Origin of the sequence: Bordetella sputigena (assembly GCF_965137885.1) — a bacterium.
Classification (GTDB): Bacteria; Pseudomonadota; Gammaproteobacteria; order Burkholderiales; family Burkholderiaceae_B; genus Bordetella_C; species Bordetella_C sputigena.
Window position 1 is genome coordinate 1 of the sequence record NZ_CBCSCA010000013.1, and the last position, 180,428, is coordinate 180,428.

A 180,428-nucleotide genomic window follows, 5' to 3' on the forward strand; every position below is an offset into this window, starting at 1 on the left:
GGGCGGGCGGGAGGGCGGCGTGCCTCCCGGGGGCGCCGCAATTGAACACGTTACGCAATTGTTTAAGCGCAGCTATTAAAACCAAATAAAACAAGTAGAAATAGGACAACGGGTCCGTTTTGTTGCGTGCGCTGTAATGGATGTAATTCATTTGGCGCCGTCCACGCCTATTCCACCTCAGCCTTGATTCATTTCCATAGCAATCAACATTATTAGAAAGAAAGATTGCTGAAGATTGCGTCTACAGTTCGGCGGCCGGCGCTTCCGAAGCGGATAAATCTCCTTCGGTGTCGGTTATCTGCAAAGGGGCTGCATGCATATGCCCCCGGCCAAATTAAACCAATAGTTTCTGATGTTTCTGCTCGTGTGTCTCCACGCATGGAGATCCTGTGTCCACGACACGAATGAAATAGTGAGGTTCACGTGGTAAAGAGAATCGCAGTGTGCGGCCTGGGATACGTAGGCCTGCCGGTTGCCGTAGCGTTTTCCAAACGCTTTGACGTTATTGGTTTCGATGTGGACAAGCGCCGGATTGCGCGCCTGAAAGAGGGCGACGACTGGACAGGGGAAATCGAGCGTCATGTCCTTCTCGATTCCAAGCTCCGATTCACGGATGAGGTGCAAGATCTGCAGGGCTGCGACTTTTTCGTAGTGGCCGTGCCCACGCCCGTCGATGAAAAATGCAACCCGGACTTTTCGTTGCTGGTCCGGGCATGCCAGTCCATTGGTCCGGTGCTGCGCAAAGGCAGCATCGTCGTCTTCGAATCCACCGTCCACCCCGGCGCCACCGAGGAAATCTGCGGTCCGGAACTGGAAAAAGCCTCCGGCCTGCGGTGCGGCGTCGATTTCAAGCTGGGGTACAGCCCGGAGCGGATCAATCCCGGCGATCGCGAACATCCGCTGGAGAAAATCGTCAAGATCGTGTCCGGCCAGGATGCGGAAACGCTGGAAACCGTTGCCGGCGTCTACGAGAAAATCATCGACGCGGGCGTGCACCGTGCATCGTCGATCAAGGTGGCGGAGGCCGCCAAGGTACTGGAAAACACCCAGCGCGACATCAACATCGCGTTGATGAACGAGATGTCGAAGATCTGCGATCTGGTCGGCATCCGTACCTCGGAAGTCCTCGCCGCGGCGGGAACCAAGTGGAACTTCCTGCGTTTTTCGCCCGGCCTGGTGGGCGGCCACTGCATAGGGGTGGACCCGTACTACCTGACGTCAAAGGCGCAGGAGCTCGGCTATCACCCCGAGGTCATCCTGTCGGGTCGCCGGATCAACGACGGCATGGCCAATCACGTCGCTTCGCGCGTCGTGCAGGTGCTGGCGCGCAACGGCCGGCTGAACGGCTCGACCCGGGTGGGCATCATGGGAATGACGTTCAAGGAGAACGTGCCGGACATCCGCAACTCCAAGGTGGTCGATCTGTACAACGCGCTCACCGAGTACGGTATTACGCCCATCGCCTGCGATCCCATGGCGGATCCCGCGCAGATGGAACACGAGTACGGCATCAAGCTCGTGGAGCGGCGCCATCTCAGCGACATGGATGTGTTGATTCTCGCGGTCCCGCACCAGCAGACCATGGAATCCATATGGGATGACCTGCCGCAGCTGGTGAAGCGCGGCGGCATGGTGTGCGACCTGAAATCCGTGCTCGACCACAAGCGCCTCCAGTCCGATCTCCTGTACTGGTCGCTCTGAGTACAGCGCTGTCGATACAGCACCGTCGACCCTTCACTATAGGTGACCTGAATGACTGCTTTTACGATCGCTCCGGTGGGCACCTGCCGGATCCATACGCCGCTGCGCGATGCCGTCGGACGTTACCCGATCAAACTGCAACTCGGGCGCAACTACGGTTTCGTGCACACCAGTGCGGAGGCGCTGCAGCAGGCGCGGTTCATGTACGGCGAACGCGACATTCCCGCCGATGTGCAACGGCTGATATTCCGGCCTTCCAATGGCGAACAAGCCCGCCGCGGAACCCACAAGCCCGCTGATCTGTACATGGTCGAGTTGTCGTCGCGCAAGCTGCTGACCATAGACGGCTATCCCATCCAGTCGAACTATCTGGCGCGCCATTTCAGCGAGTTCTTCGCCGATCGCGCCCGGACACGGATGTTCTGGTCGCTGGCCGTCGCCGCCGGGCTGGCGGAGCGGCGTGCCTTGCTGGACAGGGACCCGGTGTTCAAGAGCCTTTCCACGGAAGACCGCGAGTTGCTCGCGCGCATCGTCAAGCGCGATCTGGCCGATGATGAGATCGAAAGCGACATGCGCGCGCTCGTCGATCTGCTGGGCGTGGAGAAGGTGGTCTTCGTCACGCATGTGAATGCCTTGACGCCGGACAATGCGCCGATCGAGCAGCGGCAGCAGCTGATTGGCGCGGTGAGCGCGAGCGCACAGCGCATCGGCGTGCCGTGCTACGACCCCACGCCGCTGATGAACAAGATAGGCCAGGCCGACGCCATGGAAGACGGCGGGTTGGACCTGACGCATTACACGGAATTGTTCGCCGAGCGGCTATGCGCCGATTGGTACAAGAACTATATGCGTCCGAGAATGGGCGCCTCCACGCCGGCGCCCGTGGTGGCGAAACTGGCCGCCGAGGACAGCGCCGAGCGCATCGAAAAGATCTGGGAGGCGGGCGAACTGCGCGAAGCGTCGCGCCGTACGCGCGATGTGCTGCGCCGCTATCCCGGCACGCCCGACCACGTGCTGCTGCTGGCGCGCATGCAGGGGGAGCTGGGCGACTACGAAGGCGCGATCGCCCTGCTGGAAGGCGCGGATGGCGACCTGGGATCCGGCAGCAAGGCCGAGCAGATACTGATGCGCAATCATTTCGAGCTGGGACACCACGAGGTGGCCTACTCGCTCGCGGCCGGCTTGCTGGGCGACGAGATAGAGACGCCGGAAATCCTGCGGATAGCGGCGATCTGCGCGGGGCAGCTGGGCAATGTCGACGAGGCGCTGGGCAGCTGGAAACAGCTGTTCCGCATTTCTTCGCCCGACGAGCCCTTGGCGCTGGAAGCGGCCGATACGGTCCTGTCGACGCTGCAAGCCACCGGCGACATGGAAGCCGCCATACGCTGGGCCGAAGAGGTCCGCGCGGTGCAGCCTTCGTATGGGCGAGGCTTCGCCGTGCTGTGGCGCCATCAGCTGATGGCGGGTGATCGTGGCGCGCTGCGCGCGCTGGCGTCCGAATCGCCGGCGCTTGCCGACGCCGACGCGCTGGAGCTGGTCAAGGAAGCGTCCTGGCGCGGCTTCCTGGTGGCCGCCGCCGCCTTGGCGGTGTCGCGCGGATTGGTGAAGAGCGAACAGGAAAGCATTCGGGGGTGGCTGCGCGCGCAGTCGTCGACGTGGGCGGAGGAAGGCACCCGCGCGCTGGAAGAAGGGCGTCTGCGCGATGCGGCCGAAAGGATCTGCGCGCACCGCCTGCTCGATCCCGATGCGCTGGCCGGCGTGCGGGCGCAACGCGCGTTCGAGCGTGCGATGCGCCTGGCCGTGCGGGCGGCGCTTCTGGCGGGCAATCACAAGGAGGTCATCGAGCTCACGGACATCGCGCTGGACGCACACGTCGATTTCCCCGAGCTGGACGCGATGCGCGGACGGGCGGCGGACGCGCTGGGCGACAAGCAGACCGCGATGCGGCATCTGGAGCTGGCCGCCGCGGGCGATGCCGCCCAGTTCAGCACGCGGCTGTATTTCGCCAGGGTGGCTTTCAGCGGCGGTTGGTTCGGCGAAGCGATCGACGCCTATAACGCCGTGCTGGCCCACCCGTCGGCCGACCAGAGCGCGAAAGAGGAAGCCGAGCGCCAGCTCGGCCGTCTCGGGCCGCGCTCGATACGCGCGGCCCGCGAGAAGCTCGCGGCGGGCGACCATCGCGGCGCCTGGCAACTGCTGGACCGCATCGCGCAATCCTGGCCGGAAATGCCGGAAGTCGCCCATGAAAAGCGGCGCATCCTGGCTGTGCTGTACGCCGAAGCGCGCGCGCTGGATCCGTCGAGCGCCAGCGAGCGCCTGGCCCTGGGCCAGCGGATCCTGCAGCTGGTTCCCGACGATCCCATCGGCCTGCGCGCGGCCGCCGTGGGCGCGATGCGCCTGCACCGCTTCGAGCAGGCGCTGCCTTACTGGGAGATGCTGAAGTCGCGTTCCGAGAATCCGGAGCAGTTCGACCACTACATCCAGCGGTGCCTGGTCTGGATCGAGAAAGCCAACCGTAGGAAGGCAGCATGAACTATCCAGCGGAAACCGAGCAGAAGGACACTGCCGCCGATCTACACCGGGTCCAGGCCCAGCTGGAAGAGATCGTCGCGGCATCGGGCAGGGTGCAGCTCGCCCAGGCCAACCTGGCGCGAGCCGAGGCGCTGGCGGGCGAGCACATGGCGGATCCCAAGGTCCGTTTCCTGCTCCTGCGGCTGAAGGAAGCGGCCGGCCTGAATGAAGGCATGTCGGAACAGTGGTCGGCCTTGCTGCGCGACTGCCCGAACGACCTGCAGATCGTCCGTTATAGCGCGTCGCGCCTGGTCAAGGACCGGCATGTCGACGAAGCCCTGGAGTTGATCAACCGCTTTCTTCCGCCATTGACGCGGAATCCCGACAAGTTGTTCGCCAGGGCGAAACTGCTGAACGACATCCGGGCGTACGAGCAGTCGGACGCCTTGTTCCGCCGCCTGATCGCGAAGTACGACGATCGCAACGTGCGCGTCGAGTTCGCCAAGCGCCTGCGCAAGCGCGGACTGTTGGCGGACGCTTACGAGACGATAAAGCCCGTCGCCGACCAGCTCGCGCCCGGCAGCAAGGCGGCCGAACTGGCCAGCGCCCTGGCGAACGATTACGCGTTCTACCGGCGCTTCGAACCGGATGGCGGGCTCGCCGGCAAGGACATCAGGATCGTGTCAATGAAGCACGCGATCCTGCACTTCCGCAATCGGTGCCTCGTCGAGGCGCCACCCGAAAATTCCGTCTCGATCGCGCTGGTGACGGGCAGCCTGGGGCCGGGCGGCGCCGAGCGGCAGCTGACCCGGCTTGCCGGCGAACTGCACCGCATGGCGGCTTCCGGCGAGCGCGTGGCCGCGGCCGACCGGCGGCCGGCATTCATGCGGGTCCGGCCGGAAAAGGTCGAAGTGCTGGTGAAGCAGCACACCGAGCCTTCCGGGTCGAACAAAAAGCAGGGGCTGGATTTCTTCCTGCCCATTCTGGCCAAGGCGCAGATTCCGGTCACCGAGATCAATGGTCTGCCGGCGATTTCCACCTCCCATCAGACGGTCGCCGATCCCGTCCTGAACCGCCTGCTGGAGCAACTGCCGCCGCCCGTGCATTACGGGGTGACGCGCCTGGCCCCGCTGTTGCGCGAGAACCCGTTCGACGTCGTCAGCCTGTGGCAGGACGGGACGTGCCTGTTCGGCGCGCTGGCGGCGCTGCTGGCCGGCGTGCCGACCATACATCTGGTGTTTCGCGGTCTGCCGCCGAACATACGCAAGGACCGCTACCGCGAAGAGTATCCGGTGCTGTACCAGGCCCTGGCGCAAATACCGGGCGTGCATTTCGTCAGCAACAGCAAAACGGCCGCGCAGGAATATGCGAAATGGCTGGGGATTCCGATAGAGCGTTTCCATATCCTTTACAACGGCGTGCCGGAGCTGCCGACCGACGCCTCGCCGGAGGACCGGCAGAAGTGGGAAGCCTTCGTGGCATCCACGCCGGATGCGACGGAGACCATAGGCGGCGTGTTCAGGCTGGAGCCGGACAAACGGCCGCAACTGTGGATCAAGCTGGCGGCGCAATACCTCAAGCGGCGTCCGCAGGCGCGTTTCTTCATCGTGGGTGACGGGCGCCTGCTCGACAACATGGTTGCGCTGGCGGACGAGCTGGGCGTCATGGACCGGCTGATGTTCGTCGGCCTGTCCAACCACGTCGGATACTGGTATTCGCGCATGGACGCCAAGGTGCTGCTTTCGCGTTTCGAAGGCCTGCCCAATGTGCTGATCGAGGCGCAGCTGCTGGGCGTGCCCGTCGTCTCCACGCCGGCGGGCGGGGCGGGCGAGTGTTTCGTCGAGAACGTGACAGGGCATCTGATCAAGGACCTGGACCATCCGGACCTGAACGAGGCCTGCGAAAAAATCGAATCCATCGTCGATCAGATGCGCGGCAACGAAGTGTTGAAGCAGCACAGCCGCCAGCGGGCTCGCGACCTGTTCTCGCTGAATGCGATGCTGGACAAGTTCCTGAGCCTGTGCGTGTCGGTGCTGGGCATATCGCAGAACGACGAGCGCATCGCCGTGGGGCCCTTGCGTTTGATGGAAGCGTGATCCTGGAAATATGGCTGCTATACACAAGAACGTTCCGGCGCCGGCCTTGCGGGGCAGGGCGGCGCCGGTCATGGTGCTGCTGGCCGCGTTCACTCTTGCCGGGTGCCAGCTGCCGCGCTCCGGCCCGATGTTGAGCGAGATGACCTCGGCGCACGATAACAAGGATGTGGTCGTCATGCCGGTCACGCCCGATCTGGCGCGCGCCAGCAATATGCCCGAGGTGATGGATTTTCCCGCCCGCTATCGCGACGCCAATGACGCCGCCTTCGACGTCCTGGTTCCTGGCGACGGTATAAACGTCACGGTCTGGGAGCGCGACGGGCTGGGCGTGTTCGCGGCCAACGCCGCGGGCGCGAGCGAATTGGGCACCCAGGAAATAGACCGGATGGGCAATCTGTATGTGCCCATACTCGGCAAGTTCAAGGCAGCCGGCTTGACGCTGGCGCAGCTGCATGACGCCGTCGTTGCCCGCTTGAGCAAGCTGATCGTCGGCTCCGACGTCAGCGTGACCCGCGCGGCCGATGCGCGCGGGCAGATGGTGACGGTGCAGGGCAACCTGACCAAGCCCGGGATGTATCCCATCACCCAGACGACGCAGCGCCTGAGCAGCGCGCTGGCGCAGGCGGCTCCGGTGCAGACCAACCCCGAGCAGCTGGTGATCACGCTGCGCCGGGGCAAGGAGATCGCGTCGGTGCGCCTGGCCGATCTGTACCGCAATCAGGACAATGACATCCTGCTGCGCGCCGGCGATGTCATCACCGCCCATGACGCGCGCGAGTACCTGACCGTGCTGGGCGCGGCCGGGACGCAGGGGCGGGTTGCCATCAGCAAGCGCAACTACAGCGTGCTGGACGCGCTGGGCGACTCCAAGGGCCTGGACGACAAGACCGCGGATCCGCGCTCCGTCTTCCTGTTCACGCCGGCCAAGCCGGGCACCAAGGGCGCCCCGGATACCCTGCCTGTCGTCTATCAGTTCGACCTGACGCGTCCGGAGCAGGTGGCGCTGGCCGGCCAGTTCACCGTGCGCGAGGGCCAGGCGATCTATATATCCGATGCGCCTTTCACGCAGGTGCAGAAGGTGCTGTCGGCTTTCCGCGTCACCATGAGCGCCGGCTTCAGCGCCACGCGAGCCATCGACAGCGATTCGGGCGGCGGCTCCACCAACACGGTGAACCAGTAGCGTGTCGACCAGCAATGAGGATCGCATCAAGGGCTGGCGCGCGCGCCGGCAGGATCGCGGCTATACGGTAGGGGCCGGCATCGCGGCCTGGCGGCTGGACCTGGCCGCGCTGTCGGACGCCAGCATATCGCCGGCCGCCGTGCTGACCCGGCTGGTGGCGAGGCTGCGCGGCCAGCGGCACGACAGCGTGGCGGCGCGGCGGGCGGTGTACGAGGCCGTGCAGGCGGAACTGGAAGCGGAGATCGAGCGCAACGGATTTGCCGACACCGCCGCCGATTTCCCCAGGCGCCGCCTGCGCATCATGGTGCGGCTGCTGGAACAGGATATCCGCGCGGGTATCGATGTGTTCGCCGCCGGCTACATGCCCGCCAGGCTGGTGGCGGAAGATGAGCGGCTGGGCCAGGCGCATGAACGGCGCGAACGCCGGCGCAAGCTGGACGAAGCGCAGAGCGCGCGCCGCCATGCTTCGCGCAACGATATTCCGCTGCAGATGGAGCTGCCGGAGGACGAGGCGCGCGACCTGGCGATATTGCGCGCGCGCGTGCGCGCCTTGCATGAAGCGCCCGCCGGCCGCGATGTCGACGACGGCCGGCCGCGGCTGCGCACGCTGCTGCCGATGTTCGTCTATCAGCTGCATGTGATGCATGGCGAGAGCCGCATCGCCCTGCTGTGGGCGCTGGTCGGCCCGGTCGTACTGCTGACGCTGATTTCCTCGCTGTATTTCCTGATGGGAACGCACTACATCCTGGGCATGGACGTGCCGACGTTTTCGCTGTTGGGGGCCACCACCTGGATCATGTTTCGCCAGATCATCTTCCGAAGCAGCACGAGCTATGTGTCCGCTCGCGGCATGCTGAATTTCCAGGGCGTTACGCCGCTCATGGGGGCGGTGGTGCAGGCCCTTATCTATGTTTCGGTCTATGTGGTGGTGTTCGGCGTATTGATCGGTGCCGGCAGCGCGCTGGGATTGATCACGCTGCCGGCCAGCTGGTCGGGCTTCCTGCTTTACGTGGTGCTGATGGCCGCGGGCGGCGCTTCGGTGGGGGTGCTGTTCGGCGCGATCGCCACCGCCTGGCATTTTTTCCTCAGGCTGGCGCCGGTCATCGAGCGCGGCCTCCAGATAGTGTCGGGGGTGTTCTTCGTTTCCGAACAACTGCCGGAGCAGCTGAAGCCCGTGATCCTTTGGTCCCCCTTCGCGCATGGCATGCAACTGCTGCGTTCCGCCTACTTCAGCAGCTACAAGTCGCAGGATGCCAGTTTGAGCTACTTCCTGACCGCGCTGGTGTTCCTGGCGGTGATCTCGCTGGCGGCCGAACGCCTGGCCCGCAGCAATGTGCAGCCGATGTGAGGGACAGCGATGATCCACCTGAATGGCGTAACGGACGAGCCTTATGCATTCGGCAGCCGGCAGACGCTGCTCGCCGGTGTCGATCTGGATCTGCCTGTCGGGCGCTATGCCTTGCTTTCGCCCGCGCCGGAGTTGCATCGCCAGATCATCGATGTCCTGTGCCGCCTGCGTCCGCCGCGCCAGGGCTTCGTCCGGCACGATGGCAGTGTCTCCTGGGCGATAGGGCGGCAAGGTTTCATCCGAGGGAAGGCGAACGGTTTGTGCATGATCGAGTTCGTGTGCGAGATGTACGAGATCGACGCCGACGAGACGGTGGAGTTGGTCGCGGACCTGCTCAGCGACCCGAAATGGCTCTCCAGCCCCATGGAGCATTGGCCGCTCTATGCAAGGCAGGAGTTTTCGTTCGCGCTGGCGCTGGCGCCCGCGTTCGATGTCTACGTAATCGAAGGAGCGATACCGTTCGAACCGTGCCGCTTTACCCGGCTCTGGCTGGCGTTGTTCGAAGAGCGGCTGGTCGGCCGGACGCTCATTTTTTCCAGTTATCGCCAGAATCAGTTGGCGGACTATTGCTTCAAAGGCCTCGTTTATGAAGGAAGCACTCTCAGAATCGAAGACGACCTCGACCGGTGCATCCGCCAGTATCCGCCCAGACGATCCCGCAGCGAGTCCGGCAGCGCCGGTGAAGACGCCTATGGAAGCGGCTTCGGAGACGGCCAGCTCGGGCTCTGAGGCCGGGTCGGAGATCGAACGGCGCCGGCGCGAACGCCAGGCCGCGCTGCGGCAGCGTCGCCGCTCGCGCTGGGTCAGCGCGGCCATCGTGGTGGCGCCGGTGGTGCTCGCCCTGGCCTATGTGCTGTGGATCGCAACGCCGCGCTACGAAGCGGAGTCGCGGTTTTTCGTGCAGTCGGCTTCCGGGCAGCAGTCGGCGGGTGGCGGTGCGGCGAATCTGCTCACCACGGGCAATATGGCCGGCATGCTGGGCGGCTTCGTGGATGGGTGGGCGGTCAGCGATTTCCTGAAGTCGCGCGATTGCATGCGTCAGCTCGACCAGGCCATCGGCCTGCGCCGCTACCTGGCCCATGGCGGGCTGGACCCGCTCAATCGCCTCGCGGACGACGCCAGCGAGGATGAGCTCTATCGCGCCTACCAGTCGGCGGTCAAGGTCTCCTTCAATGTGCTTGAGCAGATCGACGTGCTGCGGGTCAGCGCGTTTTCCCCGGATGACGCGGCGGTCCTGTCGAGGGCGCTGATCCGCCTGGCGGAAGACTTCGTGAGCCGCCTGAACGAGAAAGGCGTCGCCGACAAATTGAGGGTCAGCCTGGAGTCGGTCAGGCGCGCCGAGCAGAAGGCGCTGGAAGCCCGGGACGCCCTGACGGCGTGGCGCACGGCTCATGGCAATATCGACCCGACCGCGTCCGTGGCGATGCTGCTGAACCTGTCCGGCCAGATCGAGGGCGAGCTGAGCAACGCGCAGATCAATCTGGACAAGATCCGCGCGCTGGGCAACAAGGATCATCCCATGCTCAAGCCGGCCGAACTGCAGGTCGCCGCCTTGCAGAAGCGGCTGGTGGCGCTGCGCCACCGCCTGAGCGGCCAGGGCAATATCGAGGCGCGGCAGCTGAAGTCGTACGAAGGCTTGAGGAATGCCCAGGTGTTCGCGGATTCCAATCTGACCCTGGCGCAGCAGTCGTACCAGCAGGCCATGGTGGATGCGCTGCGGTTGCAGCGCTATCTGTCGATCATCGCGCAGCCGGTGCCCACGGACCGGCCCAGCAGTCCGCGCATGATGATACTGATGCTCGAAGCGCTGGCCATCGGTTTCGTATTGATGTTCATCACCCGCATAGGCCTGGCTTTGCTGAGGGGGCTGCGTCATGGTTGATAGCGTGATAGACCAGGTCGCGGAACGTCGTGACGCGTCATCCGATGCCGCCGTCCGGTTACGCGGCCTTATCGAGCGGATCCGTGCAACCGCGGACCCCGTCCACGAAATGGCGGCGCTGGATCCCGCGCTGGTGCGGGCGGCGGACGGCCGGCGCGACGTCCGGCGATTGCTGGTGTCGCCCCGCGTGCGAGAGGGCGCCTTCGCCGCCGCCATCGCCGCGCTGGAGGTGCTGGTCGCCGCGTACCCTTCGGAAATCGAAGACCGCCGTTTGCTGGCCAGCCTGCTGGGCCGGACGGAACAGTGGGACAAGGCAATCGCCCACGCCGATGCGGCCGCCGGCATACAGCCCGAGGCAGCGGACCTGCATGCCGCGCGGATCCAATTGCGCCTGCAGGCCGGGCGGGTGGCCGACGCCGCGGCGGTCGCGCGGGCCACCGCCGCTACCGTGGAGAGCGATCCGGGCGAAGCGCACTACTGGATGTTGGCCTACATGCGCGACGGCGATACGGCCGAGGCGGCGCGCATGGCAGCCATCCTGGATGCAGGCAAACTGCCCAATCAACGTGTGGCGGCGGCGGCCGTGCGAGCCCTCTATGAGGACTGCCGGGCCGAGTCGGCGATCGCCTTGGGCGAAGCGGCGCTGGCGGCGGGTCGCGATAGCGCGAACCTGCGCACCTACCTGGGGCTGGCCTATCTGCGCCGCGGGTCCGAGGACGACCGCAAGACACATGCGTTGGCGCATTTCGAGGCGGGCCTGCAAGCATCGCCCCGCGACGTGAGGCTGCTGTCGCTGTACGGCGAAACCTTGCTGCGTTCCGGACGATACAAGGCCGCGGTGGAGCCGCTCAGGCAGGCCGTCGATCTGGCGCCGGAACTGGATCAGACCCGGGTGCTCTATGCGCGCGCGTTGCGTTATTCGATGCAATACGCCGATGCCGCTGAACAGCTCTTGAAGGTGCACCGGAAATCGCCGGAGAACCTGCTCTGGCAGCGTTCGGCCATCGCGGCGCTATCGCAGGCGGGCCGCGCGCAAGAGGCGGAAGCCCTGTTCCGGCAATACGTGTCCAGGCGTAGCGAGCGGCTGCCCGACAGTTTCCAGCAGGCGCTGGACAAGCTGCAGGATCGCATCGACAGCGCGCCGATACCGCAGGCCCGGCTGGATTGGGCCTGGTCGCTGCGCGGCGATACCGGCGTCGACCGCGCGCAATGGGAGCGCGCCGCGCGCTGGGGCCACCTGGTGGACCATCTGCTGTTCGACTGGATCGAATGCCGCGAGGAGCGTGTCGAAGAAGCCATGCAACTGCTGGGTGAGCTGGATAGCGGCGAGCGTTTCTTTGCGCCGCTGCTGGCGGCCGGACGCGGCGTGGTGGTCGCCACCGCTCACGTCGGACCCATGTATGCCGGACTCATGGCGCTGGAGCTGGTGGGCATTCCGTCGCGCTGGCTGGCGACCGCGCCCAACATCGCCGAGACCAGCTATGCCGAGGCCCTGATATCCACCGCCGACCAGACCGAGGCGCAGGTGGCCAAGGCTTGCATGCGCGCGCTCGGATCGGGCTACGTGCTGTGTATTGCCGTCGACGGCGCCGCCAACCCGGCCGCGCCGCGTACGACTTTCGAAGGGCAGGAAGTGACGTACTCCAGCTTCGCGTCCCACATGGCGCATCGGCTGCGCGTGCCTTCGGTGTTCTACGCGCCGCGCTGGGAGAACGGCCGCATCGCCTTCACGCTGGAGATGTTGCCCGAGGCCGAGCCAGGCGAGGATGCGGAGACGTATTCGAGCCGGTGGCGCCAGGCCTATTTCGAACGGCTCAGGGAGCATCTGGCCGGCGCGCCGGAGAACCTGCGCCTGAGCGGAGGAATCTGGCGACATGTGAAGACGCCCGATCGATCCGCGCTTCAACAGGAAGTGAATAAGCAATGAATGCAACAGGCTTTGAAGACGATACGACACTCCCCCCATGGCTGCTCGACGCAACGCAGCGCGATCTTCGCGATGCGCTGACGTCGCGACGACGCTGCTGGCTGGTGACCGGGGCGGCCGGCTTCATCGGGTCCAACCTGGTGGAAACCTTGCTGCTGCTCGGCCAGGACGTTCGCGGCCTGGACAACTTCGCGACGGGACATCGGCGCAACCTGGAAGAGGTACGCAGGAATGTCGGCGAGGCGCGCTGGGCGCGCTTCGCGCTGCACGAGGCCGATATCCGCGACATGGCGGCGTGCGAACGGGCGGTCGCGGACGTCGACTATGTATTGCATCAGGCCGCCCTGGGCTCCGTGCCTCGATCGGTGAAGGATCCGCTGACTTCCCACGAGGTCAACGTATCGGGCTTCCTGAACATGCTGGACGCGGCGCGGCGCGCATCGATCCGGGGTTTCGTCTATGCCGCGTCCAGTTCGACCTATGGCGATGAACCGAATCTGCCGAAGCGCGAAGACCGGATAGGCAAGCCTTTGTCGCCCTACGCCGCCACCAAGCTTATGGATGAGATCTACGCCGACGTGTATGCGCGAACGTATGGGTTTGCGTCCACCGGCTTGCGCTACTTCAATGTGTTCGGCCCGCGGCAGGATCCGGATGGCGCCTACGCGGCCGTGATTCCGAAGTGGATTTCCGCCATGATCCAGGGCCAGACAGTACAGATCAATGGCGATGGCGAAACGAGCCGGGATTTCTGCTTCGTGGGGAACGTCGTGCAGGCGAATCTGCGCGCGGCGTTGCGGCAGGCCCCGGAAGCCAGCGAGGTGTACAACGTGGCCGTCGGCGGCCGCACGACGCTCAACGACTTGTTCGGCATCATCCGCGACGGCCTGGCGTCGCGTGGCTTCGAATATGCCCTGCCGCCCGAGTACCGGCCGTTCCGCGCCGGCGATGTGCGCCATTCGCAGGCCGACGTATCGAAGGCGCAAGCCGGGATAGGCTACGCGCCGCTGGTCGATCTGCGGCACGGGATGATACAGGCGCTGCCCTGGTATGTCGGCTTTCTTACTTCGCAGGTGGCTGCATGATGCGCGCGACAACGATACGTTTGCTGTTCGCCCTGGCGGTGTTGTATGGCGGCGCGGCCGCCGCGGCCGAAGCCTGCCGGGTCCCCGACGAGCATTGCCCCATGGTGGCGTCGCTGTTGCAGCAGCGCGAAGGCTACGGGCGCGGCGCGACCGGCGGCCTGGGCGGCCAGTTCGTCGAGGTGACCTCCGACAAGGACGCGGGGCCGGGATCCCTCCGGGCCGCGCTGCAGCACGCCAAGGGGGCCACCTGGATCCGCTTTGCATCCGATATGACGATCGTGCTGGCATCGCAACTGCGCGTGCCCTCGAACGTCACGATCGATGGGCGAGGCCGGCAGGTGACCTTGATCGACGACGGGCTGGGCGTGTACGGCAGCAGGAACGTCATCCTGACGCACCTGACGATAGATGGGCGCTTCAGCAGGCTGACGCAGGCGGTGAATGTGGCCAACGGCAGCAAGGACGTATGGGTGGACCACCTGGACCTGTCGCGAATGTCGGATCGGCTGCTCAACGTGAAGAACGGGTCGACCGACGTCACGGTGTCATGGACGAAATTCCATGACTCCGACAAGGTCATGCTGCTCAACAACATCACGTCGAAGGATCTGTACCGGAACTACGAGCGGGACAAGATTGCGCAAGTGACGCTGCACCATAACTATTTCTTCAATACCGTGCAGCGCAATCCACGCGCGCAGTTCGGCACGTTCCATCTGTACAACAATCTGGTGGAGAACTGGGATTTCTACGGGATGAGTTTCAGCCTGGAGGCCCGCGCCCTGGTCGAAGGAAATATGTTCAGCAACGTGGCGCAGCGCAAGTGCATGGAGCCCGAGTATTTCCCGACGGTGGAAGGCGTCAAGGTGAATTACTGCAAGTACATTCCGAGCGCGCCGGAGAGAAGCGCCCTGCCCAACGGGGGATCGGATCGCCGCAATTTCGAGAAGTCGAAGTCGGCGTACGGCTACACGCGGGATTTCAAGGCATTTTTGCGCGTGAAGGACAATCTGTACCTGGGCGATGCGAAGCCGGTGCTGCAGGACCACCAGCCCGAGTCGGTGCCGGCGCCGCCGTACTGCTACGGTTATGAGCAGCCGACGCCGCAGGTAGCGGAAAAGATCCGCAGGTTCGCGGGCAATACGAAAGAGGATGCGCCGGCTGTTGCCGCCCGTAGCGGATCGGGTTGCGGCTAGCATCACCGCGGGCCCGCCACGCGCGGGCCTGATCATTTGATCGCGGACAAGCACCAATAGCCCTGCGAGCAGGGCTATTGTTTTGATCTACCTGGGTAGACGGTCACCCCGCCGCAAAAGCGGGGCAATCGTTCAGAGCGGGGTGATCTTGGTGGCTTGGGGGCCTTTGGCGCCCTGGCCAGCGATGAAGCTCACGCGCTGGTTTTCCTGCAGGTTGCGGTGGCCGCTGCCCTGAATTTCGGAGAAATGCGCGAAAAGGTCCTTGCCGCCCGAGTCAGGCATGATGAAGCCAAAGCCTTTTTCGGAGTTGAACCACTTGACGATACCGGTTTCCATGAGATTCCTTGATAAATGACGGACATGTGTCCGAGGGGTAGATGATCAAGGCAGGACATGGACAATGATGGCGCACTACTTGGCTCGCACACTACCGAACGGAATCGAGGGCACTTGAGGATCTTTGAACACTATGAGGGCAGCATCGCCGGCAGTCAAGCAATATATTCCTGCGGATGAGCCGGCGCCTGTCGGCATGGGCGGTTCCTGGCGGCGCCCGGAAACGCGAACAGCCCCGCTGGCGGGGCTGTTCAGGCGATCGCGCCCGGGTCGCCGGGCGGGCGTCAGCCGGTTGTGACTTCCCTGGCGCCCGCCGATTGGGCGCCGCGCAATTGTGCCGGGTCGGACTTCAGCGTCACCAGGTTGTTGATGCTGGAGAGCGTGTTGCGCCAATGGGCGCGGTCCTGTTCGGTGGCGGAACCGTCGTCCTTGGGCATGCTGGCCTGGATCAGGTGCAGCATGTCCCAGCTGCGCGATACCGAAGACGGCGTGTTCAGGCGTTCCTGCATCTCGCCCACGACGTATTTCTTGACGTCCATGTTCTGGCTGGCGGTTTGCGTCAGCGATGCCTTGGTCAGGCGGCCATCCTTGTAGGCGATGCTGGCCACGCTGCTGGCCGTGTCGTCGATCTTGTAGTAGTAGTAATTCTGCGAATACTTGTCGCCGGTCAGGTTCAGGGGCGTGTCGGGATACAGCGTCTGGTGGTAGCTGGCGCTCAGGTGCGATTGCTGGGATTGCTCGATAGAGCGATCGTTGGCGCCGCTGCCCTGTATTTTGGTCTGCTGCGATACCTGGTAGGAGAAGCTGTCGAGCTCTTCCGGGTGCATGGGATTGGGCGAGGCGTCGGGCGCCTGCACGGAGGCGCTGAAGTCGGCCAGGCCCGACAGCATGGCGTGGTCGGCATCGCTCAAGGGGATGATGGGCGCCGTGGCCCGGTGCTTCATGTCTACGTTGTAATTGCTGTTCAGGGCGCTGAAGGCGTCCTTGAACATGGCCATCAACTTGGCGTCGCCCTGGCCGCGGCTTTGCGCCTGGTCGAATTGCTGCAGATAGCTGGCCAGCGCGTGGGCCTGCTGGTCGGTGCTGCCGATCAGCGCGGGATTGGACAGGTCGACGTTGACATTGATCTTGCCTGCCGCCCCCGCGAAGTCGACGCTGCGATGCTGGCTGTCCGCCTGGAAGTTCAGTGTTTGCACGCTGCCGTCCGGCATCTTGAAGCTGGTCTGCAGATTGACCGAGCTCAGCACATTGGGGTCGAACTGCGTCAGCCCGTCCAGGGACAGCTTGGGCGGTACGCTGGTCAGGCCGTCGATGGCCCCCTGGAAGGCGTCGGCCAGGCCGGCCAGGGCGTTTCTTTCAGCGGTGGACAGCGTGCCGCCAGTGACTTCGACCTGCACGCCCAGGCCGCCGGACTGGCTGGTCAGCGAAAGATGGACAGTCGCGCCGCCCGCTGTTTTGACTTCCAGGGTGATCTGGTTGTCCGCGACGGTGTGCAACTGCGTCTGGCGGATCTGGTCCAGCCTGGATGTCGCGCCCGCGGTGCCCGAATCGGCCGTCCGCAGTATGACCGACTGGGAATAATCGCCGCCGCCCAGCTGGAAACGCTCCAGCAGCGCGGCGCCCAACCCGCGGAAGCGGTCGCCCACGGCGGTGGCGTCGTAGTTCTTCGACATCAGGGCGCTGATGGCGTCGCTCGTATCCTTTTCCCAGACCGGCGTGGACACGGACAGGGCGCCGGTGTCGTCGTAGGTCTGGGTCAGCCGTGCCGTATCGGCGTCGGTCAGCGTGACGCTGGCCGAGGCGGGGGCGACGGCTGGGGCGGCGGCGTTATTCTGGTCGGCCGTGGCGGGCGTCGCCGGCGCCAGGGCGGCGGCGGACGCGGATGCGGCGCTCAGGGGCAGCAAACTTTGCATGGTCTCTTTGTTCGGTCGTGCGAAACAAGGCCGCGGGGCCATCCCGCTCATCCGTTAACGGCGCGCTTTCGGAAGTATTAAGGGTCGGTGTCCGGCGGCGCCCCGACCGCCGCGCGCCGGCAGGGCGTGGACTGCCGGGGCAGGGGGATGGCGAAAGGCCGTGGTGACGAAGACCTGGGCGGGCAGGCGATGCCGACGCGCTTCAGGCGGGGAAGCGGCCTTCCCATTCCTCCACGTCCGGCAGTCCCAGATAGGCGCTGTACTCGGCGCCGGTCAGCATGCGGTCGCGCATCGCCTGGGTACTGCCATCGTTGCGCAGGTGGCCGAGTGCTTCGCGCATGGTGTAGCCCAGCGCGTTGCGCAGCAGCCCGGGATAGATGGCCAGCGCGATGCCCAGCCCGGCCAGATCCGGAAAGCGCAATGCCGCCAGCGGGCCGCCGGAATCCAGGTTGATCATGCAGGGGATCTCGATCTGCGCCGTCACGGCGCGGATGTCCTCCAGCACGTTGTCGTGCGCCTTCAGTTCGACGAAGACCGCATCGACCCCTGCATCCGCGAAGGCCCGCGCGCGGCGGATGGCTTCGTCCAGGCCCATCGATGCGGCGCAATCCGTGCGGCCGATGACCAGCAATCCGGTGGGCGCGCGCGCCGCCACCGCGGCGGCGATGCGCGAGACCGCGACGTCGAAGGGCAGCACCGCGCGCGCGCCGGGAAATTGCGCGCAGCGCTTGGGCGACTGCTGGTCCTCGATGTGGATCGCGGCGACGCCGGCGGCCTCGAATTCTTCCACCGTGCGGCGGATCGCGGCGGCCGCGCCATAGCCGGTATCGGCATCGCAGATCAGCGGCAAGTCCACGCATGCCGCCACGCGCCGCGCATGGCTGGTAATCATGGTGAGGTCGACCAGGCCGACATCGGGCCTGCCCAGCAGGCTGGCGGAAACGCCGTTGCCGGTCATGTAGACGGCCTCGAAGCCGGCATGCTGCACCATGCGCGCGCCGTAGGCGTCGTAGACCCCGGGCGCGATCAGCGTGGGCTGGCCGCGGCCGGCGCGCGCCAGGCGATCGCGCAGGGCTTGCCGCAGGCGAGCGGGCTTGTTCCAGTCGGGCTGGCCGGGGGCGACGCGGCCGGCCGCCGTGGCCGGCGATGCGTCGCCGGCGGCGTCGTGCGAGGCGGCCATGGGCCGCGGTGGCGTGGCGCTCATGCCGTGATGCTCCAGTCCGGATGCTTGCGCAGGTAAGGGATCAGGCCGCCTTCGCGCAGGATGGCGCGGATCTGCGGCGGCAGGGGACGCAGCGCCTGCCGCAGTCCTCGCGCGGGCGCCCGCAGTTCGCTATGCCCCAGGTCGATGGCGACTTCATCGCCTTCGGCCAGGCCGCTGGTGTCGTATTCGATCAGCAGCAATCCGTTGTTGATGGCGTTGCGGAAAAACTGCCGGCCAAAGGATGGCGCAATGATGGCGGCGACTCCCAGGCGATGCAAAATGTGCACCGCCTGCTCGCGCGAGGAGTTGATGCCGAAGTGCGTGCCCGCGGCGATGATGCCGCCGGGCTTGAAGCGGGCGGCGAAGCCGGGCGCGACGCCTTCGAACGCCTGCGCGGCGATATAGGCTTCGTCCTTGCCCGGCAGGTACTTGCCGGAGCACTGCGTGTCGGTGTTGACGTCGTCGCCCAGCTTGTAGACCGGGCCGGTAATCACATCCTGCGTGGCATCAGCCATGGTCGGGCCTCCATGCGCCGCCGTCGACGGTGCGCGGGTCGGTGATGTATCCGGTCAAGGCGGAGGCCGCGACGGTGGCGGCCGAGCCCAGCCAGATTTCGGCTTCGTGATTGCCCAGGCGGCCGCGGAAATTGCGGTTGGCGCTGGAGATCGCGACTTCCTTGTCGCCTGGGATCAAGTGGTTCGTGATGCCGACGCAGGTGCCGCAGCCGGCCGCCTCGAAAGAAGCCCCCGCCGCGGTCAGGATCTCGATCAGGCCTTCGCGCGCCGCATCCAGATAGATTTTGCGCGACGCCGGGGTGACGATCATGCGTACGCCGCGCGCCAGCTTGCGGCCTTTCAGGATGGCCGCGGCCTGGCGGATGTCGTCCAGGCGGCCATTGGTGCAAGTGCCTATCAGCGCGAAGTTGATTTTCTGGCGATCGATCTGATCGATGCCCACCACGTCGTCGACTTCGTGGCGCCGCGCCACCTGCGGCGCCAAGGCCGACGCATCGATGGCGACGCGATGCGCGTAGTGCGCGTCGGCATCGGCCGCCACCGGACGCGGCGGCCGCGCGCCGTGCGCGGCCAGCCAGGCCAGGGTCTTGTCATCGGCCTCCAGCAGGGCCGCCTTGGCCCCCAGCTCGGCGGCGTGGTTGGCCAGTGTCATGCGGTCGTCGATCTCCATCGCCGAAACGGCCGAGCCGACGTATTCGATGGCGATGTAGTTCAGCCCTTCGGCGCCGAAGCGGCCCAGCATGTGCAGGGTGATGTCCTTGGCCCATACGCCCGGCTGCAGGCGGCCCGTCAGCTCGACGCGCGCCGATTCCGGCACGCGCAGCCAGACCTTGCCCGTCTTCATGACGGCGGTGACGTCGCTGCCTTCGACGCCGGTGCCGAAGGCATTGAAGGCGCCGTAGGTGACGGAGTGCGTATCCGTGCCCACCACCAGGTCGCCACAGGTCAGGTGGCCGCCTTCGGGCAGCACCTGGTGGCAGATGCCGTCGCCGATGTCATACAGCGGGCTGCCATGATCGTCGGCGAAGCGGCGCATGGCGGTATGCGTCTGCGCGGCGGCCAGATTGGGCGGCGGCGAGTAGTGATCCAGCACCCAGGCCGTGCGCGAGGCGAAGGGCAGCTTGTCCGCGCCCATCTTGTCGACCATGCGGATGGCGTTGGGCGCGCGGGCGTCGTGGACCATGGCGAAGTCCACGCCGGCGATCACGATGTCGCCGGGCTGGACCGTTTCTATCCCGGCATGCCGGGCAAGGATTTTTTCAGCGATGGTGGAAGGCATGATGACTCGAATCGAATGCGTTCATAGGCAGCGTACTTGGGCAGGGTGGACGGCGCGGCCCCGCTCACACCGCGTTGATGTTGATCTTCTTGACCAGGTCGCCCCACTTTCTGCTTTCGTCGCGGATGTAGCGGCCGGTCTCGGCGGGCGTGGTCGGGGCGGGATCCAGGCCCAGTTTCTTCAGCTTGGCGTCGACGTCCGGGTCTTTCAGCGTGGCGACGATGGCCTTGTTCAAGGTATCGATGACGGCGTCGGGCGTGTGGGCGGGCGCGGTGAACGCGTACCAGTTGTTGGCTTCGAAACCGGGATAGCCGGACTCGGCGATCGTCGGCACATCGGGCAGGACATCCAGGCGCCGCAGTCCGGTCGTGGCGATGGGGCGCAGCTTGCCGGCCGCGATGAATTGCACGGCATCGGTGGGGCTGGCGAAGATGGACGCCAGCGTGCCGCCCAGCAGGTCGTTCATGGCGGGCGCGCCGCCACGGTAGGCGACGTGCTGGTTCTGCAGGCCGGCGACTGACTTCAGCAGTTCGCCGGCCAGATGGCCGCTGCTGCCGATGCCGGAGGAACCGAAAGACATGTCGGAATGCTGGGCGCGCGCCGCCTTCACGTAGTCCGCGAACGTCTTGATCTTGCTGTTGGCGTTCACCACCAGGACGTTGGAAAAGGACACCGCCAGCGAAATCGGCGCCATGTCGGTGACCGGGTCGTAGGACAGCTTGCTCAGGTGCTGGTTGACGGCCAGCGAGCCTATCGTGCCCAGCATGATGGTGTAGCCGTCCGGCGCCGCTTTCACCAATGCGTCGGAAGCGATGTTGCCGCCGGCGCCGGGACGGTTGTCGATGATGATGTTCTGCTTCAGGTTCTTCGACAGCACCGGGGCCATGATGCGGGCGACGGTGTCCGAGCTGCCGCCCGCCGCGAAGCCGACCAGCAGGCGGATCGGCCGGCTGGGGAAGGTGTCGCCATCGGCGGCTAGGGCGTCGGTGCCGGCCAGGGGCAGGGCACAGACGGTGGCCAGCACGGCGGCCGCGCGTCGAAGTCGGGAAATGCTCACGGTTGTCTCCTGTGTTCCTGGTCTGCGTGCCAGAGCTGGACGGGTAAATGCAAAAGCGGTGCCAACCTTGTGACGGCGGACTTTCTCCGGGGAAAACGGCGCTAGGGGTATGCGCGGATGCCGGCAAGGTGTTTCATAAGTGAAAATAGGATGTTTCATAAACGCATCACAGTGCTGCAACGATGGCTGCCTCTTTCCTCCCTTCCGGTCCTGCCGCGCCCGGCGCTCTGGCGCCGGACGGCGGCCCGGCATCCGCTCCAACCCTCTACGCGGTGACGGGCTACGGCCTGTTCGAAAGCCTCCGCCAGGTGGCGCCGGAATTCGCCGGCCGCGCCAGGGTGGAACTCCTGCACGATGCGTTCGACGCCGCGCTGGCGCCTTTGAATCGTGCGATCGCGCAGGATCGCTGCGATGTGGTGGTGGCTTCGGGCAGCAACGGCGCCTTCCTGCGCGCAAAGCTGGCCGTGCCGGTGGTGCTGGTGCAGGTAGGCGGCTATGACCTGATGACGGCCTTGGCGCAGGCTCGCGAACTGTCGCCGCGCGTGGCGGTGGTCTTGCATCACGAGGTCGGCGCGTCGCTGCGGCGCTTCATGCGTGTTTTCGGCCTGGATGTGGAGCTGCGCGCCTACGACACGCCCGACGACGCCTCGCGCTGCATCCGCGAACTGGCCGCGCAGGGCGTGGAGGTCGTCGTGGGCGCGGGCATGGTCGCCGACTACGCCCGCAAGGCCGGATTGACGGCGGTGCTGCTGTATTCACTGGATTCGGTGCGCGCGGCCATGGAAACCGCCCTGGCGATCGCCCATGCGCAATACGAGGAGCGCGCGCGCCGCGACCGGCTCGACCTGGTGTTGCGCCATCTGAACGACGGCGTGGTCGCCGTCGATATGCAGGGGCGCGTCACCACGATGAACCCCGCCGCGGCGCGCATCCTGGGCACCGCGGCATCCCAGGCGGCGGGACGGCCACTGGCGGAGACGGCCGCCGGACTGACCGCCGGACCCGCGCTGACGCGCGGCACGGCCGAACTCGGGCGCGTGGAGGACGTGCGCGGGCAACCGCTGGTCGTTGACGCGGTGCCCCTGTATGAGGCCGGCGCGCAGACGGGCGCGGTGCTGACCCTGCATTCGTCGCAGCCGCTGGAGCACGCCGTGGGCCGGCTGCGCGCGCACAGCCATCGGCGCTCGCGTTCGGCGCGCTACACATTGAACGGCATGGTGGCGGTGTCGGCGGGCATGCGCGAGCTGGTGCATCGTTGCGAGGTCCTGGCGCGCAGCAGCGATGCGTCGGTCTTGATCCTGGGTGAGAGCGGGTCCGGCAAGGAAGTGGTCGCGCAAGGAATCCACCGCGCCAGCCGCCGGCACGCGCGTCCCTTCGTGGCGATCAACTGCGGCGCCTTTCCCGAGCAGTTGCTGGAAAGCGAGCTGTTCGGCTACGAGGAAGGCGCTTTCACCGGCGCGCGGCGCCAGGGCAAGGCCGGCCTGTTCGAGGCCGCGGACGGCGGCACGCTCTTGCTCGACGAAGTGGGGGAGATGCCTTTGCCGCTGCAGACGCGCCTGCTGCGGGCCTTGCAGGAAAAAGAAATTACGCGGGTGGGCGGCATCGATGCGATACCGGTCGACGTGCGCATCATCGCCGCCACGCATCGGGATCTGGCGGCGATGGCCCGCCAGGGGCTGTTCCGGCACGATCTGTTCTATCGGCTGCACATCCTGCAGATCCGCGTGCCGCCGCTGCGCGAGCGTCCGGAGGATATCGCGGCTTTGGCGGCCGAGCTATTGCCGGCCGCCCTGGAGCGCATCGGCGCGCGCAAGCTGGCGGGGGAAGTGCTGCGGGTCGCGTTGCCGTTGCTGTTGTCGCATGACTGGCCGGGCAATGTGCGGGAGCTGGAAAACGTCATCGAGCGGATGGCGCTGGAGTGCCTGCTGGCGGATGCCGTGCCGCCGGCGGAGACGCTGCGCGCTGTGCTCGATCCGTCGGGACCGGCCGCGCAAGGGCGTATCGAGGGGCCGGCAACGCGGGACAGTACGGGCATGGACGCGGGCGCCAGCCCGGCCGCGGCTGGCGCCCGGGGCGGACGCCGGCTGGATGCCGTGCAACGCGTCAGCGAATATCGCCACATCCAGGAGGTGCTGGCGGCGCACGGCGGCAATCAGGCTGCCGCCGCGCGCGAGCTGGGCGTCAGCCGGACGACCTTGTGGCGCAAACTGCGCGACGCCGCGGGCTGACCGCGCATCGCTTACTTCACCGGCGGGAAGTCGATGTCGGTGTCGTTGATGCGGTTGAAGGTATTGGTGTAGGTGATCAGCGCGTAGGCGAACGCAATATCGGCCAACTGCGCGTCGGTGTAGCCGGCGGCGCGGATGGCGTCGACCTCCGCCGCCGGCAGGGTGCCGCGGGTTTGCTGGATCACCCGCACGAAGCGCACCAGCGCGTCGCGCTTGGCGTCGCCCGTCGCTTCACCCGCGCGGATCCGCGGCAGCGTTTCGGGGGCCAGGCCGGCCATCTTGGCCAGCATCGTGTGCGCGGCCAGGCAGTAATCGCAGCCGCTCAGTTCGCTGACCAGCAGCTTGATGGTTTCCAGGTCCTGCCGGCTGAGGCTGGCGCGGGCCAGGACGGCCTCGGCGCTCAGGTAGGCGGACAGCGAGGCAGGCGCCAGGTGTCCCAGCGTCGCATACAGGTTCGGCAGCTTGCCGTTGGCCTTCTTGATCTGGGCGTACAGGTCGGCGGTGGCGCCGGTGGCGGATTCGATGGCGGGGAGGGTGATGCGGCTCATGGTGTGGCTCCTATGGAAAAAACGTTGTGTGTTCAGGAGCCCCCACTTTAGGCTTGTGAGGTGATCTTGCCGAGCTTGTATATGCTCAATAAAATGCTCAATAGGATCAAATAGGACCAAGCAAAACCCATGGCCGCAACACCGGACTGGCTCAGCCGCCTGCTGGAAATGATCACCGTGACGGGCCAGTTGGAGATCCGCTGCGCCTACGGCGCGCCGTGGCGGATCGTCGAGGCGCAGTCGGCGCCGCGCGAAATCCCCTATCACGTGGTGCTGAAAGGCAGCGCCATTCTGGAAGATCCGGAAGACAAGTCGGTGCGCGAACTTGGGCCCGGCGACATCCTGATGTTGCCGCACGGGTCGGCGCATATTCTGCACGACGGCAGCGGCCGGGCGCCCAGGCCGGCGACATCGCGCGGCATGGCGAATCTGACGGTCAGCGAAAACGGCGGCGGTGAGCCGCGACTGGACATGCTGTGCGGGCGTTTTTTCATCGCGCCGCCGCATGATCGCTTGATCCGCGGATATCTGCCGACCAGGGTGGTGGTCCATGCGGACGCCGCGGGGTTTCGTTCGGAGCAGGCGCGGGAACGGCAGCAGGAGCAGGAGCAGGAACCGGAACAGCGGCGAGGACAGCGGCTCAGGCAGGCGCCATCCGGTGCCGATCAGCCGGCTGGCCAGCTCGCGGCGCTGGTCGGCCTGATGCGGGCCGAGACCGTGGCGGACACGCTGGGCGGCCGCGCGATGCTGAATGCGCTGTCATCCGCCCTGTTCACCCTGGCGCTGCGCGTCGCCGGTGATGCCCGGCAAGCGCCGCAAGGCTTGCTGGCCCTGGCCGGACACCCGCGCCTGGCGCCCGCCTTGTCGGCGATATTCAACGAGCCAGCCCGGCCGTGGACCTTGCCCGAGCTTGCCGCGCTATGCAGCATGTCGCGCGCGACCTTCATGCGGCACTTCCAGGACAAGCTGGGGCGGACCGCCTACGACCTGCTGACCGACGTGCGCATGAGCCTGGCGGCGAATGAGCTGAAACGGCCATCGGCCACGGCCGAAGCTGTCGCGGAAGCCGTCGGCTATCAATCCGTGGCCGCATTCCGGCGCGCGTTCGCACAATGGATGGACATGACGCCGGGTGAATGGCGGCGCATGGCGCGCGCCGGTCAGCCGGACGAGCCGGCGGGCTGAAGCGAGGCCACCGCGGCGCGCACCATGCCATGCAGCAGTGCCGGCTCGGGCCGGGAGCGCGCCAGGACACGCAGGCCGAGTTGCACGCCCAATAGCATGCGCGCGAGGTCGGCCGCGGACTGGGACTGGGTAATCGTGCCGTCTCGCTGTCCCGCCCGCACGCAGCGGCGGAAGAAACTCTCGATCCGCCGCAACACGTCCGCGACGCGTTCACGCAGTTCCGGATCGCGCGGGGCGGACTCCAAGGCCGCATTGACGAGCATGCAGCCTTTCCTGTGCGGGTCTCGCAGCGATCGTTCGATCATTTCGGCGAAGAAGCCTTCGATCGCCTTCATCGGCCCGCGGGATTTAAGGCGATCGATACGATCGACGACGCTGATGTCGATGTAGTGTTCCAGCGCGCGGCGATACAAGGCCGGCTTGTCGCCGAAGGCGTTGTACAGGCTCGCTCCCGTCAGGTCCATGGCATCGGCCAGGTCCCTGACCGACGCGGCCTCGTAGCCATGTTGCCAGAAATATTCCAGCGCCCGGTCCAGCGCCTGCGTTTCGTCGAATTGTCGTGGACGACCCATGGATCGTATTCCCGCGCGATAAAGATTCGGTCCGGGGACAGCCCCGGTTGACGATTTTAGAACGACTGATTTAAAACACCAGGATCGGAGTGAGGCAGCCACCGATGGCCGCCCGAATCCGGCCGGGGCGCGATCCCGCCCTCCGTTCCATCCGCAGAAGGCAGGTTCGATGATACGTTTCTATTTCCACCCCACGCCCAATCCGGCCAAAGTGGCCCTGATGCTGGAAGAAACCGGGCTGCCGTACGAGGTGATCCCCGTCGACACCAGCAAGGGACAGCAGCATGATCCCGCCTTCCGGGCCATCAATCCCAACGGCAAGGTGCCCGCGATCGTGGATACGGAGGGGCCGGCCGGCGGGCCGATGACGGTGTTCGACTCCAGCGCCATCCTGCTCTATCTGGCGGAAAAAACCGGCAAGCTGCTCGGACAGCCACGCGATAAGGGCGAGCTGTTGTCCTGGCTGTTCTTCATCGGCACGGGGCTGGGGCCGTTTTCGGGGCAGGCGGTGCACTTCCAGCACGCGGCGCCCGAAGGCCTGGATTACGCGGTCAACCGCTATCGGCGCGAAGCGGAGCGGCATTATCAGGTGCTGGACGACCGCCTGGCCGGGCGCGACTACATCGTTGGCGATGACTACACGATCGCGGATATTTCCGCGTGGGGCTGGCTGGACCGTGCCTCGCGCGTGCTGAAGGGCGCGGCGGAGCCGCTGGCCCCCTATCCGAACATCGCCCGTTGGTTCAAGCACATCGACGCGCGCCCCGCCGCCGCGCGGGCCCGCAAGGTGGGCACCCAGTTCGAGTTCAAAACCGTGCGCGACGAAGAAGCTCAACGCGCCCTGTTCCCTTCCAACTATCCTCCCGCGCCGTAGCGCGCGCCGACCGGTATCCGGCCGGGGCGATGGTCCCGCTGATTCGGTTCGCGTAATGCCGGGATATTCGCGCCACGCGCGAATCAGGCGGAGCGCCTGGGAGCCGAGGGTTTTGGAGGCGCGGACCCTATGCCGCCGCCCAAGTGCGCGGCAGGCCCTCGGTCAGGGTGGCGACGAATTCGCGGGTGCGCGCCTGGCTGGGACGGGTGAAGACCGTTTCGGCGGAGCCGGTTTCGATGACGGCGCCGTTTTCCAGGAAGATCACCTGCTGGGCGATGCTGGCGGCCAGGCGCAGGTCGTGGGTGGCCATGAGCATGGTCATGCCCTCGGCCGCCAATTGCCGCAATACGTCGACCACTTCCTTGGCCAGGCCGGGGTCCAGCGCGGATGTCGGCTCGTCGCATAGCAGCACGCGCGGCGAGGGCGCCAGGGCGCGGGCGATGGCGACGCGCTGCTGCTGTCCGCCGGAAAGCGTCGCCGGCCAGACCTCCGCCTTCTCCAGCATGCCCACCTTGGCGAGCAATTCGCGCGCGCGTTCGGCCGCGCGCTCGCGCGGCCAACGCTGGACGGTGACCAGACCTTCCATGACGTTCCCCAGCACTGTGCGATGCGGGAACAGCTGGAAATTCTGGAACACCATGCCGGTCTGCTTGCGCACGCTTTGTATCGCGGCGAAGGGCGTGCGCACGCCGGGCTGGAAGGCGATGCGCGCGTCGCCCAGTTCGAGCTGCCCGGATTCAGGCACTTCCAGCAGGTTCACGCAACGCAGCAGCGTGCTCTTGCCGCTGCCGGACGGTCCGATCAAGGCCGTGACGCTGCCTTCCGGAACGTCGATACCGACGTCCTTCAGCACATGGACCTGGCCGAAATGCTTCTGGATATGCGATAGCCGGATCATTGCGCCGTTCCCGCGAAAACCGCGTGCTTGCCGAAGCGCTTTTCCAACCGGACCTGCGCCGAAGACAGGACGGTGCTGAACACCAGATAGATGAGCGCCGCCTCCGTATACAGGATCAAGGGTTCGTAGGTGACCGAGGCGATGCGCTGGGCGGCCTGGAAGATTTCCGGCACGGTCAGCACGGCGGCCAGCGACGTATCCTTGACCAGCGCGATAAAGGAGTTCGATAGCGGCGGCACGGACACGCGCGCGGCCTGCGGCAGGATGGTGCGGCGTATCGCCTGCCAGCGCGTCATGCTCAATGAGTAGGCGGCCTCCCACTGCCCTTTGGGAATGGACTCGATCACGCCCCGTATGACTTCGGAGTTATAGGCCCCGACATTCAGCGTGAAGCCGATCAGCGCCGCGGGCAAGGGATCCAGCACGATGCCGATATTGGGCAGCCCGTAGAAAATCACGAACAGCTGCACCAGCAGCGGCGTGCCGCGTATCAGCCAGACGTAGAAGCGCACCAGCGCCACCGCGGGCGCCGGTCCGAACAGGCGTATCAAGGCCACGGCGAAGGCCAGCAGCAGTCCCGCGAAAAAGGAAATCAGCGTCAGCGGGACCGTGAACTGCAGCCCCGCCTTGAGCAGGGGCCAGAACGAATCCGCCATCAATTGCAGCCAGGCCGGCACGGCGATCCTTCCTTATTGCGCCGACAGGTCCGTGCCGAAATACTTGACCGATATTTTCTTGTAGGTGCCGTCCGCCTTGATGTCGGCCAGCGCCTTGTTGATGGCGGCCAGCAGTTCGGGATTGCCCTTGCGCAACAGCACGCCGGACTCGCTGTACTCCGCCGACTTGTCGCTGGCGACGGCTTTGACCTTGGCGTCGGGCTTGTGCTTCTTGAAGTCCAGGAAGGACAGATTGTCGTTGATGGTCGCGTCGACGCGGCCCGACAGCAGCAGTTCGATCGCGTCGTTGAAGCCCTGCACGGGAACGACTTCGGCGCCGTACTTCTGCGCCAGCTTGCCGAAGTTGCTGGTCAGGGTGTTGGCGGACCGCTTGCCCTTCAGGTCGTCGAAGGACTTGATGGCCGTATTGTTGTCGCGCACGATCAGCACCGCCTGCGACGCGATATACGGAGTAGAGAAATCGTACTTGGCCTTGCGCGTGTCGTTGATGCCGACCTGGTTGATGACGGCGTCATAGCGCCGCACGTCCAGGCCCGCGATCAGGCCATCCCATTTGCCTTCGACGAAGTCCGCCTTCACGCCCAGGCGTTGCGCGATGGCGCGGCCGATCTCCACGTCGAACCCGGTCAGGCCCGACGCGTCGTGATAGGAAAACGGCGCATAGGTGCCCTCCGTGCCGATCTTGATCGCGCCGGCCGCCTTGATGCGGGCCAGGTCGTCTTCGGCATGGGCCATCGTCGCGCCGGCAAACGCCAGCAGTCCGGCCAGCAGGGCGGAAAAGATACGCTTCATCGCGGTCTCCATTTATCTATCGACAGGCCCCCACGCGGCCCGATACCGCCGCTGGTCGCCTCGCCGGCCGCCCAGGTTGGGCGGCCGCTCGCGTAACAGAACCAGCAGCGACGAATCAAAGAGGGACAGGTAAGATATGTCCGATTCGCACTCTAGCAGGCTCGCTATTTTTCCACAAAGCATAAGCCGACGTATCAATATGCCGCCCGGAAATAAACGGCCATTCCACAGTCCTCTCAACGATACGAGGTTTTCCATGCGCTTCATGACCCCGTCCCGCGCGGCCATTGCCGCCTGCGCACTGCCTTTCGCCGCCCTGGCCGAACCCGTGACGTACCAGCTGGACCCCGACCACACCTATCCCAGCTTCGAGGCCGACCATTTCGCCGGCGCGTCGATCTGGCGCGGCAAGTTCAACAAGACCCGCGGCACGGTGGTGCTGGACGCCACGGCGGGAACCGGCACGGTGGACGTGACCATCGACATGGCCTCGGTCAACACCGGCAACGCGGGCCTGGACGACCATCTGCGCGGGGACAAGTTCTTCGACGTGCAGCGTTTCCCGACCGCGACGTACAAGGGCAGCAAGGTCGTCTTCAAGGACGGCAAGCCGGTGGAAGTGGATGGCACCTTCACCCTGCACGGCGTATCGCATCCGCTCAAGTTGGAGCTGCTGTCCTTCAAGTGCTACCAGAATCCGATCGCCCAGAAGGAAGTGTGCGGCACCGAAGCGACGGCGACTTTCGACCGTGACGCCTACGGCGTGGGATTCGGCAAGGAATATGGCTTCTTCATGAAGACCACGCTGCATATCCAGGCGGAAGGGATCCGCCAGTAGCCCAGGCCGGCCTCAGCCTTGCAGCTCGAACTGCCGGCCGACGAATTCGATGTGCTGGCGCATCGCCAGCGCGGCATCGTCGGGTGACTGGCGCAGGATCGCCTCGCAGATGGCGACGTGCTGGCGCAGCCGTTCGACGGAGCGGCGCGTGGCCAGCGCGGCATCGCGTCCGGCATCGTAGGTATTGCGCGTGATGTGTTCGCGCAGGGACGCGATGGCATTGGCGTAGAAGCGGCCCATCATCATGTTGTGCGACGCGCTGGCCAGTTGCGCATGGAAGGTGGCGTCCGCGGCGGCTTCGGTGGCGACGTCGCCGTCGCTCACCGCCTTTTGCATGGTGTCCACGGTCGCGGCCAGCTGGCGGCGTTCCTGCGCGTCGGCGCGCTGCGCGGCGAAGCGCGCGGCCGCGCACTCGAACACCATGCGGAATTCCAGCGTATCCGCGCGCAGCGCCGGCTGCGCGTCGACCAGCCCCAGCCAGGGGGCGGGCGGCCACGGCGTCGCGGCCGTCATGGGCCGGTCGCTGGCGATGAAGACACCGCTGCCTTGCCGGGTTTCCAGCATCCCGCGCGATACCAGCCGCTGGATGGCGGCGCGCACCGTCGTGCGCGAAACCTGGAAGCGCTGCGCCAGTTCGCGTTCCGGCGGTAGCCGCGGGCGCCCGTCCAGGCCATATTCCAGGACGAGACGTTCCAACGACTGCATGGCGTGCTGCAAGGCGCTCGATGAGGGCGTGAGGCGCGGCATGCGGGGTTCCTGGAAAGTGGTCCAACCAATTTGCTCGGGCTGAAGCGATTATCCCATGATGGCGGAGCCCGCGTCCCATGGCGCCGCCGCGACCGCGGGCCTATATCGAGGAGACCGCCATGGATAGCCTGTCCCCCATCATTCTGCTGCACGAGCACGACGACGTCGCGATCGCCCGCCGCGCCCTGGCCGCCGGTGTCGAGCTGCCGCAGGCCGGCGGCGTGGTGGTGCGCGCCGATGTGCCGGCCGCGCACAAGGTGGCGCTGCGCGCCGTGGCCGCCGGGCAACCGGTGCACCGCTACGGCCAGATCATCGGCTTCGCGACGCGCGACATCGCGCCGGGGGATCATGTCCACACGCACAATGTGTCGATAGGCGAGTTCGAGCGCGATTACGCTTTCGGCCAGGACGTGCGGACGGTGGCGCCGGCCGCCGCGCCGCTGACTTTCCAGGGCATACGGCGCGCGGATGGCCGCGTGGCCACGCGCAATTACATCGGCGTCATCAGCACGGTGAATTGCTCGGCGACGGTCAGCAAGAAGGTGGCGCAGCATTTCGCCGCGCCGGGACGCCTCGAGGCTTATCCCAATGTGGACGGCGTGGTGCCGCTGACGCACAGCTTCGGCTGCTGTATCGACCACAACGGCGAGGGCATCCAGCAGCTGCGCCGCACCATCGGCGGCTTCGCCAAGCACGCCAACTTCGCCGGCGTGCTGGTGATCGGCCTGGGTTGCGAGGCGAACCAGATGGGCGCGATGTTCATGACCGGCGGCATCGAGCCCGGCCCGATGATGGTGCCGCTGGTCATGCAGGAGCTGGGCGGTACGCACAAGACCGTGGAGGCCGCCATCGCCGCCATAGCGCAAATGCTGCCTGCCGCCAACGCGGTCCGCCGCGAGGCGCTGCCGCTGTCGCACCTGACGGTGGCGCTGCAATGCGGCGGTTCGGATGGTTATTCCGGCATCACCGCCAACCCGGCCCTGGGCGCGGCGGTGGACCTGCTGGTGCGGCATGGCGGCACGGCGATTCTTTCGGAGACGCCGGAAATCTACGGCGCGGAGCATCTGCTGACGCGCCGGGCGATTTCGCGGGAGGTCGGCGAGAAAATCGTCGAGCGCATCCATTGGTGGGAATCCTATGCCGAGCGCGAAAAAGGCAGCATCGACAACAATCCGACGCCGGGCAACAAGGCGGGGGGCTTGACCACCATCCTGGAGAAGTCCTTGGGCGCGGTCGCCAAGAGCGGCTCGACACCGCTGATGGGCGTGTATCGCTATGCCGAGCCGGTGGATACCCACGGCCTGGTTTTCATGGACGCGCCCGGCTACGACCCCATGGGGGCCACGGGGCAGATCGCCAGCGGCGCCAACCTGGTGGTGTTCACCACCGGCCGCGGTTCCTGTTTCGGCGCCAAGCCGGCGCCGTCGATCAAGGTGGCCACCAATACGCAGATGTACCGGCGCATGATCGATGACATGGATATCAATTGCGGCGACATCATGGAAGGGCGTGCGACCGTGCAGGGCAAGGGCGAGGAGATCTTCCGCGCCATCATCGACGTGGCCTCGGGTGCGCCCAGCAAGAGCGAGGCGCTGGGCGTGGGCGACGAGGAGTTCGTGCCCTGGATGATAGGGGCGCAGATGTAGCGCGGCTGCCTCAGGCGGCCGCGGCCGCCGGCACGCGGGCCGTGCATGCGGCGCATGGCGCCGGTCTTCCCGCGGCACGCGGGCCGCGCCGCCGCCGCGTGGCTGGCCGGCGGGGCGGGCGCGGCGCAACCCGCCCCGCCGGCGGGTCCATGGCGGGAGACAGCGGGAGAGGGGCGGTCGCGGCTGTGGAATAATGCCTGCGCCCCACCAGCCGGGGCGCCTTCACATCCGATGACCCCGCGACTGCGCATTTCCCCCCATTCCTTCACCTTCATCCTGTTCTGCGGCGTGCTGACGGCTTTCGCGTCGCTGTCCATCGACGTCGGCCTGCCGGCCTTCGGCGCCGTGGCGCGCGACCTCGGCACGGATGCCGCCCGCGTGGCGATGAGCCTGAGCATCTTTTTCGTCGGCTTTGCCGCCGCGCCGCTGGTGTACGGACCCTTGTCCGACCGGCTCGGCCGGCGGCCGCTGCTGCTGTTCGGCCTGGCCTTGTATGCGCTGGGCGCGGCGGGTTGTACGTTCTCGGAATCGATATCCACCTTCCTGGCCTGGCGGCTGGTGCAGGGCGCCGGCGCCGGCGCGGCGGGGGTGCTGGCGATCAGCCTGGTGCGCGATCATTTCGAAGGCACGCGCGTGCGCGAACTGCTGTCCCATATCGCCATCATCCGTGTCATCGCGCCCATGGTGGCGCCGTCCGTGGGCGCGGTGCTGCTGAACATCGGCAACTGGCGCTGGATCTACGCCATGATGACCATCGCCGGATTCGCCATGCTGGCGGTGGTATGGCTGGGGCTGGAGGAATCCGCGCCGCGCCTGCGCCATCCGAAGGCGCAGCGACCGCCCGCGGCGCCGGTGGCCGGCGCCTATCTGGCCCTGCTGCGCAAGCCCGCGTCGCTGGGCTACATGATGATCTGCGCGCTGAAGTTCGGCAGCCATTTCGCCTACGTCACGGGCGCGTCGCTGGTGCTGATGGAAGCCCTGGGCGTATCGCCGCAGCTGTTCGGCCTGCTGTTCGCCATGACGGCGGCGGGCATCATGCTGGCGTCTTTCCTGAGCGGCAGGCTGGCGGGCCACGTGGCCGGCGACACGCTGATCCGCATCGGTCTTTCCGTCGCGCTGTGTTCCGCCCTGATCATGCTGGCGTTGACGCTCACGGGCCTGCTCACGCCCTGGAACCTGATGCCCTTCTTCATCGTCAACACGTTCTGCTATGGCCTGATCACGCCCAGTACGCAGCAGGGCGCGCTGCAGCCGCTGGGAGCGATCGCCGGAGCAGCCTCGGCGATGATGAACGCGCTGATGATGGGCATCGGCGCCTTCGCCAGCGCCATGGTCAGCCGTTTCTTTCCCGCGCTGGGCGTGGTGGCGGTGACGGGCAGCATGGCGGTGTTCTGCGCCTTGTCGCTGGCGGTGTTCCTGCTGATGCGCCGGCGCGGCGCGACGATATTGCAGCTTTGACGGCCGTTTTCCCATCGCCCGCGGCAGGACACAACTAGCGTGCCGTCAGGTCCAGCTTGTCGGCCAGTTCGTCGATGCGTCGCTCGAGTTCCGGCGTGGCGGGCATCATCGGCAGCCTATGCTCGTTGCGTTCCAGCAGCCCGAGCCGCTTCATCAGATACTTGAGCGGAATCGGGTTGGTGTCCCAGAAGACCATTTTCATCAGCTCGAACAGCTTGTAGTGCAGGGCGCGCGCGGCCTCCAGCTGCCCTGCTCGCACCAGGTTGCACAACTCGGCCACTTCGCGCGGCGCGACGTTGGCCACGGCGTTCATGGTGCCGCCGGCGCCCAGGCACATCATGGGGAAGGTGAATTCCTCCAGCCCCACGAAGACGCGGAAGTCCGGACCGAAGCGGTGCAGCATCTCCGTCACGAAGGAGTGGTCGTCCACCGCATGCTTGATGCCGACGAAGTGCGGCAGGGCCTCGGCGATGTCTTCCAGCGTGCGCAGGTCGGTCTTGAAGGCGGTGCGGCCGGGGATGTGATACATCATCAGCGGAATATCCACGCGCCGGCCGATATCGATGAAGTACGCCGCCACGCCACGCTGCGGCGGCCGTATGTAGTACGGCGTCACCAGCAGCAGCGCGTCGGCGCCCGCCTTGGCCGCGTGCTCGCTGAGCACCGCGCTTTCCGCGTGCGACTGCGATCCGGTGGCGGCGACGACCTGCACGCGTCCGCGCGCGGCCTGCACGGCGACGGTGACGGCCTGGTTGCGTTCCTCCACGGTCAGCGTCGACGGTTCCGACGTCGTACCGTTGATCAGGACGCCGTGCGTGCCGTTCCTGGCCTGGAAATCGATCAGGCTGGCCAGGCGGTCGTAGTCCACCTTGCCATCCTTGAACGGTGTCACGATAGGGGGGATGGACCCGCGCAGGGCGTCCTTCTGCAGATTGATCATTCCGTGCTCCAGCGTGTTCAGGCGGCCTTGCGATTGGTCATGAATCCTTCCTGCTTGCCCAGCACCACGGCGGGGTGGTGCAGGTCTTCCTGCCACAGCAGCGATTCCATGTAGATGTTCAGCGGCTGGTCCTGCACGGTCAGCTCGTACACGTAATCGTCGTAGGAGGCATGGTTGTGCACGGCCCAGCCGGGCGCCGACAGCATCAGGTCGCCGGCCTTCCATTCGTAGCGATTGCCCGCCACGCTGCTGTAGCCGCTGCCGGAGAAGTAATAGTTGATCGCCGCCGAGACATGGCGATGCGGGCGATCGATGATCTTGGGCGGCCGGATCGTCATGGTGGCGAAGAAGTTGGGCGTGATGCCATTGAAGCGGCCGGTGGCGGGGTTGTAGTACATGTACAGGCGGCGGCCGATGTATTCCTTGCCCAGTGCTTCCAGCTTGTCCAGCTGCGGCTTGACCTTGTCCCAGGCGAAATGCAGCGGACGCGACTCCACCGCCGTCGGGTTGATCAGCGTCTCATAGGGCATCAGCAGTCCGCCGTCGTCGGTGATGGGGAACATGCCGTAGGGGTTGCGGCGGCGCGGATCGTCGGCGGCCTTGGCCGGGGCGGCGGCCGGCGCGGTATCGGATGGCGCGGTGACGTCGGCCACGTAGATGTCCATGAATTGCAGCAGCGGCACGTTGGAATAGGTCAGGCGCACCTGCAGGTCCTGACCGTCGTTGTAGTGGCGGTAGTGGGCATAGCTGGGGTGATTCCAGACGTCGTACTGCTTGAACGCGATGCGCTGGCCGGCGACCTCGGTCACGCCCTGGCCACGGATGCAGAAATTGACCTCGGTGGCGTTGTGCCGGAAAGGCTCGGTGCGTTCGCCGGGTTTGAGCACGGACAGGCGCACCTGGATGCCGGGCGCCATGCCGGGCGCGAACTCACGCGCCGAAGGATGGACGATCAGCGATTCGCGGCGTCCGGACGCGGGCAGCGGCGACGAGGCCAGGCGTTCGACTTCGGCGTCGATCTCTTCCTTGGTCACGACGATGGGCGCCCATTGCGTGTTGCGCGATTCGGGCGGCTGGCCGCCGCAATCGATGAAGCTGCCGTTGACGCGGGCGAAGTCGCGGTGGTATTCGCTCATGGTTCGGTCTCCCTATATATCTATCGAGATGGTGGATATGCGTGCCGGTATGGGCGGGCAAAGGTGGGCGCGGGGATGGGTGGCGTGCGCTCCATCATCCGGCCTGGGCGGCCGGCGCCGCCGCGAAGAACCTGGGCTTGCTCTTGACGGGCGCCGGCATGGCGCGGCCCACGCCTTGCAGCCGCGCGCGGCGCAGGATTTCGGCGCCCAGGGCGACGTCGGAAATGCCCATGCCCATGGCCTTGAACAGCGTCAGGTCGGCATGCGCCGGCCGGCGCTCCTGGCGCAGGATGCGCTCGGACAGCGTTTGCACGCCGCGCCAGTCGTCGCCGTAGCGTGTCTGGAACTCGCGCGACAGCGCGCGGGCGCTGGCCAGATCGTCCACCACCACGGCGGCGGCACGATCGAACACGCCTTGTTCGAATTCTTCGCGGTCGGGCGCGATCGCGCCGATGGCGTTGACGTGGGCGCCCGGGGCCACCATGCCGGCCGATAGAAAGGGTTCGCGCGCGCGTGTCGCCAGCGTGACGACATGGGCGCCGTCGCAGGCGGCCGCCATGCCGGCGCAGGCGCGGGCCCGCACCTGGCGATCGCCGAACTCGTCGGCGATGCGGGCGGCGAAGTCCTCGCGCTTGGCCGCGGTCGGGCTATACACGCGCACTTCCCGGATGTCGCGCACGGCCAGTACCGCGGCGACCTGGGACAAGGCCTGCTTGCCGGTCCCCGCCATGGCGAGCACTTGTGCGTCCGCGCCCGCCAGCCAGTCGGTGGCCAGCCCCGTGGTGCCGCCGGTGCGCAGATTACCCAGCGCGAAGGCCTCGATCACCGCCGCCAGCTGGCCGTCGTGGGCATTCCACAGCAGCAGCAATGGACTGGTGCCGCCTTCGGTATGAGCCCAGGTCTTGGTGCCCACGTAATCGCCCAGGCGGGCGCCCAGCGCGTGCAGGTTGTTGCGGCCGAACTGCAGCATGGTCTTGGGCATGCTTTCGGCCTGCCCCTGCGCCTGCAGGCGCAGGCCTTGTTCCAGCGCGGGGATGGCCTCGGATAGCGTCAGCAGGGATGTGACCTGCGATTCGGTGATCCAGACGGGGTCTGCGTTCATCATGGTTCCTGTCATGGCTTGGTCGTGCATGGGGCCGGCGCCGTGGGCGGCAGGCCGAAGCCGTCTTCCCAGATCGAGGGCACCGGCGGCGCGAGCTGGAAGGTGTTGACGATCAAGGCGTGCGTGACGTAGCGGCCCGCGAGCATGGCCACCGCCACGGCCTGCCCGGCGGGCAGCAGGGCCGCCACGCGTTCGAACTCGGCCTGGGCGCGCAGGCCGTGCGTGGCCAACGCGGCGATCACGTAGGCCTGCACCGCGCGTTCGGTATCCGTCATCAGCGTGGCGCGATCCGGCTCCAACCGCTCGACCTCGCTGATCCATTCGCGCTCGAAACCCAGGCGCACGCATAGCCGCTCATGCTGGTTGCGTTCGTAGGCGTTCTCCATCAGCGTGGCGGTGGTCAGCACCGCGGTCTCCGCCAGGCGATCGGGCAGCGCCTCTTTGAGGGCCTCGGTGAACTGCATGAAGGTCAGCAGCACGCCTGGCGCATGGCCGCCGACCTGGAATAGCTCGCCCAGGTAGTTCAAGCGCCGTACGCGCGGCGTCAGGTAGTCGGCCAGGTCGGGCCGCATGTCTTCGAGTTGCAGTCGGGGAATCGCGGCGCTCATGAACCGTTACTCCCGCCATGCGCGCCGCGAGGGGCGTCGCGCGTGCCGTCAATCGATGGTGATGTGGTATTCATCGGCGAGCTTTCTCCATTTCACCAGTTCGTCGGCGATCTGCTGCTTCAGTTGCGGACCGTCCATGTCCAAAGGCACGAACAGGCGCTGCGTCAGCGCATCGCGGGTGTCCTTGTCGCGCGCCAGCGCCAGGAACTCCTTGCGCAGCTGGTCGACCAGCGGCTGCGGGGTTTTCGCGGTGACGAAGAACCCCAGCCAGACGGCGAAGTCGTAGTCCTGGAATCCGGGCATTTCCGCCAGCGCCGGCACATCGGGATGGAAGGGGACGCGGTGCTTCGTGGCGACCGCCAGCAATTTGATCTTGCCGCTCTTGAGCTGCGGGTCGATGTTGGAGATGGCGTTGAACATGACCGGCACCTGGCCGCCCAGGCCATCGGTCAGGGCCGGCGCGCAGCCCTTGTACGGCACGTGGACCATGTCGATGCCGGCGCGATGGGCGAATTCGACGCCGGCGAAATGCTGGGCCGTACCGGTGCCGCAGGACGAAAAACTGAGCGTGCCGGGGTGGGCCTTGCCGTAGGCGATCAGTTCCTGCACCGAGTTCACCGGCAGCTTGCTGCTGACCGCCAGCGCCACGGGCGTTTCGGCGATGGCGACGATGGGCGTCAGGTCCTTCAGCAGATCGAAGTTCTGCTTCACGCCCAGGGCCGCATTGACGGTCATGGTGTTGTTGCCGATGAGGATGACCTCGCCGGTGGGCGCCGAGCGGACCACGTACTCGCTGGCGATATTGCCCGATGCGCCCGCGCGGTTTTCGACGATGAACGTCTGCTTGAAGATCTCGCCCAGTTTGGGCGAGAGCATGCGGCCGATCACGTCGGTACTGCCGCCGGGCGGGAAGGCGGACACGAGCGTGACGGGATGTTCGGGGTAGGCGGCGTGACAGGCGCCTGCCAGCACGACGGCCGGCGCCAGGGCCAGCGCGGCACGGCGGGGGACCGCTGCCCACCGCGCCGCCGACGCGAGGATCGCGCGGGCGGCGGCCGGTTTGGGCGCGGGGGCGTGGCGATGGTACATGCTTGTCTCCGGGAGTTTTTGGTTTTCTATGGTTTTCTGGATAGGCGATGCCATCGTAGAATTCAAATCAACGTATGTATAGATTGATTTACAATCAATCAACCCATCGCGTCCGCTCCCGGCGGTCGCCCTTCGCCTCACCCGTATCGCCGCTGTGCCAGGCACAGCGCATGGAATTCCGGATGGAAAATTCACGCAGGAAAGTCGCCGCTCCGACGGCACGCGAGGACGCGTCCGGCCACGTCGCCGGCACACTGGTGGATGCCCGCACGGCGATCGAACGCCTGGGCATCAAGATGCAGACGCTATACGCCTATGTCAGCCGGGGCTGGATACGCGTGGTGCCGGCGGTGGGCGGGAAGGGCAATCTCTATTACGCGGAAGACCTGGAGGCCCTGGGCGCGCGCGGCCGCGCCCGGTCCACGACCGGCGCCGGCGGCGAACGGATGATCCGCTGGGGTGGCAACGCGGTGATGCAGACCTCGATCACCGCCATCGGTCCCGACGGTCCGCGCTATCGCGGCAAATCGGCGGCGGATCTGGTGCGCGCGCATCGCACCTTTGAAGAGTGCACGGAATTGCTGTGGAACGGCATACTGCCGGACGCGCCGGTGGTGTGGCAGCCCGCGCGGCCCGGCGCGGGATTCCAGGCGCTGGCCGACGGCATCACGCAAGTGGCGGCGCGCAATCAATCGCGCCGCCTGCTGTCGGTGGCGGTGGAGGCCTACGCCGCCAGCCTGGGCCGCAACCCCGAACTGACGCTGGGCGCGCCGACGCTGGCGGCGCGCCAGCTGACGCAGGCGATGGCCGCCGCGACCGGGCTGCTGGCGGCCAGGCCGTCTTTCGTGCTGGACGATGCGCCGCGCGCCATCGCCGCGGTGCTGGCCGGCAATCTGGGCATCAAGGCGACGCCGGCGCATGTGCGCATCCTGGACGCCGCCTTGATCCTGAGCGCGGACAACGAACTCGCGCCGGCGACCTTCGCGGCACGCATCGCGGCGTCGGCGGGCGCGGATCTGTTTTCCTGCGTGACGACGGCGCTGGGCGCTTTCGAAGGCATGCTGACCGGCCTGGGCTGCGAGCAGGCCGAAGCGGCGCTGGCCCAGGCGAAGACCGCGGACGCATACCTCGAACATCTGAAAGGGCTGCTTGCGCGCAAAAGCCCGGTGCCGGGCTATGGGCATCCGCTATATCCCGAAGGCGACCCGCGGGCGACGCTGCTGCTCGAACTGGCGCGCGAGATCGGGCCCGCCGGCGCGCGCGGAAGGACGGCGCTGAAGTGCGTGGACCGCGCACATGAAGAGCTGGGCCTGAAGGCGAACCTGCCGATGGCCTTGGCCGTTCTCTGCGCGGTGCTGGCGACGCCGGCCGGCGCGCCGGGCGCACTGATGTCCGTCGGCCGCGCGGCGGGGTGGGTGGCGCATGCGCTGGAACAGCGGCTGGCCGGATTCCTGGTGCGGCCCCGAGCGCGCTATATCGGGCCTTCCTGATCACCGGGCAGCCTGCGCGGCGCCTTCTAGTCTCCGCGCTTCAAGGCGTTCGCCATGGCTGGCGCGTACTCGCGCCCCACGCGGACGTCGACGACGGCGACCTTGCCTTCTTGCACCGCGGCGATGGCTTCGGCGAGCACACGTTCCAGCTCGGCGCGCGTGGCAATATCGCCCCAGGCCACGGCGCCTTGCGCGCGGGCCATCGCCGCGACGTCGATCTCGGGCGTTTCCAGGCGTTGTCCTATCCACTTGTTCTCGACGGGCCTGTCGCGTACCACCGCGACTTTCTCCTGGTGTACCTCATCGTTGAAGAAAGACCGGTTGTTGGCGATGATGGCCAGCAGCGGAATACCGTAGCGCACGGCGGTCCAGAAAGCGGTGACGCCCATCAGGAAATCGCCGTCGCCCAGCACGGCCACGGGCAGGCGTCCGCTGCCCTTCAGCGCCAGTGCCGAGCCGACCGCCATGCCGGGACCCGAGCCTACCCCGGCGCCGCCGTCGTATCCGAGGTAATCCAGCGGATGCGCGAAAGGATGCGCGTCGCCCGGCCATCCCAGATTGGCGCGCATCAGGCAGGCGGGGGCGTTGCGCCGCAGATGTTCGCTGATCGCGCGGGCGAAGACAGTCAGCGGGATGCCGTCCGGTCCGTTGGCTTCTTCGCGCGGCGCGCGTGACGGCGCGGCGGCGTCGCGGGGCGTCCATCGCGCGGGCCCGAGCGCCGGCAAGGCGGCCAGCGCCTGCGCGGTGAACTCGTCCGGATCGCACATCAGATAGGTGTCGATTCCCGTCAGGCCCTGGTGCTCGCCGCCGAAACCGTTGTGCAGGGTCTGGTCCAGCGATACCTGGACGACGTGCGCCGGCGCCGTGTCGGTGCCGAAGGCGGTGCGCAGCGTACCCGCCAGGTCCACCCAGTCCAGGCTGAGGATGACGTCCGCTTCGCGCAGCGCCGCCAGGCCTTCCTGTCCCATGAAATACCCGGGCGCCGCGCCGTGCAGCGGATGGCGCGTAGGAAACGCGGCGCCGACCTTGAAATCGGTCAGCACCGTTGCGCCGCAGTGCTCCGCCAGCGCGACGCGGCGCTGCCAGTCTCCTTCATCGCGCGATACCCGTCCGGCCAGGATCAGCGGCCGCCGCGCCTGGTACAGAAGGCCGGCGACTTCGCGCGCCACATCGTCCGATACGCCGGGGCGCCGCGGCGGTTGATAGCGGCGCAGGGCCGGCAGCGCCGGCGCGTCCGCGCAGGGCGCTTCCTGCAGCGCGCTGTCGAAGCACACGTAGGTCGGACCCTGCGGCAGCGTGGTGGCGATCTGGCGCGCGCGCAGCATGGCGTCGCGCGCGGCTTCCAGCGAGGCCGGCTCGGCGTCCCATTTGACGAAGGTGCGTACCAGCGCACCCTGATCCTTGGACGTATGCAGCCAGTCTATCCAGGGCCGCCGGCGTGCCGTGTCCACCGGCCCGGTGGCGCCGAACACCAGTACCGGTACGCGGTCGCAATAGGCGTCGAAGATCGCCATGGACCCGTGCATCAGGCCGACGTTGGCGTGCAGGACCGCGCCCATGGGGCGGCCCGTCACCTTGGCATAGCCATGGGCGATGGCGACCGCGTGTTCTTCGTGCAGTACCGTCAGCATGCGCGGCGCTTCGTCTCCCAGATAATTGACCAGGCTGTCGTGCAGGCCGCGAAAGCTGGCGCCCGGGTTCAGGGCCACGTATTCGAGGCCGATATGGCGCATCAGGCTGGCCAGGTAGTCGCTGCCCCAGCGCGGGGCGGGTAGATCGTTTTGCATGGGAATCCAGGAGGAGGCGGGCGTTGATCCGCCATGACGGTGATGTTCTGCGGTCCCGGCGGATGCCGGGATCTTCATTCCAGCGTGACGTTGATGTTCTTGACCTGCGTGAACTCCAGCAGCTCTTCCTTGCATTCCTCACGCCCGATGCCGGACCGCTTGTAGCCGCCGAAGGGCGCGCCGATGAAGTGGCTGGACGAGCCGTTGACCCATACGTATCCGGCCTGCACGCGCGCGGCGGCGCGGTGCGCGGTGGCCAGATCGCGCGTCCAGATGGAAGCCGTCAGGCCATACTCCACGCCGTTGACCGCGGCGAACAGCGCGTCTTCGTCCGACCATTTGATGACGGCAAGGACAGGGCCGAATATCTCTTCCCTCGCCACGCGCATGGCCGGCGTGACGTCGGCCAGGATGGTGGGTTCGACGAAATAGCCCTCGCGCAACGCGGGATCTTCGCAGCGGCGCCCGCCATGAGCGACCCGCGCGCCTTCGGTGGTGGCCGAGGCGATGTACGACAGGGTCTTGTCCATCTGGTCGCGCGAGACCAGCGCCCCCATGGTCGTGCGCGTATCGGTGGGCAGGCCCGGCCTGTGCATGTCGGCCGTCAGCGCCACGATGCGCGCCAGGATGTCGTCGTGGATGGATGCGTGCAGGAACAGCCTGCTGGTCGAGCCGCAGGACTGGCCGCACCAGGTGAAGTTCATGCCGCGCACGGCGCCCAGCGCGGTTTTCGCCGGGTCGGCGTCCGGATACACCAGCATGGCGTTCTTGCCGCCCAGCTCCAGCAGGACTTTTTTCAAGCCGTCCGCGGCGGTGCGCATCACGGCCTTGCCGGCGTTGACGCTGCCTATCAATGCCACCGCCGCGACATCGTCGTGGGCGGACAGCGCCGCGCCGGTGGCGCGGTCGCCCGTCAGGCAGTTCAGTACGCCGGGGGGGAAGATATCGCCGATCAGCTCGAACAGCCGCAAGCTGGACAACGGCGCCTGTTCGGGCGGCTTGACGATGACGGTGTTGCCGGCGGCCAGCGGCGCGGCGATCTTGCCCGCGGCGAACATGAAGGGATGATTGAAGGGGATGATGCGCGCCACCACGCCCAGCGGTTCGCGCACGGTGTAGTCCAGCGAGCCGTTCTGGGTAGGGATGGTTTCGCCCTTCAATTCCAGTACCAACCCGGCGAAGTATTCCAGCTGCGTGGCGGCGATGACGGCGTCGTCGCGCATCTGCCGCACCGGATTGCCGCAATCGGCGGCGTCGATCAGCGCCAGCTCCCAGGCATGTTCGCGGACGATGGCGGCGGCGCGGCGCAGCAGGGCGGCGCGTTCCAGCGGCGGCGTGGCGCGCCAGGCGGCGGCCGCCACGCCGGCCGACCGTACCGCGGCATCGACGTCGGCCGCGCCGGCGACGGCATAGGGTCCCAGGTCTGCCTGCGTGGCGGGATTGACGCTGCGCGCCTGCGCGCCGGATAGCGGCTCGTGCCAGCGGCCACCGTAATACAGCGCGCGCCGCGTGGGCAGGGCGGCGGCGACACGGCTCGAAAGATCGGGGTTTTCTTCGCTGGCGCTCATCGCTATCCCTGGCAGGCTGTGGGTTGAGGAGGCGGCCGCATGCCGCCGACTCGAACAGCCTATCGCCATGGATACATATGGGTCAATCTTGATTTCAAATCAACGTAATGGCGGATTCCCGATGCATGGCGCCGCCGCGCCGCACAATGAAAAAGGCCTTCGAAGACGGCTTCGAAGGCCTTTCACGATGGGGGCCGGGAAGGCTTACGGCGCCGGATTCGGCAGGCGGCGATGTATCGCCTCGATCTCCGCGATGATGCCGGCATCCAGCGTGACGTTTACGCTGTCGATGTTCTCCTTCAACTGCGCCAGGTTGGTGGCGCCGATCAGGTTGCTGGTGACGAAGGGCCGCTGGTTGATGAAGGCCAGCGCCAGTTGCGTCGGCGTCAGGCCATGCTGCTTCGCCAGCGCGACGTACGCGCTGCTGGCCGCTTCGGCTTGCGGGTTGCTGTAGCGCGTGAAGCGCGAGAACAGCGCCAGGCGCGAGCCTTCCGGCCGCGCGCCGTTCTCGTACTTGCCGGTCAGCATGCCCATGGCCAGCGGGGAGTAGGCCAGCAGGCCGACGCCGTCATGATGGCTGAACTCCGACAGGCCTTGCTCGAACAGGCGATTCAGCAGGCTGTAGGCGTTCTGGATGGACACGATGCGCGGCAGGCCATCGACTTCCGCGTGGCGGATGAACTGGGCGACGCCCCAAGGTGTTTCGTTCGACACGCCGATATGGCGCACCTTGCCTTGCTTGACGAAGTCCTGCAGCACGGACAGCGTTTCCGCGATGGGCACGGTGTGATCGTCCTTGACCCAGGGATAGGCATGCTGGCCGAAGGTCATCGTGGTGCGGTCGGGCCAGTGCAGCTGGTACAGATCCAGGTAGTCCGTCTGCAAACGCTTCAGGCTGGCGTCCAGCGCCGCGGTCAGGTTCTTGCGGTCGTGGAAGGTCTTGCCTTCGCGGATATGCCCGGGGCGCTTGGGGTCGCGCACCGGCCCGGCGATCTTGCTGGCCAGCACGATGTCCTGCCGCCGCTTGCTCTTGGCGATCCAGGTGCCGATATAGGTTTCGGTGCGGCCCTGCGTGTCCGCCTTGGGCGGCACGGGATACATCTCGGCGGTATCGACCAGATTGACGCCGTGCTCCAGCGCGTAGTCCAGCTGCTGGTGCGCGTCGGCTTCGGAATTCTGCTCGCCGAAGGTCATGGTGCCCAGGCCGATCAGGCTGACGTCGATATCGGTACGGCCAAGTTTGCGGTATTTCAAGGCAGTTGCTCCGGAAGGGAAGGTGGGGCAGGCCCCAGGCGTGGCGATGTTACACCCCGGGCCCGCGGCATAGCGGTCATGCCGAGCGCGGCATAGGGGGATTTTGCGTAAGCTGGCGAATATCCAGATCGTGGAAACTTCAACGAATTTCAATCGGATGTCAGGGACCGGCGCTACAGTCCGCCCCAACGCCGTTTTCGCATTGAAGGGGTTCGGATGAAAGGCAGATCCATCGCGGCAGGCGTGCTGGCGATCGTGGTGTTGGGCGGAGCGGCCGCCTGTTCGATTGCGTACCGCGCCGCCATCGACCCCATCGACCCGCCGGCGGCATCATCGTTCGATGCGCAGTCGGTCGCGCGGGGCGCGCAGTTGGCGGCCATCGGCGACTGCGTGTCCTGTCACACCGCCGGGGGCGGCAAAACCTATGCCGGCGGCACGCCGCTGGATACGCCCTTCGGCACCCTGTATAGCACCAACATCACGCCGGATCCGCGGACGGGTATCGGCAATTGGTCGTTGGCCGCGTTCACGCGGGCGATGCGCGAAGGGGTGTCGCGCGATGGGCATCTGCTGTATCCGGCGTTTCCATATCCCCACTTCACCCGGATGTCGGACGCCGATATCAAGGACGTGTACGCGTACATGATGACGCGCACGCCCGTGCGTGCGCCGGCGGCTGACAACAAGCTGATCTTTCCGCTGGGCTTCCGGCCGCTGATCGCGGGTTGGAATTTGCTTTACCTGCATCCCGGGCCGCTGCCGGAGGACGCCTCGCACAGCGCCGAGTGGCTGCGCGGGCGCTATCTGGTCGAAGGGCCCGGGCACTGCGCGGCCTGTCATACGCCCATGACGGCGCTGGGCGCCGAAGACAGCGGCAAGCCCTTTGCCGGCGGCAGCATCGATGGCTGGGACGTGCCGCCGCTGAATGCATTGGGGCATAGGCAGCCGGCCTGGACGGTCGGCCAGTTGACGTCCTATCTGCGCACCGGCCTGGCCAACGAGCATGGCGCGGCCGCCGGGCCGATGGAGCCGGTCACGCGCCAGCTCGGCCTGGTGTCCGAGAGCGACGTGCGCGCGATGGCGGTGTATCTGCTGTCGCTGGATGGCTCGCCGCCGGCCTCGCCGGCCTCCATCGCGTCGCAGCCCGCGCCGGCATCCGCGCCGGCCAATGCGGCTGACGCCGAGCGTCTGCAACGCGGCGCCGTCCTGTTCAGTTCCACCTGCGCTGCGTGCCACGCCGCCTCCGCTCCGATGACCACCATCGGCGATCGCCCGTCGCTGGCGCGCAGCTCCGTCGTCAATGCGGACAGCCCGCGCAACGCCATCAACCTGGTCCTGCAAGGCATCCCCCTGCGGGGATCCGCCGCCTCCCACTACATGCCTTCCTTCGCGCACACCTTGAACGATCAGCAGGTCGCCGACATCCTGGCCTTTACCCGCGTGAGCATCGCGCAGCGTCCCGCCTGGACCGGACTGGACGGATCGGTCGCGAAGATCCGCAAGGAGCACACGTCCAAATGATTACCCTGACCGTCAACGGCACGGCGCATGAGCTGGACATCGACCCTTCGATGCCCCTGCTGTACGCGCTGCGCAACCATCTGGAATTGAACGGCGCCAAGTTCGGCTGCGGCATGGGCCAGTGCGGCGCCTGTACCGTCATCGTCGACCAGGAGCCGGTTTTCTCCTGCCAGTTTCCGGCGGCGGCCGCGCAAGGCCGCAAGATACGGACGATCGAAGGACTGGGAACCGCCGAACATCCCGGCCCCTTGCAGAAGGCCTTCATCGACAAGCAGGCCGCGCAGTGCGGTTACTGTATCGCCGGCATGGTGATGCGCGCCCAGGCCCTGCTGGACCGCAATAGCGCTCCCAGCGAAGCGGAAATCCGCGCGCATATGGAACCCAATCTGTGCCGCTGCGGCACGCATATGCGCATCCTGGCCGCGATCGCGGACGCGGCGGCGGCCATGCGCGCCGCCGGCGCCAGCAACGGCACCACCAACGGCACCACCAACGGCCAGGCGGTCGCCGTCACCGGAGCCGGCAAATGAATGCATCTTGGAAGGCTCATCCGAACGCCCGCCGCGGCGACCTTCGAGACGCATCGCCGGACGCAGTGCGCGATCGGCCCCACGACCCCACGCGCCGCCGCTTCCTGGCGGCCGGCGCGATTACCGTGGGTTTCTCCTTGCTGCCGCACATGCCCGCCATGGCGCAGGAAGGCGCGGCCAAGGGTCCCAAACTGCCGGGCAACCTGAACACGACGCCCATGCTCGACGCCTGGATAAGACTGGACGAAACGGGCAAGCTCACCGTCTTCACCGGCAAGGCCGAGCTCGGCACCGGCGTGCGCACGGCGTTCATACAGATCGCCGCCGAGGAGCTGGATGTCGCGCCGGAAGCGGTGCACCTGGTGACGGCCGATACGGCGCGCACGCCGAACGAAGGCTATACCGCCGGCAGCCATTCGGTGGCCGATAGCGGCACCGCCATCCTGAACGCCGCCGCCCAGGTGCGCGGACTGCTGGTGCAGGCCGCGGCGACGCGCCTGCAGGTCGGCGTCGATACGCTGAAGGTCGCCAAGGGCGTGATCCAGGCGCCCGACGGCCGTCGCCTGAGCTATGGCGAAGCGGTCGCCGGCCTGGACCTGCATCGCGCGGCGCAGCCGGAATCGCCATTGAAGGATCCCCGCACCCATACGGTGCTGGGCCAGTCGATGCCGCGCGTCGACATCCCGGGCAAGGTTACCGGCGGCGCCAGCTATGTGCAGGACATGCGCCTGCCCGGCATGGTGCATGCCCGCGTCGTGCGCCAGCCTTCCTACGGCGCGAAGCTGATCAAGGCCGATTTCGACGGTGTGCAGGCCATGCCTGGCGTCATCAAGGTGGTGCGCGACGGCAACTACCTGGCGGTGGTAGCCCAGGACGAATGGCAGGCCATCGTCGCCATGCGCGCCTTGACGCAATCGGCGCAATGGGAAGAGACCTACGTCCTGCCCGATGAAGCCGGCATCCACGACTACCTGAAGACGCTGCCCTCGCGGGAAATCGACGTGATCGACCGCAAGGGGCCCGCCGCGCCCGCCGTGCGGACGCTGAAGGCGCGCTTTTCCAAGCCCTACCTGACCCACGGTTCGATCGGGCCGTCCTGCGCCATCGGCCATTTCGACAATGGCGCGATGACCGTGTGGACGCATACGCAGGGCGTCTTCCCGCTGCGCAAGGGGCTGGCGGAAATGCTGTCGTTGCCGCAGGACAAGGTGCGCTGCATCCATGTGGAAGGCTCGGGCTGCTACGGTCACAACGGCGCCGACGATGTCGCCGCCGACGCCGCGCTGATCGCCCGCGCCGTGCCCGGACGGCCGGTGCGCGTGCAATGGATGCGCGACCAGGAACATACCTGGGAGCCCGCCGGCCCGCCCATGGTGACCGAGGTGCAGGCCTCGCTGGACGCCCAGGGCAACATCGTCGATTGGCAGTACGAAATCTGGAGCAACGGCCACAATCAGCGCATCGACAATGCCGGGCGCATGATTCCGACCTGGGCGCTGGCGCAGCCCTTCACGCCGGCGCCGCCCGTGCCCATTCCCATGCCGGAGGGCGGCGGCGACCGCAACAGCATCCCGCTGTACGCCTTCCCGAACACCAGGGTGCTGCACCACTTCATCCCCGAGATGCCCTTGCGCGTGTCGGCGATGCGGTCGCTGGGCGCCTATATGAATATTTTCGCCATCGAGAGCTTCATGGACGAACTCGCGGCGGCGGCCAAGGCCGATCCGGTGGAGTATCGCCTGCGGCATATCAAGGATCCGCGCGCCCGCGACGTGATCCAGCTGGCGGCGCAGCGATTCGGCTGGGATCCCGGACGCAAGCGCGAACCCGGCCATGGGGTCGGTTTTTCCTTCGCCATGTACAAGAACCTGATGGCTTATCTTGCCATCGCCATGGAGCTGACGGTGGACCGCGACACCGGCGAAGTCCATATCCATCGCGCCGTGTCGGCGATCGATACCGGGCAGATCGTCAATCCGGACGGTGTACGCAACCAGGTGGAAGGCGGCATCATCCAGTCCACCAGCTGGACGCTGTACGAGCAGCTGCACTTCGACAAGCGCAAGATCACCACGTTCGACTGGAACACCTACCCCATCCTGCGCTTCTCGAATGTGCCGGACAAGATCGAAGTGCACCTGATAGACCGTCCCGGCGCGCCCTTCCTGGGCGCGGGCGAGGCGTCGCAGGGACCGGCGTCGGCCTGCGTGGCCAACGCCATCGCCGACGCCACCGGCATGCGCCTGCGCAGCACGCCGCTGGCCGCCGGCCCGCGGCTGAAGGACTATCCGCACGTGTAGGACTGGCCAGCCGGCTTCTCATGCCGGCTGTATCGCTTGCAGGACCACGGCCGGCGTGGCGGCGGACGCCAGCCGGAATGAAAAAGGGCGCGGCTCCAGGCCGCGCCCTTTGCTTCCGCGGCCGGCCTGCGTGGCCGGACCTGCGCGGCCCGCTATTTCTTCTTGCTGAAGTCGCCCGCCACCGCGGTGCTGAAGTCTTCCGGCTTCAGGTACGTGCGCAGCGCGTCGTTCACGGCGGCCGGCGTCAGCGCGGCGATCTGCTTATCCATGTCGGCCGACCAGGCGAAGGTGCGTCCGCGCCGGATGTAGTCGATCCAGGTGCTGGCCAGCACGTCGTCCTGGGCACGGCTCAGGCGGCGGTAGTTCAGCAGCGAAGCGATGCCGTCGCGGATTTCTTCCTGCGAGAAACCGTCCTTGTGGACCCGTGCCAGCTCTTCCGAGATCGCCTGCTCCAGGCGCTGCCGGTTTTCCGGCGCGTAGATGGCGTAGACCATCCAGCTGCCGCGCGGCTCGAAGGACGAGGCCGACAGGCTGCTGCGTACGTTGTACGACAGGCCGTCCTTTTCGCGGACCCGGTTCCACAGCCGCGACGTTTCCGACGTACCCAGCAGGTAGTTCGCCATGTACAGCGCGGCGTAGTCCTTGGACGTGTCCTGCAGCGGCAGCGGCAGGCGGCTGGCGTAGAAGGCATTGGCCTTGTCCGGCGTCGGGATGTCGAACTTCTGCGCCGGAATGGCGTGGTAGGGCTCGGGAACCCGGGTATACGGGGCGCCCCGCTTCCAGCCCGCCAGGCCTTTCTTGAGCGCGGCTTCGGTGGCGTCCGCGTCAAAATCGCCCACCGCCGAGAACGCGATCGTGCCGGCGCCATAGAAGCGGCTGTGGAAGCGTGCCAGGGTGTCGTGCGACAGGGCGCGCACGCTGGCCAGCGATTCCTCGAAGGTCGGCACGTAGCGGATGTCGTCCTTGGGCCACGGATTATCCTGCCGCGCCAAGGTCCGCATGGCCAGGGCCGACGGTTCGTTCATGGCGTTCTGGATAGCGGTGACGGCCTGTGCCTTGTATTCGTCCAACTGGGCCTTCGGGAAGTTGGCGTTGCGGATGACGTCCAGCACCGTGGCGACCACCGCCGGCAGGTTGTCGCGGGTGGTGGAAATGGACACCGACAGATTGGTGCCCGACCCGCTGAAATTCACGTCTGCTTTCAACTGGTCGAAGCGGTCCTGGATGGCCTGGCGCGACAGTTTGCTTGTGCCGCGGTCCAGCATATCCGCCACGGCATCGGCGACGTCGCGCTGGCCGCGCAGGGAATCCGCATTGCCGAACTGCAGCAGCAGGCGGGCGCGCACGCGGTGCCCGCGCGTGGGCTTGGACAGCAGCGCCACGTCGACCTTGCCGTTGGGCAGGTCCAGCGTGCGGCGCAGCGTCAGCTTGTCGATATTGGCCGGCGTCGGGTCGAAGGCGGCGGCCTGGGTATAGCCGGGATCGCCCTTGTAGTCCTTCAGCGCCGCCGTCAGGTCGACGCGGGTGTTCGCGGGCGCGCGCGTCGGCTTGGCCGTGGGAATGTAGCGGCCGGCCGTGCGGTTGCTGGGAATCAGGTATAGCGTGGCGACGCGCTGCACGTCCGCCAGCTTGGCGTCGCGTACGCGATCGCGCTGCAGGAAGAACAGGCGCCAGTCGCCGCTGGCGATGGCTTCCGACAGGGCGACGCCGATTCTTTGCGGATCGCTATAGGTCTGCTCCCAGTCACGCAGCCATTTGCTGCGCGCGCGGTCCAGCTCTTCCTGCGTGAAAGGCGTGCGGCCCACCGATTCCAGCGTGCCGGTCAGGGCCTTGAGCGAGGCGTCCTGGTCCATGCCGGGCTCCAGCTGGGCGCCGAACAGCGCCACGCCGGGGTCGCGCTGTTCCATGGTGAAACCGAAGACATCCGACGCCAGCTTGCGCTGCACCATGTTGCGGTACAGGCGCCCGGACGGCGTGTCCGACAGCATGACGGTGGCCAGGTCCAGCGGCGCATAGTCCGGGCTGCCCGCGGCGGGGATGTGGTACATCGCCGCCACCAGCGGCGTGCCGCCGGCGCGCCGCAGCGTGACTTCGCGTTCGCCGTCCTGCACCGGTTCGACGGTGTATTCGCGCGGCAGCGCGCGGGTGGGACGCGGCACCTTGCCCAGCGTCTTGCTGATGGTTTCCAGGGTGTCCTGGGGATTGAACTTGCCGGCGACGATCAGCACCGCGTTATCGGGCTGGTAGTACTGATGGTAGAAGGCCTGCAGCTGGCCGATGTCGACGTTTTCGACATCCGAGCGCGCGCCTATGGTGTCCTTGCCGTAGTTGTGCCATTGGAAGGCCGTGGCTTCCATCTTCTGCATCAGGATGCGGAAAGGGCTGTTTTCGCCGCTTTCCATCTCGTTGCGAACCACGGTCATTTCCGAATCGAGGTCTTCGCGCGCGATCAGCGAATTGACCATGGCGTCGGCCTGCCAGCCCAGGTACCAGTCGAGCGTGTCCGGATTGGCGGCGAAGCTGGCGAAATAGTTGGTGCGGTCGCTGCTGGTGCTGCCGTTGGCGGCCAGGCCGCGGCGCGAGAACTCGCCCATCGCGTTGCGGGTGGTGGGCGTACCCTTGAACAGCATGTGCTCCAGCAGGTGCGCCATGCCGGTCTGGCCGTAGTTTTCATTGCGCGATCCCACCAGGTAGGTCATGTTGACCGTGGTGGTAGGCTTGGAGTCGTCCGGCGCCAGCAGGACGCGCAGGCCATTGCTCAGGCGGAATTCCGTGATGCCCTCGACGGAGGCGACTTCTGTCGTGCCTTCCGGCAGTGTCGCCGCGCTGGCCTGGAAAGCCAGGAAGGACGAGAAAATCAGTGTTTTCAGGTGGCGCGACAATGCGGGGGTGGAAATGGCCATGGACGGGTTTCCCTGCGAGATGGTGAAGTTGTTGGAGTGTATACGGGGCGATAGGTTCCTATCGCGGCGCCCAGGATTCCCTGTGTGCCCGGAACGTTCCGCGCTGCATTACACGCGGCCGCGGGCCCGAGGGTCCGCGCCCCCCGCGCTTCGCGCGCGGGCGCCATGCGCCGGCCAGATCTTGCCCCGCGCGCTGGGCGATGACGGACCGCCAAGGTATATTTCTACCCGCGCGGCCACCCCGCGCATTGCACTTCAAGGAACGAATCCAAGATGAAGCTTTTCCAGAAAGTCCTTTTCCTGCTGGCCGCCTGGAGCCTGTGCGCCGCCGCGGCGGCGCGTTCGCCCGTGGTGGTGGAGACCTTCCCGCCGCCCAAGGGCGCCAAGGCGCCGCAGTACACGGTGGACGCCGACGCGCGCCGGCTGGACGGCAAACAGTTGGGAATGGCGCTGGCGGCGGTGGCCCGCGATAAAAAGCGCGGTCCCGACACGCCGGTCGCGGTGCTGGTCGATCCCACGCTGACGCTGAATGACATCAATGCCCTGGCGCGCGTGGTGCACCAGGCGGGGATGAAGAGCGCGCGTTATTTCCAGTACCAGCGCGACCGCGCCATGATCATGGAGTTCGCGCCCGGCAATCCCGACGGCGCCTTCCCGCGCTCGCGGCTGGACTCCGAAGTCATGGCCGCGCCCAAGTAGCCGCCGGCCCCGGATGAGCACGTCATGATTCCCGTCGATTGCACCTACGAGCGCCACGCGGGCGCCATGCTGGATATATTCAACGACGCCATCCTGACGTCGACCGCCCTGTACGAGTACCAGCCTCGCACCGACGCCATCATGCAGGCGTGGTTCGAGGCCAAGCGCAAGGGCGGATTTCCGGTGATCGGCTTCGAAGACGCCGACGGCACGCTCATGGGCTTCGCCAGCTACGGCACCTTCCGCGCCTTTCCCGCCTTCAAGTATTCGGTCGAGCATTCCATCTACGTGGCGCGCGATTATCGCGGCCGCGGCCTGGGCCAGGCGCTGATGCGGGCATTGATCGCGCGCGCCCGCGCGCAGCAGTACCACATGCTGGTCGGGGCCATCGACACCACCAACGCGGCCAGCTGCGCGCTGCACGAAAAACTGGGATTCACCCACGCCGGCACGGTACGGCAGGCCGGCTTCAAATTCGGCCGCTGGCTGGACGTGGCGTTCTACCAGATGCTGCTGGACACGCCGGCCGAGCCGGTGGACGGCTAGTTCATTTCGACAGCATGCGCATCGCCTGCTCCAGGCCCGCCACGGTCACCGGGTACATGCGGTCGTGCATGATGTTCTTCAGGATCGCGATGGACTGCCGGTAAGGCCAGGCCGCGGTGGGCTCGGGGTTCAGCCAGGCGGCCTTGGGCCAGGCCTCCAGCAGGCGCTGCATCCATACCGCGCCGGCTTCCTTGTTCATGTGTTCGACGGAGCCGCCCGGCTGCAGGATTTCGTAGGGGCTCATCGTGGCGTCGCCGACGATGATCAGCCGCCAGTCCGCGTTGTACTTGCGCAGCACGTCCCAGGTGTCGAAACTGTCGCTCTGGCGGCGCCGGTTGCTTTGCCACAGCCGCTCGTACGGGCAGTTGTGGAAGTAGAAGACGTCCAGGTGGCGGAATTCGCTGCGCGCCGCGGAAAACAATTCCTCGACCCGCGCGATGTGGTCGTCCATGCTGCCGCCCACATCGAGCAGCATCAGCACTTTCACGGTATTGCGCCGTTCCGGCACCAGCCGCAGATCCAGGTGGCCGGCGTTGCGGGCGGTGCTGGCGATGGTGTCGTCCAGGTCCAGCTCCAGGTCGGCGCCCTGGCGCGCGAAGCGGCGCAGCCGCCGCAGCGCCACCTTGAAGTTGCGCGTGCCGAGCTCCAGCGTGTCGTCGTAGTCGCGGAACTGGCGCATATCCCACACCTTGACCGCGCTGCGATTGCCGGCGGAGTCCCCGCCCACGCGTATGCCTTCCGGGTGATAGCCGCCATTGCCGAACGGCGACGTGCCGCCGGTGCCTATCCACTTGCTGCCGCCGGCATGGCGTTCGTTCTGTTCCTGCAGCCTTTGCTTGAACAGCTCCATGAGCTTGTCCCAGCCATGGGCCTGGATGGCGGCTTTTTCTTCCGGCGTCAGCGTGCGCTCGAATTGCTTGATCAGCCAGTCCAGCGGGATTTCCTTGTCCGGCGGCAGGCTGGCGGCGATCCCGCGGTAATACGCCGCGAAAGCCTGGTCGTAGCGGTCGAACAGGGTTTCGTCCTTGACCAGCGTCATGCGCGACAAGTGATAGAACTCGTCCAGCGTCGGCGCCATCAGCGGCTGGCGCAGGGCTTCCAGCAGGGTCAGGTATTCCTGCACCGAAACGGGAAGCCGGTGCGCGCGCAGATGGTAGAAGAAGTCGATCAGCATGGCGGTGCCCGACTTGGCTGGAATCCTAGCGGCGCTGGCCGGTGCGCGTCATCGCGGCCAGGCGTTCCAGCAGCTGCATGTCCTGCTCGTTCTTCAGCAGGGCGCCGGCCATCAAAGGCACCGCGGTGGCGGCATGGGCTTCGATCTGCCCGGCGGGGATGTCCTCGGCCAGCAGCAGGCGCAGCCAGTCCAGCAGTTCCGACGTCGAGGGCTTTTTCTTGAGTCCGGGCGCGTCGCGCAAGGCGAAGAAAGTATCCAGCGCGGCGCGCAGCACGTCGGCGCGCAGTTCCGGAAAATGCACGCCGACGATATCGCGCATGGTCTCGCGATCCGGAAAGCGGATGTAGTGGAAAAAGCAGCGGCGCAGGAAAGCGTCCGGCAGGTCTTTTTCATTGTTGGACGTGATGATGACCAGCGGCCGGTGACGCGCGGCGATGGTCTGGCGCGTTTCGTACACGTGGAATTCCATGCGGTCCAGCTCGCGCAGCAGATCGTTGGGGAATTCGATATCGGCCTTGTCGATTTCATCGATCAGCAGCACGACCGGCTCGGGGGCTTCGAATGCCTGCCAGAGCACGCCCTGCACGATGTAGTTGCGGATGTCGCGCACCTTTTCATCGCCCAGCTGCGAATCGCGCAGGCGCGACACGGCATCGTATTCGTACAGGCCCTGATGGGCCTTGGTGGTCGACTTGATGTGCCACTGCAGCAGCGGCCGTCCCAATGCGCGCGCGACTTCTTCGGCCAGCATGGTCTTGCCGGTGCCGGGCTCGCCCTTGATCAACAAGGGGCGCTGCAAGGTCAGGGCGGCGTTCACCGCGAGTTTCAGGTCTTCGGTGGCGACATAGCGATCCGTGCCTTCGAAGCGCGGCGCGGCGGGGGAAGAAGCTGCGGGCATGCGGGGTGCGACCTCGTGTGGCGCGGGAAGTACCGTGCGAGTACCGGTCCCGCCGTTGGCGATGGGCTAATTATCGTACAATCGTGCGGTTTGCGGCCCGGGGGAGGCCGGTCCGCAAGCTTCAGCAAGGCAGTTCCAGAAGTTCCAGCAACCAAAGTCGCCATATCAAGAGCCAATTCATGAAGTTGCGAACCACTGTATTGCGTAAGGCGGGCCTGCTTGCCGTTTGGCTGTCCTGTGCGGGCGCCGGCGCGGCGTACGCCGCGGATGCCGCCCAGGGCGGCAATGCCCAGGCCGGCCGTGACAAGGTGTCCATGTGCATAGGCTGCCACGGCATCGCGGACTACAAGACCGCGTTTCCCGAGGTCTACCGGGTGCCGATGATCGCCGGCCAGAATGCCAAGTACATCGAAAACGCGCTGAACGCATACAAGAAGGGCGAGCGCAGCCATCCCACCATGGACGCCGTCGCGGGCAGCCTGTCCGATCAGGACATCGCTGACATCGCCGCGTACTACGCCAATCTCAAATGACGGGGGCATCCATGAAACGCATTATCGTGACCCTCGCAGGGGTGTTGCTGGGTATGGCCGCGACCGCGTCGCGGGCGGACGATCTGGCCGCCGGCAAGGCGGTGTTCGATAAATTCAATTGCGCGTCGTGCCACGGTGCCGACGCGAAGACGCCGACGGATCCTCAGTACCCGATCCTGGCCGGTCAGCACGAGGACTACCTGGCGCATGCGCTCAAGGCGTATCGCCGCGGGCAGTCGGGCGCGCCGTCCACGGCCAACATCCGCAAGAACCCCATCATGGGGGCTTTCGCGGCGCAGCTCAGCGACGCGGACATCAGCAATGTGTCGGCGTGGCTGGCCAGCTTGCCCAGCGATCTCGGAACACGCAAGTAAGAGGCCCCGGCCTGGGGCTCCTTTTGCCGCCGGGCCGCCCCAAGGCAAAAGCGCCCCCTCGGGGGGCAGCAAGCCGAAGGCGTGGCGTGGGGGCTCCTTTTGCCGCCGGGCCGCCCCAAGGCAAAAGCGCCCCCTCGGGGGGCAGCAAGCCGAAGGCGCGGCGTGGGGGCTCCTACCTACCTTTCCGCGCGCTGCCGGATCAGTTCGATGTATGCGTCGCTGTCCATCGGCGTGCCCAGCCGCTGGGCTTCCCACACCACCTGGCCCAGGCATTCCATGATCTCGTGCACGGCATGGTGCGCGTCGCTGCGCGCCACCAGCCGCTGATACGCCGCCCGTATGCCGGGCGGATGGTCGATCGACAATTGCTCGGCGATCGCCAGATGCATGGATAGATGCAGGAACGGATTGGTGCGGCCTTTCTCCACGGAATACTCGGCCGTCATCGCTTCCGGGCTTTCCAGGTCCTGGTGATATTCGGGGTGCTGGGTCATCCAGTCGACCGCCATCGATTCCAGCGGGGTGACGAGCTCGCCCGCCTTGTGCTTGCGCCAGGCTTCGATGAAGAATTCGCGAACCTGGTCGCGGGACGGATTGAACATGGCGGACTCGGACAACGACTCGGGGCGACTCGGAACAACATCTCGGCGCGGCAATGGCCGCGCGACCCGCTATTTTACCCACTCGTGGAATTGTCATTGCCGCGCATGCCGCTCCGCGGATATAGAATGACGGGCACGTGCCAGCAGGCTTCGGAGCATCCATGTCGTACCAGCATATCCAGGCTCCCCAAGGGGGGCAGAAAATCACGGTCAATGCGGATTTCACGCTGAACGTGCCGGATCAGCCCATCATCCCCTATATCCAGGGCGATGGCGTCGGCGTCGACATTACGCCGGTGATGATGTCGGTGGTGGACGCGGCGGTGGAGAAATCCTACGGCGAACGCCGGCGTATTCACTGGATGGAAGTCTACGCGGGCGAAAAGGCCACGCGCCTCTACGGCGCGGACGCCTGGCTGCCGGAGGAAACCCTGCAGGCGGTGCGCGACTATGTCGTATCGATCAAGGGACCGTTGGCGGCGGCCAGGATCGATGGTGGCGTGCGTTCGCTGAATGTCGCGCTGCGGCAGGAATTGGACCTGTACCTCTGCCTGCGTCCCGCGCGCTATTTCCGCGGCGTGCCGGCGCCCCTGCGCGAGCCGGAAAAGACCGATATGGTCATCTTTCGCGAGAATTCCGAGGATATCTACGCGGGCATCGAATTCCCCGCGGGTTCACCGCAGGCGCGCGAACTGGTGGACTTCCTGCAGAACCACGTGCATTCCCGCCACTTGCGTTTCCCCGACAGTTCGGCGATCGGCATCAAGCCGGTGTCCCGCGAAGGCACGCGGCGTCTGGTGCGCAAGGCCGCGCAATATGCCATCGATCATGACCGCGCGACCCTGACGCTGGTGCACAAGGGCAACATCATGATGTATACCGAAGGCGGCTTCCGCGACTGGGGCTACGAGCTGCTGCGCGATGAATTCGGCGCGGTGCAGATCGACGGCGGCCCATGGTGCCGCTTCAAGAATCCGAAATCCGGGCGTGAGATCGTCGCCAAGGACATCATGGCGGACGCCTTTCTGCAGCAGTCCATGCTGCGCCCGGGCGAATTCGACGTCATCGCCACGCTGAACCTGAACGGCGACTATATCTCCGCGGCGGTGGCGGCGCAGGTGGGCGGCATCGGCATTACGCCGGGCGCCAATATGTCGGATTCGGTTGCGATGTTCGAAGCCACGCATGGCACCGCGCCCAAATATGCCGGCAAGGACTACGTCAATCCGGGATCGGAAATCCTGGCCGCCGCGATGATGTTGCGGCATCTGGGCTGGGTCGAGGCCGCGGACCTGATCATCGCCAGTATGGAAAAGGCGATCCTGGCCAAGACGGTCACTTACGATTTCGCCCGTCTGATGAAGGGCGCGGAGCAGGTGTCCTGTTCCGGTTTTGGCCGCGTGATGATCGAGAATATGTGACGGCATCGGCCAGTTCGGTCGATGCGGGCGCGGCGGGCAATTCCGGCACCGCCATCCCGTCCGCGGTGCCGTCGACACCGCCAGTCAGGGCCGTCGCGGCCTTTTCCGCGCCGGCCAGTTCACGGACGTAGGCCAGCGCCTTTTCCTTATGCTCGGCGGACAGCGTGTGATAGGCGACCAGCAGTTCCGCCAGGTCGTCGTCGCGCGTGTAGAACCAGGGTGCCGGCAGATTCAAGGCCTGGGCCAGGCGCTCGATCAGGAAGAAGCCGGGCGTATGCTTGCCGCGCTCGTATTGATTCATGCGCGAGCTTGCCGACATCTCGTCCAGTCCCGCAAGCGTACCCAGCCTTTCCTGGGAAAGGCCCGCGCGCAGTCGTGCCTCTTTTAGCCTGCTGGTTAGCATGGATTGGAACGTCCTATCTGATCCGGCGATGGTCTTCGATTTTCAGTCTAGGCTCCCTAAGAGTTTCATAGTGCCACAAAGTCAAGAGCTTTGTAATAATGTATCTGTGTGATACATAACGTCTCGGGGAATAAAATGTCCCCGGAATAGTCCAGACCTCCCCGCTGGGGTAGGGCTGCACGTTCAGGTAAGAACCCATTGTGACTTCCCTTTCCATTCCCAAACGTGAGCTGCAAGCCACGTTGATCCAGCTTGAGGCCGACTTGCGCAGGCTGACGTCCACCGTCCAGGAACTGTCCGCGTGGCTATCCCATGCCGGCGACCTGGAGAACGCCGCGCGCGCAACTCCCGCTCCCCGTTCGGCTTCGCCCGGGACCGCCGCCGCGGCCGACGCCGCGGCGCGGGGCTGGCGGCTGCGCGAAGGCGGCTGGACGCTGCTGTCGCCGCAGGGCCAGCGCCTGGCGTTGACCACGCTGGAAAGGCTGTTCATGCTGGCCTTGTTCAACGCCCCCAACCATAGCCTGGCGCGTAATGAGCTCGGTACGCTGGCGGCCGGGCGCGCCGACGCGGGCGACAAGTCCGCGACCTCGCCGCGCGGGGTGGACGTCATGGTCAGCCGCCTGCGGCGCAAGGCGCAGGCGATGGGAATGCCGCTGCCGCTGCGATCCGTGCGGCGCTGGGGCTATATGTTCACGGAAGACGCGGCCGCGGAATAGCCGGCCGCGCGTGGCTGCTCGCAGGCGGCGGTGTCCGCCGGGGCCGGCAGGCGGGCGATGACCTTCCGCAGGCGCGCCGCCAGCGCGCGGCTGGCCGGTGTCAGCGGCATGCGCAGTTCATCGTCGATCATGCCTTGCAGGGCCAGCGCCTTCTTGACCGGCGCCGGATTGGGTTCGGCGAACAGCAGGCGGACCAGGGGCGACAAGGCGTCGTGGAGTTCGCGCGCCGCCTCGGCTTGGCCGGTCTGCGCCAGCCGCATCATGCGAACGAAAAGATCCGGCCGGACATGGGCGGAGGCCGGGATGGCGCCCAAGCCGCCATCGCTGAAATGCGCCAGCAGCGCCTTGTCCTCCCCGCATAGCGCCGTGATCCGCCCGCGCCGGCGCAGGGTCTGGAGCACCGCGGGATGGCATTCCTTGACGGCGACGATGGTCGGGCACGTCGCGAGCGCTTCCATGGTCTCGACCGTCATCTGCACGCCGGTGCGTTTGGGAATGTTGTAAAGCACCAGCGGCCGATCGGTCGCCCAGGCGATCCGGCGATAGTGCCAGATGATGCCGGCCTGCGATGGGCAGAGATAGTATGGGGGCGGTACCAGATAGCCCGCCGGATGCGTCGCGTCCAGGCGGCGGATCGCCGCGGCGACCCCGCCCGTATCGACGCCGCCGGCGCCCAGCATGATGGGCAGCGCGGGCGTATCGTCGCGGATCGCCTGGATCATTTCGATCTTCTCGGTCAGCGTCAGCAGATTGCCTTCGCCGGTCGAGCCGAACAGGACCAGGCCCGACACGCCGGCATCGCGGTAGTGCCGGGCCAGGCGCTGCGCCGCCGGGAAATCCACGCGTGCCTGCCGCAGGGGCGTGACCATGGGTAGCCAAAGGCCGTCGAAGCGCGTGGCGGCCGGGCGAGCTGTTGCGGACATATCGGTGCCCCGCTTTTCCAGGTGTCAATGCACGGCCGCCAGGACGGCGGGCTGGATGGGGCCGAACTCGGCGTCCGCCACGCGCATCATGATCCGATGCAGCATGGGGTCGAGCGCTTCGCGCGGCGCCTGCAGCGCCAGCGTGACGACGCCTCGATGACGGCTGACCGTCATGATGCGCAGGCCCGGCATGTCGCCGAGCAGTTTTTCCAGCCGCGCGCGCGCCTGGGCGCCGTCGTCGCCGCGCACGCGCAGCGTCAGGCTGAGGGTGGCGTCGGCGACAGGGCCGGCATGATAGGCGTCGCGGCCCCGATGTCGGGGGCGGCTGGTGTATACACGGGCAGGGCGTTCGGGCATGGCCGGTCCTTAGAAGGTTTTGGCGATGGAAGCGACCACGGTGCCGCGGCCCATGAAGCGATCCTGCGGGTTGGTGTAAACCTCGCGGTGCGCGTTGGTATCGATATAGGCGACCGATACGCCCAGGCCCTGGCCCAGGTCCTTGGTCAATCCCAGCTTCCAGTCGTAATAAGACGCGTGGTCGACGTTGCGGACGTATTGATAGCCGGCGTGGGTGTTCAAGGTGAGGCCCCAAACGCCCAGATCGTAGTTGCCGCTCAGGTCGAAGTACTGGCTGCCCTTGCTCCTGGCGAAGCCGAACAGGTTGGATACCGCGTATGAATACTTGAAGGTGGTGGTGCGGTAGCCGAGGCTCCCATACAGTTCCGTGGTATCCGGATTGGTATAGCCGCTGGGATAGTCGCCCGGGTAGTAGTATTTCAGGACTCCGAAATCGAAGGGCACGTCCTGCGCGAACGTGCCGCGATAACCGCCGTAGAAGTCCATTTCCACAGGCGCGGAGACATCGGGATTGCTGTCCGAAAGCCAGCTGATGTTCGAATTCCAGTTGCCGATGTAGAAACCGCTCTCATGGCTGAAGTCGAAGCCGCCCTGGATGGCGGGCTTGTTGTCGGTTTGCATCAGGCCGCGATAGCGGTATTGCGAGGCCAGCGTCACGTTGGCCGTGAGGCTGTAGGGCGCGGCGGCCTGCTCGGCGGCGGCGCTTTGCGCGTATGCGGCGGTGCACGTCCCTGCGGTGCCGACGGCAAGGGCCGTCGCGGCGAATATCGTCTGACCGGCGGATCGAGGACTGGCGTAGCGCATGCGGTTTCTCCTGTACGGCGCGTTGTGATGATTCACAACGATAGGGAGAAACGCGTAAATGGCGGCTCAAAAGACGGCATGGCGGCGTAAGCGCCATATAAAGCCGGCCTGGCGAGTGCCGCCGCCGGCCGCGGCAGGTCAGCCCGCGAAGCGATAGCCCACGCCGACTTCCGTCAGCAGGAACACCGGCTGGGCCGGATCGGCCTCCAGCTTTTGCCGCAGATGACCCATGTAGATGCGCAGGTAGTGATTGCTCTCGACATGCGACGGCCCCCACACTTCGCGCAGCAGTTCGCGATGCGTCATGACCTTGCCGCGATGCGCGATCAGGGCGGCCAGCAGCCGATACTCCATGCCGGTCAAATGCACGTGCTGGCCGTTGCGTTGCACGACGCGCCGGGAAAAATCGACGTGCACGTCGCCGAAGGCGATTTCAGCGGCATTGCCGGCGCCGCCGCGGCCATGCCGGCGCAGCAGGACGCGCAGCCGCGCCAGCAGTTCCCCCACTCCGAAGGGCTTGACCAAATAGTCGTCGGCGCCCGCATCGAGGGCGGCGATCTTGTCGGTTTCGGCGGTGCGCGCGGACAGCACCAGCACCGGCACTTCGGTCCAGGCGCGCAGTTCGCGCATCAGCGTCATGCCGTCGCCGTCGGGCAGGCCCAGGTCGAGGATGACGACGTCGGGCTGCCGGGTGCCGGCTTCGATCAGGCCGCGCTGCACGGTCTCGGCCTCGAACACGGCGCAGCCCTCGTCCTGCAGGGCCGCGCGGACGAAGCGGCGGATGTTGGCGTCGTCTTCGATAAGCAATACGGTGGGGTGGAAGTCGAACATTGTCCGTCTGTCATTCCATGTGGATGGAGGCCGCCGGCGGTTCCGGTGCAACGGCCGGCGCGCGCGTCAGCGGCAATTCAACCACGAAGCGCGCGCCGGCGTAGGGAGGGTCGCCGGGCTCCACCCGGATGCGGCCGTGATGCGCCTGCACGATCGCCTGGCAGACCGCCAGCCCCAGGCCCGCGCCCGGGGTGGCCGATTCGCGCTCGCCACGCACGAATTTGTCGAAGATGGCTGTCTCCTGGCCCGGCGGCACGCCCGGTCCGTCGTCGGCCACGCGTATCAGGATCTCGCTTTCGCGGGCGACGGCGTCGATGCGCACGTGGCTGCCGGGCGGCGTGTACTTGGCGGCGTTCTCCAGCAGGTTGCACAGGACACGCTGTATCAGCACGCCATCGCATTCCACCAGGGGCAGATCCGACAGGGACGCCACCGAGACGCCATGCTGGCGCAGGGGCTCGCGCATTTCGGCAATGGCGGCGCCTACGAGTTCTTCCACCGACTGCCATTCTTTGCGCAGCGTCACCTCGCGGTTCTGCAGCCGGGCCATGTCCAGCAGGTTGACGACCATGGCGTGCATGCGGCGGGCCTGTTCGCGCATGGCCAGGGCGATCTCGCGCTGCGCGGGGCTGAGCGCGGCGGGATCGCGCATCAGCGTGTCCGTCATGCCGACCAGACTGGTCAGGGGCGTGCGCAGGTCATGCGAGATGGCCGACAGCAGTGAGCTGCGCAGCTGCTCGGACGCCATGCTGACCAGCGCTTGCTGGGCGACCTCCACGTAATGCACGCGTTCGATGGCGATGGCGATCAGCGTCGCGTAGGCATCCAGTTGCGGGCGGTCGGGCGAGGTCATGAAAGCCGCGCCGCCCGGCGGTTCCAGCACCAGGACGCCGCGCGTGCGCATCGGCGCCTTCAGCGGCAGGTATAGCAGCGGGCTGCCGGACAATGTGTTGGTGCCGCAGCCGGCGGGCTGACCGTGGTCGAACACCCATTGCGCCAGGGCGGTTTCGAGCGGCAGCGGCGTGTCGCGGCTGACCAGCGCCAGGCGATCGTCCTGGCCCAGCAGCAGCAGGGCGCAGGGCGCGCCGAATGCGGCATTGAGGTAAGAGGATGCCGAGGCCACGATCTGTTCCGGCAGCAGCGCCGACGATAGGTCGCGCGCGAACTCGTACAGGCCGCGCGCGACGCTTTCGCGCCGGGCTGAAGACAGCGCCAGCAGGCGCAGGCCCGCGGTCAACTGGCCGATCAGCAGGCCCGCGGTGAGCATCACCAGGAAAGTCACCAGATATTGGACGTCCGATACCGCGAAGGAGCGCGTGGGCTGCACGAAAAAGAAATCGAAGGCCGCCACGCTGATCACCGATGCCAGCGCGGCCGGGCCGCGGCCATGGCGCAGCGCTACCGCCATCACCGCCAGCAGATAGAACATGGCGATGTTGGTCTGATGCAGGTCGGGAAAGGCCGCCAGCGAGATCGCGGTGGCGATCGCGCAATAGAGGCAGGACCAGGCATAGTGGCCGAACCGCGCAGCCGGCGGGGTCGGCGCGGTCGGCGCACCCGCGACGGCGGACGCACCCGGTGCGGCCGATGTCCCAGGCGCGCCCGATGCGGCCGGCACACTCGGTGCGCCCGATGTCCCCGATGTCCCCGATGCGGCAAACGCACCCGCGGCGTCCAGCGCCGCCGATGCACGCGGCCCGCCCGCCGCGGGCGTCGATCCCAGGCGCATCGACGCGGTACGCAGCGTGGCGGGCTGGGTGGGCGCGGCCAGGCGGATCACGTCCAGTTCCGGGCAGCCCGCGGCCAGCAGATCGGCGAAGCTGCGGCGCCGCCACAGGGCCGCCGGCGATAGCAGCGTGGCCAGCCACGCGCCCCAGCGCCGGCCCAATCCGCGCCCCGCCCGCGTGCGTCCGATGACGGCCTTGGTGATGTTGTGCCGGCGCACGTATCCCACCAGCGCGCGCACCATATCGGCCCCGCCCAGCGTTTCGACACGCGCGTCCAGATCGCGCGCCGTGGCCAGGGCGGCTTGCAGCGCCAGCCGCTGCGCCGCGGAAGGCGCGACCAGGCTGGGCGTTTCCACCGTGACCACATGCAGCTCGCCATCCAGCTGCTGGGCCAGCCGATGGGCGGCCCGCACCACATGTTCGGCTTCCTCGTCCGGCGCCAGGCAGGCCACGACGGCCTCGCGCGTACGCCATACGGTCTCCACGGCGCGGTCGCGCCGGTAGGCCTGGACATCGTCGTCGACCCGTTCGGCCATGCGCCGCAGCGCCAGCTCGCGCAGGGCGATCAGATTGCCCTTGCGGAAAAAATTGCGCGCGGCATGGCGGGCCTGTTCCGGCATGTAGACCTTGCCGTCGCGCAGGCGTCGCAGCAGCTCGTCCGGCGGCAGGTCGACCAGCACGACCTCATCGGCGGCATCGAACAGCCGGTCCGGCACGGTTTCCCAGACCGGGATGCCGGTGATGGTGCCCACCGCCTGGTTCAGGCTTTCCAGATGCTGCGCGTTGAGCGTGCTCCAGACGTCGATGCCGGCCGCCAGCAGTTCTTCCACGTCCTGCCAGCGCTTGGCGTGGCGCGCGCCCGGCGCGTTCGAATGCGCCAGTTCGTCGACCAGTATCAGCGCGGGGCGCCGCGCCAGCGCGCCGTCCAGGTCGAATTCCGCCAGCGCGTGCCCGCGATACGCGTAGTCGACGCGCGGCAGCACGGGGATACCGTCCAGTAGTTCAGCGGTTTCCCGCCGGCCATGGGTTTCCACGATACCGGCCAGCACGTCGACGCCGGCCGCGCGCTGGGCCGCCGCCGCGGCCAGCATGGCGTAGGTCTTGCCGACGCCGGCGGATGCGCCGAAGTACAGGCGCAGGCGGCCACGCGCGGCGCGCCGCGCCGCCCCGTCGATGTCCCGCAGCAGTGCGTCGGGATCGGGGCGTTCAGGTTGCGAGCTTGCCATGGTGCGGCGACGTTCGGTTGTGTTGGAGAGTGTCAGCCACTATACGCCGCCGGCGTTCGTCGAATGCGCGCATGCGCAAGGCTCGGGCGCCGCGCCGGCCGATGCGGCCCGCGTCGAAAGCGAATCCGGCAACGCCAGCCGCCAGGGGCGGCGCGACGTCGCGGAAGCGGCCGCCGCGCGGCGGCTACCGACGCCCTCATCGCGTCGCCTTCAGGCCATCCAGGTCCAGATTCAGCGCCAGCACATTGACCACGGGCTCGCCCAGCAGGCCGAAGAAAGGCCGCCGGGTGTGCGCTTCGACCCGCCTGGCGACTTCCAGGGTCGTCATATCGCGGGCCTTGGCCACGCGGTCGATCTGGTAATCGGCCGCCGCAACGCTGATGTCCGGATCCAGGCCGCTGCCGGAGGCGCTGACCAGGTCCACCGGTATGGGTTTGGTGTTGCCGGGATCGGCGGCGTGCAGGGCCTCTACGCGCGCCTTGGCGGCATCGGCCAGGGCCTGGTTGCGCGGCCCCAGGTTCGATCCGCCGGACGCCGAGGCGTTGTAAGGCAGGGGCGCGGTGGCGGACAGGCGGCCCCAGAAGTACTTGGGCGCCGAGAACTGCTGGCCGATCAGCGACGAACCCACCACCTGGCCGTTCCGTTCCATCATCGACCCGTTCGCTTCGCGCGGAAACAGCAGCTGCGCAATGCCCGTGGTGGCGTAGGGATACGCCAGGCCGGTGACCAGCGTCAGGATGGCGAAGACCACCAGCGCGGCGCGCAGCAGGCCGGCGCCGCCTTGCGGGGCCGCTTTCTTTTGCATGTTCATATCCGTATTCATGGCGATTTCCTCGGTTGCGGCGGCGGTTCAGGCCCAGCCCAGTGCCGCCAGTACCATGTCGACCAGCTTGATGCCGGCAAAGGGCACCAGCAGGCCGCCCAGGCCGTAGATGATCAGGTTCCGCCGCAACAGCACGCCCGCGCCCAGCGGGCGGTACCTGACGCCCTTCAACGCCAGCGGAATCAGCACGACGATGATCAATGCGTTGAAGATGACGGCCGACAGGATGGACGATTCCGGCGTGGTCAGGCGCATCACGTTCAGCACGCCCAGCTGCGGATAGACCGTGGCGAAGGCGGCTGGAATGATCGCGAAGTACTTGGCCACGTCGTTGGCCACGCTGAAGGTGGTCAGCGCGCCGCGCGTCATCAGCATCTGCTTGCCGATCTCGACGATTTCGATCAGCTTGGTGGGGTTGGAGTCCAGGTCGACCATGTTGCCGGCTTCCTTGGCGGCCTGCGTGCCGGAATTCATCGCCACCGCGACGTCGGCCTGCGCCAGGGCCGGCGCATCGTTGGTGCCGTCGCCGGTCATGGCGACCAGCCGGCCTTCGCCCTGATAGGCGCGGATCAGTTTGAGCTTGGCTTCGGGCGTGGCTTCCGCCAGATAGTCGTCGACGCCCGCTTCGGCCGCGATCGAGGCGGCGGTCAGCTTGTTGTCGCCGGTGATCATGACCGTCTTGATGCCCATGCGCCGCAGCTCGGCGAAGCGTTCCTTGATGGCGGGCTTGACGATGTCCTTCAGCTCCACCACGCCCAGGACGCGGCCGCCGTCCGCGACGGCCAGCGGCGTGCTGCCGCGGCGCGCGATGTCATCGGCGGCGCGGATCACGGCGGCGTCCATGGCCACGCCCTGGTCCGCCAGCCACTGGCGGATCGCATCCACGGCGCCCTTGCGCACCTGCCGCGCGCCCTGGTTGACGCCGCTCATGCGGGTATGGGCGCTGAAGGGCACGAACTCCAGATCGGCCGTCGGCCGCGCCGGCGCATGCAAGGCCTTATCGGCCAGCAGCACGATGCTGCGGCCTTCCGGCGTTTCATCCGCCAGCGAGGCCAGGCGGGCGGCTTCCGCCAGTTCACGCGGCGTGACGCCGGGGGCCGGCATCAAGGCCGAGGCCTGGCGGTTGCCGAAAGTGATGGTGCCCGTCTTGTCCAGCAGCAGCACGTCGACGTCGCCGGCTGCTTCCACCGCGCGGCCCGACATCGCCAGTACGTTGGCCTGCATCATGCGGCTCATGCCGGCCACGCCGATGGCCGACAGCAGGCCGCCGATGGTAGTGGGGATCAGGCAGACCAGCAGGGCGACCAGCGCCGTCACGGTCACCACCTGCCCCGCCTTCGCTATCTCGACGGAGAACAGCGAGAACGGCAGCAACGTAACGGTGACCAGCAGGAAAACCACGGTAAGTCCCACCAGCAGGATGGTCAGCGCCAGTTCGTTGGGCGTCTTTTGCCGCTTGGCGCCTTCCACCATCGAGATCATGCGGTCCAGGAAGCTTTCGCCCGGGTTGGCGGCGATGCGCACGAACAGCCAATCGGAAAGCACGCGCGTGCCGCCGGTCACCGACGAGAAATCGCCGCCCGACTCGCGGATCACCGGCGCCGATTCGCCGGTGATGGCGCTTTCGTCCACGGACGCCACGCCCGCGATGATCAAGCCATCGCCGGGAATGACCTCGCCGGCTTCCACCAGTACCACGTCGCCCTTGCGCAAATCGCCGGAATTGCGCGACACGCCGCGGCCGCGATAGGCGTCCGGGTGCGCGCCGGCCACCTCGGCATCCTTGAAATCGCGCAATACGCGCGCGGTGACGGTGGTGCGCAGGCCGCGCAGCGCGGCGGCCTGCTGCTTGCCGCGGCCCTCGGCCAATGCCTCGGCGAAATTGGCGAACAGTACGGTGAACCACAGCCAGACGGCGACGCCGAAGATGAATCCCGCGGGCGCTTCCGCCTGGCCGCGCAGCGCCATGATCCACAAGAAGGTGGTCAGGATGCTGCCCACGTAGACCACGAACATCACGGGGTTCTTCAGTTGCGCCGACGGCGCCAGCTTGCGCAGGCTGTCGACCAGTGCCGGTCCCACCAGCGCCCGCGAGAAGAATTGGAAAGTGCGTGGCGGCGGCAAGCCCGTCGCGTCCTGCGGCAGGGTTTGCGGGGCGACGGCCGCCAGGGCGTCGCTATTGGATTGCTTGGCCATGTTGAGTGTCAGCCCGATCAAGGTTGCAGATGTTCCGCCACGGGGCCCAGGGCCAGCGCGGGGACATAGGTAAGCGCGCCGACCAGCAGGACGGAACCGATAAGCAGGATTACGAATAAGGCGCCGGTGGTGGGCATCGTGCCGGGGCCGGCCGGGACCCGGTGTTTCTTCGCCAGCGAACCCGCCAGCGCCAGGATGGGAATAATCACGGCGAAGCGGCCGAACCACATGGCGATGCCCAGCAGGCTGTTGTAGTACGGCGTATTGGCCGACAGCCCGGCAAAGGCGCTGCCGTTGTTGTTGGCGGCCGACGTCAGTGCGTAGAGAATCTCGGAATAGCCGTGCGTGCCGGGGTTGAGCACGCCCGCCTTGCCGGCCGCCATCGACACCGCCAGCGCGGTACCCGCCAGCACCAGCAGCGGCGCGGCCAGGATGACGATGGACGTCATCTTCATTTCATAGGCTTCGATCTTCTTGCCCAGGTATTCCGGTGTGCGGCCTATCATCAGCCCGGCGATGAAAACCCCCAGGATGGCGAAGGCGAGCATGCTGTACAGGCCCGCGCCGACGCCGCCGAAGACCACTTCGCTCAGCTGCATCAGCAGCATCGGCGAAAAGCCGCCCATGGGCGTGAACGAGTCGTGCATGCCGTCCACGGCGCCGCACGATGCCGCGGTGGTGGCGGTGGCGAACAGCGCCGTCGGGCCGATGCCGAAGCGCGCCTCCTTGCCCTCCATGTTGCCGCCCGCCGCCAGCGCGGTGGTACGACTGTCGACGCCGGCCTGCGCCAGCATGGGATTGGCCTGGAATTCGTAGTAGCCGGTGACCAGCGCGAAGGCGATGAACAGCACCACCATGGACGCCAGCACCGCGACGCCTTGACGCCGGTCTCCCACCATGCGGCCGAAGGTGAAGCACAGCGACGCCGGAATCAGCAGCATCGCCAAGGTCTGCAGGAAGTTCGACAGGGGGGTGGGGTTTTCGTATGGATGCGCCGAATTGGCGTTGAAGAAACCGCCGCCGTTGGTCCCCAGTATCTTGATGGCTTCCTGCGACGCCACCGGCCCCAGCGCGATGGTCTGCGTGGTGGCCGTCCGCGATTCCGTGATGGGTTGTCCCTTGGCGTCCAGCACCGGCTGACCGCCGGCATCCAGCTTCGGCGCGGAGTACGTCACGGGCTCCAGCAGATGGGCTTCCTGATAGGGGCTGAAGGTCTGGATCACGCCCTGGCCGACCAGTACGACGGCCAGTATTAGCGACATGGGTAGCAGCACGTACAGACAGCTGCGCACCATGTCCACCCAGAAGTTGCCGACGGTTTGCGCGCTATGCCGCGCGAAGCCGCGGATCAAGGCCAGCAGCACCGCGATGCCGGTGGCGGCCGACAGGAAGTTCTGCACCGTCAGCGCCAGCATCTGCGTCAGATAGCTCATCGTGCCTTCGCCGGCATAGCCTTGCCAGTTCGTGTTGGTGACGAAGCTGATGGCCGTATTGAGGGCGGAGTCGGCGGACACCGCGCCCATGCCGGCCGGGTTCAGCGGCAACAGGGCTTGCGCGCGCTGGATGACGTAGGCGGCGACGAAGCCCAGGATGCTGAATACCAGGACGGCCACGGCATAGTGCTTCCATCCCATCTCGGCCGCGGGATCCACGCCGGCGGCCTTGTAGACCAGCCGTTCGAATGGCCGTCCCCACGCCGACCAGCGCGACCGGCCGTTATCCATGACTTCATGGATATAGCGCCCGACCCAGGGGGCGAGCAGCAAAAGGACCGCCAGGAAAAAAGCCAGCAGTCCCAGGTAGTGCGCGTTCATCAGAATTTCTCCGGCTTGAACAGGGCGATGAGCAGATAAACGAACAGGAATAGCGCGAGGGCGCCGCTGATCAGGTAGAGCCAGCTCATGATGGGTCTCCCTTCCGCAGGGCATCGCAGAACTCGACCAGCGCCAGCGTGAGCGCGGCCATGACGACGAAAGAGGCGAGGAAAATGGTGTCCATGTCTACTCCTGGGTAAGGTCCCGGATCGCGGGAGCGGGCCCGGCGCGAAGTGGCGGGGCCAGCGGACACCGGCAGGTTAGGGAGGGCGCCGTAAAAACGGGATAAAGCTTGGGGGGAGGTGAGTAAACGGGATATAAAAACCGGCATATGCACCAATATGGTGCCTCGTCTTCCCAGGCTTATGCGCCGTCCTAGGGCATACCCCTAGTGTTTCAATCCCGGAGATGGTGCAGAATTCCGTTCCATGCAGGTGAGGAGACAAAAGCCCCATTGAGGGCTAAACCGGGCGGCACCGGTACATAAAAGAAGCTGTATCTAGAAAAGCAAACGCACAACGGCTGGCACCAGGCAGTGCCAGCCGTTGTCGCATTCAGGGTCCGGTTTTCGCGCCCTAGGCGCGGCCGGCGTTCACGTAGGCCCTGCCATGGCGCATACGCCGACTTCGCGAAACGCTGAATCCGTCGACGAACTCCTCCGCAACCGGGCGCGCGCCCCAGGATGGGGACGCAACGTCACGCTCATCCTTCTATTGCTGGCCTTGTGGGCCGTCCTGAGCTTCGTGCCGGCATGGTTCGCGCGCACGCTGCTGTTTCCCGTCGCCGGCTGGCCCTTCGCCTATTGGATGGCCGCCTACGGCGCTCCCTTGGCGTACCTGATCATCGTCGTCGCCTATGCGCGGATCATGAATGGCGCGGATGAGGATGAATGAGGTCGCCGCGCGCGTCTATGTGCTTTACGCCGCCGGCTTTGCGCTGCTGATCCTGGTATTGGGCCTGCTGGAAGTGCTGGGCATGCCGCGCAACTGGATAGGCTATGTCTTCCTGCTGGTGACCTTCAGCCTGTATGCGGGGATAGGCATCGTCTGCCGCACCTCGGACCCCGTCGAATACTACGTCGCGGGCCGCCGGGTGCCGGCCTTCTACAACGGCATGGCGACGGCCGCCGACTGGATGTCGGTGGCGTCTTTCATCGGCGTCGCCGGCACGCTTTACGTCAGCGGCTATGCGGGACTGGCCTATGTGATGGGGTGGACCGGCGGCTATGTGCTGGTCGCGTTGCTGCTGGCACCTTATCTGCGTAAGTTCGGCCAGTACACCTTGCCGGACTTCCTGGGCGCGCGCTATGGCGGGAACCTGCCGCGCCTGGTGGGGGTGGCCTGCGCGGTGCTGTGTTCTTTTACCTACCTGGTCGCGCAGATCTACGGCGTGGGCATCATCACGACGCGCATGACGGGGATTTCCTTCGAGCTGGGGATTTTCCTGGCGCTGGGCGGCATGCTGGTGTGTTCCTTCCTGGGCGGCATGCGGGCGGTGACGTGGACCCAGGTGGGGCAATTCATCATCCTGATCATCGCCTACGTGGTGCCGGTCGTGTGGCTGGCGATCAAGTTCACCGGCATGACGTTGCCGCCCATGGCGGCGGGCGTGGCGCTGGAGCAGGTGGTGCGGCAGGAAAGCCGCCTGCTGGACGACGATGCCGAGCGCGCCGTGCGGCGGGAGTGGCAGGCGCGCGCCGACCGCGTGGATGAATTGCTGCGGACCCTGCCGGGCTCGTGGGTCAGCGAAAAAGCCCGCTTGCGCGACCGGCTGGCGCAGCTGAATGCGGCGGATGCGCCCATGCTGGAAATACGCTCGGTGCAGCGCGAACTGGATGCGTATCCGGTCACGGTGGAAGAAGCGCGCACGCGCTGGTACCGCGACCGCCAGGAATTCCGGGCCCGGGCGCGGCCACCGGTGCCGGCGGTGCAGCCTTATCCCGTCGAGGGCGCCGGCGGCGGCGCCGCAAGCGCGGGGCGTGACGCGGCCGTGGCCGGCTCCGCGCGGGAGGCGGCCAGGTCCGGCGCGCCGGGCGACGCGGACGGGTCGGCCGTCCCGCGCGACGGCCCCGGCACGACTCCCGCGAGCGACGCGGCGCAGGACCCGCTCGCCGGCGGGCCGGCGGCGCGGGATGCGGGCGCGCCGGGCGGATGGGAATCGCAGCGCGCCAACTTCATCGCGTTGGCCTTGTGCCTGATGCTGGGCACGGCGGGACTGCCGCACATCCTGATGCGCTCCTACACCACGCCATCGGTGGGCGCCGCGCGGCGCTCGGTCTGCTGGACCTTGCTGTTCATCCTGTTGCTATACCTGCTCGCGCCGGCCCTGGCCATTCTGGTGAAGTACGTGGTCTACACGCATCTGGTCGGCGCGCGCTACAGCGCGCTGCCCGATTGGGTGGCCGCATGGAGCGCCATCAGCCCGGCGCTGGTGAATGTGGTGGACGTCAATGGCGACGGCGTGGTCCAGCTGGGCGAAATCCACATGGGCGCGGACGTAGTGGTGCTGGCCCTGCCGGAGATCGGCGGGTTGCCCTACGTGGTATCCGGCCTGGTGGCGGCCGGCGGATTGGCGGCGGCGCTGTCGACGGCGGACGGCTTGCTGCTGACGCTGTCCAATGCGCTCTCGCACGACATGCTGTATCGGGTCATCTCGCCCAGGATGTCGGCGGCGCGCCGCGTGATGGTGTCGAAGTTCCTGCTGCTGGTGGTGGCCTTCGCCGCGGCATGGGTGGCGGCGCGGCGGCCGGCCGATATCCTGATCATGGTGTCGGCGGCGTTTTCGGTGGCGGCTTCTTCTTTCTTCCCCGCCCTGGTGATGGGGATCTTCTGGAAGCGCGCCAACAAGTGGGGCGCGACGGCCGGCATGGCGGTCGGGCTGGCGGTGACCTTCAGCTACATGGCGCACAGCCATCCGTGGCTGCGCGAACTGGTGTTCGGCATTCCGCCGACCCAGCCGCTGGAATTGTGGTGGGGCATACAGCCCGTGGCCGCGGGCATATTCGGCGCGCCAGCCGCCTTCCTGACGATCGTCATCGTGTCGCTGCTGACGCCGCGTCCGGATCCCGCGACCGAGGCCTTGGTGGACTACGTCCGCGATCCACGCAGGGCGCCGCCGGGCGAAGCGCGCGGCGCCGGCGGCGCTTGAGCTGGTCCGCGCCGCCAGCTCCGGCACGCCACCCGCGCGCCATCCCCATCGCTTATTCGGCGTGCACGTTCGCTTTGCGCACGACGTCTCCCCAGCGCTTTTCTTCGGACACGATGAATGCCGCGAACGCGTCGGGACCGGCGCCGGATATCTCGCTGGAATCCTGTTCCAGCCGTTGGCGCACCGGCTCCGACGCCAGCGCGGCGTGGCCGGCCTTGTTCAGCCGCGCGATGACCGGCGCCGGCGTGCCGGCGGGCGCCAGCAGGCCGAACCATTGCGAACTCTCGAAGCCGGGATAGCCCGACTCCGCGACGGTGGGCACGTCCGGGATCGCGTCCAGGCGCCGTGCCGAACCCACCGCGATGAGCTTCACCCGGCCGCTCTGGGCCTGCGGCAGCAATCCCGGCAGCCCCGCCGAGGCCGCATCGATATTGCCAGCCAGCAGATCCTGCAACTGCGCGCCCGTGCCCTTGTAGGGAACGTGTACCACGTCGATGCCGGTGGCGGTCTTCAGCATCTCGAAGGCCAGATGCCCCGCGCTGCCGTTGCCGGCCGAGCCGTAATTCAGCGTGCCGGGCTTCGCCTTGGCCAAGGCCACGAAGGACCGCAGATCGTCGGCCGGCACGCGCGCGTTCAAGGCGAACACCATGGGGAGTTTGGCCAGCAGGATGATGGGCGCGAAATCCTTGGTCGGGTTATAGGGCAGGTTGCGCATCATCGCCGGATTTACCGCCAGGGTACCGACGTGGCCCAGGATCAAGGTGTAGCCATCGGGGCGGGCACGAGCGGCTTCCATCGTGGCTATGCTGCCCTGGCCGCCGCCCTTGTTCTCCACCACGACTTGCTGGCCCAGGTCACGCGACATCTCGACGGCCACGGCCCGCGCGATGACGTCCGAACTGCCGCCCGGCCCGTAGGGCACCAGCAAGCGGATAGGGCGGGTGGGATTCCAGTCTTCGGCGCTCGCGGGGCGCATGCCCAACGCAGTGAACATCATGGCGGCCAGAACGAGCAGGCGAACGCCATGCCTGCCGCCGAAAAGGGCGGTATGCAACATATATCTGTCTCCTCTTTGGGATGCGGTCGGTGCCGCCGTCGCCAGCGGCCCGCGCATGATGCGGGGCGGCGGCGGTGCCGTAAAGCGCAAATATTCGGATGACTATTGCGTACCGCGCATCAATCCGCGCAAGGCGGGGCAACGGAATCGGGTTGGTCCCGATTCATCGCCTGGCGTCTTCCAGTTGCCGCAGCAATACCAGCAGCGCGCCCGAGCCGCCTTCGCGCGGCGGGGCTTCGGAAAAGGCGATGACTTCCGGCCTTTGCGCCAGCCAGGTTCGCGCCTTGTCCTTGAGGACGGGGCTCAGGCCTTCGGAACCGTAGCCTTTGCCATGCACGACGCGCACGCAGCGTATGCCGTGTTCCAGGCATTCGTCGATGAAGGACAGCACCGCATGGCGCGCTTGCTCGACGCGCAAGCCGTGCAGGTCGAGTTCGGCGCCGGCCTGCCATTCGCCGCGGCGCAGCTTGCGCGCGGTGTCGGGAGCGGCGTCCGCGCGGACGTAGGCGGTGCCGTTTTCGGACAGCAGATGCGCGACCCCGCCATCGGAAACGCCGGCGTCGGCGCGCCGGGCCGTTTCGCCCAACGCGGCGGCGCGGCGCTGGACGGGGATGTCGGTCGGGTCGGGGCGATGGGTGTGGATGACGCGCGCTTCGGCGCGCAGCGGGGTGACGGTGCCCATTGCCTTCTGGAAGGCGCGCAGGTCGTCGGCCGGATCGGATGGCGGCGCGGCAGTACGCTGCGGCGGAAAGTCCGCGTCGTCGTCGAGGCGATTGCCGCGCGGAAGGGTCGCTTTGCCCCGAGCCTGGTCGTGCGTGGCGCCGGCCGCCGCCTTGCCCTGCTCGCGGGCCTGCTGCGCGGTCCCCCCGGCGGCGGCGCGGCGCGCGGCGGCGGCTTCTTCTTCCTGGCGCCCCAGGGCCTGGGCCTGCTCGCGCAGGCGCTTCAGGTCGCCGAATCCCGCTTTACTGCCCCGCATTCTCCAGCCACCGCTGTGCGTCCAGGGCCGCCATGCAGCCGGTGGCCGCGCTGGTGATCGCCTGGCGATAGACATGATCCTGCACGTCGCCCGCGGCGAACACGCCCGGCACGGAGGTCATCGTCGCCATCCCGGACAAGCCGCTCTTGGTGACGATATAGCCATCTTTCATGTCCAGCTTGCCCTGGAAAATATCGGTGTTCGGATGATGGCCGATGGCGATGAAGGCGCCCGTCGCGGCCAGGTCTTCCGTCTGGCCGGTCTTGTTGTCGCGGATGCGCACGCCGGTGACGCCGCTGTCGTCGCCCAGCACTTCTTCCAGCTCGGAAAACAGCTTCAGCTTCATATTGCCGTTTTCCACCTTGTCCATCAGGCGGTCCACCAGGATGGGCTCGGCGCGGAATTTGTCGCGGCGGTGGATCATGGTGACCGTGCGGCAGATGTTCGACAGGTACAGCGCCTCTTCGACGGCGGTGTTGCCGCCGCCCACCACGACCACGTCCTGGTTCTTGTAGAAGAATCCGTCGCAGGTGGCGCAACCCGATACGCCGCGGCCCATGAAGGACTGCTCGCTGGGCAGGCCCAGGTATTTGGCGGACGCGCCGGTGGCGATGATCAGGGAATCGCAGGTGTAGACGTTGCCCGTGTCGCCGGTCAGGGTGAACGGCCGTTGCGTCAAATCCACGCTCGCGATGTGGTCGAACACGATTTCAGTGTTAAAACGTTCGGCGTGCTGCTGGAACCGCTGCATCAATTCCGGGCCCTGCACTCCTTGCGCGTCGGCGGGCCAATTGTCGACTTCGGTGGTCGTCATCAGCTGGCCGCCCTGCGCCAGGCCGGTGACCAGAACGGGCTTCAGGTTCGCGCGCGCGGCGTAGACCGCCGCGGTATAGCCGGCCGGACCGGAGCCGAGAATCAGCAGTTGGGCATGTTTGGAAGTAGTCATCGGGCACGCTAGGCAAAGTTGATGCCCAATTATAATGAGGCCTATGCCGCGTATTTCAACCGCTTCTCCGCGCGCTTCGCGCAACACGCGCAATGGCCCGTCGCCGTTGCAGATCCGGATTTCCTCTCTACTGCGCGAGGCCAGGTGGATTCTTTTCGCCGCCATGGCGGCCTGGCTGACGCTGGTGCTGGCCACCTGGAGCTCGGCCGACCCGGGCTGGTCGCATTCCGTCCCCGCCGGCATGGTGCACAACAAGGGCGGCACGCTGGGCGCCTACCTGGCTGACATTCTGCTTTATCTGTTCGGTTTTTCCGCGTGGTGGTGGGTGGTGTTGCTGCTGCACCGCGTGCGCGCGGGCTACCGCCGGCTGGCCGGCCATCTGCGCGCGCCAGGCGGCAACGCCGAGCCGCTCCCGCGCGTGCGCTGGGAGCAGGGCGTGGGTTTCGGCATGCTGCTGATCGGCTCCATGGGGCTGGAAGCGTTGCGCCTGTACACGCTGGGGACGCATCTGCCCGGCAGCGCGGACGGCGGCAGCGGCGCCGGCGGCGTGATCGGGCATACGCTGGCGGAACAGCTGTCCAGCGCGATCGGCTTTACGGGCGGCACGCTGGTTTTCCTGGTGCTGGTCGCCATTGGCCTGAGCCTGTTCTTTTCCTTTTCCTGGCTGCTCATCGCCGAACGCCTGGGCGGTTTCATCGAAGGCCTGCTGCGGCGCGCCCGCGCTTCCGTCGACGCGCGCCAGGACCGCAAGCTGGGCGAAGTCGCCCAGGCCGAGCGCACCGAACAGGTCGTGGCCAAGCAGGAAAAGCTGGTCCACGAACAACCGGTACGCATCGAGCCCGCCATTACCGTGGTGCCCAAGTCCGACCGGGTCCAGCGCGAAAAGCAGCAGACGCTGTTCGCGCCGCCGGAAGGCGAAGGCGACCTGCCGACGATCAGCCTGCTGGATCCGCCGCCCGTCATGCAGGAAACCGTGTCAGCCGAGACCATCGAATTCACCTCGCGCCTGATCGAGAAGAAGCTGGCCGATTTCGGCGTCAGCGTGGTCGTCGTGGCCGCGCAGGCGGGCCCCGTCATCACCCGCTACGAAATCGAACCCGCGACCGGCGTCAAGGGCAGCCAGGTGGTGAACCTGGCCAAGGACCTGGCGCGCGCGCTCAGCCTGGTCAGCATCCGTGTGGTGGAAACCATACCGGGCAAGAATTTGATGGGCCTGGAGCTGCCCAATCCGCGCCGGCAAATGGTCAAGCTGTCGGAAATCCTGGGCTCGCAAACCTATCACGCCAGCGCGTCCACCGTGACGATGGCGCTGGGCAAGGATATCGCCGGCAATCCGGTGGTCGCCGACCTGGCCAAGATGCCGCACCTGCTGGTGGCCGGTACCACCGGTTCGGGCAAGTCGGTGGGTATCAATGCCATGATCCTGTCGCTGCTGTACAAGGCCGATGCGGTCCACACCAGGCTGATCCTGATCGATCCGAAGATGCTGGAAATGAGCGTCTACGAGGGCATTCCGCACCTGCTGGCCCCCGTCGTGACCGACATGCGCCAGGCGGCGAACGCGCTGAACTGGTGCGTGGCCGAAATGGAAAAGCGCTATCGCCTGATGAGCAAGATGGGCGTGCGTAACCTGGCCGGCTTCAACACCAAGATACGCGACGCCATCAAGCGCGAAGAACCGATACCGAATCCGTTCTCGCTGACGCCCGACCAGCCCGAGCCCCTTCAGCCGCTGCCCACCATCGTGGTGGTGATCGACGAGCTCGCCGACCTGATGATGGTGGTGGGCAAGAAGATCGAAGAGCTGATCGCGCGTCTGGCGCAAAAGGCGCGCGCCGCCGGCATCCATCTGATCCTGGCGACGCAGCGTCCCAGCGTGGACGTCATCACCGGCCTGATCAAGGCCAACATCCCCACGCGTATCGCCTTCCAGGTGTCGTCCAAGATCGACTCGCGCACCATCCTCGACCAGATGGGCGCGGAAACGCTGCTGGGCCAGGGCGACATGCTCTATATGCCGCCGGGCACGGGGCTGCCGGTGCGCGTGCACGGCGCCTTCGTATCCGACGATGAAGTGCATCGCGTGGTCGAACATTTGAAGGCGCAGGGCGAGCCCAACTACATCGAAGGCCTGCTGGAAGGCGGCGTCGAGGGCGAGACCGGCGACGGCGTGGGCAGCGTGACCGGCTTCACCGACAGCGAGTCCGACCCGATGTACGACCAGGCCTGCGAAGTGGTGCTGAAGCATCGCCGCGCGTCGATCTCGCTGGTGCAGCGGCATTTGCGCATCGGCTACAACCGCGCGGCGCGCCTGCTTGAGCAAATGGAGCAGGCCGGCATGGTGTCCGCCATGCAGTCCAACGGCAACCGCGAAATCCTGGTCCCCGCCGCGGCGCGGGAGGAAGCTTGATCATGCGACTACCACGCAGCCTGGCCGTGCTGGCCTCGACGGCGGCTATTTCCCTGGCGGCCCTGCTGCCCGCGCGGGCGTTCGCCGCCACGGCGCAGGAACAGCTGCATGCCTTTGTCTCGGCCGTGACGGCCGCCACCGGCTCCTTCACCCAAGCCACGTCGGGCGGGCAGCAGTCGCAGCCGCGTCCCGCCCAAAGCGGTACGTTTTCCTTCCAGCGGCCCGGCAAGTTCAAGTGGGCGGTGCAAAAGCCCTACGAACAATTGATCGTGTCCGACGGCAAGCAGGTCTATCAATACGACCCGGACCTGGCGCAGGTCACGGTGCGCAAGGTGGACCAGGCCATCGGTACCTCGCCCGCCGCCATCCTGTTCGGTTCCGGTTCGCTGGAGCAGTCTTTCGACGTGTCGGCGCTGCCGGCCAAGGACGGGCTGGAATGGCTGCGCGCCAAGCCGCGCACCACCGATGCCGGGTTCTCGCGCGTGGACATCGGCTTCAAGGACAACCGGCCGGCGCGCATCGAGCTGCTCGACGCCTTCGGGCAGACCACTCGCGTCGACCTGTCGAACATCGTGCCCAACCCGGCGATCAATGCGCAGGACTTCACTTTCACGCCGCCCAAAGGGGTGGACGTGGTGAACATGTAGGCAGCATTCTTGCTTGGCAATACGCGGGCACCCTTCCCGGGCGGTCCTGATCGCGAGGTGACCATGAATCTCCGGAACAAGCTCTTTTACCTGGCCGCGGCCTGCGTGCTGGGCGCGCTGTTGGGCGGTTGCGCCAACGACGGGCGCTTCGACCATCCCGGCCCGCCGCATCCGGGCGCGGTCAATCCCTGGGCCAGCGACCGAGGCTGGGGCCCGGGACCTAACTATCCGGCCACGGGCCCATAGGGCAAGGCCCGACCTGGCAGGCTCAATCGCTGTCGAAATCCGTGCCCGGCGTCAGCGGCGCGTGGCGGTAGCTGGCCGGCGTGCGGCTCAGCTTGACCGGCGCGCCCAGGCCGCGGTAGTCCGGGCCGATATGCACGACCATTTCCCGATGAGCGGTATGGGGATGGTCGAGCGCGGCGTCCATGTCCAGCACCGGCGCGGCCGGTACGTTGGCCGCCATCAGGCGTTCCACCAGGCTGGCGGCGTCGAAGCCAGCCAGCGCCTCTTCCAGCCGCTCTTTCAGCGCCACCCGATGCGTCGAACGCGCACCCGGCGTGGCGAAGCGCGCGTCCGCGGGCAGGTCCGGGCAGCCCAGGATCTCGCATAGCGTGGCGAACTGCCGGTCGTTGCCGATGGCCAGGAACAGCGGGTCCGTGCCGGTGCGGAAGGTGTCGTAGGGATAGATGTTCGGATGCGCATTGCCGGTGCGGCGGGGCGTGCGTCCGTCCATAAACCAGTTGGCCGCGTGCGGATGCAGCAGCGATAGGCCGCTGTCGTACAGCGCGGCTTCGACGAACTGTCCGCGGCCGCTGCGATGGCGTTCCTGCAGGGCCAGCAGGATGCCGATCACCGCGTTCAGGCCGGTGACCATGTCCACCACCGGCAAGCCCACGCGCAGCGGTTCGCCGCCGGCTTCGCCGTTGACGCTCATGATGCCGCTCATGGCCTGTACCGCGGCGTCGTAGCCGGCCAGCCCGCCCAGCGGTCCGTCGGCGCCGAAGCCCGACACGCGGCACCAGACCAGGCGGGGAAAGCGCCGCGACAGGGCCTCATACCCCATGCCCCAGCGTTCCATCGTGCCGATCTTGAAGTTCTCCACCAGCACGTCGGTGTTTTCCAGCAGTTCCAGCAGGCGTTCGCGTCCGGCGGGCTGGGACAGGTCCAGGTGCTGGACGCGCTTGTTGCGGTTCAAGCCCATGTAGTACGAAGCCACGCCGTCCTTGAACGGCGGGCCCCAGGTGCGAGTGTCGTCGCCTTGCGGCGGCTCTATCTTCAGCACGTCGGCGCCGTGGTCGCCCAGTATCTGTCCGCAATAGGGACCGCCCAGGATACGGGAAATATCCAGGACGCGGATACCGGCCAGCGCGCCGGCGGTGGAAGTGGAAGTCATGCGGGCTGCTCCGGGGCAAGGCCGATTTTCAGGGTTCAATTCAAGGGGATGCCCGACGACTGGATCACCTTGGCCCACTTGGCTTTTTCCTGGGCGATGAAGGCGCCCAGGGCTTGCGGGGAGTGATCGGGCGCGGCTTCCAGCCCTTGCGAGGCGAACAAGGCCTTGACCTTGTCGGAGTTCAGCGCCTGCACGAAGGCCTTGTTCAGGATGGCGATGCGGTCCGCCGGCGTGTTGGCCGGCGCGACGATGCCGAAGAACACGCTGACGTCGTAGCCCGGATAGCCTTGTTCCGCCACCGTCGGCACATCGGGCAGGGCGCGCGAACGCCTGGCCGTGGTGACGCCCAGCGCGCGCAGCTTGCCGGACTCCACGAAAGGCTTGGCCGTCAGCACGTCGGTGAAGCTCATGGCGACGTGATCGCCCAGCAGGTCGTTCAGCGCGGGCCCGGTGCCCTTGTAGGGAATGTGCAGGAAATCCGTGCCGGCCAGCGAGTTGAACATCACACCGGCCAGATGCGACGACGCGCCGGTGCCCGACGACGCGAAAGCCAGCTTGCCCGGGCGGGTCTTGGAATAGGCCACCAGTTCCGGCACGGTCTTGGCGGGAATGCTGGGATTCACCACCAGGATGTTGGGCAGGTAGCCGACGTAGATGACCGGCGCATAGCTCTTGACCGGATCGTAGTTGATCTGGCTGTACAGGCTGGAATTGATCGCCAGCGGTCCGGACGTGCCGAACATCAGCGTGTAGCCGTCCGGCTGGGCGCGCGCCACGAACTCGGCGCCGATATTGCCGTTGGCGCCGGCGCGGTTCTCCACGATCATCGGCTGCGGCAGGTAATGCGAGATTTCCGTGGCCAGGGTGCGGCCCATGGCGTCGGTGGGGCCGCCGGGCGGGTAGGGGATGACCAGGGTCAATGGCTTGGATGGGAAGGTGTCGGCGGCCCGGGCGGGCGCGGCGGTCAGCGTTGCAAGGGTGGCGCAGGCGGCGGCCAGCAGGGTCAGGAAAGCGCGTTTCTTCACGTGTTGTCTCCGTATCGTTGTAGTGGTGCTTTTATTTGGTTCAACGCCACGATGCCGGCGTCTCATCCGGCATCAAGGGGTCCCGGGGCAGCACGCGATGCCGCAGGGCCAGCTGTGCCCAGCGCAGGCGGTCCGCGGAACCTGTGGCGGATGCCTCCCAGCTCATCGCGATCGCGCTGGTGCAGTGGTACAGGGCCGACGCCGCCTGGCGCGCCAGTACGTCGCCGCCTTCGCGCGCGGCGGTTTCGGCCAGCGCGCAGGCGCCGTCCAGCGCCTGCCGCAGCGCCTGCGCATAGGCGGGCGCCAGGTCTGCCTTCTCCAGCAGCGCCTGGTTATGGGCTTTCAATACAGGCAGGGAGTTTTCCCGCTTGACCGCGCGTATCACGTCCAGCGCGACGATGTTGCTGGTGCCTTCCCATATCGATCCCAGGTGCGCGTCGCGCAGCAAACGGGGATCGCTCCATTCCTCGATATAGCCGCAGCCGCCGCGCACTTCCATCGCATCGCCCGTTACCTTGCGGGCGTCGCGGCAGGCGCGGAACTTGATCAATGGCGTCAGGATCCGCAGGAGCGCGTAGGCCCCGGTTTCGCCGGCATCCGACCGGGCCAGCGCCCGGGCGGTCTGGAACACCATGGTGCGCGCCTGCTCGGCCGGCACGCGCAGTTTGTCCAGCTGGCGCCGCATCAGCGGCATCTCGTTCAGGGCGCGGCCGAAAGCGCGCCGTTCGCGGGCGACGAACTCCGCTTCGGCCACGGCGCGGCGCATCAGGCCGGCGGCGCGTACGCCATTGGACAGGCGCGAATTGTTCACCATATCGGCCATCTGTACGAAGCCGCGGCCGGGCTCGCCGACCAGATAGGCGACGGCGCCTTCCAGCCGGATCTCGCCGCTGGCCATGGAGCGCGTGCCCAGCTTGTCCTTCAGGCGGATGATGCGATAGTGGTTGGCGCTGCCGTCGTCCAGCACGCGCGGCAGCAGGAACAGGGAGACGCCTTTGAGGCCGTCCTGCGCGCCTTCCGAGCGCGCCAGCACCATCGCCAGGTCGGCGTCGGGATTGGAGCAGAACCACTTGTCGCCATACAGGCGCCATTGCCCCTGGCCGTCGCGGCGCGCCTCCGTGGCGGTGGCCGCGATATCGGAGCCGGCGCCCTGTTCGGTCATGAACATGGCGCCCTGCGCCAGCTCGTCGAAATCCAGCGAGGTCAGGCGCGGCAGATAGCGCTCGACCAGCGCCGGGTCGCCGAACTTGCGCAGCGTGCGCGTGAGCGAATCCGTCATGGACACCGGACAGCACAGGCCGAACTCGGATTGCACGAACAGATAGGTCAGCACGTACTTGACGATGGGCGGCATGGCGCCTTGCCAGCCCAGGGTCTCGGTGCGGTGCGACATCGCGCCCAGGCCGAATTCGCTGAGCGCCAGCCTTTCCATTTCCACGTAGGCGGGGTGCTTGATGATCCGCTGCTCGTCCAGCCCGCTGCGGCTGCGCAGCTGCAAGGTGGGCGGGTTGTGGTCGGCGATGCCCGCCAGTTCGTCCAGCCGCCCGCCGGCCAGCTCGCCCAGGCGATGGAAGTGCGGCGTCATGTGCCGCAGCAGGTCTGGCGGGAGATACAGCGGCAGCAGCGTGCGCAGTTCTTCGTCGCTGGCGTAGAAGTTGTCGCCCCGGCGGTCCGGCACGGGATGTTGGGCGGCTGGCTGCATGCCGGTGTCTCCTTTTATACGTCTGTGGCGAGGATTCTAGGTGGGCTATCGATAGGTATCCAATATTGCTTATGTCTTGTACGATTCGAAATAAATATCGTCAGCACCATTCGATGGAACTGCGCCATCTCCGCTATTTCTCCGTACTGGCCGAAGAACTGCACTTTGGCCGCGCCGCCGCGCGGCTGGCGATTTCGCAGCCGCCCCTGTCCGTGGCGATACGCCAGTTGGAGGACAGCATCGGCGCGCGCCTGTTCGAGCGCAACAACAAAGAGGTACGGCTGACCGCGGCCGGCGTCGCCATGCGCCTGTCGGCGCGCAAGATCCTGGCGCAGGCCGAAGAAGCGGCGCTGGAAGCGCGCGACGCCGCCGCGGGACTCATCGGCAACCTGCGTATCGGTTTCGTCGGCGCGATGCTGTATCGGGGCCTGCCGCAGGCGCTGCGCGGCTTCCAGTCGCGTTATCCGGGTGTGCGGATCAAGCTGACCGAAATGAACTCCGGCGAGCAGATTACCGAATTGATGCACAACGGCATGGACCTGGGCTTTGTCCACACCAGCCGCATGCCGGAAGCCTTGGAAAGCCGGTTGCTGGTGACGGAGCCTTTCGTGTGCTGCCTGCCGGTGCGGCATCCGCTGGCGCGCAAGCCCGCCGTGCGACCCGCCGAACTGCGCGACCAGCCTTTCGTGCTGTTCGGCCAGGGCGTCTCGCCTGATTATCATGACCGCATTCTGTCGATCTGCGCGCAGGCGGGCTTCCGGCCGCAGGTGCGGCATGAAGCCCGCCACTGGCTGGCGGTCGTTTCGATGGTGTCGCAGGGATTGGGTGTGGCGCTGGTGCCGCAGGCGTTAAGGCATTCCGCCTTGCGCGGCGCGGTGTTCAGACCGCTGGCCGGCGCGAGCGCGCGGTCCGACGCCTACGGCGTCTGGCGGCGCGACGCGCGCAATCCCTTGATCGAGCGCTTGCTGGACGAGTTCGGCGAAACCCCCGGCCAGACTTGATCGGCTTTGCGACGCCGATGCCATCGTTCCCTATCCGCCTTCTATCACGCCCTAAGGGCTTGGATGGCAGGATGCTGCCAGACCCGGGACGCCGAGGATCCGGCTCCGCCGGTCCTCAGGCGTCGCCCCCTTGAGTTCCTTATCCGCCTTCCATCATGCCCTAAGGGCCTGGATGGCAGGAATCGGTGCTGCCAGACCCGGGACGCCGAGGATCCGGCTCCGCCGGTCCTCAGGCGTCGCCCCTTGAGTTCCTTATCCGCCTGCCATCACGCCCTAAGGGCCTGGATCGCAGGAATCGGTGCTGCCAGACCCGGGACGCCGAGGATCCGGCTCCGCCGGTCCTCAGGCGTCGCCCCCTTGAGGGGGAAGCGCGGAGCGCTTCGGGGGTGGGCCTTTATACGCCACGCAATCGATCTCGACCTTGGCGTCCACTACCAGGCGCGTTTCCACGCAGGCGCGCGCCGGCGGGTTTTCGCCGAAGTACGACTTGAACACCTTGTTGAACGAGGCGAAATCGCGCGCGTCCGCCAGCCAGACGCCGCAGCGCACGATGTGTTCGGGGCCGTAGCCCGCTTCGGCCAGAATGGCCAGCAGTTGCTGGATGGCCTTGTGCGATTGCGGCACGATGCCGCCTTCGGTCACTTCGCCGTCGTCCATGGGCACCTGGCCGGAAACGTAAAGCCAGCCGTCGGCCGCCACCGCGCGCGAGAACGGCATATGGCTGCCGCCGCCGCCGGTGCCGCCGGCGGCCCCGTAGCGCGTGATGCCGTTGGCGTCTGGTTTGGGAGTGTCGCTCATGGTGTGCTCCTTGATTTCAGGTGCGGGCGCTATATCGGCGCCCGGCTATCGGAGGGAAGGCGCGGACGCGGGGCCGCCGGCGCCCGCGGCATCAGGCATTCAACAGCGCGAATCCGCCGCGCAGGTCGCCCTGGCGCGGCAGCCAGCGCCCGGCGCGGTCGCCCGTCGCCGCGCCCTGCCAGTAGGAAAGGTCGCCGTTCACCCACACGCCGTCGATGCCCGCCGAGGTCTGCAGCGGCGCGTCGAAGGTGGCGCGGTCGATGACGGTATCCGGGTCGAACAGCACCAGGTCGGCCCAATTGCCTTCGCGTATCAGCCCGCGATCGCGCAGGCCGAAGCGCGCGGCCGACAGGCCCGTCATCTTGTGCACCGCCACGGCCAGCGGGAACAGGCCGACGTCGCGGCTGTAGTGGCCCAATACGCGCGGAAAGGCGCCCCACAGGCGCGGGTGCGGATGCGGGTCGTTGGGCAGGCCGTCGGAACCGATCATGGTCAGCTTGTGAGCCAGCACGCGCCGCACGTCGTCCTCGCGCATGCCGTGATAGACGGCCCCGGCCGGCTGCAGGCGCCGCGCGGCGTCCATCAGCGGCATGTCCCAGTCGCGCGCGATGTCGGCCAGCTTGCGCCCGGCCTGTTCGGGGTGCGGCGTGGACCAGGTGATGTCGATATCGAAATCGTCGGTGACCTGCTTCAGGTCCAGCGTCGAGGAACTGGCGGAATAGGGGTAGCAGTCGCAGCCCACGTGCTGCATGCGGCCGGCGCTTTCCAGGCTGGCCAGCACCTCGGTCGTGCGGCCCCAGTTGCCGGCGCCGGCGCATTTCAGGTGCGAGATCACCACCGGTACGCGGGCATGGCGCGCTACCGCATAGGCTTCCTGCATGGCGTCCAGGATCTCGGCGAATTCGGAACGCAGATGCGTGGTGTACAGGGCGCCGAACTCGTCCAGCACCTGCGCCAGCGCCTGGACTTCTTCCGTGCTGGCGTTGTAGGCGGACGCGTAGGCCAGGCCGGTGCTCAGGCCGATGGCGCCGTGGGCCAGCGCATCGCGCAGCTGACCACGCATTGCTTCGATTTCGGCGGCGGTGGCGACGCGGTCCAGCCGGTCCATGTGGTTGTTGCGCAGCGCCGTGTGGCCGATCAGCGCGGCGACGTTGACCGAGGGCCGCGCGCGATCGACCGCCGCGGTGTAGTCGGCGAACGTCGGATACTGGAAGTCCGCCTCCTGGCCCAGCAGATTCATGGGATCGGGCACCTCGCCGCGCAGGCGCACCGGCGCCGCGCTGATGCCGCAATTGCCCACCACCACGGTGGTCACGCCCTGCGACAGCTTGGGCAGCATGTCCGGCGTGCGGATGACGTTGGTGTCGTCATGCGTGTGTACGTCGATGAAGCCGGGCGCCAGTACGCGCGGGCGGCCATCGGCGCCACGGCCATCGATACGGGCGCGCGCCGGTGCATCGTCGGCCACGCCGATCGCCGCGATGCGGCCGTCGCGCAATGCCACATTGGCCTGGAATTCGGCGGCGCCGCTGCCATCCAGCACGCGGACGGGGCCGATCAGGGTGTCGTACATCGTGTCAATCTCCAAGCGGCAGGCGATTGGGCCCGCCGCGGTATTCGTCCAGCGCCAGCTTGATGCGGCGCAGGCGGTCGCGGGTCTCGTCCTGCCGCGCCATGGCAAGCTCGGTGGCCAGCAGGTCGATGGCCAGCATCATCGCGTAGCGCGATGCCGATGGCTTGTAGATAAAGTCAGTTTCGTCCGTGCGCACCGGGATCACCACGTCAGCCAGTTCGGCCAGCGGCGCGGTGGCGTCCGTCAGGGCGACGATGCGGGCGCGGTATTGCTTGACGATGCGCGCGCCGGACAGTATTTCCGGCGTCAGGCCGGAAGCGGACAGCATGATCACCGCATCCCGCTCGTCCAGCGTGGCGGCCACCATGCGCAGCAGTACGGCGTCGCTGTAGGCCGCCACGGGATAGCCCAGGCGCACCAGGCGCGACTGCGTTTCCTGCGCCAGCACCGCCGACGCGCCGCCCATGCCGAAAACGTAGGTCATGCGCGCGCCGCGCACGATTTCCATGGCTTGTTCGAACAGCGTTTCGGTGTACAGGGGCAGATGCGCGCGCAGCGTGCTTTCGATATCGGCGTAGATGCGGGCGTAGAAGGTGCTTTCTTCCGCGGGCGTGTTGCGGTCCAGGAAGCGCGTACCGACCGCGCTGGCCTGGGCCAGCTTCATTTTCAGGTCGCGCGTATCGTCGCAGCCCACCGAACGCGCGAAGCGCGAGATGGTGGCGATGCTGACGCCGGCCTTGCCCGCCAGCTGGTCCACCGTGGCGCCGGCCGCCATCGCGATGTCGTCCAGGATGGCGTCCGCCACCTTGCGTTCGGTCGCGCTGAGCGTGTCGCGGCAACTGCGGATCTGGTAGACGATGTCGCGGATCTGGGTCATGGCGGATTCTGCTGACGGTGGATGCTGGGTTGTGCGCGCGGCTGCGGCGTATTGTCCTCAGGCCAGCTCGGCGGCCCGCAGGCAGGCCACCATCTGGTCGTCGCCCATGGGCTGCGGCGCCGGCACGGTCTGCGCGCAGGCCTCGATCGCGTGCGGGCAGCGCGTGCGAAAGACACAGCCCGAAGGCGGATCCATGGGGCTGGGAATATCGCCCTTCAACAGGATGCGCTTGCGCGGCGCGCGCGGGTCCGGCACCGGGGCGGCGGACAGCAGGGCGCGCGTATACGGGTGGCGCGGGGCGGCATAGACGCGCCGCGTCGGCCCGCTTTCCATGACCCGGCCCAGGTACATCACCACGACTTCATCGCACAGGTAGTTCACTACGGCCAGGTCGTGGGCCACGAACAGCATGGCCAGGCCCAGGTCGCGCTGCAGGTCCTGCAGCAGGTTCAGCACTTGCGCCTGCACGGAAACGTCCAGGGCCGATACCGGTTCGTCGGCGACGATGAAATCGGGCTCGACCGCCAGGGCGCGCGCGATGCCGATGCGCTGGCGCTGGCCGCCGGAGAACTCGTGCGGATAGCGGCGGGCGTGGTCGGCGTTCAGGCCGACGCGCGTCAGCAGTTCCGCGATGCGGTCGTGGCGGCGATCGCGCGCCAGCTTGTGCGTGTCCAGGGCTTCGCCCAGGATTTCCGCCACCGTCATGCGCGGGTTCAGGCTGGCGTACGGGTCCTGGAAGACGATCTGCATGCGGCGGCGCCAGGGCAGCATCGCGCTTTCGTCCAGGCGGCTCAGGTCGGTGCCGTCGAACAGCACTTTGCCGCCGGTGGCCGGCACCAGGCGCAACAGCGCGCGGCCGGTGGTCGTCTTGCCAGATCCCGATTCGCCGACCAGGCCGACGATGGAATTGCGCCGCACGTCGAAGCTGACGCCGTCGACCGCCTTGACGACGGGCGCGCCGCGGCGCGAGGACGTCGGAAAATGCACGCGCAGGTCCTGCACGCTGAGCAGGGGGCTGGCGTCGCGCGCCGGCGCGGCATTGCCGGCGGCGGCCAGGGGCGGGGCGTCGGTCATGGCGTCCATCATGCGGGAGTCACTTTGATGCAGCGCGCGCGGTGGCCGCCGCGCACGTTGGTCAGTTCGGGCACCGCGCGGGTGCAGGCCTCGCTGGCCAGCTCGCAGCGCGGCGCATAGGTACAGCCGGCGGGCAACGCCAGCACGCTCGGCACGTTGCCGGGAATCGCGCGCAGGCGCTCGCCGCTGGCCAGCAGCGCGTCGGTGGGTATGCAGGACAGCAACCCGCGCGTGTAGGGGTGGCTGGGCCGCTCGAACAGGTCATAGACATCCGCGTCTTCGACGACGCGTCCGGCATACATCACCGCGACGCGATGGGCGATCTCGGCGACCACGCCCAGGTTGTGGGTGATGAACAGAATGCTCATGCCCAGTTCTTCCTGCAGGCGCCGCAGCAGATCCAGGATCTGGGCCTGCACCGTCACGTCCAGCGCCGTGGTGGGCTCGTCGGCGATCAGCACCGACGGGTTGCAGGCCAGCGCCAACGCGATCATCACGCGCTGCCGCATGCCGCCCGACATCTGGTGCGGATACTCGTTGATGCGCCGCTCGGCGGCGGGAATTTCCACGCGTTCGAGCATTTCGCGCGCGCGCCGCAGGGCCGCGGCGCGCGACCCGCCCTCATGCTGCAGCACCGCTTCGGCGATCTGGTCGCCCACGGTGTATAGCGGGTTCAGGCTGGTCATCGGCTCCTGGAAGATCATGGCGATCTCCTTGCCGCGAATATCCTGCATGCGCGCCGCCGATGCGGTCGCCAGGTCGTGCTCCACGCCGGCGCGGTCGCGGAAGCGGATGTGGCCGGCCTCGATGCGCCCGGCCGGCTTGGGCAGCAGGCCCATGATGGACAGGCTGGTCACCGACTTGCCGGATCCCGATTCGCCGACGATGGCCAGGGTCTCGCCGCGCGCCAGGTCGAAGGTCACGCCGTCCACCGATTTGGCGATGCCGTCGCGGCTATGAAACCAGGTCTTGAGTCCTTCCACCGAAAGAACGACGTCGCGTGTGCTTGCCGTCATCGCTCATAACTCCTTGCGCAGGCGCGGGTCCAGCACATCGCGCAGACCGTCGCCCACCAATTGCAGGGACAGCACCGACAGCACGATGGCGATGCCCGGGAAAATCATGATCCAGTCGGCCGAGCCCATATATTGCTGGCCGGCATTGATCATCGTGCCCCAGGTGGGGATGTCGGGCGACACGCCCACGCCCAGGAAAGACAGGCCGGCCTCGGCCAGGATGGCGTAGGCGAAGATGAAAGTGCCCTGCACCAGGATGGGCGACACCAGATTGCGCAGCACGTGCACGGCGACGATGCGCCGTGTCGGCACGCCCAGGGCACGCGCGGCCTCGACGAAAGGAAGCTCGCGGATGACCAGCGTCGATGCCCGCACGATGCGCGCGAGGCGCGGCGTGTAGACGATGCCCAGCGCGATCACCACATTGATGACCGACGGACCCAGCGCCGCCACCAGCGAAATCGCCAGCAGGATGTCTGGAAAAGCCATCATGGCGTCGATCAGCCGCGACACGAACTTGTCGGCGCCGCGGAAGAAACCGGCGATCAGGCCGAGGGCGATGCCCAGCACGCTGGACAGGATCACCACCGCGAAGCCCACGGTCAGCGACAGCCGCCCGCCATAGACCACGCGGCTGAAGACGTCGCGGCCGAAATCGTCGGTGCCGAACCAGTGCGCCGCGCTGGGCGGTTTAAGCCGGTTGATGATAGAGAGCTTGAAGGGATCGTAGGGGCTGATCACCGGCGCCAGCAGCGCCGCGCCGACCAGCACGATGAGCACGATCAGGCTCAGCAGCACGGTCTTGCGCGCGACCAGCAGCCGCAGGACCTGCCAGCGTTCGCCGCCGGCATGCGAGGAAAGAACCATGGCCATCAGTAGCGCACCCGCGGGTCGACCGCCAGATAGAGCAGGTCGATAAGAAGATTGATCAGCACGTAGATCGCGGCGACCACCAGCAAGGCGCCCTGGATCACCGGATAGTCGCGGCGCAATACCGCCGACACCACCAGGCTGCCGACGCCGGGCAGGCCGAAGACTGTTTCAGTGACGACCGCGCCGCTGACCAGCAGCGCCGTGGTCAGGCCCAGCACCGTCAGGATCGGAATCAGGGCGTTGCGCACGGCGTGCTTGATGATGACCTTGCGTTCCGGCAGGCCCTTGGCCCGGGCGGTGCGCACATAGTCATCGCGCAGCACGTCCAGCATGCTGGCGCGGATGAAACGGGTGATCAGCGCCGAATTCACCAGGCCGAGCACCACGGCGGGCAGGACCAGATGGCTGAGCCGCGTGCCGAACGACGCATCCGGCCCGCCGTAGCCCGACACCGGCAGCCAGCCCAGCTTCACCGCGAACACCTGCATCAGCAGCAGGCCGAGCCAGAAGCTGGGGACGCTGGAGGTGAACATGGAAAAGCTCAACACCGACTGGTCCAGCGCGGTCCCCCGTTTGACGGCGGACAGTATGCCCACCGGCAAGGCTATGAGCGTCGCGATGATCAGCGACATCAGCGTCAGCCAGAACGTCGGCTCGGCGCGGTCGGCCAGCGCCGACAGCACCGGCTTGTTCAGGAAGATGGACTGGCCCAGATCGCCGCGCGCCAGCTGGCCCAGCCAGGTCACGTATTGCACCGGCAGCGGCCGGTCCAGGCCCAGCCGCGTGCGCAGCGCGGCGATATCCTGCTGGCTGGCTTCCGGGCCCAGCATCACCGCGGCCGGGTCGCCGGGCGTGATCCGGATGATCACGAAGACGATCGTGGCCACCAGGAACATCACGGCGACCAGGCCGAGCAGGCGGTTGAAAAGATAGGACAACACAGGCAATCCTCGATGCGTCGCTTACTTCGACGCCTTCCACGCATTCCAGAAGTAGGGCCACGGCGCCGGCGTCACGCCTTGCAGCGCGGGCGACTTGGCGGCCACCGCGTTGAAGTCACCCACCTTGATGAAGGGCACTTCATCGAAAATCGCCTGCTGCACGTCGCCCCACAGCTTGACGCGCTCTTGCTGCGACGTGGCGCGGTTGAAGGCGTCCAGCACCTGGTTGCGGCGCGGCGTGTCCCACCATCCCGGCGAGTTCTTCGACGGGAAGTCGATCAGCGCGGGCTCGGGCAGGAAGGGGCTGTGCGTAATGAAGATGTCCCACAGGGCCGGGTCCTGGCGGCGCTGCGTCAGCGTGGCCCAGTCGACGACTTGCATATCGACCTTGAAGCCGGCCTGCTTCAGGTATTCGGCCGCGACCAGGGCCATCTTGTAGTGGAACTCGTATTGCTGGCTGGTCAGGATGCGGATGGTGCGATCGGGAATGCCGGCGGCGGCGATCAGCTTCTTGGCGCCGTCCGCATCGCCCTTGTTGTAGGCCTGGGTGCCGCGATCGGTGTACCAGGGATAGCCCTTGGGATACATGGCGCCGTCGACGGTGTAGTAATCGGTGCTGCCGAAGGCGGCGGCCAGCATGTCTTCCTCGTTCAGCGCCATCTGCACGGCCTGGCGCATCTTCAGGTTGGACATGATGCCTTGCTTGGTATTCATCACCAGGCGCGGCCAGCCGAAGGGCTTGAGCAGTACGGCCTGAGATTGCCCGGACTTCAGCTTGCCGGCCGATTCCACCGCGATGGAGTCGACGTAGTCGTACTGGCCGGCCACGGCGCTTTCCAGGCGCGTATTGGCGTTGGGCACCGGGACGAAACGGATTTCGTCCAGGTTCTGCTCGCGCGCGCCGCCATAGCCGTCGGGCTGGCCGCCGCGCGACTTGTAGCCGGGAAAGCGCACCAGCTGCAGGTATTGATCGGGCACGCGCGCCTTCACCATATAGGGGCCGGTGCCGATGTACTCGGTGATCGTCGCGGCGATCTTGCTCTTGGGCATGATGGCGGCGGCGGCGTTGTTCATGGCCAGCAGGGCCGTCAGCGGGGCGTAGGGCTGGGTCAGCGTGATGCGCACCGTGTGATCGTCGGCGGCCTCGATGGCCTTGATCAGCGGCGCCGTCGCCTTGCCGCGCGATGCCGTCGTGGTCCAGCGTTGCAGCGAGGCGATCACGTCGTCCACCGTCATCTTGCTGCCGTCATGGAAGCTGACGTCGGTGCGGATGGGAATGGTCACGGTCAGGCCGTCGGCGCTGACGGTGGGCAGCGCCTGCGCCAGCAGCGGCGTCACGTTCCACTTGGCGTCGAAGGTGTACAGGGTTTCGTAGATGTGCTGGCTGATGATGCCGACCAGGTCCGCCGTGCTGGCCATGGGGTCCAGCGTAGGCGGCTCGCCTATGGTGGCGACGGAAATCGTGCCGCCCTTGACGGGCGCGGCGTGCAGGGGCGCGCCCAGGGCGGCCACGCCCAGCGCGGCGGCCAGCAACAAGGTTTTCAGCCCGTCGCGGCGACGGGAGACCAATGCGTTCATCGAGTGTGCTCCAGAAGTTCTAGGCGGAGGCGCCGCCGGACGGAAACTGCGTGTGGAATAAGGAAACTCGTTCGCGATGCCGGCGCGTTGCCGGTCAGAAGAAGGTCTGCGCGATATCGACGACCCGGTAGTCGTCGTCGACCAGCAGCACCTGCTTCCACTTGTCGAACGTCAGGCAGGGATGGGAAATATCGAAGCCGATCATGTCGCCCACCTGGATGTCGTCGCCGTCGGCGATGCGCATGAAGGCATGCTGGTCCATCATCGCGGTGACTTCCCAGCCGGGTGTGGCGACACCCGGCGCGGCCGCGCCCGGCCGGTAATGCCGCGCCGGCACCGGCAGGCCCGCATCGAAAGCCGCGTCGCGCTTGCCCATGCCGATAATCGCCCGGCCGGGTTCGGGCAGCGATTGCACGTAGGCCCAGACTTGCAAGGCCGGCATCAGGCCCGGCGCCATGCCGCGCGCCACATCGTTTTCCCGGCCGATCCGTTCGGCCGCGCCGCGATAGATCCCGACGTCATGGCTCAGATAGCAGCCGGGCCGCAGCACGATGTCCAGCGGACGGCCGATGTCCAGGCCGGAAAACTCCTGCGCCACCACGTCGAACCAGGCCGACCCCGCGCCGGTCAGGATGGCCGTGCCTTGCGGCGCCAGCTTGCCCGCCGCCTGCAGGCCGCGCAGCGTATCGACCGCGCGGCGCAGGAAGTCGCGGATCTTGCCTTCTTCGGACAGTACGCCTTCGTAAATCTCGACGCCGGCCAGCGCCAGCGACCGGGGCCAGCGTGCGACTTCGTCGGCCACGCGCCGCAGCGCCGCGTCGTCGCGCACGCCGGTGCGGCCGCCCGGCACGCCCAATTCGACCAGCACCCGCAGCACAACCCCCTGCCCGGCGAAGTACTCGCCCAGTTGCGCGATATTGGCCGGGTCATCGACCAGGCAGCAGAATTCGAAGCCGGGATCGCGCAGCAGTTGGGCGATCAGGGCCATATTGGCGCGTCCCACCAGCTGGTTGGCCATCAGGATGCGCCGCACGCCATAGCGGTAGGCGGCGTTCACCTGCGGGGCGGTGGCCAGCGTGATGCCCCAGGCGCCGCCTTGCAGCTGACGGTGGAATAGCGCGGGACTCATCGTCGTCTTGCCGTGCGGCGCCAGCTGGACCTGATAGGCCCGCATGAACGCCTGCATCCACGCCAGGTTGTGGCGGATGCGCGATTCGTAAAGCACCGCGGCCGGCAGGCTGACGTCCTCGGCCAGCAGATTCCAGCCCAGGCCGGCCGCCTGGGCCGGCGTACAGCCGGCGGGAAAGGCCCCAAGGCCTTTGCCGGCGGGGTCCAGGGGAGGGTAGGCGGGTGTGGAGTCCGACATGGCAGTATCAGTGGGCTGAAAACTTTTACCGGAAAATCCGGTTTTCAGGATTATCCTGAAAATTATTTACAGAGCGCCAGTCGGGGTTTTCCCGGGTGCCGGGCGGCACGCGCCCGCTTGCGCGGGCGAGCCCGTGCCCTCATATCTGGTGTAATACGTCTACGCTTTCGCCACTTTCCCCCATGAGCAACGATCTGTTCGCCGCCGACCCGGCGCTGCGGGCCCATATCCCGCTGGCCGAACGCCTGCGCCCGCGCACCCTGGACGACGTGGTCGGCCAGTCGCATCTGCTGGGCGAGGGCAAGCCGCTGCGCGTCGCCTTCCAGTCCGGCCGTCCGCATTCGATGATCTTCTGGGGGCCGCCCGGCGTGGGCAAGACCACGCTGGCGCGCCTGATGGCCGACGGCTTCGACGCGCATTTCATCGCGATTTCGGCGGTGCTGGGCGGCGTGAAGGACATACGCGACGCGGTGGCCTCGGCCCAGGTCGCGCAGGGGCAGGGCCGTCGCACCATCCTGTTCGTGGACGAGGTGCATCGCTTCAACAAGGCCCAGCAGGATGCCTTCCTGCCCTATGTCGAAAGCGGGCTGTTCACCTTCATCGGCGCCACCACGGAAAACCCCTCATTCGAGGTCAATTCCGCGCTGCTGTCGCGCGCCCGCGTCTACGTGCTGCAATCGCTGACCGCGGAAGAACTGATGCAGCTGATCGACCGCGCGTTGATAGAGCTGAACGCCGGCGTCCCGGAAGGCGAAGCCATGCGTTTCGACGACAGCGCCCGCGAACAATTGGCCGGCTGGGCCGACGGCGATGCGCGCCGGCTGATCAATGCCGTGGAAGTCGTGGCCGAATCGGCCCGTACCGCGCACCGCGACGTGGTCGACGCCGAATGGCTGGAGACCTCGCTATCGCAGAACCTGCGGCGCTTCGATAAAGGCGGCGACGCCTTCTACGACCAGATCAGCGCCCTGCATAAATCCGTGCGCGGCTCCGATCCGGACGCCGCGCTTTACTGGTTCGCGCGCATGATCGACGGCGGCGCGGACCCGCGCTATCTGTCGCGCCGCATCGTCCGCATGGCCATCGAGGACATCGGCCTGGCCGACCCGCGCGCCACGGAGCTGGCCTTGAACGGCGCCGACATCTACGAACGCCTGGGCTCGCCGGAAGGCGAACTCGCGCTGGCGCAGGCGGTCGTCTACCTGGCCTGCGCCGCCAAATCCAATGCCGTCTACAACGCCTACAACGCCGCCCGCCGCTACGCCGCCGAAAACGGCAGCGCGCCGGTGCCCATGCATCTGCGCAACGCGCCCACCAAGCTGATGAAGCAGCTGGGGCACGGCCATGCCTACCGCTACGCCCACGACGAGCCGCATGGCTATGCCGCCGCGGAGCATTATTTCCCCGACGGCCTGAATCCCACCTTCTACCAGCCGACCGATCGCGGCCTGGAAGCTAAAATCCAGCAGAAGCTGGCTTTCCTGCGCGATTTGGACGCGCAGGCCAAGTCCGGCAAACGCTAGGTCGCCTGCGGCCCGGCCCCGCAACCCCGTCTTCCAGAGAACCATGCTAGACCCCACCCTGCTGCGCAAAGACCTGCAAACCGTCGTCGACCGGCTCAAGACCCGTGGCGTGCAATTCGATATGGAGCGCTTCAATGCGCTGGAGTCGCGCCGCAAATCCGTGCAGACCGAAACGGAATCCCTGCAGGCGCGGCGCAATGCCCTGGCCAAGCAGATCGGCCAGCTCAAGGCCAAGGGGGAAGACGCCAGCGCCGTGATGGCGGAATCGCAGGCCCTGCCGGCGCGCCTGAAACAGCTGGAAGAAGAACTGGCCCAGGTGCAGGAACAACTGACCGACCTGCTGCGCGTGATCCCCAATCTGCCGCATCCCAGCGTGCCGGTGGGCGCGTCCAGCGACGAGAACGTCGAAGTGCGCCGCTGGCTGCCCGGCGCCGCTGGCGCGGACGGCAATCCCGCGCCGCTGGGTTTCGAGCCCAAGGACCACGTCGCCGTCGGCGAACCGCTGGGGCTGGATTTCGACACGGCCGCCAAGCTGTCGGGCGCGCGCTTTTCCTTCATGCGCGGCCCGGTCGCGCGCCTGCATCGGGCGCTGGCGCAGTTCATGCTGGATCTGCACACCGGCCAGCACGGCTACACCGAGTGCTATACGCCGTACATCGTCAACAGCTCGACGCTGTATGGCGTCGGCCAGTTGCCCAAGTTCAAGGACGATATGTTCTGGGTGACCAAGGGCGGCGCCGACGACGGCCCGCGCGAGGACGAGCACGGCAAGCCCTACGTGCGCGAGGACCAGTACCTGATCTCCACGTCGGAAGTCACGCTGACCAGCGTGGCCCGCGACGCCATCCTGGCCGAAGCCGACCTGCCCCTGAAGCTGACCGCGCATACGCCGTGCTTCCGGTCGGAAGCCGGCAGCGGCGGTCGCGATACCCGTGGCATGATCCGGCAGCATCAGTTCGACAAGGTTGAAATGGTGCAGATCGTGCAGCCTGACAGGTCCTACGAGGCGCTCGACGAGATGGTCGGCCATGCCGAGCGCGTGCTGCAGCTGCTGGGCTTGCCGTATCGCGTGATGCTGCTGTGCACCGGCGATATGGGCTTCAACTCGGCCAAGACCTTCGATCTGGAGGTCTGGCTGCCGGCGCAGAATACCTGGCGCGAGATTTCGTCCGTGTCGAACTGCGAGAACTTCCAGGCGCGCAGGATGCAGGGCCGCTTCCGCAATGCGCAGGGCAAGCCGGAATTCGTGCATACCCTGAACGGCTCCGGACTGGCGGTGGGCCGGGCGATGGTAGCCGTGCTGGAGAACTACCAGCAGGCGGATGGCAGCGTGGTGGTGCCGGAGGCGCTGCGGCCGTATATGGGCGGTGTGTCGGTGCTGCGGGCCTGAGCGGTCGCTCCCTGCCGGTCTTTTCAGCAGCCAAAAAGAAACCCGCCCAGGCGGGTTTCTTTTTGGCCGGCTTCACCGGAGGCGACGTCCGCCTCCGCCTGGGCAATCAACGATGATGACCGTGCCCATGGCCGCGGCCATTGTTCCAGCTTTCACGGTAGTAGTGAGGGCCGCCGTGATAGTAGGGACGGGGGTAGTAGTAGGGACGCGGCGCGACGTAGACCGGGCGCGGTGCGACCACGACGGGCGGCGGGGCGACGTAGACAGGCGCGGGCGCCGCGTACACCGGCGGCGGCGGCGCGACATAGACCGGCGCCGGCGCGGCGTAGACCGGGGCTCCGACGATCACCGGCGGGACGCCAATCGAAATACCCACATCCACGCGAGCCAGCGCGACGCCAGAGGCCAGCAAGGCGGCGGCGCCAAGGCCAGAGACTATCCAACGTTTGAACATGATGTACCTGCGCTTTGCTGCCGTGGCAGCGGGATCAATGACGACTCCATTCTCATGGAAAAGTCGGATTTATGCCTTCGGTTGGTCTTATAAAAAGGCGACAAACCGCTACACCTCGCCAGCGGCTATGTGTTTTTATGGGGATTTGGGGAAATTTATGTGTGATCGCCAAGGGGCTGGCGTGCTTCCCGAAATTGGATGAAACACCTGTGCTCAACGATTGGCCGCCAGGTCGCCTAACACGCGCTTACAAACGCCACGAGCCGCCCTGCGGTCGAGAACCGATTTCCTGGCGTCGGCCCGGTTCGCACTCAGAAAATCTTTATCGCTTTTCGTTTCTTTGTCGCAATAAAGGCTTCCTGGTCCGCACGGCAAAATGCCGCACAAATGGATGCCATCCCGGCGTCTCGATCCAGTCAAGGGAGTTCACATGGAAACTCGTACGGTCAATGGCTTTCGGGTGCGATGCGCGGTGGCCGCCGACGGAGAGCGCAAGTATCGCGTGCAGGTGTGGACTCGCAAGATCGGCGTGAACGCGCCGGAAAAATGCTGGCCCATGGCTGGCGGTCCCATCTACACCTCGCAGGACGAAGCCGAACGCAACTGCCGCCAGCTGTTCCAGGGCATCCGCGGCGTACGCTACAACGGCGAACCGGAGTATTCGCGCAACTGAGTGAATGCCCGCTACACTGCCGCTTTCCGACCGAAGGCGACGGTGCGATGGGGTATGAAAACCTGTTCTGGGGAATGGCCACGGTAGTGGCCATTGCCATTTTGGGCGGCGCGTTCTGCGCGCGCGCCGGTCGCCTGGGCGCGACCCTGGCCGGATGCGCGACCCTGGCGGTCGTGAATGGCGCCGCGGCCTTGTTCTTCACGCTCACCAGCGATTTCGCCGATCAGGCGCCCATCCTGGCCGTCGCCACCATCATGTTCACCCTGGTAATCAGCGCGGCCGCCGCGCTGGCCATGCGCAGGCTCCTGCACAAATAGCAGCCGGACTGCTCCGCCTTGGAACCGTCTACCTGAACGGATTGAGCACCTTTGCCCCGGTAGGCCTGAAATCGTCGACATTGCGCGTTACTACCGTCATATCGTGGATAAGCGCGACCGCCGCGATCTGTTTGTCGATAGGATGGTGAGGGCAAGGAACCATGAGCGTGCCCCATAGCTGGGCGCATTCCACATCGAAAACGATCAGGCGGTCCTGAAAGCTATCGACCATATCGTCCAGCCACTCTTCAAGCAGCCTTGCCTGGATCTTGTCGCCACGCGTTCGTACATTGTGGACGCCTCTGCGTAGCTCTCCGATAACTTGCACAGGCAAATAGAGCGCTCCATCGGCCTCGTCTTCCAGGAACCTACGCACCCCCGGATTTGCGCGCGGCCCTTTGCGTAGCTCGCTGACGAAGTTGGTGTCGAGCAGGTACATCAGCCATTCCGGAAGTTGAAGTCCTCGTCCGTCCCGACGTCAGGCATATTGGCCAGCACTTCCTTGAAAGACCGCCGTGCTGGCCGTTTCAGCGCGGCACGCAGGATTTCCCGGTGTTCCGCTTCGGCGCTTCGGCCGTGCGATGCGGCGGCCTGTTTCAAGGCACGGACGACGTCCGGCTCAATGTTCCGTACGATAAGGTTCGCGGCCATGGCGCTCGCTCTCGTTGATTGCACTGATAGCATTTTAGGGTGTTGATCGCTATCAATGCAATCAATCGGTCTGGCGCCCGTGCTTCACCGCGTGGGGCCGTTGCGCGCGCTGAAGCAGGCTCAGACGACGAAGCCGGCCTCTTTTCGCAGGGTCGACGATTCAGCGCCGCCCAGCGCCTCCACAAATTCCCTGGCTCGCGCCGGGTCGGCGGCCTTGGTGCAGCAGGCGGCGGTGTAGACGGTGCTCAGGCCGTATTCCCTGGGCAGTTCCCCGACCAGCGTCACGCCCGGCGTGTAGAGAATTTCGGTGACCTGCGTGCAGCCCACCATGCCGTCGCCGGTCGTCTTGGCCAGCTCGCCCATGGCCACGGCGCCGTTGGGGTATTCATGGATGCGGTCGGCCAGGGCCTGGTCCAGGCCCAGCCTGCGCAGCACGTCGGCGATATGCTGGCCGGCGGTGGATTGCTTCAGGTGCGGGACGTACAGGCCGCGCGCGGCGGCCAGCGTCGCTTTCAGCGCGGCGCCGTCGGCCACGGCGACCGGCGGCGTGCCGGTGCGTACGGCCACGCCCGTTTCGACGCGGCCCAGCGGACGCGCGCTGCCGGCGACAACGTGGCCCTGCTTTTCCAGGTCCTTGATCAGCGCATCGGAAAGAATGATCACGTCGCACGGCTCGCCGGCCAGCAGCTTGTCGCGCATGGTGCCGACGGCGCCGAAGCTGGCGGCCAGGGCGCCGCCATGGCGCTGCTCGAATGCCGCCTGCAGGCCGGTGACGACGGCTTTCGCGGCGCCGCCGCTGAAGAGGTTCAGTTTCATCTATGTCCTTCGTTGGCTGGATAGGGTGTGTACGCAATAGTCGGCGTATCGGATTGCACGGGCGATTGCACGCGCGGTCAACGAGCCGGATCTTCCATGGCGGCGACGATGCGATCGAAGGTCAGCGGCAGGTCGCGCACCCGCACGCCCAACGCATCGAACACGGCATTGCCGATGGCCGCCGCCGTAGGTCCCAGCGATCCTTCGCCGGCGCCCACGGGATCGTCGCCGGGGTGCTGGACGATGGCGATTTCCACCTCGGGTACCTGGGAAAAACGCAGCATGGGGTAATCCTGCCAGTTCTCGCCCAGTAAACGCGTGCGGTCGAAACGCGCGGCCTCCATCAGCGTCCAGCTGACCGCCTGCAAGGCGCCGCCTTCTATCTGCTGCCGTACGCCGTCCGGATTGATCACCAGGCCGACGTCCACGGCGATCCACAGGCGTTGCACGCGGACCTGCTCCTGTACCTCGACGTCGGCGATCACGGCGCAATACGCGCCCGTATTCTTGTAGCGCGCGAAGCCCAGGCCGCGGCCATTGCCTTCGCCGCGCGGGTCCACGCGCGCTTCCCATCCGGCCATTTCGGCGACGCGCCGCAGTACGGCCACGCCGCGCGGGTCGTCCAGATGTGCCAGGCGGTAGTCCAGTGGGTCGGTGCGCGCCGCGCGGGCCAGTTCGTCCATGAACGATTCGATGGCGAAGACGTTGCCGTAGGCGCCCAGGGCCCGCAGGGACGAGGTGCGCAACGGCACGTCCAGCACGCGGTGGCACAGTACCTCGGTGTCCGGGAACCGATAGATAGGATCGGCATTGCGGTCGGCGCCGCCGCCGGCGGCGCGCGGCGCGTCGACGGAATGCAGCCTTTCGAACGGTTGCTCCAGGTACCACGAGCCCAGCAGCGTCGGCGTGGCCGAACGGCCCGGCCGCAAGCCGTGGCCGGGGCTCCACAGTTCATGGCGCCAGGCGGCGATGCGGCCGTCCTGGCCGACGTCGGCCGTCAGTTCGATCGCCATCGCCGGGCCGTGCGCCGACCAGTTCAGTTCATCCGTGCGCGACCACTGCACGCGGACCGGCCGTCCCGGGCATAGCCGGGCCAGCCAGGCGGCATCGTAGGCGACGTCATCCGCGCCATTGTGGCCATAGCAGCCGGCGCCTTGCACGTGGCGGACGACGATGGCGGCTTCCGGCAGTCCGAAGGCCAGGCTCAGGTCCTTGCGCAGGTTGAAGATGCCTTGCGTGTGGCTCCAGACTTCCAGGCTGCCGCCGGTGGACAGGGCCAGCGCGCAGGATGGGCCGATGGAACCGTGCTTGATGAAGGGTTTGGTATAGGTGGCGCGAAAGGTGTTCGGCGCGCCCGCGGAATGCGCGGGCGCATCGGGACCCGCAGCCGCACCCGTAGCTGCATCGCCATCGGCACCGGCGCCACCATCGACGCGTGGCGCGTCGCCCAGCCGCAGGTCGACGCAGCGCAGCGTCTTCAGCCATGCCGGCAAATCGTCCACGTCCGGCAGCGTGGCGTGCTCGCGCCAGCGCGCGGATCCGGCCAGCGCGGCGGCGGCGCGTTCGGCCAGCGCTTCGGTTTCCGCCATGACGCCGGCCAGCGATCCGTCCCGCGCCACGGCGATCACGCCGGGCCAGCGCGACACCGTGTCCGCGTCCCATTCCAGGAATTCAGCGTCGGGCGACGGCGGCCTCACCATGCGGCCATGCGCCATCCCGGGCAGCACCAGATCGTGTATGAAGCGAAACTCGCCAAAGACCTTCTGTGCGATGTCCGCGCGCGCCTGGGACGTGCCCACTACCCGGTAGCTATCGCGTCCCTTAGGCACGGCGCCGGGCTGCGCCGCGCAGTCCAGCAGGCCGTCGCCGGCCAGCTCCCAATAGCTGGCCAGGCCGCGTCCATCGTGCTGGATGACGCCATCGGCCACCGCCAGGGCCGCGGGCGGGAGCCCTTCCCGTTGCGCGACCTTGGCGATCATCAGCGCCCGCGCCTGCGCGCACGCATGTCGCAGCGCGGATCCCGAGTGCTGTATGGACAAGCTGCCGGACGTCACCGCTTCGTCCGGACTGAGCGCCGTGTCGGCCGCCACCATGCGGATGCGTTCGAGCGCTACGTCCAGCTCTTCCGCGGCGATCTGCGCCAGGGCGGTCAGTATGCCCTGGCCGATCTCCACTTTGCCGGATCGCACCTCGACGTAGCCGCTCGCATCGATGCGCAGCCACGTCGACAGGCGCGCGTTGGCTTGCAGGCTCGGGGGCAGGGCGGACGCCGCCGTCATCGCTCGTCGCCTTGGTGGCCGCGCGGCATGTCGTCGGCGGCGCGCCGTATCGCCTTGATTACGCGCAATTGCGTGCCGCAGCGGCAGAGATTACGTTCCATGCCCTCGCGGATCTGCGCATCGGAAGGCCGCGGGCAGCGATGGAGCAAGGCCGCGCCCGCGATCAGCATGCCGGAGGTGCAGTAGCCGCATTGCGCCGCCTGCTCCGCGATAAAGGCCATCTGCAAGGGATGCGGATCGCGCGGCGTACCCAGGCCTTCGGAGGTCACCACATGCTTGCCCGCCACCGCCCACATCGGCGTGTCGCAAGCGGGCACCGCATGCTCGTCCAGCAGTACGAAACAGGCGCCGCATTCGCCGGCGCCGCAGCCGTAATGGCTGCTTTTCAGGTCGAGATCGTTGCGCAGCACATCCAGCAGCCGCCGATCGCCGTCCACGCGCAGCGTCGTGGCGCGGCCGTTCAGCGTAAAAGCGATGGCGGCGTGATCCACGCTTGCGTCGGGCATGACGATCAATCCACCTTGATGTTCGCCGATTTGACGATCTTGCCCCACTTGTCGATGTCGCCCTTCAGGAACTCGGTGAATTGCTCCGGCGACATCTTCATCGGCGTTACGCCGCTCTTGGCCCATACCGCCGTGATCTGCGGATCGCTGACGATTTTTGCAATTTTGGCATTCAGGAAATCCACCACGTCCTTGGGCGTGTTCCTGGGAGCCAGCAGGCCCAGCCAGATGGTGGCGGTATAGCCCGGCACGCCGGCCTCCGCCATGGTCGGCACGTCGGGCAGCACGCTGGAGCGCTCATTGCCCGTGGTGGCCAGCGCGCGCACCTTTTTGGTCTGGATCAGATCCGTCATCGTGCTGACCGCATCGAACATCATGTCGACCTGTCCACCCAGCACGTCCGTGCGAGCGCCGCCGCTGCTCTTGTAGGGGATATGCACGATGTTCACGCCGGCCAGGCTTTTGAACAGCTCGCCGGCCATGTGATACGGCGTACCGGTGCCGGACGATGCGTAGTTCAGTTGCCCCGGCTTGGCCTTGGCGGCCTTGATCAGTTCCTGCACGCTCTGGATCGGCAGGCCATCGCGCACCACCAGCACCAGCGGCGCCTCGTTCACCGGCGCCACCGCCGTGAAGTCGCGCATCAGGTCGTACGGCTTGTTGTTCAGCAGCGTTTCGTTGACCGTCTGCGTATTGGACATCATCAACAGCGTGTAGCCGTCCGGAGCGGACTTGGCCACGAACTGCGTGCCGATGACCGCGCCCGCGCCGGGACGGTTTTCGACGACGAAGGATTGCCCCGTCTCCTGGCCCAGGTGCTGCGCCAGCACGCGCGCATAGACGTCGGCCGACCCGCCGGCGCCGAACGGCACGATGATGGTGACCGGGTGATTGGGGTAGGGCGCCGCCACCGCGGGGGTGTACGCACCCAGCGCCGCGCAGGCGAACAGGCCGGCGGCCGCCAGGCCGCGCAGGAAGGTTTTCATTGTTGTCTCCTCGAAGAGTAGCGTCTTGCCCGCGTCAGGCGACGGCGTTTTCCAATACGCCTATGCCCTGGATTTCCATCCGCATCACGTCGCCCGATTTGACGAACTTAGGCGGGTTGAAGCCTATGCCCACGCCGGCCGGGGTGCCCGTGGCGATGACATCGCCCGGCTGCAATTCAATGCCCGCCGAAATCGTTTCGATCAAGGTGGGAATGTCGAAAATCAACAGTGAGGTATTCGAGTTCTGGCGCAGTTCGCCATTGACCCAGCACTTGACGTCCAGGTTGGTGGCATCCACCGCGTCGTTGGTCACCACGTACGGCCCCATCGGGCAGAAGCCGTCCAGCGATTTGCCCAGGAACCATTGGCGGTGCAGCTTCTGCAGATCGCGGGCGGTGAAATCGTTGACGATGGTGTAGCCGAAGATATGCTTGAAGGCATCGGCCTTCTTGATGCCGCGCCCCGGCTTGCCGATCACGATGGCCAGCTCGACCTCGTAATCCAACTGCTTCGCGACTTCCGCATGGGGCGGGATCTTGTCGCCGGGGCCGATAACGGTGCTGGCCGGCTTGGTGAAGACGACCGGCGCTTCCGGTGCGTGTTCGCCTTCCTTCGCGCTGCTGTCGAAGCCCGACTTGCTGAACTCGGCGGCGTGCTCGTGATAGTTCTTGCCGACGCAGAAAATGTTGCGGCGGGGCTGATCGATGGGAGCCAGCACCTTGGCCTGGTCCAGGGGCTTGCCGGCCCCCGTCGGGGTGAGCTTGGATTTCAGCTGCTCATATTGCTGTACCAATTGGACCATGTCACCGGCAAAGCCCGGCGCGAGCTCCGAGACGGGCCAGAACTGGCCTTTGTCGGTATCCACAACCGCGATCGTACGCTGGCCCTGATAGGAAAGCTGGGCGAATTTCATGACGACTCCATAGTCCAATTGGTAAAAACAGGCCGTAATGTAGAACCAATATGGATCGAATGCAAGGCGGTTTTAGCGGAAATATTTGACCAATTGGTCCTCTTTCTTTAAGCTCCGCGCATGGATACGAAGACCACCGCCCACGCCGCCGAACCGGAAACGTCGCTACGCTCGCCAGGGGCCAAGGCGCTGGCGCGCCACCTGCGCGACGAGATCCTGGGCGGCCGTCTCAGGGCCGGCGTCAAGCTGCCGCCGGAACGCGAGCTCAGTACCCGTTTCGGCGCCTCGCGCGGTTCGGTGCGGCGCGTACTGGCGGAGCTGCGCGAGCGTGGTTTGATCACGCAGTCGGTGGGCAGCGGTACTTTCGTGTCTGAACAGGCCGAAGCCATGGCGCGCGAGCATGCCCTGCCGCACCTCGATGGCAATGTCAGCCCGGCTGAGTTGATGGAGGCGCGCCGCCTGATCGAACCGCTGCTGCCAGGCATGATCGCGCGCAATGCCACCGCCTCGGACTTCGCCGTGATGGCCGAATGCCTGGAGCAATCCGAAGCCGCGTCGACGATAGAAGATTTTGAATATTGGGACGGCGCCCTGCACAAGGCTTTCGCGGTGGCGACGCACAATGCCTTTTTCATGCGGATCCTGGACTTGATGAACCAGGTGCGCGAACAGGGCGAATGGGGCCGGCTCAAGCGCAATTCGCTGACCCCGGCACGGCGCGCGCAGTACGAGCGGCAGCATCGCGCGATGGTGAATGCATTGCGCGACCGCGATGCGGGGCAGGCCGCCGCCTTGATGATCGAACACCTGGATCAGATCCAGCGCAATTTGTTTGGGGAATAGCCGCGGCCGCCGGCGCCGCCGCGGAATGATTCGCCGCCAGCCCCGCGATCAACGGCGCGGGCACCCGCGCCGCGGCCTTCATGCTTTCTAGCGCCGCGCCGGCTTCGCTCCCGCGGCGCCAAGCCCGCCCAGGGTACGGTCACGCAGGCCGCGCATCATGCGGCCGTAGACTTGCGGATCATTCAGCGCCCGTGCCAGGACCAGGCCGCCCTGGATGCCGCCGACGATTTCTTCCGCCAGCGCGCGCGCCCCGGCGTGGGCCAGCCCGCCTTTTTGCAACGCCGCGGCCAGCGCGTCGGTCCAATCGCGAAAGTACGACGACACCGCCTGCGCGAAGCGGTCGCGCTCATTGCCCAATGCGAACACGCCCACCAGGCAGACTTTGCGGCCCGACAGGAAATAGCGCGAGACTTCATCGAACATCGCCGTGACGCCGTCGCGGACGGATTGCGCTTGGCGCAGCGGCGCGTAGACGTTGCGCTGGAACCAGTCATCGATATGCGCGAGCACGGCCGCCGCCATTTCTTCCTTGCCGCCGGGAAAGAAGTGATACAGGCTGCCTTTGCCCAGGCCGGTGCCCGCGGTAATGCGGGCCAGGCTGGCCCCTTCATATCCATAGTGGCGGAATACTTCGGCCAGGGCGGGGATGACGTCCTGGCGCTCCGCAACGGTTTTTGGCATGGATGCTCGCGATCGGGGTGCCTTGCGTTGGCGCCCCAGTGTGTTGATTAAAGTCCCAGGTCGCTCAACCCAGGGTGGTCGGCTGGGCGCGCGCCCAGCGGCCAATGGAATTTCCGTTCCGATTCCTGAATGGGCAGATCGTTGATGCAGGCATGACGGAAGCGCATCAGCCCCGCGTCATCGAATTCCCAGTTTTCATTGCCATAAGAACGATACCAATTGCCGGAATCGTCATGCCATTCATAGGCATAGCGCACCGCGATGCGGTTGCCGTCATGCGCCCACAATTCCTTGATCAGGCGGTAGTCCAGTTCCTTGCGCCATTTGCGGGTCAGAAATTCGACCACCTGCGCTCGCCCGTTGACGAATTCGGCGCGGTTGCGCCAAACCGTGTCTTCCGTGTAGGCCAGCGATACCTTTTCTGGATTGCGGCTATTCCAGCCGTCTTCGGCGAGCCGGACCTTTTGAATAGCGGATTCATGGGAAAACGGCGGAAGCGGGGGACGTGTGGTCATGGGGGCACCTGAAAAGGAATATGCCGAAGCGGCGAAAACGGCACGCGCGGCCGCATGCCCGACCGGGGCTCGGAACGACGAAAGCCGATTGCTTGTACCGATCGGTATTGACTGTACTGCATGGTACAGGGCGACGCAAGCGTAATCTTGCGCGACGTCGCACGCGGGCAGGCTCATGGCGGCGCGGGGGAAATGGCATGACCGCTCAAATAAAATAGCCTGGTCTCACGGCCGAGCGCGCGCAGCGCGCGCGGCGCGTGTGCCGCGGGGCGGCTGTACCGCCACCGCGAAATAAACTGGAAATGTCGACAATCCGAATGCTTGGCGCATCTGCCCGCGGTAACGCGCGATTTCCATTCGAGCACGAACTTGGGCTTGGCTTTGTGCGGCGCGTCGAGTATTTTTGCGGCATTGTGTTGGACCGATCGTTATAAAGCTAATACAAATGTCGACGCATACTTTATCGGCCGGCGTGCCGATTTATCACCAGATCGCACAGGTGTTACGCCGCAGGATCGAAGCAGGGGATTGGGGCCAGGGCAACCATCTGGCGACCGAGCAGGCGCTGTGCCGCGAGTTCGGCGTCAGCCGTACGACGGTGCGCCATGCGCTCAGCCAGCTCAAGCGCGAAGGCTTGTTGAGCAGCCAGCGCGGCGTGGGTACGCGTCGCGTCGGCGAACCGACTCGCACCAAATACGTCAGCAATCTATCGGACCCCCTGCACGCAAGCCTGGACAGCGATCCGCGCGTGGTGTCCACCGAAATGACGGCCGCGCGCGGCGCGATCGCCGCTTTTCTCGGGCTTGGCGAAGGCGATCCCATCCTCAAGCTGATCCGTGTCCACTATCTGGATAGCGAACCGCTTTCCGTCGTGGAAAGCTATTTGCCCGCCATCATGCAGGGGGCGATGGACCAGTTCCCGCATCGCAGTCTGCATGACATTATGTGGAATGACTTCGATCTGAAGGTCGCGAAGAGCGTACACACCATCTCGGTGGCGCGCGCGGAAACCCATGTGGCCAACCTGCTGCATATCGGCCTGGGCGATCCGGTTATGCACGTCCAGGCGTCCACCTATCTGCAGGACGGGCGTCCCATACGCTGGACCGACAACTTCTTCCGGGAAGACAGGTACCAGTACACCGCCGAGTTTTTTTGGGAACCTCCGCAGCGCTCGGACGCGGGATCTTCCGCCACCTGACAGGAGAAGTCATGAAAGTGCGTCGTCTAATCGCCTGGCTATGCCTGGCGGCATGCAGCAGTGTGGCCAACGCCTATCCGGAACGCCCGATCAGGATTGTGCTGGGCTTTCCGGCGGGCGGTGGCGCGGATGTCGTTTTGCGCACCGTGACGCCAGGCCTGGCGGAAGAACTGGGCCAGCCCGTCATCGTCGACAACCGGCCCGGCGCCGGCGGCAACCTGGGCATGGACATGGTGGCGAAGTCCCCGCCAGACGGCTATACGCTGCTGATGGCCGCGCCTGGCCTGGCGACCAACGCCAGCCTGTATGAAAACCTGCCCTTCGATCCGGCCAAGGATTTCACCGCCGTCGGAATGGTCAGTAGCGTACCCAATGTGCTGGTGGTGAATCCGGCCCTGCCCGTCCATACCGTGGCGCAGTTGATCGACTACGCGAAAGAACATCCGGGCGAATTGAACTATGCCTCTTCGGGCATCGGCACTTCGCTGCATCTGGCCGGCGCGCTGTTCGAACGCGATGCGGGCGTAAAGCTGACGCACGTGCCCTACCGCGGCGGCCCCGCGGCCACCAACGATCTGATCAGCGGGCAGGTGCAATTGATGTTCAATGTCCTGCCCCTGGCGGTGCCCCAGGTCAAGGCCGGCAAGCTGCGCGCGCTGGCGGTCACGGGCCCGACGCGCTCGCCCGCCTTGCCCGACGTGCCGACGATGATGGAAGCCGGCGTGAAAGGCTATACCGCCATTACCTGGAACGGCATCGTGGCGCCCGCCGGCACCCCCGCGCCCATCGTCAACCGGCTGAACGCCGCCTTGCAAAAGGTGCTGGACCGTCCGGACGTGCAGAAGACGTTCGCCGGCATGGGCCAGGATGTCGTCAAGGATACGCCGCAAGAGTTCGACGCCATGCTGAAGGCCGAGACCGCCAAATGGCGGCAGGTTATCGAGGCCGCCGGAATCAAGGCCGAATAGCCAAGGGCGCATAATCAAGGTCGAGCAATTGAAGGCCCCATCGCCAGGGCCGGCCATCGACAACGTCAAGGACAGTACATGCAGCCCCGCCGTTATGGCCCTTTCCCCTATATTCCCATGCCGGCCCGCCCCCGGTTCGCCTTGCCCGGCGGTGCGCGCGTCGCATTGTGGGTGAATCCCAATGTCGAGTTCTTCGGTCTGGATGACGTCATGCCCGGCCGCCTGAACGAGCGGGTGCCGCGCGATACCGCCAAGGTGCCCAATGTGCGGAACTGGTCGCTGCGCGATTACGGCAACCGGGTCGGCATCTGGCGTCTGATGGATACCCTGAGCCGCTACGGCATACGCGCCAGCGCGGCCCTGAACAGCGAAGTGTGCGACCAGCATCCCGAGATCATCGCCGAGGCCGTGCGTCGCGGCTGGGAATTCCTGGGGCACGGCATGACCAACACCGTGCGCCTGGACGAAATGCCTGCCGAGCAGGAGCGGCAGGCGATCTTCGACATGATCGACCGCATCGAAAAAGCGTCCGGCACGCGTCCCGTCGGCTGGCTGGCGCCCGCCCTGTCGGAAACCTGGCGGTCGCTGGAATATCTGTCCGAGGCGGGAATACGCTACGTCTGCGATTGGGTCAACGATGATCAGCCCTACACCATGGAAGTCGGTTCGCCGCGCATGGTGTCCATCCCGTACAGCGTGCAGACCAACGATGTGCCGGCCTACTACGACATGAAGGTGTCGGTGCCGGAATTCGAAGCCATGATCAAGCGGCAGTTCGACGTGCTGTATCGCGAAGGGGAGACGTCGGGCCGCGTCATGGCGATCGCGGTTCATCCCTTCGTGACCGGCCTGCCGCACCGGATCGGCGCCCTGGATGGGGCGTTGGAGTACATCTGCCGCCATGAGGGCGTATGGCTGGCCACCGGCCGCGAAATCCTGGAGCACTACGTCCAGAGCGATTTCGCCAAGGCCATGGCGCCGGCCTGAGGCCGGCCCCGTACCCGACTGGCCCCGCACGCCGATTGGCCTCGTACGCCGGCCGGCCGCGCGGCCTGGTGCGGTGTCAGGCCCGGTGCGGCGAGGCCCGGTGCGGCATCGGTGCAGCGCCAGGCCTAGTGCGGCGTCAGGCCGGCCGCGCGCATCGTCCAGCGCACGAGCAGCGCGACGCCGCCCAGGACCGCCACGCTGGCGGCCCAGATGACGATCAACCAGGCAAGTCGTTTCCACATACGCATGGGCCGCGCGGCGAGCCGCCTCAATGATAGCCTTCGCCGCGCCGCACCTTGCCGCGGAACACGTAATAGCCCCAGGCGGTGTACATCAGGATGATGGGCACGATCAGCAGCGCGCCCACCAGCGCGAATCCCATGCTTTGCGGCGGCGCCGCCGCGTCCCAGATCGACACGCCCGGCGGTATGACGTTCGGCCACACGCTGATGCCCAGCCCCGTATAGCCCAGGAATACCAGCCCCAGCGCGCAGATGAAAGGCGCAGCGTGGGCATCGCGCCGCACGGTCCTGATCAGCAGGTATACGCACAGCAACACCAGCAGGGGCACCGGGGCGAAGTAGAACAGGTTGGGCAGGCTGAACCAGCGCTCGGCGATACCGGGATCCAGCAGCGGCGTCCATACGCTGATCACCACGATGGCCGCCAGGACCGCCCAGACAGAGCCCCTCGCCACGCCGCGGGCGCGTGACAGCAGCGTATCCTCGGTCTTCATGACCAGCCAGGTGCTGCCCAGCAGGGCATAGGCGGCCAGCAGCGCGATCCCGGTGAACACGCTGAACGGCGTCAGCCAATCGAAGGCGCCGCCGGCGTACGCGCCGTTGGCCACGCGGATGCCGCCGATGTACGCGCCCAGCGTTACGCCCTGGAAAAACGTCGCCAGCACCGAACCGCAGATGAAGGCCTTGTCCCACCAGTGTCGATGTTCATCGCTGGCCTTGAAGCGGAACTCGAAGGCGACGCCGCGGAATACCAGCCCCACCAGCATCAGGATGATGGGCAGGTAGAGCGCGCTCAACACCACGCTGTACGCGAGCGGGAAGGCGGCCAGCAGGCCGGCGCCGCCCAGGACCAGCCAGGTCTCGTTGCCGTCCCACACCGGCGCCACCGTGTTCATCATGGTGTCGCGGTCTTCCTTGGCGGGGAAGAAGGGAAACAGTATGCCTATGCCCAGGTCGAAGCCGTCCATGATGACGTACATCATGACGCCGAACAGGATGATGACGGCCCAGATCAGCGGAAGATCGATACCCATGCTCAGCTCCCCGACATCGGCGCGGCCGCCGGCAAGCGCGCATCGTCCGGCGCCGCCGACAGCGGCCGCATGGCATGGTGCGCCTCGCCGGGCCCGCCATCGGGCGGCACGTTGCCGACGTGGTCGCCCTGCGGTCCCTTGCGTATCAGCTTCAGCATATAGGCCACGCCGGCACCGAACACCACGAAATACACGACCACGAAAAGCGCGAGCGTGAACCCCAGTTGGCCCGCCCCATGCGGCGATACGGCATCGGCCGTGCGCATCAGGCCATAGACGACCCAGGGCTGGCGGCCGATTTCCGTGGTCATCCAGCCGGCCAGGATGGCGGCCAGGCCCGCCGGCCCCATATACAGGGCGAAGCGCAGGAAGCCGCGATGCATGTACAGCCGCTGGCCGCGACGCAGCCACAGTCCCCACAAGCCCAGCAGAATCATCAGCACGCCCAGCCCGACCATGACGCGGAAGGTCCAGAACACGACGGTGGCGTTGGGCCGGTCGGCCGGCGCGAACTCGTTCAGGCTGGGCACTTTGCCGTCCCAGGTGTGCGTCAGGATCAGGCTGCCCAGGCGCGGCACCTCCAGCTTGTAGCGGGTCTCCTGTTCGGCCATGTCGGGAATGCCGAACAGCAGCAGCGGGGCGCCCGCGCCGGGCGCGGGCTGTTCCCAGTGGCCCTCGATGGCGGCGATCTTCGCGGGCTGGTGCTGCAGCGTGTTGAGGCCATGCATGTCGCCGATCAAGGCCTGCACGGGCGCCACCAGCAGCGCCATCCACAAGGCCATGGACAGCATCTTGCGCACCGCCGGCGAGTCCTGGCCGCGCAGTAGATGCCAGGCGGCGCCGGCGCCGACCAGCAGCGCGGTGCTCAGATAGGCCGCCACCACCATGTGCGCCAGGCGATAGGGGAAAGACGGGTTGAAGATGACCTGCAGCCAATCCACCGGCACCGCGCGGCCGTCGATGATCTCGTAGCCCTGCGGGGTCTGCATCCAGCTGTTGGAAGCCAGTATCCACGTGGCGGAGATCAGGGTGCCGATCGCCACCATCACGGTGGACAGCATGTGCAGGCCCGGGCCGACGCGGTTCCAGCCGAACAGCATGACGCCCAGGAAGCCCGCTTCCAGGAAGAAGGCGGTCAGCACCTCGTACGCCAGCAAGGGGCCGGTAATGCCGCCCGCGAATGTGGAAAAGTAGCTCCAGTTGGTGCCGAACTGGTAAGCCATGACCAGGCCGGACACCACGCCCATGCCGAAGTTCACGGCAAAGATCTTCAGCCAGTAGTGATACAGGTCGCGGTACAGCGCCTTGCGCGTGGCCAGCCACAGTCCTTCCAGCACGGCCAGATAGCTCGCCAGGCCTATCGTGATCGCCGGAAAGATGATGTGGAAGGAAATCGTGAACCCGAACTGTATCCGGGCCAGGGTCAATGCATCCAGGCCGAACATGTTTGCTTTCCCCGGGGCGTCCGCGAGCCCGCTGTTGTGGTGGCGACCAGCATACCGCCGCCGCGGGGCGCCGGTACAGGCGCAGTACCCCCTTTCGGCATACGGTGCAGTTGCCCGCCCGTCCGCGATGGCCCGCGCCATCCGCCGGCGGTCATCCGGTTCGGGACATCAGGTCGCGGCAATGGCGCGCCATCTGCCGCTCTTCTTCCGTGGGGACGATCATGACGGCCGGACCGGGCACGGCCGGCCCGATGCCGAGAAAGCCCAGCGGCGCCACGATGCGCCGACGTATCTCCGCGCTATGCTCGCCGATGCCGCCGGTGAACACCAGCAGATCGATGCCCCCCATCAGGGCCGCGTAGGCGCCGATCTGCTTGCCGACTGACGTCGTGAAAACGTCCACCGCCAGCGCCGCGTGCGGGTCGCCGCGCGCGCAGCGCGCCAGCAGCGCCTGCATATCGCTTTCGCCATCGGCCATGCCGGCCAGCCCGCTTTCGCGGTTGATCAGCGTTTCCAGGCTGTCCGCGTCCAGGGCGTCCGTTCGCATCAGGTACAGGATGACGCCGGGATCCAGGTCGCCGCTGCGCGAGCCCATGGGAATGCCGCCGGCGGGGGTCATGCCCATCGACGTGTCGATGGACTTGCCGTCCAGCACCGCGCACAGGCTGGCGCCATTACCCAGGTGCGCGAACACGGCCCTGGACGGCAGGTCGCTGCCCAGGCGGCGCACCAGCGATTCGTACGACAGCCCGTGAAAGCCATAGCGCGCCACCCCGGCATCGGCGTAGCGGGCGGGCAAGGGCAGCCGCGCCGCGCGCGCGGGCATGGTCTGGTGGAAGGCCGTGTCCAGGCAGGCGTACTGTCCTGCCTGCGGCCACAGCGCGCGGGCGCGCTCGGCCAGCTTCAGGGCCACCGGGATATGCAGCGGCGCGAAATGCACGGCCTGGCGCAGTTGCGCCATGACCTCGGGCGTCAGCGCCTGATGGTCGCGCAGATGGGGGCCGCCATGCACGATGCGATGCCCGACGGCGGCGGGCGGTCCGAGCCCTACGTCGGCCAGCGTGCGCGCCAGGATGTCCAGCGCATGCGCCTGCGTGGGCATGTCATGATCCTGTTCGACCAATGTCTTGCCGTTCGCATCGCGTATGCGCAGGTGTCCGTCGCCGCGCCCTACGTGATCGGCGGCGCCCTCCGCCATGGCCGTTTCGTCGCCGCCGTCACGCCGGAACAAGGCGAATTTCAGCGAGGATGACCCGCTGTTGAGCACCAGGATGGACGGTTGGGGTCTGCTCACGCCGGCCACCTCCAGTTGCGGATGTCGTCGCGGTCTATGCCTTCGGTATGCGCGTGGTCCATGTGGACGATGATCTGGTCGCGCAGCCATTCCTTGACGTGCGCGCCGCGCGTCCGCAGCGCCGGTACGCGGTCGATGGCATCGATGGCCAGGTGGAAGCGGTCTATCTGGTTCACCATGGCCAGCTCGAAAGGCGTGTTGATGCTGCCTTTCTCCTGATAGCCATGCACGTGGATGTTCTCGTGATTGCGCCGGCGGTAGGTCAGCTTGTGCACCAGCGTCGCATAGGAATGGAAGTTGAAGATCACCGGTTTGTCCGTGGTGAACAGCGAATCGAAGTCGCGGTCCGACAGGCCATGCGGGTGATCGGTATCCGGCATCAGGCGGAACAGGTCCACCACATTGACGAAGCGGATCTTCAAGCCCTCGCACTTCTCCTTTAGGATCTGTACGGCGGCCAGCGCTTCCATGGTGGCCACGTCCCCCGCGCAGGCGATCACCACGTCGGGCTCGCTGCCCTGGTCCGTGCACGCCCATTCCCAGATGCCGATGCCCTTGGTGCAATGCTTGATCGCCGCATCGCGGTCCAGGTACTGCAGATGCGGCTGCTTGTCGGCGACGATCACGTTCACGTAGTCGCGCGTGCGCAGGCAGTGGTCGGCCACGCTGAGCAGGCAGTTGGCGTCGGGCGGCAGATAGACCCGCACGACTTCCGGGCTCTTGTTGCAGACGACGTCCAGGAAACCGGGGTCCTGGTGCGTGAATCCATTGTGATCCTGGCGCCAGACCAGGGACGTGATCAGCAGGTTGAGCGACGGAATCGGCGCGCGCCAGCTCAGTTCTAGCTTGGCTTTCTCCAGCCATTTGGCATGCTGGTTGAACATGGAGTCGATGACGTGGACGAAGGCCTCGTAGGTGGCGAAGAAGCCGTGGCGGCCGGTCAGCACATAGCCTTCCAGCCAGCCTTCCAGCGTATGCTCGCTGAGCATTTCCATGACGCGCCCGTCCTGCGCCAGTTCGCCGCCGTCCTCGTCCACCGGCAGCGTTTCCGCCATCCATGTCTTGGGCGACACCTCGTAGACCGCCGTCAGCTTGTTGCTGGCGGTCTCGTCGGGACCGAACAGGCGGAAGTTGGTCATATTGCGCGCCATGACGTCGCGCAGGAACTTGCCCAGGACTTCCGTCGGCGATAGATAGCTGGCGGCCGGCGCCGCGACCGGCACCGCGTAGTCGCGGAAGTCGGGCATGTCGAGCGCTTTGCACAGCAGGCCGCCGTTGGCGTGCGGATTGGCGCTGATGCGGCGGTCGCCTTCAGGGGCGAGCGCCCGCAGGAAGGGCATGGGCGCGCCGTTTTCGTCGAACAGTTCCTCCGGCCGATAGCCGCGCAGCCAGTCCTCGACCACCTTCAGGTTTTCCGGATTGCTGGCGGGATCGGCCACCGGCACCTGATGCGCGCGCCAATAGCCCTCCACGCGATGGCCGTCGACCATGCGCGGCCCCGTCCAGCCCTTGGGGCTGCGCAATACGATCATGGGCCAGCGTGGCCGCTCCAGGTCGCCTTCTTCGCGAGCGCGGCGCTGGATGGCCTGGATCTCGTCGAAGCAGCGATCCACCGTGGCCGCCATGGCGCGATGCATGGCCTGCGGCTCGTCGCCTTCGACGAAATAAGGGTGATGGCCGTAGCCTGTCAGCAGGGCTTCCAGTTCCTGCCGCGGGATGCGGGCCAGGATGGTGGGATTGGCGATCTTGTAGCCGTTCAGGTGCAGGATGGGCAGCACCGCGCCATCGCGCACCGGATTCAGGAATTTGTTGGAATGCCAGGACGTGGCCAGCGGGCCGGTCTCGGCCTCGCCATCGCCGATCATGACGGCGGCGACCAGGTCCGGGTTGTCGAAGACCGCGCCATAGCCATGCGACAGGCTGTAGCCCAGCTCGCCGCCTTCATGGATGGATCCCGGCGTTTCGGGCGTGCAATGCGAACCGATGCCGCCGGGAAAGGAAAACAGCTGGAAGAAGCGCTGCATGCCCGCTTCGTCCTGGCTGCGGTCCGGGTAGATTTCGCTGTAGCGGCCTTCCAGATAGGCGTGCGCCAGCGTGGCGGGGGCGCCGTGTCCGGGGCCGGAAATGAACATGACGTTCGCATCGCGCTGGCGGATGACCCGGTTCAAGTGCACCAGGGTGAAGGACTGCCCGGGGTCCGACCCCCAGTGCCCCAGCAGGCGGCGTTTGAAATGATCCGCCTGCAGAGGCTCGCGCAGCAGCGGATTGGCCCGCAGGTAGATCATGCCCGCCGCAAGATAATTGCAAGCCCGCCAATAAGCATGCATGGCTTGCAATTCCTGCTCGCTGAGCGACTGGTCTTGCGCGGCTTGCAGAGGGGGTTGGGAGAGCGTCATCGTACCGGCTCCTTGCCGGGCGTCGCGCCCGGCGCAAGCAAACCATCCGGCCGCGGGGCATGCCGACCGGATCGATTCGAGGTGAGATCCAGGGCCGCGGCGGCGTGGCGGGGCCAGGGGCGCGACGCGGCAAGACTTATGCCGTGCGCGGCGCTTTTACGCGCGGCGCGCACGGCGGTAACATCGTGCCGCCGCCGCGCGGTCCTGGCAAGCCCTGTTACCGCGCGTCTTCCGGCCATCGGCATGGCAGCTTCGATTGGAATGGGCATGAATACGGCAGGCAAACAGATAGAGATCCCCGCGTTATACATGCGTGGCGGCACCAGCAAGGGCGTGTTCTTCCTGCCGGAGCATCTGCCCGCCGATCCCGCGCGGCGCGACGCGGTGCTGCTGCGCGTGGCAGGCAGCCCCGATCCCTACGGCAAACAGATCGACGGCATGGGCGGCGCGACCTCAAGCACCAGTAAAGTCGTGATCGTGGGCAGAAGCGCGCGGCCCGACTGCGACGTGGATTACTGGTTCGGCCAGGTTGCCATCGGACAGCCGCTGGTCGACTGGAGCGGCAACTGCGGCAATCTGACCTCCGCGGTCGGGCCCTTCGCGATACATCGCGGCCTGGTGCAGGCGCCCTCCGACGGGATAGCCACCGTACGCATCTGGCAGGCGAACATTCAGCGGCGCATCATTGCCCAGGTGCCGATGCGGGATGGCCAGGTCCAGGAACTCGGCGATTTCGAGCTGGATGGGGTCACTTTTCCGGCGGCGGAAATTCCATTGACCTTCCTGGATCCAGGAGCCGGCGGCGATGCCGAGGGCGGCGGCATGTTTCCCACCGGACGCAGCATCGATGAAATAGTCGTGCCGGGGGTCGGCGCCATCGAAGCCACGCTGATCGATGCGGGGAATCCGGCGGTACTGGTCGATGCGGCGGCATTGGGCCTGACCGGCACGGAAACGCAGGCTCGCATCAATGGCGATGCGGCGCTGCTCGCGCGCATGGAGCTGGTGCGCGCGCACGCCGCCGTGGCGATGGGCGCGGCGCGCACGGCGGCCGAAGCGACGGCGACGCGGCAGCATACGCCGAAACTGGCTTTCTTCGGCCCGCCCACCAGCTACGTCGCGTCCAGCGGCGCGCCGGTGGATGCGGCGACGATCGACATCGCGGCGCGCATCATGTCGATGGGGCAATTGCATCACGCGATGACCGGCACCGGCGCGGTCGCCATCGCGGCCGCCGCGGCGGTGCCCGGCACCATCGTCAGCCGTATCCTGGGCGGCGCGCGCGATACGCTGTGCTTCGGTCATGCGTCCGGCCGCCTGCGCGTCGGCGCCGAGGCACGGCAGCAGGAAGGCCGTTGGGAAGTCACCAAGGTCACCTTGAGCCGCAGCGCGCGGCGCCTGATGGCCGGCAGCGTGTTCGTGCCGGCCTCGGCCTGGGGCGATCAGGCCTGAAGGCAATGCCTGCCGCATCACCGCGGTCACGCTGCTAGTCCGTAAGTGCCTGGCGGGCAGGCTGCTGGACCGCTCACGGCCCGCCCTCGGTCCAGGCGCGCACCGACCGCGTCAATAGCGACAGCTCTTCCTGCGCGATCCGGCAGGCGTCGGCCGCGGCCGCCACCCCGTCGCGCGCCAATGCCTGCTGTGCCGCGACACAAGTGTCCGCCAGCACCGTGGCGCCTATCATGCGCGCAACGCCCGTCAGCGCATGCAGCACATCGCCGGCGGCCGTGGGATCCCGGCGGTCCAATGCCTGGCGCAACGCCGCGGCATCCTGCTCGCTGGTTTCGCGTAACGCCGCCAGGAAGCGGTCGGCAATCGCGCTATCGCCCGCCGCCAGCGTTTCGATCGCCCCAGGATCGAAACGCAGTCCTTGCCGCCACGCGTCGTGCAGGTTCGCATGCGTGCGCGGCGTGGCCGACAGCCGCCGCTGTAATTCGGGCAGGCTCACAGGCTTGAACAGGCAGGCATCCATGCCGGCATCCGTACAGCGCGCCATCTCGTCCTGCTCCGTGCCGGCGGTATAGGCCCATATGCTGCAAGGCGCCACGCCCAGCGTAGATTCGGCCCCGCGTATCCGGCGCGCCAGATCGTAGCCGCTACCCTCGGCCATATTGCAGTCGGTAATAACCAAATGATATGCGCCGGGTCGCCACAGCCGCCACGCGGCGCGGCCGCTGCAGGCCTGCACGACCTGGTGACCCAGATATTCCAATTGCTTGCGCAGCAGGAGGCGGCTGGGCGGGTTGTCGTCCGCCACCAGTATCTGCAGCGGCAGCGCGTCATCGCCACCCCGCTGGGACGCCGTGTGCATCTCGGGCCGGGTAGCAACGATGTCCGCCTGGAAATCGAAGCGCGCCGTGCAACCGCGGCCCGGCACGCTATCCAGACGCAGCGTGCCGTCCATCAAGGCGGCGAGCCGCCTGGCGATATTCAGGCCCAGCCCGCTGCCGCCGTGGACGCGCGCGCCGTCGGAAGTCTGGGTATAGGGCGCGAACAGTTTGCGCTGGTCGGCCGCGCTGATGCCGATGCCGGTATCCATCACCTGTAGGGATACCGCCAAACGCATGGTGTCCGTACGCCGCGCGCGCAGCCGCACCGTGACGTGTCCGGCACGGGTGAATTTCACCGCATTGCTGATCAGATTCGAAAGAATCTGCCTGACACGCATGGGATCGACGAGCACATCGGCATCGACCTCGTCGTCGGCCTCGAAGCGCAGCGGCAGACCTTTGTCGCGCGCCATGCCCTGGAAGACCTGCACCACCGATTGCGTCAGCGCGCGCAGATTGGTCCGCTGCGGCAGCAATTCGAGCTTGCCGCAATCCATTTTCTCCAGATCGAGGATGTCGCGTATCAGATCGAGCAGCCCCTGCGCCGCGCCGTGCGCGACGCGCAGGTGGTCCTGCACATCCTGTCCCGCGGCGGCTTCCTTCAAGCCCAGCTCCAGCATGCCGGCCACGGCATGGAGCGGCGTGCGGATCTCGTGGCTGGCGACCGCCAGGAAATCGCTCTTGGCGCGGCAGGCCGATTCGGCCGATTGCGCGGCGGCCCGCAAGGCGCGCTCTTCCCGTACTCGCTTGGCGATCTGCCGCCGCAGATGGCTGTTCCATCCGGCCAGCATCGTGCCGGCAAGCATGCTGGCGCCGAGCACGGGGTCCAGCAGCATCAGTTGTTCTTCGAGCATCGCGCTTATCCACGCGGGGGCGCCGTCATCGTCGTACGGCGTGGGCGCCGCGTCGGCGCTGCAGGCCAGCAGCAGGAATGCCGAAATCCATGCCGCCCGGCTTAGCATGGCCCCCCTCATGCCGTCACACCAGGCCGTTGCGCCTGGCGATATCGGTAAGTTCGAGCAGCGTGGCGGCGTTCAGTTTTTCCTGCAGTCTGCTCTTGTACGTGCTGACCGTTTTTTCGCTGAGCATCAGCGTGGCGGCGATGGTCTTGTTCAATGCGCCGCGCGCCAGATGCTGCAGCACCACCAGTTCGCGATCGGACAGTTGCTCGATCAACGCTGCTTCGCTCATGGCGGTGCCGCGCTCGCCGCTGGGGTGCAGCGCCACCGTGGGAAAGTAGGTGTTGCCTTGCAGCACCGCCTTCGCGGCGCTGACCAGTTCCTGCAGCTCCTTGCCCTTGTACACGAACCCGGAGGCCCCCGCATGCAGGCAGCGCGCGGCCAGATGGTCGGGATTCTGCGCGGTCAGAACGACGATGCCCGGCTTGTGATCGCGGCCGTCGGCGCGCAGGCGGCTGATCACCATCAGTCCGTCCATTTTTGGAATGCCGATATCCAGCACGATCAGATCCGGACGATGTTCGCGCGCCGCGGTCAATGCGTCGACGCCGGTGGAGACTTCCGCCACGACGTCCCAGCCGTTCTGTTCCAGTATCGTTCTGACCGCGAAGCGGATCATGGGGTGATCATCGACGATCACGACGCTTCCTACTCTTTGCACTTGAACCTCATCTTCGATCGCGGTAATCCCGGGCTGCGCCAGCGTGTGTGGAGCAGCTCAATGGCGGGCGCCGAATGGCGCCGCCCGTCCCGCAGGGGGCGCATGGTATGTAGCTTTGGGGCGACGCCGCGCGGGCGCATAGGGCGGCTCGGACGCCGGCCGGCCATGGCACGGTGGGATCATTGCCTCCAGCGCGGGTGCCGGGGTAAAGCGCGGCAAAGTATAAGTAGGTGGGCGTGGTCGTGGCACGCAAGCCGCGGCAGGGTCGTTGCAGAACGGCTACTTATTGCGACTAGTTGCAAAACGATGGCGCGACACAAACGAAAAAGCCACGGCCGAAGCCGTGGCAAAACAAGCACGTGTGGTCGTCTGACTTACCAGGGGCAAAGCTGATAAATCGCGACGACGCGTAACGCTACCACTCTTCGGTCGCGGCGAGCGCGGAGGATTGTTTCGAAAGAAAACGAAAAATCAGCATCCTGCGTTGCCATATTGCGCTGGTGATCGCTTGACAACAACACATCGGAGATGGACGCTAGCGCACGCGAATTAAACGCTGGGATACGAGCACCCGTTGTGCGGCCAAGTCAATAGGGAAGTTTCGCGGGTTCCGGCCGTGGTCGCGCGCATGCTATAGAAATGCATTGCGAAAAGGGGAGAACATGGAACTGTATATGACGATAGGCGAGGGATATCGCCTGACGCTGGACGTGGATGAGTCCGCCTCGGGGTATGGCTGGTATATCTATCTCGCGCTATCGAAGGAACAGGGGAAAGGCACGCTGGTCGCGAGCGATGAAGCGTGCGAATCCGCGTCCGAGGCCGCGGCCGCCGGGATGCAGGCGCTGGAGCGGTACAAGACTGAACAGCGGATCTCCGTGGTGACTCCGCCCGCGGTCGCGGTGTATTGAAACCACCGTTGAAACCGGCGCATGGCGGCCACGCCGCCATCATGGCGGCGCGCTTCACTCGATCCCCTCGAACCCGATGTCGTTAAGCCGGGGGCTTTCAGTCCAGGGTGCCTTGCTCGATCAGATGGCGGCGTACGCCGCCCTGCCGTTCGAGCATCCAGCCCGGATACTCCGGCGGCAGCGCGCTGACCTCGGCCAACGTCGCCAACTCATCGCTACTGAGTTTGATCGCGACAGCGCCGATATTGTCATGCAACTGCTCGATACGCTTGGCTCCCACGATTACCGTCGTTACCGCGGGTTGATGCAGCAGCCATGCCAGGGCAATCTGCGCCACTGACGCGTTGTGCGCCTCGGCGATGGCGCGCATCGCATCGACGCAATCGAAGGCGCGATCGCGGTTTACCGGGGGAAAATCGAAAGTGGTGCGGCGGCCGCCTTCTTCGCCTTGTTTGTCGCGGGCATACTTGCCGCTCAACAGGCCGCCCGCCAGCGGACTCCAGACCATCAGGCCGACGCCTTCGCTGCGCAGCAGGGGCACGATCTCCCGTTCCAGATCGCGGCCGGCGATCGTGTAGTACGCCTGCAGCGATTCGAAGCGCGCCAGTCCCAGCCGCTCCGAAATGCCCAGCGCTTTCATGATCTGCCATGCGGCCCAGTTGGACACGCCGATATAGCGGACGTGGCCATGTTGCACCAGGGTGTCCAGCGCGCGCAGCGTTTCTTCGATAGGCGTGGCCGGGTCGAAGCCGTGCACCTGGTACAGGTCCAGATGGTCCAGTTGCATGCGCTTGAGCGACGCCTTGACGCTTTCGATAATGTGATAGCGCGACAGCCCGCGGGAATTGACGCCGCGCGTGCCGGTTTCGCCCATGACCTTGGAGGCGACCACCACGTTTTCGCGAGGCACCTTCAAATTGCGCAGCGCCTGACCGGTCAGGATTTCGGAACGTCCGCCGGAGTACACATTCGCGGTGTCGATGAAATTCATGCCGGCGTCCAGCGCGGCGCCGACCAGCTTGTCGACTTCATTCTGCTCCAGGCTGCCGATTTGTCCCCACATGGTGCCGTCTTCGCCGCCGAAGGTCATGGTGCCCAGGCACAGTTCGGACACGAATAAGCCGGTGCTGCCGAGTTTCTTGTAACGCATGGGATGCTCCTGATTCTGGAAAACGCAAGGCGCGCGACGTCCAGTCCGCTGGACATGCGCCGGTCACTGCGTGGATGGACCGGGGCAGTATGCGCGCGCGGGAGGGGACCCAGGTGCTCGATCCTGTTGGATTGCTGCCTAATCCTCCAGGGATCCACGACGGCAGTGTGGTTGACGCGCTCCTGACAGGAAACTGGCGCTATTCTTCCATTGCACAAAATTCCGCGCGTCCGCATGGACGGTCGGCGCGGACCTCTATCCGCTTCGGTGAACCATGGGACTGAACGAGATACCTGATTCCTCACTGCAATCGGCGCCGGCGATGGACGAGCCGGACGCGTCCTTCGACGCCCCCCGGCGTGAACTCCTGTATCGGTTGATCCGGCTGACCGGCACGCTGGAAGGCTCGATGACTACCGCGGTGCCGGGCCTGTATCTGCATCGGCTGACGAGCGAGCGCGGCCATCAGCATGCGTTGCAGCTGCCGGTCTTTGCCTTGATCGCGCAGGGCTCCAAGCGGCTGCTGGTGGGCGACGAAGTCTACGACTACGACCCCTTGCATTACCTGGTGTCGTCGGTGGACCTGCCGGTGATCGGCAAGGTGACGGTGGGCAGCCCGACCGAACCTTACCTGGGCCTGCGCCTGGATCTGGACGTCGAAGCGATAGACGCGTTGATCCGCGATGTGAATGCGCCGCCGGCGTCAGCGCCGGAAGCCACGCGCGGCCTGTATGTGAACCGGCTGGGGGACACCTTGCTCGACGGCGTGCTGCGCCTGTTGCGGCTGCTGGACGAACCCGTGGATATTCCGGTGCTGGCGCCCATGATCAAGCGGGAAATCTTCTACCGCCTGCTGATGAACGGGCAGGGCGCGGTGCTGCGCCAGCTGGTGCAGAAGGACAGCCATACGCAGCGCATCGCGCGAGCCATACGCTTGCTCCGCGAACACTACGTGCGTCCTTTGCGGGTCGAGGAACTGGCGCGCCACGCGCATATGAGCGCGTCATCCTTTCATCATCATTTCAAGGCCGTCACGGCCATGAGCCCGTTGCAGTTCCAGAAACAGCTGCGCTTGCAGGAAGCCCGGCGGCTGATGTTCACCGGCGACGCCGACGTCGCGGTGGTGGCGCATCAGGTGGGCTACGAAAGCCCCTCGCAATTCAGCCGCGAGTACAGCCGCCTGTTCGGGTCCGCCCCGCTGCGGGACAAGCGACGCTGGCTGGGGGACGGAATGACGCACTGATCCGCGCCTGGCGCCGCGGAGCCATCCCCCCGCTTACTTCACCCGCTGTTTCTCCAGCTTGCGCGCCAGGGTGCGCCTGTGCATCCCCAGGCGCCGCGCCGTCTCCGAGATATTGAAGCCGGTCGCCGCCAGGGTTTCGTGTATCCGCTCCCATTCCAGCGTCTTGATGGACGTGGGGCGGTCGCTCAATTCGGTTTCGATATCGCCGGCGTCGCGTCCGAAAGCCTGTTCGATGTCGTCCGTGTTCGATGGCTTGGCCAGATAGTGCCGCGCGCCCAGCTTGATCGCCTCGACCGCCGTGGCGATGCTGGCATAGCCGGTCAATACGACGATGATGGTTTGCGGGTGATGTTCATGCAACGCCTGCACGCAGGCCAGCCCGGAGGCCTCGCCCTTCAGCTTCAGGTCGATGACCGCATAGTCGGGACGATGGTCGGGCAGCAGCGCCTGCAGCCCCTCCAGCCCGGTCGCATGCAGCACGCGGTAGCCGCGCCGCTCGAACGACCGGCCCAGCGTCCGCGCGAAGGTCTCGTCGTCTTCGACGATGACCAGCAGCCGTTCCGCGGCCGGTGCATCCGCGTTTGCCGCGTCCTGCCCGGAGGCCGCGCCGGCGTCGTCGTTGGCATCTTCAGGCAGCGGGTGCGGGGTCATCCTGTTCGTCCAAGGTAATCGCCGAAAGCGGCAGCCGCAGCGTCACGCGGGCCCCGCCTTCGGCGCGGTTCTCGGCGGTCACCGTGCCGCCCAGGGTGCGCGCGACATTGACCACCAGGAACAGTCCCAGCCCGCCGCCTGGCCGGCCCTTGCTGGACTGGTACGGCTTGCCGAAGCTGGCCAGCATCGGCGGCGCGAATCCGGGGCCGTCGTCGGTCACCTCCAGCACCAGCGCGTCGTCCTCGCGGCTGACGTGCAGGGCGATGCCGCGGCGCGCCGCTTCCAGCGCATTGTCCAGCACATTGCAGATCATCTGCTTCAACGCCGAATCCGAAACGATGCGCAGATCCGGGCCGAAGCCGTTTTCGTAGCGCAGCTGTTCGTCGAAGCCGCGCGTCGCGCGCCATTCCGTCACGAGGTCATCCAGGAAAGTATGGACGGTGGTCTCGGCGGGCGAATCGCCGCGCGCTTCGCCGGCGGACAGCAGGATGCCGCCCACGATGGACTTGCAGCGCGCCACGGACGCCTGCATGTCGCCGATCTCCTGCAGCAATTGCGGATCGTCCTTGAAAGGCCTCATATGGCGCCAGTCCCCCAGGATGACCGCCATGGTCGCCAGCGGCGTGCCCAGTTCGTGCGCCGCGCCGGAGGCCAGCAGGCCCATGCGGACGATATGTTCTTCTTCGGCGGCGCGCTGGCGCAGATCCGCCAGGTGGGCGTCGCGCGCCCGCAGATTGCCATTGATCCGGGTGATGAACACCACCAGCAGCGATGCGTTCAGGGCGAAGCAGATCAGCATGCCTTGCACGTACAGGCTGGCCAGGCCGTTGCCGTGGTCCAGCGGCAGCGTCAATGGCCGGCCCGCGGCGGCCAGCAGCATGAAGCAGAGCGTCGTGACGATGACCAGCATCCACGTGCTCCACGGCTTGAGCAGCACGGCGCCCAGCGTCACCTGTACCAGGTACAGGAAAACGAAAGGGTTGGTGGCGCCCCCGCTCAGGTAGAGCTGGGCGGTGAGCGCCACCAGGTCCACCAGCATCGCTACCAGCAATTCGGTATTGCTGACTACCGGCGCCAGCTGCAGGCGCAGCATGCCGACGATATTGAAGGCGATGAGCCCGCCCAGGACGGGCACCATGTAGTTCAGCGGCAGTGGCACGCCGAAGCCCATTACGACGACGTAGATGGTGGCGATCTGTCCCAGTACGGCGATCCAGCGCAGCGTGATCAGCTGCTGCATGTTCTTGTGGCCGGTGGTGTCGTACCGGCGCCGGCCGGCCGTGATCATGGGCGCCGCGTCCGCTGCTGGCGGCGCTCTTCGCGCACGGTGTAGAAGGCGGCGCCGGCGACCATCAGGGCCAGCGCGTACCAGGTGACCGCGTAGACCAGGTGGCTGTTGTGGAAGGCGATGACGGTCATGCCGGCCCGGGGCCAGGCGCCGGGCTCCGCGCCGGGCGCGGCCTGGGCATCGACGAAATAGGGCGCGGTATCGGCCAGCCCGCGCGCCGCGGCTATCGCCTGGACGTCGCGCGAATACCACCGGTTGCCGGCGGGATCGTTATGGCGCAGGAAACCCCCGCCAGGCTCGCTGATGCGCAGCAGCCCCGTGACGGTGACGCCGTCGCGCGCGGCGGCTTCGGGATGGGCGATATCGCCGCGCTGGTCGCCCGGCACGAAGCCGCGGTTGACCAACACGGTGGTGCCGTCGTCCCGCAGCAGCGGCGTAATCACCCAGTAGCCGCTGCCCAGCTCGGTGCTGGCCTGGGTAAGCGTTTCCTTGCCGTAGTCGTAGCGGCCGCGCAGGAAGACATGGCGGTATTCATCGCTGTCGGCGGTGACGGCGGGCCAGCGTTGCGGCCCTGGCGCGGGCTGGGCCGGCGCATGCACGCGCTGCTCCACGCGCGCGATCAGGTCCAGTTTCCACGCGCGACGGTGCACCTGCCAGGTGCCCAGCGCGCAGAAGCCCGCAAAAAGCAACACCGCCACGACCGCCATGCAGATCAGGACTGCCGGGCGGCGCCCGCCGCCGGTGTCGGCGTCGGGCAGGGCGGTGTTCGACGGACCGTGGGCCATCCTTACGGCATGTTCTTCATGTCGGTCATGGACGGCATCATGTTCACGTTCAGGTGATACATGACCCACAAGGAGCCCGCCAGCGTGATGACGACGATGACCACGGTGAAGATCAGCGCCAGCATGGTCCAGCCGCCTTCGGAGCGGGCATTCATGTGCAGGAAGTAGATCATATGCACCACGATCTGCACCGCCGCCAGGCCCAGGATGACCATGGCGGTCGTGCTGGACTGGTCGAATACCTTGTCCATGACCACCCAGAACGGGATGGCCGTCAGGATGACCGACAGGATGAAACCCGTCATGTAGCCCTTGAAGGTGCCGTGCGCGGCGCCGTCGTCGTGATCGTCGTGATGATCGTGGCCGTGGTCGTGATCGCCATGGGCCAGCGTACCGTTATGCGTGCTCATGGCAGCACTCCCATCAGATAGACAAAGGTGAATACGCCGATCCAGACGACGTCCAGGAAGTGCCAGAACATCGACAGGCACATCAGGCGGCGCTTGTTGGCGGACGTCAGGCCATGGCGGCCGACCTGCACCATCAGCGTGATCAGCCAGATGATGCCGCTGGTGACGTGCAGCCCGTGCGTGCCCACCAGGGTGAAGAAGGACGACAGGAAAGCGCTGCGGCCCGGGCCGTTGCCTTCGTGGATCAGGTGCGCGAATTCGTACAGTTCCAGGCCGATGAACGCAGCGCCGAACAGGCCGGTGATCAGCAGCCACATCTGCGTGGCGCCCACGCGGTTGCGGTTCATCTCCAGCATGGCGAAGCCATAGGTGATGGACGACAGCAGCAGCATGGAGGTGTTCAGCGCCACCAGCGGCAGGTCGAACAGATCGGCGCCGGACGGGCCGGCCGCGTAGCTGCGGCCCAGGACGCCGTACACCGCGAACAGGCTGGCGAAGATGAGGCAATCGCTCATCAGGTAGATCCAGAAGCCCAGCAGGGTGCCGTTCTTCGGATGGTGCTCCTCCGTCAGGTAGAAACGGAGGTCTTCCGGCGCCGCCGCGGCGCCGGGTTGGGTCAGGACGGTGGCTTTAGACATGGTTCGCTAGCAGACGGGTACGCTCGGCCTCGGTGCGAACGACTTCGTCCGCGGGAATGTAGTAATCACGCTTGTAGTTGAAGCTGTGGATGATCGCCGCGGCGATGGCGCCGACGAAAGAGACGATCACCAGCAGCCACATGTGCCAGATCATGCCGAAACCGAATGCCGTGCACAGTCCGGCGATGATGATGCCGGCGGCCGTGTTCTTCGGCATATGGATGGGAATGAATCCTTGCGTCGGCCGCTGGGCGCCGCGCTGCTTCATCTGCCACCAGGCATCGCCCTCGTGGATCTGCGGGGTGAAGGCGAAGTTGTAGGCGGGCGGGGGCGAGGAGGTCGACCATTCCAGCGTACGGCCGTTCCAGGGATCGCCCGTCACGTCGCGCAGTTGCTCGCGGCGGCGGAAGCTGACGTAGATCTGGATCAGGAAGCAGGCGATACCGATGGCGATCAGGCCGGCGCCGATGGCGGCGATCACGAACCAGATCTGCAGCGAGGGATCGTCGAAGTGGTTCATGCGGCGGGTCACGCCCATCAGGCCCAGCACGTACAGCGGCGCGAAGGCCACCCAGAAGCCCACCAGCCAGAACCAGAACGAGCACTTGCCCCAGAACTCGTCCAGCTTGAAGCCGAAGGCCTTGGGGAACCAGTAGTTGATGCCCGCGAACATGCCGAACAGCACGCCGCCGATGATCACGTTGTGGAAGTGAGCGATCAGGAACAGGCTGTTGTGCAGCACGAAGTCGGCCGGGGGGACGGCCAGCATCACGCCGGTCATGCCGCCGATGACGAAGGTCACCATGAAGCCCACCGTCCACAGCATCGGCACGTCGAAACGGATGCGGCCGCGGTACATGGTGAACAGCCAGTTGAAAATCTTCGCCCCGGTCGGGATGGAGATGATCATCGTGGTGATGCCGAAGAACGAGTTGACGCTCGCCCCCGAACCCATGGTGAAGAAGTGATGCAGCCACACCAGATAGGACAGCACCGTGATCACGACCGTGGCGTACACCATCGACGCGTAGCCGAACAGGCGCTTGCCGCTATAGGTGGACACGACTTCCGAGAACACGCCGAAGGCCGGCAGGATCAGGATGTACACCTCCGGATGGCCCCAGATCCAGATGAGGTTGATGTACATCATCGGGTTGCCGCCGAAGTCGTTCGTGAAGAAGTTCGTGCCGGCGTAGCGGTCCAGCGCCAGCAGCGCGAGCACCGCCGTCAGGATGGGGAAGGCGGCCACGATCAGCACGTTGGTGCACAGCGACGTCCAGGTGAAGATGGGCATCTTCATCAGGCCCATGCCGGGCGCGCGCATCTTGATGATGGTCACCATCAAATTGATGCCCGATAGCAATGTCCCGAGGCCCGCCACCTGCAATCCCCAGATGTAGTAGTCCACCCCTACGTCCGGACTCTGCAGGATGCCGGACAGCGGCGGATAGGCCAGCCAGCCGGTGCGCGCGAACTCGCCGATGAACAGCGAGGTCATCACCAGCACCGCGCCGCCCACCGTCATCCAGAAGCTGAAGTTGTTCAGGAAGGGGAAGGACACGTCGCGCGCGCCGATCTGCAGCGGCACGATGTAGTTCATCAGGCCCGTGACCAGCGGCATGGCCACGAAGAAGATCATGATGACCCCGTGCGCCGTGAAAATCTGGTCGTAGTGGTGCGGCGGCAGGTAGCCTGTCGAGTCGCCGAAGGCGACGGCCTGCTGCAGCCGCATCATGATGGCGTCGGCGAAGCCGCGCAGCAGCATGATGATCGCCAGCACGATATACATGATGCCGATCTTCTTGTGGTCGATGCTGGTGAACCACTCGCGCCACAGGTAGCCCCAGACGCGGAAGTAGGTCAGCGCGCCCAGCAGCGCAAGGCCGCCGATGGCCACGAAGATGAACGTCACCACCAGGATCGGTTCATGGTAGGGGATCGCCTCCAGGGATAGGCGGCCAAGTAATAGCTTTTGCAGGTCTAGGTTTTCAAACATCTCGATTCCCGTGGCGGGAGGCGCAAGGCGAAAAGAAGGGCGGGCGGCTTACTCGGATACGCATCAGAGCGGTACGCGGTCGTCCAGGACGGCGGCGCCGGTCGGATTGGCGGGCGTGCAGACGGCGCCGACATAGTTCCGCGCGGACGTGTCGGCCAGGCCGAGGCGGACGCGGGTCGAGCCGTTGTTGGCGACGTTATAGGTGCCGGACGTACCCAGGCCGCCTTTCTCGTCGATCGCCATCATGTCCTTGATGCACATGCGGTTGGACTCGACGCAGCGGTTGACGATGGCGTCGTACAGATCGGGCGCGACCTTGGCATAGCGGCGCACCGGGTCTTTTTCGCTGGGCTGTTCCAGTTTGAGATAGACCGGGCGGGTCAGTTCCCCTCCGCCGTCGCGCGTCTGCTGGACCCAGTTGTCGAAGTCGGCATTGGTCATGCCGTAGAACTTGAAGCGCATGTCCGAGAAACCGGCGCCGCTGTAGTTGGCCGAGAAGCCTTCATAGACGCCGGCCTTGTTGATCACGGCGTGCAGCTTGGTTTCCATGCCGGGCATGGCATAGACCTGGCCCGCCAGCGCCGGGATGAAGAACGAGTTCATCATCGTCGACGACGTGATCTTGAAGGTGATGGGCCGGTTGACCGGCGCCACCAGCTCGTTGACCGTGGCCACGCCTTCCTCGGGATAGATGAACAGCCACTTCCAATCCAGGGCCACGACTTCCACCGTCAGCGGTTTGACGTTGGTCGGCAGTTCGTGGCCTTCGGCGATGCGGTCCAGCGGGCGATAGGGGTCCAGCCGGTGCGTCGTCACCCAGGTGATGGCGCCCAGGGCGATGATGATCAGCAGCGGCGCCGACCACACCACCAGTTCGACCACCGTCGAGTGGTGCCATTCCGGATCATAGGTCGCGCTGGTGTTGGACGCGCGGTAGCGCCAGGCGAAGACCAGGGTCAGGATGATGACCGGGATGATGATGATCAGCATCAACACCGTGGAGATGATGATGAGATCGCGTTGTTGCACTGCAATGTCGCCGGACGGCGACATGACCACGCCCTGGCAGCCGCCCAGCAGGGCGAACAGGGCAAGCAGCGGAAGCAGGAGAAGTCGGCGGGAGAACGTGGAGGATGACATGCCGGGCGACGAAGCCTAAACAGGAACTGGGGCGGAATGCTGACGGGGAGCTGTAAGCACCGCGTAAGCTTGCGAGAAAAAATCACGCGAAATGTACAATTTTTGACGCACTGCGGAAAGTGGACATTTTGTCCTACCTATGGCGGCAAGCTGAAAGTCGTGCCATGCTAAGGCACGCCGGGCCTGTTGAAGGGCAATTTTCGGTAAGCAGCAGGCCTGCGCGACGGTAGGGAGCCGTCTTCGGGTACGAAGACTGCTATGGCCGGGCAACCGGTCGCAATGATCGCGAGGAGATAAGATGTCCACGACTGCAGCATTCCCAGATGCGTCCTCGACTACGCTCGAGCGTGACGCAAGGTTGACCACCGCCGACCACTCCAAGGTCGCGCCCGGAGAAATCGCCATTGGCGTCGTCATAGGACGCGCCTCCGAATATTTCGACTTCTTCGTGTACGGGATCGCCTCGGTACTCGTCTTCCCGCAGGTGTTTTTCCCGTTTTTGACGCGGCTCGAAGGCATACTTGCCGCCTTCGTCATATTTTCCTTCGCCTTCATCGCCCGGCCCTTCGGCACCGCCTTGTTCATGGCGGTGCAAAGGCGTTGGGGCCGCGCGACGAAGCTGACCATCGCACTATTCGTGCTGGGCACGGCCACTGCCGGTATCGCGTTCCTGCCCAGCTATGCCACCCTGGGCGAACGCGCCATTATATTGCTTGCGGTCTTTCGCTGCCTGCAGGGCCTGGCCACGGGGGGCGCCTGGGACGGCCTGCCTTCCCTGCTGGCCCTGAACGCGCCGCCCGAGCGGCGCGGCTGGTACGCGATGCTGGGGCAGTTGGGCGCGCCCATCGGCTTCCTGCTGGCGGGCGGCCTGTTCCTGTACCTGCACACCAACCTCAACGCGGACGACTTTTCCGAATGGGGCTGGCGCTACCCCTTCTACGTCGCCTTCGCCATCAACGTAGTCGCCCTATTCGCCCGCCTGCGCCTGGTGGTCACCCACGAATACACCCGGCTGCTGGAAGAAGGCGAGCTGGAGCCCATTCCCGCCCATACGCTGATGCGCGAGCAGGGCTACAACATTTTCCTGGGCGCCTTCGCGGCGCTGGCCAGCTACGCGCTGTTCCACCTGGTGACCATCTTTCCGCTGTCCTGGCTGGCGCTGCAGTCCACGCAATCCATAGACGCCATCCTGAGCGTGCAGGTCATCGGCGCTCTCCTGGGCATCCTGGGCACCATGGCTTCCGGCTGGCTCGCGGACCACATCGGCCGCCGCAATACGCTGGGCACGCTGGCCTGCCTGATCGGGGTGTTCAGCCTTTGCACGCCGTGGCTGCTGGACGGCGGTACGGTCGCGCAGGACGCCTTCATCCTGATCGGCTTCGTGCTGCTGGGCTTGTCCTATGGCCAGGCGTCGGGCACCGTGACTTCCAACTTCGCGCGGCGCTTCCGCTATACGGGCGCGGCATTCACCGCGGATTTCGCCTGGCTGTTCGGCGCGGCCTTCGCGCCCGTGGTGGCCTTGAGTCTGTCCACGCGCTTCGGCCTGGGCGCTGTCAGCGTGTACTTGCTATCCGGCGTGGCCTGCACGCTGCTCGCGCTGCGGATCAATCGGTCACTGGAGCTGCAGACGCGTGATTGAGTGATGAAAATGCGGCGCCGTCGCAAGGCGGCGCCCGCCACCGGCCTGTATGGCCAACATTTGCTCGGAGCCGGCTAACGCCGGCTTTTTTGCGGCCTGATGGCGTGCGTCGCGTGCGCCCGACACAGATTGCACGAAATTGGTGTCGATTCGTTGAATGCGTTACATTAGCGCGGCCCACGGGGGACGAATGGGGTAGGGGCATGGTTTGCGTTTCGCCATCTGTGCCGCCGGACGCCCACCTGTCTTTCGTGCCCGCATCATTCAAGACGGCATCGTTCCATGCCGATGGCGAGAGGATTCCATGCATTTTGCGCCTCGATTTATACCAAAGCGCGTAGCAGCACCCCTGGTCACCATCACCGCCGCGGCGGCGCTCCTGGCGGGGTGCGGCGAGCGGCCGCAACTGAATCCCGGACCGCCCCAGGTCAGCGTCATCACCGTCCAGCCCGAGCGTGCGCCCAGCGTGGCCGATCTGCCCGGCCGCGTGGACGCGGTGCGCGACGCGCAGATACGCGCACGCGTCACCGGCATCGTGCAGAAGATCGTTTTCCAGCAGGGCGGCGACGTCAAGGAAAACGACCTGCTCTTCAAGATCGATCCGGCGCCGTACAAGGCCGCATACGACCAGGCCGCCGCGCAATTGAAGCAGTCGCAGGCGGATCTGTTCAGCGCCAAGGCGCTGGCCGACCGCTATGCGCCGCTGGTCAAGGCCAATGCCGTCAGTAAGCAGGAATACGACAACGCGGTGGCCAGCTACCGGCAGGCCGACGCGGCTGTCGCGGCGGCCAAGGCCAATCTGCAGAATGCTTCCATCAACCTCGGCTATACCAATGTGACGTCGCCCATCACCGGCCGCATCGGCAAGCCGCTGGTGACCGAAGGCGCGCTGGTGGAAGGCTCGTCCGCTACGCAGATGGCGCTGGTGCAGCAACTCGATCCCGTCTACGTCGACTTCACGCAATCCACCACCGACCTGGCGGCGCTGCGCAAGGCCTTCGCCGCCGGCCAGCTGCAGAAGGTGGGCGAGAACGCCGCCCTGGCCGAGGTCGTGCTGGAAGACGGCTCGACGTATGCGCACAAGGGCAAGCTGCTATTCACCGGCATTACCGTCGATCCGTCGACGGGGCAGGTGAACCTGCGCGCGGAATTCCCCAATACGGAGACCGTCCTCCTGCCCGGTATGTACGTGCGCGTGCGGCTGACGCAGGGCGTGGACGACAAGGCCTTGCTGGTGCCGCAGCAGGCGCTGCAGCGCACGCCCGACGGCCTGCAAAGCCTGATGCTGGTCAGGGACGGCAAGGTCAACCAGGTCAATGTGACCACCGGCAATGCGCTGAATGGGCGCTGGGTGGTGACCAGCGGGCTGAAGGCCGGGGACGTCGTCGTCGTGGAAGGCTTCCAGAAGATTCGCCCTGGCGCGCCGGTCAAGGTTTCCCAATGGACCCCGGAGCAACAGAGCGGGCCCGCCGCGGGCGGCGCGCAGCAAGCGCCAGCCGGCGCCCAGCCGCAGGCGCCAGCCGGTGGACAGCCGTCCGCGCCGCCAACCCAGCCGGGCAAACAACCCGCGCCGCAACAGCCGGCGTCTCCCACGCCGCCTGCCGAGCAGAAGTCGTAATCGGGCGCGGCGCCGTGCCAGGGCGCCGTTTCCCCGCATCATGAGTATCGTCTTCGGGGTCTACCCTCATGCCGCAATTTTTTATCGATAGACCGATCTTTGCCTGGGTGGTCGCGCTGTTCATCCTGCTCGCGGGGCTACTGGCGATCCCCAACATGCCGGTTTCGCAGTATCCCAACGTCGCGCCGCCGGCCATCGAGATCACCGCCACCTATCCCGGCGCATCGGCCAAGGAAGTGGCCGACTCGGTGACCAGCCTGATCGAGGATCAACTGAACGGCGCCAAGGGTCTGCTGTATTACGAGTCGGTCAGCGACTCGAACGGCCAGTCGACCATTACCGCCACTTTCGCGCCGGGCCGCGATCCGGACCTGGCCCAGGTGGACGTGCAGAACCGCGTGGCCAACGTGACGGCGCAGTTGCCGGCCGCGGTGGCGCAGCAGGGCGTGCAGTTCCAGCAGACCAGTACCGGCTTCCTGATGATCGTGACGGTGTCGTCCACCGATGGCACGATGGACCAGACCGCGCTGGCCGATTACGTCACGCGCAACGTCAAGAACCCCGTGTCGCGCGTGCCGGGCGTGGGCCAGTTCCAGCTGTTCGCGGCGCCGCGCGCCATGCGCATCTGGGTCGATCCGCAAAAGCTGGTCGGCTACAACCTGAGCATGTCGGACGTGAACCAGGTGATCGCGCAGCAGAACGTGCTGATCTCCGGCGGCAATATGGGCGGCCCGCCCAACCCGGCGGACCAGCGCACGACCGCCACGGTGATCGCCAATGGCCAGCTCTCCACGGTGGAGGGCTTCGGCAATCTGGTCCTGCGCGCCAATACGGATGGTTCGGTGGTGCGCATCCGCGACGTCGCGCGCGTCGAGATCGGCGCCGATAACTATTTCTTCGGCGCGCGCCTCAACGGCAAGCCGACGGCTGCCTTCGCCATCATCCTGTCGCCCGACGCCAACGCCCTGGCCACCGCCAAGGGCGTGCGCCAGCAGATGGAGCAGTTGTCCAAGTACTTCCCGGCCAATATCAAGTACGACATCCCGTACGACACCGCGCCCTACGTCCAGACGTCGATCTCCGACGTGGTCAAGACGCTGCTGGAAGCCATGGTGCTGGTGTTCCTGGTGATGTTCCTGTTCCTGCAGAACGTGCGCTACACCATCATTCCGGCCCTGGTGGTGCCGGTGGCGATGATGGGCGCCTTCGCGGTGATGCTGGCGCTGGGCTTCTCGATCAACGTGCTGACCATGTTCGCCATGGTGCTGGCCATCGGGATCCTGGTGGACGACGCCATCGTGGTGGTGGAAAACGTCGAGCGGATCATGGCCAGCGAAGGCCTGTCGCCCAAGGAGGCGACCTCGCGCGCGATGCCGCAGATTACCGGCGCCATTACCGGCATCACCCTGGTGCTGGTCAGCGTGTTCCTGCCGCTGGCCTTCATGGGCGGTTCGGTGGGGGTCATCTATCGCCAGTTCGCCGTGGCCATGGCGGTGTCGATCTTCTTCTCCGCCTTCCTGGCGCTGAGCTTCACGCCGGCCCTGTGCGCGACCATCCTCAAGCCCGTGCCGCATGACCGGCATGAGGAAAAGCGCGGGTTCTTCGGCTGGTTCAATCGCCGCTTCGACAGCGGTACGCACGCCTACCAGAACTGGGTATCGCGCATCCTGCACAAGGGCGGCCGGATGATGGTGATCTACCTGGTGCTGGTGCTGCTGCTGGGTTGGCTGTACTACCGCATGCCGTCGTCTTTCCTGCCCGAGGAAGACCAGGGCTACGTGATCAGCAATATCGAACTGCCGTCCGGGTCCAGCGCCAACCGCGCGGTGGACGTGCTGCAGCAGGTGGAGAAGTACTTCCTGGCGCAGCCGCAGGTGCAGAACATCATCGCGGTGCAGGGCTTCAGCTTCAACGGCAACGGCTTGAACGCCGCTATCGCGTTCACGACCTTGAAGGACTTCGACGAGCGCAAGGGCCGCGCGAATTCCGCGGAGGCGGTGTCGTTCCGCGCTTTGAACAACCTGCTGATGGGGATACACGACGCCATGGTGTTCACCGTGGTGCCGCCGGCCATCTCCACGCTGGGCAATGCCACCGGCTTCGATTTCCGCCTGCAGGACCGCGCCGGGGCCGGTACGGACGCGCTGGCGGCCGCCACGGGCCAGTTGATGGGCATGGCGATGAAGAGCCCCGTGCTTTCGCAGGTGCGCATATCCGGCCTGGGACCGAGCGCGCAGCTTAGCCTGACCATCGATCGCCAGAAGGCGGCGGCGCTGGGCGTCAACTTCGACGAAGCCGCGTCGCTGATTTCGACCGCGGTGGGCAGCGCGCTGATCAACAAGTTTCCCAACTTCGGCCGCATGCAGAACGTCTGGGTGCAGGCCGATGCGCCGTATCGCATGCAGGTGGAAGACATCCTGAACCTGAATGCGCGCAACACCAGCGGCGGCATGGTGCCCTTGTCCAGCTTCGTCACCGCCAAGTGGGGGCAGGGGCCGGTACAGATCGTCCGCTATAACAGCTACGAGTCGATCCGTATTTCGGGCGATGCGGGGCCGGGCTATACCAGCGGCCAGGCCATGCTGGAAATGGAACACCTGATGACGCAGCTGCCGCAGGGCTTCGGCTACGAGTGGAACGGGCTGTCCTACCAGGAACGGGAGGCCGGCAATCAGGCGCCCATCCTGATGGGGCTCTCGCTGCTGGTGGTGTTCCTGGTGCTGGCGGCCCTGTATGAAAGCTGGGCGATCCCGTTCTCGGTGATGCTGGTGGTGCCGCTGGGCATGCTGGGCGCCGTCGGCCTGGTCGGCCTGCTGGGCATGTCCAACGACGTGTACTTCCAGGTGGGCATGGTGACCGTGATCGGCCTGGCGGCGAAGAACGCCATCCTGATCGTCGAATTCGCCAAGGACCAGTACGCGCGCGGCTACGGGCTGTATGAATCCGCGGTGGAAGCCGCGCGGTTGCGGTTCCGGCCGATCCTGATGACCTCGCTGGCCTTCATCCTGGGCGTGATTCCGCTGGCCATCGCCAGCGGCGCCGGCGCGGCCAGCCAGCGCGCGGTCGGCCTGGGCGTGCTGGGCGGGATGCTGGCGGCGACGCCGTTCGCGGTGATTTTCGTGCCGACCTTTTTCGTGGTCGTGCTGGGTCTCTTCAAGACCAAGCCCCGGCTGCTGGGCGCGGAAGCGCGCCGTTTCGAGGAAGAACAGGCGGCCAAGCGGGCGCAGGACGGCACCCCGCCCGCTCCCGCCACCGAAGGGAAGGGCGAATGATGCGTGCGCCATTCATGTTGAAGCAAACCTCCCTGGCCATGGCGATCGTGGCCGCCGTCAGCGGATGCACGCTGGCGCCCAAGTACGAACGGCCCGCCGCGCCCATCCAGGCGGACTGGCCGGACCAGCCCAAGCTGGTGTACAGCGGCTACGACAAGGCGACGACGGCCGGCACCCAGCCCGCTTCGGCGCTTTTGCCCGCGGGCGATGTGGCCGCGGCCGATCTCGGCTGGCGCGAGTTTTTCCGCGATCCCCGCCTGCAGGCGCTGATCGCGCTGTCGCTGCAGAACAACCGCGATTTGCGCGTGGCCGTGCAGCGGGTCGAGGAAGCGCGCGCGCAGTGGGGCGTGCAGCGTGGGCAGATCTATCCCACCATCGGCGCCGGCGTCCAGGGCACGCGGCAGCGCCTGCCGCCCAGCCTGCGTCCGGGCGGACCGGATTCGCCTTCGATCAGCAGCCAGTATCAGGCCGGGCTCGGGTTGACCACCTTCGAGATCGACCTGTTCGGCCGCCTGCGCAGCCTGTCGGAAGCGGCGTACCAGCAGTTCCTGTCCACGGAACAGGCGCGGCGCAGCGTGCAGATATCTCTGGTCGGCGAAGTAGCGCAGGCCTATCTGAACCTGCGCGCGGCCGACGTGCAGCTGGATCTGACGCGCAAAACGCTGGATTCGCGCCAGGCATCGTATGACCTGGTTAAGCGCCGCTTCGATGGCGGGGTGTCTTCGGAGCTGGATCTGAACCAGGCCAAGTCGCTGCTGGATTCCGCCTCCGCCAATCTGGCCGAGCTGGCGCGCACCCAGGCGCAGGCGGTGAATGCGCTGGTGCTGTTGACGGGCGCGCCGCTGCCGGCGGACCTGCCGCCGCCGGCGCCGTTCGATAACGCCCAGGTGCTGGCCGCCATTCCGGCGGGCCTGCCCTCGGATCTGCTGGAGCGCCGTCCCGATATCCTGTCGGCGGAAAACAATCTGCGGTCGGCCAATGCCAATATCGGCGCCGCCCGCGCGGCCTTCTTCCCGACGATATCGCTCACCGGCCTGCTCGGCTCGGCCAGTCCTTCGCTGGACGATCTGTTCAAGGGCGGCCACGGGTTCTGGAGTTTTTCGCCGTCCATCACGACGCCGATCTTCGCCGGCGGCGCCATCCGGGCCAATCTGGATCTGGCCAAGGCGCGCGACAACATCGCCGTGGCACAGTACGAAAAATCCATCCAGCAGGCGTTCCAGGAAGTCTCGGATGCCCTGGCCGGCGTGGCGACCTATGGCACGCAGGTGCAGGCGCTGCGCGCGCTGGAAGCGTCTTCGGCGCGGTCCGTCGAATTGTCCACCATGCGCTATAACGGTGGCGTCGACAGCTATCTGCAGGTGCAGAACGCTCAGGTAACCTACTACGATGCCCAGCTGCAGCTGGTGCAGGCCGGACTGGGCGCCCTGTTGAACCGCGTGGCGCTGTACAAGGCGCTGGGCGGGGGCTGGGAAGAGACCACCAAAAAGCCGGAGCAGACGGCCGACGCCGCGGCTCCCGCGAATTAGGGGTGGATCGAGGCAGGGCGGGGGCGGCGCGCAAGCCGCCCCGCGGCCATTTCCGGAACACGATTTGCTGATGCACAAACCTTGGTCGGCGGCTGAACGGCCGCCGCGTCTTTCGCGCCGCCCGGACCGGGCGGCCGCTGCGTCAAGGTGTCCCTATGCCTCAAAACCCCGTACTGCTGCGCGAGCACGCGCAGTCCGAGCAAGCAGGAGCAGGCAATACCGAAGTCCCCGCGCGTGAGCAGGCCAAACTCCCGCACCGCGTCGTCATCGTCGGCGGCGGCGCCGGCGGCCTGGAGCTGGCGACGGAGCTGGGCCGCAAGCATGGCCGGCAGCACGTCACTCTCATCGACAGCCATATGCTGCACATCTGGAAGCCCACGCTGCACGAAGCGGCCGCGGGTACGGTCGATGTGCAGCAGGAAGGGCTGTCGTACCTGATGCTGGCCAACCTGTCACATTTCAATTTCGTGCTCGGGCCGATGCTGGGCGTGGACCGGGCGCGTCGCGTCGTGCGGGTCGGGGCCATTCCCGGTCCCAGCGGTGAATCGCTGCTGCCGGAGCGCGAGATTCCCTACGACACCCTGGTCATCGCGGTGGGCAGCACCTCGAATTTCTTCGGCACGCCGGGCGCCCGCGAGCACGCGATTACCCTGGACACGCCGGAGTCGGCCGAACAGTTCCGCCTGACCATGCTGCAGGCCATGGTCAAGGTCGACCAGGCCAAGGCGCACAATCCGCAGGCCAGGCTGCATATCGCCATCGTCGGCGGCGGCGCCACGGGCGTGGAGCTGGCGGCCGAACTGCAGGAGGCCAGCCGGCTGGTCGCGGCCTACGGCTTGTCCAATTTCGATCCGCGCAAGGATCTTGCCATCCGCATCATCGAAGGCGCGCCGCGCATCCTCGCCGCGCTGCCCGAAAAACTATCGCGTGCCGCCCAACGCCGCCTGGAAAGCCTCGGCATCGCCATCGAAAGCGGGTGCCTGGTCTCGGAGGTCACGGCCGATACCGTGCACACCCGGGACGGCCGCGCCCTTCCCGCCGATCTATGCATGTGGGCCGCGGGCATCAAGGGGCCTGATGTGCTCGGCACGCTGGACCTGCCGCGCAACCGGGTGGGGCAGTTGGAAGTCACTGCCCGCCTGCAGACCGAGGATCCGAACATCCTGGCGTTCGGGGATTGCGCGGCCGCTCCGCGGGCGGACGGCAGGATCGTGCCGGCGCGAGCCCAGGCGGCCCATCAGGAAGCCAGCTATCTGCGACGCCGTCTGAGCGCACGCATCGCCGGCAAGCCCGAGCCGGCCGGCGATTTCGTCTACAAGGACCGCGGTTCGCTGGTCGCCCTGGGGCGCGAGCGCGGGGTAGGCAGCCTGATGGGGGCGCTGCTGGGACGCGGCTTCTTCGTCAGCGGCATGATCGCCCGGTGGATGTACGCCAGCCTGCACCTGCTGCATCACCGCACCGTGCTCGGGTTTTCCCGCACCGTATCGCTGGCGCTGGCGCGCCTGCTTACGCGGCGCACGCATCCGCGTGTGAAGCTGCACTAGCCCGGATCGGTGCAGGAGCCGCACAAAAAAGAGGCCACAGCGTACGCGGTGGCCTCAAAGCTCGTGTGCGGGTCCACGACGTACCAGCTGCACAAAACAGCCCGTCGACCCGCCGAAAAAGTAGCATCGCACTGCTGCATCGCACATCCACTCCCGTCACAGAGTGTAACGGAGCTGCCACGGTTATAACGTGCGGATTTTGCTTTATGTCCTGAAATCAGGATGTTTACAGGTGAAAACTAGCGTGCAGGTACCGCACCGAAATACATATTAAGTAACTATCCCGCGCAAAAATGCGCCTCTTGCGTAGGAGCGCTCGGTCCGCCGGTCGTTCGGCGTCGCCCTTTGCCTGGGTTCGCGTCGCGCGCTGCCCGACCGTGCCGTAAGCGCTACAACGGCGGTAAGCGGTGCCGATCCTTAAGAAGATTCAAGCGGACATGACAGTATGCTCCCCACGTAACCCGAGGGAGCCGGCGTCGTCGAGCCCCCTGGGCACGCGTGTTGCCAGTATTCGCGCTACTCACCTAGGGGGGCGCATGATGACTGACGAACGTAAAGCAGGACGCAAACCACGGGGTTTCGCGGCCATGGACCCGGAGCTGCTGCGAGGGATCGCGGCACAGGGGGGCCGCGCTGCTCACGCCATGGGCAAGGCCCATCGTTTCGACTCGCAGGAAGCCAAGCAGGCGGCCGCCAAGCGGCACGCCGGCAAATCCGTGAAACCGGAAGCCGGGCAGGGCGGTACGGCCGAACAGACCGATGACGAAGCGCAAGGCGCCGCGGTAGCCGCGGAAGAAAACAAGGCGTGAAAGGCCTTGCGGGGGTGGAACGCCAGCCGGTGCGAATACACGCATGCCGGCATTCCCACCAACCCCCCCGGACAGTACTTCATGGCGACAACATCGCGACTGGCATCGACGCAGTACCCGCATGGAGCCGGTGCACCCGCCCGATTCGACGACGATGACGCTCCCGTCGCCGGACCCGCCGGCGCCTCAGTCCACGTCTTCGCGGCGTATGAGCCGGAACCGGCCGCCCACGGCGGCCCGCGGCCATGCATGACCACTGGACATCCCGCCTCCTGGCAATCGGGCGTCGCGCGGTCGCGGCGGGCAGCCGCGGCCGATGTCGGCGGCTGGGTCGGCAAGGCCGTCCGTATGGTGCTGAGCCTATCCACGGCAGGCGGCGCGGATCTGGTTGTCCATGCGAATCAGGACACGATGGCCAACGCCATGGCAGCCACGCCGCCGGTACCGCTCGCGCCGTCCATGTCTCCCGACGTGGATTGCACGGTTGCCGCCATCCCGTCCGAATGCCAGCGCAGGGCGCGCGGCGAATCCGCGGTTATCGGCAGGAAGATGGTGCTTTGGACGCTGGTGGACGGCGAGCGCGCCGCCGCGCGGGATGTGTAATCAATGCGCCACGCGCCGAAAGCCGACGTAGCCGCCGTCGGCATCGAACAGATAGTCGAACACGTTCAGCGCGTGCACGCTGGTGTTGACGAACGTGGGGCGATTCGCGCCTTCCACCAGAATGATGCGTGACGGCGCCGCCGGCTCGCGCGCGTCGCCGGCGGCGAAGGCGTAGCGGGGCGACCGCGGGGTGGCGTCCGTGCCGAAACTGATCGTCACCCGCGTGCCGGGCAACAGCGTGCGGCCGTCCGTTCCGCCCAGATGTCCGGCCTGGCGCTCCGGCGGCACCGTCAGGTACATCGCCGATACCCCGGTATCGATCAGCGCGGTGCCGCAGGCCGGCGTGTCGCGGTCCAGGGCGATGCAGGCGCCCAAAGGCGCCCAGTCGCGTCCATCGGCTCGCTTCGCCAGTTTGATGTAACGGTACTCGCCACGCGTATTGGCCGGCGTCAGGCCGACGTGCACGCCCTCGCGCGTCACGACATAGCCGCGCCGCACGCGGCCCTGCCGTTCGGCATCACCCATCCCGGGCAGGTTCAGAAAGGGGTTCTTGTCGGGCGTGCTCTGCGACTGGTGATCCGCTTCGCGCGAGTAGCCTATGCCTATCATCGCGACGTGGCGCGGATGCTCCTCCGGCTGGCAGTCCCGCGCATCGCGGAAGCAATCGATGCGGTCTATCGCCAGCACGGGCAGCGGCCGCGTCGTGACGCTGGCGCCGTTGGCGCCGCGGATGGTCGCGGTGGCCACTACCCAGCGCCCGCGCATGATGCGGCCGGAGCTGGAATAGCTCAGCGTGCCGGCGCCCAGCGTCTGCAACTGATCCACATTGGGAATCGTGGAGGCAGCCACCACGATACCCGTCGATCCCGTGTCCATGACCGCCTGCACGGACGCTCCGCCGAACGACAGGCCCAGCGTGGGTGGCACGGACCGTGGCTGGCCGCCTTCGGGCGCGTTCAGGAAGCGCAGATAGGTTCCCTCGCGATAGCCGTCGTACGCGGGATCGGCGTGGACGGCGGGCGCGGCCAGGAAACAGGCGGCAATGAGGGCGGCTCGGGCCGCGGCGGCGGGACGGTCGAATAGGCTCATGGCGACCGATCTTAACCGTTTTGGCTTGCGCCGGAAGCAGTAGAGCAAGCCGTGTCCCGCCAACGGGCTAGGACAAGCGACGCTCTATCTTCGATGGGCGGCGGCCCGGAAACTTGCGCCATCGAACCCGTCCGTGGGGCGGGCGTTATCCAGGGAGCGCGCAATGAGCCAGGCAACAGCAATCCGCACCAATGGCGACCATCACGAAGCTGATTTCCCATGGCCGTGCCAGAGCGGCCAGGTGTCCAGGACGGACCTGGGCAGTCTGCCGATATCCATTCATTCCCAAGTCGTCACCTTCCTGCTGGGCGACCTGATCGGGCGCAAGCTGAGGGTGGCGGCGGGTCCGGTGCCCGTCGATCGCGACCCGGGTAGGGTAACCATCCTGATGGACGCCGCCGGTCGCATCACCGATATGTGGGTGGATCCGGACGAAGAAGTCGACTGAGGCGCCGGCGGCGATTACGCCGGCCTGTCGATCGTTGAAGTAGAGGGGGCCACACGCGTGAGCCCGGGCTGCGCGGGCGCTGCGTTTTCGACGCGTCGGCGCAGCGTGTCGAAGGCACGTAACGTCCTGCCGACGGTGGTGGCCTCGCGCCAGTAAGCGCGGCGCATGCTGCGCAGGGGCAGCCACCACGGACGCACGATCAGCCCCGGCGCCCACATCGGCCGCCAGCGGTCCATATTCCGCGGACGATCGACGATGGTTACCGTCGGAATGCCGCAGGCCGACGCCAGATGGCCGATGCCTGAGTCGGTGCCGATGAACCAGCCGGATTCATGGATGGCCCTGGCCGTGTGGGCCAGGTCAGGCGCGTCCAGGATGGCCAGCCCGTGCGGCGCAAGCAGGGCCTGCCATGCCGGGCGTTCCCGCGGCGCGAGTACGAACACGGGATCGAAGCCGCGTTGGCGCAGCGCCGTCGCCAAGGCGACATACTGGTCCGGCCGCCAGCAGCGCTCGGGTTCGCTGGATGTCGGATGGAGGATGACGCGGCGCCCGTGCAGCCGGTGCCGCAGCCCGGCGGGCGCGCGCAGGCCGTTGTCGTGCGTCCAGTCGTCCAGGCCGAATAGCGTCCGCGTGAAATGCCGGAACGTGGCCATGATGCCGTTGCATGGGCCGCCCGGATTGTCCGATCCCTCGTCCGCCGTCTGCTGCGGCAGGGATTTGATGACCAGGAAGTTGGCCCGGCGTTCCGCCAGGCCGGTCATGGGTTCGTCGAGCGACATCTGGATGATGGCGCCGTAATCGTCCAGCGCCGCCGGTTCTTTCGCTGCCGCCAATGGCCGGATGTCGAAGCCGGGAAACCACTCCGCCAGTGCGCCGCCATGGTCGCCGTACACGACCACACGCCTGCGCGATCGTCGCAAATTGTGGGCAATCGTCATCATGAACAATGAATCGCCCAGGCGGGTTGAAAGTATCAGCGCGATCGGCGCTTGCGAGTCGGTCGTAGCCATTTCCCTGATTTCCGGCCTTCGCGGCGTTGCGGACGCGCCGCCGCTGACCCGCGCTGACGCGGTTCGCCCGTAAGGCTATCCGCCAGCGCGTTGAAAAAAGGTGAAATTGCTGAACTCGCAGGGCCGATCGGCGAAGCTACTTCTGAAAATCGATCACGATGCGGCCCTGTATGTCGCCATGATGCATACGCGAAAAGATTCCGTTGATGTTTTCCAGCGAGTCGGTGGCGATCGTGGCCTTGACCTTGCCTTCGCCGGCGAAATTCAGCGCTTCCTGCAGATCGAGCCGCGTGCCGACGATGGACCCCCGCACGGTGATCCCGTTGAGCACGGTATCGAAGATCGACAAGGGGAAGTTGCCGGGGGGCAGGCCGTTCAACGACACGGTGCCGCCGCGGCCCACCATGCCCAGGCTTTGCTCGAAAGCCTTCGGCGATACGGCGGTCACCAGCACGCCTTGCGCGCCGCCGATTTCGCGCTTCACGAACGCCACCGGGTCCGTGCTCCGCGCATTGACGGTGAGCGCGGCGCCCAGGTCCTTGGCCAGGTCCAACTTGGCATCGTCGATATCGACGGCCAGCACGTTCAGCCCCATGGCCTTGGCATATTGCACCGCCAGATGCCCCAGGCCGCCTATGCCGGAAATCACGACCCAGTCGTCCGGCTTGGTGTCGGTGACTTTCAGGCCCTTATAGACGGTCACGCCGGCGCAGAGAATAGGCGCAATGTCCACGAACGACACATTGTCCGGCAGATGGCCGACGTAGTTGGGATCGGCCACCACATACTCGGCGAAGCTGCCGTTCACCGAATAGCCGGTGTTCTGCTGCTGGTCGCACAGCGTTTCCCAGCCGCCCAGGCAGTGCTTGCAATGGCCGCAGGCGGTGTACAGCCACGGTACGCCGACGCGGTCGCCTTCCTTGATATGGGTAACGCCGGCACCGACGCCGACGACGTGGCCGACACCTTCATGGCCCGGAATGAAGGGCGGCTTCGGCTTGACCGGCCAGTCGCCTTCGGCGGCGTGCAGGTCGGTATGGCACACGCCGGTCGCGGCGATCTTGACAAGTATCTGGCCGGGGCCCGGCGTGGGCACCGCGACTTCCTCGATTACGAGCGGTTTGCCGAATTCGCGGACGACCGCGGCTTTCATGGTCTTGGTCATGGAAAACTCCCGTCAGAAGCGAGCGTCGATATCGACGACATCGATCAATTTGTGGTTGACGAACTCCTTGAGCCCCAGGCCCAGCAGTTCGCGGCCGTAGCCGGAGCGCCGGATACCGCCGAATGGCAGATCGGCCTCGACCTTGGTCGGATGGTTGACGAACACCATGCCGGTGGAAATCTGGCGGGCGACTTCGGCGCCGCGCCGGGTGTCGGCCGTGAATACCGAACCGCCCAGGCCGAAAGGCGAGTCATTGGCGATGCGCACCGCATCGGCCTCGTCCTTGGCCCGGAACAGCATGGATACGGGACCGAAGAATTCCCAGTAGCGCGCGGGGTTGTCCGGGCCGATTTCGGTCAGGATGGTCGGCTGCACGAAGGCGCCGCGCGTCGGCACCGGTGGGCCCACCTGTTCCGCCTTGGCGCCATGGGCCATGGCCTGGCGGATTTTTTCCTTGAGGTCATCGGCCGCGGCCTGCGAGGACAGCGGCGCCAGCGTGGTGGCGGCGTTGAAGGGATCGCCCGCATTCAACGCGGCGACGCCTGCGCGGTAGCGGCGCAGGAATTCGTCGTAGACCTCGTCCACGATGATCATGCGCTTGGAGGATACGCAGACCTGGCCGCCGTTCCAATGGCGGCCGAATACCGCCCATTTGACGGTTTTCTCCATATCGGCATCGGCCAGCACGACGAAGGCATCGGCGCCGCCCAGCTCCATGGTGGACTTCTTCAAGGCCTTGCCGGCCTGGGCCGCGACGATGGCGCCGGCGTCCTCGGAGCCCGTCAATGCCACGCCATGCACGCGCGGATCGTTGATGATCATCTCCACCTGCGTACGCGTGGCATATAGATTGGTAAAGGCGCCGTCGGGCAGGCCCGCCTCGCGCATCAGCGTCTCGAACGCCGCCGCGCTTTGCGGCACGTTGGAGGCATGCTTCAGCAGCATGGTGTTGCCCGCCGATAATTGCGGCGCGATGATGCGGGCGATCTGGTAGTAGGGGAAGTTCCAGGGCTCGATGGCCAGCAATACGCCCAGCGGCTCGTGGACCAGGATGGCCTGGCCTTCCGCCGGATCGGCCACCGGCAGCTTTTCCGGCTGCAGCAGCCGTTCGGCATTGTCGGCGTAGTATTCGAAGATCTTGGCCGAGAGTTCGACTTCGGCCTTGGCTTCGCCATACAGCTTGCCCATTTCCAGCGTCAAGAGCTTGGCGTAGGCATTGCACTCCTTGCGCAGGATGCCGGCCGCCTTGCGCATGATGGCGGCGCGGGTGCTGTACGGGGTCTCGCGCCAGCCCAGGAAGGCGGCGTGCGCCTTATCGATGGCGGTCGCGACCTGTTCGTCGGTGGCGTTGGGAAAGGTCTTGACGACTTCTCCGGTGTAGGGGTTGGTGGTGGCGTATGTCATGTCCGTATTCCTCGTATAAGCGGTGGCACCGGCCCAGGGCCCGGGCCGCGCCGGTGATCGAGCTTGCTGTCCCGGCGCGGCGGGGACTGCCCGGAAAAAAAAACGGCCGCGCGCCGCGCTCAGGCGGGCGCCAGCTCCTTCACCGACTGGACCATTTGCGTGAGCACGGCCTGGGCATCGCCATAGACCATGTTGCAGTTGTCGGCGTAAAACAGCAGGTTCTCGACGCCTGCGTAACCTTTGCCCTGGCCGCGCTTGATGACGTAGACCTGATGCGCGTGGTCGACGTCCAGGATAGGCATGCCATAGATGGGCGAAGACTTGTCGGTGCGCGCGGCGGGATTGACCACGTCATTCGCGCCGATCACCAGCGCCACGTCCGTCGATGCGAACGCGTCGTTGATGTCTTCCATATCGAAAATGATGTCGTACGGCACGCCGGCCTCGGCCAGCAGCACGTTCATGTGGCCGGGCATGCGGCCGGCGACCGGGTGCATGGCGAACTTCACGTCCACGCCGGCGGCCTGCAGCTGCTTGACGAACTCGTAGAGTTTCTGCTGCGCCTGGGCCACGGCCAGGCCGTAGCCCGGCACGATGATGACGCTGCCGGCATAGCGCATGGCGGTGGCCGCGTCGCTGGCATCGACCGGCTTGAGGCGGCCGGCAACCTGGCTGTCGGTCGCCACGGCCACGTCGCCGAAGTTGCTGAAAAGCACGTTGGTCAGCGAGCGGTTCATGGCCTTGGCCATCAGTACCGTCAGCAACGTGCCGGCCGATCCGACCACCATGCCGGCGATCATCAGCGCCGGGTTGCCCAGCGCATAGCCTTCCAGCGCCACCGCCAGGCCCGTGAAGGCGTTGTACAGCGAGATCACCACGGGCATGTCGGCGCCGCCTATCGGCAACGTCATCAACACGCCGAAGGCCAGCGCGACGATGAAGAACCCGCCCGCCACCATGGTTGCCTGGCTGCCGTCGGCGTAGAACGCCGTCACGCCGCCTAAGGCCAGGGCCGCGACGAACACCGCCGCGTTGACGTACTGTTGCCCCGCGAAGCGCCAGGGCTTGTTGATCTTGCCGTCGAGCTTGGCCCAGGCGATGACCGAGCCGGTCAGCGAGACGGAGCCTATCAAGGCGCCGGCCAGCGTCACGCCGGCCAGCAGCGCATCGTGCATGGCGCCGCGGAAGATCTCCGCGGCGGCGATCGCGGCCGCCGCGCCGCCGCCCATGCCGTTGTAGAGGGCGACCATCTGCGGCATGCCGGTCATGGCGACCTCGCGGCCGCTCCACAGCGCCCAGCCGCCGCCCAGCGCCAGGGCAACGATCGCCAGGGCAAGGTTCGCCGGCAGCCGCGATTCCGCCATCGGCGGCATGCGCGCCAATACCAGGAAAGCGGCGGCCACCGCGATCAGCATCCCGGCGCCGGCGATCTTGATGCCGGATAGCGCGGTGACGGGCGAGGACATGCGCTTCAGGCCGAAGATGAACAAGCCGGCGGCCAACAGTCCGCTCAGTCCTTCCAGATAGGCGAGCAGCATGGTCAGTCCTTTTTCGGGCCGCTCGCGCGGAACATCGCCAGCATGCGGTCGGTGACGACGTAGCCGCCGGCGGCATTGGCGGCGCCCAGCAGAACACCGATGAAGCCGATCGCCTGGGTGGCCGGCGAGGTCGCGGTCAGCAGCGCGTGCAGCGCGCCGACCACCACGATGCCATGGATGAAGTTGGATCCCGACATCAGGGGCGTATGCAGGATCGAGGGGACACGGCTGATCACCTCATAGCCGGTGAAGGCCGCCAGCATGAAGATGTAGAGCGCGATCAGGACAGTAAGCGTGGTATCGGAGGTCATACGGCCATCTCCCTGGATTCGTCCTTGGCCAGCGCGGCCTGGACGGCGGCGTCGCGTACGGTGCCGTCATGCGTCAGCACGGTCGCGGCGACGACCTCGTCATCGAAATCGAGGTGTATGGCGCCGTCCGCGGTGATCAGCTCGACCAGGTTCAACAGGTTCTTGGCGTAGAGCTCGCTCGCGTGCTGCGCCAGCATGGATGGCACGTTCAGCGGGGCGAGGACGGTGGCGGGCCCGATGACGGTCGTTTCGCCCGGTCGCGTACCCTCGCAATTGCCGCCGCCTTCCGCGCCCAGGTCGACGATGACGGCGCCCGGCTTCATCGCGGCGATCTGCGCGGCGGAAATCAGCCTGGGCGCCGCTTTGCCGGGGACCGAGGCGGTCGTGATGATCAGGTCGGCATCGGCGATATGCCGGTCCAGCGCGGCTTGTACCTTGGCTTGCTCTTCGGCGGTCAGTTCGCGGGCGTAGCCGCCCGCGCCGCGCGCGTCCACGCCGGTGTCGACGAATTTCGCGCCCAGTGACTGCGCCTGTTCCTTCGTTTCAGGCCGGACGTCGTAGCCCTCGGTGATCGCGCCCAATCTGTGCGCGGTGGCCAAGGCCTGCAGTCCCGCCACGCCCAAGCCCATCACCAGCACCTTCGCCGCCCGTAGCGAGCCCACCGCGGTGGTCATCATGGGCAGGATGCGCGGCATATGCACGGCGCCGAGCAGGGGCGCGTAGTAACCGGCCAGCGCCGCCTGGCTGGAGAGCGCGTCCATGGCCTGCGCGCGGCTGATGCGCGGGATGCGTTCCATGGCGAAGCAGGTGATGCGGCCGTCGCGCAATGCGCGCACCAGGTCCGGGGATGTCGCGGCGTAGACGAAGGACATCAGGATGGCGCCCGGCTTCATCGCGGCGATGGTCGCCAGCGAGGGCGGTTGTACCGCGAGGACTATGTCTGCTTCGCCAGACAAACGGTCGCGGTCCGGCTCGATGCGCGCATCCCCATAAGCCTTGTCCGGAAACGCGGCAGCCTGCCCGGCGCCCGCTTCGATACGGACGTCGGCGCCGAGACGCTTCAGGCGCGTGGCGACGGCGGGAATGACCGCCACGCGCTTTTCGCCTGACCGCGTCTCCTTCAAGACAGAAAGCACATAAGCCATGATCGTCCCTCGACAGGATGCGACGCGATCATTCGTCGCGATCTCAATGGATGGAGCTTAGGCTTCGGCCTGGATGGGGGCTGTGATTTGGATCAATTCGGGTGATACTTGTACGTCCGCGCGGAAAGCGCCGCGCGCGGCCTGCCACACGCATCGCCGGGCAGGAATGTATGTTCAGCAGTTTGAAGGTTTTCAAGAGTCAAATCCCGCTGTGGGGCGGAACGCGCGCCCCGGGTAGAGAGCATCCTTGCCCGGACGGGTCGGAAGACAAGGAAACACCATGGAACTTCAAATCAACGGCAAGGCCCATCAGGTCGAGTCCGATGCGGATACCCCTTTGCTTTGGGTCATACGCGACGAGCTGGGCATGACGGGCACCAAATACGGTTGCGGTTTGGCGCAATGCGGCGCCTGTACGGTGATGGTCGACGGCGTGGCCATGCGGTCCTGTGTCACACCCATCGACGGCATGGCGGGCAAGCAGATCACCACGATAGAGGCGATCGAAAACGATAGCGTGGGGCAACGCGTCGTCGCGGCCTGGATCAAGCACCAGGTTCCCCAGTGCGGCTACTGTCAGTCGGGACAGGTGATGGCGGCGACGGCGCTGCTGAAGCAGGTCGAGCATCCCACCGATGAAGAAATCGCGGCGGCGATGATCAATCTATGCCGCTGCGGCACGTACAACGCCATCAATGCGGCTGTCCACGAACTCGCCGGCGCCGCGCCCGGCGCCGCGAACGTGAAGGGGGCATGATGGATAACCTGTCCACTTCCGCCGCGTCGCAGGATGCTTTCGCCACCGAGCAGCCCACGAATATTTCGCGTCGCCGTTTCCTGCTGGCTTCCGCCGGCACGGCGGCGGGCGCTTTCGTGCTGGGGTTCGGGTTCCCCGCAGGGGAAGCACGCGCGCAGGCGGCCGCCGCGGCGCCGGCCCGCGCGACCAAGGTCCCCGCCTTCCTGGAAATCCGTCCCGACAACACCATACGCCTGCAAAGTCCGTTCATCGAAGGCGGGCAGGGCATCTTCACCGCCATGGCGCAGATCGTCGGCGAGGAGCTCGATGCCGATCCCGCTACCTTTATCGTCGAAAACGCGCCGCCGGGCAGCGAGTACATCGCCATGGATAGCGGCCGCCGCATTACCGGCGGCAGTTCTTCGGTGCGCTTCGGCTATGCGAATATGCGCCGCCTGGGCGCATTGGCGCGCGCCATGCTGCTGCAGGCCGCCGCGAACCGGCTCGATATTCCTGCCAGCGAACTGGACACGCAGCCTGGCCTGGTGGTCCACAAGGCCTCGGGCCGCTCGATTCCCTATGGCCAGCTGGCCACCGATGCGATGGACCTGCCCGTGCCCGATCCGGGCAGCGTGAAGCTCCGGGACCCGGCCAGCTTCCGCTGGATAGGCAAGCCCGTCGACCGGCTCGACGTCCGCGATAAATCGACCGGCAAGGCCGTCTACACCATCGATACCCATGTGGATGGCATGCTGCACGCGGCGGTCCAGCACGCCCCCCGCCTGGGCATGACGGTCGGCGCCTTGCGCAACGAAGACCAGGTCAAGGCGATGAAGGGCGTGCACTCCGTGCATCGCCTGCCGGGCGCGGTCGCGGTGGTCGCCGAGCGCTGGTGGAATGCCAAGCGGGCGGCCGAGGCTGTGCAGGTGGATTGGCAGGAAGCGGCGGCGGATTCGACGCTGCGTGTCATGCCGGCCGACTTTTCCACGGCGGCGTTCCAGGAGCGGCTCGCCAGCGCACCGGGCGATGGCGTCGAGGCGGAAAGCAAGGGCAATGTGGCCGATGCGTTCAAGAACGCCAAGACCATGGTCAGCGCGACCTACCACAGCCAGTATGTACGCCATGCGCAGCTGGAGCCGCCTTCCGCTTTGGCGCGTTTCAACCCCGACGGCACGCTGGAAGTCTGGCTCCCCAACCAGGCGCCCGATATATTCCTGGCCGACATCGCCAAGCAGACGGGTCTCGATCCCAAGCGGATCACGCTCCATTCGCCCCTGCTGGGCGGATTCTTCGGCCGCCACTTTCTGTACAACTCGGCGAGTCCCTATCCCCAGGCGATACAGCTGGCGAAGGAAACGGGACGTCCGATCAAGCTTATCTGGAGCCGCGAGGAAGAATTCCTGCGCGACGTCGCGCGGCCGATGGCCGCGGTACGCTTTCGCGGCGGCCTGGACGCCAACGGGATGCCTGTCGCCCTGGAAGCCATCAGCGCCACCGAAGGTCCCACGGAAGCCATCGCCAATAAGCGGGCCGACAAACACGATCCCGCCGCGGTCGAAGGCCTGGCGGGGAAATCCTATGCGATTCCCAACCGCCGGATCGCCCAGCTTTATGTGAAGACGCCGATGATGCTGGGCTACTGGCGGTCGGTCGGCAACTCCATGAATGATTTCTTCTATGAAACCTTCCTGGATGAATTGGCCGACAAGGGCGGCCAGGATCCCTATGCGATGCGCCTGCATTTGCTGCAGGGAAATGCCCGCCTGACCAAGCTGTTGCAGGCGGTCGGCGAAATGTCCGGTGGGTGGAAACGCGGGCCATTCACGGCGGAAGACGGTACCCGTCGCGCGCGCGGCGTGGCAATGGCTTCGCCGTTCGGATCACAGGCCGCGGCGATCGCCGAGGTCTCCCTCAAGGATGGCCAGGTGGTGGTGCACGACATCTGGGAAGCGATCGACCCGGGCAACATCGTGAACCCCGCCATCGTCAACGCCCAGGTCAGCGGCGCGGTCGCGCTGGGACTGTCGGAAGTGCTGCTCGAGGAGATGGTGTACGAGCACGGCCAGCCGGTCGCGCGCAACTACGACCTGTATCCCATCCTGCCGCCGGGCCGCATGGCCCGCGTGCATGTGCGGATCATCGAAAGCGGAGAAAAAATGGGCGGCATCGGCGAACCGCCATTGCCGGCGATCCCCCCGGCCGTGGCCAACGCGGTATCGACCCTGACCGGCCAGCGTGTACGTAGCATGCCGCTATCGAAGTACACCTTCAAGGTTTAACCGAGCAGGCTGACCACAGGATCGTGCGACAGATGAAGAGAAGCAGGGTAGGGCGCTTTCTGGCCGGCATCGTGCTGGCCTGTCTGGTCGTGGCGGCGGCGCTTGCGTGGTTCGTGACACGCAAGCCGTCGTCCGCCTTCGATGGCGTGGCGGATGCGGATACCGCCTCGCCCCAACTGATACAGCGGGGCGAATATGTTGCCCGGCTAAGCGATTGCGTGGCCTGTCATAGCACCGCCAACGGCGCGCCTTTCGCCGGCGGGCTGGAGATGGCGACGCCGCTGGGTTCGATCTACGCGACGAATATCACGCCCGATAAGGATACGGGCATAGGCGCGTACAGCCTGGCGGATTTCGACCGGGCGCTGCGCCATGGGGTGGCCTTGGACGGTCATCGCCTCTATCCGGCCATGCCGTATCCCTCGTATGCCAAGCTGAACGACGATGATGTGCGGGCGCTCTACGCGTACTTCATGCACGGCGTCCGTCCGGCGCATCAGGAGAACAAGCCCAGCGCCATCCCCAGTCCCATGAATATGCGATGGCCGCTGGCCTTGTGGAACGCGGTGTTCACCGAGCCGGGCACCTACCAGTCCAAGCCGGTGGCCGGCGCGGCCGACAACGGTACCCTGTGGAATCGCGGCGCCTATCTGGTGCCGGGCGCTGGCCATTGCGGAAGCTGCCATACTGCCCGCGGCTTCGCGTTCAACGAGAAGGCCCTGGAAGAGAGCGGCTCCACCTATCTTGCCGGCGCGCTGCTGGATGGATGGTATGCCCCCAGCCTGCGCGGCGACGCCGGCACCGGCCTGGGCCGCTGGAGCGAGGACGACGTCTTCCGCTTCCTGAAGCAAGGCCGGAACAGGCACGCGGTCGTATTCGGCTCGATGACGGATGTGATCAACAATTCCACGCAGTTCATGACCGACGATGACTTGAAGGCGGTCGCCCACTATCTGAAGTCTTTGCCGGCGGCACCCGGACAGGATGGTCCGCCCTGGCAGTACGACGCGTCATCGAACAAGGCACTGGCCGTGGGCCAACGCCTGCGTGTTCCGGGCGCACAGACCTTCATGGCGCGCTGCAGTGCCTGCCATGGCGCCGATGGCCGCGGGCAGGGCGAATGGATACCGCCGCTGGCGGGCTCGGCGGCCTCCATGGCCAAGGAAGATGCCTCCAGCATCAACGCAACCTTGAACGGCTCCGGCCGCATCGTCGCCAACGGCGTCCCGGATGCCTACCGCATGCCGCCTTTCCGCAACCAGCTCAACGACCAGGAAATCGCCGATGTGCTGACCTTCGTACGCACGTCCTGGGGCAACAAGGGTGGTCCGATCAAGCCGGACGCGGTCAAGGACCTGCGCGACCGCACCAACCCGGCCAGCAGCAATGTGATTGTGTTGCAGATGCGGTGAGCGTTGCGATCCGCGGAGACGCGGATCTTTTCCATCCAGCGCCTGCTGAAGTGCTTGCCTATAAGTAAGCCGGCAGCCTACCGGCCGCTATCGGCGGCCTCAACCGGCGCAGCCGCTGGTTCGAGGCCGGCGGCGGGGCGCAGGGAAAGCAGGGCGCCGAAGGCGATCAGGCTCAGCGCGGTGGAAACCCAAAGCGCGCCGGCGCCCCATTGGTCCAGGCATAGACCGAACAGCCAGGGCGCCAGGGCCTGCGTTATCCGCGCGGGAACCATTAGCATGCCCTGCCGCGCGCCATAGCCATGTGATCCGAACAGCACGAGCGGCAGCGTACCCTTGGCGATGGTCAGGATGCCGTTGCCGGCGCCGTGCAGGATGACGAATATGGACGCCAGCGGCGCCCCGAAAGCCAGCATCAGTACGGCGCCGATAGGGTGCGCCATCGTCGCCAGCCGGGCGGAGAGCAGCGGATGCACGCGCCGCAACAGTCCGAACTCCAATAAGCGGGCGCCAACCTGGGCCGGTCCCATCAAGGATCCGGCGGCGACCGCGACGGCAAGGGTGGCGCCTCCAGCCATGAGCAGGCGTGGCAGGTGTGCGGCCAGTGCCGTGCTGATGAACCAGGTGATGGCGAACACCGCGGCCAGTACGACGGATGCCCAGGTCGTCTTCGTCGCCGTCGTGGTATCGGCGCCAGTGCGGCCAGGCATTGCGGCTGGGGCAGAGGCGGGGGACGGCAACAGATAGTTCAGCGGCAGTCCCAACGCCAGGTGAAGCACTGCCCAGACATAGCAGGCTTCGCGCCAGCCGAACTCGATCTGCAGGTAGCTGCTCACCGGCCAGCCCACCGTGCTGGCGAAGCCGGCGATCAGCGTGATGCCGGAGATCGCGCCTCGCGACTCCCGTCCATACAGGCGCACCAGCGAGGAAAACGCGGCTTCATACAGGCCGCTGCCGATGCCTATGCCGAGTATCGTCCATGCCGCGAAAAGGCCCGCGACGGTATGGATGCTGCCCAACCACGCCAGGCCCAGGGCGAAGATCACATTGGTCGCCATCAGCACCGGCCGCCCGCCCCAGTGATCGATGGCCCGCCCGGAGTAAGGCCCCAGCAAGGCCGAAATCAGCAGCGCGAACGAGAATGCCGCGAAGATGGTCGGAACTTCGACGCCCAGGTCGCGAGCCATGGGCGCGCTGAGCATGGCCGGCAAGTAGTACGACGAAGCCCAGGCCAGGGTCTGCGTGGTGCCGAGTGCCGCGACGACGCTGGTACGGTTGGTCAGGCGCATGATGCTCAAATGGATCGCTGGTTGACGCGCCGTGACAGTTGCTCGGCGCTTTCCTTTCTTTCGCTGTAGCGATCCACAAGATAAGCGCTGACGTCGCGCGTCAGCAAGGTGAACTTCATCAGTTCTTCCATGACGTCGACCACCCGGTCGTAATAGCTCGATGGTTTCATGCGACCCGCGTCGTCGAATTCCAGGAATGCCTTGGGCACCGACGACTGATTGGGGATGGTGAGCATGCGCATCCATCGTCCCAGCACCCGTAGCTGGTTCACCGCGTTGAAGGATTGCGATCCACCGGATACCTCCATGACGGCGAGCGTCTTGCCCTGCGTCGGGCGGATGGCCCCCATCGCCAGGGGGATCCAGTCGATCTGCGCCTTCATGATTCCCGTCATCGCGCCATGGCGCTCCGGCGTGGTCCAGACCATGCCTTCCGCCCATTGCACCAGGGTTCGCAGTTCCTGCACTTTGGGATGGGTGTCGGGGGCATCGTCCGGCAGCGGCACGCCGGAAGGATCGAATATCTTCGTCTCGCCGCCCATCTCCCGCAGCAGCCGTGCCGCCTCCAGAGTCAGCAGCCTGCTGTACGCGCGTTCGCGTACCGAACCATAAAGCAGCAGGAAGCGAGGTGGATGGGTGGCGCGACTTTTCGGCGCCCACAGCCGTTGCGGATCCGGAACATCGAAAAGCGCCGGCACGACATTGGGAATAGGGCTGTGTTCAGCCACGGCGCTCTTCCGCGCCGTTCACCACCTGTCCATCTTCCTTGGTGAAGGGGCCTTGTAGCGGATTGGGCAGGATCTCCAGCACCACCTCCGACGGCCTGCACAAGCGCGTGCCCAGCGGAGTAACGACGATGGGGCGATTCATCAGGATCGGGTGCTGCTCGATGAAGTCCAGCAACTGCGCGTCCGACCACTTGGGATCTCCCAGGTTCAGTTCTTCGTAGGGCGTGCCTTTGACCCGCAGCACGTCGCGCACGCTTAGCCCGGCATCGGCGATCAGCTTGGTCAGGGTCGCGCGGTCGGGCGGCGTTTTCAGATACTCGATGATGGCCGGTTCCTCGCCGCTATTGCGGATCATGGCCAGCGTATTGCGCGAGGTACCGCAATCGGGGTTGTGATAGATAGTGATATGGCTCATGGAATGTCCCGTGTAGGTCGTCAGGCGGCTTCGTACCAGTCCCGGCTGCGGTTTACGATACGCACGACCAGCAGCATTACCGGTACCTCGATCAGTACGCCGACCACCGTGGCGAGCGCCGCGCCCGATTCGAAGCCGAAGAGGCTGATAGCCGCGGCCACCGCCAGCTCGAAGAAGTTGCTTGCTCCGATCAATGCGGACGGGCAGGCGACATCGTGGCTTTCGCCCACCTGGCGATTCAGCAGATAGGCAAGCCCCGAATTGAATAACACCTGGATCAGGATGGGCACGGCCAGCATGGCGATCACCAGCGGCTGCTTCAATATGGCCTGGCCTTGGAAGGCAAACAGCAGAACCAGCGTCAAGAGCAATGCCGCGATGGACACTGGCCCGATCCTGGCCAGCGCGGCATCCAGGGCTGCCGCGCCACGACGCAGCAGGCGCCGGCGCCAGGCTTGGGCGATAAGGACCGGAACAACGATATAAAGGGCGACCGATGTGAGCAGCGTGTCCCATGGCACGGTGATGGAAGACAGTCCCAGCAGAAGCCCGACGACGGGTGCGAAGGCAAACACCATGATCGTGTCGTTCAACGCCACCTGCGAGAGCGTGAACACGGGATCGCCCCCGGTCAGGCGGCTCCAGACGAACACCATCGCGGTACACGGCGCGGCCGCGAGCAGTATCAGGCCGGCGATATAGCTGTCCAGTTGTTCGGCGGGAAGCCATGGCGCGAACACTTGCCGGACGAACAGCCAGGCGAGCAATGCCATCGAGAATGGTTTGACGGCCCAGTTAACCAGCAGCGTCACCCCTATGCCGCGCCAGTGACGCCGCACCCCGCCCAGCGCGCCGAAGTCGACCCTCATCAGCATGGGGATGACCATCAGCCAGATCAGAATGCCGACCGGCAGATTGACGCGCGCGATTTCCCATTCACCGATGGCTTGGAACAAGCGCGGCGCCCATAGTCCGCATCCTATGCCGGCGACGATGCAAAGGAGAACCCACAGCGTCAGGTAGCGCTCGAAAACGCTCATCGAGGCCTGGGGTTTCAGGGCGGAAGTCTGCGCTGACATGTCGCGCTACGCCTTGCCTATGCCGTGCAGCTCGCGCTGCAGGGCAATCGCGTCCAGGCGGGCCATGGGCAGCGCCAGCAATAGTTCAATTCTGCGTTTCAGCGTGATCGCCGCGTCATGAAACGCTTTGCGCCTGGCCTCTTCGGTCCCTTCCACCGCCGCCGGGTCCGGTACGCCCCAATGCGCGGTCATGGGCTTGCCGGGCCAGACCGGGCAGACTTCGCCGGCGGCATTGTCGCAAACGGTGAAAATGAAATCGAAGCGCGGCGCGTCCGGGCCGGCGAATTCATCCCAGCTCTTGCTGCGATAGCCGCTGGCGGGCATGTCCAGGCGCTCCAAGGTAGCAAGGGCCAGGGGATGAACCTGGCCCTTGGGTTGGCTGCCAGCCGAATAAGCGCGGAAGCGGCCTTGGCCCAGTCCATTGAGCAGGCCTTCGGCCAGGATGGAGCGCGCGGAATTTCCCGTGCAGATGAACAGTACGTTATAGATCTTGGTCATGGATTTCCCTGTGCGGGCTTTAGGGGGATGAAAGCCTTGCGTCTCGATCAACAGTCCGCGCAGGCGGCTCCATTGGCGTCGACCTCGCAGGTGCTGCCCTGGCAGCAGTGTTCGGTCAGGTAGCCCATCAGCGCATTCATATTCGCGTAGTCGGCGCGGTAGATAAGGTGGCGGCCTTGCTGTTCCACCGTCACCAGGCCCGCATGCGCCAGCTCTTTCAGATGAAACGACAGCGCATTTCGCGCGACGTCCAGCCGTTCCGCCAGAACGCTGGGCGTCAGCCCTTCGAATCCCGCCACGACCAGCGAACGGAAGACGCGCAGCCGCTGCGCATGCGCCAGCGCGGCCAGGGAGGAAACAGCTTGATCTTCAGTCATAAGAGCGGCTGATGATTGAGTTCAATGATTCAACGATTGTTGAATCATAATATCGGCCGGCGCTGATTTCAATACCCCGGCGGTCGCCGGGGCACGTCTCCGCGTTAAGCCGGCCCCACCAACCGACCCGTCAGCCCGGCGGGCATGCGAACTTCCAGCATCAGCAACAGGTACGAGAGCGTCTTGCCGTGCGTATCCAGGTTCAGCGCGTCATTTACGCCCCCATCCAGCACGCCATCGAGTACAAAGTTCATCGCATGCAGCCGCGGCAGCAGATAGCGCTGCACCGCGGTGGGCTTGCGATGCGCGAAATGCGCCCGCACCAGCTCCGGCGTCACTTGCGCGACCAGCAGCTCGTAGAAGGCCGGATCCCAGGCGATCAGGCTGATGTTCGACCGATCGCCCTTGTCGCCAGTCCGTGCATGAGCCACCCGATACAGCGGCACGGTCAGTTCATCGCCGATCACCGTTTTCCCATCATTCATCGCCATTCACCATTTCGAAGCGGGCCGGCACGGCGTCGCGAGGCAGCAGGCAGGACACCGTGTTCAACCGGGGCGTCAAGGCGGTCCGCACGCCACCGCCGCCGGCCGGGCCGCAGCAGTAGAGGGCGGTGACTTCGCGCGTCAGTTGTTGCGCTTCCGCCAAGGTCGCCCCATGCGCCGCGACGCGCAAGCGTATGTCTTGGCTATGGCCGAGTCCGGTTTCGGCCAGCAGCGCGCCGCCGTCGTCGCCGAACACACTCAGCCGGCCTATGAGGTCCACGCGTATCCGCAGACCGGGCAGGCGCTTGCGCAGCACATCGGCGGCCAGCCGTGCCCTTGCCTCGGCCCGGGGGCCTGCGTATGAAATCTCGCCTTCAGCCAGCCAGCCTCCTTCCAGGCAGACATTGACCTTGTAGTCGGCAGGGCGTGGATGGCCCTTGACGCCACGCAGTTGCACCCGGTCCTTGCCGACCACACGGATCTCGGCCTCGCTGATGTCCGCGACCACGTCCGGAGTCAGATAGCCTTGCGGATCGTGGACTTCGTACAGCAGCTGCTCCTTGACGGTATGCTCGTCCACGTAGCCACCCGTACCATCGGCCTTGCCGATGACGCAATCGCCGCCTGCGTCGATCTCCGCGATCGGAAAACCGACATTCTCCAGGCCCGGAACATCCTTGTATCCGGGATCGGCGTAATACCCGCCGCTGACCTGCGAGCCGCATTCCAGCAGATGTCCCGCCATGGTCGCCTTGCCGAGCTTGTCCCACTCATCCGCCTGCCAGCCGAAATACGACATGGCAGGCCCGACGGTCAGCGAGGGATCCGCGACGCGGCCGCACACCACGATCTGCGCGCCGGCGTCCAGCGCCGCGCGGATCTGCCCGGCGCCCAGGTAAGCGTTCGCGCTTGCCACACGGCTGGCGTCGTAGCTCGAGCCCAGTCGTTCGGCCAGCAGCGCGGCATGTCCCGCATCCGACACGTCGTCGCCCACGACCATCGCGATGCGCGGCGCCGGAACGCCCAGTTCGGCCGCCATGCGAGCGATATGGCGTGCCGCCCCACGCGGATTGGCCGCGCCGAAGTTGCTGACTATCCGTATGCCGTATTGCAGGCAACGCGCCAGCACCGGTCGCAGCATGTCATCCAATAGCGGTTCGTAGCCGGTCTCGGGATTGGCGCGCTTGCGCAACTGGGCCAGCGCCAGCGTGCGCTCCGCCAGCGTCTCGAAAATCAGGAACGCACGTCCCTCGGCCGGCCGCCCACCCAGTCTCGCGATAAGGGTGTCGACAACGGGGCCGGCGGCATCGGTGCGATCGCCGGAAAAGCCGGCCGCGCAGCCTACCAATAGGGGCGGGGAAGCTTGCATCACAACGCTCTCAATCCAGTGTCCGGTCCAGTATAGGAAGCGGTCTACAATAAGCGAAATTGAAATTACGGATCGATTGATCTGCGGTTCATATTAATAAAATGCGCACGCCCGACCTCTCTTCCCGCCAACTGCGGGCCTTCCTGATGCTGGCGGACCTGTGCCATTTCACCAGGGCCGCGCAGGCCTGCCACCTGTCCCAGCCGGCCTTCAGCGCGCTGATCCGCGCCCTGGAAGAGTCCATGGGCGCACGCCTGTTCGACCGCAGCACCCGCCGGGTGACGTTGACGCCGGAAGGCCAGGCGTTCGAGCCCCTCGCGCGCCAATTGCTGGCGGACATCGGCAAGGCCATGGCGCAAGTCTCCGACCGCGTCCAGCTCCGCAGCGGCCGCGTCCACATCGCGGCCCTGCCATCGCTGGCCGCGGGCTGGCTGCCTTCCATCCTGAGCGAGTTTCATGCGCAGCATCCCAATGTCGAACTGCAGCTCTCTGACGTCCTGTCCGATCCCTGTATAGAGTTGGTACGCGGCGGCCAGGCCGACTTCGCCCTAGCATCGCGCGGCACCCGCCCGACTGATCCAGCGGAATTGCACGCCCAGGCGCTGTGCAGCGATACCTTCCACCTCGTGTGCCGCGAAGACCACCCGCTGGCCAAAGAGCCGCGCTTGACCTTGAAGAAGCTGGTGCCTTGGCCCTTCATCCACCTCGTCCGCAACAGCAGCGTGCGACAAAGCATCGAGGCGGTCTTGTATCCGCAGTCGGTCAAGACCTTGCTGGAGGTCGAGCAGCTTGCAACCGTGACCGGAATGATCGAAGCCGGCCTGGGCATCAGCGTCGTGCCTACGTTGACCCTGTACCAGTTCCAGAGGCCAGGCCTGGTAATTCGCCCGATTGCCGTCCCGGGCCTGGAGCGACAGATCTATATCGTCCGCAGGCAGGAAAGCCCGTTATCGATCGCGGCTCAGACGTTATATGACTTGGTTGTAGAGCGATTGGGAGAAGTGGGGCAGGGGTATATGGGCGGCCAGGCCTTCAACAGTTGAAGTCAGCTGGCGTGCCCGACGAGTTCTAACGCACCGGGCCGTCTTAGCCGCGCTTTGCAAGCCAAACCGTGCGGCCGCCGCCAGTACTCCAATCGTCAGCCACATGGGCGACGACCTTGAACCCGATGTCGTGAAGTAGCGCTCTATATTCGTCAGCGCTCAGGCTCGCGTGATAGAGCGGGTCGCCCCGATACTCTCCCACCGCTTCGCCTTCCGCCGGTCCGCTGTTGAACATCAGCACAGCCGACGGTGCCGCATGTTGATCAAATACCGTGAACATGTGCCGCTGATCATCCGGCGCGAGGTGAAAGAAGCTGTCCCATGCGAGGACGCCATCAAATCGACCGGCGAGCTGAAGTGAGCGCATATCCTGCACCATCCATTCCTGATCGGGCAGGCGTTGGCGACAGAGCGAAATGAGTGTCGGCGATGAATCAACCCCCACGACGCGCAAGCCGTTCTCGACCATATATTGGGCGACAGGAGAGCCTGAACCGCAACCTACATCAAGAATCGTGGCAGCAGTCGGCAGCGCGGCTATGAAGCGGTCGTGCCATGGTTTGTCGCTCCAGTCAGCCACGCGCCGGTCGGCGTCCCATGCGTTGGCGTGACGCTCGTAATGATCGATGATACGGTTCGCTAATTCGTGCATATTCGGAATTTACTCCGAAGCGCTTTCATTTCATGGACGAACCGAGGCCCCCCTGTGATTGCAAGGACTTGAGCCGATTTAGTGAGGCGCCAGATACGTATGAGAGCAGGCTGATGGGCATCATCGAGGCAGACCCTCATCGCCGATCCGCACTGCAAGTCGTCCGGGATTTGCGGCTGCCCGACTGCTGGATCGGCGCCGGATTTGTTCGTACGGCGGTTTGGGATAGTCTGCTTGGTCGTCCCGCAGACTGCCGTGGCGACATCGATGTCATCTGGTTTGACAGCCAAAGGGCGTGTCCTCTTCGTGACGTCGCCTTGCAAGCGCAATTGTCGCGAGCTGTTCCCCAGTTGGGCTGGTCAGTAAAAAATCAAAGTCGCATGCACGAGCGCAATGGCGATGGTCCCTATACGAGCAGTTTCGATGCGATCAAAAGATGGCCCGAGACAGCCACCGCCGTTGCAGTCCGTTTGAACGATAACGCGGGCATCGAAGTGTTGGCGCCATTCGGACTGCAGGACCTATTCGAGGGAATCATTAGGCCCACCCCTCGCTTTGCATGCGAAAAGCAACATATCTTCGACCAGCGGTACGTCGAAAAGGGCTGGCTGCACAGGTGGCCATTTCTGCGCGTCATTGCGCTTACAGGATCATGAACAATGCAGCGCGCTGCCGTTTTCGCAGCGAAGGCGGTCTGCGCGCAGTCTTAATCGTACGCGACAGGATTAATCAGCCGTCATGGGACTAGCAAGGCGTCCGTCGTGACAACGGTGCAGTACTCGCGGTCCATGTTCGCGAGCGACATGGCATGTACGTCTTCCGCACTTCGCACTTGCCCATTCCAATCTGCCCGTGCGAATGTGAAGCAGCCGTCCGCGACTACGAAGGTTTGGAAGCCCAGGTTTCCCGCCATGCGAACCGTCGCTTCAACTGAATTATTGGTTATGACGCCTGCAACCACGAGGGTATCGTGACCATTGGCACGTAGACGTTCTTCCAGGGCAGTGCCGATGAAGGCATTGTTAGTCCGTTTTGCGATCACTGGCTCACCAGCCATGGGTGCGGTCTCTGGTTTGAATTCATGCCCCGGTTGGCCTGGCCGGTAGTGGGATTTCACTTCTATGGAATCGTGTCGAATATGCCATACGGGCCAGCATTGGCGGCGCCATCGATCGAGTAACTGGCGAATCTTCTTCTCGGCTCCGGGGTTGTTGCGCTCCCCCCAGCTCGGATGGTCGATCGCCTTCTGGAGGTCAATCAGCAGGAGGACGGCGCCGGCGGGCGGCAGCAGTGGTGGCATGTCTGCTAGTGGAATGGAAGGTTATCGGGAAGTCCCATATTATGTCCGCGTCTGCCCTGCCGCTACTTCCAGAACTGAAGTGGCGCGGTGCCGCGAACTCGACTGTTTCGAGCACTGTTTCGCCGCGGGCATCCATTAGGCTTGAATGAGTGCGTCGGTGAAACCTACCTCTGGAGGAAAAAGTGATGAAACGGGCAACGACTGCCTGGGCAGCGCCGCTGTTTTTCTTATCTCTTTGCGGCGGCGTGCTGGCATCCCCGCCACAAGCCATAGCCACGGCCGGTGGCGCTCAAGGCCACCAAGCCCAGTCCGATGACGAAAGTAACGTTATCAATGGCGTCGGCATCATGCCCGGCGTAGAGCGGCTCTCCTACATATCTCCGCGCTATTACGGCATCAGGCCGAGCTATGACGCGTGCATCAAAGCCACGCAGGGCCAGGTCGCGCTTCAGGGGGACTGCGCCGATAGCGAGTTTACCTATCAGGATGAGCGCCTGAACAAAGCGTATAAAGCGCTCGTTGCTACCATCACTACATTGGAAGGCAAGGATGCTCTGAAGGAGATACAGGCAGCACAGCGTGCCTGGCTCGCGTTCTATGAAAAGGACTGCGCAGTAAGGGCTGATCGATTTGGGTCTACAGCAGGGCCAAGCACGTTGTCGACGTGTCGGATGGAGAGAACGGCCATTCGTGCTCAGGAACTGGAAGACTGGCGCATCAGCTATACAGCAACGCATCGACCCTGATAAAAAAAAGCCCCGGTCAAGGCCGGGGCTCAAGTGCGCTACGTCCGCTACGGTTACTGCGTTTCCGTAGCGACGTTGGGTGCCACCCTATCAAAGCGCGACGAGATATCCGATGAGAGTCGCCGTACGTGTGTAACCAGGCGCACGACTAAACGAAGGCGCGCCTGCCGTGATGGGCGAGACCTCAAGAATCCGGATACATCGTTGCGGAACATTGCCTTCAGGCACACGGCGAAGGACTCACTCACTTTGCGCGCCAGGAGCCGTCAGGATTGGTTTTGAATCTTGGTCTGTTTACGATTCGTTTCGCAGTGATTTAGCCGACCGGAAACCAAATGATATATTGCGGGCCCACCGCGACCTCCTGTCCTTTTGCATCTGCGAGAAATCATGAAGTGCTTCAGAACCATGGTCCGAATCGTCCCTGCGATCGTATTTTCGGTAATGCTGTCGGCTTGCATGGGACTATCGCCGTGGTCGCCGACTCGGAACAAGCTGGATGCTCAGGTCGGGAAAAACATCAAGGAACTGTTGCCCAGATGGCCCGAGCCGAACGGTGCAACGCCGTTCGTGAAGCAGGACGACGCCCAGACCAAGTCGTACACCTACATTTACGGTTACCAGGCAGCGCACTACGAGAACAAGGGTTATCAGGTGATGACCGCACCGGGCATCATCCAAAACGGACGATACGATGAATATGTTCCCGAATCGACCGACTGCTGGGTCATCTTCTATACCAATAACGAGGGCACCATCCTTCGCTACAAGATGATTACCAACGGCAAGATCAACTACAACTCCTGCGGTCGATACATCAGCGGCTACGGTTTCTGATCGTCGCTGCGCGAGCGCAATAAAGATGACGCGATTCGCATCAGCGTGGAGACTGGTTTGCGTCGCGCTTGCCATGTGTTTTTGCACGTTGGCGGTCGTTTGAAGCCTTTAGGTATGCTGAGCGATTTCAACCGCACCCGGCCGCCCTGACCAAAGGCCTCAAGGCACAAGACAAGCTGGCATCCGTCGAGCATCAACTTTCATGCCGGATCATGTATCGGCGCGGCCCCGCACGATCCGGTGTGCAGGAGATAGCTCACACGCTTTTCCACCACGATGCGTTGTTGTTCAGCGGCAGCACCGTCTTCCGAAGCGATGCTCGTCCCGATCGACGAGCCTACCACCGGCGTGTAATGGTGGGCGATCGTGAGTTCGCGCCCGGCGGGAAACGTTACCGAGAAGGAATACGTACCGCGCACTGTCCATCCTGGGACGATGCCGGTTTTCCCGTCCTCTTCCACTTCGTCCGCGAGGCCGAGCTTGACGAACTTCTGTTGTAGCGTGGGAGACAGCCTGGAGAGTCCTTCATATGACGCGTCCGGTAGATCGGGATATGCAGGCTGTTCAGTAGCGCGGTCTGGTCCGCACCGTTGCCATAGGCCTTCAATTCCACTTTATCCACGGCTGGCTTGCCATCGACCGTGGTGGAGAAGCCAAGGTAGTTATCCGTGCCGGGAAAAGGCACGTCGGTCACGCCGTTGATGAAGTCCAGCCGTACACCCGGCATCGGGAATGCCACAGCGAGGGTTTGATCGTTCGTGGCTTGATTCAAGAAGTGATCGGTGACGGCAATTTTCTTGGTTGAGACGAGAAGATCCTCGGCACGCAAGGTGATGCCGGTGGTGCGCGGCAGAACTAAACCGCCAGCGGCCAACTGAGCCACGCATCGCTCGAAGCCGTATCCCCAAGAAGCAAGAGCGAAGCGGCGAGTCCCGCAATTACGAGGCGCTTTTGTTTCATGATCGTCATGTTTCGGCAGAGACCGGCAGGAATTGGATGCACCGAGCCAGGGCTGTAGCGGTGATGAGAGTATTACTCGGCGAGGTAAACTTCGTCGCTGGACGTGTGCGCACTTTGAGTTTCAGCAAAATGAAATCAAAAATGATCAGAGGCGGATTACTCGGCCTTGTGCTCGTTCTTGCCGGGCTGGTGCCCCAGGCCCCGACCCAAGCCCGCGCCATCGCGGACCACGAACCTCGGCTTAATCCCTCGCCGCAGCTGCACTACACCGTGCAAGCCGTCGTTCATGCGGCGCCGGGGCCGTTCGAGCGCGTCGAAGGCCATGTGAACTATAGCGTCGTCACGCCTGCCTGCGTGCCATTGACACCCGTGACCGGCGCAACGGTGGTTCCCGAAAAACGAGTGCCGGTGGCCTTCATCCCCGCGGGCGACAACGCGTATAAGGCTGACGTCGTGCTTGACCGTTTCCTGGACGAGGACTATTTCGGGCAGGGGGTATGCCGGTGGTCGATCGTGGGCATTACGGTTGAACTTCATCATTCCAAGGTGATGTTCAGCCCCGCGCTCTACGACGAAGATTTCCTTGCCGGGAAGAAGGTCACGCGATTCTTTTCAGTAAGATCATACGGCCATGCCGAGAACGCGCGCATTGACATCGGCGCCACGAACGCCAGCGCATTCGACAATCCTGATGCGACATTTTCGATCAGCATGCAGGCTGATCGAGCTGTGCCGAATTAGGGCGCGGCACCCTGGGTATTCCATCTAAGCGCTTTTCGTATTACGCGAAACTAATCACATGACACGAAAGACAATGAAGCAGCTCCGGCGAGTATGTCTACTGACGGGCCTGATCCTTGCCTCGCCTGCCATGGCGGCAGCGGGCTTTCAGGGCGATTGGGTATACCAGCAAACATGTGGCTGGCGGCATGCGGCTGGCGTCAGTCTGAAGGTCCGCGATGGGAAGGTGACCGGTACCTGGAGCGACGGATCCGGCCGTGGTATCGGCGAGCAAGGATCCTTGCAGGGCGATATTCGCGACGGCAAGCTGTACGCACATTTCTGCACGGACAGCCCCGAGGAGATGGCCTCGGACGCCGCATGCACGAACTTCGATACGACACAGGCGGATTATTTCGTGGTGCGGGGCGACCAGTTGGATTGGTATCGGCCGTCCGGGCAGGAAAATGTGAAGTACCTGACGCTGCACCGGAGAATCGCAGGTAAGAGAACGCCCACCGATAATCACTGCGAAGACGAGCAGTAGGACCGCGATTGCGGGCGTTATTGATCAGCCGGGCCCAGCGCCTGAGCCCAGTTCTTTCGCATCGCCGCCAGACGTGCGACGTAGACGGACTCCAGGCACGCCGCGTCTTTACAGCGGTCCCGTACCGTGGTGCGCCAGCGAGCCTGCTCTTCGCCAGCCGGATCGATCAGCTTCCCGGTTTCGCCATCGTGGCCGGCGGTCTCGTCTTCGATCTTCTCGAATAACACTTTCATCTGATCGTCGAGCTTGGACAGCTTGGGAACCGAGCAGATCAGGTGCTCGACATGGGTTTTGGCAAACTTGCAGTCGAAACCGGCTGCGCGAGCCATGCCCGGTGCCAACATCGCGGCCAACACGATCGCTCCGCTCGTGCCCAGGCACGCCATTAAGCGGATCGCGGCTCCGCACCTGTATTGCGCTGGTGTGGCTTCATCGCCGGAGCGCCGCGCGAGCCGTGGCCGCGTCTGTTCAAATTCGTTGGCTGTCATCGAAACCTTTACCATCCATCACTCCGCCTGGTGGCGTATCCCACAGGGTCAGGGCGCCCACGATCAGGTCATTGCACTCGGACGGCATCGCTGCAGGCGCTGTAGACGACGGCGCAGCGCGCCTTGCCCCCACACCTCTCCACGGATTTGAATTCGGCCCGGCTCTTGTCCGGTCCGGTAAAGGTCACGACGTCCCCACCGCCTTTTTCCTGGGCGACGGCGACGCACTGGTTGTGGTACGTGGTCTTGATCTCGCATTGGGTACCGCCTGCGCTCTTGCACCGGGCCAGCGCGACCGAGATAGCGGAATCCTTGCTCATTTCGGTATCCGACATGCCCGCCCGGCCGACGCCCATGTCTATGGCGATAGCGCCCCAGGTTTCGTGCCAGACAGGAGGCGGTGGCGACGGGGTATCCATGCCCTGGTTGTAGGGCGAGTTCTGCATCGTGGGCGGAATACATCCCGGATTGCCCGCACCCGGGATGCCGGGCGCGCACTGTGCATGAACGGTCAAGGGAGCGGCAAGCAAAATCCAAAACCCGAAGGCGATAAATTTCATCAGGCGGTTTCCTCAAAACGAAGGGCAGGGCCTTTGGGGCGCTGCCCATGGGTGCTCGGTTACGGCGCTGGTAGACCAGCGCATATTATCTGTCGGCAACCCCAAAGAACAACATTGGCCAACGCCAAAAGACGGGGGGCAATTTCCTTGTCCGGCGGGTCTGCCTTGGCCAGTGCCTCGCGCAATATCAAGAGCCATCCGATTCTTCTCCTGGTGAAACTCGGGTACGACGGCGGCATCGCGGGCTTGAACAGATATTGGTTCTAGCCATTTACCGACGCCAATTACTGGCTCTAAAGGTTCGTTGGGGATAGGGAAACGAAAAAAGCCCCTGACTCGCGTCAGGGGCTTTTCATATCTTGGCGGAGAGGGTGGGATTCGAACCCACGGTACGGGGAAACCGTACGCCTGATTTCGAGTCAGGTACATTCGACCACTCTGCCACCTCTCCTGGTGCGTTCCTCGCGGCGGCTCCCTGGTCTTGCCTGATCAGCGCGTCCCGATGCAGGTACATCGGAAACGAGCCAGGCAATGACGGGGTGGTCAACAGACGCCGTAGGGCTGCTCTTCGAACCTAAAACGACTACAGCCCAGGTCCGGTGAGCAGCAAAGCCCGCTATTCTACCAGCAATTTCGTTTCCTGTATTCCTTCCCTAAGCCGGGCACCGGACACCGTAATTTCTTGTCAGAATATGTGTTCTGTCCGGCAAGGTGGCCATGGAACTTATCGTTGTCCTGTTGTTGTCCGCGGTCATTTGCGTGCCGCTTACCCAGGTGCTGGGCCTGGGGACCATTCCAGGGTATCTGCTCGCTGGCATCATCATCGGCCCTTCCGGGCTGAAGCTGGTCACCGACGTTCCCGCCATCGTCGATATCTCGCAGTGGGGCGTGGTGATGATGCTGTTCGTCATCGGCCTGGAGCTGGCGCCGTCCCGCCTGTGGGGCATGCGGCGGGAGGTCTTCGGCGTGGGCATCTTCCAGATGGTGGCCTGCGCCGGGGTGCTGTCGTTGCTGATGGGGCTGGTTCTGGGCCATCTGATCGATATGCCCTGGACCGGCGCCATTGTTTGCGGCTGCGCGTTGGCGCTGTCGTCTACCGCCGTGGCGATGCGCCTGCTGGACGAGCGGGAGCTTAGCCGCACGCCCATGGGCCGCACGGCGCTGGGCGTGCTGCTGCTGCAGGACATGGCCGCCATTCCCATGCTGATCGCGCTGGGCATCATAGGCGGCGGCGGTACGCGGGCGCCGTCCTTCGTGTCGGCGCTGGTGGCGGTGGCCGTCGTGCTGACCTGCTATCGCCTGCGGGTCATCAGCTGGGCCGAGCGGGCGCAACTACGGGAATTGTTCACCGCCGCGACCTTGCTGGTGGTGATCGGCTCGGCCCAGCTGTTCGATTATGCGGGGCTGTCCGCCGGCCTGGGCGGTTTCCTGGTGGGCGTGCTATTGGCGAAATCCAAGTACCGCGAGTTGATGGAGACGTCCATCGAGCCGTTCAAGGGGCTGCTGCTGGGTCTGTTTTTTCTCGGCATCGGCATGTCGATCAACCTGGACGTCGTGCGCGAGCATTGGCGCTTTATCCTGTTCAGCGTGGCGGCCTTGCTGATGGTCAAAGGCGTGATCCTGTATGGAATCGCCCGGATGTCTGGCTTGCCTACCTACCACCGGTTGCCGTTTGCCATCGCCTTGGCGCAGGGCGGGGAGTTCGGCTTCGCGCTTTTCAATGAAGCCTGGGACAACGGCCTGCTCTCCGCTCCTCACCGCGACCTGATTTCGGTGGTGGTCGCGGTATCGATGGCGGTGGTGCCCGTCCTGATCAAACTGGTCGACCGTATGCAGCCCAAGCGCGTGGAAGGCTACACTTCCGGGGCACCCTGACCGGGTGCCCCGCGCAGGCTGGCCGGCCATCCGCCACCCGTCATCCCGCCTATCCTCGATCCTTGCCGGAAAGGAGCTTCGTCATGCTGAAAGGTAAAGTCGCCGTCGTTACTGGATCCACCAGCGGTATCGGCCTGGGTATTGCCACCGCGCTTGCCGCGCAGGGGGCGGACATCGTGTTGAACGGTTTTGGCGATGCGGCGGAAATCGAGAAGACGCGGGCTGGCCTGGCCTTGGCGCACGGCGTCAAGGCCACCTATGACGGCGCGGACCTGAGCAAGGGCGTCGCGGTGCGCCAACTGGTGGAAAACGCCGTGTCGGCGTTTGGCCGCATCGATATCCTGGTGAACAACGCCGGGATCCAGCATACGGATTTGATCGAGAATTTCCCGCCGGAGAAGTGGGATGCCATCATCGCGCTGAACCTGTCGGCGGTGTTCCACGGCTCGGCGGCCGCGCTGCCCCATATGAAAAAGCAGAAATGGGGTCGGATCATCAATATCGCGTCGGCGCATGGCTTGGTGGGCTCGGCCAGCAAGTCCGCCTATGTGGCGGCCAAGCATGGGGTGATCGGCCTGACCAAGGTGACAGCGCTGGAAACCGCCGGTCTGGGTGTCACGGCCAATGCGATTTGCCCCGGCTGGGTGCGTACCGCCCTGGTCGAGAAGCAGATCACGGCCATCGCGGCCAAGGACGGCGTCGACCAGGAAACCGCCGCGCGCGAGCTGCTGGGCGAGAAGCAGCCGTCGCTGCAGTTCGTGACGCCGGAGCAGTTGGGTGGCACCGCGGTGTATCTGTGCTCGCCGGCGGCGGACCAGGTCACCGGCGCGTCGATATCGGTCGATGGCGGGTGGACGGCGCGGTAACTCACACTTTTCAACCATCAAGGACATCTTCGAACATGCTGTTTTTGCTGTCTCCCGCCAAGAAGCTGGACTACGACACGCCGCTGGGCGTGGATCTGCATACCCAGCCGCTTTTCGTCGACCAGGCGGCCGCGCTGATCAAGGTGCTGAAGAAGAAAAGCGCCGAGGACATCGCCGGGTTGATGGATCTAAGCCCGGCGCTGTCCGAGCTGAACGCGAAGCGCTACGCGGCGTGGAAACCTACGTTCACGCAGCAGAACGCCCGGCCGGCGATTCTTGCTTTCAACGGCGACGTCTATGAAGGCCTGCAAGCCCCCACGCTCAGCGCGGCGCAGCTGGAATGGGCGCAGGAGCACGTAGCGATCCTCAGCGGCCTGTACGGTGTGCTGCGTCCGCTGGACCTGATGCAGCCTTACCGCCTCGAAATGGGCACCCGCCTGGAAACGCCGCGCGGCAAGGACCTGTATGAGTTCTGGGGTACCGAGATCGCCGAGTATCTGAACGAGCGCCTGGAAGGCAGCAAGAAGCCCGTCGTGATCAACCTGGCATCCGAGGAATACTTCAAATCGGTGGACTTGAAGACCTTGAAAGCCCGCGTGGTCCAGTGCGTGTTCCAGGATTGGAAGAACGGCGCCTATAAGATCATCAGCTTCAACGCCAAGCGGGCGCGCGGGTTGATGGCGCGCTACGCCATCCAGCACAAGGCCGCCACGCCGGAGCGCCTGCAGGGCTTCGACGCCGAGGGCTATGCCTACGACCCGTCGGTGTCGACGCCGGACAAGCTGGTGTTTCGCCGGAAGTTGGCCTGAGGCGGCGCGGCGCCGCCGCGGGGCTTCCAGTGCCGCGCCGGCTGAAGCCGCCGGCGCGCGGCCGCTTCAACCATCCAGCGCAGCGCTCTCCTGCCGGATCATCTGCCCGGCGCGCACCATCAGCTTCAGCGGATAGGCCAGCGATGCCAGCTCGCCCTGCGTGTCCAACTGTTCCGGCAGCGGCGGCACGGGGGGGCGAGCGGGGTCCAGCATGACGATTATCGCTTCCAGCGTTGCATTCACCGACGATGGCGGTTCCTGGCTCAGCGTCGCCAGCGTCGGCACCGCCGCCGTGGTCTGCGAGGCCAGAATGTGGTTCTGGATAAGCAGATTGTTCATCTCCGGCACGAACTGCTGCCGAGACTGCGGTTCGCTCATCATGCGGTAGAAGGCCTCGGCGAAGTTGCTGAAGGCGATATGCACATTCTTGCGCGCCAGCCGCCAGTTCAGGTCTGCGTCCACCTCGGCTTGCGTGGGGGCCGGCTCGGGCACGGGACCCTGGGCCTGGTCGGGCGTTTCGCGGCGGGCCTGTTTTTCCCGCATCACGCCGGCATATTGCAGTCCCGCGCGCAGGTATTCCCGGTTGGCCTTGATCGCCGCGCGCGCCAGCGGCGGCAGGAAGCGCGCCTCCCACCAGGGAAAGGCATAGCTGCAGGCCAGCGACAAGGCGCAGCCGATCAGGGTATCGATCGCACGTTCGCCGATCACGTTCATCGACACCGTGCCCGGCGACACGAAGTGGAACACCAGCACCACGAACAGGGTATTGAAGATGGCGCTGGCCATGTAGTTCAGCTGCACCAGGCTGTTGCCCATGATGCAGGCGGCCAGCAGGGCGACGAACAGGATCTCCGGACTGCTCGTCACGTTCAACAGGATCAGGGCCATTACGCAGCCGATCAGCGTGCCCGTCAGCCGCCAGCCGTTGCGTTGCCGTGTCAGCGCAAAGCCCGGCTTCATGATGATGACGATGGTCAGCATGATCCAGTAATTGTGCGCGGAGAACGTCTCCGACACCCATAGCTCGCTGATCGTCATGGCCAGGGCGGCCGCCAGCGTCACCCGCAGCGCGTAGCGGAAGTTCGGCGAATCCAGGCGCAGATTGCTGGTGATCATGCCGAAGCGGAATTCCTGCCGCGTCATGAAGCGCGTCAGCGACTTGTCGATGCGCAGGGCGCTGGTGGGCTTGGCGTCCGGGCGGCCCAGGGTATGGTCGGCCAGCCGCTCGATAATGCGCGAGGCGTTGCGCAGGCGGCGCTGGATCTGGATGACCAGGGCGTAGATATCGGGTTCGCGCTCGGCCAGGCCCTGCTGCTTGAGCTGGTCGATCTCGTATTCGATGGCGCGCAATTCGGCCTTGATGCTGGTGCGCCGCTGCACCGGACGGCCCTGGGAGATGCTCAGGGCGATGCGCTCCAGGTTCAGCGACATCTTCAGCAGCGAGTCGCGCATGAAGATCAGCACATCGTTGCCCGTCAGTGCGCGGCGCAGCGTGGCATAGTCGGTGTGGGTGGCGAACAGCGTGTCGACCAGCTGGAGCATGTCGACGAACATATTGAAGATCATGACACGGCGGGAGTCGCCCCAGCCCTTGCCGCGCGGCAGCGCGCGCAGCACCACGTCGCGGGCGGCCTGGTGCTTTTCCGTCATGTTGGACTGGCGCTGGATCAGCGTGCGGTAGGAGTCCTCCAAATCGTCGGCCTCGTCGTAGAACGAGGCGCGCGCGGCCACGTAGTCGGCGGTGGCGAACAGGGCGACCGACATGGCCTGCTGTTCCTCGCGCAGCCAGAACAGGCGGCTGAAACCCAGGCTGAACGCCAGGTAGAAGAGGGCGCCCGCGAGGGTGCCGGCGGCGTGCAGCAGCACCTGGTTGGCCGGCAGCGGCGAATGCATGGTCAGGGCCATGACCAGCAGGCCGGCAAAGCCGATCAGGCCGCCGCGCTTGCCGAAGACCGTGAACAGGGAATAGAAGAAGCACTGCGCGATAACCGCCAGCCACAGGGCCAGGCGGTCGGTGGAGGCGAAACCGGTGATGCAGACCGTCAGCGTGGCCAGGACCGCCCCGCCCAGCATCTCGTTGGTCCTATGCTGCTGCGGCCCGCCCGGCTGGTCGATGATGGCCACGCACTGCGCGCCGAAGGTGGCCACCAGCCCCAGGGTGTATTCGCCGAACAGCACCCCCAGGATCAGGACGGGCAGCAGCATGCCCACCCCCTGACGCACGCCCCCAAAGAAGTAATGGCTGTAGATGAAGCGGCGGAGATTCGCGATGCGCAAGTCCATGGATGGCGGCTTGGGGACGAATGGGGATGGGATAGATGGCAAGTATAGAGAGTCCCCGATTATTTGCCGGGCCGCGCAGGCCGGCCGGGGCGGGGGCCTCCGGCGTCGTGGGCGATCGGCAAGCCCGTTCGCGCGACGGCCGCGCGCCGGGCGAGGCGGTGAGCGTGATGCCGGGCCGAGGCGCGCACTGGCGCCTGCCCGGCACCGACCTGGACCGGCCCCAGGGCCGCCCGCTGTGGCATGAAACCCACGCGTTGAATTCCCCTTGCTTCCGTAAACTTGTCTGATTTGCTAGTAAACCCTTAAACACGGTAAATTCACCGATTCCCGCCGTCCCGTCATCCAGGGCCGGGGGGAATGGTTTGCCAGTTTTCCGGTCTACCGACCGGTTCGATGCGCCAGCAGTACCCTGCCGTTTGGCCGTGCCACAAGCGCGTAGTCAAGGGCTTCCATTTCGATCTCCGGCGCCCATGGGGGCGCTATGCACTGCGTACTGGAAGGACGCGTGCCGGGTCGGCAAGGCATCCGGGTGGAGCGATTCCGTGAATCGCGAAGCGCCGGGTCGTGTTGTCGGGGCCGGTATCGGGTTCAGCAGCCGACTATCCCTGGATATGACGGCGCCGCACTCCTGAAACGCAGGGCCGGAACACTGAAAGGAACGACAATATGGAACTCAATGGCGCCGACATCGTCGTGCGCTGCCTGGCCGATGAGGGCGTGGAACACGTCTTTGGCTATCCTGGCGGCGCGGTGCTCTACATCTACGACGCAATCTTCAAGCAGGACAAGTTCCAGCACATCCTGGTACGCCACGAGCAGGCCGCCGTGCATGCCGCCGATGCCTATTCGCGTTCGTCGAACAAGGTGGGCGTGTGCATCGTCACCAGCGGCCCCGGCGTCACCAATGCCGTGACCGGCATCGCCACCGCCTACATGGACTCCATCCCGCTGGTCATCATCAGCGGGCAGGTGCCGACCGCCGCCATCGGCGAGGACGCCTTCCAGGAGTGCGACACGGTCGGCATTACCCGGCCCTGCGTCAAGCACAACTTCCTGGTGCGCGACGTCAAGGACCTGGCCGACACGATGCGGCGCGCCTTCTACATCGCGCGCACCGGCCGTCCCGGTCCCGTGCTGGTGGATATACCCAAGGACATCACGCTGGCCCCGTGCAAATACGTGCCGCCCAAGGGCGAGATCACGATGCGCTCGTACGCCCCCGTCAACAAGGGGCACCAGGGCCAGATCAAGAAAGCCGTGCAGATGCTGCTGGCGGCCGAGCGCCCCATGATCTATACGGGCGGCGGCGTCATCCTGTCGGACGCCGCGGCCGAGCTGCGCGCGGTGGTCGACCTGCTGGGCGCGCCCTGCACGAATACCCTGATGGGCCTGGGCTCGCTGCCCGCCGACCATCAGGCTTTCCTGGGCATGCCGGGCATGCACGGCACCTACGAAGCCAATATGGCGATGCAGCACTGCGACGTGCTGCTGGCCATCGGCGCGCGTTTCGACGATCGCGTCATCGGCAATCCCAAGCATTTCGCGCAGAACCCGCGCAAGATCATCCACGTCGATATCGATCCGTCGTCGATCTCCAAGCGCGTGCGCGTGGACGTGCCCATCGTCGGCAACGTCAAGGACGTGCTGATCGAAATGCTGGCGCAGCTGCGCGTGGCCGACGTCAAGCCGCCTTCGCTGGAAAAGTGGTGGCAGCAGGTGCAGGAATGGCGCGGCAAGGAATGCCTGAAATTCGCCAATTCCACCAGCGTCATCAAGCCGCAATTCGTGGTGGAGAAGCTGTGGGAAGTGACCGGCGGCAATGCCTTCGTCACTTCCGACGTGGGCCAGCACCAGATGTGGGCCGCGCAGTACTACCGTTTCGGCCAGCCGCGCCGCTGGATCAATTCCGGGGGGCTGGGCACCATGGGCGTGGGCCTGCCGTACGCCATGGGCGTGCAGATGGCCAATCCTGGACAAGACGTGGCGGTGATCACCGGCGAAGCGTCCATCCAGATGAACATCCAGGAACTGTCCACCTGCCATCAATACCATCTGACGCCCAAGATCATCTGCCTGAACAACCGCTTCCTGGGCATGGTGCGGCAATGGCAGCAGATCGACTACGGCTCGCGCTATTCCGAGTCGTACATGGATTCGCTGCCTGATTTCGTCAAGGTGGCGGAAGCCTATGGCCACGTGGGACTGCGCATCGAAAGCCCGTCCGACGTCGAACCCGCGCTGCGCGAGGCATTCAAAAAGCACAAGGATCGCCTGGTGTTCCTGGACTTCATTACGGACCGTACGGAAAACGTGTGGCCGATGGTCAAGGCCGGCCGTGGCCTGACCGAAATGCTGCTGGGTTCCGAGGATCTGTAAGGGGGCGACATGAAACACGTGATTTCGGTTTTGCTGGAAAACGAACCCGGCGCGCTGTCGCGCGTGGTGGGCCTGTTTTCCGCCCGCGGCTACAACATTGAAACGCTGACCGTGGCGCCTACGGAAGACGCCACGCTGTCGCGCATGACCATCGTCACCACCGGGTCCGATGAAGTCATCGAACAGATCACCAAGCACTTGAACCGTCTGGTCGACGTGGTCAAGGTGGTGGACCTGACCGAAGGGGCGCACATCGAACGCGAGCTGATGCTGGTGAAGGTGCGCGCGGTAGGGAAGGAACGCGAGGAAATGAAGCGCATGGCGGATATCTTCCGCGGGCGCATCATCGACGTAACCGACAAGTCGTACACCATCGAACTGACCGGTGTGCAGGAGAAGATCTCGGCCTTTATCGAGGCGCTGGATCGCAGTGCGATCCTGGAAACCGTACGTACCGGGGTTTCCGGGATTGGTCGCGGGGAACGCGTGCTGAAGCTATGACCGGCCTCGGCCGATCGATCATTATCTGTTCATTCATTACTGAAGAAAGAATTCTGGAGCTACCCAAATGAAAGTTTTCTACGACAAGGACTGCGACCTCTCCCTGATCAAGGGCCGTACGGTCGCCATCATCGGCTATGGCTCGCAAGGCCATGCGCACGCGCTGAACCTGCATGAATCCGGCGTCAAGGTCGTGGTCGGCCTGCGCAAGGGCGGCGCGTCGTGGAACAAGGCCGCCAATGCCGGCCTGAAGGTCCAGGAAGTGGCCGAAGCCGTCAAGGGCGCCGACGTCGTCATGATGCTGCTGCCCGACGAGAACATCGCCAAGGTCTACCGCGACGAAGTCCACGCCAACATCAAGGCCGGCGCCGCCCTGGCGTTCGCCCACGGCTTCAACGTCCACTACGGCCAGGTCGTGCCGCGCGACGACATCGACGTCATCATGGTCGCCCCCAAGGCCCCCGGCCACACCGTGCGCTCCACCTACACCCAAGGCGGCGGCGTGCCGCACCTGGTCGCCGTGTACCAGGACAAGTCGGGCGCCGCGCGCGACGTCGCGCTGTCCTACGCCAGCGCCAACGGCGGCGGCCGTGCCGGCATCATCGAAACCAACTTCCGCGAAGAAACCGAAACCGACCTGTTCGGCGAACAGGCCGTGCTGTGCGGCGGCACCGTCGAACTGATCAAGGCGGGCTTCGACACCCTGGTGGAAGCCGGTTACGCGCCCGAAATGGCGTATTTCGAGTGCCTGCACGAGCTCAAGCTGATCGTCGATCTGATCTATGAAGGCGGCATCGCCAACATGAACTACTCGATCTCGAACAACGCCGAATTCGGCGAGTACGAGACCGGGCCCAAGATCGTCACCGCGCAGACCCGCGAAGCCATGCGCCAGGCCCTGGCCGACATCCAGAACGGCGAATACGCCAAGCGCTTCATCCTGGAAAACGCCGCCGGCGCACCGACCCTGACCTCGCGCCGCCGCATCAACGCGGAATCGCAGATCGAACAGGTCGGCAGCAAGCTGCGCGCGATGATGCCCTGGATCGCCGCCAACAAGCTGGTGGACAAGTCCAAGAACTGATCGCGCCGCCCGGCCAGCCCGGGTATGCGGATTGCTCGAGCGGCATGCCCAGGCATGCCGCTTTTTTGTTTTGTTTGCGGTTGCGTCGGCCGAAGCCACGGGCAGCGTGCGTGGAATGCCGTTTTTGTCGCATACTCGCAGCGATCGGCGCCGCCGCCCGGGCACTAACGGGGCCATATCGGTTAACCTTCGCCTACGATGAATAAACCCCCTTATCCCCATCCCATCATCGCCCGAGAGGGCTGGCCGTTCCTCGCCGGATCGGTGGTCCTGGCGATACTCGTCACCCTATGGTCGCCCGCGGTGTCCATCATTTTCTGGATCATCGCGCTGTTCGTACTGCAGTTTTTCCGCGATCCGCCGCGGATGGCGCCGGATTCCCCGGCCGCCGTGCTGTCGCCCGCCGACGGCCGCGTGGTCGCGGTGGAGACGGTGCGCGATCCCTATGCGGACCGCGACGCGCTGAAAATCAGCGTCTTCATGAACGTGTTCAACGTCCATTCCAACCGCGCGCCCGTCAATGGCCAGGTCATGGACGTCCAGTACTTTCCTGGCAAATTCTTCAATGCGGCGCTGGACAAGGCGTCGCTGGAAAACGAACGCAACGCCATGGTGCTGCGCACACCCGCCGGGCACGTCGTCACCGCGGTCCAGGTGGCCGGCCTGGTGGCCAAGCGCATACTTTGCTACGCCAAGAAAAACGACACGCTGGTGCGCGGCCAGCGCTACGGGTTCATCCGTTTCGGGTCGCGTGTCGACGTTTACCTGCCGCCGGCCGCCCGGCCGCGGGTCGCGCTGGGGGATAAGGTCAGCGCGACCAGCTCCGTGCTGGCGGATCTTCCTGCAACCGACGAAACCACCCATGCCTAGAATGTCGATGCGCGACTCCGAGAACCGCCACCGCAGCATTTACCTGCTGCCCAACGCGTTCACGACGGCGGCCCTGTTTGCCGGTTTCTACGCCGTGGTACAGGCCATGAACAATCAGTTCGAGGCCGCCGCGATCGCGATTTTCGCGGCCATGGTGCTGGACGGCATGGACGGCCGGGTCGCGCGGCTGACAAACACGCAGTCGGCTTTCGGCGAGCAATACGACTCGCTGTCCGACATGACGTCCTTCGGCGTGGCGCCCGCGCTGGTGATGTACGAATGGATGCTCAATGAACTGGGCCGCTGGGGGTGGCTGGCCGCCTTCGTCTATGTGGCGGGCGCGGCGCTGCGGCTCGCGCGGTTCAACACGAATATCGGCGTGGTCGACAAGCGCTTCTTCCAGGGGCTGCCCAGCCCGTCGGCTGCCGCCCTGGTGGCCGGTTATGTCTGGCTGGCGGTGGACAACAAGTTGCCCATCCATGACTCGTTCATGGCCTGGACGGCGTTCTGCGTGACCATGTATGCCGGCATCGCCATGGTTACCAACGCGCCTTTCTACAGCGGCAAGAGCTTCGCCCTGGGCCGCAGCGTGCCGTTCTGGGTGATCCTGCTGGTCGTCGCGGCCTTTGTCTTCGTGTCCAGCGACCCTCCAGTGGTGCTGTTCGGCCTGTTCGTGATCTACGGGATTTCGGGCTGGTTCATCCTGGCCTGGCGCTGGAACCGCGCACGCCGCTGGCAGCGCAACCGGGGGCGGGCGGGCTCGGAATAGGCCGGCGCGCGCGCCGGGCGCCCGTCGTCACCTGACGCCCTCCGCGGTGTCCGCCGCCATCCACCGGCCGGGCTCAGCGGGCGAAGTCCCACTCCTGGTCATACATCGGATCGGGGCCCGGATGGTGGCGGGTGACCCGGTCGCCGTTGCGCCCCATATAGACGTACATCAGCGAGTTCCAGGAATCGTTCTCGCGATAGCGATACGACCACACGACCTGGCGCACGCTGGGCAGGCCCACCTGATCGACGATCGCCGGCGGACCGAATTCGCACAATACGCGGTTGGCCGGCCAGTCGCCCTCGGAGAGCAGGGCGAAATGCTGGTCCGTAAGCAGGCGGTCCACCCGGTCCAGCACTCCGTTCCGGCTTACATTGCCGCCCCAGGCATACTGACCCAGCGGCTGCTGCGTCCAGATGACGCGCTGGCCGCCGTCGGGCAGGGGGCAGGTGAAATTGGGATTGCCGTACTGCGCCACGACCTGGCTGAGCGGGGTGTTCGGCGGCGTGCGCGCCGCCATGTCCGCGCAGCCCGCGAGCACCGCCAGCACGGGCGCCAGGAGCAGGGCGATACGCCCAGGCCGGCGCGGCGCGCGGGCGGGGCCGGCCGGTTTCGCGGCGCCGGGGGAGGGCAAGGGGATGTGCTCAGCCATATGGCCTCCTGTGACAGCGGGGGTAGGGCGTGGTC

162 protein-coding genes, 1 tRNA gene and 2 pseudogenes are annotated in these 180,428 nt (G+C 65.9%); 68 read left to right on the plus strand and 97 right to left on the minus strand.

Annotation, left to right across the window (positions count from 1 at the left end; translation table 11 throughout):
* Window positions 1-441 precede the first annotated feature (441 nt).
* From ACNA0R_RS21800 to ACNA0R_RS21845, 10 genes are all read left to right on the plus strand, one after another.
* Window positions 442-1,701, plus strand: a complete 1,260-nt coding sequence (locus ACNA0R_RS21800) for a nucleotide sugar dehydrogenase (RefSeq protein WP_415828166.1) — start codon at window positions 442-444, stop codon at window positions 1,699-1,701.
* Between the two features lie 51 nt (window positions 1,702-1,752).
* Window positions 1,753-4,233 (plus strand): hypothetical protein, encoded by a 2,481-nt coding sequence (locus ACNA0R_RS21805; protein WP_415828167.1) that lies wholly within the window; start codon window positions 1,753-1,755, stop codon window positions 4,231-4,233.
* On the plus strand, window positions 4,230-6,308 hold the full coding sequence (locus ACNA0R_RS21810) for a glycosyltransferase (protein WP_415828168.1): 2,079 nt from the start codon (window positions 4,230-4,232) through the stop codon (window positions 6,306-6,308). The genes ACNA0R_RS21805 and ACNA0R_RS21810 overlap by 4 nt, the downstream gene beginning before the upstream one ends.
* A gap of 19 nt (window positions 6,309-6,327) precedes the next feature.
* Window positions 6,328-7,488: a polysaccharide biosynthesis/export family protein gene (locus ACNA0R_RS21815; protein ID WP_415828316.1), complete on the plus strand. Its 1,161-nt coding sequence runs from the start codon at window positions 6,328-6,330 to the stop codon at window positions 7,486-7,488.
* Between the two features lies 1 nt (window position 7,489).
* Window positions 7,490-8,836 carry an ABC transporter permease gene (locus tag ACNA0R_RS21820; protein WP_415828169.1) on the plus strand — a complete coding sequence of 449 codons (1,347 nt, stop codon included), beginning with the start codon at window positions 7,490-7,492 and terminating at the stop codon, window positions 8,834-8,836.
* 9 nt (window positions 8,837-8,845) lie between these two features.
* A complete protein-coding gene (locus ACNA0R_RS21825) occupies window positions 8,846-9,565 on the plus strand; it encodes a P-loop NTPase family protein (RefSeq protein ID WP_415828170.1) in 720 nt (239 codons plus the stop codon).
* Window positions 9,566-9,686: 121 nt separating this feature from the next.
* Window positions 9,687-10,718, plus strand: coding sequence for a sugar ABC transporter (locus ACNA0R_RS21830; RefSeq protein WP_415828317.1), 1,032 nt, complete (start codon window positions 9,687-9,689; stop codon window positions 10,716-10,718).
* Entirely contained in the window at window positions 10,711-12,645 is a 1,935-nt protein-coding gene (locus tag ACNA0R_RS21835; RefSeq protein WP_415828171.1) for a CDC27 family protein, read from the plus strand. Before ACNA0R_RS21830 ends, ACNA0R_RS21835 begins: the two co-directional genes overlap by 8 nt.
* Window positions 12,642-13,730, plus strand: coding sequence for an SDR family oxidoreductase (locus ACNA0R_RS21840; RefSeq protein WP_415828172.1), 1,089 nt, complete (start codon window positions 12,642-12,644; stop codon window positions 13,728-13,730). Before ACNA0R_RS21835 ends, ACNA0R_RS21840 begins: the two co-directional genes overlap by 4 nt.
* Entirely contained in the window at window positions 13,727-14,926 is a 1,200-nt protein-coding gene (locus ACNA0R_RS21845; protein WP_415828173.1) for a pectate lyase family protein, read from the plus strand. Before ACNA0R_RS21840 ends, ACNA0R_RS21845 begins: the two co-directional genes overlap by 4 nt.
* A 132-nt stretch (window positions 14,927-15,058) precedes the next feature.
* Here ACNA0R_RS21845 and ACNA0R_RS21850 read toward each other — a convergent pair whose 3' ends face one another.
* The 6 genes from ACNA0R_RS21850 to ACNA0R_RS21875 form a co-directional block, all read right to left on the minus strand.
* A complete protein-coding gene (locus ACNA0R_RS21850; protein WP_415828174.1) occupies window positions 15,059-15,262 on the minus strand; it encodes a cold-shock protein in 204 nt (67 codons plus the stop codon).
* A 284-nt stretch (window positions 15,263-15,546) separates the two neighbouring features.
* Complete coding sequence (locus tag ACNA0R_RS21855; RefSeq protein ID WP_415828175.1) at window positions 15,547-17,175, minus strand: hypothetical protein; 1,629 nt, start codon at window positions 17,173-17,175, stop codon at window positions 15,547-15,549.
* Window positions 17,176-17,377: 202 nt separating this feature from the next.
* A complete protein-coding gene (locus ACNA0R_RS21860) occupies window positions 17,378-18,379 on the minus strand; it encodes an isocitrate lyase/PEP mutase family protein (RefSeq protein WP_415828176.1) in 1,002 nt (333 codons plus the stop codon).
* Window positions 18,376-18,894, minus strand: coding sequence for a LeuD/DmdB family oxidoreductase small subunit (locus ACNA0R_RS21865; RefSeq protein WP_415828177.1), 519 nt, complete (start codon window positions 18,892-18,894; stop codon window positions 18,376-18,378). Before ACNA0R_RS21865 ends, ACNA0R_RS21860 begins: the two co-directional genes overlap by 4 nt.
* Window positions 18,887-20,173 carry an aconitase/3-isopropylmalate dehydratase large subunit family protein gene (locus ACNA0R_RS21870; RefSeq protein WP_415828178.1) on the minus strand — a complete coding sequence of 429 codons (1,287 nt, stop codon included), beginning with the start codon at window positions 20,171-20,173 and terminating at the stop codon, window positions 18,887-18,889. Before ACNA0R_RS21870 ends, ACNA0R_RS21865 begins: the two co-directional genes overlap by 8 nt.
* 64 nt (window positions 20,174-20,237) lie before the next feature.
* Complete coding sequence (locus tag ACNA0R_RS21875; RefSeq protein ID WP_415828179.1) at window positions 20,238-21,230, minus strand: Bug family tripartite tricarboxylate transporter substrate binding protein; 993 nt, start codon at window positions 21,228-21,230, stop codon at window positions 20,238-20,240.
* A 182-nt stretch (window positions 21,231-21,412) separates the two neighbouring features.
* On the opposite strand from ACNA0R_RS21875, the gene prpR reads away from it, so the two are divergent.
* Window positions 21,413-23,458: a propionate catabolism operon regulatory protein PrpR gene (gene prpR, locus ACNA0R_RS21880; RefSeq protein WP_415828180.1), complete on the plus strand. Its 2,046-nt coding sequence runs from the start codon at window positions 21,413-21,415 to the stop codon at window positions 23,456-23,458.
* A gap of 11 nt (window positions 23,459-23,469) precedes the next feature.
* Here prpR and ACNA0R_RS21885 read toward each other — a convergent pair whose 3' ends face one another.
* Window positions 23,470-24,006, minus strand: a complete 537-nt coding sequence (locus ACNA0R_RS21885) for a carboxymuconolactone decarboxylase family protein (protein WP_415828181.1) — start codon at window positions 24,004-24,006, stop codon at window positions 23,470-23,472.
* Window positions 24,007-24,135: 129 nt separating this feature from the next.
* On the opposite strand from ACNA0R_RS21885, the gene ACNA0R_RS21890 reads away from it, so the two are divergent.
* Window positions 24,136-25,191, plus strand: coding sequence for a cupin domain-containing protein (locus ACNA0R_RS21890; RefSeq protein ID WP_415828182.1), 1,056 nt, complete (start codon window positions 24,136-24,138; stop codon window positions 25,189-25,191).
* Here the strand turns inward: ACNA0R_RS21890 and ACNA0R_RS21895 are convergent.
* Complete coding sequence (locus tag ACNA0R_RS21895; RefSeq protein ID WP_415828183.1) at window positions 25,167-25,763, minus strand: TetR/AcrR family transcriptional regulator; 597 nt, start codon at window positions 25,761-25,763, stop codon at window positions 25,167-25,169. The two genes, ACNA0R_RS21890 and ACNA0R_RS21895, sit on opposite strands and share 25 nt — an antisense overlap.
* A 169-nt stretch (window positions 25,764-25,932) precedes the next feature.
* Between ACNA0R_RS21895 and ACNA0R_RS21900 the strand changes: the two genes are divergently transcribed.
* Window positions 25,933-26,637, plus strand: coding sequence for a glutathione S-transferase family protein (locus ACNA0R_RS21900; RefSeq protein WP_415828184.1), 705 nt, complete (start codon window positions 25,933-25,935; stop codon window positions 26,635-26,637).
* Window positions 26,638-26,764: 127 nt separating this feature from the next.
* On the opposite strand, the gene ACNA0R_RS21905 is transcribed toward ACNA0R_RS21900, so the two are convergent.
* The 3 genes from ACNA0R_RS21905 to ACNA0R_RS21915 are packed head-to-tail and all read right to left on the minus strand — an operon-like array spanning window position 26,765 to window position 29,004.
* Window positions 26,765-27,535, minus strand: coding sequence for an amino acid ABC transporter ATP-binding protein (locus ACNA0R_RS21905; RefSeq protein WP_415828185.1), 771 nt, complete (start codon window positions 27,533-27,535; stop codon window positions 26,765-26,767).
* Window positions 27,532-28,212 (minus strand): ABC transporter permease subunit, encoded by a 681-nt coding sequence (locus ACNA0R_RS21910; protein ID WP_415828186.1) that lies wholly within the window; start codon window positions 28,210-28,212, stop codon window positions 27,532-27,534. The genes ACNA0R_RS21905 and ACNA0R_RS21910 overlap by 4 nt, the downstream gene beginning before the upstream one ends.
* 12 nt (window positions 28,213-28,224) lie before the next feature.
* Window positions 28,225-29,004, minus strand: a complete 780-nt coding sequence (locus tag ACNA0R_RS21915; RefSeq protein WP_415828187.1) for an amino acid ABC transporter substrate-binding protein — start codon at window positions 29,002-29,004, stop codon at window positions 28,225-28,227.
* Between the two features lie 265 nt (window positions 29,005-29,269).
* Here ACNA0R_RS21915 and ACNA0R_RS21920 point away from each other — a divergent pair, with 265 nt between their 5' ends.
* Complete coding sequence (locus ACNA0R_RS21920) at window positions 29,270-29,842, plus strand: YceI family protein (protein WP_415828318.1); 573 nt, start codon at window positions 29,270-29,272, stop codon at window positions 29,840-29,842.
* Between the two features lie 12 nt (window positions 29,843-29,854).
* Here the strand turns inward: ACNA0R_RS21920 and ACNA0R_RS21925 are convergent, their stop codons facing one another.
* Window positions 29,855-30,589 (minus strand): FadR/GntR family transcriptional regulator, encoded by a 735-nt coding sequence (locus tag ACNA0R_RS21925; RefSeq protein WP_415828188.1) that lies wholly within the window; start codon window positions 30,587-30,589, stop codon window positions 29,855-29,857.
* A 119-nt stretch (window positions 30,590-30,708) separates the two neighbouring features.
* On the opposite strand from ACNA0R_RS21925, the gene ACNA0R_RS21930 reads away from it, so the two are divergent.
* Window positions 30,709-32,235, plus strand: coding sequence for a UxaA family hydrolase (locus ACNA0R_RS21930; protein ID WP_415828189.1), 1,527 nt, complete (start codon window positions 30,709-30,711; stop codon window positions 32,233-32,235).
* Between the two features lie 231 nt (window positions 32,236-32,466).
* Window positions 32,467-33,693 (plus strand): multidrug effflux MFS transporter, encoded by a 1,227-nt coding sequence (locus tag ACNA0R_RS21935; protein ID WP_415828190.1) that lies wholly within the window; start codon window positions 32,467-32,469, stop codon window positions 33,691-33,693.
* A gap of 34 nt (window positions 33,694-33,727) precedes the next feature.
* On the opposite strand, the gene dapA (ACNA0R_RS21940) is transcribed toward ACNA0R_RS21935, so the two are convergent.
* The 5 genes from dapA (ACNA0R_RS21940) to ACNA0R_RS21960 all read right to left on the minus strand — a co-directional run bounded on the left by dapA (ACNA0R_RS21940) (window position 33,728) and on the right by ACNA0R_RS21960 (window position 38,568).
* On the minus strand, window positions 33,728-34,633 hold the full coding sequence (gene dapA / locus ACNA0R_RS21940) for a 4-hydroxy-tetrahydrodipicolinate synthase (protein ID WP_415828191.1): 906 nt from the start codon (window positions 34,631-34,633) through the stop codon (window positions 33,728-33,730).
* A 17-nt stretch (window positions 34,634-34,650) separates the two neighbouring features.
* Window positions 34,651-35,769 carry a cupin domain-containing protein gene (locus tag ACNA0R_RS21945; RefSeq protein ID WP_415828192.1) on the minus strand — a complete coding sequence of 373 codons (1,119 nt, stop codon included), beginning with the start codon at window positions 35,767-35,769 and terminating at the stop codon, window positions 34,651-34,653.
* A gap of 94 nt (window positions 35,770-35,863) precedes the next feature.
* A complete protein-coding gene (locus ACNA0R_RS21950) occupies window positions 35,864-36,874 on the minus strand; it encodes an ornithine cyclodeaminase family protein (protein ID WP_415828193.1) in 1,011 nt (336 codons plus the stop codon).
* Between the two features lie 8 nt (window positions 36,875-36,882).
* Window positions 36,883-37,479, minus strand: coding sequence for a carboxymuconolactone decarboxylase family protein (locus tag ACNA0R_RS21955; RefSeq protein WP_415828194.1), 597 nt, complete (start codon window positions 37,477-37,479; stop codon window positions 36,883-36,885).
* A gap of 48 nt (window positions 37,480-37,527) precedes the next feature.
* Window positions 37,528-38,568 carry a Bug family tripartite tricarboxylate transporter substrate binding protein gene (locus ACNA0R_RS21960; RefSeq protein ID WP_415828195.1) on the minus strand — a complete coding sequence of 347 codons (1,041 nt, stop codon included), beginning with the start codon at window positions 38,566-38,568 and terminating at the stop codon, window positions 37,528-37,530.
* 182 nt (window positions 38,569-38,750) lie between these two features.
* Between ACNA0R_RS21960 and ACNA0R_RS21965 the strand changes: the two genes are divergently transcribed.
* The gene (locus ACNA0R_RS21965; RefSeq protein ID WP_415828196.1) at window positions 38,751-40,058 is read left to right on the plus strand and encodes a citrate/2-methylcitrate synthase; all 1,308 of its coding nucleotides are present in this window, start codon (window positions 38,751-38,753) and stop codon (window positions 40,056-40,058) included.
* Between the two features lie 26 nt (window positions 40,059-40,084).
* Here ACNA0R_RS21965 and ACNA0R_RS21970 read toward each other — a convergent pair whose 3' ends face one another.
* The 3 genes from ACNA0R_RS21970 to ACNA0R_RS21980 all read right to left on the minus strand — a co-directional run bounded on the left by ACNA0R_RS21970 (window position 40,085) and on the right by ACNA0R_RS21980 (window position 44,667).
* On the minus strand, window positions 40,085-41,845 hold the full coding sequence (locus tag ACNA0R_RS21970; RefSeq protein ID WP_415828197.1) for a thiamine pyrophosphate-binding protein: 1,761 nt from the start codon (window positions 41,843-41,845) through the stop codon (window positions 40,085-40,087).
* Between the two features lie 74 nt (window positions 41,846-41,919).
* Window positions 41,920-43,413 (minus strand): aldehyde dehydrogenase family protein, encoded by a 1,494-nt coding sequence (locus tag ACNA0R_RS21975; RefSeq protein ID WP_415828198.1) that lies wholly within the window; start codon window positions 43,411-43,413, stop codon window positions 41,920-41,922.
* A gap of 204 nt (window positions 43,414-43,617) precedes the next feature.
* Window positions 43,618-44,667, minus strand: coding sequence for an NADP(H)-dependent aldo-keto reductase (locus ACNA0R_RS21980; protein ID WP_415828199.1), 1,050 nt, complete (start codon window positions 44,665-44,667; stop codon window positions 43,618-43,620).
* Window positions 44,668-44,883: 216 nt separating this feature from the next.
* On the opposite strand from ACNA0R_RS21980, the gene ACNA0R_RS21985 reads away from it, so the two are divergent.
* Genes ACNA0R_RS21985 through ACNA0R_RS21995 form a run of 3 tightly spaced genes read left to right on the plus strand, consistent with a single transcriptional unit; the run spans window position 44,884 to window position 49,018 of the window.
* Window positions 44,884-46,188 (plus strand): cytochrome c, encoded by a 1,305-nt coding sequence (locus ACNA0R_RS21985; RefSeq protein WP_415828200.1) that lies wholly within the window; start codon window positions 44,884-44,886, stop codon window positions 46,186-46,188.
* On the plus strand, window positions 46,185-46,718 hold the full coding sequence (locus ACNA0R_RS21990; RefSeq protein WP_415828201.1) for a (2Fe-2S)-binding protein: 534 nt from the start codon (window positions 46,185-46,187) through the stop codon (window positions 46,716-46,718). The genes ACNA0R_RS21985 and ACNA0R_RS21990 overlap by 4 nt, the downstream gene beginning before the upstream one ends.
* Entirely contained in the window at window positions 46,715-49,018 is a 2,304-nt protein-coding gene (locus tag ACNA0R_RS21995) for a xanthine dehydrogenase family protein molybdopterin-binding subunit (protein ID WP_415828202.1), read from the plus strand. The genes ACNA0R_RS21990 and ACNA0R_RS21995 overlap by 4 nt, the downstream gene beginning before the upstream one ends.
* Window positions 49,019-49,170: 152 nt before the next feature.
* On the opposite strand, the gene ACNA0R_RS22000 is transcribed toward ACNA0R_RS21995, so the two are convergent.
* Complete coding sequence (locus ACNA0R_RS22000) at window positions 49,171-51,915, minus strand: M16 family metallopeptidase (RefSeq protein WP_415828319.1); 2,745 nt, start codon at window positions 51,913-51,915, stop codon at window positions 49,171-49,173.
* 279 nt (window positions 51,916-52,194) lie between these two features.
* Between ACNA0R_RS22000 and ACNA0R_RS22005 the strand changes: the two genes are divergently transcribed.
* Both ACNA0R_RS22005 and ACNA0R_RS22010 read left to right on the plus strand, forming a co-directional pair.
* A complete protein-coding gene (locus tag ACNA0R_RS22005; protein ID WP_415828203.1) occupies window positions 52,195-52,620 on the plus strand; it encodes a hypothetical protein in 426 nt (141 codons plus the stop codon).
* 24 nt (window positions 52,621-52,644) lie between these two features.
* Complete coding sequence (locus tag ACNA0R_RS22010; RefSeq protein WP_415828204.1) at window positions 52,645-53,166, plus strand: GNAT family N-acetyltransferase; 522 nt, start codon at window positions 52,645-52,647, stop codon at window positions 53,164-53,166.
* A gap of 1 nt (window position 53,167) precedes the next feature.
* Here the strand turns inward: ACNA0R_RS22010 and ACNA0R_RS22015 are convergent, their stop codons facing one another.
* Window positions 53,168-54,340 carry a vWA domain-containing protein gene (locus ACNA0R_RS22015; RefSeq protein WP_415828205.1) on the minus strand — a complete coding sequence of 391 codons (1,173 nt, stop codon included), beginning with the start codon at window positions 54,338-54,340 and terminating at the stop codon, window positions 53,168-53,170.
* A gap of 25 nt (window positions 54,341-54,365) precedes the next feature.
* The gene (locus tag ACNA0R_RS22020; protein ID WP_415828206.1) at window positions 54,366-55,238 is read right to left on the minus strand and encodes an AAA family ATPase; all 873 of its coding nucleotides are present in this window, start codon (window positions 55,236-55,238) and stop codon (window positions 54,366-54,368) included.
* A 179-nt stretch (window positions 55,239-55,417) separates the two neighbouring features.
* Here ACNA0R_RS22020 and ACNA0R_RS22025 point away from each other — a divergent pair, with 179 nt between their 5' ends.
* Window positions 55,418-55,771 (plus strand): c-type cytochrome, encoded by a 354-nt coding sequence (locus ACNA0R_RS22025; RefSeq protein WP_415828207.1) that lies wholly within the window; start codon window positions 55,418-55,420, stop codon window positions 55,769-55,771.
* A gap of 11 nt (window positions 55,772-55,782) precedes the next feature.
* Window positions 55,783-56,145 (plus strand): c-type cytochrome, encoded by a 363-nt coding sequence (locus ACNA0R_RS22030; RefSeq protein WP_415828208.1) that lies wholly within the window; start codon window positions 55,783-55,785, stop codon window positions 56,143-56,145.
* Between the two features lie 176 nt (window positions 56,146-56,321).
* Here ACNA0R_RS22030 and ACNA0R_RS22035 read toward each other — a convergent pair whose 3' ends face one another.
* Window positions 56,322-56,747: a DUF1841 family protein gene (locus ACNA0R_RS22035; protein ID WP_415828209.1), complete on the minus strand. Its 426-nt coding sequence runs from the start codon at window positions 56,745-56,747 to the stop codon at window positions 56,322-56,324.
* A 161-nt stretch (window positions 56,748-56,908) separates the two neighbouring features.
* On the opposite strand from ACNA0R_RS22035, the gene icd reads away from it, so the two are divergent.
* Window positions 56,909-58,168, plus strand: coding sequence for an NADP-dependent isocitrate dehydrogenase (icd, locus tag ACNA0R_RS22040; RefSeq protein ID WP_415828210.1), 1,260 nt, complete (start codon window positions 56,909-56,911; stop codon window positions 58,166-58,168).
* On the opposite strand, the gene ACNA0R_RS22045 is transcribed toward icd, so the two are convergent.
* On the minus strand, window positions 58,083-58,571 hold the full coding sequence (locus ACNA0R_RS22045) for a helix-turn-helix domain-containing protein (RefSeq protein WP_415828211.1): 489 nt from the start codon (window positions 58,569-58,571) through the stop codon (window positions 58,083-58,085). The two genes, icd and ACNA0R_RS22045, sit on opposite strands and share 86 nt — an antisense overlap.
* Window positions 58,572-58,771: 200 nt before the next feature.
* On the opposite strand from ACNA0R_RS22045, the gene ACNA0R_RS22050 reads away from it, so the two are divergent.
* Entirely contained in the window at window positions 58,772-59,287 is a 516-nt protein-coding gene (locus ACNA0R_RS22050; RefSeq protein ID WP_415828212.1) for a helix-turn-helix domain-containing protein, read from the plus strand.
* Here the strand turns inward: ACNA0R_RS22050 and dapA (ACNA0R_RS22055) are convergent.
* The 9 genes from dapA (ACNA0R_RS22055) to kdpF form a co-directional block, all read right to left on the minus strand.
* A complete protein-coding gene (dapA, locus tag ACNA0R_RS22055) occupies window positions 59,254-60,210 on the minus strand; it encodes a 4-hydroxy-tetrahydrodipicolinate synthase (protein WP_415828213.1) in 957 nt (318 codons plus the stop codon). The genes ACNA0R_RS22050 and dapA (ACNA0R_RS22055) overlap by 34 nt on opposite strands.
* A gap of 24 nt (window positions 60,211-60,234) precedes the next feature.
* Window positions 60,235-60,567, minus strand: coding sequence for a hypothetical protein (locus ACNA0R_RS22060; protein WP_415828214.1), 333 nt, complete (start codon window positions 60,565-60,567; stop codon window positions 60,235-60,237).
* Between the two features lie 9 nt (window positions 60,568-60,576).
* Entirely contained in the window at window positions 60,577-61,371 is a 795-nt protein-coding gene (locus tag ACNA0R_RS22065; RefSeq protein WP_415828215.1) for a TorF family putative porin, read from the minus strand.
* 138 nt (window positions 61,372-61,509) lie between these two features.
* A complete protein-coding gene (gene kdpE, locus ACNA0R_RS22070) occupies window positions 61,510-62,202 on the minus strand; it encodes a two-component system response regulator KdpE (RefSeq protein ID WP_415828216.1) in 693 nt (230 codons plus the stop codon).
* 10 nt (window positions 62,203-62,212) lie between these two features.
* Window positions 62,213-65,155, minus strand: a complete 2,943-nt coding sequence (locus ACNA0R_RS22075; RefSeq protein ID WP_415828217.1) for a DUF4118 domain-containing protein — start codon at window positions 65,153-65,155, stop codon at window positions 62,213-62,215.
* A 196-nt stretch (window positions 65,156-65,351) separates the two neighbouring features.
* The gene (kdpC, locus tag ACNA0R_RS22080; protein ID WP_415828320.1) at window positions 65,352-65,966 is read right to left on the minus strand and encodes a potassium-transporting ATPase subunit KdpC; all 615 of its coding nucleotides are present in this window, start codon (window positions 65,964-65,966) and stop codon (window positions 65,352-65,354) included.
* 39 nt (window positions 65,967-66,005) lie between these two features.
* The gene (gene kdpB, locus ACNA0R_RS22085; protein WP_415828218.1) at window positions 66,006-68,174 is read right to left on the minus strand and encodes a potassium-transporting ATPase subunit KdpB; all 2,169 of its coding nucleotides are present in this window, start codon (window positions 68,172-68,174) and stop codon (window positions 66,006-66,008) included.
* 17 nt (window positions 68,175-68,191) lie between these two features.
* Complete coding sequence (gene kdpA, locus ACNA0R_RS22090) at window positions 68,192-69,988, minus strand: potassium-transporting ATPase subunit KdpA (protein WP_415828219.1); 1,797 nt, start codon at window positions 69,986-69,988, stop codon at window positions 68,192-68,194.
* Window positions 69,988-70,077, minus strand: a complete 90-nt coding sequence (gene kdpF, locus ACNA0R_RS22095; protein WP_066353881.1) for a K(+)-transporting ATPase subunit F — start codon at window positions 70,075-70,077, stop codon at window positions 69,988-69,990. The genes kdpA and kdpF overlap by 1 nt, the downstream gene beginning before the upstream one ends.
* Before the next feature lie 519 nt (window positions 70,078-70,596).
* On the opposite strand from kdpF, the gene ACNA0R_RS22100 reads away from it, so the two are divergent.
* A complete protein-coding gene (locus ACNA0R_RS22100) occupies window positions 70,597-70,881 on the plus strand; it encodes a DUF4212 domain-containing protein (protein ID WP_415828220.1) in 285 nt (94 codons plus the stop codon).
* Window positions 70,868-73,135 carry a VC_2705 family sodium/solute symporter gene (locus tag ACNA0R_RS22105; protein ID WP_415828221.1) on the plus strand — a complete coding sequence of 756 codons (2,268 nt, stop codon included), beginning with the start codon at window positions 70,868-70,870 and terminating at the stop codon, window positions 73,133-73,135. The genes ACNA0R_RS22100 and ACNA0R_RS22105 overlap by 14 nt, the downstream gene beginning before the upstream one ends.
* Before the next feature lie 52 nt (window positions 73,136-73,187).
* On the opposite strand, the gene ACNA0R_RS22110 is transcribed toward ACNA0R_RS22105, so the two are convergent.
* From ACNA0R_RS22110 to trxB, 3 genes are all read right to left on the minus strand, one after another.
* Window positions 73,188-74,192 (minus strand): Bug family tripartite tricarboxylate transporter substrate binding protein, encoded by a 1,005-nt coding sequence (locus ACNA0R_RS22110; protein WP_415828222.1) that lies wholly within the window; start codon window positions 74,190-74,192, stop codon window positions 73,188-73,190.
* Window positions 74,193-74,355: 163 nt separating this feature from the next.
* Window positions 74,356-75,168, minus strand: a complete 813-nt coding sequence (locus ACNA0R_RS22115; protein WP_415828223.1) for a Smr/MutS family protein — start codon at window positions 75,166-75,168, stop codon at window positions 74,356-74,358.
* Window positions 75,155-76,114, minus strand: a complete 960-nt coding sequence (gene trxB / locus ACNA0R_RS22120; protein ID WP_415828224.1) for a thioredoxin-disulfide reductase — start codon at window positions 76,112-76,114, stop codon at window positions 75,155-75,157. Before trxB ends, ACNA0R_RS22115 begins: the two co-directional genes overlap by 14 nt.
* Window positions 76,115-76,157: 43 nt before the next feature.
* Here trxB and ACNA0R_RS22125 point away from each other — a divergent pair, with 43 nt between their 5' ends.
* The 3 genes from ACNA0R_RS22125 to ACNA0R_RS22135 all read left to right on the plus strand — a co-directional run bounded on the left by ACNA0R_RS22125 (window position 76,158) and on the right by ACNA0R_RS22135 (window position 79,417).
* Complete coding sequence (locus ACNA0R_RS22125; RefSeq protein ID WP_415828225.1) at window positions 76,158-78,524, plus strand: DNA translocase FtsK; 2,367 nt, start codon at window positions 76,158-76,160, stop codon at window positions 78,522-78,524.
* A gap of 2 nt (window positions 78,525-78,526) precedes the next feature.
* Window positions 78,527-79,171 carry an outer membrane lipoprotein chaperone LolA gene (gene lolA / locus ACNA0R_RS22130; RefSeq protein WP_415828226.1) on the plus strand — a complete coding sequence of 215 codons (645 nt, stop codon included), beginning with the start codon at window positions 78,527-78,529 and terminating at the stop codon, window positions 79,169-79,171.
* A gap of 63 nt (window positions 79,172-79,234) precedes the next feature.
* Entirely contained in the window at window positions 79,235-79,417 is a 183-nt protein-coding gene (locus tag ACNA0R_RS22135) for a hypothetical protein (RefSeq protein WP_415828227.1), read from the plus strand.
* 22 nt (window positions 79,418-79,439) lie between these two features.
* Here the strand turns inward: ACNA0R_RS22135 and ACNA0R_RS22140 are convergent, their stop codons facing one another.
* From ACNA0R_RS22140 to ACNA0R_RS22150, 3 genes are read right to left on the minus strand one after another with little or no spacing between them, the layout of a single operon-like run.
* Window positions 79,440-80,567, minus strand: a complete 1,128-nt coding sequence (locus tag ACNA0R_RS22140) for a CaiB/BaiF CoA transferase family protein (RefSeq protein ID WP_415828228.1) — start codon at window positions 80,565-80,567, stop codon at window positions 79,440-79,442.
* A gap of 35 nt (window positions 80,568-80,602) precedes the next feature.
* Window positions 80,603-81,592 (minus strand): Bug family tripartite tricarboxylate transporter substrate binding protein, encoded by a 990-nt coding sequence (locus tag ACNA0R_RS22145; RefSeq protein ID WP_415828229.1) that lies wholly within the window; start codon window positions 81,590-81,592, stop codon window positions 80,603-80,605.
* 40 nt (window positions 81,593-81,632) lie between these two features.
* Window positions 81,633-83,294 (minus strand): acyl-CoA dehydrogenase family protein, encoded by a 1,662-nt coding sequence (locus ACNA0R_RS22150; protein ID WP_415828230.1) that lies wholly within the window; start codon window positions 83,292-83,294, stop codon window positions 81,633-81,635.
* A gap of 113 nt (window positions 83,295-83,407) precedes the next feature.
* On the opposite strand from ACNA0R_RS22150, the gene ACNA0R_RS22155 reads away from it, so the two are divergent.
* The gene (locus ACNA0R_RS22155; RefSeq protein WP_415828231.1) at window positions 83,408-84,295 is read left to right on the plus strand and encodes a LysR family transcriptional regulator; all 888 of its coding nucleotides are present in this window, start codon (window positions 83,408-83,410) and stop codon (window positions 84,293-84,295) included.
* Window positions 84,296-84,637: 342 nt separating this feature from the next.
* Here ACNA0R_RS22155 and ACNA0R_RS22160 read toward each other — a convergent pair whose 3' ends face one another.
* From ACNA0R_RS22160 to ACNA0R_RS22200, 9 genes are all read right to left on the minus strand, one after another.
* A complete protein-coding gene (locus tag ACNA0R_RS22160; RefSeq protein ID WP_415828232.1) occupies window positions 84,638-85,093 on the minus strand; it encodes a RidA family protein in 456 nt (151 codons plus the stop codon).
* 91 nt (window positions 85,094-85,184) lie between these two features.
* A complete protein-coding gene (locus tag ACNA0R_RS22165; RefSeq protein WP_415828233.1) occupies window positions 85,185-86,666 on the minus strand; it encodes an N-acyl-D-amino-acid deacylase family protein in 1,482 nt (493 codons plus the stop codon).
* Between the two features lie 4 nt (window positions 86,667-86,670).
* Entirely contained in the window at window positions 86,671-87,543 is an 873-nt protein-coding gene (locus ACNA0R_RS22170; protein WP_415828234.1) for a MurR/RpiR family transcriptional regulator, read from the minus strand.
* Window positions 87,544-87,600: 57 nt separating this feature from the next.
* Window positions 87,601-88,617 carry an ABC transporter ATP-binding protein gene (locus tag ACNA0R_RS22175; protein ID WP_415828235.1) on the minus strand — a complete coding sequence of 339 codons (1,017 nt, stop codon included), beginning with the start codon at window positions 88,615-88,617 and terminating at the stop codon, window positions 87,601-87,603.
* Between the two features lie 8 nt (window positions 88,618-88,625).
* On the minus strand, window positions 88,626-89,633 hold the full coding sequence (locus tag ACNA0R_RS22180; RefSeq protein WP_415828236.1) for an ABC transporter ATP-binding protein: 1,008 nt from the start codon (window positions 89,631-89,633) through the stop codon (window positions 88,626-88,628).
* A gap of 3 nt (window positions 89,634-89,636) precedes the next feature.
* Entirely contained in the window at window positions 89,637-90,506 is an 870-nt protein-coding gene (locus tag ACNA0R_RS22185) for an ABC transporter permease (protein WP_415828237.1), read from the minus strand.
* Window positions 90,506-91,447 (minus strand): ABC transporter permease, encoded by a 942-nt coding sequence (locus ACNA0R_RS22190; RefSeq protein ID WP_415828238.1) that lies wholly within the window; start codon window positions 91,445-91,447, stop codon window positions 90,506-90,508. The genes ACNA0R_RS22185 and ACNA0R_RS22190 overlap by 1 nt, the downstream gene beginning before the upstream one ends.
* A 21-nt stretch (window positions 91,448-91,468) precedes the next feature.
* A complete protein-coding gene (locus tag ACNA0R_RS22195) occupies window positions 91,469-93,025 on the minus strand; it encodes an ABC transporter substrate-binding protein (protein ID WP_415828239.1) in 1,557 nt (518 codons plus the stop codon).
* A gap of 94 nt (window positions 93,026-93,119) precedes the next feature.
* Window positions 93,120-94,391: an amino acid deaminase gene (locus tag ACNA0R_RS22200; RefSeq protein WP_415828240.1), complete on the minus strand. Its 1,272-nt coding sequence runs from the start codon at window positions 94,389-94,391 to the stop codon at window positions 93,120-93,122.
* 182 nt (window positions 94,392-94,573) lie between these two features.
* On the opposite strand from ACNA0R_RS22200, the gene ACNA0R_RS22205 reads away from it, so the two are divergent.
* Both ACNA0R_RS22205 and serS read left to right on the plus strand, forming a co-directional pair.
* Window positions 94,574-95,914 (plus strand): replication-associated recombination protein A, encoded by a 1,341-nt coding sequence (locus tag ACNA0R_RS22205; RefSeq protein WP_415828241.1) that lies wholly within the window; start codon window positions 94,574-94,576, stop codon window positions 95,912-95,914.
* A 43-nt stretch (window positions 95,915-95,957) separates the two neighbouring features.
* Window positions 95,958-97,304 carry a serine--tRNA ligase gene (gene serS / locus ACNA0R_RS22210; RefSeq protein WP_415828242.1) on the plus strand — a complete coding sequence of 449 codons (1,347 nt, stop codon included), beginning with the start codon at window positions 95,958-95,960 and terminating at the stop codon, window positions 97,302-97,304.
* A gap of 106 nt (window positions 97,305-97,410) precedes the next feature.
* Here the strand turns inward: serS and ACNA0R_RS22215 are convergent, their stop codons facing one another.
* Window positions 97,411-97,758, minus strand: a complete 348-nt coding sequence (locus ACNA0R_RS22215) for a virulence factor (protein WP_415828243.1) — start codon at window positions 97,756-97,758, stop codon at window positions 97,411-97,413.
* Between the two features lie 430 nt (window positions 97,759-98,188).
* Here ACNA0R_RS22215 and ACNA0R_RS22220 point away from each other — a divergent pair, with 430 nt between their 5' ends.
* Together ACNA0R_RS22220 and ACNA0R_RS22225 are read left to right on the plus strand one after the other, a co-directional pair.
* Complete coding sequence (locus ACNA0R_RS22220) at window positions 98,189-98,431, plus strand: hypothetical protein (RefSeq protein WP_415828244.1); 243 nt, start codon at window positions 98,189-98,191, stop codon at window positions 98,429-98,431.
* Window positions 98,432-98,478: 47 nt separating this feature from the next.
* Entirely contained in the window at window positions 98,479-98,748 is a 270-nt protein-coding gene (locus tag ACNA0R_RS22225) for a hypothetical protein (protein ID WP_415828245.1), read from the plus strand.
* A 28-nt stretch (window positions 98,749-98,776) separates the two neighbouring features.
* Here ACNA0R_RS22225 and ACNA0R_RS22230 read toward each other — a convergent pair whose 3' ends face one another.
* The 7 genes from ACNA0R_RS22230 to ACNA0R_RS22260 form a co-directional block, all read right to left on the minus strand.
* Window positions 98,777-99,187 carry a type II toxin-antitoxin system VapC family toxin gene (locus tag ACNA0R_RS22230; protein ID WP_415828246.1) on the minus strand — a complete coding sequence of 137 codons (411 nt, stop codon included), beginning with the start codon at window positions 99,185-99,187 and terminating at the stop codon, window positions 98,777-98,779.
* Window positions 99,187-99,399: a FitA-like ribbon-helix-helix domain-containing protein gene (locus tag ACNA0R_RS22235; RefSeq protein ID WP_415828247.1), complete on the minus strand. Its 213-nt coding sequence runs from the start codon at window positions 99,397-99,399 to the stop codon at window positions 99,187-99,189. The genes ACNA0R_RS22230 and ACNA0R_RS22235 overlap by 1 nt, the downstream gene beginning before the upstream one ends.
* 120 nt (window positions 99,400-99,519) lie before the next feature.
* A complete protein-coding gene (locus ACNA0R_RS22240) occupies window positions 99,520-100,215 on the minus strand; it encodes a molybdate ABC transporter substrate-binding protein (RefSeq protein ID WP_415828248.1) in 696 nt (231 codons plus the stop codon).
* A 77-nt stretch (window positions 100,216-100,292) separates the two neighbouring features.
* A complete protein-coding gene (locus ACNA0R_RS22245; protein ID WP_415828249.1) occupies window positions 100,293-102,494 on the minus strand; it encodes a xanthine dehydrogenase family protein molybdopterin-binding subunit in 2,202 nt (733 codons plus the stop codon).
* Window positions 102,491-103,000, minus strand: a complete 510-nt coding sequence (locus ACNA0R_RS22250) for a (2Fe-2S)-binding protein (RefSeq protein ID WP_415828250.1) — start codon at window positions 102,998-103,000, stop codon at window positions 102,491-102,493. The genes ACNA0R_RS22245 and ACNA0R_RS22250 overlap by 4 nt, the downstream gene beginning before the upstream one ends.
* A gap of 5 nt (window positions 103,001-103,005) precedes the next feature.
* Complete coding sequence (locus ACNA0R_RS22255; protein ID WP_415828251.1) at window positions 103,006-103,986, minus strand: Bug family tripartite tricarboxylate transporter substrate binding protein; 981 nt, start codon at window positions 103,984-103,986, stop codon at window positions 103,006-103,008.
* Between the two features lie 34 nt (window positions 103,987-104,020).
* Window positions 104,021-104,899, minus strand: a complete 879-nt coding sequence (locus ACNA0R_RS22260; RefSeq protein WP_415828252.1) for a fumarylacetoacetate hydrolase family protein — start codon at window positions 104,897-104,899, stop codon at window positions 104,021-104,023.
* A gap of 120 nt (window positions 104,900-105,019) precedes the next feature.
* Here ACNA0R_RS22260 and ACNA0R_RS22265 point away from each other — a divergent pair, with 120 nt between their 5' ends.
* Complete coding sequence (locus ACNA0R_RS22265; protein WP_415828253.1) at window positions 105,020-105,742, plus strand: FadR/GntR family transcriptional regulator; 723 nt, start codon at window positions 105,020-105,022, stop codon at window positions 105,740-105,742.
* Window positions 105,743-105,829: 87 nt separating this feature from the next.
* Here the strand turns inward: ACNA0R_RS22265 and ACNA0R_RS22270 are convergent, their stop codons facing one another.
* Both ACNA0R_RS22270 and ACNA0R_RS22275 read right to left on the minus strand, forming a co-directional pair.
* Window positions 105,830-106,423 carry a TetR/AcrR family transcriptional regulator gene (locus tag ACNA0R_RS22270; RefSeq protein WP_415828254.1) on the minus strand — a complete coding sequence of 198 codons (594 nt, stop codon included), beginning with the start codon at window positions 106,421-106,423 and terminating at the stop codon, window positions 105,830-105,832.
* A 47-nt stretch (window positions 106,424-106,470) separates the two neighbouring features.
* Window positions 106,471-106,938, minus strand: coding sequence for a nuclear transport factor 2 family protein (locus ACNA0R_RS22275; RefSeq protein ID WP_415828321.1), 468 nt, complete (start codon window positions 106,936-106,938; stop codon window positions 106,471-106,473).
* A gap of 445 nt (window positions 106,939-107,383) precedes the next feature.
* On the opposite strand from ACNA0R_RS22275, the gene ACNA0R_RS22280 reads away from it, so the two are divergent.
* From ACNA0R_RS22280 to ACNA0R_RS22290, 3 genes are all read left to right on the plus strand, one after another.
* A complete protein-coding gene (locus ACNA0R_RS22280) occupies window positions 107,384-108,139 on the plus strand; it encodes a GntR family transcriptional regulator (protein ID WP_415828255.1) in 756 nt (251 codons plus the stop codon).
* An 11-nt stretch (window positions 108,140-108,150) separates the two neighbouring features.
* On the plus strand, window positions 108,151-109,107 hold the full coding sequence (locus ACNA0R_RS22285; protein ID WP_415828256.1) for a tripartite tricarboxylate transporter substrate binding protein: 957 nt from the start codon (window positions 108,151-108,153) through the stop codon (window positions 109,105-109,107).
* 78 nt (window positions 109,108-109,185) lie between these two features.
* Window positions 109,186-110,094, plus strand: a complete 909-nt coding sequence (locus ACNA0R_RS22290; protein WP_415828257.1) for a polysaccharide deacetylase family protein — start codon at window positions 109,186-109,188, stop codon at window positions 110,092-110,094.
* 125 nt (window positions 110,095-110,219) lie between these two features.
* On the opposite strand, the gene ACNA0R_RS22295 is transcribed toward ACNA0R_RS22290, so the two are convergent.
* The 5 genes from ACNA0R_RS22295 to ACNA0R_RS22315 form a co-directional block, all read right to left on the minus strand.
* On the minus strand, window positions 110,220-110,336 hold the full coding sequence (locus ACNA0R_RS22295) for a DUF2474 domain-containing protein (protein ID WP_415828258.1): 117 nt from the start codon (window positions 110,334-110,336) through the stop codon (window positions 110,220-110,222).
* A 26-nt stretch (window positions 110,337-110,362) separates the two neighbouring features.
* Complete coding sequence (cydB, locus tag ACNA0R_RS22300; RefSeq protein WP_415828259.1) at window positions 110,363-111,370, minus strand: cytochrome d ubiquinol oxidase subunit II; 1,008 nt, start codon at window positions 111,368-111,370, stop codon at window positions 110,363-110,365.
* Between the two features lie 2 nt (window positions 111,371-111,372).
* Window positions 111,373-112,815 carry a cytochrome ubiquinol oxidase subunit I gene (locus ACNA0R_RS22305; protein WP_415828260.1) on the minus strand — a complete coding sequence of 481 codons (1,443 nt, stop codon included), beginning with the start codon at window positions 112,813-112,815 and terminating at the stop codon, window positions 111,373-111,375.
* A 151-nt stretch (window positions 112,816-112,966) separates the two neighbouring features.
* Window positions 112,967-114,109 carry an acetate/propionate family kinase gene (locus ACNA0R_RS22310; protein ID WP_415828261.1) on the minus strand — a complete coding sequence of 381 codons (1,143 nt, stop codon included), beginning with the start codon at window positions 114,107-114,109 and terminating at the stop codon, window positions 112,967-112,969.
* On the minus strand, window positions 114,106-116,505 hold the full coding sequence (locus ACNA0R_RS22315; RefSeq protein ID WP_415828262.1) for a phosphoketolase family protein: 2,400 nt from the start codon (window positions 116,503-116,505) through the stop codon (window positions 114,106-114,108). Before ACNA0R_RS22315 ends, ACNA0R_RS22310 begins: the two co-directional genes overlap by 4 nt.
* 267 nt (window positions 116,506-116,772) lie before the next feature.
* Between ACNA0R_RS22315 and prpF the strand changes: the two genes are divergently transcribed.
* Entirely contained in the window at window positions 116,773-117,957 is a 1,185-nt protein-coding gene (prpF, locus tag ACNA0R_RS22320; RefSeq protein WP_415828263.1) for a 2-methylaconitate cis-trans isomerase PrpF, read from the plus strand.
* Between the two features lie 73 nt (window positions 117,958-118,030).
* Here the strand turns inward: prpF and ACNA0R_RS22325 are convergent, their stop codons facing one another.
* Window positions 118,031-119,797 (minus strand): sensor histidine kinase, encoded by a 1,767-nt coding sequence (locus ACNA0R_RS22325; RefSeq protein ID WP_415828264.1) that lies wholly within the window; start codon window positions 119,795-119,797, stop codon window positions 118,031-118,033.
* Window positions 119,798-119,813: 16 nt separating this feature from the next.
* On the minus strand, window positions 119,814-120,455 hold the full coding sequence (locus ACNA0R_RS22330) for a response regulator (RefSeq protein WP_415828265.1): 642 nt from the start codon (window positions 120,453-120,455) through the stop codon (window positions 119,814-119,816).
* A 662-nt stretch (window positions 120,456-121,117) separates the two neighbouring features.
* On the opposite strand from ACNA0R_RS22330, the gene ACNA0R_RS22335 reads away from it, so the two are divergent.
* Window positions 121,118-121,366 (plus strand): hypothetical protein, encoded by a 249-nt coding sequence (locus ACNA0R_RS22335; protein ID WP_415828266.1) that lies wholly within the window; start codon window positions 121,118-121,120, stop codon window positions 121,364-121,366.
* Between the two features lie 97 nt (window positions 121,367-121,463).
* Here the strand turns inward: ACNA0R_RS22335 and ACNA0R_RS22340 are convergent, their stop codons facing one another.
* Entirely contained in the window at window positions 121,464-122,516 is a 1,053-nt protein-coding gene (locus tag ACNA0R_RS22340) for an aldo/keto reductase (protein ID WP_415828267.1), read from the minus strand.
* A gap of 322 nt (window positions 122,517-122,838) precedes the next feature.
* Between ACNA0R_RS22340 and ACNA0R_RS22345 the strand changes: the two genes are divergently transcribed.
* Window positions 122,839-123,759, plus strand: a complete 921-nt coding sequence (locus ACNA0R_RS22345) for an AraC family transcriptional regulator (RefSeq protein ID WP_415828268.1) — start codon at window positions 122,839-122,841, stop codon at window positions 123,757-123,759.
* Between the two features lie 33 nt (window positions 123,760-123,792).
* Here the strand turns inward: ACNA0R_RS22345 and ACNA0R_RS22350 are convergent, their stop codons facing one another.
* The 7 genes from ACNA0R_RS22350 to cyoA all read right to left on the minus strand — a co-directional run bounded on the left by ACNA0R_RS22350 (window position 123,793) and on the right by cyoA (window position 130,667).
* Complete coding sequence (locus ACNA0R_RS22350) at window positions 123,793-124,410, minus strand: response regulator transcription factor (protein WP_415828269.1); 618 nt, start codon at window positions 124,408-124,410, stop codon at window positions 123,793-123,795.
* Window positions 124,388-125,698, minus strand: a complete 1,311-nt coding sequence (locus ACNA0R_RS22355; RefSeq protein WP_415828270.1) for an ATP-binding protein — start codon at window positions 125,696-125,698, stop codon at window positions 124,388-124,390. Before ACNA0R_RS22355 ends, ACNA0R_RS22350 begins: the two co-directional genes overlap by 23 nt.
* The gene (locus ACNA0R_RS22360) at window positions 125,695-126,483 is read right to left on the minus strand and encodes an SURF1 family protein (protein WP_415828271.1); all 789 of its coding nucleotides are present in this window, start codon (window positions 126,481-126,483) and stop codon (window positions 125,695-125,697) included. The genes ACNA0R_RS22355 and ACNA0R_RS22360 overlap by 4 nt, the downstream gene beginning before the upstream one ends.
* Before the next feature lie 2 nt (window positions 126,484-126,485).
* Window positions 126,486-126,893: a cytochrome o ubiquinol oxidase subunit IV gene (cyoD, locus tag ACNA0R_RS22365; RefSeq protein WP_415828272.1), complete on the minus strand. Its 408-nt coding sequence runs from the start codon at window positions 126,891-126,893 to the stop codon at window positions 126,486-126,488.
* Window positions 126,890-127,531 carry a cytochrome o ubiquinol oxidase subunit III gene (gene cyoC / locus ACNA0R_RS22370; protein WP_415828273.1) on the minus strand — a complete coding sequence of 214 codons (642 nt, stop codon included), beginning with the start codon at window positions 127,529-127,531 and terminating at the stop codon, window positions 126,890-126,892. The genes cyoD and cyoC overlap by 4 nt, the downstream gene beginning before the upstream one ends.
* Window positions 127,524-129,527: a cytochrome o ubiquinol oxidase subunit I gene (gene cyoB, locus ACNA0R_RS22375; RefSeq protein ID WP_415828274.1), complete on the minus strand. Its 2,004-nt coding sequence runs from the start codon at window positions 129,525-129,527 to the stop codon at window positions 127,524-127,526. The genes cyoC and cyoB overlap by 8 nt, the downstream gene beginning before the upstream one ends.
* A 63-nt stretch (window positions 129,528-129,590) precedes the next feature.
* Window positions 129,591-130,667 (minus strand): ubiquinol oxidase subunit II, encoded by a 1,077-nt coding sequence (gene cyoA, locus ACNA0R_RS22380; protein ID WP_415828275.1) that lies wholly within the window; start codon window positions 130,665-130,667, stop codon window positions 129,591-129,593.
* Between the two features lie 298 nt (window positions 130,668-130,965).
* Between cyoA and ACNA0R_RS22385 the strand changes: the two genes are divergently transcribed.
* From ACNA0R_RS22385 to ACNA0R_RS22415, 7 genes are all read left to right on the plus strand, one after another.
* A complete protein-coding gene (locus ACNA0R_RS22385; RefSeq protein WP_415828276.1) occupies window positions 130,966-132,306 on the plus strand; it encodes an MFS transporter in 1,341 nt (446 codons plus the stop codon).
* Between the two features lie 304 nt (window positions 132,307-132,610).
* Window positions 132,611-133,924: an efflux RND transporter periplasmic adaptor subunit gene (locus ACNA0R_RS22390; protein WP_415828277.1), complete on the plus strand. Its 1,314-nt coding sequence runs from the start codon at window positions 132,611-132,613 to the stop codon at window positions 133,922-133,924.
* A gap of 68 nt (window positions 133,925-133,992) precedes the next feature.
* On the plus strand, window positions 133,993-137,196 hold the full coding sequence (locus ACNA0R_RS22395; RefSeq protein WP_415828278.1) for a multidrug efflux RND transporter permease subunit: 3,204 nt from the start codon (window positions 133,993-133,995) through the stop codon (window positions 137,194-137,196).
* 14 nt (window positions 137,197-137,210) lie between these two features.
* Window positions 137,211-138,725: an efflux transporter outer membrane subunit gene (locus ACNA0R_RS22400; RefSeq protein ID WP_415828279.1), complete on the plus strand. Its 1,515-nt coding sequence runs from the start codon at window positions 137,211-137,213 to the stop codon at window positions 138,723-138,725.
* A 155-nt stretch (window positions 138,726-138,880) separates the two neighbouring features.
* Window positions 138,881-140,269: an NAD(P)/FAD-dependent oxidoreductase gene (locus ACNA0R_RS22405; protein ID WP_415828280.1), complete on the plus strand. Its 1,389-nt coding sequence runs from the start codon at window positions 138,881-138,883 to the stop codon at window positions 140,267-140,269.
* A 536-nt stretch (window positions 140,270-140,805) separates the two neighbouring features.
* Window positions 140,806-141,078, plus strand: a complete 273-nt coding sequence (locus tag ACNA0R_RS22410) for a KGG domain-containing protein (protein WP_415828281.1) — start codon at window positions 140,806-140,808, stop codon at window positions 141,076-141,078.
* A 249-nt stretch (window positions 141,079-141,327) separates the two neighbouring features.
* On the plus strand, window positions 141,328-141,681 hold the full coding sequence (locus ACNA0R_RS22415; protein ID WP_415828282.1) for a hypothetical protein: 354 nt from the start codon (window positions 141,328-141,330) through the stop codon (window positions 141,679-141,681).
* On the opposite strand, the gene ACNA0R_RS22420 is transcribed toward ACNA0R_RS22415, so the two are convergent.
* Window positions 141,682-142,770 (minus strand): nucleotide exchange factor GrpE, encoded by a 1,089-nt coding sequence (locus ACNA0R_RS22420; RefSeq protein ID WP_415828283.1) that lies wholly within the window; start codon window positions 142,768-142,770, stop codon window positions 141,682-141,684. It lies immediately after the preceding gene.
* Between the two features lie 163 nt (window positions 142,771-142,933).
* On the opposite strand from ACNA0R_RS22420, the gene ACNA0R_RS22425 reads away from it, so the two are divergent.
* Window positions 142,934-143,218, plus strand: a complete 285-nt coding sequence (locus tag ACNA0R_RS22425) for a hypothetical protein (RefSeq protein WP_415828284.1) — start codon at window positions 142,934-142,936, stop codon at window positions 143,216-143,218.
* 14 nt (window positions 143,219-143,232) lie between these two features.
* Here ACNA0R_RS22425 and ACNA0R_RS22430 read toward each other — a convergent pair whose 3' ends face one another.
* From ACNA0R_RS22430 to ACNA0R_RS22455, 6 genes are all read right to left on the minus strand, one after another.
* Window positions 143,233-144,228, minus strand: a complete 996-nt coding sequence (locus ACNA0R_RS22430; protein WP_415828285.1) for a glycosyltransferase family 9 protein — start codon at window positions 144,226-144,228, stop codon at window positions 143,233-143,235.
* A gap of 136 nt (window positions 144,229-144,364) precedes the next feature.
* Window positions 144,365-145,393: an alcohol dehydrogenase AdhP gene (gene adhP, locus ACNA0R_RS22435; protein ID WP_415828286.1), complete on the minus strand. Its 1,029-nt coding sequence runs from the start codon at window positions 145,391-145,393 to the stop codon at window positions 144,365-144,367.
* A gap of 12 nt (window positions 145,394-145,405) precedes the next feature.
* Window positions 145,406-146,797, minus strand: coding sequence for an NAD-dependent succinate-semialdehyde dehydrogenase (locus ACNA0R_RS22440; RefSeq protein WP_415828287.1), 1,392 nt, complete (start codon window positions 146,795-146,797; stop codon window positions 145,406-145,408).
* 119 nt (window positions 146,798-146,916) lie between these two features.
* The gene (locus ACNA0R_RS22445; RefSeq protein WP_415828288.1) at window positions 146,917-148,335 is read right to left on the minus strand and encodes an NAD(P)(+) transhydrogenase (Re/Si-specific) subunit beta; all 1,419 of its coding nucleotides are present in this window, start codon (window positions 148,333-148,335) and stop codon (window positions 146,917-146,919) included.
* 2 nt (window positions 148,336-148,337) lie between these two features.
* A complete protein-coding gene (locus ACNA0R_RS22450; RefSeq protein WP_415828289.1) occupies window positions 148,338-148,646 on the minus strand; it encodes an NAD(P) transhydrogenase subunit alpha part 2 in 309 nt (102 codons plus the stop codon).
* Entirely contained in the window at window positions 148,643-149,791 is a 1,149-nt protein-coding gene (locus tag ACNA0R_RS22455; protein ID WP_415828290.1) for an NAD(P) transhydrogenase subunit alpha, read from the minus strand. The genes ACNA0R_RS22450 and ACNA0R_RS22455 overlap by 4 nt, the downstream gene beginning before the upstream one ends.
* 280 nt (window positions 149,792-150,071) lie before the next feature.
* Between ACNA0R_RS22455 and ACNA0R_RS22460 the strand changes: the two genes are divergently transcribed.
* The 3 genes from ACNA0R_RS22460 to ACNA0R_RS22470 are packed head-to-tail and all read left to right on the plus strand — an operon-like array spanning window position 150,072 to window position 154,218.
* The gene (locus tag ACNA0R_RS22460) at window positions 150,072-150,548 is read left to right on the plus strand and encodes a (2Fe-2S)-binding protein (protein ID WP_415828291.1); all 477 of its coding nucleotides are present in this window, start codon (window positions 150,072-150,074) and stop codon (window positions 150,546-150,548) included.
* Window positions 150,545-152,806 (plus strand): xanthine dehydrogenase family protein molybdopterin-binding subunit, encoded by a 2,262-nt coding sequence (locus ACNA0R_RS22465; RefSeq protein WP_415828292.1) that lies wholly within the window; start codon window positions 150,545-150,547, stop codon window positions 152,804-152,806. Before ACNA0R_RS22460 ends, ACNA0R_RS22465 begins: the two co-directional genes overlap by 4 nt.
* A gap of 32 nt (window positions 152,807-152,838) precedes the next feature.
* Window positions 152,839-154,218, plus strand: a complete 1,380-nt coding sequence (locus tag ACNA0R_RS22470) for a c-type cytochrome (RefSeq protein WP_415828293.1) — start codon at window positions 152,839-152,841, stop codon at window positions 154,216-154,218.
* A gap of 77 nt (window positions 154,219-154,295) precedes the next feature.
* On the opposite strand, the gene ACNA0R_RS22475 is transcribed toward ACNA0R_RS22470, so the two are convergent.
* The 8 genes from ACNA0R_RS22475 to ACNA0R_RS22510 form a co-directional block, all read right to left on the minus strand.
* On the minus strand, window positions 154,296-155,504 hold the full coding sequence (locus ACNA0R_RS22475; protein WP_415828322.1) for an MFS transporter: 1,209 nt from the start codon (window positions 155,502-155,504) through the stop codon (window positions 154,296-154,298).
* Window positions 155,505-155,509: 5 nt separating this feature from the next.
* Entirely contained in the window at window positions 155,510-156,232 is a 723-nt protein-coding gene (gene arsH / locus ACNA0R_RS22480) for an arsenical resistance protein ArsH (protein ID WP_415828294.1), read from the minus strand.
* Entirely contained in the window at window positions 156,225-156,647 is a 423-nt protein-coding gene (arsC, locus tag ACNA0R_RS22485) for an arsenate reductase (glutaredoxin) (protein ID WP_415828295.1), read from the minus strand. Before arsC ends, arsH begins: the two co-directional genes overlap by 8 nt.
* Window positions 156,648-156,667: 20 nt before the next feature.
* On the minus strand, window positions 156,668-157,726 hold the full coding sequence (gene arsB, locus ACNA0R_RS22490; protein ID WP_415828296.1) for an ACR3 family arsenite efflux transporter: 1,059 nt from the start codon (window positions 157,724-157,726) through the stop codon (window positions 156,668-156,670).
* Window positions 157,727-157,732: 6 nt separating this feature from the next.
* Window positions 157,733-158,224 (minus strand): arsenate reductase ArsC, encoded by a 492-nt coding sequence (locus tag ACNA0R_RS22495; protein ID WP_415828297.1) that lies wholly within the window; start codon window positions 158,222-158,224, stop codon window positions 157,733-157,735.
* Window positions 158,225-158,271: 47 nt separating this feature from the next.
* The gene (locus ACNA0R_RS22500; RefSeq protein WP_415828298.1) at window positions 158,272-158,601 is read right to left on the minus strand and encodes an ArsR/SmtB family transcription factor; all 330 of its coding nucleotides are present in this window, start codon (window positions 158,599-158,601) and stop codon (window positions 158,272-158,274) included.
* 104 nt (window positions 158,602-158,705) lie between these two features.
* Window positions 158,706-159,092 (minus strand): AtuA-related protein, encoded by a 387-nt coding sequence (locus ACNA0R_RS22505; RefSeq protein ID WP_415828299.1) that lies wholly within the window; start codon window positions 159,090-159,092, stop codon window positions 158,706-158,708.
* The gene (locus tag ACNA0R_RS22510) at window positions 159,079-160,455 is read right to left on the minus strand and encodes an acyclic terpene utilization AtuA family protein (protein WP_415828323.1); all 1,377 of its coding nucleotides are present in this window, start codon (window positions 160,453-160,455) and stop codon (window positions 159,079-159,081) included. Before ACNA0R_RS22510 ends, ACNA0R_RS22505 begins: the two co-directional genes overlap by 14 nt.
* A 101-nt stretch (window positions 160,456-160,556) precedes the next feature.
* On the opposite strand from ACNA0R_RS22510, the gene ACNA0R_RS22515 reads away from it, so the two are divergent.
* Window positions 160,557-161,498, plus strand: a complete 942-nt coding sequence (locus tag ACNA0R_RS22515; protein ID WP_415828300.1) for a LysR family transcriptional regulator — start codon at window positions 160,557-160,559, stop codon at window positions 161,496-161,498.
* Between the two features lie 43 nt (window positions 161,499-161,541).
* On the opposite strand, the gene ACNA0R_RS22520 is transcribed toward ACNA0R_RS22515, so the two are convergent.
* The gene (locus ACNA0R_RS22520; protein WP_415828301.1) at window positions 161,542-162,150 is read right to left on the minus strand and encodes a class I SAM-dependent DNA methyltransferase; all 609 of its coding nucleotides are present in this window, start codon (window positions 162,148-162,150) and stop codon (window positions 161,542-161,544) included.
* Between the two features lie 113 nt (window positions 162,151-162,263).
* Between ACNA0R_RS22520 and ACNA0R_RS22525 the strand changes: the two genes are divergently transcribed.
* Window positions 162,264-162,806 (plus strand): nucleotidyltransferase family protein, encoded by a 543-nt coding sequence (locus tag ACNA0R_RS22525; protein WP_415828302.1) that lies wholly within the window; start codon window positions 162,264-162,266, stop codon window positions 162,804-162,806.
* Between the two features lie 80 nt (window positions 162,807-162,886).
* Here the strand turns inward: ACNA0R_RS22525 and ACNA0R_RS22530 are convergent, their stop codons facing one another.
* Window positions 162,887-163,450: a cysteine hydrolase family protein gene (locus ACNA0R_RS22530; protein ID WP_415828303.1), complete on the minus strand. Its 564-nt coding sequence runs from the start codon at window positions 163,448-163,450 to the stop codon at window positions 162,887-162,889.
* A 185-nt stretch (window positions 163,451-163,635) separates the two neighbouring features.
* On the opposite strand from ACNA0R_RS22530, the gene ACNA0R_RS22535 reads away from it, so the two are divergent.
* Both ACNA0R_RS22535 and ACNA0R_RS22540 read left to right on the plus strand, forming a co-directional pair.
* Window positions 163,636-164,196 carry a lysozyme inhibitor LprI family protein gene (locus ACNA0R_RS22535; protein WP_415828304.1) on the plus strand — a complete coding sequence of 187 codons (561 nt, stop codon included), beginning with the start codon at window positions 163,636-163,638 and terminating at the stop codon, window positions 164,194-164,196.
* A 408-nt stretch (window positions 164,197-164,604) separates the two neighbouring features.
* Window positions 164,605-165,033 carry a hypothetical protein gene (locus ACNA0R_RS22540; RefSeq protein WP_415828305.1) on the plus strand — a complete coding sequence of 143 codons (429 nt, stop codon included), beginning with the start codon at window positions 164,605-164,607 and terminating at the stop codon, window positions 165,031-165,033.
* 200 nt (window positions 165,034-165,233) lie between these two features.
* Here the strand turns inward: ACNA0R_RS22540 and ACNA0R_RS22545 are convergent.
* A pseudogene (locus ACNA0R_RS22545) lies at window positions 165,234-165,916 on the minus strand (DUF4424 family protein).
* A 140-nt stretch (window positions 165,917-166,056) separates the two neighbouring features.
* Between ACNA0R_RS22545 and ACNA0R_RS22550 the strand changes: the two are divergent.
* Both ACNA0R_RS22550 and ACNA0R_RS22555 read left to right on the plus strand, forming a co-directional pair.
* Window positions 166,057-166,734 carry a hypothetical protein gene (locus ACNA0R_RS22550; protein WP_415828306.1) on the plus strand — a complete coding sequence of 226 codons (678 nt, stop codon included), beginning with the start codon at window positions 166,057-166,059 and terminating at the stop codon, window positions 166,732-166,734.
* A gap of 73 nt (window positions 166,735-166,807) precedes the next feature.
* On the plus strand, window positions 166,808-167,260 hold the full coding sequence (locus tag ACNA0R_RS22555) for a hypothetical protein (RefSeq protein WP_415828307.1): 453 nt from the start codon (window positions 166,808-166,810) through the stop codon (window positions 167,258-167,260).
* A gap of 17 nt (window positions 167,261-167,277) precedes the next feature.
* Here the strand turns inward: ACNA0R_RS22555 and ACNA0R_RS22560 are convergent, their stop codons facing one another.
* The 3 genes from ACNA0R_RS22560 to ACNA0R_RS22570 all read right to left on the minus strand — a co-directional run bounded on the left by ACNA0R_RS22560 (window position 167,278) and on the right by ACNA0R_RS22570 (window position 168,759).
* Window positions 167,278-167,748: a lysozyme inhibitor LprI family protein gene (locus ACNA0R_RS22560; protein ID WP_415828308.1), complete on the minus strand. Its 471-nt coding sequence runs from the start codon at window positions 167,746-167,748 to the stop codon at window positions 167,278-167,280.
* Window positions 167,749-167,816: 68 nt separating this feature from the next.
* Window positions 167,817-168,308 carry a DUF4189 domain-containing protein gene (locus ACNA0R_RS22565; RefSeq protein WP_415828309.1) on the minus strand — a complete coding sequence of 164 codons (492 nt, stop codon included), beginning with the start codon at window positions 168,306-168,308 and terminating at the stop codon, window positions 167,817-167,819.
* Between the two features lie 360 nt (window positions 168,309-168,668).
* Window positions 168,669-168,759: transfer RNA gene (locus ACNA0R_RS22570), tRNA-Ser, on the minus strand.
* A 266-nt stretch (window positions 168,760-169,025) separates the two neighbouring features.
* On the opposite strand from ACNA0R_RS22570, the gene ACNA0R_RS22575 reads away from it, so the two are divergent.
* The 3 genes from ACNA0R_RS22575 (at window position 169,026) to yaaA (ending at window position 171,858) form a co-directional block, all read left to right on the plus strand.
* Window positions 169,026-170,183, plus strand: a complete 1,158-nt coding sequence (locus tag ACNA0R_RS22575; RefSeq protein WP_415828310.1) for a cation:proton antiporter domain-containing protein — start codon at window positions 169,026-169,028, stop codon at window positions 170,181-170,183.
* 83 nt (window positions 170,184-170,266) lie between these two features.
* On the plus strand, window positions 170,267-171,049 hold the full coding sequence (locus tag ACNA0R_RS22580) for a 3-hydroxybutyrate dehydrogenase (RefSeq protein WP_415828311.1): 783 nt from the start codon (window positions 170,267-170,269) through the stop codon (window positions 171,047-171,049).
* A 35-nt stretch (window positions 171,050-171,084) separates the two neighbouring features.
* Window positions 171,085-171,858 carry a peroxide stress protein YaaA gene (gene yaaA, locus ACNA0R_RS22585; RefSeq protein WP_415828312.1) on the plus strand — a complete coding sequence of 258 codons (774 nt, stop codon included), beginning with the start codon at window positions 171,085-171,087 and terminating at the stop codon, window positions 171,856-171,858.
* Between the two features lie 66 nt (window positions 171,859-171,924).
* Here the strand turns inward: yaaA and ACNA0R_RS22590 are convergent, their stop codons facing one another.
* Window positions 171,925-174,141 carry an FUSC family protein gene (locus ACNA0R_RS22590; protein WP_415828313.1) on the minus strand — a complete coding sequence of 739 codons (2,217 nt, stop codon included), beginning with the start codon at window positions 174,139-174,141 and terminating at the stop codon, window positions 171,925-171,927.
* A gap of 657 nt (window positions 174,142-174,798) precedes the next feature.
* Between ACNA0R_RS22590 and ACNA0R_RS22595 the strand changes: the two are divergent.
* From ACNA0R_RS22595 to pssA, 5 genes and pseudogenes are all read left to right on the plus strand, one after another.
* A pseudogene (locus tag ACNA0R_RS22595) lies at window positions 174,799-176,517 on the plus strand (acetolactate synthase 3 catalytic subunit); the annotation flags it as partial.
* Between the two features lie 9 nt (window positions 176,518-176,526).
* A complete protein-coding gene (ilvN, locus tag ACNA0R_RS22600) occupies window positions 176,527-177,018 on the plus strand; it encodes an acetolactate synthase small subunit (RefSeq protein WP_066353686.1) in 492 nt (163 codons plus the stop codon).
* A 67-nt stretch (window positions 177,019-177,085) separates the two neighbouring features.
* On the plus strand, window positions 177,086-178,102 hold the full coding sequence (ilvC, locus tag ACNA0R_RS22605; protein WP_066353683.1) for a ketol-acid reductoisomerase: 1,017 nt from the start codon (window positions 177,086-177,088) through the stop codon (window positions 178,100-178,102).
* A 198-nt stretch (window positions 178,103-178,300) separates the two neighbouring features.
* On the plus strand, window positions 178,301-178,972 hold the full coding sequence (locus ACNA0R_RS22610; RefSeq protein WP_415828314.1) for a phosphatidylserine decarboxylase: 672 nt from the start codon (window positions 178,301-178,303) through the stop codon (window positions 178,970-178,972).
* The gene (gene pssA / locus ACNA0R_RS22615; RefSeq protein WP_415828315.1) at window positions 178,854-179,741 is read left to right on the plus strand and encodes a CDP-diacylglycerol--serine O-phosphatidyltransferase; all 888 of its coding nucleotides are present in this window, start codon (window positions 178,854-178,856) and stop codon (window positions 179,739-179,741) included. The genes ACNA0R_RS22610 and pssA overlap by 119 nt, the downstream gene beginning before the upstream one ends.
* Window positions 179,742-179,814: 73 nt before the next feature.
* Here pssA and ACNA0R_RS22620 read toward each other — a convergent pair whose 3' ends face one another.
* Window positions 179,815-180,261 (minus strand): hypothetical protein, encoded by a 447-nt coding sequence (locus tag ACNA0R_RS22620; RefSeq protein WP_415828324.1) that lies wholly within the window; start codon window positions 180,259-180,261, stop codon window positions 179,815-179,817.
* Window positions 180,262-180,428: the final 167 nt, after the last annotated feature.

Coding starts and splice junctions, on each gene's coding strand:
- ACNA0R_RS21805 (WP_415828167.1), top strand. CDS start 1,753: ATGACTGCTTTTACGATCGCTCCGGTGGGCACCTGCCGGATCCATACG.
- ACNA0R_RS21810 (WP_415828168.1), top strand. CDS start 4,230: ATGAACTATCCAGCGGAAACCGAGCAGAAGGACACTGCCGCCGATCTA.
- ACNA0R_RS21825 (WP_415828170.1), top strand. CDS start 8,846: ATGATCCACCTGAATGGCGTAACGGACGAGCCTTATGCATTCGGCAGC.
- ACNA0R_RS21835 (WP_415828171.1), top strand. CDS start 10,711: ATGGTTGATAGCGTGATAGACCAGGTCGCGGAACGTCGTGACGCGTCA.
- ACNA0R_RS21840 (WP_415828172.1), top strand. CDS start 12,642: ATGAATGCAACAGGCTTTGAAGACGATACGACACTCCCCCCATGGCTG.
- ACNA0R_RS21845 (WP_415828173.1), top strand. CDS start 13,727: ATGATGCGCGCGACAACGATACGTTTGCTGTTCGCCCTGGCGGTGTTG.
- ACNA0R_RS21850 (WP_415828174.1), bottom strand. CDS start 15,262: ATGGAAACCGGTATCGTCAAGTGGTTCAACTCCGAAAAAGGCTTTGGC.
- ACNA0R_RS21855 (WP_415828175.1), bottom strand. CDS start 17,175: ATGCAAAGTTTGCTGCCCCTGAGCGCCGCATCCGCGTCCGCCGCCGCC.
- ACNA0R_RS21860 (WP_415828176.1), bottom strand. CDS start 18,379: ATGAGCGCCACGCCACCGCGGCCCATGGCCGCCTCGCACGACGCCGCC.
- ACNA0R_RS21865 (WP_415828177.1), bottom strand. CDS start 18,894: ATGGCTGATGCCACGCAGGATGTGATTACCGGCCCGGTCTACAAGCTG.
- ACNA0R_RS21870 (WP_415828178.1), bottom strand. CDS start 20,173: ATGCCTTCCACCATCGCTGAAAAAATCCTTGCCCGGCATGCCGGGATA.
- prpR (WP_415828180.1), top strand. CDS start 21,413: ATGGCTGCCTCTTTCCTCCCTTCCGGTCCTGCCGCGCCCGGCGCTCTG.
- ACNA0R_RS21885 (WP_415828181.1), bottom strand. CDS start 24,006: ATGAGCCGCATCACCCTCCCCGCCATCGAATCCGCCACCGGCGCCACC.
- ACNA0R_RS21890 (WP_415828182.1), top strand. CDS start 24,136: ATGGCCGCAACACCGGACTGGCTCAGCCGCCTGCTGGAAATGATCACC.
- ACNA0R_RS21895 (WP_415828183.1), bottom strand. CDS start 25,763: ATGGGTCGTCCACGACAATTCGACGAAACGCAGGCGCTGGACCGGGCG.
- ACNA0R_RS21900 (WP_415828184.1), top strand. CDS start 25,933: ATGATACGTTTCTATTTCCACCCCACGCCCAATCCGGCCAAAGTGGCC.
- ACNA0R_RS21905 (WP_415828185.1), bottom strand. CDS start 27,535: ATGATCCGGCTATCGCATATCCAGAAGCATTTCGGCCAGGTCCATGTG.
- ACNA0R_RS21915 (WP_415828187.1), bottom strand. CDS start 29,004: ATGAAGCGTATCTTTTCCGCCCTGCTGGCCGGACTGCTGGCGTTTGCC.
- ACNA0R_RS21920 (WP_415828318.1), top strand. CDS start 29,270: ATGACCCCGTCCCGCGCGGCCATTGCCGCCTGCGCACTGCCTTTCGCC.
- ACNA0R_RS21925 (WP_415828188.1), bottom strand. CDS start 30,589: ATGCCGCGCCTCACGCCCTCATCGAGCGCCTTGCAGCACGCCATGCAG.
- ACNA0R_RS21930 (WP_415828189.1), top strand. CDS start 30,709: ATGGATAGCCTGTCCCCCATCATTCTGCTGCACGAGCACGACGACGTC.
- ACNA0R_RS21935 (WP_415828190.1), top strand. CDS start 32,467: ATGACCCCGCGACTGCGCATTTCCCCCCATTCCTTCACCTTCATCCTG.
- dapA (WP_415828191.1), bottom strand. CDS start 34,633: ATGATCAATCTGCAGAAGGACGCCCTGCGCGGGTCCATCCCCCCTATC.
- ACNA0R_RS21945 (WP_415828192.1), bottom strand. CDS start 35,769: ATGAGCGAATACCACCGCGACTTCGCCCGCGTCAACGGCAGCTTCATC.
- ACNA0R_RS21950 (WP_415828193.1), bottom strand. CDS start 36,874: ATGATGAACGCAGACCCCGTCTGGATCACCGAATCGCAGGTCACATCC.
- ACNA0R_RS21955 (WP_415828194.1), bottom strand. CDS start 37,479: ATGAGCGCCGCGATTCCCCGACTGCAACTCGAAGACATGCGGCCCGAC.
- ACNA0R_RS21960 (WP_415828195.1), bottom strand. CDS start 38,568: ATGTACCATCGCCACGCCCCCGCGCCCAAACCGGCCGCCGCCCGCGCG.
- ACNA0R_RS21965 (WP_415828196.1), top strand. CDS start 38,751: ATGGAAAATTCACGCAGGAAAGTCGCCGCTCCGACGGCACGCGAGGAC.
- ACNA0R_RS21970 (WP_415828197.1), bottom strand. CDS start 41,845: ATGCAAAACGATCTACCCGCCCCGCGCTGGGGCAGCGACTACCTGGCC.
- ACNA0R_RS21975 (WP_415828198.1), bottom strand. CDS start 43,413: ATGAGCGCCAGCGAAGAAAACCCCGATCTTTCGAGCCGTGTCGCCGCC.
- ACNA0R_RS21985 (WP_415828200.1), top strand. CDS start 44,884: ATGAAAGGCAGATCCATCGCGGCAGGCGTGCTGGCGATCGTGGTGTTG.
- ACNA0R_RS21990 (WP_415828201.1), top strand. CDS start 46,185: ATGATTACCCTGACCGTCAACGGCACGGCGCATGAGCTGGACATCGAC.
- ACNA0R_RS21995 (WP_415828202.1), top strand. CDS start 46,715: ATGAATGCATCTTGGAAGGCTCATCCGAACGCCCGCCGCGGCGACCTT.
- ACNA0R_RS22005 (WP_415828203.1), top strand. CDS start 52,195: ATGAAGCTTTTCCAGAAAGTCCTTTTCCTGCTGGCCGCCTGGAGCCTG.
- ACNA0R_RS22010 (WP_415828204.1), top strand. CDS start 52,645: ATGATTCCCGTCGATTGCACCTACGAGCGCCACGCGGGCGCCATGCTG.
- ACNA0R_RS22015 (WP_415828205.1), bottom strand. CDS start 54,340: ATGCTGATCGACTTCTTCTACCATCTGCGCGCGCACCGGCTTCCCGTT.
- ACNA0R_RS22020 (WP_415828206.1), bottom strand. CDS start 55,238: ATGCCCGCAGCTTCTTCCCCCGCCGCGCCGCGCTTCGAAGGCACGGAT.
- ACNA0R_RS22025 (WP_415828207.1), top strand. CDS start 55,418: ATGAAGTTGCGAACCACTGTATTGCGTAAGGCGGGCCTGCTTGCCGTT.
- ACNA0R_RS22030 (WP_415828208.1), top strand. CDS start 55,783: ATGAAACGCATTATCGTGACCCTCGCAGGGGTGTTGCTGGGTATGGCC.
- ACNA0R_RS22035 (WP_415828209.1), bottom strand. CDS start 56,747: ATGTTCAATCCGTCCCGCGACCAGGTTCGCGAATTCTTCATCGAAGCC.
- icd (WP_415828210.1), top strand. CDS start 56,909: ATGTCGTACCAGCATATCCAGGCTCCCCAAGGGGGGCAGAAAATCACG.
- ACNA0R_RS22045 (WP_415828211.1), bottom strand. CDS start 58,571: ATGCTAACCAGCAGGCTAAAAGAGGCACGACTGCGCGCGGGCCTTTCC.
- dapA (WP_415828213.1), bottom strand. CDS start 60,210: ATGTCCGCAACAGCTCGCCCGGCCGCCACGCGCTTCGACGGCCTTTGG.
- ACNA0R_RS22060 (WP_415828214.1), bottom strand. CDS start 60,567: ATGCCCGAACGCCCTGCCCGTGTATACACCAGCCGCCCCCGACATCGG.
- ACNA0R_RS22065 (WP_415828215.1), bottom strand. CDS start 61,371: ATGCGCTACGCCAGTCCTCGATCCGCCGGTCAGACGATATTCGCCGCG.
- kdpE (WP_415828216.1), bottom strand. CDS start 62,202: ATGTTCGACTTCCACCCCACCGTATTGCTTATCGAAGACGACGCCAAC.
- ACNA0R_RS22075 (WP_415828217.1), bottom strand. CDS start 65,155: ATGGCAAGCTCGCAACCTGAACGCCCCGATCCCGACGCACTGCTGCGG.
- kdpC (WP_415828320.1), bottom strand. CDS start 65,966: ATGAACATGCAAAAGAAAGCGGCCCCGCAAGGCGGCGCCGGCCTGCTG.
- kdpB (WP_415828218.1), bottom strand. CDS start 68,174: ATGGCCAAGCAATCCAATAGCGACGCCCTGGCGGCCGTCGCCCCGCAA.
- kdpA (WP_415828219.1), bottom strand. CDS start 69,988: ATGAACGCGCACTACCTGGGACTGCTGGCTTTTTTCCTGGCGGTCCTT.
- kdpF (WP_066353881.1), bottom strand. CDS start 70,077: ATGAGCTGGCTCTACCTGATCAGCGGCGCCCTCGCGCTATTCCTGTTC.
- ACNA0R_RS22100 (WP_415828220.1), top strand. CDS start 70,597: ATGGCGCATACGCCGACTTCGCGAAACGCTGAATCCGTCGACGAACTC.
- ACNA0R_RS22105 (WP_415828221.1), top strand. CDS start 70,868: ATGAGGATGAATGAGGTCGCCGCGCGCGTCTATGTGCTTTACGCCGCC.
- ACNA0R_RS22110 (WP_415828222.1), bottom strand. CDS start 74,192: ATGTTGCATACCGCCCTTTTCGGCGGCAGGCATGGCGTTCGCCTGCTC.
- ACNA0R_RS22115 (WP_415828223.1), bottom strand. CDS start 75,168: ATGCGGGGCAGTAAAGCGGGATTCGGCGACCTGAAGCGCCTGCGCGAG.
- trxB (WP_415828224.1), bottom strand. CDS start 76,114: ATGACTACTTCCAAACATGCCCAACTGCTGATTCTCGGCTCCGGTCCG.
- ACNA0R_RS22125 (WP_415828225.1), top strand. CDS start 76,158: ATGCCGCGTATTTCAACCGCTTCTCCGCGCGCTTCGCGCAACACGCGC.
- lolA (WP_415828226.1), top strand. CDS start 78,527: ATGCGACTACCACGCAGCCTGGCCGTGCTGGCCTCGACGGCGGCTATT.
- ACNA0R_RS22135 (WP_415828227.1), top strand. CDS start 79,235: ATGAATCTCCGGAACAAGCTCTTTTACCTGGCCGCGGCCTGCGTGCTG.
- ACNA0R_RS22140 (WP_415828228.1), bottom strand. CDS start 80,567: ATGACTTCCACTTCCACCGCCGGCGCGCTGGCCGGTATCCGCGTCCTG.
- ACNA0R_RS22150 (WP_415828230.1), bottom strand. CDS start 83,294: ATGCAGCCAGCCGCCCAACATCCCGTGCCGGACCGCCGGGGCGACAAC.
- ACNA0R_RS22155 (WP_415828231.1), top strand. CDS start 83,408: ATGGAACTGCGCCATCTCCGCTATTTCTCCGTACTGGCCGAAGAACTG.
- ACNA0R_RS22160 (WP_415828232.1), bottom strand. CDS start 85,093: ATGAGCGACACTCCCAAACCAGACGCCAACGGCATCACGCGCTACGGG.
- ACNA0R_RS22165 (WP_415828233.1), bottom strand. CDS start 86,666: ATGTACGACACCCTGATCGGCCCCGTCCGCGTGCTGGATGGCAGCGGC.
- ACNA0R_RS22170 (WP_415828234.1), bottom strand. CDS start 87,543: ATGACCCAGATCCGCGACATCGTCTACCAGATCCGCAGTTGCCGCGAC.
- ACNA0R_RS22175 (WP_415828235.1), bottom strand. CDS start 88,617: ATGACCGACGCCCCGCCCCTGGCCGCCGCCGGCAATGCCGCGCCGGCG.
- ACNA0R_RS22180 (WP_415828236.1), bottom strand. CDS start 89,633: ATGACGGCAAGCACACGCGACGTCGTTCTTTCGGTGGAAGGACTCAAG.
- ACNA0R_RS22185 (WP_415828237.1), bottom strand. CDS start 90,506: ATGGCCATGGTTCTTTCCTCGCATGCCGGCGGCGAACGCTGGCAGGTC.
- ACNA0R_RS22195 (WP_415828239.1), bottom strand. CDS start 93,025: ATGAACGCATTGGTCTCCCGTCGCCGCGACGGGCTGAAAACCTTGTTG.
- ACNA0R_RS22200 (WP_415828240.1), bottom strand. CDS start 94,391: ATGTCGGACTCCACACCCGCCTACCCTCCCCTGGACCCCGCCGGCAAA.
- ACNA0R_RS22205 (WP_415828241.1), top strand. CDS start 94,574: ATGAGCAACGATCTGTTCGCCGCCGACCCGGCGCTGCGGGCCCATATC.
- serS (WP_415828242.1), top strand. CDS start 95,958: ATGCTAGACCCCACCCTGCTGCGCAAAGACCTGCAAACCGTCGTCGAC.
- ACNA0R_RS22215 (WP_415828243.1), bottom strand. CDS start 97,758: ATGTTCAAACGTTGGATAGTCTCTGGCCTTGGCGCCGCCGCCTTGCTG.
- ACNA0R_RS22220 (WP_415828244.1), top strand. CDS start 98,189: ATGGAAACTCGTACGGTCAATGGCTTTCGGGTGCGATGCGCGGTGGCC.
- ACNA0R_RS22225 (WP_415828245.1), top strand. CDS start 98,479: ATGGGGTATGAAAACCTGTTCTGGGGAATGGCCACGGTAGTGGCCATT.
- ACNA0R_RS22230 (WP_415828246.1), bottom strand. CDS start 99,187: ATGTACCTGCTCGACACCAACTTCGTCAGCGAGCTACGCAAAGGGCCG.
- ACNA0R_RS22235 (WP_415828247.1), bottom strand. CDS start 99,399: ATGGCCGCGAACCTTATCGTACGGAACATTGAGCCGGACGTCGTCCGT.
- ACNA0R_RS22240 (WP_415828248.1), bottom strand. CDS start 100,215: ATGAAACTGAACCTCTTCAGCGGCGGCGCCGCGAAAGCCGTCGTCACC.
- ACNA0R_RS22245 (WP_415828249.1), bottom strand. CDS start 102,494: ATGACGGCGGCGTCCGCCCTGCCCCCGAGCCTGCAAGCCAACGCGCGC.
- ACNA0R_RS22250 (WP_415828250.1), bottom strand. CDS start 103,000: ATGCCCGACGCAAGCGTGGATCACGCCGCCATCGCTTTTACGCTGAAC.
- ACNA0R_RS22255 (WP_415828251.1), bottom strand. CDS start 103,986: ATGAAAACCTTCCTGCGCGGCCTGGCGGCCGCCGGCCTGTTCGCCTGC.
- ACNA0R_RS22260 (WP_415828252.1), bottom strand. CDS start 104,899: ATGAAATTCGCCCAGCTTTCCTATCAGGGCCAGCGTACGATCGCGGTT.
- ACNA0R_RS22265 (WP_415828253.1), top strand. CDS start 105,020: ATGGATACGAAGACCACCGCCCACGCCGCCGAACCGGAAACGTCGCTA.
- ACNA0R_RS22270 (WP_415828254.1), bottom strand. CDS start 106,423: ATGCCAAAAACCGTTGCGGAGCGCCAGGACGTCATCCCCGCCCTGGCC.
- ACNA0R_RS22275 (WP_415828321.1), bottom strand. CDS start 106,938: ATGACCACACGTCCCCCGCTTCCGCCGTTTTCCCATGAATCCGCTATT.
- ACNA0R_RS22280 (WP_415828255.1), top strand. CDS start 107,384: ATGTCGACGCATACTTTATCGGCCGGCGTGCCGATTTATCACCAGATC.
- ACNA0R_RS22285 (WP_415828256.1), top strand. CDS start 108,151: ATGAAAGTGCGTCGTCTAATCGCCTGGCTATGCCTGGCGGCATGCAGC.
- ACNA0R_RS22290 (WP_415828257.1), top strand. CDS start 109,186: ATGCAGCCCCGCCGTTATGGCCCTTTCCCCTATATTCCCATGCCGGCC.
- ACNA0R_RS22295 (WP_415828258.1), bottom strand. CDS start 110,336: ATGTGGAAACGACTTGCCTGGTTGATCGTCATCTGGGCCGCCAGCGTG.
- cydB (WP_415828259.1), bottom strand. CDS start 111,370: ATGGGTATCGATCTTCCGCTGATCTGGGCCGTCATCATCCTGTTCGGC.
- ACNA0R_RS22305 (WP_415828260.1), bottom strand. CDS start 112,815: ATGTTCGGCCTGGATGCATTGACCCTGGCCCGGATACAGTTCGGGTTC.
- ACNA0R_RS22315 (WP_415828262.1), bottom strand. CDS start 116,505: ATGACGCTCTCCCAACCCCCTCTGCAAGCCGCGCAAGACCAGTCGCTC.
- prpF (WP_415828263.1), top strand. CDS start 116,773: ATGAATACGGCAGGCAAACAGATAGAGATCCCCGCGTTATACATGCGT.
- ACNA0R_RS22325 (WP_415828264.1), bottom strand. CDS start 119,797: ATGCTAAGCCGGGCGGCATGGATTTCGGCATTCCTGCTGCTGGCCTGC.
- ACNA0R_RS22335 (WP_415828266.1), top strand. CDS start 121,118: ATGGAACTGTATATGACGATAGGCGAGGGATATCGCCTGACGCTGGAC.
- ACNA0R_RS22340 (WP_415828267.1), bottom strand. CDS start 122,516: ATGCGTTACAAGAAACTCGGCAGCACCGGCTTATTCGTGTCCGAACTG.
- ACNA0R_RS22345 (WP_415828268.1), top strand. CDS start 122,839: ATGGACGAGCCGGACGCGTCCTTCGACGCCCCCCGGCGTGAACTCCTG.
- ACNA0R_RS22350 (WP_415828269.1), bottom strand. CDS start 124,410: ATGACCCCGCACCCGCTGCCTGAAGATGCCAACGACGACGCCGGCGCG.
- ACNA0R_RS22355 (WP_415828270.1), bottom strand. CDS start 125,698: ATGATCACGGCCGGCCGGCGCCGGTACGACACCACCGGCCACAAGAAC.
- ACNA0R_RS22360 (WP_415828271.1), bottom strand. CDS start 126,483: ATGGCCCACGGTCCGTCGAACACCGCCCTGCCCGACGCCGACACCGGC.
- cyoD (WP_415828272.1), bottom strand. CDS start 126,893: ATGAGCACGCATAACGGTACGCTGGCCCATGGCGATCACGACCACGGC.
- cyoC (WP_415828273.1), bottom strand. CDS start 127,531: ATGTCTAAAGCCACCGTCCTGACCCAACCCGGCGCCGCGGCGGCGCCG.
- cyoB (WP_415828274.1), bottom strand. CDS start 129,527: ATGTTTGAAAACCTAGACCTGCAAAAGCTATTACTTGGCCGCCTATCC.
- cyoA (WP_415828275.1), bottom strand. CDS start 130,667: ATGTCATCCTCCACGTTCTCCCGCCGACTTCTCCTGCTTCCGCTGCTT.
- ACNA0R_RS22385 (WP_415828276.1), top strand. CDS start 130,966: ATGTCCACGACTGCAGCATTCCCAGATGCGTCCTCGACTACGCTCGAG.
- ACNA0R_RS22390 (WP_415828277.1), top strand. CDS start 132,611: ATGCATTTTGCGCCTCGATTTATACCAAAGCGCGTAGCAGCACCCCTG.
- ACNA0R_RS22395 (WP_415828278.1), top strand. CDS start 133,993: ATGCCGCAATTTTTTATCGATAGACCGATCTTTGCCTGGGTGGTCGCG.
- ACNA0R_RS22400 (WP_415828279.1), top strand. CDS start 137,211: ATGTTGAAGCAAACCTCCCTGGCCATGGCGATCGTGGCCGCCGTCAGC.
- ACNA0R_RS22405 (WP_415828280.1), top strand. CDS start 138,881: ATGCCTCAAAACCCCGTACTGCTGCGCGAGCACGCGCAGTCCGAGCAA.
- ACNA0R_RS22410 (WP_415828281.1), top strand. CDS start 140,806: ATGATGACTGACGAACGTAAAGCAGGACGCAAACCACGGGGTTTCGCG.
- ACNA0R_RS22415 (WP_415828282.1), top strand. CDS start 141,328: ATGACCACTGGACATCCCGCCTCCTGGCAATCGGGCGTCGCGCGGTCG.
- ACNA0R_RS22420 (WP_415828283.1), bottom strand. CDS start 142,770: ATGAGCCTATTCGACCGTCCCGCCGCCGCGGCCCGAGCCGCCCTCATT.
- ACNA0R_RS22425 (WP_415828284.1), top strand. CDS start 142,934: ATGAGCCAGGCAACAGCAATCCGCACCAATGGCGACCATCACGAAGCT.
- ACNA0R_RS22430 (WP_415828285.1), bottom strand. CDS start 144,228: ATGGCTACGACCGACTCGCAAGCGCCGATCGCGCTGATACTTTCAACC.
- adhP (WP_415828286.1), bottom strand. CDS start 145,393: ATGACCAAGACCATGAAAGCCGCGGTCGTCCGCGAATTCGGCAAACCG.
- ACNA0R_RS22440 (WP_415828287.1), bottom strand. CDS start 146,797: ATGACATACGCCACCACCAACCCCTACACCGGAGAAGTCGTCAAGACC.
- ACNA0R_RS22445 (WP_415828288.1), bottom strand. CDS start 148,335: ATGCTGCTCGCCTATCTGGAAGGACTGAGCGGACTGTTGGCCGCCGGC.
- ACNA0R_RS22450 (WP_415828289.1), bottom strand. CDS start 148,646: ATGACCTCCGATACCACGCTTACTGTCCTGATCGCGCTCTACATCTTC.
- ACNA0R_RS22455 (WP_415828290.1), bottom strand. CDS start 149,791: ATGGCTTATGTGCTTTCTGTCTTGAAGGAGACGCGGTCAGGCGAAAAG.
- ACNA0R_RS22460 (WP_415828291.1), top strand. CDS start 150,072: ATGGAACTTCAAATCAACGGCAAGGCCCATCAGGTCGAGTCCGATGCG.
- ACNA0R_RS22465 (WP_415828292.1), top strand. CDS start 150,545: ATGATGGATAACCTGTCCACTTCCGCCGCGTCGCAGGATGCTTTCGCC.
- ACNA0R_RS22470 (WP_415828293.1), top strand. CDS start 152,839: ATGAAGAGAAGCAGGGTAGGGCGCTTTCTGGCCGGCATCGTGCTGGCC.
- ACNA0R_RS22475 (WP_415828322.1), bottom strand. CDS start 155,504: ATGCGCCTGACCAACCGTACCAGCGTCGTCGCGGCACTCGGCACCACG.
- arsC (WP_415828295.1), bottom strand. CDS start 156,647: ATGAGCCATATCACTATCTATCACAACCCCGATTGCGGTACCTCGCGC.
- arsB (WP_415828296.1), bottom strand. CDS start 157,726: ATGTCAGCGCAGACTTCCGCCCTGAAACCCCAGGCCTCGATGAGCGTT.
- ACNA0R_RS22495 (WP_415828297.1), bottom strand. CDS start 158,224: ATGACCAAGATCTATAACGTACTGTTCATCTGCACGGGAAATTCCGCG.
- ACNA0R_RS22500 (WP_415828298.1), bottom strand. CDS start 158,601: ATGACTGAAGATCAAGCTGTTTCCTCCCTGGCCGCGCTGGCGCATGCG.
- ACNA0R_RS22505 (WP_415828299.1), bottom strand. CDS start 159,092: ATGGCGATGAATGATGGGAAAACGGTGATCGGCGATGAACTGACCGTG.
- ACNA0R_RS22510 (WP_415828323.1), bottom strand. CDS start 160,455: ATGCAAGCTTCCCCGCCCCTATTGGTAGGCTGCGCGGCCGGCTTTTCC.
- ACNA0R_RS22515 (WP_415828300.1), top strand. CDS start 160,557: ATGCGCACGCCCGACCTCTCTTCCCGCCAACTGCGGGCCTTCCTGATG.
- ACNA0R_RS22520 (WP_415828301.1), bottom strand. CDS start 162,150: ATGCACGAATTAGCGAACCGTATCATCGATCATTACGAGCGTCACGCC.
- ACNA0R_RS22525 (WP_415828302.1), top strand. CDS start 162,264: ATGGGCATCATCGAGGCAGACCCTCATCGCCGATCCGCACTGCAAGTC.
- ACNA0R_RS22530 (WP_415828303.1), bottom strand. CDS start 163,450: ATGCCACCACTGCTGCCGCCCGCCGGCGCCGTCCTCCTGCTGATTGAC.
- ACNA0R_RS22535 (WP_415828304.1), top strand. CDS start 163,636: ATGAAACGGGCAACGACTGCCTGGGCAGCGCCGCTGTTTTTCTTATCT.
- ACNA0R_RS22540 (WP_415828305.1), top strand. CDS start 164,605: ATGGTCCGAATCGTCCCTGCGATCGTATTTTCGGTAATGCTGTCGGCT.
- ACNA0R_RS22550 (WP_415828306.1), top strand. CDS start 166,057: ATGAGAGTATTACTCGGCGAGGTAAACTTCGTCGCTGGACGTGTGCGC.
- ACNA0R_RS22555 (WP_415828307.1), top strand. CDS start 166,808: ATGAAGCAGCTCCGGCGAGTATGTCTACTGACGGGCCTGATCCTTGCC.
- ACNA0R_RS22560 (WP_415828308.1), bottom strand. CDS start 167,748: ATGACAGCCAACGAATTTGAACAGACGCGGCCACGGCTCGCGCGGCGC.
- ACNA0R_RS22565 (WP_415828309.1), bottom strand. CDS start 168,308: ATGAAATTTATCGCCTTCGGGTTTTGGATTTTGCTTGCCGCTCCCTTG.
- ACNA0R_RS22575 (WP_415828310.1), top strand. CDS start 169,026: ATGGAACTTATCGTTGTCCTGTTGTTGTCCGCGGTCATTTGCGTGCCG.
- ACNA0R_RS22580 (WP_415828311.1), top strand. CDS start 170,267: ATGCTGAAAGGTAAAGTCGCCGTCGTTACTGGATCCACCAGCGGTATC.
- yaaA (WP_415828312.1), top strand. CDS start 171,085: ATGCTGTTTTTGCTGTCTCCCGCCAAGAAGCTGGACTACGACACGCCG.
- ACNA0R_RS22590 (WP_415828313.1), bottom strand. CDS start 174,141: ATGGACTTGCGCATCGCGAATCTCCGCCGCTTCATCTACAGCCATTAC.
- ilvN (WP_066353686.1), top strand. CDS start 176,527: ATGAAACACGTGATTTCGGTTTTGCTGGAAAACGAACCCGGCGCGCTG.
- ilvC (WP_066353683.1), top strand. CDS start 177,086: ATGAAAGTTTTCTACGACAAGGACTGCGACCTCTCCCTGATCAAGGGC.
- ACNA0R_RS22610 (WP_415828314.1), top strand. CDS start 178,301: ATGAATAAACCCCCTTATCCCCATCCCATCATCGCCCGAGAGGGCTGG.
- ACNA0R_RS22620 (WP_415828324.1), bottom strand. CDS start 180,261: ATGGCGGCGCGCACGCCGCCGAACACCCCGCTCAGCCAGGTCGTGGCG.